Source organism: Streptomyces lavendofoliae, from assembly GCF_014649735.1.
Classification (GTDB): Bacteria; Actinomycetota; Actinomycetes; order Streptomycetales; family Streptomycetaceae; genus Streptomyces; species Streptomyces lavendofoliae.
This window is the reverse complement of sequence record NZ_BMTP01000015.1, coordinates 1-187,706: the sequence shown is the minus strand read 5'-3', so window position 1 is coordinate 187,706 and position 187,706 is coordinate 1. Positions and strand designations below refer to the sequence as shown.

General features: G+C 71.6%; 144 protein-coding genes, 1 tRNA gene, 3 pseudogenes and 1 riboswitch. Of the genes and pseudogenes, 104 read left to right on the top strand and 44 right to left on the bottom strand.

Annotation, left to right across the window (positions count from 1 at the left end; translation table 11 throughout):
• Window positions 1–212 precede the first annotated feature (212 nt).
• Window positions 213–285: transfer RNA gene (locus tag IE109_RS26190), tRNA-Thr, on the top strand.
• 59 nt (window positions 286–344) lie between these two features.
• Here the strand turns inward: IE109_RS26190 and IE109_RS26185 are convergent.
• The gene (locus tag IE109_RS26185; RefSeq protein WP_189553794.1) at window positions 345–2,996 is read right to left on the bottom strand and encodes a SpoIIE family protein phosphatase; all 2,652 of its coding nucleotides are present in this window, start codon (window positions 2,994–2,996) and stop codon (window positions 345–347) included.
• A gap of 282 nt (window positions 2,997–3,278) precedes the next feature.
• Between IE109_RS26185 and IE109_RS26180 the strand changes: the two genes are divergently transcribed.
• The 10 genes from IE109_RS26180 to IE109_RS26135 all read left to right on the top strand — a co-directional run bounded on the left by IE109_RS26180 (window position 3,279) and on the right by IE109_RS26135 (window position 18,698).
• Window positions 3,279–8,789, top strand: coding sequence for a HAMP domain-containing protein (locus IE109_RS26180; protein WP_229891554.1), 5,511 nt, complete (start codon window positions 3,279–3,281; stop codon window positions 8,787–8,789).
• A 244-nt stretch (window positions 8,790–9,033) separates the two neighbouring features.
• Window positions 9,034–9,714, top strand: coding sequence for a response regulator (locus IE109_RS26175; protein WP_189553792.1), 681 nt, complete (start codon window positions 9,034–9,036; stop codon window positions 9,712–9,714).
• Window positions 9,715–9,876: 162 nt separating this feature from the next.
• On the top strand, window positions 9,877–12,720 hold the full coding sequence (locus tag IE109_RS26170; RefSeq protein WP_189553791.1) for a DNA translocase FtsK: 2,844 nt from the start codon (window positions 9,877–9,879) through the stop codon (window positions 12,718–12,720).
• 217 nt (window positions 12,721–12,937) lie between these two features.
• Window positions 12,938–13,834: a helix-turn-helix domain-containing protein gene (locus IE109_RS26165; RefSeq protein ID WP_373297776.1), complete on the top strand. Its 897-nt coding sequence runs from the start codon at window positions 12,938–12,940 to the stop codon at window positions 13,832–13,834.
• Window positions 13,835–14,193: 359 nt separating this feature from the next.
• A complete protein-coding gene (gene rimO / locus IE109_RS26160) occupies window positions 14,194–15,672 on the top strand; it encodes a 30S ribosomal protein S12 methylthiotransferase RimO (RefSeq protein ID WP_189553789.1) in 1,479 nt (492 codons plus the stop codon).
• Entirely contained in the window at window positions 15,669–16,346 is a 678-nt protein-coding gene (pgsA, locus tag IE109_RS26155; protein ID WP_189553788.1) for a CDP-diacylglycerol--glycerol-3-phosphate 3-phosphatidyltransferase, read from the top strand. The genes rimO and pgsA overlap by 4 nt, the downstream gene beginning before the upstream one ends.
• Window positions 16,343–16,864 carry a CinA family protein gene (locus tag IE109_RS26150; RefSeq protein ID WP_189553787.1) on the top strand — a complete coding sequence of 174 codons (522 nt, stop codon included), beginning with the start codon at window positions 16,343–16,345 and terminating at the stop codon, window positions 16,862–16,864. Before pgsA ends, IE109_RS26150 begins: the two co-directional genes overlap by 4 nt.
• A gap of 109 nt (window positions 16,865–16,973) precedes the next feature.
• The gene (locus IE109_RS26145; protein WP_019889909.1) at window positions 16,974–17,357 is read left to right on the top strand and encodes a helix-turn-helix domain-containing protein; all 384 of its coding nucleotides are present in this window, start codon (window positions 16,974–16,976) and stop codon (window positions 17,355–17,357) included.
• A gap of 257 nt (window positions 17,358–17,614) precedes the next feature.
• A complete protein-coding gene (locus tag IE109_RS26140) occupies window positions 17,615–18,100 on the top strand; it encodes a Dps family protein (RefSeq protein WP_189553786.1) in 486 nt (161 codons plus the stop codon).
• A 310-nt stretch (window positions 18,101–18,410) separates the two neighbouring features.
• Window positions 18,411–18,698, top strand: coding sequence for a hypothetical protein (locus IE109_RS26135; protein WP_189553785.1), 288 nt, complete (start codon window positions 18,411–18,413; stop codon window positions 18,696–18,698).
• 37 nt (window positions 18,699–18,735) lie between these two features.
• On the opposite strand, the gene IE109_RS26130 is transcribed toward IE109_RS26135, so the two are convergent.
• Complete coding sequence (locus IE109_RS26130; protein ID WP_189553784.1) at window positions 18,736–19,548, bottom strand: Fpg/Nei family DNA glycosylase; 813 nt, start codon at window positions 19,546–19,548, stop codon at window positions 18,736–18,738.
• Window positions 19,549–19,659: 111 nt separating this feature from the next.
• Window positions 19,660–24,279, bottom strand: a complete 4,620-nt coding sequence (locus IE109_RS26125) for an ATP-dependent helicase (protein ID WP_189553783.1) — start codon at window positions 24,277–24,279, stop codon at window positions 19,660–19,662.
• Between the two features lie 111 nt (window positions 24,280–24,390).
• Between IE109_RS26125 and IE109_RS26120 the strand changes: the two genes are divergently transcribed.
• From IE109_RS26120 to IE109_RS26110, 3 genes are read left to right on the top strand one after another with little or no spacing between them, the layout of a single operon-like run.
• Window positions 24,391–25,263 (top strand): AraC family transcriptional regulator, encoded by an 873-nt coding sequence (locus IE109_RS26120; RefSeq protein ID WP_189553782.1) that lies wholly within the window; start codon window positions 24,391–24,393, stop codon window positions 25,261–25,263.
• Between the two features lie 40 nt (window positions 25,264–25,303).
• The gene (locus IE109_RS26115; protein ID WP_189553810.1) at window positions 25,304–26,056 is read left to right on the top strand and encodes an AzlC family ABC transporter permease; all 753 of its coding nucleotides are present in this window, start codon (window positions 25,304–25,306) and stop codon (window positions 26,054–26,056) included.
• On the top strand, window positions 26,053–26,373 hold the full coding sequence (locus tag IE109_RS26110; RefSeq protein ID WP_189553781.1) for an AzlD domain-containing protein: 321 nt from the start codon (window positions 26,053–26,055) through the stop codon (window positions 26,371–26,373). The genes IE109_RS26115 and IE109_RS26110 overlap by 4 nt, the downstream gene beginning before the upstream one ends.
• A 46-nt stretch (window positions 26,374–26,419) precedes the next feature.
• Here IE109_RS26110 and IE109_RS26105 read toward each other — a convergent pair whose 3' ends face one another.
• Window positions 26,420–27,328, bottom strand: a complete 909-nt coding sequence (locus IE109_RS26105; protein ID WP_189553780.1) for a hypothetical protein — start codon at window positions 27,326–27,328, stop codon at window positions 26,420–26,422.
• 79 nt (window positions 27,329–27,407) lie between these two features.
• Here IE109_RS26105 and IE109_RS26100 point away from each other — a divergent pair, with 79 nt between their 5' ends.
• Both IE109_RS26100 and IE109_RS26095 read left to right on the top strand, forming a co-directional pair.
• The gene (locus IE109_RS26100) at window positions 27,408–27,602 is read left to right on the top strand and encodes a DUF3046 domain-containing protein (protein ID WP_189553779.1); all 195 of its coding nucleotides are present in this window, start codon (window positions 27,408–27,410) and stop codon (window positions 27,600–27,602) included.
• Window positions 27,603–27,891: 289 nt separating this feature from the next.
• On the top strand, window positions 27,892–29,037 hold the full coding sequence (locus tag IE109_RS26095) for an AI-2E family transporter (protein ID WP_189553809.1): 1,146 nt from the start codon (window positions 27,892–27,894) through the stop codon (window positions 29,035–29,037).
• Between the two features lie 60 nt (window positions 29,038–29,097).
• On the opposite strand, the gene IE109_RS26090 is transcribed toward IE109_RS26095, so the two are convergent.
• The 5 genes from IE109_RS26090 to IE109_RS26075 form a co-directional block, all read right to left on the bottom strand.
• A complete protein-coding gene (locus tag IE109_RS26090) occupies window positions 29,098–29,928 on the bottom strand; it encodes a cytochrome d ubiquinol oxidase subunit II (protein ID WP_189553778.1) in 831 nt (276 codons plus the stop codon).
• Between the two features lie 16 nt (window positions 29,929–29,944).
• On the bottom strand, window positions 29,945–31,024 hold the full coding sequence (locus tag IE109_RS33775; protein ID WP_268251489.1) for a cytochrome ubiquinol oxidase subunit I: 1,080 nt from the start codon (window positions 31,022–31,024) through the stop codon (window positions 29,945–29,947).
• Window positions 31,024–31,245, bottom strand: a complete 222-nt coding sequence (locus tag IE109_RS33770; protein ID WP_268251488.1) for a cytochrome ubiquinol oxidase subunit I — start codon at window positions 31,243–31,245, stop codon at window positions 31,024–31,026. The genes IE109_RS33775 and IE109_RS33770 overlap by 1 nt, the downstream gene beginning before the upstream one ends.
• 153 nt (window positions 31,246–31,398) lie before the next feature.
• Window positions 31,399–32,064, bottom strand: a complete 666-nt coding sequence (locus tag IE109_RS26080) for a response regulator (protein WP_189553777.1) — start codon at window positions 32,062–32,064, stop codon at window positions 31,399–31,401.
• Window positions 32,061–33,377, bottom strand: coding sequence for a sensor histidine kinase (locus tag IE109_RS26075; protein WP_189553776.1), 1,317 nt, complete (start codon window positions 33,375–33,377; stop codon window positions 32,061–32,063). Before IE109_RS26075 ends, IE109_RS26080 begins: the two co-directional genes overlap by 4 nt.
• Before the next feature lie 285 nt (window positions 33,378–33,662).
• Between IE109_RS26075 and recA the strand changes: the two genes are divergently transcribed.
• Entirely contained in the window at window positions 33,663–34,802 is a 1,140-nt protein-coding gene (gene recA / locus IE109_RS26070; protein ID WP_189553775.1) for a recombinase RecA, read from the top strand.
• A gap of 4 nt (window positions 34,803–34,806) precedes the next feature.
• Window positions 34,807–35,376: a recombination regulator RecX gene (recX, locus tag IE109_RS26065; RefSeq protein WP_229891550.1), complete on the top strand. Its 570-nt coding sequence runs from the start codon at window positions 34,807–34,809 to the stop codon at window positions 35,374–35,376.
• A 92-nt stretch (window positions 35,377–35,468) separates the two neighbouring features.
• On the opposite strand, the gene IE109_RS26060 is transcribed toward recX, so the two are convergent.
• From IE109_RS26060 to IE109_RS26030, 8 genes are all read right to left on the bottom strand, one after another.
• Window positions 35,469–35,855 (bottom strand): rhodanese-like domain-containing protein, encoded by a 387-nt coding sequence (locus IE109_RS26060; RefSeq protein ID WP_189553808.1) that lies wholly within the window; start codon window positions 35,853–35,855, stop codon window positions 35,469–35,471.
• A complete protein-coding gene (locus tag IE109_RS26055) occupies window positions 35,846–36,409 on the bottom strand; it encodes a cupin domain-containing protein (RefSeq protein ID WP_189553773.1) in 564 nt (187 codons plus the stop codon). The genes IE109_RS26060 and IE109_RS26055 overlap by 10 nt, the downstream gene beginning before the upstream one ends.
• A 58-nt stretch (window positions 36,410–36,467) precedes the next feature.
• On the bottom strand, window positions 36,468–36,554 hold the full coding sequence (locus IE109_RS34110; RefSeq protein ID WP_336320645.1) for a putative leader peptide: 87 nt from the start codon (window positions 36,552–36,554) through the stop codon (window positions 36,468–36,470).
• A 371-nt stretch (window positions 36,555–36,925) separates the two neighbouring features.
• Window positions 36,926–38,524, bottom strand: coding sequence for an FAD-dependent monooxygenase (locus IE109_RS26050; RefSeq protein ID WP_189553772.1), 1,599 nt, complete (start codon window positions 38,522–38,524; stop codon window positions 36,926–36,928).
• Window positions 38,525–38,719: 195 nt separating this feature from the next.
• Window positions 38,720–39,646 (bottom strand): amino acid ABC transporter permease, encoded by a 927-nt coding sequence (locus IE109_RS26045; protein WP_189553771.1) that lies wholly within the window; start codon window positions 39,644–39,646, stop codon window positions 38,720–38,722.
• Entirely contained in the window at window positions 39,643–40,290 is a 648-nt protein-coding gene (locus IE109_RS26040; protein ID WP_189553770.1) for an amino acid ABC transporter permease, read from the bottom strand. The genes IE109_RS26045 and IE109_RS26040 overlap by 4 nt, the downstream gene beginning before the upstream one ends.
• Before the next feature lie 320 nt (window positions 40,291–40,610).
• Complete coding sequence (locus IE109_RS26035; RefSeq protein WP_189553769.1) at window positions 40,611–41,534, bottom strand: glutamate ABC transporter substrate-binding protein; 924 nt, start codon at window positions 41,532–41,534, stop codon at window positions 40,611–40,613.
• Window positions 41,535–41,597: 63 nt separating this feature from the next.
• Window positions 41,598–42,383, bottom strand: a complete 786-nt coding sequence (locus tag IE109_RS26030; protein WP_189553768.1) for an amino acid ABC transporter ATP-binding protein — start codon at window positions 42,381–42,383, stop codon at window positions 41,598–41,600.
• 273 nt (window positions 42,384–42,656) lie between these two features.
• Here IE109_RS26030 and IE109_RS26025 point away from each other — a divergent pair, with 273 nt between their 5' ends.
• Together IE109_RS26025 and IE109_RS26020 are read left to right on the top strand one after the other, a co-directional pair.
• Entirely contained in the window at window positions 42,657–43,382 is a 726-nt protein-coding gene (locus IE109_RS26025) for a response regulator transcription factor (RefSeq protein WP_189553767.1), read from the top strand.
• 14 nt (window positions 43,383–43,396) lie between these two features.
• Window positions 43,397–44,812, top strand: a complete 1,416-nt coding sequence (locus IE109_RS26020; protein ID WP_189553766.1) for a sensor histidine kinase — start codon at window positions 43,397–43,399, stop codon at window positions 44,810–44,812.
• Here the strand turns inward: IE109_RS26020 and IE109_RS26015 are convergent.
• Window positions 44,802–45,797 carry a TAXI family TRAP transporter solute-binding subunit gene (locus tag IE109_RS26015; protein ID WP_189553765.1) on the bottom strand — a complete coding sequence of 332 codons (996 nt, stop codon included), beginning with the start codon at window positions 45,795–45,797 and terminating at the stop codon, window positions 44,802–44,804. The genes IE109_RS26020 and IE109_RS26015 overlap by 11 nt on opposite strands.
• Window positions 45,798–46,314: 517 nt before the next feature.
• Here IE109_RS26015 and miaB point away from each other — a divergent pair.
• Both miaB and IE109_RS26005 read left to right on the top strand, forming a co-directional pair.
• Window positions 46,315–47,805: a tRNA (N6-isopentenyl adenosine(37)-C2)-methylthiotransferase MiaB gene (miaB, locus tag IE109_RS26010; protein WP_189553807.1), complete on the top strand. Its 1,491-nt coding sequence runs from the start codon at window positions 46,315–46,317 to the stop codon at window positions 47,803–47,805.
• A 52-nt stretch (window positions 47,806–47,857) separates the two neighbouring features.
• Complete coding sequence (locus IE109_RS26005) at window positions 47,858–48,568, top strand: class III extradiol dioxygenase subunit B-like domain-containing protein (RefSeq protein WP_189553764.1); 711 nt, start codon at window positions 47,858–47,860, stop codon at window positions 48,566–48,568.
• A 147-nt stretch (window positions 48,569–48,715) separates the two neighbouring features.
• On the opposite strand, the gene IE109_RS26000 is transcribed toward IE109_RS26005, so the two are convergent.
• Together IE109_RS26000 and IE109_RS25995 are read right to left on the bottom strand one after the other, a co-directional pair.
• On the bottom strand, window positions 48,716–48,976 hold the full coding sequence (locus tag IE109_RS26000; protein WP_189553763.1) for an antitoxin: 261 nt from the start codon (window positions 48,974–48,976) through the stop codon (window positions 48,716–48,718).
• Between the two features lie 36 nt (window positions 48,977–49,012).
• The gene (locus IE109_RS25995) at window positions 49,013–49,180 is read right to left on the bottom strand and encodes a gliding motility protein (RefSeq protein ID WP_308431394.1); all 168 of its coding nucleotides are present in this window, start codon (window positions 49,178–49,180) and stop codon (window positions 49,013–49,015) included.
• A gap of 251 nt (window positions 49,181–49,431) precedes the next feature.
• Here IE109_RS25995 and miaA point away from each other — a divergent pair, with 251 nt between their 5' ends.
• From miaA to hflX, 6 genes are all read left to right on the top strand, one after another.
• On the top strand, window positions 49,432–50,370 hold the full coding sequence (miaA, locus tag IE109_RS25990) for a tRNA (adenosine(37)-N6)-dimethylallyltransferase MiaA (RefSeq protein ID WP_189553761.1): 939 nt from the start codon (window positions 49,432–49,434) through the stop codon (window positions 50,368–50,370).
• Between the two features lie 107 nt (window positions 50,371–50,477).
• Window positions 50,478–50,945, top strand: a complete 468-nt coding sequence (locus IE109_RS25985; protein ID WP_189553806.1) for a hypothetical protein — start codon at window positions 50,478–50,480, stop codon at window positions 50,943–50,945.
• Between the two features lie 157 nt (window positions 50,946–51,102).
• Window positions 51,103–51,975 carry a diaminopimelate epimerase gene (dapF, locus tag IE109_RS25980; protein WP_189553805.1) on the top strand — a complete coding sequence of 291 codons (873 nt, stop codon included), beginning with the start codon at window positions 51,103–51,105 and terminating at the stop codon, window positions 51,973–51,975.
• Between the two features lie 304 nt (window positions 51,976–52,279).
• Window positions 52,280–54,457, top strand: coding sequence for a RelA/SpoT family protein (locus tag IE109_RS25975; RefSeq protein WP_189553804.1), 2,178 nt, complete (start codon window positions 52,280–52,282; stop codon window positions 54,455–54,457).
• Between the two features lie 269 nt (window positions 54,458–54,726).
• Window positions 54,727–56,238 (top strand): M1 family metallopeptidase, encoded by a 1,512-nt coding sequence (locus IE109_RS25970; protein WP_189553760.1) that lies wholly within the window; start codon window positions 54,727–54,729, stop codon window positions 56,236–56,238.
• A gap of 188 nt (window positions 56,239–56,426) precedes the next feature.
• Entirely contained in the window at window positions 56,427–57,920 is a 1,494-nt protein-coding gene (gene hflX, locus IE109_RS25965; protein ID WP_189553759.1) for a GTPase HflX, read from the top strand.
• A 74-nt stretch (window positions 57,921–57,994) separates the two neighbouring features.
• Here hflX and IE109_RS25960 read toward each other — a convergent pair whose 3' ends face one another.
• Together IE109_RS25960 and IE109_RS25955 are read right to left on the bottom strand one after the other, a co-directional pair.
• Window positions 57,995–59,170 (bottom strand): trypsin-like serine peptidase, encoded by a 1,176-nt coding sequence (locus IE109_RS25960; protein WP_189553758.1) that lies wholly within the window; start codon window positions 59,168–59,170, stop codon window positions 57,995–57,997.
• Window positions 59,171–59,546: 376 nt separating this feature from the next.
• Window positions 59,547–60,722, bottom strand: a complete 1,176-nt coding sequence (locus tag IE109_RS25955) for a trypsin-like serine peptidase (protein WP_189553757.1) — start codon at window positions 60,720–60,722, stop codon at window positions 59,547–59,549.
• Between the two features lie 302 nt (window positions 60,723–61,024).
• Between IE109_RS25955 and IE109_RS25950 the strand changes: the two genes are divergently transcribed.
• Genes IE109_RS25950 through IE109_RS25925 form a run of 6 tightly spaced genes read left to right on the top strand, consistent with a single transcriptional unit; the run spans window position 61,025 to window position 69,713 of the window.
• Entirely contained in the window at window positions 61,025–62,392 is a 1,368-nt protein-coding gene (locus IE109_RS25950) for a diaminobutyrate--2-oxoglutarate transaminase family protein (RefSeq protein WP_189553756.1), read from the top strand.
• 29 nt (window positions 62,393–62,421) lie between these two features.
• The gene (locus IE109_RS25945) at window positions 62,422–64,335 is read left to right on the top strand and encodes an IucA/IucC family protein (protein WP_189553755.1); all 1,914 of its coding nucleotides are present in this window, start codon (window positions 62,422–62,424) and stop codon (window positions 64,333–64,335) included.
• Window positions 64,336–64,375: 40 nt separating this feature from the next.
• Entirely contained in the window at window positions 64,376–65,110 is a 735-nt protein-coding gene (locus IE109_RS25940) for a GNAT family N-acetyltransferase (RefSeq protein WP_189553754.1), read from the top strand.
• 60 nt (window positions 65,111–65,170) lie between these two features.
• The gene (locus tag IE109_RS25935) at window positions 65,171–67,084 is read left to right on the top strand and encodes an IucA/IucC family protein (protein WP_229891548.1); all 1,914 of its coding nucleotides are present in this window, start codon (window positions 65,171–65,173) and stop codon (window positions 67,082–67,084) included.
• Window positions 67,085–67,121: 37 nt separating this feature from the next.
• Window positions 67,122–69,101, top strand: coding sequence for an ATP-dependent DNA helicase (locus tag IE109_RS25930; protein WP_189553753.1), 1,980 nt, complete (start codon window positions 67,122–67,124; stop codon window positions 69,099–69,101).
• 57 nt (window positions 69,102–69,158) lie between these two features.
• A complete protein-coding gene (locus IE109_RS25925; RefSeq protein WP_189553752.1) occupies window positions 69,159–69,713 on the top strand; it encodes a GNAT family N-acetyltransferase in 555 nt (184 codons plus the stop codon).
• Window positions 69,714–69,806: 93 nt separating this feature from the next.
• Here the strand turns inward: IE109_RS25925 and lexA are convergent, their stop codons facing one another.
• A complete protein-coding gene (lexA, locus tag IE109_RS25920) occupies window positions 69,807–70,592 on the bottom strand; it encodes a transcriptional repressor LexA (protein ID WP_189553751.1) in 786 nt (261 codons plus the stop codon).
• Between the two features lie 676 nt (window positions 70,593–71,268).
• On the opposite strand from lexA, the gene nrdR reads away from it, so the two are divergent.
• Together nrdR and IE109_RS25910 are read left to right on the top strand one after the other, a co-directional pair.
• On the top strand, window positions 71,269–71,781 hold the full coding sequence (nrdR, locus tag IE109_RS25915) for a transcriptional regulator NrdR (RefSeq protein WP_189553750.1): 513 nt from the start codon (window positions 71,269–71,271) through the stop codon (window positions 71,779–71,781).
• A gap of 154 nt (window positions 71,782–71,935) precedes the next feature.
• The gene (locus tag IE109_RS25910) at window positions 71,936–74,842 is read left to right on the top strand and encodes a vitamin B12-dependent ribonucleotide reductase (RefSeq protein WP_189553749.1); all 2,907 of its coding nucleotides are present in this window, start codon (window positions 71,936–71,938) and stop codon (window positions 74,840–74,842) included.
• Window positions 74,843–75,005: 163 nt separating this feature from the next.
• Here the strand turns inward: IE109_RS25910 and IE109_RS25905 are convergent, their stop codons facing one another.
• Together IE109_RS25905 and IE109_RS25900 are read right to left on the bottom strand one after the other, a co-directional pair.
• The gene (locus tag IE109_RS25905; protein WP_189553748.1) at window positions 75,006–75,536 is read right to left on the bottom strand and encodes a TerD family protein; all 531 of its coding nucleotides are present in this window, start codon (window positions 75,534–75,536) and stop codon (window positions 75,006–75,008) included.
• 74 nt (window positions 75,537–75,610) lie between these two features.
• Window positions 75,611–76,570: a DUF1152 domain-containing protein gene (locus tag IE109_RS25900; RefSeq protein ID WP_189553747.1), complete on the bottom strand. Its 960-nt coding sequence runs from the start codon at window positions 76,568–76,570 to the stop codon at window positions 75,611–75,613.
• 119 nt (window positions 76,571–76,689) lie between these two features.
• On the opposite strand from IE109_RS25900, the gene IE109_RS25895 reads away from it, so the two are divergent.
• The 6 genes from IE109_RS25895 to IE109_RS25870 all read left to right on the top strand — a co-directional run bounded on the left by IE109_RS25895 (window position 76,690) and on the right by IE109_RS25870 (window position 83,511).
• Complete coding sequence (locus tag IE109_RS25895; RefSeq protein WP_189553746.1) at window positions 76,690–77,295, top strand: YdbC family protein; 606 nt, start codon at window positions 76,690–76,692, stop codon at window positions 77,293–77,295.
• A gap of 211 nt (window positions 77,296–77,506) precedes the next feature.
• Window positions 77,507–78,166 carry a histidine phosphatase family protein gene (locus tag IE109_RS25890; RefSeq protein ID WP_189553745.1) on the top strand — a complete coding sequence of 220 codons (660 nt, stop codon included), beginning with the start codon at window positions 77,507–77,509 and terminating at the stop codon, window positions 78,164–78,166.
• A gap of 12 nt (window positions 78,167–78,178) precedes the next feature.
• Window positions 78,179–79,093, top strand: coding sequence for an ADP-ribosylglycohydrolase family protein (locus tag IE109_RS25885; RefSeq protein WP_189553744.1), 915 nt, complete (start codon window positions 78,179–78,181; stop codon window positions 79,091–79,093).
• 466 nt (window positions 79,094–79,559) lie between these two features.
• Window positions 79,560–81,449 (top strand): DUF4153 domain-containing protein, encoded by a 1,890-nt coding sequence (locus IE109_RS25880; RefSeq protein WP_189553802.1) that lies wholly within the window; start codon window positions 79,560–79,562, stop codon window positions 81,447–81,449.
• Between the two features lie 578 nt (window positions 81,450–82,027).
• Window positions 82,028–82,738, top strand: a complete 711-nt coding sequence (gene rnhB, locus IE109_RS25875) for a ribonuclease HII (protein WP_189553743.1) — start codon at window positions 82,028–82,030, stop codon at window positions 82,736–82,738.
• A 128-nt stretch (window positions 82,739–82,866) separates the two neighbouring features.
• A complete protein-coding gene (locus IE109_RS25870; RefSeq protein ID WP_189553742.1) occupies window positions 82,867–83,511 on the top strand; it encodes a hypothetical protein in 645 nt (214 codons plus the stop codon).
• A gap of 495 nt (window positions 83,512–84,006) precedes the next feature.
• Here IE109_RS25870 and IE109_RS25865 read toward each other — a convergent pair whose 3' ends face one another.
• Together IE109_RS25865 and IE109_RS25860 are read right to left on the bottom strand one after the other, a co-directional pair.
• Window positions 84,007–84,636, bottom strand: coding sequence for a hypothetical protein (locus tag IE109_RS25865; protein ID WP_189553741.1), 630 nt, complete (start codon window positions 84,634–84,636; stop codon window positions 84,007–84,009).
• Between the two features lie 217 nt (window positions 84,637–84,853).
• A complete protein-coding gene (locus IE109_RS25860; protein ID WP_189553740.1) occupies window positions 84,854–87,034 on the bottom strand; it encodes a RecQ family ATP-dependent DNA helicase in 2,181 nt (726 codons plus the stop codon).
• Between the two features lie 203 nt (window positions 87,035–87,237).
• Here IE109_RS25860 and IE109_RS25855 point away from each other — a divergent pair, with 203 nt between their 5' ends.
• From IE109_RS25855 to IE109_RS25835, 5 genes are all read left to right on the top strand, one after another.
• A complete protein-coding gene (locus IE109_RS25855) occupies window positions 87,238–88,590 on the top strand; it encodes a DUF4192 domain-containing protein (protein ID WP_189553739.1) in 1,353 nt (450 codons plus the stop codon).
• Between the two features lie 115 nt (window positions 88,591–88,705).
• Window positions 88,706–90,745, top strand: a complete 2,040-nt coding sequence (locus IE109_RS25850; protein WP_189553738.1) for a glycogen debranching N-terminal domain-containing protein — start codon at window positions 88,706–88,708, stop codon at window positions 90,743–90,745.
• Window positions 90,746–90,863: 118 nt separating this feature from the next.
• Window positions 90,864–91,634 carry an NUDIX hydrolase gene (locus IE109_RS25845; RefSeq protein WP_189553737.1) on the top strand — a complete coding sequence of 257 codons (771 nt, stop codon included), beginning with the start codon at window positions 90,864–90,866 and terminating at the stop codon, window positions 91,632–91,634.
• Between the two features lie 108 nt (window positions 91,635–91,742).
• On the top strand, window positions 91,743–93,746 hold the full coding sequence (locus IE109_RS25840; protein WP_189553736.1) for an ABC transporter ATP-binding protein: 2,004 nt from the start codon (window positions 91,743–91,745) through the stop codon (window positions 93,744–93,746).
• Between the two features lie 193 nt (window positions 93,747–93,939).
• Window positions 93,940–94,827: a FadR/GntR family transcriptional regulator gene (locus IE109_RS25835; RefSeq protein ID WP_189553735.1), complete on the top strand. Its 888-nt coding sequence runs from the start codon at window positions 93,940–93,942 to the stop codon at window positions 94,825–94,827.
• A gap of 310 nt (window positions 94,828–95,137) precedes the next feature.
• Here the strand turns inward: IE109_RS25835 and IE109_RS25830 are convergent, their stop codons facing one another.
• Window positions 95,138–95,305, bottom strand: a complete 168-nt coding sequence (locus IE109_RS25830; RefSeq protein WP_189553811.1) for a hypothetical protein — start codon at window positions 95,303–95,305, stop codon at window positions 95,138–95,140.
• Here IE109_RS25830 and IE109_RS25825 point away from each other — a divergent pair.
• Together IE109_RS25825 and IE109_RS25820 are read left to right on the top strand one after the other, a co-directional pair.
• On the top strand, window positions 95,238–96,782 hold the full coding sequence (locus tag IE109_RS25825) for an RNA polymerase sigma factor (protein WP_189553734.1): 1,545 nt from the start codon (window positions 95,238–95,240) through the stop codon (window positions 96,780–96,782). The two genes, IE109_RS25830 and IE109_RS25825, sit on opposite strands and share 68 nt — an antisense overlap.
• A gap of 151 nt (window positions 96,783–96,933) precedes the next feature.
• Window positions 96,934–97,758 carry a serine protease gene (locus IE109_RS25820; protein WP_189553733.1) on the top strand — a complete coding sequence of 275 codons (825 nt, stop codon included), beginning with the start codon at window positions 96,934–96,936 and terminating at the stop codon, window positions 97,756–97,758.
• Window positions 97,759–97,972: 214 nt separating this feature from the next.
• Here IE109_RS25820 and IE109_RS25815 read toward each other — a convergent pair whose 3' ends face one another.
• The gene (locus IE109_RS25815; RefSeq protein ID WP_189553732.1) at window positions 97,973–98,200 is read right to left on the bottom strand and encodes a DUF7455 domain-containing protein; all 228 of its coding nucleotides are present in this window, start codon (window positions 98,198–98,200) and stop codon (window positions 97,973–97,975) included.
• Between the two features lie 440 nt (window positions 98,201–98,640).
• On the opposite strand from IE109_RS25815, the gene IE109_RS25810 reads away from it, so the two are divergent.
• The 3 genes from IE109_RS25810 (at window position 98,641) to IE109_RS25800 (ending at window position 103,080) form a co-directional block, all read left to right on the top strand.
• A complete protein-coding gene (locus IE109_RS25810; RefSeq protein WP_189553731.1) occupies window positions 98,641–100,758 on the top strand; it encodes a DNA gyrase/topoisomerase IV subunit B in 2,118 nt (705 codons plus the stop codon).
• 169 nt (window positions 100,759–100,927) lie between these two features.
• Window positions 100,928–101,413 carry a DUF485 domain-containing protein gene (locus tag IE109_RS25805; protein ID WP_229891546.1) on the top strand — a complete coding sequence of 162 codons (486 nt, stop codon included), beginning with the start codon at window positions 100,928–100,930 and terminating at the stop codon, window positions 101,411–101,413.
• On the top strand, window positions 101,410–103,080 hold the full coding sequence (locus IE109_RS25800) for a solute symporter family protein (RefSeq protein ID WP_189553730.1): 1,671 nt from the start codon (window positions 101,410–101,412) through the stop codon (window positions 103,078–103,080). The genes IE109_RS25805 and IE109_RS25800 overlap by 4 nt, the downstream gene beginning before the upstream one ends.
• Before the next feature lie 20 nt (window positions 103,081–103,100).
• On the opposite strand, the gene IE109_RS25795 is transcribed toward IE109_RS25800, so the two are convergent.
• Together IE109_RS25795 and IE109_RS25790 are read right to left on the bottom strand one after the other, a co-directional pair.
• On the bottom strand, window positions 103,101–103,784 hold the full coding sequence (locus IE109_RS25795; protein WP_189553729.1) for a DUF7342 family protein: 684 nt from the start codon (window positions 103,782–103,784) through the stop codon (window positions 103,101–103,103).
• Entirely contained in the window at window positions 103,781–105,727 is a 1,947-nt protein-coding gene (locus tag IE109_RS25790) for a sensor histidine kinase (RefSeq protein ID WP_229891543.1), read from the bottom strand. The genes IE109_RS25795 and IE109_RS25790 overlap by 4 nt, the downstream gene beginning before the upstream one ends.
• Window positions 105,728–105,898: 171 nt before the next feature.
• Here IE109_RS25790 and IE109_RS25785 point away from each other — a divergent pair, with 171 nt between their 5' ends.
• Window positions 105,899–106,954 (top strand): CobW family GTP-binding protein, encoded by a 1,056-nt coding sequence (locus IE109_RS25785; protein WP_189553800.1) that lies wholly within the window; start codon window positions 105,899–105,901, stop codon window positions 106,952–106,954.
• A gap of 118 nt (window positions 106,955–107,072) precedes the next feature.
• On the opposite strand, the gene IE109_RS25780 is transcribed toward IE109_RS25785, so the two are convergent.
• The gene (locus IE109_RS25780; protein WP_189553728.1) at window positions 107,073–109,526 is read right to left on the bottom strand and encodes a DNA gyrase/topoisomerase IV subunit A; all 2,454 of its coding nucleotides are present in this window, start codon (window positions 109,524–109,526) and stop codon (window positions 107,073–107,075) included.
• 264 nt (window positions 109,527–109,790) lie between these two features.
• Here IE109_RS25780 and IE109_RS25775 point away from each other — a divergent pair, with 264 nt between their 5' ends.
• The 4 genes from IE109_RS25775 (at window position 109,791) to IE109_RS25760 (ending at window position 114,611) form a co-directional block, all read left to right on the top strand.
• Window positions 109,791–111,128 carry a M16 family metallopeptidase gene (locus IE109_RS25775; protein ID WP_189553799.1) on the top strand — a complete coding sequence of 446 codons (1,338 nt, stop codon included), beginning with the start codon at window positions 109,791–109,793 and terminating at the stop codon, window positions 111,126–111,128.
• Between the two features lie 26 nt (window positions 111,129–111,154).
• Window positions 111,155–112,519, top strand: coding sequence for a M16 family metallopeptidase (locus IE109_RS25770; protein ID WP_189553798.1), 1,365 nt, complete (start codon window positions 111,155–111,157; stop codon window positions 112,517–112,519).
• 211 nt (window positions 112,520–112,730) lie between these two features.
• Window positions 112,731–112,894, top strand: a riboswitch (cyclic di-AMP (ydaO/yuaA leader).
• Between the two features lie 13 nt (window positions 112,895–112,907).
• Window positions 112,908–113,696, top strand: coding sequence for a M23 family metallopeptidase (locus tag IE109_RS25765; protein ID WP_189553727.1), 789 nt, complete (start codon window positions 112,908–112,910; stop codon window positions 113,694–113,696).
• A gap of 204 nt (window positions 113,697–113,900) precedes the next feature.
• Window positions 113,901–114,611 (top strand): GntR family transcriptional regulator, encoded by a 711-nt coding sequence (locus IE109_RS25760; protein ID WP_189553726.1) that lies wholly within the window; start codon window positions 113,901–113,903, stop codon window positions 114,609–114,611.
• 253 nt (window positions 114,612–114,864) lie between these two features.
• Here IE109_RS25760 and IE109_RS25755 read toward each other — a convergent pair whose 3' ends face one another.
• Window positions 114,865–115,146, bottom strand: coding sequence for an HPr family phosphocarrier protein (locus tag IE109_RS25755; RefSeq protein WP_003981826.1), 282 nt, complete (start codon window positions 115,144–115,146; stop codon window positions 114,865–114,867).
• A gap of 175 nt (window positions 115,147–115,321) precedes the next feature.
• Between IE109_RS25755 and IE109_RS25750 the strand changes: the two genes are divergently transcribed.
• The 4 genes from IE109_RS25750 to IE109_RS25735 all read left to right on the top strand — a co-directional run bounded on the left by IE109_RS25750 (window position 115,322) and on the right by IE109_RS25735 (window position 120,892).
• Window positions 115,322–118,207 carry a bifunctional acetate--CoA ligase family protein/GNAT family N-acetyltransferase gene (locus IE109_RS25750; protein ID WP_189553725.1) on the top strand — a complete coding sequence of 962 codons (2,886 nt, stop codon included), beginning with the start codon at window positions 115,322–115,324 and terminating at the stop codon, window positions 118,205–118,207.
• Window positions 118,208–118,370: 163 nt separating this feature from the next.
• Window positions 118,371–118,955, top strand: coding sequence for a DUF5998 family protein (locus IE109_RS25745; protein WP_189553724.1), 585 nt, complete (start codon window positions 118,371–118,373; stop codon window positions 118,953–118,955).
• Entirely contained in the window at window positions 118,955–120,160 is a 1,206-nt protein-coding gene (locus IE109_RS25740) for an alkaline phosphatase family protein (RefSeq protein ID WP_189553723.1), read from the top strand. Before IE109_RS25745 ends, IE109_RS25740 begins: the two co-directional genes overlap by 1 nt.
• Before the next feature lie 45 nt (window positions 120,161–120,205).
• Window positions 120,206–120,892 (top strand): thymidine kinase, encoded by a 687-nt coding sequence (locus IE109_RS25735; RefSeq protein ID WP_189553722.1) that lies wholly within the window; start codon window positions 120,206–120,208, stop codon window positions 120,890–120,892.
• Here IE109_RS25735 and IE109_RS25730 read toward each other — a convergent pair.
• On the bottom strand, window positions 120,864–121,637 hold the full coding sequence (locus tag IE109_RS25730) for a VOC family protein (protein WP_189553721.1): 774 nt from the start codon (window positions 121,635–121,637) through the stop codon (window positions 120,864–120,866). The genes IE109_RS25735 and IE109_RS25730 overlap by 29 nt on opposite strands.
• A 275-nt stretch (window positions 121,638–121,912) precedes the next feature.
• Here IE109_RS25730 and IE109_RS25725 point away from each other — a divergent pair, with 275 nt between their 5' ends.
• Window positions 121,913–122,740, top strand: coding sequence for a sulfurtransferase (locus IE109_RS25725; protein WP_189553720.1), 828 nt, complete (start codon window positions 121,913–121,915; stop codon window positions 122,738–122,740).
• Window positions 122,741–122,972: 232 nt separating this feature from the next.
• Here the strand turns inward: IE109_RS25725 and sepH are convergent, their stop codons facing one another.
• The gene (gene sepH / locus IE109_RS25720; RefSeq protein WP_189553719.1) at window positions 122,973–124,016 is read right to left on the bottom strand and encodes a septation protein SepH; all 1,044 of its coding nucleotides are present in this window, start codon (window positions 124,014–124,016) and stop codon (window positions 122,973–122,975) included.
• A gap of 466 nt (window positions 124,017–124,482) precedes the next feature.
• On the opposite strand from sepH, the gene IE109_RS25715 reads away from it, so the two are divergent.
• The gene (locus tag IE109_RS25715; protein WP_189553718.1) at window positions 124,483–125,298 is read left to right on the top strand and encodes a hypothetical protein; all 816 of its coding nucleotides are present in this window, start codon (window positions 124,483–124,485) and stop codon (window positions 125,296–125,298) included.
• Between the two features lie 6 nt (window positions 125,299–125,304).
• Here the strand turns inward: IE109_RS25715 and IE109_RS25710 are convergent, their stop codons facing one another.
• Together IE109_RS25710 and IE109_RS25705 are read right to left on the bottom strand one after the other, a co-directional pair.
• A complete protein-coding gene (locus tag IE109_RS25710; protein WP_189553797.1) occupies window positions 125,305–126,618 on the bottom strand; it encodes a D-arabinono-1,4-lactone oxidase in 1,314 nt (437 codons plus the stop codon).
• Entirely contained in the window at window positions 126,584–127,840 is a 1,257-nt protein-coding gene (locus IE109_RS25705; protein ID WP_189553717.1) for an MFS transporter, read from the bottom strand. The genes IE109_RS25710 and IE109_RS25705 overlap by 35 nt, the downstream gene beginning before the upstream one ends.
• A 159-nt stretch (window positions 127,841–127,999) precedes the next feature.
• On the opposite strand from IE109_RS25705, the gene IE109_RS25700 reads away from it, so the two are divergent.
• Both IE109_RS25700 and IE109_RS25695 read left to right on the top strand, forming a co-directional pair.
• On the top strand, window positions 128,000–129,127 hold the full coding sequence (locus IE109_RS25700; protein ID WP_189553796.1) for a ferrochelatase: 1,128 nt from the start codon (window positions 128,000–128,002) through the stop codon (window positions 129,125–129,127).
• 9 nt (window positions 129,128–129,136) lie between these two features.
• Window positions 129,137–129,946 (top strand): inositol monophosphatase family protein, encoded by an 810-nt coding sequence (locus IE109_RS25695; RefSeq protein WP_189553716.1) that lies wholly within the window; start codon window positions 129,137–129,139, stop codon window positions 129,944–129,946.
• A 215-nt stretch (window positions 129,947–130,161) separates the two neighbouring features.
• On the opposite strand, the gene IE109_RS25690 is transcribed toward IE109_RS25695, so the two are convergent.
• Window positions 130,162–130,335, bottom strand: a complete 174-nt coding sequence (locus tag IE109_RS25690) for a hypothetical protein (RefSeq protein ID WP_189553715.1) — start codon at window positions 130,333–130,335, stop codon at window positions 130,162–130,164.
• Window positions 130,336–130,662: 327 nt separating this feature from the next.
• Here IE109_RS25690 and IE109_RS25685 point away from each other — a divergent pair, with 327 nt between their 5' ends.
• From IE109_RS25685 to IE109_RS25670, 4 genes are all read left to right on the top strand, one after another.
• The gene (locus tag IE109_RS25685) at window positions 130,663–131,316 is read left to right on the top strand and encodes a response regulator transcription factor (protein ID WP_189553714.1); all 654 of its coding nucleotides are present in this window, start codon (window positions 130,663–130,665) and stop codon (window positions 131,314–131,316) included.
• A 4-nt stretch (window positions 131,317–131,320) separates the two neighbouring features.
• Complete coding sequence (locus tag IE109_RS25680; protein WP_189553713.1) at window positions 131,321–132,556, top strand: sensor histidine kinase; 1,236 nt, start codon at window positions 131,321–131,323, stop codon at window positions 132,554–132,556.
• 394 nt (window positions 132,557–132,950) lie between these two features.
• Entirely contained in the window at window positions 132,951–133,247 is a 297-nt protein-coding gene (locus IE109_RS25675) for a DUF4193 domain-containing protein (protein ID WP_003955561.1), read from the top strand.
• A gap of 12 nt (window positions 133,248–133,259) precedes the next feature.
• Complete coding sequence (locus tag IE109_RS25670; RefSeq protein ID WP_189553712.1) at window positions 133,260–134,198, top strand: hypothetical protein; 939 nt, start codon at window positions 133,260–133,262, stop codon at window positions 134,196–134,198.
• Window positions 134,199–134,241: 43 nt separating this feature from the next.
• Here the strand turns inward: IE109_RS25670 and IE109_RS25665 are convergent, their stop codons facing one another.
• Entirely contained in the window at window positions 134,242–134,727 is a 486-nt protein-coding gene (locus IE109_RS25665) for a DUF3093 domain-containing protein (RefSeq protein WP_189553711.1), read from the bottom strand.
• Window positions 134,728–134,785: 58 nt separating this feature from the next.
• On the opposite strand from IE109_RS25665, the gene IE109_RS25660 reads away from it, so the two are divergent.
• From IE109_RS25660 to IE109_RS25630, 7 genes are all read left to right on the top strand, one after another.
• Entirely contained in the window at window positions 134,786–135,361 is a 576-nt protein-coding gene (locus IE109_RS25660) for a PaaI family thioesterase (protein WP_189553710.1), read from the top strand.
• Complete coding sequence (gene dut / locus IE109_RS25655) at window positions 135,361–135,873, top strand: dUTP diphosphatase (RefSeq protein WP_189553709.1); 513 nt, start codon at window positions 135,361–135,363, stop codon at window positions 135,871–135,873. The genes IE109_RS25660 and dut overlap by 1 nt, the downstream gene beginning before the upstream one ends.
• Window position 135,874: 1 nt before the next feature.
• The gene (locus IE109_RS25650) at window positions 135,875–136,636 is read left to right on the top strand and encodes a DUF3710 domain-containing protein (RefSeq protein WP_189553708.1); all 762 of its coding nucleotides are present in this window, start codon (window positions 135,875–135,877) and stop codon (window positions 136,634–136,636) included.
• 262 nt (window positions 136,637–136,898) lie between these two features.
• A complete protein-coding gene (locus IE109_RS25645; RefSeq protein WP_189553707.1) occupies window positions 136,899–139,472 on the top strand; it encodes a DUF4118 domain-containing protein in 2,574 nt (857 codons plus the stop codon).
• Window positions 139,469–140,155, top strand: coding sequence for a response regulator (locus IE109_RS25640; protein ID WP_189553706.1), 687 nt, complete (start codon window positions 139,469–139,471; stop codon window positions 140,153–140,155). The genes IE109_RS25645 and IE109_RS25640 overlap by 4 nt, the downstream gene beginning before the upstream one ends.
• Before the next feature lie 33 nt (window positions 140,156–140,188).
• Window positions 140,189–140,587 carry an OB-fold nucleic acid binding domain-containing protein gene (locus IE109_RS25635; protein WP_189553705.1) on the top strand — a complete coding sequence of 133 codons (399 nt, stop codon included), beginning with the start codon at window positions 140,189–140,191 and terminating at the stop codon, window positions 140,585–140,587.
• A gap of 3 nt (window positions 140,588–140,590) precedes the next feature.
• Window positions 140,591–141,385 (top strand): DUF3159 domain-containing protein, encoded by a 795-nt coding sequence (locus IE109_RS25630; protein ID WP_189553704.1) that lies wholly within the window; start codon window positions 140,591–140,593, stop codon window positions 141,383–141,385.
• A 442-nt stretch (window positions 141,386–141,827) separates the two neighbouring features.
• Here IE109_RS25630 and IE109_RS25625 read toward each other — a convergent pair whose 3' ends face one another.
• Both IE109_RS25625 and IE109_RS25620 read right to left on the bottom strand, forming a co-directional pair.
• The gene (locus IE109_RS25625) at window positions 141,828–142,505 is read right to left on the bottom strand and encodes a potassium channel family protein (protein WP_189553703.1); all 678 of its coding nucleotides are present in this window, start codon (window positions 142,503–142,505) and stop codon (window positions 141,828–141,830) included.
• The gene (locus IE109_RS25620; protein ID WP_189553702.1) at window positions 142,505–143,173 is read right to left on the bottom strand and encodes a potassium channel family protein; all 669 of its coding nucleotides are present in this window, start codon (window positions 143,171–143,173) and stop codon (window positions 142,505–142,507) included. Before IE109_RS25620 ends, IE109_RS25625 begins: the two co-directional genes overlap by 1 nt.
• Window positions 143,174–143,654: 481 nt before the next feature.
• On the opposite strand from IE109_RS25620, the gene IE109_RS25615 reads away from it, so the two are divergent.
• From IE109_RS25615 to IE109_RS33910, 15 genes and pseudogenes are all read left to right on the top strand, one after another.
• Entirely contained in the window at window positions 143,655–145,703 is a 2,049-nt protein-coding gene (locus tag IE109_RS25615; protein WP_189553701.1) for an APC family permease, read from the top strand.
• Window positions 145,704–145,775: 72 nt separating this feature from the next.
• Window positions 145,776–147,101 (top strand): class I SAM-dependent RNA methyltransferase, encoded by a 1,326-nt coding sequence (locus IE109_RS25610; protein WP_189553700.1) that lies wholly within the window; start codon window positions 145,776–145,778, stop codon window positions 147,099–147,101.
• A gap of 509 nt (window positions 147,102–147,610) precedes the next feature.
• Window positions 147,611–152,278, top strand: coding sequence for a BREX system serine/threonine kinase PglW (gene pglW / locus IE109_RS25605; RefSeq protein WP_189553699.1), 4,668 nt, complete (start codon window positions 147,611–147,613; stop codon window positions 152,276–152,278).
• A 63-nt stretch (window positions 152,279–152,341) separates the two neighbouring features.
• A complete protein-coding gene (gene pglX, locus IE109_RS25600; protein WP_189553698.1) occupies window positions 152,342–156,067 on the top strand; it encodes a BREX-2 system adenine-specific DNA-methyltransferase PglX in 3,726 nt (1,241 codons plus the stop codon).
• 23 nt (window positions 156,068–156,090) lie between these two features.
• Window positions 156,091–159,984, top strand: a complete 3,894-nt coding sequence (pglY, locus tag IE109_RS25595) for a BREX-2 system ATPase PglY (protein ID WP_189553697.1) — start codon at window positions 156,091–156,093, stop codon at window positions 159,982–159,984.
• Window positions 159,984–162,902, top strand: coding sequence for a BREX-2 system phosphatase PglZ (gene pglZ, locus IE109_RS25590; RefSeq protein WP_189553696.1), 2,919 nt, complete (start codon window positions 159,984–159,986; stop codon window positions 162,900–162,902). Before pglY ends, pglZ begins: the two co-directional genes overlap by 1 nt.
• 121 nt (window positions 162,903–163,023) lie before the next feature.
• Complete coding sequence (gene brxD / locus IE109_RS25585; RefSeq protein WP_189553695.1) at window positions 163,024–164,376, top strand: BREX system ATP-binding protein BrxD; 1,353 nt, start codon at window positions 163,024–163,026, stop codon at window positions 164,374–164,376.
• 54 nt (window positions 164,377–164,430) lie between these two features.
• Window positions 164,431–166,590: a DEAD/DEAH box helicase gene (locus IE109_RS25580; RefSeq protein WP_189553694.1), complete on the top strand. Its 2,160-nt coding sequence runs from the start codon at window positions 164,431–164,433 to the stop codon at window positions 166,588–166,590.
• A 150-nt stretch (window positions 166,591–166,740) separates the two neighbouring features.
• Window positions 166,741–167,547, top strand: a complete 807-nt coding sequence (locus IE109_RS25575) for a hypothetical protein (protein ID WP_189553693.1) — start codon at window positions 166,741–166,743, stop codon at window positions 167,545–167,547.
• A gap of 6 nt (window positions 167,548–167,553) precedes the next feature.
• Window positions 167,554–168,717: a helix-turn-helix domain-containing protein gene (locus tag IE109_RS33920; RefSeq protein ID WP_189553692.1), complete on the top strand. Its 1,164-nt coding sequence runs from the start codon at window positions 167,554–167,556 to the stop codon at window positions 168,715–168,717.
• An 80-nt stretch (window positions 168,718–168,797) separates the two neighbouring features.
• Complete coding sequence (locus tag IE109_RS25565; RefSeq protein ID WP_189553691.1) at window positions 168,798–169,682, top strand: DUF5655 domain-containing protein; 885 nt, start codon at window positions 168,798–168,800, stop codon at window positions 169,680–169,682.
• A 434-nt stretch (window positions 169,683–170,116) separates the two neighbouring features.
• A complete protein-coding gene (locus IE109_RS25560; RefSeq protein ID WP_189553690.1) occupies window positions 170,117–170,293 on the top strand; it encodes a hypothetical protein in 177 nt (58 codons plus the stop codon).
• A 9-nt stretch (window positions 170,294–170,302) separates the two neighbouring features.
• Window positions 170,303–171,514 carry a JmjC domain-containing protein gene (locus tag IE109_RS25555; RefSeq protein ID WP_189553689.1) on the top strand — a complete coding sequence of 404 codons (1,212 nt, stop codon included), beginning with the start codon at window positions 170,303–170,305 and terminating at the stop codon, window positions 171,512–171,514.
• A pseudogene (locus IE109_RS33915) lies at window positions 171,424–171,792 on the top strand (aldo/keto reductase); the annotation flags it as partial. The gene IE109_RS25555 and the pseudogene IE109_RS33915, both read left to right, overlap by 91 nt.
• A gap of 87 nt (window positions 171,793–171,879) precedes the next feature.
• Entirely contained in the window at window positions 171,880–172,230 is a 351-nt protein-coding gene (locus IE109_RS33910) for a hypothetical protein (protein ID WP_308431395.1), read from the top strand.
• Here IE109_RS33910 and IE109_RS25545 read toward each other — a convergent pair.
• On the bottom strand, window positions 172,218–173,057 hold the full coding sequence (locus IE109_RS25545) for a hypothetical protein (protein ID WP_189553687.1): 840 nt from the start codon (window positions 173,055–173,057) through the stop codon (window positions 172,218–172,220). The two genes, IE109_RS33910 and IE109_RS25545, sit on opposite strands and share 13 nt — an antisense overlap.
• A 234-nt stretch (window positions 173,058–173,291) precedes the next feature.
• A complete protein-coding gene (locus IE109_RS25540) occupies window positions 173,292–174,290 on the bottom strand; it encodes an SPDY domain-containing protein (RefSeq protein ID WP_229891540.1) in 999 nt (332 codons plus the stop codon).
• Window positions 174,291–174,684: 394 nt separating this feature from the next.
• On the opposite strand from IE109_RS25540, the pseudogene IE109_RS25535 reads away from it, so the two are divergent.
• From IE109_RS25535 to IE109_RS25480, 13 genes and pseudogenes are all read left to right on the top strand, one after another.
• Window positions 174,685–175,268, top strand: a pseudogene (locus tag IE109_RS25535) (IS110 family transposase).
• Window positions 175,269–176,038: 770 nt separating this feature from the next.
• Window positions 176,039–176,329 (top strand): hypothetical protein, encoded by a 291-nt coding sequence (locus IE109_RS25530; protein ID WP_189553686.1) that lies wholly within the window; start codon window positions 176,039–176,041, stop codon window positions 176,327–176,329.
• A 161-nt stretch (window positions 176,330–176,490) separates the two neighbouring features.
• Window positions 176,491–177,867, top strand: a complete 1,377-nt coding sequence (locus IE109_RS25525; RefSeq protein WP_189553685.1) for a B12-binding domain-containing radical SAM protein — start codon at window positions 176,491–176,493, stop codon at window positions 177,865–177,867.
• A gap of 25 nt (window positions 177,868–177,892) precedes the next feature.
• Complete coding sequence (locus tag IE109_RS25520) at window positions 177,893–178,717, top strand: GNAT family N-acetyltransferase (protein WP_373297774.1); 825 nt, start codon at window positions 177,893–177,895, stop codon at window positions 178,715–178,717.
• On the top strand, window positions 178,704–179,972 hold the full coding sequence (locus IE109_RS25515; RefSeq protein WP_189553683.1) for an alpha/beta hydrolase: 1,269 nt from the start codon (window positions 178,704–178,706) through the stop codon (window positions 179,970–179,972). The genes IE109_RS25520 and IE109_RS25515 overlap by 14 nt, the downstream gene beginning before the upstream one ends.
• On the top strand, window positions 179,956–180,987 hold the full coding sequence (locus IE109_RS25510) for a biotin synthase BioB (RefSeq protein ID WP_189553682.1): 1,032 nt from the start codon (window positions 179,956–179,958) through the stop codon (window positions 180,985–180,987). The genes IE109_RS25515 and IE109_RS25510 overlap by 17 nt, the downstream gene beginning before the upstream one ends.
• A gap of 11 nt (window positions 180,988–180,998) precedes the next feature.
• Window positions 180,999–182,261 carry an MFS transporter gene (locus IE109_RS25505; RefSeq protein WP_189553681.1) on the top strand — a complete coding sequence of 421 codons (1,263 nt, stop codon included), beginning with the start codon at window positions 180,999–181,001 and terminating at the stop codon, window positions 182,259–182,261.
• A gap of 23 nt (window positions 182,262–182,284) precedes the next feature.
• Window positions 182,285–183,577, top strand: a complete 1,293-nt coding sequence (locus tag IE109_RS25500) for an AMP-binding protein (protein WP_189553680.1) — start codon at window positions 182,285–182,287, stop codon at window positions 183,575–183,577.
• Window positions 183,570–183,890: a phosphopantetheine-binding protein gene (locus IE109_RS25495; protein ID WP_189553679.1), complete on the top strand. Its 321-nt coding sequence runs from the start codon at window positions 183,570–183,572 to the stop codon at window positions 183,888–183,890. The genes IE109_RS25500 and IE109_RS25495 overlap by 8 nt, the downstream gene beginning before the upstream one ends.
• A gap of 17 nt (window positions 183,891–183,907) precedes the next feature.
• Window positions 183,908–184,624 (top strand): 2OG-Fe(II) oxygenase, encoded by a 717-nt coding sequence (locus tag IE109_RS25490; RefSeq protein ID WP_189553678.1) that lies wholly within the window; start codon window positions 183,908–183,910, stop codon window positions 184,622–184,624.
• Between the two features lie 57 nt (window positions 184,625–184,681).
• Window positions 184,682–185,464 carry an aspartyl/asparaginyl beta-hydroxylase domain-containing protein gene (locus IE109_RS25485; protein WP_189553677.1) on the top strand — a complete coding sequence of 261 codons (783 nt, stop codon included), beginning with the start codon at window positions 184,682–184,684 and terminating at the stop codon, window positions 185,462–185,464.
• Between the two features lie 584 nt (window positions 185,465–186,048).
• Window positions 186,049–186,219, top strand: a pseudogene (locus IE109_RS33765) (DUF2625 family protein); the annotation flags it as partial.
• Between the two features lie 35 nt (window positions 186,220–186,254).
• Complete coding sequence (locus tag IE109_RS25480) at window positions 186,255–186,767, top strand: DUF2625 family protein (RefSeq protein WP_268251486.1); 513 nt, start codon at window positions 186,255–186,257, stop codon at window positions 186,765–186,767.
• A 6-nt stretch (window positions 186,768–186,773) separates the two neighbouring features.
• Here IE109_RS25480 and IE109_RS25475 read toward each other — a convergent pair.
• Window positions 186,774–187,576 (bottom strand): IS5 family transposase gene (locus IE109_RS25475; protein ID WP_373297777.1). Its coding sequence is split into 2 segments (ribosomal slippage): window positions 186,774–187,225 and window positions 187,225–187,576, totalling 804 coding nucleotides; the frame shifts between segments, so codons are not numbered across the junction.
• Window positions 187,577–187,706 lie beyond the last annotated feature (130 nt).

The window sequence follows — 187,706 nt, the reverse complement described above, 5'->3', positions numbered from 1 at the left end:
CGCCGCCGAACAATTATTGTGGGGAAGCCCCGCACCTTATGGTGCGGGGCTTTTCTGCGTTCACCGGGTTGTCCGTGTGAGGCGGCGTCAGTTCGTGGGTTCCTGCCCGCACTTGCGGGTCTGCCGGCTCGTCAGTGCCGGTTGGGCATTCCCGCGCGTTCGGGGTATGCTTTATCTCGTTGCCGAGGGGGAAACCCCGAAGCGACAAGCCGGCCCCTATAGCTCAGTCGGCAGAGCGTCTCCATGGTAAGGAGAAGGTCAACGGTTCGATTCCGTTTGGGGGCTCAGAGAACGAAGAAGGCCCCCGCCACTATGGCGGGGGCCTTCTTCGTTTTCCCCTTCCCTCAATCCGTGTGCGGCTCCGGGACCCGCATGGCGAGGATGGCCATGTCGTCCGACGGGGGCTCCGCGGCGAAACGTTCGACCGCCCGCAGGATGCGAGTGGTGACCGCGCCGGCCGTCAGGCCCGTACACGCGGTGAGGACATCGGCGAGGCCGTCGTCGCCGAGCATGCGAGAGCCCTCGCGGCGCTCGGTGACGCCGTCGGTGACGCACAGCAGGACGTCGCCCGGATCGAGCGTGACGGTCTCCTCGTACAGCTCCAGGTCGTCGATGACGCCGAGGAGGGGCTGTGGCTCGGCGGCCGGTTCGACCGTTCCGTCCTGGCGGAGGCGCAGCGGGAGCGGGTGGCCGGCGCAGACGACCTTGAGGAGGGCGCTGCCGTCCTCCTGGGGCCACAGCTCGCCGTAGAGGAGGGTGAGGAAGCGGCTGCGGGCGCCCTCGTCGAGGATCGCGGCGTTCAGGCGCTCCAGGACCGCCGGTCCGCCGAGGCCCTCGCGGGCCAGCAGGCGCAGGGCGTGGCGGGCCAGGCCGGTGACGGCGGCGGCTTCCGGGCCCGTACCGCAGACGTCGCCGATGGCGAAGCCGTAGGCGTTGTCGTGGATGGGGAAGAGGTCGTAGAAGTCGCCGCCGACCTCGTTGCCCTCGCCGGCCGCGCGGTAGATGACGTCGACCTCGACACCGGGGATCCGGGGGAGGCCCGGGGGCAGCAGGCTGCGCTGGAGGGACTGGCTGATGGCCATGCGCTCCGAGTACAGGCGGGCGTTGTCCAGGGCGAGGGCGGCCCGGCGGGAGAGGTCCTCGGCGAGCTCCAGGATCTCCTGGCGGAAGTGGTCGTCGGAGGGCTTGCCCAGGGTCAGCATGCCGATGACGCGGTTGCGGGCCACCAGCGGGAGGACGACGGTCTCTCCGCCGACCGCTGCGGCCGTGGCCCGTGACGTACCGATGCCGGAGGAGACCGGGCTGGAGGCGAGGCCCAGCTCGCGCATGGAGGTGCGCAGCGCCGCCTGGCGGGCGGCGTCGGCGGGGGCCGTCCAGACGCTGGCGCCGGGGGAGGGGACCGGCTCGGGCGGGGGGATTTTGGAGAGGAGGGCCTTGAGTCCGTCGATGCGCTCCTCGTCCTCGTGGAGGACGTAGGAGAGGTAGGGATCGGACGTCGGGTCGGCGATGGTGTAGACGGCGCACCAGGTCGCGAGGGTGGGCACCGTCATCTGTGCCATCAGCGCCAGGGTCTGGTCGCGGTCGAGGGTGCCGGCGAGCAGGTCGGACGCCTCGACGAGGAAGCTGAGGGAGCCGCGGCGGAGGCGTTCCAGTTCGCCGAGGCGGGCGGACTCGACGGCGAGGGCGATGCGGTCGGCGGCGAACTGGAGACGGAGGGCCTCCTCGTTCGTGTACCGGCGGGCGGCCTCGGCGGCGACTCCGAGTGAGCCGGTGAGGCGGCCCTCGACCTTGAGGGGGACGGTGACGACCGAGCGCATGCCGGTGCCGTTGAGGAGCGGGACGGCGCCGGGGACGGCCGTGAGGTCCTCGTGGACGGCGGGCATGCGGGCGGAGGAGTAGCGGCCGGTGCCGGCGGCCTCGACGGGGACGCGCGCGAAGCGCTGGCGGGCCGAGGGGAGGCCGGTGGTGGCGCGTACTTCCAGCTCGGTCTCGTCGTCGGTGGCGAGGAGGAGGAAGGCGGCGTCGCCGTCGAGCATGTCGCGGGCGCGCTCGACGGTCCGCTGGAGGAGGCCGTCGAGGTCGTCGGGGGCGGGGGAGCCGATGAAGACCTCGAAGGGGTCGGTGGCGCGGCTCTCCTTGCTGGAGTCGACCGGGGTGCGGGCCGGGGACTGCAGGACGGCGCGTTCGTAGTCCCGTACCAGGAGGCAGACGGTGGACGGTTCGCCGTTGGTGTCGCGTACGCGCAGGTGGGAGGCGTAGACGGGGATGACGCGGCCGTCGGTGCCGCGAATGCCGTAGCTGCCCTCCCAGCGGGAGAGGCGGAGGGCCTCGGCGATACCGGTGCCGATGCCGGGGGTGTGGGGCCAGGCCGCGAGGTCGCCCAGCGGCTTGCCGACGACCTGGTCGGCGGCGTACCCGAAGAGGTGCCGGGCGTCCTCGTTCCAGGCGGTGATCGCGCCGTGGCGGTCGATCTGGGCCACGGCGACGCGGACCCGTTCGTCGGTGACCGGGAGGAGCTCGGTGGGCACCACGGGGCCGGCGGAGCGGGTGCCGACGGGGCGTTCGGGGAGGTCGAGCTGGAACCAGACGTGCTTGCGGGTGGGGGCGTAGTCGACGCCCCAGCGGGAGGCGAGGGCGGCGCACAGGAGCAGGCCGCGGCCGTTCTCGCTGTCGGGGCTGGCCAGGGAGCGGCCGGTGCCCTGGAGGGGGACCTCGCGCTCGGGGTAGCGGTCGGCGACCTCGATGCGTACGCCGTTCTCGGTGCGCAAGCACAGGACGTCGGCGGCGGTGCCGGCGTGGATGACGGCGTTCGTGACGAGTTCGCTGGTCAGGACGACGGCGTCGTCGACGACGTCGGTGTACCCCCAGCCCTGGAGGGTGTCCCGGACGAAGGCCCGGGCGGTCGCCACGGACCGTCCCACGGGTTCGAAGGTGGCGGCCGCCCGAGCGGTGATCACAGAACTCCTCGTACGCGTCTCGACGCCCGGCTCTGCCATGATCGGCTCCTGTCCCTCCCCGTGCCCGTGGTCCCGCAGCGTCGCGCCGCCCCTGCCGGGCGGACCGGGGCGGTTGGACAGCCGGATGCCAGGTTACTTACCTTCGCGGTCCGGGCGGATGGTGGTCACCGCTGTTTCCGTCCCCCGAGGGCGGGGACGTTATGCGAAGCTGCCGAACTGTTATGGCCTGGTTCTGTCGTGGTGAAACACTGGGAAGGCTTCCGGCGACAGCGGGAGCGGCAATGCCCGAGCAGTACGGTCAACCCCTTCGGGAGGGACACGGTGGAGTCTGGCGTGACGGCGCGGGGCGGTAGCACGCGCGCGAAGGGCGGACGGCCCCGGAGCGGTGGGACCGTCGAGGTGGACGCCGTCGCTCTCGATCGGCTGCTGGCGGCGCTGGTGTCGATGCGGGACGGCAACTTCCGCAAGCGGCTGACCGTGACCGGCGACGGTGTGATGGCGGAGATCGCCGCCGTCTTCAACGAGGTCGCGGACCGGAAGCTGCACCTGACCGGTGAGCTGCAGCGGGTCCGGCGGACGGTCGGGCGCGAGGGCAAGCTGTCCGAGCGGCTGGAGGTCGGGGCCAGCGAGGGGGCGTGGGCGCAGGCCATCGAGGCCGCGAACGCGCTGGTGGACGACATGACCCGGCCGGTGTCCGAGGTCGGAAGGGTGCTGTCCGCGGTCGCGGAGGGTGACCTCGACCAGCGGATGGAGTTGCGGTCGGAGGGTACGGACGGGGCGGCGCGGCCGCTGCGGGGCGAGTTCCTGAAGGTCGCCCGTACGGTGAACAACCTGGTCGACCAGCTGTCGGCGTTCACCGACGAGGTGACGCGGGTGGCGCTGGAGGTCGGTACCGAGGGCAAGCTGGGCGGCCAGGCGCAGGTCCGGGGCATGTCGGGGTCGTGGAAGGACCTGACGGACTCGGTCAACACGATGGCGTACCGGCTGACCGCCCAGGTCCGTGACATCGCTCTCGTCACGACGGCCGTCGCCAAGGGTGACCTGTCGCGCAAGGTCACCGTTCACGTGGCCGGCGAGATGCTCCAGCTGAAGAACACCGTGAACACGATGGTGGACCAGCTGTCGTCGTTCTCCTCCGAGGTCACGCGCGTGGCGCGTGAGGTGGGTACGGAGGGGGAGCTGGGCGGCCAGGCCGAGGTGCCGGGCGTCGCCGGGGTGTGGAAGGACCTGACCGACTCCGTCAACACGATGGCGGGGAACCTGACGTCCCAGGTGCGGGGCATCGCCGAGGTGACGACGGCGGTCGCCAACGGTGACCTGTCGCAGAAGGTGACGGTCAGCGCGCGGGGCGAGGTGGCGCAGCTCGCCGACACCATCAACCAGATGACCGAGACGCTGCGGACGTTCGCCGACGAGGTGACGCGGGTGGCGAGCGAGGTCGGCGCCGAGGGGCTGCTGGGCGGTCAGGCGCAGGTGCCGGGCGCGGCGGGGACGTGGAAGGACCTCACCGACTCGGTGAACACGGTGTTCCGGAACCTGACGACGCAGGTGCGGGACATCGCGACGGTGACGACGGCGGTGGCGAACGGCGACCTGTCGCAGAAGGTCACCGTGGATGTGGCCGGCGAGATGCTGGAGTTGAAGAACACCGTCAACACGATGGTGGACCAGCTCTCCGCGTTCGGTTCCGAGGTGACCCGGGTGGCGCGCGAGGTGGGCGTCGAGGGTCGGCTGGGGGGCCAGGCGGAGGTGCCGGGCGCGGCGGGGACGTGGAAGGACCTCACCGATTCGGTCAACACGGCGTTCCGCAACCTCACCGGTCAGGTGCGGGACATCGCGCAGGTGACCACGGCGGTCGCGAACGGTGACCTGTCGCAGAAGGTCACCGTCGATGTCGCGGGCGAGATGCTGGAGTTGAAGAACACCGTCAACACGACGGTGGCGCAGCTGTCGTCGTTCGCCGACCAGGTGACGCGGATGGCGCGGGACGTGGGTACGGAGGGCCGGCTCGGCGGCCAGGCCCGGGTGCCGGGGGTGTCCGGCACCTGGAAGGAGCTGACGGACTCCGTCAACTTCATGGCCGGCAACCTCACCTCGCAGGTGCGTCAGATCGCGCAGGTGACGACGGCGGTGGCGCGGGGCGATCTGTCGCAGAAGATCGACGTGGACGCGCGCGGGGAGATCCTGGAGCTGAAGAACACCATCAACACGATGGTGGACCAGCTCTCCGCGTTCGCGGAGCAGGTGACCCGGGTGGCCCGCGAGGTGGGCACGGACGGGCGGCTCGGCGGGCAGGCGCAGGTGCCGGGTGTCGCCGGTGTGTGGCGGGACCTGACGGACTCGGTGAACGGCATGGCCGGGAACCTCACCGCCCAGGTGCGCAACATCGCGCAGGTGGCCACGGCGGTGGCGCGGGGCGATCTGTCGCAGAAGATCGACGTGGACGCGCGCGGCGAGATCCTGGAGCTGAAGAACACCCTCAACACGATGGTGGACCAGCTGTCGAACTTCGCCGAGCAGGTGACGCGGGTGGCCCGTGAGGTGGGCACCGAGGGCATCCTGGGCGGTCAGGCGGAGGTGCAGGGGGTCTCCGGCACCTGGAAGGACCTGACCCAGTCCGTCAACTCGATGGCGAACAACCTCACCTCGCAGGTGCGCAACATCGCCGAGGTGACCACGGCGGTGGCCAAGGGCGACCTGTCGAAGAAGATCACCGTCGACGCGCGCGGGGAGATCCTCGACCTGGTGACCACCGTCAACACGATGGTGGACCAGCTGTCCAACTTCGCCGACGAGGTGACCCGGGTCGCCCGTGAGGTGGGTACGGAGGGCATCCTCGGCGGCCAGGCCCGGGTGCGGGGCGTGACCGGCATCTGGAAGGACCTGAGCGACAACGTCAACGTGATGGCCAACAACCTGACCTCTCAGGTGCGGAACATCTCGCGGGTGTCGTCGGCCGTCGCCAACGGAGACCTGACCAAGAAGGTGACGGTCGAGGCGCGCGGCGAGGTGGCCGAGCTGGCCGACACGGTCAACACGATGGTGACGACGCTGTCCTCGTTCGCCGACGAGGTGACGAGGGTGGCCCGTGAGGTGGGTACGGAGGGGGAGCTGGGCGGTCAGGCCCGGGTGCCGGGCGTCTCGGGCACGTGGAAGGACCTGACGGAGTCGGTGAACTCGATGGCGTCCAACCTGACCGGTCAGGTGCGGCAGATCGCCACGGTGACCACCGCCATCGCCAAGGGCGATCTCACCAAGAAGATCGACATCGACGCGCGCGGTGAGATCCAGGAGCTGAAGAACACCATCAACACGATGGTCGACCAGCTGTCGTCGTTCGCCGAGGAGGTCACCCGGGTCGCCCGTGAGGTGGGTACGGAGGGCATCCTCGGCGGCCAGGCCCGGGTGCGGGACGTGGACGGCACCTGGCGCGACCTCACCGAGTCGGTGAACGAGATGGCCGGGAACCTGACCCGGCAGGTGCGGGCGATCGCGGCGGTGGCCACGGCGGTGACCCGCGGCGACCTGAACCTCAAGATCGACGTGGACGCGGCGGGCGAGATCCAGGTCCTCCAGGACAACATCAACACGATGATCGCCAACCTGCGGGACACGACCCTGGCCAACGAGGAGCAGGACTGGCTCAAGGGCAACCTGGCGCGGATCTCGGGTCTCATGCAGGGCCGGCGCGACCTCGACGACGTGGCCTCGCTGATCATGAGCGAGCTGACCCCGGTCGTCTCGGCGCAGCACGGCGCGTTCTTCCTGGCGATGCCGACCGGCGGCGGCAACGAGATCGGGGCGGACGAGGACGGCTCGTACGAGCTGGTCATGCGCGGGAGCTACGGGTACTCGTCCGGGGCGATGCCCACGTCGTTCCGGCCGGGCGAGACGCTGATCGGGACGGCGGCCGAGGAGAAGCGCACCATCCAGGTCAATGTGCCGCCGGGGTACCTGCGGATCTCCTCCGGCCTGGGGGAGGCGGCCCCGGCGCATGTGATCGTGCTGCCGGTGCTGTTCGAGGGGAAGGTCCTCGGGGTGATCGAGCTGGCGTCGTTCCAGCCCTTCACGCAGATCCAGCGCGACTTCCTCAACCAGATCGCCGAGATGATCGCCACGAGCGTCAACACCATCAGCGTCAACACCAAGACCGAGGTGCTGCTCAAGCAGTCGCAGGAGCTGACGGAGCAGCTGCGTGAGCGCTCGGCCGAACTGGAGAGCCGTCAGAAGGCACTTCAGGACTCCAACGCCGAACTGGAGGAGAAGGCCGAGCTGCTGGCGCAGCAGAACCGCGACATCGAGGTGAAGAACACCGAGATCGAGGAGGCGCGGCAGGTGCTGGAGGAGCGGGCGGAGCAGCTCGCGGTCTCCATGCGCTACAAGTCGGAGTTCCTGGCGAACATGTCGCACGAGCTGCGTACGCCGCTGAACTCGCTGCTGATCCTGGCGAAGCTGCTGGCGGACAACGCCGACGGGAATCTGTCGCCGAAGCAGGTCGAGTTCGCCGAGACGATCCACGGCGCGGGCTCCGACCTGCTCCAGCTGATCAACGACATCCTGGACCTGTCGAAGGTCGAGGCGGGCAAGATGGACGTGAGCCCGACGCGGATCGCGCTGGTGCAGCTCGTCGACTACGTGGAGGCGACCTTCCGGCCGCTGACCGCCGAGAAGGGGCTCGACTTCTCGGTGCGGGTCTCGCCGGAGCTGCCCGCGACGCTCCACACCGACGAGCAGCGGCTCCTCCAGGTGCTGCGCAATCTGCTGTCGAACGCGGTGAAGTTCACCGACAGCGGGGCGGTCGAGCTGGTGATCCGGCCGGCCAGGGCGGATGTGCCGCAGTCGATCCGGGAGCAGCTGCTGGAGGCCGGGTCGCTGCGCGAGCCGGAGGGTGACCTGATCGCCTTCTCGGTGACGGACACCGGTATCGGTATCGCGGCCAGCAAGATGCGCGTGATCTTCGAGGCGTTCAAGCAGGCGGACGGGACGACCAGCCGCAAGTACGGCGGTACGGGGCTGGGGCTGTCGATCAGCCGGGAGATCGCCCGCCTGCTGGGCGGCGAGATCCACGCGGCGAGCGAGCCGGGCCGCGGGTCCACCTTCACGCTGTACCTGCCGCTGCACCCGAGCGAGCTGCCGCCGCAGGGCTACGGCCACGGGCAGGGGCCCGACCTCCACCACGGCGGCGACGAGGGCGCCTTGGACGTGCACGGGCTGCCGGCCGCGGGCCCGGGTGCCGACCGCTCCGAGGGGCGCTCGGGAGTGGGCGCCCTGTTCCGGCACCGGCGCAGGGCGGCCTTGGGGGCCGCGAAGCAGCGGACGGGCCAGCCGGGCCAGCCGGGTCCCGGTCAGCCCGGCCAGTTCGGGCAGCCGGGCCAGGCAGGCCAGCCGTCCGGGCCGGCGGAGGCGTGGCCCGCGGCCGGCCAGGAGGCGCACGAGCCGAGGCGCAGCTTCGAGTTCCACGGCGAGAAGGTGCTGATCGTCGACGACGACATCCGCAACGTCTTCGCGCTCACCAGCGTGCTGGAGCAGCACGGGCTGTCGGTGCTGTACGCGGAGAACGGCCGCGAGGGCATCGAAGTGCTGGAGCAGCACGACGATGTGACGGTCGTCCTGATGGACATCATGATGCCCGAGATGGACGGCTATGCCACGACCACCGCGATCCGCCGCATGCCGCAGTTCGCCGGCCTGCCGATCATCGCGCTCACCGCGAAGGCCATGAAGGGCGACCGGGAGAAGGCGATCGAGTCGGGCGCTTCCGATTACGTTACGAAGCCGGTGGATCCGGATCATCTGCTCGCCGTGATGGAGCAGTGGATGAGCGGAGAGTGAGCGCCGGCTGGGGAAAACCTGGCGAGTTGTTGACGGACTGTGGTCGAAAGCGTGTGAGAGGGCGCGATTCGGGGAACCTTCTGGTCTCCCACCGCGTTTCCGCTACGTGCACAGTGACATCGCGGTGACAGGGTGTGGTGACAGGCGGGGTGCGGCTACCATGACCGGCACAAGGACGGACGGCGCAAGGGAGTCGTCCCCTGGGGCGGCGCCCGGCCAACTGCCGGGGCGAGGAGGACGGGCCATGGTGCAGAAGGCCAAGATCCTCCTGGTCGATGACCGACCGGAGAATCTGCTGGCGCTGGAGGCCATCCTCTCTGCGCTCGATCAGACGCTGGTGCGGGCATCGTCAGGGGAGGAAGCGCTCAAAGCGCTGCTGACGGACGACTTCGCGGTCATTCTGCTGGACGTCCAGATGCCAGGAATGGACGGTTTCGAGACCGCCGCGCACATCAAGCGTCGGGAACGGACACGGGACATCCCGATCATCTTCCTGACGGCGATCAACCACGGCCCGCACCACACCTTCCGGGGATACGCGGCGGGGGCCGTCGACTACATCTCCAAGCCGTTCGACCCCTGGGTGCTGCGCGCCAAGGTGTCGGTCTTCGTCGAGCTCTACATGAAGAACTGTCAGCTCCGCGAGCAGGCCGCGCTGCTGCGGCTCCAGCTCGAGGGCGGCGGTCAGGGCGGAACCGTCAAGGAGTCCCCCGGCCTGCTGGCCGAACTGTCCGCCCGGCTCGCGGCGGTCGAGGAGCAGGCGGAGGCGCTGTCCAAGCAGCTCGACGACGAGTCGGCGGACGCCGCGGCCGTCGCCACCGCCGCCCATCTGGAACGCAAACTCACCGGGCTGCGCAGGGCGCTGGACGCGCTCGAACCGGGGACCGGGAGCGGCGGCCCACCGCTGCCGCAGAACCAGAACTGACCGTCAGACCGAGCTGGGCGGGCCCGGCCCACCACCCGAGGGCGGCCCGCCTCGCCCTCCTGTTGAGTGCGCGTCAGCTCCGCGTCACTCTCCGGACGACACGAACGGGTGAAGCGGTAGGCACGCGTGTCCACCGCGCCCCACACCGGTAACCTCACCACCATGGCCTCACGTACGTCCGGCAAGGGTTCCCAGGGCGCGGCGGGCACCGCGCGGCCGCGCGCCGCCCGTACGACTGCCGCGGCGAAGAGGGCCGCCCCGGCGAAGCCCCCGATGAAGAAGACCGCGCCCGTGAAGGCGGCCAAGCCGGCCGCCAGGAGCGCGAAGAAGGCACCCGCCCGGAAGCCCGCGGCGAGGCGGGCCGCACCCAGGACGGCGTCCTCACCGACGGCGGGCGTCTACCGGCTCGTGCGCGCCCTCTGGCTGGGCCTGGCCCACGCCGTGGGCGCGATGCTCCGCGGCATAGGGCGCGGCGCCAAGGGACTCGACCCGGCGCACCGCAAGGACGGCCTGGCCCTGCTGCTGCTCGGCATCGCCCTGATCGTCGCCGCCGGCACCTGGGCCAACCTCCAGGGCCCGGTCGGCGACCTCGTCGAGATGCTGGTGACCGGTGCCTTCGGCCGGCTCGACCTGCTCGTCCCGCTCCTCGTCGGCACCATCGCCATCCGGCTGATCCTCCACCCCGAGCAGCCCGAGGCCAACGGGCGCATCGTGATCGGGCTGTCCGCCCTCGTCATCGGCGTGCTCGGCCAGGTCCACATCGCCTGCGGCTCGCCGGGGCGGGACCTGGGCAGCGAGGCGGTGCGCGACGCGGGGGGACTGATCGGCTGGGCCGCCTCCAAGCCGCTGATCTTCATGATGGGCGAGGTCCTCGCCGTACCGATGCTGGTCCTGCTCACCGTCTTCGGGCTGCTCGTCGTCACGGCGACACCCGTCAACGCCATTCCGCAGCGGCTGAGGGCGCTCGGTGTGCGGCTGGGGATCGTCGAGCCCGCGCCCGGCGAGCTGGGCCCGGACGACGAGCGGTACGACGACCAGTGGCGCGAGGCGCTGCCCGCCCGCTCGCGGCGGGCCGGCGCGCACCCCGGGGCGTACGCCCCCGACGGCGCCGAGGAGGAGGCGCTCACGCGGCGCAGGCGGCCCCGGAAGGCAGCCGCGCCCTCGGAGGCGGACCACGACCGGCCCCTGGACGCGGTGGACGTGGCAGCGGCGGCGGCCGCCGCGCTGGACGGGGCCGTGCTCAACGGCATGCCGCCCTCCCCGGTGGTCGCCGACCTGACGCGGGACGTGACCGGCGACCGAGACCGGGACGCGCGCGACGCCCGGGCCGCGGGCGGTGCCCGGGCGGGCGACACCGGGGCTGCCCGCGGTGGCCGTGGCGGCCGGGCGGCCGGTGACGCCGGCTCGGTACCGCCCGCCCGGGACGAGCGGGCGCCCGGCGGTCTCGTACCCGACCTCACCAAGCCGGCGCCCGTGCGCGACGAGCCGCAGGACCTGCCGGCGCGCGCCGAGCAGCTCCGGCTCGCCGGGGACATCACGTACGCCCTCCCGTCGCTCAACCTCCTGGAGCGCGGCGGCCCCGGCAAGACGCGCAGCGCCGCCAACGACGCCATCGTCGCGTCGCTGACGAACGTGTTCTCGGAGTTCAAGGTCGACGCCGCCGTCACCGGCTTCACGCGCGGCCCGACGGTCACCCGGTACGAGGTGGAGCTCGGCCCGGCCGTGAAGGTCGAGCGGATCACGGCGCTGACGAAGAACATCGCGTACGCCGTCGCCAGCCCCGACGTGCGGATCATCTCGCCGATCCCCGGCAAGTCCGCCGTGGGCATCGAGATCCCCAACACCGACCGCGAGATGGTCAACCTCGGCGACGTGCTGCGCCTCGCGGACGCCGCCGAGGACGACCACCCGATGCTGGTCGCGCTCGGCAAGGACGTCGAGGGCGGTTACGTGATGGCCAACCTCGCGAAGATGCCGCACATCCTGGTCGCCGGTGCCACCGGCTCCGGCAAGTCGTCGTGCATCAACTGCCTGATCACCTCGGTGATGATAAGGGCGACCCCCGAGGACGTACGGATGGTGCTCGTCGACCCCAAGCGGGTCGAGCTGACCGCCTACGAGGGCATCCCGCACCTGATCACCCCGATCATCACCAACCCCAAGCGGGCCGCCGAGGCCCTCCAGTGGGTCGTGCGGGAGATGGACCTGCGCTACGACGACCTCGCGGCGTACGGCTACCGGCACATCGACGACTTCAACGCCGCCGTACGCGCCGGCAAGGTCAAGCCGCCGGAGGGCAGCGAGCGAGAGCTCCAGCCCTACCCGTACCTCCTGGTCATCGTCGACGAGCTGGCCGACCTGATGATGGTGGCGCCCAGGGACGTCGAGGACGCGATCGTGCGCATCACCCAGCTCGCCCGGGCCGCCGGTATCCACCTGGTCCTCGCCACGCAGCGCCCGTCGGTGGACGTCGTCACGGGCCTGATCAAGGCGAACGTGCCGTCCCGGCTCGCCTTCGCCACCTCCTCGCTCGCCGACAGCCGGGTCATCCTGGACCAGCCGGGCGCCGAGAAGCTGATCGGCAAGGGCGACGGGCTGTTCCTGCCGATGGGGGCCAACAAGCCGGTCCGCATGCAGGGCGCCTTCGTGACCGAGGAGGAGGTCCAGGCGGTCGTACGGCACTGCAAGGACCAGATGGCGCCCGTCTTCCGGGACGACGTCACGGTGGGCACGAAGCAGAAGAAGGAGATCGACGAGGACATCGGCGACGACCTGGACCTGCTGTGCCAGGCCGCCGAACTGGTCGTCTCCACCCAGTTCGGCTCGACCTCCATGCTCCAGCGCAAGCTGCGCGTCGGCTTCGCCAAGGCGGGACGGCTGATGGACCTGATGGAGTCGCGCAACATCGTCGGACCCAGCGAGGGGTCCAAGGCGCGGGACGTCCTTGTCAAACCCGATGACCTGGATGGAGTACTCGCCGTCATCCGTGGCGAGTCGGAGGGGTAGGGCTGCTGGGATGAGCCCAGTCGTGTGGGAACCGTGAGCAACCGTTTCCCTCCGCCGTACGTCAAGTTGGAAGGAGGGGCGGGAGCGGTTGTCCCGTCCGTCGGACGCCGGGCCATTCCGATGGCGTACAAACTGCGTCCGCCCGGTTGCCCCACCCTTTCGTACCACCCATAGACTGAACCTCCAGCAGGTGGTTACACGCTCGAAAGGCGCCCTCGTGTCCATCGGCAACTCTCCCGAAGACGACCGTCCTTCGACTCCCGACCTCTCGGACGATCCGCGTGCCGCGGCTGCCGGGTCCGCCAAGGGTGTCGCGGACGTCCCCGACGCTCCCGAGGACGACCGGCCCTCGATCGGCCGTGCGCTGCGGCAGGCACGCATCGACGCCGGCCTGACCGTCGAGGAGGTCAGCACCTCCACGCGCGTCCGCATCCCGATCGTGCACGCGATCGAGGAGGACGACTTCTCGCGGTGCGGCGGTGACGTGTACGCCCGTGGCCACGTCCGCACGCTCGCCCGCGCGGTGGGGCTCGACCCCGCGGTCCTGGTCGGGCAGTACGACGCCGAGCACGGCGGCCGTCCGTCGCCCACGCCCGCCGCGCCGCTGTTCGAGGCCGAGCGCATCCGCCCCGAGCGGCGACGGCCCAACTGGACCGCCGCCATGGTCGCCGCGATCGTCGCGGTGATCGGCTTCGTCGGCTTCACCCTGTTCAACGGGGAGGGCGGCGGCTCCCGGGCGCACGTCGCCGAGGGCCCGGCCCCCGCGCACAAGGCCACCGGCAAGCCGAAGCCGCCCAAGGCGGTCGCCCCGCCGCCCGCGCCGTCGGAGAGCGCCATCGCCGCCGCGCCCAAGGACAAGGTGACGGTCAAGCTCACCGCGACCGACGACAAGAGCTGGATCTCCGTCAAGGAGCGGAACGGCAAGCTCCTCTTCGACGGGCTGCTCCTCGAGGGCACCTCCAAGACCTTCCAGGACGACGAGCGCCTCGACCTCATCCTCGGCAACGCCGGGGCGATCGAGCTCTTCGTGAACGGCAAGAAGATCGAGGACGAGTTCGAGTCCGGCCAGGTCGAGCGCCTCACGTACACCAAGGGCGACCCCGAGGTCGGATGACGGCCGCCGGCGGGTCGCCGGGGCCGGTCGCGCCGGGTCGGGCGAACCGGGGCGTGCGGGTCCCGGCCCGGTGGGCGCGGTCGTCGGCCCGGTGCGTGGGCGGGACTCCCCCCGCGGTAGGCGGTCGAGATCGAGCACGAGGTGGTGATCCCCCGGGGCGGGCTTCCGCCCCGGGGGATCGTCTTCGTCCGGCCTCATCCGGGCCCGATCGGCGGCCGGGGGCGGACCACCGGGTCCGGTGGTTTCCCGGACGGGGCGGCGGGGGGTCGCCCCCCGGCCGTGCGGCGGGACGGGCGCGGCGGCTCCGCGGTGACCCCTGAGCGGCGGGGGTGTCGCTGGGACGAAGTAGTCTTGAGTCCATGCCCGAACGCCGTACCGTCGCCCTTGTCACTCTTGGCTGCGCCCGTAACGAGGTGGACTCGGAGGAGCTCGCAGGCCGCTTGGCAGCGGACGGCTGGGAGCTCGTCGAGGAAGCCGCCGACGCGGACGTCGCGGTCGTCAACACCTGCGGCTTCGTCGAGGCCGCCAAGAAGGACTCCGTCGACGCCCTGCTCGAAGCCAATGACCTCAAGGACCACGGCCGCACCCAGGCCGTCGTCGCCGTCGGCTGCATGGCCGAGCGGTACGGCAAGGAGCTCGCGGAGGCGCTGCCCGAGGCCGACGGCGTGCTCGGCTTCGACGACTACGCCGACATCTCCAGCCGCCTCCGGACCATCCTGAGCGGCGGCAGCGTGGAGGCCCACACCCCGCGTGACCGGCGCAAGCTGCTGCCCCTCAGCCCCGTGCAGAGGCAGGAGGCCGTCGCCGGGGTCGCCCTGCCCGGCCACGCGCAGGAGCCCGCGCCCGCCCCGGCGGACCTTCCCGAGGGCGTGGCACCGGCGTCCGGACCGCGCGCGCCGCTGCGCCGCCGTCTCGACACCAGCCCGGTCGCCTCGGTGAAGCTCGCCTCCGGCTGCGACCGCCGCTGCTCGTTCTGCGCCATCCCGTCCTTCCGCGGCTCCTTCGTGTCCCGGCGCCCCAGCGACGTCCTGGGGGAGACCCGCTGGCTGGCCGAGCAGGGCGTGAAGGAGGTCATGCTGGTCTCCGAGAACAACACCTCGTACGGCAAGGACCTCGGCGACATCCGGCTCCTGGAGACCCTGCTGCCCGAGCTGGCGGCGGTCGACGGGATCGAGCGGGTACGGGTCAGCTACCTCCAGCCGGCCGAGATGCGGCCCGGGCTGATCGACGTCCTGACGTCGACCGAGAAGGTCGCCCCGTACTTCGATCTCTCCTTCCAGCACTCGGCGCCGGACGTGCTGCGCGCCATGCGGCGCTTCGGGGACACCGACCGGTTCCTGGAACTGCTGGAGACCATCCGGGGCAAGGCCCCGCAGGCCGGTGTGCGGTCCAACTTCATCGTCGGGTTCCCCGGCGAGCGCGAGGAGGACTTCGCGGAGCTGGAACGCTTCATCACGCACGCCCGGCTCGACGCCATCGGCGTGTTCGGCTACTCGGACGAGGACGGCACCGAGGCCGCCGGTTACGCGGACAAGCTCGGCCAGGAGGTCGTCGACGAGCGGCTCGCCCACCTGTCACGGCTCGCCGAGGAGCTGACCGCCCAGCGCGCGGAGGAGCGGCTCGGAGAGACCCTGGAGGTGCTGGTCGAGTCGGTGGACGCGTCGCCGGGCGGCGACGGCGCCGTCGGGCGTGCCGCGCACCAGGCGCCGGAGACCGACGGCCAGGTGGTCTTCACGGCGCCCGGGGGCCTGGTGCCCGGGCGGATGGTCACGGCCAAGGTCGTCGGCACGGAGGGCGTCGACCTCGTGGCCGAGTGCCTTGAGGAGGCGGGCAGATGACCGGAGCCCCGGCATCCGCTGCGGGCGGTACGGGTAGGCCGGCGCCCGGCGGCAAGCTGGGAGCTGCGGCCGTCAATCAGGCCAGCCTGTGGAACATCGCCAACATCCTCACCATGGTGCGGCTGGTGCTCGTGCCGGCGTTCGTGGTGCTCCTGCTCCAGGACGGCGGCTACGACCCGGCGTGGCGCGCCTGGGCGTGGGCGGCGTTCGCCGTCGCCATGATCACCGACATCTTCGACGGCCACCTGGCCCGTGCGTACAACCTGGTCACGGACTTCGGGAAGATCGCCGACCCCATCGCCGACAAGGCGATCATGGCGGCCGGGCTGATCTGCCTCTCGGCCCTCGGTGACCTGCCCTGGTGGGTGACCGGGGTGATCCTCTTCCGCGAGCTGGCCATCACCCTGATGCGGTTCTGGGTGATCCGGCACGGTGTGATTCCGGCCAGTCGCGGCGGCAAGATGAAGACGCTGGCCCAGGGCATGGCGGTCGGAATGTACGTCCTGGCCCTGACCGGGCCGCTGGCGACCCTACGCTTTTGGGTGATGGCGGTGGCCGTCGTGCTGACGGTCGTGACCGGGCTCGACTACGTGCGGCAGGCGGTGGTCCTGCGACGCCAGGGACTCGCCGCCGAGCGGGCGCGACCGCGCTCCGGGACGGAGCCCGGACGATGACGGCGGCGGCGCGCGCTCTGGCCCTCCTTGCGGAGAGTCACCAGACGGTCGCTGTCGCCGAGTCGCTCACCGGTGGCCTGGTGGCGGCGGAACTGACGTCCGTGCCCGGCGCCTCGAAGTCCTTCCGGGGGTCGGTGACGGCGTACGCGACCGCGCTGAAGCGGGATCTGCTCGGCGTTGACGGGGCCTTGCTGGAGCGCCGCGGGGCGGTCGACCCGGACGTGGCGCTGCAGATGGCGGCGGGTGTGCGGGACCGGCTCGCGGCCGGGTGGGGGATCGCGACCACCGGAGTGGCGGGGCCCGAGCCGCAGGACGGACAGCCCGTGGGCACGGTGTACGTGGCCGTCTGCGGGCCGGCCGGCGGGGCCCTCGGTGCGGGCAAAGTGACCGCACTGCGATTGAACGGCGACCGTGCGGAAATTCGTAGAGAGAGTGTACGGAGCGTGCTGGAACTGCTCGTGGGCGAACTCTCGGACAACGCGCGGGCACAGGATACGGAACAGAACGGGGGGAACTGATGTTTGCAGCCCTGAGTGAACACGTCATCGCTCCCCGCACGGCCGCAGCGCGAGGCGGTACGGTGGGGCGTGAAGGATGCGGCTACACGGTCCGAGGAGGGAGCCACCGATGATTCTGCTCCGTCGCCTGTTGGGTGACGTGCTGCGTCGGCAGCGCCAGCGCCAGGGCCGTACTCTGCGCGAAGTCTCCTCGTCCGCCCGAGTTTCGCTCGGCTATCTCTCCGAGGTGGAGCGGGGGCAGAAGGAGGCTTCCTCCGAGCTGCTCTCCGCGATCTGCGACGCGCTTGACGTACGGATGTCCGAGCTCATGCGAGAGGTGAGCGACGAACTCTCGCTGGCTGAGCTGGCCGAATCGGCAGCGGCGAGCGAGCCGGTGCCGGCACCAGTACGCCCGATGCTCAATTCTGTCTCCGTGACGTCGGTGGCGGGTGTGCCGACCGAGCGGGTGACCATCAAGGCACCAGCGGAGGCGGTGGACGTCGTCGCCGCCTGAGCGTTCTCGTCGGCGGCCTCTTCGTCGGTTGTTCCCGTGGGTGTGTTGCCGTGAGCGCGTGCAAGTGCGCTCACGGCACCGCTGTCACAGGGCGCGTGAGGACTTTCTTGGCACGTGCACGTTTTGGGCTGAGCCCCGGTCGGGTACCCGAATGGCCGACCGGGGCTTTCGTTTACTCCGAATGCCCGTTTTAGGTCGTTTGTGTAATGGTGGTCGGGCGTGTGCTCCCGCCGCACGCCGAGAACGGAGGATTCGGAATGTCTGTCGTGAAGAGCCCGCTGTCCGACGCCGACCTGAAGGTGGTCGGTGAAGCCCTGCAGGGCGCGTTGATCGACGCCGTGGACCTGTCCCTCGTGGCCAAGCAGGTGCACTGGAACGTGGTCGGTCCGCGTTTCCGCTCGATCCACCTGCAGCTGGACGAGGTCGTGGCCACCGCCCGCCAGCACTCCGACGTCATGGCGGAGCGCGCGTCGGCCCTCGGCGTCACCCCGGACGGGCGGGCCTCGACGGTCGCGTCCAGCACGGCCATCAAGAACGTGCCGACGGGCTGGATTAAGGACGACGAAGCGGTACAGATCATGGTGGACGCGCTCGTCGTGGTGATCGGCCGTATGAGGGAGCGCATCGAGACCACCGACAAGCCCGACCCGGTGTCGCAGGACCTGCTCATCGCCCTCACCGCGGACCTCGAGAAGCACGCGTGGATGTTCCAGGCGGAGAGCCGCCAGGCGGACAACCCGTGAACCCGTCGAGCGCTGAGGACTAGGGCGTGTCTTTTGGATCAGGCCGGATCAGGGAGCGGGGTCCGGTGCGTGCGGATGCGAGGCGTCGGAGGGAGCCACTGCGGAGCATGGGCGACCGACGACAACGCCGCGGACGCGCGTGCCGGGGCACGCGAGCCCGGCAAGATCCGAAAGACACGCCCTGAGCGCGGGACGGGACGCGGATGAACGGGAGGGTGTGCCGAGCGCCCGGCGTACGCCGGAGGCGCGCAACGGTACGCCCTCCCGTCCTGTGATCGTCCCGGTCTAGCGTCGACCGGAGGAGGCGGCGATGGTACGGCGACGAGTTCCGCTGCCGGCGCTCGCAATGGTGCTGGTAGTCGTGGTGGGCGGGCTGTGGTGGTGGGCGGTGCTGAGACTGGCGCTGGCGCCCGGACAGGCCGGGATGGTGGAAGCGACCGTCGCGGCCGGCGGTTGGGGCCTGAGTTTGCTGCCCGTCCACGTGGCCTCGGCCCGTACGAACCCCGCGACGGCCGGGGGTACCCCGTCGCCGGTGACGCGGGGCGTCACCGCGTGGCTGCGCCGCCGTTCGGACGCGGTACGCCCCGGGCGGTCGTGAGGGAGCGGGCGCCGGCCGTACGTCGTCCGGCGGCCCGTCAGCCCGGCCGGCCGTCCGGACCGGGACCGGACTGGCAGCCGGGGCACCAGTAGGACACCCGGTCCCGTCCGACCTCGTCCTGGCGGCGGACGAGGGTGCCGCAGCGGTAACAGGGGTGGTTCTTACGGCTGTACACGTACAGCTTCCGGTCCGGGCGGTCGGTGGTGAGGATCGTCCGGCGGTCGAAGCGCTCCTTGTTCGCCTCCAAAAGGCGGTGGGCGGCGGCGACCAGCTTCTCGGGGACGCCCGGCGGCAGTTCTCCGACCGGGAGCCAGGGCGTGACCCTGGCCATGAACGCCAGCTCGCACTTGTAGACGTTGCCGATGCCCGCGAGATTCCGCTGGTCGAGGAGGGCCTCGCCCAGGGGCCGCGCGGGATCGGCGCACACCCGGCGCACGGCCTCCTCGGCGTCCCAGTCCGGGCCCAGGAGGTCGGGGCCGAGGTGGCCCACGACGGACGGCTCCTCGCTCGTGCGGATCAGCTCGAGGACCGGGAGGCGGTAGCCGACGGCGGTGTGGGTGTCGGTCCCGAGGATGGCCCTGATCTGGTGGTCGGGTCCGCCGTTCCAGCGCTCCCCGGGGGTGTAGAGGCGCCAGGAGCCGTCCATCCGGAGGTGGGAGTGGAGGGTGAGGCCGCCCTCGATGCGGGTGAGGAGGTGCTTGCCGCGCGGGGTCACGTCGAGCAGGGTCCGGCCGGTGACGTCGACGGTCGCCAGACGCGGGACGCGGAGGTCCGAGCGCGTCAGGAGCTTGCCCGCGAGGGCGGTGTGCAGGCGACGGGCGGTCAGCCAGATGGTGTCTCCTTCGGGCATGGCTCCATCATGCGGGACGCGCGGCGGTGGGGGCCGGGTCGGGGGCGGACGCGCGGGCCCAGTGCGCGGGGTGGACACGGCCGGGTGCGTGGTCCGGGTGCGCGCTGCGGGTCAGGCGCGCAGGCGCAGACCGCGCGGGGTCGCGTGGAAGCCCGCCGTTTCCAGTGAGCGGGACAGGGGGGAGGTCAGGGCCGCGCCGCCGTTGATCCGCTCCACCGTGACGGTGCCGAGGGAACCGGCCCGGGCGGCTGCCGCGAGGGCCTCGGCGGCGGCCCCGAGGGCCGGATCGTCCGGCTCGTCCGCCCAGGACAGCACGGACTTGCCGCCCCGCTCCACGTAGAGGGTGAGTTCGCCGTCGACGAGGACGACGAGGGCGCCCGCCTTGCGGCCGGGTTTGTGGCCGGCGCCGGCGGGGGGCTCCGGCCAGGGGAGGGCCGCGCCGTACGCGTTCGCCGGGTCGGCCGCGGCGAGGACGACCGCGCGCGGGGCGGCGCCCGGCTCGGCCCGGTCACGGGCGTTGGCCGCCGCGCGGAGGCGGTCGACGGCCCCGTCCATGGCGAACTGGGCCGCTCCGAGCCCCTCGACGACGTAGCCGCGCCGGGCCTGGCCGGTGTCCTCGAAGGCGGACAGGACGCGGTACGTCGCCGAGAAGCCGCCCTCCACACCCTCGGCGGCCACCGCGCCGCGCGTGACCACGCCGTGCCGGTCCAGCAGGGTGCGCGCCAGGGCGTGGGCCCGGTGGGTGGGCTCCGGCTCCGGCGGCGGGAGGAGGGCCCAGCGGCCGCTGACGGTGGGCGGGCCGGAACGGGAGGCCGTGCGGGCGGCGGCGGTCAGGGTGCCGTACCGGCCGCGCGGGACGGTGCGCTTGGCGCGGTGGGCGGTGGAGCCCGCCGTACGGCCCGAGCCGAGCAGGGAGCGCAGCGGCGCCAGCGTGTCGTTGGTCAGCCGGCCCGACCAGGCGAGGTCCCACAGCGCGTCGGCCAGCTGGGGGTCGGTGGCTTCGGGATGAGTGGTGGCACGGACCTGGTCGGCGATCTGGCGGAAGAACAGGCCGTACCCGCCGGAGAGCGTCGCCAGGACCGATTCGTGCAGGGCGGTCAGCTCCAGCGGATGAGGCTGGGGGAGCAGCAGGGGCGCGGCGTCGGCCAGGTAGAGCGAGACCCAGCCGTCCTTGCCGGGCAGGGCGCCCGCCCCGGCCCACACGACCTCGCCCGTGGTGGTCAGCTCGTCGAGCATGGCGGGGCTGTACCCGGCCACGCGGGAGGGCAGGACCAGCTTCTCCAGGGCGGAGGCGGGGACGGACGCGCCCTGCAACTGTTCCACGGCGCGGGCCAGGCCGTCGATCCCGCGCAGGTTGTTGCCGCTCAGATGCTGCCACTGGGGCAGGAAGGTGGCGAGAGCGGCCGGCGGTACCGGTTCCAGCTCGTGCCGGAGGGCGGCGAGCGACCGGCGGCGGAGCCGGCGCAGGACGGCCGCGTCGCACCACTCCTGGCCGATGCCGGACGGGTGGAACTCACCCTGGACGACACGTCCGGCGGCGGCCAGGCGGTGCAGGGCACCGTCGGTGACGGCGGAGCCGAGCCCGAACCGGGCGGCGGCCCGGGCGGACGTGAAGGGGCCGTGTGTGCGCGCGTACCGTGCGAGGAGGTCGCCGAGCGGGTCCTTGACCGGCTCGGTGAACGCCTCGGGGACGCCGACCGGGAGGGCCGTGCCCAGGGCGTCGCGCAGCCGGCCCGCGTCCTCGACGGCCGCCCAGTGGTCGGCGCCCGCGATACGCACCTGGATCGCCCGGCGGGTCCGCGCCAGGTGCCGCGGCCACTCCGCGTCGGCACCGCGCTCGGCGAGCTCGGCGTCCGTGAGCGGACCGAGGACCCGCAGCAGGTCGGCCACGCCCTCCACGTCCTTCACCCGCCGGTCCTCGGTGCGCCACTGGAGCTCGCCCTCCAGCTCGGCCAGCACGTCCGCGTCGAGCAGCTCGCGCAGCTCGGCCTGCCCGAGCAGCTCCGACAGGAGCCGGGAGTCCAGCGACAGCGCGGCGGCCCGCCGCTCGGCGAGCGGGGAGTCGCCCTCGTACAGGAACTGGGCCACGTACCCGAAGAGCAGCGAGCGGGCGAAGGGGGACGGCTCGCGGGTGGTGACCTCCACCAGCCGGACGCGCCGGGACTCGATGTCGCCCATCAGCTCCCTGAGGCCCGGGACGTCGAAAACGTCCTGGAGGCATTCCCGGACCGCTTCAAGGACGATGGGGAACGAACCGAACTCGCTCGCCACCTGGAGCAGCTGCGCGGCACGCTGCCGCTGCTGCCACAGGGGAGTGCGCCTGCCCGGAGTGCGGCGCGGGAGCAGCAGGGCGCGGGCCGCGCACTCGCGGAACCGGGAGGCGAACAGCGCCGAACCGCCGACCTGGTCGGTCACGATCCGGTCGACCTCGTCCTTGTCGAACAGGACGTCGGCGGCGCCCACCGGCGCCTTGTCGTCGTCGTACTCCCTGCCCGGGGCGGCCGGCTCCTGGTCGAGCAAATCCAGGCCCATCAGGTCCGCGTCCGGCAGCCGCAGCACGATGCCGTCGTCGGCGTGCATCACCTGGGCGTCCATGCCGTACCGCTCGGTGAGCCGGGCACCGAGGGCCAGCGCCCAGGGCGCGTGCACCTGCGCGCCGAACGGCGAGTGCACCACCACCCGCCAGTCGCCCAGCTCGTCGCGGAACCGCTCCACCAGAATGGTCCGGTCGTCGGGCACATGACCGCAGGCCTGGCGCTGCTCGTCCAGGTACGCCAGGACGTTGTCCGCCGCCCAGGTGTCCAGACCCGCCGCCAGCAGCCGCGCCCGCGCGTCGTCCGGTGCCAGCGATCCGACCTCGCGCAGGAAGGCGCCCACCGCGCGGCCCAGCTCCAGCGGGCGGCCCAGCTGGTCGCCCTTCCAGAACGGGAGCCGGCCCGGGACCCCGGGAGCGGGGGAGACCAGCACCCGGTCGCGTGTGATGTCCTCGATGCGCCACGACGAGGTGCCCAGGGTGAACACGTCGCCGACGCGCGACTCGTACACCATCTCCTCGTCGAGCTCGCCGACCCGGCCGCCGCCCTTCTTGGGGTCGGAGCCCGCCAGGAACACCCCGAACAGGCCCCGGTCGGGGATCGTGCCGCCGGAGGTGACGGCGAGGCGCTGCGCGCCGGGCCTGCCGGTCACCGCGCCGGTCACCCGGTCCCACACCACGCGCGGGCGCAGCTCCGCGAACGCGTCGGACGGGTACCGCCCGGCGAGCATGTCCAGGACGGCGGTGAACGCCGACTCGGGCAGCGACGCGAACGGTGCGGCCCGCCGCACCAGGGCGAGGAGATCGTCGAACTGCCAGGTGTCCAGGGCCACCATGGCGACCAGCTGCTGGGCCAGCACGTCCAGCGGGTTGGACGGGATCCGCATCGACTCGATGGAACCGGAGCGCATCCGCTCGGTGACGACGGCCGCCTGCACCAGATCGCCCCGGTACTTGGGGAACACCACGCCCGTGGACACGGCGCCCACCTGGTGGCCCGCGCGTCCGACGCGCTGGAGGCCGGAGGCCACCGACGGCGGCGACTCGACCTGGACGACCAGGTCGACCGCGCCCATGTCGATGCCCAGCTCCAGGCTGGAGGTGGCCACCACGGCCGGCAGACGGCCCGCCTTGAGGTCCTCCTCCACCAGCGCCCGCTGCTCCTTGGACACCGAGCCGTGGTGCGCCCGGGCCAGCAGGGGCGGTGCGCCCTGCGCGGCACCGGACTGCGCCATCACCTCGGCGGGCGACCGGTCCTCGGGGAGGGACTCCCCGGTGGCCCGCTCGTAGGCGATCTCGTTGAGCCGGTTGCACAGTCGCTCGGCCAGCCGCCGCGAGTTGGCGAAGACGATCGTCGACCGGTGCGCCTGGACGAGGTCGGCGATCCGCTCCTCGACGTGCGGCCAGATCGACGGGCGCTCGGCCTGGTCCGTGTCCTTCGCGGGCGCCCCTCCCAGCTCGCCCAGGTCCTCGACCGGGACGACCACGGACAGGTCGAACTCCTTGCCCGAGGCGGGCTGGACGATCTCCACCCGGCGCTGCGGCGACAGGTACCGGGCGACTTCGTCCACCGGGCGCACGGTCGCGGAGAGGCCGATGCGGCGGGCCGGGCGCGGCAGCAGCTCGTCGAGCCGCTCCAGGGACAGCGCCAGATGGGCGCCCCGCTTGGTGCCGGCCACCGCGTGCACCTCGTCCAGGATCACCGTCTCGACGCCGGACAGCGCGTCCCGCGTGGCCGAGGTAAGCATCAGGAACAGCGACTCGGGCGTGGTGATCAGGATGTCCGGCGGCCTGGTCGCGAGCGAACGGCGCTCGGCGGCCGGGGTGTCGCCCGAGCGGATGCCCACCCGTACGTCCGGCTCGGGCAGCCCCAGCCGGACGGACTCCTGGCGGATGCCGGTCAGCGGACTGCGCAGGTTGCGCTCCACGTCGACGGCCAGGGCCTTGAGCGGGGAGACGTACAGCACACGGCAGCGCTTCTTGGGGTCGGCGGGCGGCGGGGTGGACGCCAGCCGGTCCAGCGAGGCCAGGAACGCGGCCAGCGTCTTGCCGGACCCGGTCGGCGCGACGACCAGGACGTCCGCGCCCTCCCCGATCGCACGCCAGGCACCCTCCTGGGCCGCGGTGGGCGCGCTGAAGGCCCCCGTGAACCAGCCGCGGGTCGCGGGGGAGAAGGAGTCGAGCGCAGTCCTGGCCATGCCCCCCATCGTGCACCCCGCCACTGACAATCCGGCGCGGCGCCGCCGCCCGGGGCGTCCACGCCCCGGACGCGCCCACCGGCGGCCCGCCGCCCGACGCAGAATGGGGGCATGGCGAGCGGGCGGCACGACGGGCGGGAAGGCGAGTGGGCCAGGCACTGGCAGTACCCCGGTGTGCCCGGGCTCGACCTGCTCCGCGCCCGCTACGTACGCCACTCCTTCACCCGGCACAGCCACGAGGGGTACGTCCTGGGCGCCGTGCGGCGGGGCGTGGAGGACGTGGTCATGCCCGAGGGCACCATCCGGGCCCGCCCCGGCACCGTCGTCATGATCAACCCGGAGGTGCCCCACTCCGCCCACGCCGGGGTGCCCGAAGGCTGGTCGTACGCGACCCTCTACCCGTCGGCCGCGCTCGTCGCCTCGATCGCGCGGGAGGAGACGACCCTGCGCGGGACCGTCGGCTTCGCCGAGACCATCGTCGAGGACGAGGACACCGCCCAGCTCGTCCGTGCCGTCCACCGCGCGGCGGAGGAGGGCAACGCGCTCGCCGCGGACAGCCTCCTGCGGGTGGCCGTCGCCCGCCTGCTGCGCCGCCACGGCCGGCCGATGCCACGGCGTGAACCGCTCGCCGCCGGAGCCCGCACGGCCGCCCTGGCCCGGGAGCTGCTCCAGCAGCGCATGGCCGAGCCGCCGTCGCTGGAGCAACTCGCGGCGGAGCTGGCCACCAGCCCGTTCGCCCTTCTCCGCGCCTTCAAGGCGGCCTACGGGATGCCTCCGCACACCTGGCTGACCAACGCGCGCGTGCGCACCGCCCGCCGCCTGCTGGAGTCCGGTACGGCCCCGGCCGCCGCCGCCGTGACGGTCGGGTTCACCGACCAGCCGCACCTCAACCGCCACTTCACCCGGATCGTCGGAGTGCCCCCGGGCGCCTACCAGCGGGAGCGCGCAAGAACGTACAAGACCGGGCAGGCGCCCGGTGCGTAACGTCACCGGCGTGGCAGAACGAACAGCACCAGCGTCAGCGATACCGGGACCCGGGTCCGAACCCGCTTCCCCGCACCCCGTCCCGGAGGCCGGACCGGCCGGCCGCCCCGACCGCGCCGTCGTACGCGACGCGCTCGGCGTCGGCGTGGCCGTCGGACTCTCCGGCTTCGCCTTCGGGGTGACCTCGGCGGGGGCGGGTCTCAGCCTGCTCCAGACCTGCGCGCTCAGCCTGCTGGTCTTCACCGGCGCCTCGCAGTTCGCCCTGGTCGGAGCGCTCGCGGCCGGTGGCAACCCGTTCACCGCCGCCGCCGGGGCCTTCTTCCTCGGCACCCGCAACGCCTTCTACGGGCTGCGGCTCTCACAGCTCCTGGCCCTGCCGCGCCCCGTACGGCCGCTCGCCGCCCACTGGGTCATCGACGAGACGGCGGCCGTGTCGCTGGCGCAGCCGGACCGGCGGGCCGCGCGTGTCGGGTTCACCGTCACCGGGCTCACCCTCTACGTGCTGTGGAACCTGACCACCCTCCTCGGGGCGCTGGGCGCCGAGGCCGTCGGCGACACGGACGCGTGGGGCCTGGACGCCGCCGGGCCGGCCGTCTTCCTCGCCCTGCTGGCCCCCATGCTGCGGACGGCCACCGAACGCGCGGTCGCCGGGGTCGCCGTCGTCCTCGGCCTCGGATTCCTGCCGGTGCTGCCCGCGGGGGTGCCGGTGCTGGTCGCGGCGCTCGCCGCACCCGTCGTGCTGTGGTGCGAGGGCCGCCGGGCCGGCCGTACGGCGAAGGGGGCGGACCGATGAACGGACCGACGACCGTCTGGCTCGCCATCGGCCTGACCGCGGCCGGCTGCTACCTCCTCAAGCTGCTCGGGCTGCTGGTGCCGGCGGGCGCGCTGGAGCGGCCGCTCGTGCGGCGGCTCTCGGCTCTGCTCCCCGTGGCCCTGCTGGCCGCGCTGACCGCCCAGCAGACCTTCGGCGCCGGCAGCGCGCTGGTCGTGGACGCCCGGGGCGCCGGGCTCGCCGCCGCCGCGCTCGCCCTGGTGCTGCGCGCCCCCTTCCTGGTCGTGGTCGCCGCCGCCGTCGTGGTGACGGCCGTCGTACGGGCGCTCGGCGGCTGAGCGGGACGGGGCGGCCGCGAGGGGGGCGCCGCCGGGCGGTGCCGGCTCAGAGTCCGATCCGGTGGCCGTGCGCCCTCAGCGTGCGCAGCGCCTCGATCGTGACGATCGGCCGCCACTCCAGGGCCGTCCCCGGGGCCCACTGCCGCCACCTGATCGGCCAGCCGCCGTCCGCGTCCTGCTCGGCCGCGAGGTGGTCCAGGGAACGGGTCATCTCCTCGTCCGTGAACCAGCGCCGGGCGAGGGAGCCCGGCACGCGCGCGTAGTCGTGCGGGAAGTGGTGCTCCCCGGGGGCGTATCCCGGGGCGACCGGATGGTCGTCCGGGCGGCGGGGGTCCAGCACCACCAGCCGCTGGTCCCGCACCAGACGGCCGAGCCGGTCCGCGGCGGCCTCCGCGCGCGCCCGGTCCGGAACGCCGTCGAGGAACGCGACGGCGGCCTGGACCTCGTACGGGTGAGTCTTCTCCAGCGCGTCGACGGCGGCCCAGCAGAAGTCCGTGGCGCGGAACAGCCACGCGTGCCACACCTGGTTGCGGTGGAGCAGTCCGACCACCGGGCCGGTCGCCAGCAGGTCGCCCGGCGGGTCGTCCGTGACCGGCAGGAACGGGGCGGCGGGGTAGCCCCGGATGGAGGGGTGGAGCGCCGGAAGGGCCCCTTCCGGGGTGGACGCCCCCGTCAGGTAGCGGCACACCCGCTCCACGCGCAGTCCGCCGCAGCGGCCGATGGCGTCCAGCACCCGCAGCGCGTGGGCGGTGTGCAGCGGCTGGCTCACGGGCCCGCGCAGGTCCGGTTCCAGCGCGTGTCCGTAACCCCCGTCCTCATTGAGGTACGCCGACAGGGCGGCCTCGACGGAGTCGGCGCCACCCCCCAGGAAGTGGTGGGCGAAGCGGCGCTGTTCGAGCACGCGGGCCGTCAGCCAGATGAAGTGCTCGGCACGTGAGAGGGGAGTCGCAGCCATGGTCCGACCGTAGGGCGGAAAGGGCTTTCGACGGGGGCCGGGGGCAGGGCTGCACTCTCAGGAGCGGGATACTCGAGGCATGCGGTTGACGATTTTCTGGGAGCGGATGGCGGACCACTTCGGTGAGGTCTACGCCGAGTCCTTCGCTCGGGACCACGTCATGTCCGAGCTGGGCGGCCGGACGGTGTACCAGGCGCTGGACGCGGGGTGGGAGGCGAAGGACGTGTGGCGCGCGGTGTGCGCGGCCATGGACGTCCCCGCGGACAAGCGCTGACGCGGTCCCGCCCCGGGAGAGTGTTCACCGGGCTGGTCGGCCGGATGTCGTAGCCGTGAGCGAGACTTGCCCCGTGGCCCCGACTGACGAGACCGAGACGACGAGCACCGACACGACGACCGCCGACACGACGACCGCCGACACGACGACCGCCGAGCCGACGAGCACCGAGCCGGTGACGCGCGAACCCGCGTCACCGGCTCCGAACGCGGCCGCGACCGTGCCGCCGAGCAGGGCCGCCGCGCCGGCGCCGGGCACCCCGGCCGGAGGCGGGCTGCCCGCCGCCCGTATGCCTCGCTGGCTGCCGAGGGCCATGGTGCTGGCCCTCGCCCTGTACGCGTGCTTCCAGCTGGGCAGTTGGGCGTTCCACCAGCTCATCGGCCTGCTGGTGAACATCCTCATCGCGTTCTTCCTGGCGTTGGCGATAGAGCCGGCCGTGGGGCGGATGGCCGCCCGGGGGATGCGCCGCGGCCTGGCCACCTTCCTGGTGTTCTTCGTCGTCCTTGCGGCCGGCGTCGGGTTCGTCGTGCTGCTCGGCTCGATGCTGGCCGGCCAGATCGTCGACATGGTCGAGGACTTCCCCCAGTACCTCGACTCGCTCATCAACTGGATCAACCACACCTTCCACACCGAGCTCTCCCGGGTCGAGGTCCAGGACAGCCTGCTGCGCTCCGACTGGCTGCGGAAGTACGTGCAGAACAGCGCGAGCGGGGTGCTGGACGTCTCCGCGACCGTGCTCGGCGGGCTGTTCAAGCTGCTGACGATCTTCCTGTTCTCGTTCTACTTCGCGGCCGACGGTCCCCGGCTGCGCAGGGCCCTGTGCTCCGTCCTGCCGCCCGCGAAACAGGCCGAGGTACTGCGCGCCTGGGAGATCGCCGTCGACAAGACCGGCGGCTACCTGTACTCGCGCGGACTGATGGCGCTGATCTCCGGCGTGGCCCACTACGTCCTGCTGCAGTTCCTGGCCGTGCCGTACGCGCCCGCGCTCGCGGTCTGGGTCGGCCTCGTCTCGCAGTTCCTCCCCACCATCGGCACGTACCTGGCCGGCGCGCTCCCGATGCTGATCGCCTTCCGGGAGAACCCCTGGTACGCGCTGTGGGTGCTGGTGTTCGTCGTGGTGTACCAGCAGTTCGAGAACTACGTGCTGCAGCCCAAGCTCACCGCCAAGACCGTGGACATCCACCCGGCGGTCGCCTTCGGGTCGGTCGTCGCCGGTACCGCGCTGCTGGGAGCGGTGGGCGCGCTCATCGCGATCCCGGCGGTCGCCACCCTCCAGGCCTTCCTGGGCGCCTACGTGAAGCGGTACGACGTGACGGAGGACCCGCGCGTGCACGGTCACCGCAGGCACGGCGAGGCCGTCCTCGCGCGGGTGCAGCGGGCCCTGCGCGCCAAGAGGGAGCAGGACGCCCGGAAACCGCCCTCCGGCGGCGCCTGAGGCCCGTCCGGGCCGGGTCTCGGCCGGTGCCCGCCCCGGCCGGCTCGCGGGAGGGACGGGTCATAGGTACGACGGGCCGCTCACCCGGTGCCGGAAGGCCCACCAGGTCCAGCCCTGGGCGGCGACCAGGAACGGGGTGATCACCAGGAGGGCGGGGACGAGCAGGGCGAGCGTGGCGCCGTCCGCGGCCGAAGCGGCGAGCGGCAGGGAGAGCCCGGCGAGGACCGGCACCGCTGCCATGAGGGAGCCGGTCAGCGCGAAGGACCGCCACGCGCGGGTGCGGCCGGTCAGCCGGCGGGCGCGTGCGTACGGCGCCCCCGTCAGCCGTACCGAGGCGAAGCCGGCCCCATGGGCGGCGAACAGCGCGGCGACGGCGAGGGCGGCGACGACCGCGCCCGCCCCGGTGGCGGCGGTGCCCGGCGTCCCCGCGAAGAGCGAGGCCAGCAACCGGCCCCACGACAGGGCGACCACCCAGCTGCCGCAGACGACCGCCCCGTCGCACGCCGGCCGCCACACCCGGCCGCCGCGGGGGACGGAGCCCCGGCCGGCGGCGGCGTCGGGGTCCCGGCCGGCGCCGGAGGCGCGCCCGCGCAGCCACAGGCCCGCGTCCCGCACCATCCAGCCCGCGAGCAGCGGTACCAGCACGGCGAACTGGCCGGTGAACAGCACCCCCTCGAAGTCGGGGAAGCAGCCGGCGAGCAGCCCGGCGGTGGCGATCAGCCACACCTCGTTGCCCAGGAAGAAGGGCGCGAAGGAAGCGATCACCAGGCGCCGCTCCCGGTCGGTGCGCCCCAGGAAGGGCAGGAGCATGCCGGTGCCGATGTCGGCGCCGGCGAGGACGAAGTACCCGGCGGTGAAGAAGCCGAGCAGGGCGACGGCAAGGGTTTCCATGACGGCTCCTCGGTCCTCAGTAGCGCGTCGCGGGCAGGGAACCGGCCGGGTCGCCGTCCGGTGTGTCGCCGTCCGGTGCGCGGTCGTCCCGGCCGAGCCCCGTGTCGGTGGGGCCGCGGCGCGCGTACCGGACCAGCAGCCGGGCGTTGACCACGGCGAGGACGGCGAACAGGGTGGTGAACACGGCGAGGGAGGCCCGCATGGCGGCCGGCGAGACGTCCGAGACCGCGTCCTGTGTCCTCAGCAGCCCGTACACCACCCAGGGCTGCCGGCCGGCCTCCCGGAACACCCAGCCGCCGGTCATGGCGAGGTACGGCAGCGGTACGGCGGCCATCAGGGCCAGGTGCCAGAGCCGGAACCGGTGGACGGCCCTGGGAAAGCAGGCCAGGACGACCCCGGCGAGGGCGAGGTACATCATCAGTCCGAAGGCGATCAGCATGACGAGCGCGCCGCCGCGCGTCCACGCCTCGGAGGGCACGTAGTCGCCCGGGCCGAACCGGGCGGCCATGTCCGCCTGCACGCGCGCGACGTCGGCCGCCTGCTGCCGGAAGACGGCCGACTTCATGGGCTGGAGTTCCGCCAGCGCCGTCAGCTGCACCCCGCCGAAGGCGGCGGTGACCACCAGCGCCGGAAACGACAGGAACACCCCGACACGCAGGCTCCGGCCGAAGAACTCCCGCTCCGGGGTCCGCCGGAAGAGGTGGTGGGCGCTGACGCCCGCCACGAAGAAGCCCGCCGTCAGAAGGGCCCCGCCGAGGATGTGACCGAAGGCGAGCAGGGCGGCCGGGTTCGTGAGGACGGCCACGGCGTCGTCGAGTACCAGCTTCCCGTCGGCCACGCGGTACCCGACCGGGTGGTTGAGGAACCCGTTGGAGACGAGGATCCAGTAGGCGGAGAGATACGCGGTGAGCGTGACGACCCAGATCATCGCCAGGTGCGTCCACCTGCCGAAACGGTTCCAGCCGAAGATCCACAGGCCCAGGAAGGTGGATTCGACGAAGAACGCGACGATCGTCTCGACGGCGAGGGACGCGCCGAAGACGTTGCCCGCGTAGTGCGTCAGCCCGCTCCAGCTCAGCCCGAACTGGAACTCCATCACGATGCCGGTGACGATATCCCCACCGCGTAGTTGATGACGTAGAGCTGTCCCCAGAACCGCACCATGCGCGCGTGCAGCGGCTTGCCGCTGAACGCCGCCCGGGTCTGCAGGCCGGCGACGACGGTGGCCAGCCCCAGCGTCAGGGCCACGAAGAGGAAGTGTCCGCCCGCCGTGAGGGCGAACTGCAGGCGCGCGAGATCGAGGACGTCGGTGTTCACCCGCCCAGCGTCGGTGCACGGTCAGGGGCTCCGCGTCGGCCCCCGGTGGTCAGTGTCCCTGCACCCGGGGTTGTGGGTGACGCCGCGCGCGTACCCCGTGGGTTGCGGACCCGCGCGCGAGGACCCGGAGAAGACCCCGACGCCGCCGTGCCGTCAGGCGAGCCAGCCCGGGGTGATCATCCCCGACTCGTACGCCAGGATCACCAGCTGCGCGCGGTCCCGGACCGCCAGCTTGGTCATGATCCGGCTGACGTGCGTCTTCGCGGTGGCGGGGGAGAGGACCAGCCGCCGGGCGATCTCGTCGTTGGACAGGCCCGCGCCGACGAGTCCCATCACCTCGCGCTCGCGCTCGGTGAGGGCGCTCAGACGGGGCCCGGGATCCGGCCGCCGGCCGCGGCCGGCGAACTCGGCGATCAGGCGGCGGGTGACGGCCGGCGCGATCAGGGCGTCACCGCGGGCCACCACGCGCACCGCGTGCAGCAGTTCCATCGGCTCGGTGTCCTTCACCAGGAAGCCGGACGCGCCCGCGCGCAGCGCCCCGTAGACGTGGTCGTCGATGTCGAAGGTGGTGAGGATGACCACCCGGACGTCCTCCAGGCGGTCGTCGCAGGTGATCCGGCGGGTCGCCTCCAGGCCGTCGAGGACGGGCATGCGGATGTCCATCAGCACGACGTCCGGGCGCAGCTCGCGGGCGAGGGCGACGGCCTGCTCGCCGTCGGCCGCCTCGCCGACCACCTCCATGTCGGTCTCGCCGGACAGGATGGAGCGGAACCCCGCCCGTACGAGCGTCTGGTCGTCGGCGAGTACGACGCGGATCATTCCTGGTCCCCCTCGGGCGTGGTGAGCGGCGCCCCGGTGGGCGCCGCGCGGAGCGGCAGCCGGGCGGTGACCCGGAAGCCGTCGGCGGTGTCGTGGGCGGTGAGATCGCCGCCGAGGGCCCTGGCCCGTTCCGTCATGCCCCGGATGCCGCTGCCCGGTGCGCGCCCGGCCGGCGCGTGTCCGCGGGACGCGTCCCCGCGCGGCGCGTCTCCGGCCGGTGCCTGGCCGGCGGGCGCGTGGGCGCCGGACGAGCCCTCGCCGTCGTCCTCGACGCACAGGCGCAGCTCGTCGCCGGCCCAGGTGAGGGTGATCAGCGCGGTGCGCGCGCGGGCGTGCCGGGTCACGTTGGTGAGGGACTCCTGGACGATGCGGTACGCGGCGAGGTCGAGGGGCGGCGGCAGTGGGCGGGGGGTGCCCTCGGTACGGACCTCGGCGTCGAGCCCCGCCGAACGGGCCCGCTCGACCAGTTCGCCGAGCCGGTCGAGGCCGGAGGCGGGCGCGGTCGGGGCGGCCTCGTCGGCCTGCCGGAGAACCCCCAGGGTGGAGCGCAGCTCGCGCAGGGCGTCCTTGCTCGTCGCCCGGACCGCCTCCAGCGCCTCCCGGGCGGCCGGCAGGGCGGTCTCGGGGGCGGGGTTCCTGCTCAGCCGGTGAAGGACGGCGCCCGCCTGGACGTTGATCAGCGAGATGCTGTGGCCGAGGACGTCGTGGACTTCGCGGGCGATGCGCAGTCGCTCCTCGGTGGCGCTCTGCCGCGCCCTCGCCTCCTGCTCCCGCTCGGCGGCGAGCGCCCGTTGCTCGGCCTCGTGCAGGTAGGCGGTGCGGGTGCGCTGCGCCCGGCCCACGGCCACCAGGCTGATCAGCCAGCCGGCCAGCATCACCAGGGACGTGTCGTCGATCTGGCGGTTGCCGGGCGCCTGGCGGACCTCGCCGGCTCCGACGGCGAGCAGGGTGGTGGCGGCGAGGGCGACGGAGGCGGCGAAACGGCCCTCGGCGGCGGCGGTGTACAGCGCGACCGCGAAGGTCACCATGAGCGGGCCGTCCTGCTCGCTGAGCGGGTAGTAGGCGCAGCAGGCCAGCAGGGTGACCGCCGCGACGGCGACGGGCCGGCGGTGCCGGTACCGCAGGGCGCCGCAGCCGACGGCCACGAGCACCCAGCCGGTCACGGTGCGGGCGAGCGGCTCACCGCCGTACCCGGGCCGGAGCGTCGCCACCGCCGTCCAGACGACGACGAACAGGGTGACGGCGAGGGTGACGCCCGTGTCGGCCGCCCAGGCGACCGCACGGTCGCGACGAGCGGAGGAGGGGTGGGCCATGCCACGAAGAATAGGCGCCGGGTGGCAGCCGGGCGGTGCCCGCCCTGCCGGGGGGCAGGTGCGCGGGCCGGGCCGGCAGGAGCGTCCCGTGCCCCCGTGTGGCTCGCTTGACAGCAAAATCGAACATCCATTCTTATGGGGGTTCCGGCCCGGGATCACGTGGGGCGGCGAGGTGTCGGCCGCCGGGTTATCCACAGGTCGGAGGGACGTCGGGGCCCATTGTCAGTGGCAGGGGTTAGCGTCTTTGACGTGAAGCGATCGACTCAAGCAAATCGGGTGGAACCCATGGCAGGAACCGACCGCGAGAAGGCGCTCGACGCCGCGCTCGCACAGATTGAACGGCAATTCGGCAAGGGCGCAGTGATGCGCATGGGCGAGCGGTCCAGGGAGCCCATCGAGGTCATCCCCACCGGCTCGACCGCGCTCGACGTCGCGCTCGGCGTCGGTGGCCTGCCGCGCGGCCGTGTGGTGGAGGTCTACGGCCCGGAGTCCTCGGGTAAGACGACCCTGACCCTGCACGCCGTGGCCAACGCGCAGAAGGCCGGCGGCCAGGTCGCGTTCGTCGACGCGGAGCACGCCCTCGACCCCGAGTACGCCCAGAAGCTGGGCGTCGACATCGACAACCTGATCCTGTCCCAGCCGGACAACGGTGAGCAGGCCCTGGAGATCGTGGACATGCTGGTCCGCTCCGGCGCGCTCGACCTGATCGTCATCGACTCCGTGGCCGCGCTCGTGCCGCGCGCGGAGATCGAGGGCGAGATGGGCGACTCGCACGTAGGTCTTCAGGCCCGTCTGATGAGCCAGGCGCTCCGTAAGATCACCAGCGCGCTCAACCAGTCCAAGACCACGGCGATCTTCATCAACCAGCTCCGCGAGAAGATCGGTGTGATGTTCGGCTCGCCCGAGACCACGACCGGTGGCCGGGCGCTGAAGTTCTACGCCTCGGTGCGCATCGACATCCGCCGCATCGAGACCCTCAAGGACGGCACGGAGGCGGTCGGCAACCGCACCCGCTGCAAGGTCGTCAAGAACAAGGTCGCGCCGCCGTTTAAGCAGGCCGAGTTCGACATCCTCTACGGCCAGGGCATCAGCCGTGAGGGCGGCCTGATCGACATGGGCGTCGAGCACGGCTTCGTCCGCAAGGCGGGCGCCTGGTACACGTACGAGGGCGACCAGCTGGGCCAGGGCAAGGAGAACGCCCGCAACTTCCTCAAGGACAACCCGGACCTCGCCAACGAGATCGAGAGGAAGATCAAGGAGAAGCTGGGCGTCGGCGTCCGGCCCGAGGCCCCCGCGGCGGACGAGACCGCCACGGACGCGGCCGGTGCGGCGGGCACGCCGGCCTCGGACGAGCCGGCGAAGTCGGTCCCGGCCCCCGCGGCCAAGACCGCCAAGGCGACCAAGACCGCGGCCGCCAAGGCCTGACCCCATGGTCAGGCGCACCGAATGGCCGGGCGACAGCCCCGACTCGTCGAGGGCCGAGAAGGAGCTGTCGCCCCAGGATCCGGCTGAGCGGGCGCGGGCGATCTGCCTGCGCCTGCTCACCGGGACCCCCCGCACCCGCAAGCAGCTCGCGGACGCGTTGCGCAAGCGCGAGGTCCCGGACGAGGTCGCGGAGGAGGTCCTCTCCCGCTTCGAGGATGTCGGCCTGATCGACGACGCGGCCTTCGCGGGGGCGTGGGTCGAGTCCCGGCACCACGGCCGGGGTCTGGCCCGCCGCGCCCTCGCGAGGGAGCTGCGCACCAAGGGGGTGGACGCCGAGCTGATCGACGAAGCGGTGGGGAGGCTCGACTCCGACCAGGAGGAGGAGACGGCCCGCGTACTGGTCGCCCGCAAGCTCCGGGCGACCCGTGGCCTCGACCGCGACCGCCGGCTCCGCCGCCTCGCCGGCATGCTCGCCCGCAAGGGCTACCCGGAGGGCATGGCCCTGCGGGTGGTGCGGCAGGCACTGGAGGCGGAGGGGGAGGACACGGACGACCTGCCCCACGAGGGCTTCTGAAGGGCTCCCCACCGGTGGGGAGCCCGGCCACCCCGTGACGCTCGTGCCGGGCGGGGCGGGGGCCGGGCTGTAGCGGGAGCGGGGCGGGGACCTCAGGGTCCGGTGACCGGGAGGCCCTCCGCCCTCCATGCCTGGAAGCCGCCGATGAGGTCGGTCGCCCGGTGCAGGCCCAACTGGTGCAGCGAGGCAGCGGCGAGGGAGGACGCGTAGCCCTCGTTGCACACCACCACGACCCGCAGATCGTGGCTGACCGCCTCCGGGGCACGGTGGCTGCCCAGGGGGTCGAGACGCCACTCCAGCTCGTTGCGTTCGACGACCAGCGCCCCGGGGATCAGCCCGTCACGGTCGCGCAGGGCCGCGTACCGGATGTCCACCAGCAGCGCGTCACCCGCCTCGGCGGCGGCGAACGCCTCCGGCGCGGTCACCCGGTCGAGTCCCGCCCTTACCCGCTGCAACAACTCGTCGATGTTCACTGCCAGTCCTCCGGGCGCTCGACCTGCTCCAGCCGGAGCAGCGGGCCGGTGCGGCTGAAGCGCCGGATCAGCGGCAGCGGCGGGTAGTACGCGTGCACCGACACGGCGTGTTCGGTGGTCGACTCGTTGAGCACCTCGTGCACATGGTGCCGGCCGAAGGCCCGCCCTTCGCCCGCCGGCAGCAGGCGCTCGCGGTCGACGTCCCCGTTGAGTTCCAGCGCCCGCCAGCCCCGCGAAGGCAGCCGCACGGACAGGGAGTTCTCCCTCAGCGCGCCGCGCGCGGTGGCGAAGGCGCCGAGCGACTCGGCGTGGTCGTGCCACCCGGTACCGGTGCCGGGCGGCCAGCCGATGAGCCAGGCCTCACTGCCGCCCGGGCCGTCGAGCCGCACCCAGGTGCGGCCCTCCGGGTCGAGGGGGAGGGTGGCGATCAGCGCGGTGTCGGCCGCGGTGCGGCGGACGAAGTCGAGGAGTTGGGCAGCGGTCGGGGCCGCCGCCCCGGCCTCACGTACGGAGGCGGAGACAGACTGGGACACGGGGAACCGTCCTGAGGTCCTGGACATGAAGTCGCGGGGAACGCGCGCGGGACGGAGACACCGGCGCGCGGGGGAAAGAGCGAGTTCAGCAGGACGGACGACACACACAGCCCGCGTAGCGGAGCAGGTCCATATGGACCCTCCGCCACAGGCGCACATCGGTGCCGAACATGATCGGGAGTACAGCACGTACTCCCGCCCCCGTCAAACGACGCCGACGGCGGCAGCGCGTCGGCCGGCGCAGCACCTCGGCTGGCGCGGCGCGCGTCGGCCGGCCGGGCCCGCCGGCGTCGCGTGGCACCACGGGCGCCAGGGGCACGGCGGCGGTCGGGCGACGACGGCGGGCGTCAGGCGACGCCGGCGGTGAGGCGCCAGTGGGCGTCAGGGGACGGCGGCGGTGCGGTCAGGTGACGGCGGCCCTCACGGGGCGGCGGTGCGGTCAGGTGACGGCGGCCCTCACGCGGCGGCGGTGCGGTCAGGTGACGGCGGCCCTCACGCGGCGGTGGCCCTCAGGCGCGGAGGGCGTCACTGGGACGACGGCGCTCACGTGACGTCCGCCGTCCGGTCGGCGCGATCGGGCGAGGGCGCGCCGCCCCGCACCGCGTCCGCCGCCGCGTACAACTCCGCGGGGCGCACCCCGCCGAAGGCCGCCGCCAGGTGGCCGTCGGGCCGCACCAGCAGCACGGTGTGCGCGGCGGCCCCCGGGTAGGTCTCCGTGACCAGGACCTCGCCCTCGACCGGCAGCGCGGACACCGCCTCCACCAGCCGGGGCATCAGGCCCGCGGACATCCAGTGCCGCCGGTCCCACACCCCGGTGCCCGGGGCGACCAGCACGGCGAGGAACCTGCCACGCCCCAGCCGGTCGCGGAGCCGCGCGGTCGTGCCGTCCTCCGGCGCCGTGACGCGCACGTCCTCGACCGGCGCCCCCAGCGGCGTACCCACGCCGGTGTGCGCCTCGGCGCGCGGAGGCGCGAGAGGAGAGTGGGGGTACGCGGGCGGCGCACCGAGCGGGCCGCGCCCCACGTGCCCGTCCGTCAGCAGCGTGTCGTGCCCGCCGCCCCGCAGGTACGTCCGCAGCCCTCCCGCTCCGCGCAGCACCGGCAGCGACTGGTCGGCCGCGCGCAGCCGGGCCGCGACCGCCGTGCGCCGCTCGGCCTGGTAGCTGTCCAGAAGCACCTCGGAGGCGCCGTGGTGCCGGGCCAGGGCGAGTTTCCACGCCAGGTTCTCGACGTCCCGGAGGCCCTCGTCCAGCCCTTGGGTACCGAGCGCGCCCAGCAGGTGGGCGGCGTCTCCGGCGAGGAAGGCCCGCTCCACCCGCCACCGCTTCGCCAGCCGGTGGTGCAGCGTGTAGACGCCCGTGTCGATCAGGTCGTACGCCGGAGTGGCGCCGTCGCACCAGCCGGACAGCGTCTCGCGGATCCGGGTCACCAGCGCGTCGGGCGTCACCAGGTCGCCGCGCGGCGGCAGCAGCCAGTCGAGCCGCCAGCCGCCGTCGGGCAGCGGCCGGGCGGTGATCTCCTCGCCCACACCGCGCCACGGCGGCTGACGGTGCAGCAGGGCCTCGTCCGGCCAGGGCAGTTCGACGTGCAGGGCGGCGACGGCGTGCCGTTCGACGGCCGTGCGCCCCGGGAATCGGACGCCCAGCAGCTTGCGCACGGTCGACCGGGCGCCGTCGCAGCCGACCAGGTGGCTGCCCCGCCAGGTCGCCCCCGGCCCCCGGGTGTGCGCGGTGACGCCGTGCGCGTCCTGCTCGATGCCGTCCAGGCGGCTGTGCGTGACCACCCGCACCAGCTCGGGGTCCGGGAGCGCGGCGATGGCCTCCCGCAGCCCGCGCGTCAGGGCGTGCTGCGGGATGTGCAGCGGGGACGGGGCGTCCAGGCCGAACTCGATGTGCCGCATCCGCTGCCGCCGCCGCATCGACCGCCAGCCGGTCCAGCGCGCTCCTTCGTCCCGTACGGTGGCGCAGCCGAGCCGCTCCACGAACGCGGCCGTGTCGGGGCGGAGCACGGCGGTGCGCGCCGCGCGCGGCTCCTCCTTGCCGGGGCCCTCGTCCAGGACGACGGCCGGTACCCCCTGCGCGGCGAGAGCGAGGGAGAGCGCCAGCCCGACCGGGCCGGCGCCGACCACGATCACCGGGTCCACGGTGAGACTCCTGTGGCGCGTACGGCCATGCGGTGAGCAGGGGAAACACGGGACGGTGCGGCTGGAGCCCGACGGGACGCGATCACAGAACGTATGCAACCCACTGCGCGTGCTTGCGTCAAGTGACGGGGGCAGCGGCGCGACCGCCACTGCCCCCGTACACCACGTAAGACACCCGGATGATGTCACATACCGTCAGTTGCCCTTGTCGACGGTCCCGTCCCCGCCGCCGCCGAGCAGGATGGTGTTGGCGGCGACGTTCCCGGCGTCGCCGCCGAGGACGGCCGCGTTGCCGGCGGGCGCGGCCGGGCCGATGCCCGTCTTGGCGCGGCGGCCCCGCTTCTCGATCCAGGTCGCGAGCCCGGACAGCGCCAGGCACATGGCCACGTAGACGGCGCCGATCACCACGATCGTCGACACGTACGGGTACATGCCGTTGACCTGCGTGTTGGAGGCGATCAGGCGAGCGGTCTGGAGCAGCTCGGGGTACAGGATGATGAAACCGAGCGAGGTGTCCTTGAGGGTCACCACCAGCTGGCTGATGATCGTCGGCAGCATCGCGCGGACGGCCTGCGGCATCAGCACGGTCGTCATGACCTGCGTCTTGCTCATACCGAGCGCGTAGGCGGCCTCGCGCTGGCCCTTCGGTACGGAGTTGACGCCGGCGCGCAGCACCTCGGCCTGGACGCAGCCGTTGTAGATCGACAGGCCGGCCGCCAGCGCCCACATCGAGTGGTCGGTCAGGAAGCCGACCCACACGGCGTAGATGGTGATCAGCAGCGGGATGGAGCGGAACAGCTCGATGAAGCCGGTCGCCAGCCACCGGACCGGCTTGTGGTCGGAGAGCCGGGCCACGGCCAGGAGCACGCCGAGCACCAGCGAACCGACGGCCGCGATGCCGAAGGCCTTCAGGGTGGCGAGGACGGCGTCGGCGATGTTCTGCCGGATGCCCGCGTAGTTGAAGATGTCCCACATCTCGGGGGCGAGGTGCCCCTTGTCGCCCAGCCGGACGATCGTGACGGCGAGCAGCCCCAGGATGGCGAGGGTGCCGCAGACGGCGTAGACGCGGTTGCGGATGACGGCCTTGGGGCCGGGGGCGTCGAAGAGAACGCTGGCGCTCATCGGGCGACCTCCATGCGGCGCTCGAGAATGCGGAAGACGCCGCTGATGGAGAAGGTGACCACCAGGTAGGCGAGGGAGACCCAGATGAAGATCGGGACGATGTCGTATCCCTCCTCGCTCATCAGCTTCTGCCAGCCGAACAGCTCGGTGACGCTGAAGGCGCCCGCGATGGCCGAGTTCTTGGTGAGCGCGATCAGGATCGAGCTCAGCGGTGGCAGCACGGTGCGGGTGGCCTGCGGCAGCACGATCAGCCGCAGCGTCTGGGAGAACGTCATGCCGAGGGAGCGGGCCGCCTCGGCCTGGCCCAGCGGCACGGTGTTGATGCCGGAGCGGACGGCCTCGCAGATGAAGGACGACGTGTAGAAGCCGAGCGCGATCGAGCCGAGGACGAAGGCGCTCATGCCCGGGAACAGGATCTCCGGAACCACGAACGTCGTCACCAGGAACAGCAGCGTCAGCGGCGTGTTGCGCAGCAGGGTCACCCACGCGGTCCCGAACCAGCGAAGCGGCGGGATGGGGGAGACCCGCAGGCCGGCGACCACGATGCCGAGGACCAGCGCGATGGCGGTGCTGACGGCGGTGATCGACACGGTTCCTATGAAGCCGTCGCGGAACTCTGAGAAGTGGTCGAGCAGTACGTTCATGGGGTCTCCGCGTCGGCGGTCAGCGGCTGGCGGTCAAGGTGCGTGCGGGGCGGCGTGCGTGGGTGCGTGGGTGCGTGCTTGGGTGTGCGTGCTGGTACGCGTGCCTGGGAAGCGGGCGCGCGCGGGTCGTGCGGATGCGGGAAGCGGATGCGGCGTACGGCGTGCGGTGCGGCCGGGTGCGGCGTGCGTATGGCGCCGGGTGCGTCCGGTGCCGGGTGCGTCCGGCGTGCACGGGGTGTCCGACGAGCGGCGCCGGGCCGGGCACGGGCGGAGCGCCCCGTACGCGTCCGGTACGGGGCGCTTCGTCGCGAAGCGGGCGGTCAGTAGCGCTCGAGGGCCGGCGGCGCGGCGAACTCGGAGCCGGACAGACCGAGGGTGGCCTCGTAGATCTTCTTGTACGTGCCGTCCTTGACGCCCTTGTCCAGCGCGTCGTTGACCGCGTCGCGCAGGACCTTGTCCTCCTTGTTGATGCCGATGCCGTACGGCTCCTGCGTGAACGGCTTGCCGACGACCTTCAGCTTGCCGGGGTTCTGGGCGGCGTAACCCTTGAGGATCGCGTCGTCCGTCGTCACCGCGTCGACCTGCTTGGTCAGCAGCTGCTGGACGCAGTCCGAGTACTTGCCGAGTTCGGTGGTCTTGGCGCCGTACTTCGGCTGCTTGATCTCCTGCAGCGGCGTGGAGCCGGTGATGGAGCAGACCTTCTTGCCCTTGAGGGCCTCAGGGCCGGTGATCGAGGTGTCGTCCTTGCGGACCAGGAGGTCGGCGCCGGCCTTGTAGTACGGGCCCGCGAAGCCGACCTGCGCCTTGCGCTTGTCGTTGATCGTGTAGGTGCCGACGTAGTAGTCGACCTGGCCCTTGGAGATCGCCGTCTCACGGGTGCTGGAGTCGACCGTCTTCCACTCGATCTGGGAGTCGGTGAAGCCCAGCTCGGCGGCGATCATCTTGGCGATCTCCACGTCGAAGCCGGAGCGCTTCTTCGTGGCCTGGTCCTCGAAGCCGAGGTACGGCTGGTCCGCCTTGGAGCCGACGATGAGCTTGCCGCGCTCCTTGGCCGCCTTGAACGTCGCCGAGCCCTTCAGGTCGACGTTCGTCGCGACGACGTACTTCGGCAGCGCGGGCGCGTCCTTGGCGCCGGGCTGGACGCCGGCCGGCTTGTCGCCCGCCGAGCCCTCCTTGCCACCACAGGCGGTCGCGGTCAGCGCGAGCACAGCAACGGCCAGCGCGGCCGTCTTGCGGAGCTTCATGGTGAACATCCCTTATGTCGTGGTTCGTTGGTCGTCGTCACCGCTGGAGACCAGCGGGATCCGTCAGTGGTGAAGGATCTTCGACAGGAAGTCCTTGGCCCGGTCGCTGCGCGGACTGCTGAAGAACCGGTCCGGCGTGGCCTCTTCGACGATCCGGCCGTCGGCCATGAAGACGACGCGGTTGGCGGCGGACCGCGCGAAGCCCATCTCGTGGGTGACGACGATCATCGTCATCCCGTCCCGCGCCAGCTGCTGCATGACCTCGAGGACCTCGTTGATCATCTCGGGGTCGAGCGCCGAGGTGGGCTCGTCGAAGAGCATCACCTTCGGGTCCATCGCCAGCGCGCGGGCGATCGCGACGCGCTGCTGCTGTCCGCCGGACAGCTGGGCCGGGTACTTGTCGGCCTGGGAGCCGACGCCCACCCGGTCGAGCAGCGTCCTGGCCTTCCGCTCCGCGGCCTTCTTGTCCGCCTTGCGGACCTTGACCTGGCCCAGCATGACGTTCTCCAGCACGGTCTTGTGCGCGAAGAGGTTGAACGACTGGAAGACCATGCCGACGTCGGCGCGCAGCCGGGCGAGCTCCTTGCCCTCCTGGGGCAGCGGCTTGCCGTCGATGGTGATGCTGCCCGAGTCGACAGTCTCCAGGCGGTTGATCGTGCGGCACAGCGTGGACTTGCCGGACCCGGACGGCCCGATGACGACCACGACCTCGCCCCGGGCGATGGTCAGATCGATGTCCTGGAGCACATGCAACGCGCCGAAGTGCTTGTTGACGTTGCTCAGCACGACCAGGTCGCCCGCCGTCGGTGCGGCGTCCTCCGCGCCCTTGGTCACTGAAACTCCGCTCATCGGCTTCTTGCTCCGTCCTCCTCGGTTGGGAGGACATTAAGCACGCGGTGCGACCAGCGTCATTACATCTGAGCGGAAATTGAGCATAACGATCCGGCTTCAACCGGACACTATGCGTGAACGGGGCGACGCCGGAGCGGTGCAGTGGAGAACGGGTGCATAACGGAACCCGCCCGGCGGCCTGAACCCTCTTGACTGGCGGGCCGCGCATCAGCGTTCATGCCGAGGTGGCCGTATGGTCACCGAAGCGATCGCACCTTGCGGAGGGGGGCCATGAGACTGCTGCTCGTCGAGGACGACGACCACGTCGCCGCGGCCCTGTCCGCGATCCTCAAGAAGCACGGCTTCGAGGTCACCCACGCCCGCAACGGCGAGGAGGCGCTCCAGGCCGTCCTGCCCGCCGCCAACGCCGGACGGACGCCCTTCGGCGTCGTGCTGCTGGACCTCGGCCTGCCCGACCAGGACGGCTACCAGGTCTGCGGCAAGATCCGGAAGCTCACCACCACCCCGGTGATCATGGTGACCGCCCGCGCCGACGTCCGTTCCCGGATCCACGGCCTCAACCTCGGCGCCGACGACTACGTCGTCAAGCCGTACGACACCGGCGAACTGCTCGCCCGCATCCACGCCGTCAGCCGGCGCTCCGCCGCCACGGACACCGACGACAGCGCCGGCACGGCGGGGAGCGGCGGCACGGACGATGCGTCGCTGCGCCTGGGCCCCGTCACCATCGAGCTGTCCACCCGGCGGGTGAGCGTGACGGGTACCGAGGTGCAGCTCACCCGCAAGGAGTTCGACCTGCTCGCCCTGCTCGCCCAGCGGCCCGGCGTGGTCTTCCGCAGGGAGCAGATCATCAGCGAGGTCTGGCGCACCAGTTGGGAGGGCACCGGCCGCACCCTGGAGGTGCACGTCGCGTCCCTGCGGGCCAAACTGGGGATGCCCGCCCTCATCGAGACCGTCCGCGGCGTCGGCTACCGCCTGGTCGCGCCGGCCGCGTAACCCCTGAAGCCCCTGTGCGCACCCGACTGCTCCCCCTGCTCCTCGTCCTCATGGCGGGCGTGCTGCTCGCGCTCGGCTTCCCGCTCGCGGCCAGCCTCGCCGCCGCCCGGCAGCAGACCGTCGTCGTCGACCGGATCGACGACACCGCCCGCTTCGCCGCCCTGGCCCAGTTCGTCACCGAACGCGGAACCGGCATCGACGAGCGGCAGTCGACCCTGCACGGCGAACTCGTCCGCTACCACGAGGTGTACGGGATCGAGGTCGGCGTCTTCTACCGCGACACCACCGCCATGGCCCGCGCCCCCAAGGACTGGGACGTGCCGCAGCGGGGAGAGCCCCGGCGCGCCTTCCGCGAGGCCCTGCTGGGCCGCCGCAGCCACGACCCGCCGCAGGTCTGGCCCTGGCAGCGGAACGCCCGCCTCGCGGTGGCCTCACCGGTGGTACGGGACGGTGACGTCGTCGCCGTCGTGCTCACCGACTCGCCCACCGGCCAGCTGCGCTCCCGCATCCTGCACGGCTGGCTGCTGATCGCCGCCGGCGAGGTCGCGGCGATGCTGCTGGCGGTCGGGGCGGCCTTCCGGCTCACCGGCTGGGTGCTCAAGCCCGTCAAGGTCCTGGACGCCGCCACGCACGACATCGCGACCGGCCGCCTGAACTCCCGGGTCGCGGCGGCCGGCGGCCCGCCGGAACTTCGGCGCCTGGCCCACTCGTTCAACGAGATGGCCGACAACGTCGAGGAGGTGCTGGAGCAGCAGCGGGCCTTCGTCGCCGACGCCTCGCACCAGCTGCGCAACCCGCTCGCCGCGCTGCTGCTGCGCATCGAGCTGCTCGCGCTGGAACTGCCGCCCGGCAACGACGAGATCGCCTCCGTGCGCACCGAGGGCAAGCGCCTCGCCCAGGTGCTCGACGACCTGCTGGACCTCGCCCTGGCCGAGCACGCGCCCGCCGATCTGCGGCTCACGGACATCGGGGAGCTGGCCGGCGAGCGCGTGGCCGCCTGGCGGCCGCTCGCCGACGAGAAGGGCGTCCGGCTGACCGGCCACGGCTCGGCCGTGACGGCCTGGGCCGACCCCGTCGCGCTGTCCAGCGCCCTCGACGCGGTGATCGACAACGCGCTGAAGTTCACGCCCGCCGGCGAGGAGGTGACCGTGACCGTCGCCGCCGACGGCGACACCTCCACCATCGTGGTCACCGACGGCGGCCCCGGGCTCACCGACGACGAACTGACCCGCGTCGGCGACCGCTTCTGGCGCAGCAACCGCCACCAGAACGTCAAGGGTTCGGGACTCGGCCTGTCCATCTCGCGCGCCCTGCTCACGGCGGGCGGGGGCTCGATCACGTACTCCCACCACGAGCCGCACGGCCTGCGCGTCACCGTCAGCGTCCCGCGCAGCGCCCCGGAGGGCGCCCCGGCCGGTCCTAGGGCTTGACCGAGCGGTAGTAGCGCCGCGCCCCCTCGTGCAGCGGCAGCGGATCCGTGTACACCGCCGTGCGCAGGTCGACCAGCTGAGCGGGGTGCACCTCGTGGCCGATCCGGTCACGGCTCTGGATCACGGTGCGGGTGAAGGCCTCCGCCAGCGCCGGGTCCGTACGGTCGGTGGTGACGAGCAGGTTGGCCACGGCCACCGTCTCGACCGGCCTGCCCTCCTGCGAGAGGGGGTAGGCGTCGGCGGGCACCACGGCCGAGCGGTAGTAGCGGCCGCTGCCGCCGCCCTCGTGCACCCGGTTGATCAGGTCGCCGTTCAGCGGGACCAGCCGGATCGGGAAGCGCTCCGACAGCTTCTGCACGGCGCTGGTGGGCAGACCTCCCGACCAGAAGAAGGCGTCCAGCCGGCCCTGCTCCAGCAGGGTCGGCATCGTGTCGATCCCCGCCGACACGGGCTCGATCCCGGTCTGCGGGTCGACCTTGGCGGCCTGGAGCAACCGGTTCGCGATCAGCCGTACGCCCGATCCGTCCTGCCCCACGCCGACGCGCAGCCCCCGCAGGTCGCGGGTGGAGCGGACCTTCGAACCCCGGGGGACGACCAGCTGCACGTAGTCGTCGTACAGGCGCGCGCAGCCGCGCAGGTCGTAGGCGCCCGGCCGGCTGTCCCTTATGTACGTCGCCACCGCGTCGGCCGTGGCGATGGTGAAGTCGGCCTCCCCGGACGCGAGCCGGGCCAGGTTCTGCCCGGAGCCCTCGCTGTCGAGCAGCTTTATGGCGACGTCCGGCACATTGCGCCCGAGCGCCTCCTCCAGCAGCTCGCCGTAGCGCTGGTACACCCCGGTGGGTACGCCCGTGCTGAAGGTGACCTGACCGCGCGGGGACGACTCCCCGTCCGGAACCAGCCACCACAGCAGCAGGCCCAGCACCACGAGACCCGCCGCCGACGCTTTGAGGGCGCGGCGGCTGACACGGGAGAGGGCCTGGAGCATGGCGCGATCCTGCCAGGTCGCTCCCGGTGGTGACCAGGCCCGCCGGACAACGGTTCGGGCAAGGCGCCGGGGCCGCCGGCCGGGCCCGGAGCCACCTCCCCGCCGCCCGCCGTGGCAGGGACGACGAGTACCGCCGCGCCACCGGCCCCGTGCCTGCCCCTCCTGGGGGACCCCCGGTCCGGCGGGGACCCGCCGGCGTCCTCCACGAGGCCACGCTGGTCCTCGCCACGCTCGTGCGGCGCTTCCGTCGCCACCTCCCCGCCCGGGAGGTGGCGCCCCGGGCGGCCCTGCCGCTCCAGTCCTCGGCCCCCTGACCGCCACCCCGCGCGCCGCGCGGTGAGGACCGGCGGCCATCGACGGCCGGGCTCCACGGTGGGCCTCCGCGGCGGGCCTCCCCCTCCTCCCCGGCGGCTCGCCGTCGCCGGCGTCACCCCGGCCGGTGACACATCCAGCCGTCCGGCCCGGTGGGACCCCTTACCCTGGACGGGTGAGCGGTAACGACGTGGCTGGCGGAGTAGTGGACGGTTTGAAGACGTACGAGGTACGCACCTACGGGTGCCAGATGAACGTTCACGACTCCGAGCGCCTCTCCGGCCTGTTGGAGGACGCCGGTTACGTACGCGCCCCCGAGGGGGCCGACGGTGACGCCGACGTCGTGGTCTTCAACACCTGCGCGGTCCGTGAGAACGCCGACAACAAGCTGTACGGCAACCTCGGCCGGCTCGCCCCGATGAAGACCAAGCGGCCCGGCATGCAGATCGCCGTCGGCGGCTGCCTGGCCCAGAAGGACCGCGACACCATCGTCAAGAAGGCGCCCTGGGTCGACGTCGTCTTCGGTACGCACAACATCGGCAAGCTGCCGGTGCTCCTGGAGCGCGCCCGCGTCCAGGAGGAGGCGCAGATCGAGATCGCCGAGTCGCTGGAGGCGTTCCCCTCCACGCTGCCGACCCGGCGCGAGTCCGCCTACGCCGCGTGGGTCTCCATCTCCGTCGGCTGCAACAACACCTGCACCTTCTGCATCGTCCCGGCGCTGCGGGGCAAGGAGAAGGACCGCCGCCCCGGCGACATCCTCGCCGAGATCGAGGCGCTGGTCTCCGAGGGCGTCTCCGAGATCACCCTGCTCGGCCAGAACGTCAACGCGTACGGCTCCGACATCGGCGACCGGGAGGCCTTCAGCAAGCTGCTGCGCGCCTGCGGGAGGATCGAGGGCCTGGAGCGCGTCCGCTTCACCTCCCCCCACCCGCGCGACTTCACCGACGACGTGATCGCCGCGATGGCCGAGACGCCCAACGTGATGCCGCAGCTCCACATGCCGCTGCAGTCCGGCTCGGACACCGTCCTGAAGGCGATGCGCCGCTCGTACCGCCAGGACCGCTTCCTCGGCATCATCGGCAAGGTGCGGGAGGCCATCCCGCACGCCGCCATCTCCACCGACATCATCGTGGGCTTCCCCGGCGAGACGGAGGAGGACTTCGAGCAGACCATGCACGTGGTGCGCGAGGCGCGCTTCGCGCAGGCCTTCACCTTCCAGTACTCCAAGCGCCCCGGCACCCCGGCGGCGACCATGGAGGGGCAGATCCCCAAGGAGGTCGTGCAGGACCGCTACATGCGCCTGGTCGCCCTCCAGGAGGAGATCTCCTGGGAGGAGAACAAGAAGCAGGTCGGCCGCACCCTGGAGGTCATGGTCGCGGAGGGCGAGGGCCGCAAGGACGGCGCCACCCACCGTCTGTCCGGCCGCGCCCCCGACAACCGCCTGGTCCACTTCACCAAGCCGGAGCAGGAGGTGCGTCCGGGTGACGTGGTGACCGTCAAGATCACTTACGCGGCCCCGCACCACCTCCTCGCCGAGGGCCCGGCCACCGGCGTGCGCCGCACCCGGGCCGGCGACGCCTGGGAGAAGCGCAACGCCGCCGAGGCCGCCAAGCCCGCCGGAGTCATGCTGGGCCTGCCGCAGATCGGCGCCCCGGCCCCGCTCCCGCCCGTCACCGGCGGTTGCGCGGTCGGCTGACCCGCGAGGGCTTCCCCCTGAGCCGGGGCTCCCACCGGCTACGCTGCGGATCATGCTTGTCGCCGCCGCCGTCTGCCCCTGCCCGCCGCTCCTGGTCCCCGACGTCGCCGCCGGGGCAGCGCCCGAGCTCGACGGCGCGCGCACGGCGTGCTCCGACGCGCTCGCGGTCCTCGCCGCCTCTCGGCCGGACCTGCTGGTCGTGGTCGGCCCGGGAGCGGAGGAGGCGCCGGAGCGGTACCCGGCGGGAGCGGTGGGGGGCTTCCGGGGCTTCGGCGTCGGGCTGGACGTCCGCCTGGGCGCGGGGCCCGGCGGGGACGACCGCCCCTTGCCCGCGCCCCTCGCCGTGGGCGCCTGGCTGCTGGAGCGCGCCCGCTGGGCCGGCGCCCCGGTCGAGGGCCTGGCCGTGGGCGAGCGGCTCGCGCCCGAGCGGTGCGCCGTGGCCGGCCGCGAGCTGGCCGCACGGGCCGGCCGCGTCGCCCTGCTGGTGCTGGGCGACGGCAGCGCGTGCCGCAGTCTCAAGGCGCCGGGTTACCTCGACGACCGGGCCGCCCCCTTCGACGAGCGGGCCGCCCGGGCGCTGGGCGCGGCGGACACGGGCGCCCTCGCGGCGCTGGACGAGCACCTCGCGTACGAGCTGAAGGCGGCCGGCCGCGCGCCCTGGCAGGTCCTGGCCGCCGCCGCCGAGGGCGCCGGCCTGGAAGGCCGTCTGCTGTACGAGGACGCCCCCTACGGCGTCGGTTACTTCGTCGCGGCCTGGTCCTGACCCGCCCGGCGTCCGGGGCCGAGCCCCGTACGGGCGCCGCGCAGGCCCCCTGAGACGGCGGACGGCCGCGGAGCACGATGAGGTGCTCCGCGGCCGTCCGTCATGCCGTGCCGCCGTGCCGTGGCAGGCGGTACCAGCGGTACGAGGTCAGGAGACGGGGGGTGCCGGCGGCGCCGGCGGCATGCCGCCCTCGCCCTCGTCCTTGTGGGCGATCCGGCCAACGGCGTTCCTCGCCTTGCCCGTACCCGACTGGATCTTGTCGCTGTACTTGCCCTTGGTCTTCTGGTCGACCATCCTGGCGGCCTTCTCCAGGCCGTGGTCGATCTTGCTCTCGTGCTGCTGCGCGAGATCGGAAACCTTCTCCTTGGCAGGACCGAGCTTGGCCTTCAACGAATCCAGGAAGCCCATGGGGCACCTTCCCTCGGGGTAACCGTCGTAAGGATCCTACTTACGGGCGCTCTCGCCGGCCTCGTTGTCCGCCGCCTCCTCGGCCGACTGCTGCTTCGGGATCTCCACACCCTCCGCGGCCGCGGCCTCCGGTTCCGTGTCCGTCGCGCCCGACGCCTCGGCGGCCTTCTCCGCGCCCTCCGCCGAGTCGTCGGCCGACGTCACGGCCGCCTCCTCCTGGGGCGCGGCATCGACCGTCTCCTTACGCCGACGAAACCGTGCAAAAACGCCCATATCTACTCCATAGCGTACTCGTGTGGGCGAAATTCCGCGCCGTCCGGAGCGTCCCATTGCGTCGCCCGGTGGAGCCGGTCCGTAAACCGGCGGTCGGAACCTCGCAACAGGCAACGAGGCCGATGTCGTGCCGTCACGTAACTCGTTCGGGGACCTGCCCCGAGGTTTGCGAGACTGGGACGGTGAGAAGTGCAGCTCCCGCCCCGCGGGTCATCGCCGTCGTCGGCCCCACGGCGGCCGGAAAGTCCGATCTGGGCGTCCACCTCGCCCAGCAGCTGGGCGGCGAAGTCGTCAACGCCGACTCCATGCAGCTCTACCGGGGGATGGACATCGGCACCGCCAAACTGACGCCCGAGGAACGCGGCGGCGTCCCGCACCACCTCATGGACATCTGGGACGTCACCGAGGCCGCCAGCGTCGCCGAATACCAGAGGCTGGCCCGCGCGGAGATCGACCGGCTGCTCGCCGCCGGCCGCACCCCCGTCCTCGTCGGCGGTTCCGGGCTCTACGTACGCGGCGCCCTCGACGCCCTGGAGTTCCCCGGCACCGACCCGGACGTCCGCGCGCGGCTGGAGGCCGAACTCGACGAGCGGGGCTCCGGCGTCCTGCACGACCGCCTCGCGGCCGCAGACCCCGAGGCCGCGCGCGCCATCCTGCCCAGCAACGGGCGCCGGATCGTGCGGGCCCTGGAGGTCATCGAGATCACGGGAAGGCCCTTCACCGCCAACCTCCCCGGCCACGACTCGGTCTACGACACCGTCCAGATCGGCGTGGACGTCGCCCGTCCCGAACTCGACGAGCGGATCACCACGCGCGTGGACCGCATGTGGGAGGCCGGACTCGTCGACGAGGTCCGGGCCCTGGAGGCGCGCGGGCTGAGGGAGGGCCGTACCGCCGCCCGGGCGCTGGGCTACCAGCAGGTCCTCGCCGCCCTCGCGGGCGAGTGCACCGAGGAGGAGGCGCGCGCCGAGACCGTGCGCGCCACCAAGCGCTTCGCGCGCCGCCAGGACTCCTGGTTCCGGCGCGATCCACGCGTCCACTGGCTGAGCGGTGCCGCCGCCGACCGCGCGGAACTTCCGCGAAAGGCACTGGCGTTGGTCGAACGAGCGGTTACAGCCTGATCACGTGATGGCATCGGGACGCCCTGCCCGTCATTCCGGCGGTCGGGGGCGTGCCATCATCGAGCATCGATCGACCAGTGGAATCCGAGTGGGGAGGGCGCGTGGCGATGGAGGCCGGCCCTCGCGACAGAGAACAGCAGGAAGCACCGGACGAGCCACAGGTGGCCAGTGACGCACCGGGCCTGAGCCCGGACGGTCCCGACCTCAACGAGGACGGGACCCCCGAGATCGCCCCCGACGAGGTCGAGGTCGAACTGCGCCCGCAGCGCAAGCTGCGCATCTGGCAGCTCGCCCCCATCGTCGGGCTCGCCGTGATCGGCTCGCTGATGTTCGGCTTCCCGCTCGCCTTCGGCTCGGGCGACGGTGGCGCGGTCCTCGCCATGCTCGGTCTGCTGCTGTGCGGCTGCGCCGCCGGGTGGGGCATGATGGCCGCCCGCCGCGTCGGTTACACCTGGCCCGGCCTGCCCGCCCGCGGCTCCGGCGAGCGTCCCGACTGGCGCGTGATCGCGCTGTACGTCGTCGGCGTCGCCGTCCCGGTCGTCCTGGCGGTCTGGCGCGTCGCCCGCCTCCGCTGAGTCCGGGCTCCGCCGGGTCGCGGACTCCGCCGCTTCGCACACTCCACCGGCGCGCCGTACCGCCGGCGCCCCGCGTCCGGGGGACCGGCCGGGCGGTGGACCGGACGGCCGGGGGTCCTGGCCCGCCCGTACGATTGATCCCGTGACCACCGAACCCGTGACCAGCGCGCCCGTCGCCTTCCTCAAGGGACACGGCACCGAGAACGACTTCGTGATCGTGCCCGACCCGGACAACGCCGTCGACCTGCCCGCCGACGTCGTGGCCCGCCTCTGCGACCGCCGGGCCGGTATCGGCGGCGACGGCGTGCTCCACGTCGTCCGGTCCGCCGCCCACCCCGAGGCGCGGGACATGGCCGGCGAGGCCGAATGGTTCATGGACTACCGCAACGCCGACGGCTCGGTCGCCGAGATGTGCGGCAACGGCGTGCGGGTCTTCGCCCGTTACCTCCAGCACGCGGGGCACACCACCGAGGGTGACGTCGCCGTCGCGACACGCGGCGGCGTCAAGCGGGTGCACCTCGCCAAGAACGGCGACGTCACCGTCTCCATGGGCCGGGCCCGGCTCCCCGAGGACGGCGTCACGGTCACGGTCGGCGACCGCAGCTGGCCCGCGCGCAACGTGAACATGGGCAACCCCCACGCGGTGGCGTTCGTCGAGGACCTCGACCACGCCGGCGACCTGTTCACCGAGCCGCCCTACTCGCCCGCCCGCGTCTATCCCGACGGGGTCAACATCGAGTTCGTCGCCGACCGGGGCCCCCGGCACGTGGCCATGCGCGTCCACGAGCGCGGGGCGGCCGAGACCCGCTCGTGCGGCACGGGCGCGTGCGCCGTGGCCGTCGCCGCGGCCCGCCGCGACGGCGCCGATCCGGCCGCGACGGGAACCCCGGTCACGTACACCGTGGACGTCCTCGGCGGGACGCTCGTGATCACCGAGCGCCCCGACGGCGAGATCGAGATGACCGGCCCCGCCGTCATCGTCGCCGAAGGCCGTATCGACCCTGCCTGGCTCACCTCCGCGCGCGCCTGACGCGACCGGCGGGACCCCCTCCGTACCCCTGACGTGCCCGGCGGCCCTCCGTCCGGGCGCCTGACGTGCCCGGCGGACCCTCGTGCGCCGAGGCGGCCGGCGGTCCGCCCCGCGCGCCGGCGGCGACCGGGAGACCTCCGCGCGACCTTCGCTCGAATGGGTGATCCGGTTCACGCTGAGCGAGAGCGGGTCAGCACTACGTGGTGGGCTCGGTAGCATCAAGCACCGGCCCGGCGGGCACGCCTGCCCGCCCCACCGCCGGTCGACGCCGTCGGAGGTGCCCATGAGCGCAGAGGCCACCAACCTGAGTGCAGAGGCCACGAACCCAGCGCCCGGCCGTCGGCGCGGCCGCCCGAGGATCGACCTCCGGAGGCTCGGCCGCGCCGCACTGCTCGGTCCCGGCACCCGTGACCGGCTGCCCGACGCCATCAGCCACGTCGCCGAGGCCCACCGCGCCCACCATCCGGACGCCGACCTGGCCGTGCTGCACCGGGCCTACGTGCTCGCCGAGTCCTCGCACCGGGGCCAGTTCCGCAAGAGCGGCGAGCCCTACATCACCCACCCGCTCGCCGTCACCCTGATCCTCGCCGAACTGGGCGCCGAGACCACCACCTTGACCGCCTCCCTCCTCCACGACACCGTCGAGGACACGGACGTGACCCTCGATCAGGTGCGGGAGGAGTTCGGCGAGGAGGTCTGCTACCTCGTCGACGGCGTGACCAAACTGGAGAAGGTCGACTACGGGGCAGCCGCCGAGCCGGAGACCTTCCGCAAGATGCTCGTCGCCACCGGCAACGACGTCCGCGTCATGTCCATCAAGCTCGCCGACCGGCTGCACAACATGCGGACCCTCGGCGTGATGCGCCCCGAGAAACAGGTGCGCATCGCCAAGGTGACCCGCGACGTCCTCATCCCGCTGGCCGAACGGCTCGGCGTCCAGGCCCTCAAGACGGAACTGGAGGACCTGGTCTTCGCCATCCTCCACCCCGCGGAGTACGAGAACACCCGCGCCCTCATCGCCGGGAACGCCACCGCCGGGGACGCGCTGGCCGCCATCGCCGACGACGTCCGCGCCGTGCTCAGGGAGGCCCGGATCCCGGCCGAAGTGCTGGTACGGCCACGCCACTTCGTCTCGGTGCACCGCGTCCGGCTCAAGCGCGGCGAACTGCGCGGCACCGACTTCGGGCGGCTGCTCGTCCTGGTCGCCGACGACGCCGACTGCTACGGGGTGCTCGGCGAGCTGCACACCTGCTTCACCCCGGTCATCTCCGAGTTCAAGGACTTCATCGCGGCGCCCAAGTTCAACCTCTACCAGTCGCTCCACACGGCCGTCGCCGCACCGGACGGAGCCGTCGCAGAAGTCCTCATCCGTACGCACCAGATGCACAAGGTCGCCGAAGCGGGCGTCGTCGCCCTGGGCAACCCGTACGCCGCGCCCGCGGAGGGCACAGACCCCGTGGGGGAGGACGGCGAACGCAGCGACCCCACCCGGCCCGGCTGGCTCTCCCGGCTGCTCGCCTGGCAGCGGTCGACCCCCGACCCGGACACCTTCTGGACCTCGCTCCGCGCCGACCTGGCCCAGGACGGCGAGATCACCGTCTTCCGCCCCGACGGCGGCACCCTCGCGCTGCCGGCCGGCGCGACGTGCGTGGACGCCGCGTACGCCCAGTACGGAGAGGCGGCCCACACCTGCGTCGGCGCCCGCGTCAACGGCCGCCTCGCGACGCTGGGCACGGTCCTGAACGACGGGGACACGGTGCAGCCGCTGCTCGCCCGGGGGGACGCGGCGACGGACGACCTCGCGACGGCCGCGGAGTCGGACGCCCACGAGGGATGCCTCGTCCCCCACGACCCCGCCTCCGGCCCCTCGCCCGACTGGCTGGAGCACGCCCGCACCCCGGCCGCCCGCATCGCCATCACCGGCTGGCTGGCCGCGCACCCCGAGGGCGTGAAGGTCCCGGCGGCGGCCCCCCGCCCGCCGGCCGCCGTCCTGTGCGCCGACCCCCCGGCCCTCCGGGACGCCGCCGCCGACGCCGTGGTGGCCGACCTCCCGGGCGCCCAGGTGCGGCTGGCCCGCTGTTGTACGCCCGTACCGCCCGACGCGGTCACCGGCTTCCCGGTACGCGGCGGCAACGTGACCGTCCACCGCGTGGCGTGCCCCGCCGTGCGGCGCATGGAGGCGGCCGGGCGCGTACCGGTCGGGGTGTGCTGGGGGGAGGCGGCCGAGTGCCGGGTCACCCTGGTCGCGGAGTCGTTCGGGCGGCCCCGGCTGCTCGCCGACCTCACCGAGGCGATCGCCACGGCGGGCGCCGCGATCGTCTCGGCCACCGTGGAACCGCCCAGCGAGCAGCGCGTCCGGCACACGTACACCCTCCAGCTCGCCGACGCCGCCGAGCTGCCCGCGCTGATGCGCGCCATGCGCGACGTACCCGGTGTGTACGACGTGAGCCGCGCCCAGCACCCGGCGCCCGCCGCCGGCTGACCGCCCCCCGGCCGACCCTCGCGCCCGGTACCCCGCCGGACCCTCGCGGTCCGCGGGTCGCCGCACCCGCCCGCGCCCCGCGCCCCGGTCCGCGCCCCCGGCGCCGCACCCGGCCGCATGCCCTCCCCGCGCCCGCCCCCTCCGCCCGCACCACCCCGCGTGCTGCCGGGGCGCCCCGGCCTCCTCACGGCCCCGGGGCGGAGCCCGTTCGGGTGCGCGGGGCGCGCGCCGTCGCGGTCCGCGCCCGGCGCGCTGGTAGCGGTTGCTCCATGTCCCTCACATCGCGTGCACCTCGCACAGCCCGCACCTCACGGCGCCTCCGGGTGGCCCTGGTGGCGGCGGCGTCGGCCGGCCTGATCGGCGCCGCGCTCCCCTCGCCGCAGCCGCTGGGCATCGGCGACCCGCTCTTCCCGCAGCTCGGCAACCCCGGGTACGACGTCCTCGCGTACGACATCGCCCTCACCTACCGGGGCGACAACACCAAGCCGATGGACGCCCTCACCAAGATCGACGCGCGGGCGACCGACCGGCTGGGCCGCGTCAACCTGGACTTCACCCACGGCACCGTCCACGCGGTCGAGGTGGACGGCCGCCCCGCGGAGTTCGCGCTCAGCGGCGAGGACCTGGTCGTCGAGCCCGCGCGGGCGGTCGGGCCGGGGGAGCGGTTCCGCGTCACCGTCACGCACACCAGCGACCCGGCCGGTCCCCGGAACACCGGCGGCTGGGTCCGCACCGGGGACGGCCTGGCGATGGCCAACCAGGCCGACGCCGCGCACCGCGTCTTCCCCGGCAACGACCACCCCGCCGACAAGGCGTACTTCACCTTCCGGGTCACCGCGCCCAAGGACCTGACGGTGGTCGCCAACGGGCAGCTGGTGGCCCGCGCGCTCAGCGGCGGCACCCGCACCTGGATGTACCGCGGTTCCCACCCCATGGCCACCGAGCTGGCCCAGGTGTCGATCGGCCGCTCCACCGTCGTCCGCCGCACGGGCCCGCACGGCCTGCCCGTACGCGACGTCGTGCCGTCCGCCGACGCCGACCGGCTGGAGCCCTGGCTGAAGCGGACCCCCGACCACCTGGAATGGATGGAGGGCAAGGTCGGGCGCTACCCCTTCGAGACGTACGGGGTGCTCGTCGCCGACGCCGACACCGGCTTCGAGCTGGAGACCCAGACGCTCTCCCTCTTCGAGCGGTCGCTGTTCACCCGGGGCGCCCTGCCCAGGTGGTTCGTCGAATCGATCATGGTGCACGAGCTGGCCCACCACTGGTTCGGCAACAGCGTCTCGCCGCGCCGCTGGGCCGACCTGTGGCTCAACGAAGGACACGCCACCTGGTACGAGGCGCTGTACGCCGAGGAGACGGCGAAGCAGCCGCTGGAGCGGCGCATGCGCCAGGCGTACCTCGACTCCGACCGCTGGCGTGCGGCGGGCGGGCCGCCGGCCGCGCCCAGGCCGCCCGCGGCGGGCCAGAAGATCAGCCTGTTCCGCCCGGTCGTCTACGACGGCAGCGCCCTGGTCCTCTACGCGCTGCGGCAGGAGATCGGCAAGGCCGCCTTCGAGCGGCTGGAGCGGCGGTGGGTGGACCAGTACGCGCACGGGACGGCGAGCACCGAGGACTTCGTCCGGCTCGCCTCCGAGGAGGCGGGGCGCGACCTCACCGCGTTCATGAAGGGGTGGCTCTACGGCGAGCACACGCCCAAGATGCCCGGCCGCCCCGAGTGGCGCAGCAAGGCGCCGGCCAAGGGTTCCACCAAGGCGCCGGCGCCCTCCGCCAAGCGCTGACCCGGGTGGAAATCCGCGTGACGGGCCCGGACGCGCCGTGCGACCATCAGGTGGTCGGCGGCGCGGCCGGGCCCCCGGAATGCCGGGGACCCTCCCCGGGAATCATCCGGGGGAGTCACGCGTTGTGACTGTACGAGCCGCTCGAACCGGCGCGAGCCGGCCGAGTCATCCCACGACGTAAGGATCCAATGACCTCCTCTTCTTCCCCTTCCCAGGACGCGCAGAGCTTCGCGGACACCACCCGCACCGAGAGCCTTCGGGCCGATGCCCTGATGGAAGAGGACGTCGCCTGGAGCCACGAGATCGACGGAGAGCGCGACGGCGACCAGTTCGACCGTTCCGAGCGCGCGGCGCTGCGCCGTGTGGCCGGTCTCTCGACGGAGCTCGAGGACGTCACCGAGGTCGAGTACCGGCAGCTGCGCCTGGAGCGCGTCGTGCTGGTCGGCGTGTGGACCTCGGGGACCGTGCAGGACGCCGAGAACTCCCTCGCGGAGCTGGCGGCGCTCGCCGAGACCGCGGGCGCGCTGGTGCTCGACGGCGTGATCCAGCGCCGCGACAAGCCCGACCCGGCCACGTACATCGGTTCCGGCAAGGCGAACGAGCTGCGCGACATCGTGCTCGAGACCGGCGCCGACACCGTCGTCTGCGACGGTGAGCTGAGCCCCGGCCAGCTGATCCACCTGGAGGACGTCGTCAAGGTCAAGGTGGTCGACCGGACCGCCCTGATCCTCGACATCTTCGCCCAGCACGCCAAGTCCCGTGAGGGCAAGGCGCAGGTCGCGCTCGCGCAGATGCAGTACATGCTGCCGCGACTGCGGGGCTGGGGTCAGTCGCTGTCCCGGCAGATGGGCGGCGGCGGCGGTGGCGGCATGGCCACCCGTGGTCCCGGTGAGACCAAGATCGAGACGGACCGGCGACGGATCCGCGAGAAGATGGCGAAGATGCGCCGTGAGATCGCGGAGATGAAGACCGGCCGTGACATCAAGCGGCAGGAGCGCCGGCGCAACAAGGTGCCGTCGGTGGCGATCGCCGGATACACCAACGCCGGCAAGTCGTCCCTGCTGAACCGGCTGACGGGCGCGGGCGTGCTCGTGGAGAACGCGCTGTTCGCCACCCTCGACCCGACCGTGCGCCGGGCCGAGACGCCGAGCGGCCGCCTGTACACCCTGGCGGACACCGTCGGGTTCGTCCGGCACCTGCCCCACCACCTCGTCGAGGCGTTCCGCTCCACCATGGAGGAGGTCGGCGACTCCGACCTGATCCTCCACGTGGTGGACGGCTCGCACCCGGCGCCGGAGGAGCAGCTCGCCGCCGTCCGTGAGGTGATCCGCGAGGTCGGCGCGGTGGACGTGCCCGAGATCGTGGTGATCAACAAGGCGGACGCCGCCGACCCGCTCGTGCTCCAGCGGTTGCTGCGCATCGAGCGGCACTCGATCGCGGTGTCGGCGCGGACCGGCGAGGGCATCGCCGAGCTGCTCGCGCTGATCGACGCCGAGTTGCCGCGGCCGCAGGTGGAGATCGAGGCGCTCCTGCCGTACACGCAGGGCTCGCTGGTGTCGCGTGCGCACGCCGAGGGCGAGGTGCTCTCCGAGGAGCACACGCCGGAGGGCACGCTGATCAAGGCACGCGTCCACGAGGAGCTGGCCGCCTTCCTGGCGCCGTACGTTCCCGCGGCGCACTGACGGCCGGACACCCCGAAGGCCCGCCCCCTCCGCGCGAGGGGGCGGGCCTTCGTCCGTCGTCGTGCGCCGGCCGGCTACCGGCCGGCGAACTTGTCGCTCATCGTCGTGTAGATCTGCTCGGCGCCCCGGTCGAGGCGAGGGCCGGCCAGCCAGCCCGCCGTCACCGGGCCGATGGAGGTGTTGGACACCAGCGCCAGCTTCCCGCCCGGCTTCTGGATGAACCAGCCGCCGCCGGACGAACCGCCGGTCATGGTGCAGCCGATCCGCCACATGGTCGGCGTACCGGGCGCCAGGGTGAGCCGGCCGGGGCGGTCGACGCACTTGTGCATCAGCGCGCCGTCGTACGGCGGGGCGGCCGGGTAGCCCCAGGCTCCCATCGCGGGGATGCCCGCCGCCGCGGGGGCGGCGAAGTCCACGTCGAGCGCGACGCCGACGGTCTCCTCCAGGGACTTGGTGCCGTTCTCCGGCTTCACGTGCATCACGGCGTAGTCGTACGGAGCGCCCTCACCGCCGGTGGGGCCGCCCTGGGAGATCCACTCGCCGGAGGTCGAGACCCAGTCCGCCCAGTACACGCCGTAGGGCGCGACCTCCCGCGGCGGGGCCTTCTCCAGCTCGGCCGGGGACCTGCCCAGGTCGTTGTACGCCGGGACGAAGGCGATGTTCCGGAACCAGCCGCCCTCCTTGCCGGCGTGCACGCAGTGGCCCGCGGTCCAGACGAGGTTGGACCTGCCCGGGTTCTTCGGGTCCTTGACGACGGTCGCGGAGCAGACCATCGAGCCCTCGGGGGCGTCGAAGAAGACCTTGCCGACCGGCGCGGCGTTGCGGTGGTACGGCTTCTGCTCCGCCACGGCCTCCACCGGCCGCGGCTCGGGGTCGGTCGCGCCCTGGTCGCCCAGGCCGGCCCCGGCGGCCATCGTCTTCTGCGGGGATGTGGCCGACCGCATCCGCTCGGGCTTCCACAGCCCCTCGATCACCGGGTTGACGAAGTCCTTGGCCTCACGCAGCCAGGTGTCCTTGTCCCAGTTCTTCCACTCGCCGTTCTTCCACTTCGCCGGGTCGACGCCGTGCTCCCGGAGCTTGTCGGCGAGGTCGGCCGGCGGCTCCGCGCCGCCCGCCGCTCCGGAGCCGGCGGAGCCGGAGGCGGCGGGGCCGCCGGCCGCCTCGTCCTCCGTGGGGCCACAGCCGGTGACCGTCAGTGTGAGAGCCGCGGCCAGGCCGGTGACGGCCAGGAGCGGACGTATGGATCGCATGAGAACGATTCCCCCTGATAACGCATGTGTGGTGCGACATGCCATGAACCTGACATGCAAACGGGCGGTCGGCCGGGACCGCCCGCGTGAGAACGCGCCCCTACTCTATGCCGGGCCCGGCAGCGGTGGCCGCCACCCGGTACGACCCGCACGGAGTCTCCACCGGCCGCGGCGGCCACGTCCGTTGCGGCCCGGAGCCGCACCCACCGCCGCCCGCCCGGCCTGCCCCCGGCGTACGAGCGCGCCACCCGCCGGCCTCCCGACGGTCCTGCACGACCTGCCCGCAGGCACCCACAAGAGCACCGCCCCCCGGCCCGGGCCGGCGGCCCGGCGGCCCGGCGCGCGGGGCCACGGCGCCGGCCCCGCGGCTCATCGCCTAGCGGCCCGCGAACTTCTTGCTGACCTCTTCGTACACGCCCTTCGCCTCGGCGCCCAGCCGCGGTCCGGCCAGCCAGCCCGCCGTCACCGGGCCGATGGAGGTGTTGGACACCAGCGCGGGCTTGCCGTCCTTGCCCCGCGCGACCCAGCCGCCGCCGGAGGAGCCTCCCGTCATGGTGCAGCCGATGCGGTACATCGTGGGCTGCTGCGCGTCGAGGGACAGCCGGCCCGGCTTGTCCGCGCACTGGTACATCTGCTGGCCGTCGAACGGCGGCGCCGCCGGGTAGCCGGTCGCCTCCATCTCGGCCATCTCCGGCGCGGCCGGCGCGGCGAACTCCACCGGGAGGGCCGAACCGACCGTCTCCTCCAGCGACTTGCCGTTGCCGCCCTTCTCCGGGGTCACGTGGATGACCGCGAAGTCGTACGGGGCGCCCTGGCCGCCGGTCGCGGCGCCCTGGGAGATCCACTGCTCGGAGGTCTGCGCCCAGTCGCCCCACCACACGCCGTAGGGAGCCATCTCCTCGCGGGTGGCGTTCTCCAGGTCCGCCCCGGTCCTGCCGCCGTCGTTGTACGAGGGGACGAAGGCGATGTTGCGGTACCAGCCGCCCTCCTTGCCGGCGTGCACGCAGTGGCCGGCGGTCCACACCAGGTTCGATCTGCCCGGGTTCGCCGGGTCCTTCACCACGGTCGCGGAGCAGACCATCGAGCCCTCGGGGCCGTCGAAGAGGACCTTGCCGGCCTCCGGGACGCCGTCGTGGTACGGCGGCTTCACGGCCACGGCCTCGACCGGCTCGGGCGTCGGGTCCGTCACACCCGCGTCACCGGGGATGTCCCCGTCCTCGACCGGCCGCTCCGGCTGTTCCGCGTCCCGCATCCGGTCCGGGTCCCACAGGTCCTCGATGATCGGGTTGACGTAGTCCTTGGCCTCACGCAGCCAGGTGTCCTTGTCCCAGTTCTTCCACTCGCCGTTCCGCCACTTGTCGAGGTCTATCCCGTGCTCCTTGAGCCGGTCCTTGAGGTCGTCCGGAATCGTGATCTTTCCGTCGGACGTCTGCCCGGCGGAGGCGGCCGGCTCACCGCCCGCGTTCTCCTCGCTCGGGCCGCACGCGGTGGCCGTCAGCGCCAGCGCCGCGGCTACGGAGGCTGCGGCGAGCAGCGGGCGAATGGGTCGCATGTCGTGATCCCCCTGGGAACTGGGCTACTGGGTACTTCTGGGCTCTGCGGGCACGTCCGGGCACGTGCGGACCCGGCCCGGCCCCGGCACCGGAGTGCCGCCCCCACTATGCCGGTGCCGATACGGACGGTGTACGGCAGGGCCACGGTTCCCGGGCCCTAAGGATCTTCGCGTCGGCCGTGATCGGGAACACGTGCCGTCGTTGGTACGTACGGGGGACACGAGACCGGCGCCCCGCCGGCCCGGGCGGACGGACCGCCCGCCCATGAGCAGAGCAGCCGTCACCGGGAGGATCCCTAGCCGTGGCCGTGACCGAATCAGTCCCGGTGGCACCGACGTCCGCGCAGGAGGGCATCCTGCGCCGCCAGTCGCTGCGCGAGTCGGCCGCCCGCACCTACGCGCGCGCCCTGCCCATCGTGCCGGTGCGGGCCCGCGGCCTGACCATCGAGGGCGCCGACGGGCGGCGCTACCTCGACTGCCTCTCCGGCGCGGGGACCCTGGCCCTCGGGCACAACCACCCGGTGATCCTGGAGGCCATCAAGAAGGTCCTGGACTCCGGCGCCCCGCTGCACGTCCTCGACCTGGCCACACCGGTCAAGGACGCCTTCACCACCGAGCTGTTCGCCACGCTGCCGCGCCGGCTCGCCGACGACGCCCGCATCCAGTTCTGCGGGCCGGCGGGCACCGACGCGGTCGAGGCCGCGCTCAAGCTCGTGCGCAAGGCGACCGGACGCGAGGGCCTGCTCGCCTTCACCGGCGCGTACCACGGGATGACGGCCGGCGCCCTGGCCGCGTCCGGCGGCGCCACCGACGTACGGGTCACCCGGCTGCCCTACCCGCAGGACTACCGCTGCCCCTTCGGGATCGGGGGCGAGCGCGGCGCCGAGATCGGCGCCCGCTGGACCGAGACGCTGCTCGACGACCCCAAGTCGGGGGTCCCCGCCCCGGCCGGGATGATCCTCGAACCCGTCCAGGGCGAGGGCGGGGTGATCCCCGCGCCCGACGCGTGGCTGCGCCGGATGCGCGGGATCACCGCCGACCGCTCCGTCCCGCTCATCGCCGACGAGGTGCAGACCGGCGTCGGCCGCACGGGCGCGTTCTGGGCCGTCGACCACAGCGGCGTCGTCCCCGACGTGATGGTCATGTCCAAGGCCATCGGCGGCTCCCTCCCGCTGGCCGTCATCGTCTACCGGTCCGGCCTGGACGTGTGGCAGCCCGGCGCCCACGCGGGCACGTTCCGCGGCAACCAGCTGGCCATGGCGGCCGGCGCGGCCACCCTCGCCTTCGTACGAGAGAACCGCCTCGCCGAGCGGGCGGCCACCCTCGGCGCGCGGATGCTGGGACAGCTCCAGGGCCTGGCCGCCGCCCACCCCTGCGTCGGGGACGTGCGGGGCCGGGGCCTCATGATCGGCGTCGAGCTCGTCGCCCCGGACGCCACCGCCGACGTCCCGCCGCCGGCCCCCGACCTCGCCGCCGCCGTCCAGCGCGAATGCCTCCGGCGCGGGCTCATCGTCGAACTCGGCGGCCGCCACAACGCCGTCGTCCGCCTCCTCCCACCGCTGACGCTCACCGACGAACAGGCGGTGGCCGTCCTCGACCGCTTCGCCGACGCCCTGGCAGCCGCCGAGCGCACCCCGCCCCACCCGAGCGACCCCGGGCCGTCCCGCTGACCCCGACCCCTCACCAGAAAGTCCCCGCCGTGAACCCCACCCCCGTACCCTCAGCACCCGGCGCCGACGGCCCGCCCACCGCCCCCGGCGGCCCCCTCCCCGGAGAGTCGACGACAGTGCCGCGCCAGCATGCGGGAGGGTACGAAGACCTACCCGGCCCCGCCGCGGCGGCGCAGGGCGCACCGGCCGCGAGCGGAGCCCACGCCGACGGCCCCGACCCCCTGGACCACCCGGACGCCCACCGCGCGGCGGACGCGGCCACCGTCGAGAACCTCCTGCGCTGCTGGGTGCGGGAGACCGGCCTCGCCCGGCCGGCGGACAGGACCCTGCGCGTCCCCCTCGACGCCAGCGGCACCGCGCTCCACGTCCCCGTCCACTACTGGTCTCCCACCGGCTGGCACCGCTTCGGCCCACCCGCCCTCGACGGCGCTCCACCGACCGCCCCGCCCGTGGACGCCGTGACCGTCGCCGCCCTCATCGGCCGCGAGTCGGGACCCGCCGGCGACCACCAGGAGGGCACCGACCTGGTGGGACGGGTCGCCGACTCCGTCCGCCGCACCGCCGGCTTCATCGCCCACCGGCGCCGCCACCCCGGCCCCACCGCCGACGCCGACCTCTTCCTCACCGCCGAACAGTCCCTGCTGCTCGGCCACCCGCTGCACCCCACGCCCAAGAGCCGCGAGGGCCTCACCGACTCCGAGGCCCGGCTCTACTCGCCGGAGGTGAACGGCTCCTTCCCGCTGCACTGGATGGCCGTCGACCGGTCGGTGCTCGCCACCGACTCCGCCTGGACCGAACAGGGCCGCACCCGGTCCGCCGACCACCTCACCGCCCGCCTCGCCGCCGGTCTCGCCCTCCCCGGCGGCACCGCGGCCCTGCCCCTGCACCCCTGGCAGGCGCGCGACCTGCTCCACCGGCCCGCCGTCGCCGAGCTGCTGTCCGCCGGCCTCCTCCACGACCTCGGCCCGCACGGCGCCCCGTGGCACCCCACCTCCTCCGTCCGGACCGTGCACCGGCCCGGCGCCCCGGTCATGCTCAAGCTGTCCCTCGGCGTACGCATCACCAACTCCCGTCGCGAGAACCTCCGCAAGGAACTCCACCGCGGGGTCGAGGTGCACCGGCTGCTGCGCACCGGCCTCGCCGAGCAGTGGCAGGCCGCCCACCCGGGCTTCGACATCGTGCGCGACCCGGCGTGGCTGGCCGTCGACACCCCGTGCGGCGAGCCCGTCCCCGGGCTCGACGTCGTGCTCCGCCACAACCCCTTCGCCCTGGGCGACGACGCCGTCTGCCTGGCCGGGCTCACCGCTCCGCGCCCCTGGCCCGGCAACTCCCGCATGCGGTCGCGCCTGGCCGTCATCGTCTCCCGGCTCGCCGCCCGCACCGGCCGCCCCACCGGAGCCGTCGCCGCCGAGTGGTTCCTGCGCTACCTCGACCAGGTCGTCCGCCCCGTCCTGTGGCTCGACGGCATGGCCGGCGTCGCCCTGGAGGCCCACCAGCAGAACACCCTGGTGATCCTCGACCCCGAGGGCTGGCCCCGGGGCGGCCGCTACCGCGACAACCAGGGCTACTACTTCCGCGAGTCGCACCGCGAGGCCCTGGAGCGCCGGCTTCCCGGCATCGGCGCCCGCAGCGACACCTTCGTCCCCGACGACGTCACCGACGAACGGTTCGCCTACTACCTCGGCATCAACAACGTCCTCGGGCTGATCGGGGCCTTCGGCGCCCAGCGCCTCGCCGACGAACAGCTTCTCCTCGCCGCCTTCCGGCAGTTCCTCACCACCAGCACCGCTCTCGGCTCGCCGCTGCCGGCCCGCCTCCTGGAAAGCCCCACCCTGCGCTGCAAGGCCAACCTCCTGACCCGGCTGCACGGCCTCGACGAGCTCGTCGGCCCCGTCGACACCCAGTCCGTGTACGTCACCGTCGCCAACCCCCTCCGCCGCTGACGCGACCCGCCCCACCCGAACCGCCGAGAGGACAGCGCCCGTGCCTCCCACCGATGCCAGTGCCGACACCGGACCCGGGCCCCGCGCGCCGGCCGGCCCCGGTACGGAGGACACCCTGGACCTCCGGCTGCCCGACGAACTGCTCACGCTGTTCCGCGCGGACGAGCCGGGCACCGGAAACCGGCGGCCGCGGGGTGCCGACGACGACCTCCTCGACACCGTCGCCGACTGGGACCCCGTCACCACGCCGCTCGGGACCTTCCGGCTCGTCCCCGTGCGACCGGAACGCGACCGGGACCTCATCAGCCGCTGGATGAACGACCCGGCGGTCGCCGCCTTCTGGGACCTGGCCGGGCCCGTCTCGGTCACGGAGGCCCACGTACGCGCCCAACTCGACGGCGACGGGCGCAGCGTGCCGTGCCTGGGCGTCCTGGGCAGCACCCCCATGAGCTACTTCGAGATCTACCGCGCCGACCTCGACCCGCTCGCCCGCCACTACCCGGCCCGCCCCCACGACACCGGGGTCCACCTGCTCATCGGGGGCGTCACCGACCGGGGCCGGCGCGTCGGCACCACCCTGCTCCAGGCGGTCTCGAACCTCGTGCTCGACAATCGCCCGCGCTGCGCCCGCGTCATCGCCGAACCCGACCTCCGCAACACCCCCTCCGTCTCCGCCTTCCTGAGCGCGGGCTTCCGTTTCTCCGCCGAACTCGACCTTCCCGACAAGCGAGCCGCCCTGATGATCCGTGACCGCTCCCTGCGACACCTGCTGTGAACAGCATGCCGCTCCACATACACCCCCCGACCCGCATCGGTTCCACCCGGAGGAGTCCCCGTGCCGAAATCCCCTGTCACCTTCGACTCCGCGGAGCCGCCCGCCCCGCCGACCGCCGCCGGCCCGCCCGAACTCAACCCGCGGGCCTGGGCACGGGCCTCGCGGGAGCTTCTCGCCAAGATGCTCGGGGAGTTCGCCTACGAGGAGATCATCGAACCGGCCCCCCGGCCCGCCGCGCCTCCCGACCCCACCCGCGCCGCGGCCGGTGACGCCCACGCCGCGGCCGGTGACGCCCGCCCCGCGGCCGGTGACGCCCGCCCCGCGGCGGAGAGCAGGCCGCCGACGGACCCGTACGGCCTGCGGCTGGACGACGGATCCGTCCTCACCTTCGCCGCACGCCGCACCGCCTACGGAAGCTGGCGGGTCGACCCCCACTCGATCGACCGCGACGGGCGCCCCTTCACCGACCCGCTGGACTTCCTCGTACGGGCCCGGCACCTCCTCCGCCTCGACGGAGCCACCCTCGGGCACCTCCTGCGCGAGCTGACCATCACGCTCGCGGCCGACGCCCGGCTGCACCACACGGCACTGCCCGCCGCCCGCCTCGCCGACCTCGGCTACGCGGAGCTCGAAGGCCACCAGACCGGTCACCCCTGGATCGTGTTCAACAAGGGCCGCATCGGGTTCTCCGCCGCCGACGCCGCCCGCTGGGCGCCCGAGGCCCGCCGGGCGGCCCCGCTGCCCTGGGTCGCGGTCAGCACCGCACTCGCCGCCTACCGGGGCGTCCCCGCGCTCGACACCCCCGCGCACCTCTACGAGCGGGAGCTCGCCCCCGCCGTGCGCGACGCGTTCGCCGCCGAGCTGCGCGCCCGCGGCCTCGACCCCGCCGGGTACCTCTACCTCCCCGTGCACCCCTGGCAGTGGGACGAGGTGCTGCTGCCGCTGTACGCGCCCGCCGTCGCCGAGGGGGCCATCGTGCCGCTCCACGCCGACGGCGACCTCCGGCTGCCGCAGCAGTCCATCCGTACGTTCCTCAACGTCAGCCGACCCGACCGGTTCAGCGTCAAGCTGCCGCTGTCCGTCCTCAACACCCTCGTCTGGCGGGGACTGCCCACCGAACGCACCCTCGCGGCCCCCGCCGTCACCTCCTGGGTCCACGCGCTGCGCGACACCGACCCCTTCCTGCGCGACGAGTGCGGGGTGATCCTCCTCGGCGAGGTCGCCTCCGTCGCGGTCGAGCATCCGCTGTACGACCACCTCCCCGAGGCGCCCTACCAGTACAAGGAGCTGCTCGGCGCGATCTGGCGCGAACCGCTGCGCCTGCCCCCCGGCGAGCGCGCCCGGACCCTCGCGTCCCTCCTCCACACCGACGCCGACGGCCGGTCCTTCACCGCCGAGCTGGTGGCCCGCTCGGGACTCGCCCCCACCGGCTGGCTGCGGAACCTGTTCGCCGCCCTGCTGCCCCCCTTGCTGCACTTCCTCTACCGCTACGGCACCGTCTTCTCCCCGCACGGCGAGAACACCATCGTCGTCTTCAACGACCAGGACGTCCCCGTACGACTGGCGATCAAGGACTTCGTCGACGACATCAACGTCAGCGCCCATCCCGTCCCGGAGCACGACACGATGCCGGACGACGTACGGGCCGTGCTGCTCACCGAGGAACCCGGCTTCCTGACCCAGTTCATCCACTCCGGGCTCTTCGTCGGCGTCTTCCGCTACCTGGCGCCCCTGTGCGAGGAACAACTCGGCGTGCCGGAGCGGGACTTCTGGTCACTCGTACGGGCGGAGATCCTCCGCCACCAGGCCCGCTTCCCGGAGCTGAAGGACCGCTACGAGCTGTTCGACCTGCTCACGCCGCGTATCGAGCGGTTGTGCCTGAACCGCAACCGGCTGCACCTGGACGGCTACCGCGACCGGGCGCAGCGCCCGCACGCCGCCGTGCACGGCACCGTCGCCAATCCGCTCGCGTGACCCGGTTGTCAGTGCCGGGCCGTAGGGTGGTCGGGCTATGACGAAGCCATCCCTCCCCGAGCTCCTCCACGCCGCCGTCGCCGCCGTCGGCGGTGTGGAACGGCCAGGCCAGGTCACCATGGCCGAGGCCGTGGCGCAGGCCATCGACGACGGCTCCCACCTCCTGGTGCAGGCCGGCACCGGCACCGGAAAGTCGTTGGGCTACCTGGTGCCCGCGCTGGCGCACGGGGACCGGGTCGTGGTCGCCACCGCGACGCTCGCCCTCCAGCGGCAGCTGGTCGAGCGTGACCTGCCGCGCACGGTGGACGCGCTCCATCCGCAGCTGCGCCGGCGCCCGGAGTTCGCCATGCTCAAGGGCCGGTCGAACTACCTGTGCCTGCACCGGCTCCACGAGGGAGTCCCGCAGGAGGAGGAGGACGGCCTCTTCGACCCCTTCGAGGCGGCCGCGCCCACCAGCAAGCTCGGCCAGGACCTGCTGCGCCTGCGCGACTGGTCCGATGACACGGAGACCGGGGACCGGGACGACCTGACGCCCGGTGTGTCCGACCGCGCCTGGGCGCAGGTGTCCGTCACCTCCCGCGAGTGCCTGGGCGCGTCGAAGTGCGCGTACGGCGCGGAGTGCTTCGCCGAGGCCGCCCGGGAGCGCGCCAAGCTCGCCGACGTGGTCGTCACCAACCACGCGCTGCTCGCCATCGACGCCATCGAGGGCGCACCGGTGCTGCCGCAGCACGAGGTGCTGATCGTCGACGAGGCGCACGAGCTGGTCTCCCGGGTGACCGGTGTCGCCACCGGTGAGCTCACGCCGGGCCAGGTCAACCGCGCGGTGCGCCGGGCGGCCAAGCTGGTCGACGAGAAGGTCGCCGATCAGCTCCAGACGGCCGCCGAGGGGTTCGAGCGGCTGATGGAGCTGGCCCTGCCCGGCCGGCTGGAGGAGATCCCGGAGGACCTCGGGTACGCGCTGATGGCGCTGCGGGACGCGGCGCGCGCGGTCATCTCGGCGCTCGGCTCGACGCGTGACAAGTCGGTCCAGGACGAGGACGCGGTCCGCAAGCAGGCCATGGCCTCCGTGGAGAACGTGCACGACGTCGCCGAGCGGATCACGCAGGGCTCCGAGTACGACGTCGTCTGGTACGAGCGGCACGACCGGTTCGGCGCGTCCCTGCGCGTGGCGCCGCTGTCCGTCTCCGGTCTGCTGCGCGAGAAGCTGTTCGCTGAGCGGTCGGTCGTCCTGACCTCCGCCACGCTGAAGCTCGGCGGCGACTTCAACGGGGTCGGGGCCTCGCTCGGCCTGCCCCCCGAGGGCACCGTAGGCACGGAGGACGAGGACGTACCGGTGTGGAAGGGCCTCGACGTCGGTTCGCCCTTCGACTACCCCAGGCAGGGGATCCTGTACGTCGCCCGGCACCTGAACACTCCGGGCCGGGAGGGCGGTCGCGGCGACATGATGGACGAGCTGGCCGAGCTGGTCGAAGCCGCCGGCGGCCGTACGCTCGGCCTGTTCTCCTCCATGCGGGCGGCCCAGGCCGCCGCGGAGGAGCTGCGGGGCAGGCTCGACAAGCCGATCCTCCTCCAGGGCGAGGACACCCTGGGCGAACTGATCAAGAACTTCGCCGGCGACGCGGAGACCTGCCTGTTCGGCACGCTGTCGCTGTGGCAGGGCGTGGACGTTCCCGGGCCGAGCTGCCAGCTGGTGGTGATGGACCGCATCCCGTTCCCCCGGCCCGACGACCCCCTGATGAGCGCCCGCCAGAAGGCTGTGGAGGAGGCGGGTGGGAACGGCTTCATGGCCGTCGCCGCGACGCACGCGGCGCTGCTGATGGCCCAGGGGGCGGGCCGGCTGGTCCGTGCCACGGGCGACCGCGGGGTGGTGGCCGTGCTGGATCCGCGTCTGGCCAATGCCCGGTACGGCAGCTACCTGCGCGCCTCGCTGCCCGACTTCTGGTACACCACCGACCGCAACCAGGTGCGGCGGTCCCTCGCCGCGATCGACGCCGCCGCGAAGGCCGCCGATGCCTAGCCCTGCTCCTCGAGATCGTTGAGATCGTTTTCCCGGAGGTGTGTGAGGTTGTCCGCGATGGCCGGGCTCGGACCCGCCGACTGGCCACCGGCCCCGGCAGGTACGGAACGGCTCGTGCTCCGCGCGTCCGAGGCGCGGGACCGGGCGGCGTTCATCGATCTGTTCGCCTCGCCGGAGGTGGGCGCCTACATCGGTGGCCCCCGGCCGTGCGATGAGCTCGAACGCGTGGTTCCCGAGGTGCCCGGGCGGCGTCCCGGCCTTTTCGTGGTCGAGCTCGGGGAAGCGATGATCGGCATGATCACCCTGGATCGGCGCGACGCGGAGCGGCCGGGTCACGTCCGCCCGGGTGGTGGGGAGGCCGAGCTCGGCTATCTGTTCCTGCCGGAGGCGTGGGGACGCGGGTACGCCGCCGAGGCGTGCGCGGCGGCTCTCCGCTGGTTCGCCGACACCCTTCCCGGTGAGCCGGTGGTGCTCTGCACCCGGGTCGACAACGAGCGCGCCATGCGTCTCGCGGCGAAGCTGGGGTTCACCCAGGTGGAGCGGTTCGAGGAGTACGGTGGCGAGCAGTGGTTCGGCGTGTGGTCCCCGTCCCGGGCCACGCCGTCCGGCTGAGCCGGCGGCCCCGGGCCGGGTGGCCTGCGCGGAAGTAGGGCCCCGGGACCGGCGCAGTGGGTCCCGGGGCCCGGTCGGAGCCGGCGCGCGGTGTCATACGCGCCGCAGTACGGCCACCACCTTGCCGAGGATCGTCGCCTCGTCGCCAGGGATCGGCTGGTAGGCCGCGTTGTGCGGGAGCAGCCAGACGTGGCCGTCCTCGCGCTTGAAGCGCTTGACCGTGGCTTCGCCGTCCAGCATCGCCGCCACGATGTCACCGTTCTCCGCGACCGGCTGGCGACGCACGGTCACCCAGTCCCCGTCGCAGATGGCGGCCTCGATCATGGAGTCACCGACGACCTTCAGCACGAACAGCTCTCCGTCACCGACCAGCTGGCGGGGGAGGGGGAACACGTCCTCCACCGACTCCTCGGCGAGGATGGGGCCACCGGCGGCGATACGGCCGACCAGTGGGACGTACGACGCGGCGGGCTTGCCGGTGGTGTCGGTGGGCTGGGTGCTCGGCTGGTCGGAGCCCCGGACCTCGTAGGCCCTGGGCCGGTGCGGGTCCCTGCGAAGGAAGCCCTTCCGCTCCAGCGCCATCAGCTGATGGGCGACCGACGAGGTGCTGGACAGTCCCACCGCCTGGCCGATCTCCCGCATCGACGGCGGGTAACCGCGCCGCTGCACCGAGTCCCGGATGACCTCGATGACCCGCCGCTGCCGGTCGGTGAGGCCGGAGCTGTCCGCCCTGATGCCTGGAGGTCGCCCGGGCAGGGAGCGCGTGGGCTTGGGCCCCTCCGCGTTCGTGGTCGATTCATTCATGGCATGCACCGGCTCGAGTCGGCTCTGGGAGCGGTCCTGGGCAGTGATGGTGGCACTGTCTGCGGTGGTGGTCACGTCGGCCCCTCTCGAATGGTCTCCCTAGCTGGACAACGGTAGTTGCTTTCGAAAGGTTGCGCCAAACACACGTTCGAGTGAAAAATCGTAGATTGGCTTACATGTGCGTGAGCTGAGGTGTATGTGCGATCACCGACCGACTGTTTCCGGCCGGTCCCGGCCGTCGTGCCGTGGCACCACGGTAACGGCACCGCCCCCCGCGCCCACCGGCACCCCTGCGGGTAAGCCCGCCGGCACCCCCTGCGGGAGCCGGTCGGCCCCCCGCGGAAAAGCCCGCCGACATCCCCGCCGGAAGGTCCGCCGGGGCCTCGCCGGAGGGCTCCGCGGCGCCCCGCGCGGCCGGCGCGGGGCGCCCCCGGGGCGACCGGCGGGAGGGGATCCCGGGCGGTCTCCGACCCGTCCCGGACGCCCGCCGCGGGCCCCCCGCGATCCGCCGCGCCGCGTCCCTCCCGTAGGCTCTGAGGCGATCCCCGATGCCGCGACGCGCGACACGCGCTGTGTGTCGAAAAGACGGCTCGACCCCAGATCTAGTGGTTGGATTGGCCCGGCCACCCACAAGTTGTGGTCCCCGGGTCTTTCGGGGGCGTGGCCATCGCCTATGCTTGTGGCTGCTTCGAGGGGTCGACACCGGCCCTGACGAGGCTATTCAGTCGTGCTGTGTAAGGAGGGTTGGGAGATGCACTGCCCCTTCTGCAGGCACCCCGACAGTCGTGTCGTCGACAGTCGCACCACCGACGACGGGACGGCCATCCGCCGCCGCCGCCAGTGCCCCGACTGCTCCCGCCGCTTCACCACGGTGGAGACCGCGTCGCTCATGGTGATCAAGCGCAGCGGGGTCACCGAGCCCTTCAGTCGCTCCAAGGTCATTTCCGGAGTGCGCAAGGCGTGCCAGGGGCGGCCGGTCACCGAGGACGCCCTCGCCAAGCTCGGCCAGCGGGTCGAGGAGGCGGTGCGCGCCACCGGCAGCGCGGAGCTGACCACACACGACGTCGGGCTCGCCATACTCGGACCACTGCAGGAACTCGACCTCGTCGCGTACCTGCGCTTCGCGTCCGTGTACCGGGCCTTCGACTCGCTCGAGGATTTCGAGGCCGCCATCGCGGAGCTCCGCGACCAGCGGCCCCCCGCGCAGGACGGCGGGACCGGCGTGACCCCCGGGGTCCCCGTTCCCGCGACCGCCGCCGACTGATCGTCCGGCCCGGCGTGGGGCCGGCGGTCAGCCGCTGAGCGGCACATAGACGTGTCACGGGTGCTGTGCGTGGTGCCCGGGACAACAGACAGAAAACGTGCCTTGGGAAGATCTGGGCACTTCAGGGTGTTTTTGCCCGTATATGGGAGGCGGCATGACAGAGACGGCGAGCGGCCCGGCGCGAGGGTCCCGTACCAAGGGAACCAAGGTGAACAAGGGGCTGCGTATCGAGCGCATCCACACCACTCCCGGCGTGCATCCGTACGACGAGGTCGTGTGGGAGCGTCGTGACGTCGTCATGACCAACTGGCGCGACGGCTCGGTCAACTTCGAGCAGCGTGGCGTCGAGTTCCCCGACTTCTGGTCGGTGAACGCGGTCAACATCGTCACCAGCAAGTACTTCCGCGGGGCCGTCGGCACCCCGCAGCGCGAGACCGGTCTCAAGCAGCTGATCGACCGGATCGTGAAGACGTACCGCAAGGCCGGTGAGGACTACAACTACTTCGCCTCGCCCGCCGACGCCGAGATCTTCGAGCACGAACTGGCCTACGCCCTCCTGCACCAGATCTTCAGCTTCAACTCCCCGGTGTGGTTCAACGTCGGCACGCCGCAGCCCCAGCAGGTCTCCGCCTGCTTCATCCTGTCCGTCGACGACTCCATGGAGTCGATCCTCGACTGGTACAAGGAAGAGGGCATGATCTTCAAGGGCGGCTCCGGCGCCGGCCTGAACCTCTCCCGTATCCGCTCCTCCAAGGAGCTGCTCTCCTCCGGCGGCAACGCCTCCGGCCCGGTCTCCTTCATGCGCGGTGCCGACGCCTCCGCCGGAACGATCAAGTCGGGTGGCGCCACCCGCCGCGCCGCCAAGATGGTCATCCTCGACGTCGACCACCCCGACATCGAGGACTTCATCGAGACCAAGGTCAAGGAGGAGGAGAAGATCCGCGCCCTGCGCGACGCGGGCTTCGACATGGACCTGGGCGGCGACGACATCACGTCCGTCCAGTACCAGAACGCCAACAACTCCGTCCGCGTGAACGACGAGTTCATGAAGGCCGTGGAGTCCGGTGGCAAGTTCGGCCTGCGCGCCCGTATGACCGGCGAGGTCATCGAGGAGGTCGAGGCCAAGACGCTCTTCCGCAAGATGGCCGAGGCCGCCTGGGCCTGCGCCGACCCGGGCATCCAGTACGACGACACGATCAACCGCTGGCACACGTGCCCGGAGTCCGGCCGCATCAACGGCTCGAACCCGTGCAGCGAGTACATGCACCTGGACAACACCTCGTGCAACCTCGCCTCGCTGAACCTGATGAAGTTCCTCAAGGACGACGGCAAGGGCAACCAGTCGTTCGAATCCGAGCGCTTCGCCAAGGTCGTCGAGCTGGTCATCACCGCGATGGACATCTCGATCTGCTTCGCGGACTTCCCGACCCAGAAGATCGGCGAGAACACCCGCGCCTTCCGTCAGCTGGGCATCGGCTACGCCAACCTGGGCGCCCTCCTCATGGCGACGGGCCACGCGTACGACTCCGACGGCGGCCGCGCGCTCGCCGGCGCCATCACCTCGCTGATGACCGGCACCTCCTACCGGCGCTCCGCCGAGCTGGCCGCGGTCGTCGGTCCGTACGACGGCTACGCCCTCAACGCCGAGCCGCACAAGCGCGTCATGAGGCAGCACGCCGATGCCAACGCCACGGCCGTCCGCATGGACGACCTGGACACCCCGATCTGGGCCGCCGCCACGGAGGCCTGGCAGGACGTGATCCGCCTCGGCGAGAAGAACGGCTTCCGCAACGCCCAGGCGTCCGTCATCGCCCCGACCGGCACCATCGGCCTGGCGATGTCCTGCGACACCACCGGCCTGGAGCCGGACCTCGCGCTGGTCAAGTTCAAGAAGCTGGTCGGCGGCGGCTCCATGCAGATCGTCAACGGCACCGTGCCGCAGGCGCTGCGCCGCCTCGGCTACCAGGAGGAGCAGATCGAGGCGATCGTCGCCCACATCGCCGAGCACGGCAATGTGATCGACGCGCCCGGCCTCAAGCAGGAGCACTACGAGGTCTTCGACTGCGCCATGGGCGAGCGCTCCATCTCCGCGATGGGCCATGTCCGGATGATGGCCGCGATCCAGCCCTGGATCTCCGGCGCGCTCTCCAAGACGGTCAACCTCCCCGAGACGGCCACCGTCGAGGACGTCGAGGAGGTCTACTTCGAGGCGTGGAAGATGGGCGTCAAGGCGCTCGCCATCTACCGCGACAACTGTAAGGTCGGCCAGCCCCTCTCCGCGAAGAAGAAGGAGCAGGAGAAGGCCGAGGTCACCGAGAAGGCGGAGGAGACGATCCGCGCGGCGGTCGAGAAGGTCGTCGAGTACCGTCCCGTCCGCAAGCGCCTCCCCAAGGGCCGTCCCGGCATCACCACCTCCTTCACGGTCGGCGGCGCCGAGGGCTACATGACCGCCAACTCCTACCCGGACGACGGTCTCGGCGAGGTCTTCCTGAAGATGTCGAAGCAGGGTTCGACGCTCGCGGGCATGATGGACGCCTTCTCCATCGCCGTCTCCGTGGGCCTCCAGTACGGCGTGCCGCTGGAGACGTACGTCTCGAAGTTCACCAACATGCGCTTCGAGCCGGCCGGCATGACGGACGACCCGGACGTGCGGATGGCGCAGTCGATCGTCGACTACATCTTCCGCCGCCTGGCGCTGGACTTCCTGCCCTTCGAGACCCGCTCGGCGCTCGGCATCCACTCGGCCGAGGAGCGCCAGCGCCACCTGGAGACCGGTTCGTACGAGCAGTCCGTCGACGATGTCGACGTGGACGTCGAGGGTCTGGCCCAGTCCGCCCCGCTCCAGCAGGAGGCCCCGAAGGCCGTCGCGGCCGCCGCTCCGGTGAAGGCGGAGGCGGAGGTACCCGCCCCGAAGCAGGCGCACACCTCGGCGGAGCTGGTTGAGATGCAGCTGGGGATCAGCGCGGACGCGCCCCTGTGCTTCTCGTGCGGCACGAAGATGCAGCGGGCCGGTTCCTGCTACATCTGCGAGGGCTGCGGCTCCACCAGCGGCTGCAGCTGACGGCCGGCGGCGACGGCTGACGGCTCACGGCTGACGGCCCGCGCGCCCGTCGAACGAGCGGAACGGGAGGACCGGGACATCCGGTCCTCCCGTTCCGCTCCGACGCGTCCCGCCGGCCGCAGGATCGGGCCGGCCCGACGCCATCAGGCAGGTCCCGAGCCCATCAGGCAGGTCCCGACCCCATCAGGCCGGTGAACGACTGCGGGTCGGCGTCGAAGCCCCGGACGGCGCGGCGCCAGCCCCAGCCCCCCGTACTGTCCCGGAGGAACTCCACGACCGTCACCGCGGTGGCGTCACCGAGGTCGGCGAAGTCGTACCGGTCGAGCTCCCGGTAGCCCTCCTTCACCACGACCAGGGCGTTGGCGATCTCGCCGAACGTCGTACGGCCGCCGCCCTGCTGTATGGCCACGCCCACCATCACACGCGCGTAGGCGGGGGACAGGCGGTTCAGCTCCAGCGTCATGGCCTCGTCGAATCCGAAGCCCTGCCCGGTGCGGCTCTCCCTCTGGAGGGTGATGGTCCCGTCCGGGGAACGGCTGCCGAAGTGCACCAGGTAGGCGGGCGCGCCTTGGGGCTCCTCGGCCCGGTAGACGGCGGCGATGATGTCGAGGTCTCGATCGGGGGAGCCGGACGGGCTCGGATCCCACTTGAGTGTCACCTCGACCTTGCCGACCCCCTTGTTGGCACTGCTCACGCGATACCCCTCTCTCGTACGGGCTGGTCAACTGCCCGTCCCACACGGCTGCTTGCCCATGGTGTCACGCGGGCTCAGTGCGGGATCCGGCGTGCGGGACGCTGCCGGGGCAGCTCGTCCCGGAAGGCCTCGATACGACTGCCGACCTGGCGGATGAGATGCGTGTCCTCGATGCGGTCCAGATACAGGCAGCGCCGGGCCACGCCCTCCAGCTCGAAGACGAAGTAGATGCCCATGAGCGGGTTGACGAACAGTTCACTGCCCCGGGTGCGGGACGTGAACTGCACGTCCCCGAAAGAGCCCTCCACGGCGGCGGCTATGGAGCCGTTGACGATGCTCGGGAACTCGGGCGTACGACTTCGGGCGTGGGCGACCGCGTCCAGGAAGGCGGCACCCTCACGGGTGGCGCGCGGAACGGAGAAGGCCCCCAGATAGGCGCCGTCCCGCTCCAGGGCGGCGATGTTCTCCAGAACCAGGCCGTGGCTGACACCGTGGTACGTGTCGACCCCGAAGCCGATCGAGGCGACGAGCCGCTCCGGCACCTCCAGGCCGGCGAGCGCGGCGACGCTGGTCAGGTCCTCCTCCGGGGTACCGAGCCCGGATTCGTCGCCCCGCATCAGGATGTCGGTCCCGCCGTCGACCAGGACGACCGCGTCGATGGCGTAGTGCTCGACGAGCGCCCGGTACGCCGCGCGCAGCGGCTGGACCCCGACGCGGGCCAGGGCGTGCACGGTGCTGGGCAGGTGGTGGAGCGCGAGCCACTGGGCGAGGGTGCGCTCCGGGAAGTACGTCTGGTGCGGTGCCGAATCGGGGGTGACGACCGCGACGTCCGGGGCGAGCCAGGAGTCGAGGGGGAGGCCCTCGATGGAGCTGAACGCCAGGTTGGCGAGGTGGACCTCCTTGCCCTGGTGGCGCAGCGACAGGGCCAGCGGGAGCCCGGCGTAGACGTCGAAGCCGCCCCCGGCGCCCGCGACGAGGACGCGCTCGGCGGATTCGAGGCGCGCGAAGAGCGGGTTGAGGTGCAGTGCGGTCACCCGAACATTGTGCCGGGGTGATCGATCCGGGGCGGATGTTTTGCGACGGACGCCGGCCGATGGGGGCGCGGTGGGCGAGACCGGGACCGGGGCGGGGCCCGGCGCCGTACGATGGCGCGGTGCTGGTCAAGTGGATTCGCTGCACCGTGGTGGACCGTCGTGGGTTCGAGCGGGGGCAGCGGAAGTGGGCGGGGCTGCTGGGTGAGCCGGGCTTCCGGGGGCAGGGGGGCGGCTGGAGCCGGACCCGGCCCGGGGTCGCCCATGTCTTCTCCTTCTGGGAGAGCCGGCCCTTCTACGACTCCTTCATGGCGCGCTCGCACGACCGGCTGGCGACGGCGCAGTCCGGCACGTTCAAGGACACGCAGGTCAAGCTGTTCGATCACCGCTTCGACGTGAAGACCGGTTTCGAGCCCCGCTTCACGGACGCCGACGTCGTCCGGGTCGCGCACAGCAGGATCCGCGAGGACCGGGTCGATCACTACGCGCTGATGCAGGAGAAGGTGTGGAACCCGGCGATGGCCGGTTCGCCGGGCATGCTGCGCGGGCTGTTCGGGGAGGCGCCGGGCAACGAGTTCCTGGTCCTGTCGATGTGGCGGTCGGCGGCCGAGCACGGAAAGTACCGCACGGAGCGGGTGGAGCGGCTGGCGCTGCGCGCGCAGATCGAGGCGGACGTGGCGGCGCTGACGGGGGACGTCGTGGACCTCGAAGCCGCGTGGACGGTCTGAGGCCGGCCGCCCGGTCCCGGAAGCGGCGTGACCGGTCCGGGTCGCGCGGGTCGCCGGGCCGCGGGTCGTCTGGGCGCGGGCGTGCCGGGCCGCGGGTCGCCGGGCCGCCGCGTCCGCCGTGGGCGCACCGCGGGCCCGCGGGTACGCCGGATGGAGCCCTGACACCGGGCCGGTGGGGCCACGCCGGAGCGGGCGATCTAGGGTCGGGGGCATGGCACGACCGCGGCGCATCGTTCTCGTACGACACGGCGAATCGGAGGGCAACGCCGACGACACCGTGTACGAACGCGAGCCCGATCACGCGCTGGCCCTCACAGACCGGGGACGGCGCCAGGCCGAGGAGACGGGCGAGCGGCTGCGGGCCCTGTTCGGGGGCGAACGGGTGAGCGTCTACATCTCGCCGTACCGCCGCACCCATGAGACGTACCAGCTGTTCGGGCTGGACCCGGCGCTCGTACGGGTCCGGGAGGAGCCCCGGCTGCGCGAGCAGGACTGGGGGAACTGGCAGGACCGGAACGACGTCCGGCTCCAGAAGGCGTACCGGGACGCGTACGGGCACTTCTTCTACCGGTTCGCGCAGGGCGAGTCGGGGGCGGACGTGTACGACCGGGTCGGTGCGTTCCTGGAGAGCCTCCACCGCAGTTTCGAGGCGCCCGACCACCCGCCGAACGTCCTGCTGGTCACGCACGGCCTGACGATGAGGCTGTTCTGCATGCGCTGGTTCCACTGGACGGTCGACGACTTCGAGTCGCTGACCAACCCGCGCAACGGCGAAACCCGGATGCTGCTGCTCGGCGAGGACGGGCGGTACGCCCTTGACCGGCCGTTCGAGCGCTGGCGAGCCCCCGAACCGTACGGCACCACCGGATAGAGTGGCAGGGCGATGACCGCTGATTCCTCCTCCGAGCGGCGCTTCGAACGCGCCCTGGCCAGCCTGCGCGGGCTGGCCGTGGGAGACGCCCTGGGCTCCCAGTTCTTCGTACCCGCCAACTATCCGTTGCTGAAGCGGCGCGAGCTGCCGCCCGAGCCCTGGCAGTGGACCGACGACACGGAGATGGCCTGCTCGGTGCTGGCCGTCCTCGCCGGGCACGGCCGCGTCGACCAGGACGCCCTCGCCCTGTCGTTCGCCCGCCACCACGACTTCGACCGGGGCTACGGGCCCGCGGTCAACCGCATGCTGCGGCTGATCCGGGAGGGCGGCGACTGGCGGGAACTGGCCGCCGGCCTGTTCAAGGGGCAGGGCTCCTGGGGCAACGGCGCCGCCATGCGCATCGCCCCGCTCGGCGCCTGGTACGCCGACGATCCGGAGCAGGCGACGCACCAGGCCGAGATCTCCTCGTACACCACCCATCAGCACCGCGAGGCGGTCGTGGGCTGCATGGCGGTCGCGGCCGCCGCCGCCCTGGCGGCCAATCCGGCGGGGCCGCCCAAGCCGGAGGACCTGCTCGACGGCGTCGTCGCGCTGGTGCCGCGCAGCGCGGTGGGTGCCGGACTGCGCCGCGCCCGCGACATGCTCGACTACGACGACGCGGTGACGGTCGCCGCGGTGCTCGGCAGCGGCCGGCGTACGAGCGCGCACGACACCGTGCCGTTCGCGCTGTGGTCCGCCGCCCGTGCCCTCGGCGACTTCGAGCGGGCCTTCTGGACCACCGCGCAGGTGGGCGGGGACGTCGACACGACATGCGCCATCGCCGGCGGCGTGGTGGCCGCGACGGCGGCCGGGGCACCGCCCGCCGCGTGGCTCGACCGCACGGAGGCCCTGCCCGCGTGGTTGCCCGCCGGGCCGGGCGGCCGCTGACCACGAGGGCGACGTCGACGAGGGCGACGACGACACGGCGGCGTGCGGGCCGTTCGGCACCAGTGTCACGGTCCTGCCACAGCGCGGAGGCCGACCGGGATCAGGGCCCTTTCCCGGCTACCCTTTCGGCCACGCCGCCGCTTTGATCATGACAAGTGCGCGCTGACCAGACGCCGGGGCCGTACGGCACTGCCGCTCCGAGGTGTGCGGGCCCCGGTCGGGAGGGGGTCCCGTGCCAGACACGCCGTCCGAAACACCTTCGCCACCGCCGGCGCCGCAATCGCCGTCGCCGTCGTCCCAGGGGTCGCCGGGACCGACGGGGGCCGGGTCGCCGTCGCCCGCGCGGCAGCCGCAGGGGGAGCCTCAGCCGTCCGGGGACCCTCAGCCGCCCGAGCGGGCACCGGACGGCTCGGGATCACCGAAGGACCCGCGTCCGTCGGAGGCCCAGGCCGCCTCGGCGACCCCCATCGCCTCACCGCCCTCCGGGGCCTCGGCGAGTCCGGCGGCTCCGGCGGCTCCGGTCCCGGCGGCCACACCGGCCCCGGCCTCACCGGCGGCCACACCGGGCCCGGCTTCACCGGCCACCGGGCCCGGCCCGGCCTCCACGCCCACCGCACCGACCGCGCCAGACACCCCTACCGCACCGGCCGCACCAGGCACGCGCGCCCCGGCGACCACAGCGCCCGCGAAAGCCACGACGCCTTCGGCAGCCACCTCCGCCCCCACGGCGACCACCGCCGACGCCCGCGCGCGTGCGGGAGCCGCGTCCGGGCCCGCACCCGCCCCCGTACCCGGGTGGCCGGCCACGGCGCAGCCGGGGTACCGACCCCCCACGCCGCCACCGATCGACATCTGGCTGACGCGCATACGCCCCCGCCCACCCGGCCCCGTACCGGCCGCCGTCCTCTGGTCGGCCCTGGCCACCGCGGTCCTCAGCGCACTCCTGCTCGGTGACGGAGTCGGCGTCAACCTGCTGCTGGTCGCCCTGCCGGCGAGTCTCACGGCCTACTTCGCCGCGGTGGCGGCGGGGCGCCGGGTCCGGCCCTGGACCCTGGTCTGGGGGCTCGGCGGCCTTGCCCTGCTCGCCGTACCCGCCCTGCGCGACGCCGGCTGGCCCACCTTCCTCGCCGTCGTCTCCGCCCTGGGGCTCGGCTCGCTCGCCCTGCACGGGAGCCGCAAGTGGCGGGGCATCCTCTTCAGCCCCTTCGGCCTGTTCGACTCGATCGTGCCCGGCCTGCTCTGGGCATGGCGCGGGCTGCGGGAGCGGGCCGGTGGCGCTCCGGGGCGCCTGGGACCCATGGTGCGTACGATCGCGGTGGCCGTGGGCCTGCTGGTCGTTTTCGGCGCGCTCTTCGCGGGCGCCGACGCCGCCTTCGCCGACCTGCTCGGCTCGCTCGTCCCGGACGTGCCGGTCACCGAGGGCCCCTGGCGCTTCCTGTTGTTCGTCCTCGGGTTGCTGGGTGCCCTCGCCGCCGCCCGTGCGGCCGCCGCACCGCTGCGGTGGGACCGTCTGGAGGCCCGGCCGGGGCGTCCGCGCGCCCGCCTGGAGTGGGCGCTTCCGCTCATCGTGCTGGACCTGCTCTTCGCGGCCTTCAACGCCGTGCAGCTGACCGTGCTGTTCGGCGGGTACGAGAAGGTGCTGAGCCAGACCGGGCTCACCTACGCCGAGTACGCGCGCCAGGGTTTCTGGCAACTCCTCTGTGCCACCCTGCTCACCATCGCCGTCATCGGCCTGGCCCTGCGCTGGGCTCCCCGAGGCGGCGCCCGCGACCGCACGCTGGTCCGTTCGGTGCTGGGCGTCCTCTGCCTGCTCACGCTGGTGGTGGTGGCGTCCGCGCTGCGGCGGATGGACCTGTACGTCGACGCGTACGGCCTCACGCGGCTGCGGGTCTCGGTGGCCGCCATGGAGCTGTGGCTCGGTGTCGTCCTCGTACTGATCATGGTGGCCGGTGTCATGGGTGTACGCCGGTCACAGCTCCCGCGTGCCGTCGCCGCGAGCGCGGCGGCCGGTGTCCTCGCCTTCGGGCTGGCGTCGCCGGACGGTCTCGTCGCGGAGCGGAACGTGCAGCGCTACGAGACGACCGGCAAGATCGACATCAGCTATCTGGACGGCCTGTCGGCCGACGCCGTGCCCGCCCTCGACCGGCTTCCCGAGCCCCTGCGGTCGTGCGCCCTCCGCATCATCGCGGGCGACCTGTTCGAGGACAGGCCGCCCTGGTACGCGGTCGGCCTGGCCGAGGCGCGCGCCCGCGAGATCCTCGACCGGCGTGCCGTGTCCTACACGGGCTACGCCTGCACGCCGGAGCGCGACCCGTACGGCGACGGGGCCGACGAGTACGACCGCCACGACTACTAGCGGCCACCGAGGTCCGTCCCCGTCCGGTACGGGGGCGGACCGCCAAGCCGACCGTGGCCGTGCGCACTTCGCTCCGAGGCGAGGTGAAACCGGGCGAGGCGGGACGTGGCCGGGAACCGGGTCACGGCGGCGTGCGACGACCTCCGTCCGGTGCCTCCGGATATGCGGTGCCGTGTGCTTCCCACCCTGCCTTCGTGCACTTTTGAGGCATTCGCGAATGCGACTGGCCGACGACGACCCGGCGCCTCCTAAACCCGGTTCGGCTTGCCCCGAGAGGTCGTATGCCTGGCAGTCGGCTCGACTGTGCGGTCTTTACGGTGAGGTCATGGATCATCGGCGCGGCGTCGACTCGGTGGACGCTTTCCTTCCGCTATGTGCATCAGCGAAGGGTGCGATGGTGGGGTTCGAGGAGCGCCCGTCGTGGCGGGGATTCCGCTCCCGTCGTCGGGAGAAGGTGCTCGCCGCACCGTCGGCCGGTCACCGGCCGGTCACCGGCCGCTCCTCGGCGGGCCGCGGCGCGGGAGGAACGCAATCCGGGTATCGCGGGCGGGGTCGGGCGGCGTAACCTGTCTGGCGCCATGCCGTACGAACCACCCACCCACACTGTCGAGCGCTCGCTCAGGGCGACCACCGGCGCCAGGATCATCGCCGGAGTCGACGAGGTCGGACGCGGAGCGTGGGCCGGTCCCGTCACGGTCTGCGCCGCCGTCACCGGACTCCGCCGGCCACCCGCCGGACTGACCGATTCCAAGCTCATCGGCCCCAAGCGCCGGGCCGAACTGGCCCAGGAGCTGGAGAAGTGGGTCACGTCGCACGCTCTCGGGCACGCCTCTCCGGAGGAGATCGACGAGCTGGGGATGACCGCCGCGCTGCGGCTGGCCGCCGTACGGGCGCTGGACGCCCTCCCCGTGCGCCCCGACGCGGTGATCCTGGACGGCAAGCACGACTACCTGGGCCGTCCCTGGCAGGTCCGTACCGTGATCAAGGGCGACCAGTCCTGTGTCGCGGTCGCCGCCGCCTCGGTGATCGCCAAGGTGCGCCGGGACGCGATGATGGCCGAACTGGAGTCGCAATCCGCCGAGTGCGCCGTCTTCGGGTTCGGCGACAACGCCGGGTACCCGTCGCCCGTGCACAAGGCGGCGCTCCGGGAGTGGGGCCCGACGCCCCACCACCGGTTGAGCTGGTCGTACCTCGACGCGCTGCCCCAGTGGCGGCACCTCAAGAAAGTCCGCGTCTCCGCGGAGGCGGCCGCACTGGAAAGCGGGGGCCAACTCGGCTTCGATTTCTGAACATCCGGCGTCGTCCCGCCGCACAACAGACCACAGATGGGCGTCGCGTACGGGCATTTTCCGTACGCATCGCATGTATGTGCCACCCGCTGGTGCCACTCGCACCGGTGTTTGATAGACATCCCGTTATGCCTCTCATCCCCGAGGAGCCTCAGATTCACGAGAGTGCCCAGGGTCACCGCGCCGCTCCGGCCGCCGGCCGCCCCGCGCCGACCCCCCGACCCGTACCCGGTCCGCGTAACGCGGCCTCACCGCGTCCCGGCCGTCCGGGCCCCGGACCGGCCAGGCCCACGCCTCCGGCGTCGCCGCGCCAGCACACCGGTGCGGCGCAGCCCCCGACCCCACAGCCGGAGAATCGTTCCGCGCCGAGGCCCCCGTCGTCGGCCCAGCCACAGATCCAGCTGATCCCCGCCCCCGTGGACGGCGCGCTCGACGCCGCCGAAGAGGCGGTCGACCTGCTGCTCGAGACCGGCCGGGCGCCGGGCGACATCCTGGTCCTGACCACCGGCGACCAGCACCCGTGGGCGGCCCACGAGCTGTCCTTCGGCGACGCGGCCTACTGGGCCCAGCACGACGCCCGCGACGACGTGTTCTTCGCGGACGCGGCCGCCGTGGAGCGCGCGTCGGCCCGGCCGGTGGTGGTCGTCGCGGTCAACGGCGGCGACGACACGCTGGCCCGCGTCCTCCCGGCGGCCATGACCCGGGCGAGCGCGCTGCTGATCGTGTGCGGTGACCCGCAGCGGATCAACCAGGTGCTCGGCGCCGGCGTCTGAGCCGTACCGGGTAGCGGTACGCACGGTCGGTGCGCGGGGCCCGTGCCCACGGGCCCCGCGCACCGACCGTGCGGCGCCGCACCCGGGCGCCCCCTGCGCGCCTGCCGCGACCCCGCCTCCCCCGCACCCCGCCCCGTGCCTGACGTCGCGTCATGTCCGGGCCGGGGCGCGCGCGGGAGGCGGTTCGCGTGATGACCCCCGGACGGACCGGGTCGGCCGAACCGGCGGTGCGCGGGCTGACCGCGTGCATCCGCTCGGCGAGGACCCGGTCTGCTTTTGGGGATCTCGGCGATCTTCGCGAGCGCGTCCCGCTCCGGACCGCCGGACGTCGGCCGCAGGGATCCTGCCGGCCGCCGCTGCCGACCCCGGCCCGGTGCACCCCTGTCGCCGCGTCCGGCCCGGCGTCACCGTGACCGGCCGCGGTGCGGCGCAGCGGCCCCGGCGCCGGTCACGGCCGGTCCGGCGGGCCCTGGCGCGGTAGCCGGCCCCGGCGTGTCAGCGGGCCGCGGTGCGACGCAAGGGTTCCGCCGCGCCGCTCGCGGTGCGCGGGGCCGGCAGTATCTCGTCCGCCGAGGCGTCGGCCAGGTCGCCGGGAGGCGACGCCAGGTGCGGGCGCCGCCCGCCGCGGCCCTCGCCCAGCACCTGCCAGCCGCCGCGGGTCAGCGTGATGTACGCCCCGCAGCGCAGCCCGTGCAGGGTGCAGGCGTCCCGCAGCCCCCACATCCAGGCGCCGTCCTCCTCCGTCCACCGCTCGTCCCCGTCACGGCAGTACAGCAGGACGGCGGTGCGTACCGGGGTGCGGCGCCGCAGGTCGTGCGGGATGACCCTGCGGAGGTGCGCCAGCAGCGCGTTGCGGAACTCCCAGCCGTCCGCGGGCACGGCGCGGCGCGTGAAGGAGGCGCTGGCGGCCAGCCGGTCCTCGTGGTCGAGGACGGCGACGACAGCCGTGGTGGGCGTCGGACGGTGGCGGGTGTGAAGGCCGCTGACGACCTCGCGCGGATTGCGCAGCAGCGGGATGCCGGCCGCTGCCCACTCGGCGGGTTCGAGCATGCGGGCCAGGCGGCTGGCGGGGTCGGCGGGCGTGCTGATCGAGGTGGCTGCGGACGAAGCGAATCCGAAGGTCACGGTCCTCCCTTCGCATACGCGCCCACAGTGCGGGCAGGGTCGAGTGAGGGGCGCACCGGCACAGCCCTTCCGGACCGCGAACGGGCCGTGCGGGGAGCGGATTCCAATTCTTGCTGGCGGAACGGGCAAGCGGCAACGAGCAATTGACGCCGCTGCCTGGTATGGGTTGGTATGACACTCATATCCTTCCCCATCGACCCGGGGATGACTCGTCCTGTCATCCCTGAACGGCGAGGACCAGCGGAAACACGCCCTCCGCCCCGGCTCGTCGCAGCAGCCGTGCGGCGACGGCGAGCGTCCAGCCGCTGTCCGAGAGGTCGTCCACCAGCAGTACGGGACCGCCGGCCGAGGCCAACTCCTCGGCGAGCGCGGGCGGAACGGCCAGAACCCGGTGCAGGCCCAGGACCCGCTGCGCGCTGTTGGTCCGGGAGATGCGGGCGTCCGCGGCCTCCGGCACGTACTCGACGGAGCCCAGCAGCGGCATTCTGCCCACCTCGGCGATCCGCCGCCCCAGCGAGCCCACCAGCCGGGGCCTGCTGTGCGAGGCGACCGTGACGACCCCCGCCGGGCGGGGCGGCGCGTCCGGGGCCCCGGACGCCCAACCGCCGGGCCCCTTGGCCCAGTCGGCCAGAACGCGCACCACGGCGTCCACCACGTCGTCCGGCACGGGGCCGTCCGGGGCCCCCGGCGCCAGCATCGGCCGCAGCCGGTTGCCCCAGCCGATGTCGGAGAGCCGTCCCAGCGCACGCCCCGGCCAGGACTGCTCTCCGGCGGGGATCCGGCCCTTGAGGTCCACCCCGGCGGCCGGCAGCCCGGTCGGCCATATCTTGCGCGGTTCGACCTCCACACCGGGACGGCCCAGCTCACCGCGCGCGGCGTCCAGAGCCGCGGCCGACACCTTCGCGTCGAACCGGGGCCCCGCGCAGTTGTCGCAGCGTCCGCACGGTGCCGCCTCCTCGTCGTCCAGCTGCCGCCGGAGGAACTCCATACGGCACGTGGTCGCCGACGCGTATTCACGCATCGCCTGCTGCTCGGCTTCCCGCTGCCGCGCCACCCACGCGTACCGCTCGGAGTCGTACGACCAGGGCTGCCCGGTGGCGGTCCAGCCGCCCTTCACCCGGCGCACCGCACCGTCCACGTCGAGGACCTTGAGCATCGTCTCCAGGCGGGTGCGGCGCAGTTCGACCAGCGGCTCCAGGGCGGGCAGGGACAGCGGCCGGTCGGAGTGCGCCAGGACGTCGATGGTGCGGCGCACCTGCTCCTCCGGAGGGAAGGCCACCGAGGCGAAGTACTGCCAGATCGCCTCGTCCTCCTTGCCCGGCAGGAGCAGCACCTCCGCGTGCTCCACCCCGCGCCCCGCGCGGCCCACCTGCTGGTAGTAGGCGATGGGGGAGGAGGGGGAACCCAGGTGCACGACGAAGCCGAGGTCCGGCTTGTCGAAGCCCATGCCGAGCGCCGAGGTGGCCACCAGCGCCTTGACCCGGTTGGCCAGCAGGTCCTCCTCGGCCTGCTGACGGTCCGCGTTCTCGGTGCGGCCGGTGTACGAGGCCACGGTGTGGCCGCACTGGCGCAGATGAGCGGTGACCTCCTCGGCGGCGGCCACCGTGAGCGTGTAGATGATCCCCGAGCCGGGAAGCTCGCCGAGGTGGTCGGCCAGCCAGGCCAGGCGGTGGGCCGCGTCCGGCAGCCGGAGCACCCCGAGGCTCAGGCTCTCCCGGTCCAGCGGGCCGCGCAGGACCAGCGCGTCCGTGCCCGCCCCCGTGCCCAGCTGGTCCGCGACGTCCGCGGTCACCCGGGCGTTGGCCGTGGCGGTGGTGGCCAGCACGGGAACCCCGGGCGGCAGCTCGGCGAGCATGGTGCGCAGCCGCCGGTAGTCCGGCCGGAAGTCGTGACCCCAGTCGGAGATGCAGTGCGCCTCGTCGACCACCAGCAGGCCGGTGGCCGCGGCGAGCCGGGGCAGGACCTGGTCGCGGAAGTCCGGGTTGTTGAGCCGTTCAGGACTCACGAGCAGCACGTCCACCGTGCCGTCGGTCACCTCCTGCTGGATGGTCTCCCACTCCTCGCTGTTCGACGAGTTGATCGTCCGGGCCCGGATGCCGGCCCGCGCCGCAGCCTCCACCTGGTTGCGCATGAGCGCCAGCAGCGGCGAGACGATCACCGTCGGACCGCTGCCCCGCTCGCGCAGCAGCGAGGTCGCCACGAAGTACACGGCCGACTTGCCCCAGCCGGTGCGCTGCACGACCAGCGCCCGCCGCTTCTCGGCGACCAGCGCCTCGATCGCACGCCACTGGTCCTCCCGCAGCCGCGCCGTACCGCTGCCGTCCCCGACGAGACGGGCGAGCACGGCGTCGGCGGCTGCGCGAAGGGTGCTGGTTCCTGCGTTGCTCGTGTGCTCCATGCCTCCATGCAACAGCACGGGTCCGACAACCGGCCAACCAGCGGCCGGGTGGCGGTTCCGCACACTCGCGCCGGGTCCCGTATACCAGCCGGCGGCTCCCGCCGCGAGTGGGCGAGCGTGCCTGTGGACGACGCCGGACGCCGCCGCTCCACGGTTATCCACAGGGGTCGACGGCCGGCGTCGTCCGCGGGACCGTCGTGGCCATGAGCAAGCACCGCGACACCACCGGACCCACCGACGACCAGCAGCAGATCACCCTGCGCGGCCCCGCCGAACTGGCGGACGCGCTGCCGTACATGATGGGTTACCACCCGACCGACTCGATCGTGATGGTCGCGCTCCACGGCGACCGCGGCCGCTTCGGCGGCCGGCTGAGGCTCGGTATCCCGCGCTCGCCGCGGGAGTGGCCGCCCGTCGCCGAGCAGCTCGCCGAGTGCCTGGTCGAGGGCTGCGAGCGGCGCGGCGCGCGGCCCGACGGCATCGTCGTCTTCCTGTGCCAGGACCCGGCGGAGGGCGAGACCGGCCGGGGGGTCATGGAGCGACTGCGTCCGCTCGCCCAGCGCCTGCGGACGGCCTGCGGCACGCTCGATGTGCCGGTGTACGAAGCGCTCTGCGTCTCCGACGGCCGCTTCTGGTCCTACTGCTGTCCCGACAGCCGCTGCTGCCCGCCGGAGGGCAATCCGCTGGCCCTGGCCGGTACGTCGGTGATGGCCGCAGCAGCCGCGTACGCCGGGATCCAGGTGCGCGGTTCGCTGCGGGACATGGAGGAGCGGCTGCGGCCATGGCCGTCGGAGGGGCCGGGAGCGGCCGACCAACTGCGGGCACTCGACCGCGCAGGCGCCTCCCTGGTGCCCCGGATCCTCGACGCGGCCGGACGGGGGACCGTGCGCGGCGAGACGATCCGGCTGGCGGAGCAGCTCGTGCGGCGGCTGGCGGAGGCCCCGCGGATCATGGAACCGGCACGGGCCGATGTCCAGGACGACGCGCTGATCAGCCATGACGAGGCAGCCGCGGTCGTTCTCGGGTTGCAGGACCGGGAGACCCGGGACCGGGCGGCGGAGTGGATGGAGGGCCCCGAGGCGGCTCCCGCCCTGCGCCTCTGGCGCGCACTGGCCCGCCGATGCGTGGGGGCCTACGCCGAGCACTCCGCCGCGCCGCTGACGCTCGCCGGCTGGGTCTCCTGGTCGACCGGTGACGAGCCCGGTGCCCGGGTGGCGCTGGGTCTCGCGCTGGAGGCCGACCCCGAGTACGTGTTCGCCCGGCTGCTGCACCAGGCGTGCAACGAGGGACTGGACCCGGAGTCGCTCCGCCGCTGCCTCCGGGACGAACGCGACGCGCGGGCCGCCGCCGGCGCTCGGGCGGGGTCCCGGGGGCGGGGGGTGCCCGGCGCGCGTCCGACGGGCCGCCGCACGCGGCGCCGGACGGCGCGGTCGGCCACCGGGAGGGGCGCCTCGGCCTTCCGGCCCGGCTCTGCCGGGCCGGAAGGCGCCGTGGCCCGCGCCCGTACCGGCGCGGCCCGTCGGAGCGGAGGGCGCGGCAGCAGGAGCGGACGGTGACGGCCGTGACCATGACGCGGGTGACGCCGTTCCCCTCAGTGGCGGAGTCGCCCGACCCGTGCCGTCGTACCTCCAGCGGCTGTCCGGAGCGCACAGAAGGCTCAGCACACCACCCATGGACCTCACCGTCTCCTCCAGGCCCACCGCCCCGCCGTTCCGACGGCCGACGGGCGCGGGACCGGCGCCCCCGGCTCCCGGGGGCACCGGGGAACTCCCGACCGCACACGACGCCCTCGTCTGCGTCGCCCTGCCCTCCTTCGCCGTCTCCGCGCGACACGGCCAGCTCACCGGCCAAGGACTCGAAGGCGTCTACCACGCGGGCCGCCGAGTCCTCTCCCGCTGCCACCTGCGGGTGGCGGGGCGGGACCCGGTCACCGTGCAGGGCCGGCTCCTCTCCGCCGGCCGCGCCCGGTTCCTCGCGGTGGTCCGCACTCCGGACGACCCCGGCCCCGACCCGGGCGTCACCGTCGAACGCCTCCGGGACGCGGACGGAAGCGAACGGATCACCTTCCGCAGCTCGCTGGGGCGCACCCTCCGGCTGCCCGTCGAGATCTCCCTGGGCGGCGACCTCGCCGACCTGGCCGCCGTCGCGTCCGGCCGGACCCCGCCCGAACCGCGCGCCACGGTGTACGACTCGGGCCTGCGCTGGTCGGCGCCCGACGGTGGGCACGCGACCGTCACCGCCGACCCGCCGCCCAAGGACACCCTGGCCTCCACCGGGCTCCTGCGCTGGGAGCTGGAGCTCCGCCCCGGTGCCGCCCGCACCATCGCCATCGACGTGCGGGTCCTCGCCGCCCGTACCGCCCGCCCCGCCGGCCGGACCCACGGGCGCACCCTCAGCGAGGCCCGCGCCGAAGGTGACGATCCGCGCGTCGACAGGCTCCTGCGCACGGGCCTCGACGATCTTCGGGCCCTGCTGGTCCGCGATCCCGCCCATCCCACCGACCTCCACGCGGCGGCAGGCGTGCCGTGGCGCTGCGGTCCGGCCCCCGCGGAGGCGCTGTGGGCCGCCCGGATGGCCCTCCCGCTCGGGACCCGGCTCGCCGCCGGCACACTGCGCACCCTCGCCCGCGCCATGCTCCCCGGCCCCGGTCCGGCCGCCGGCCGCATCCCCGGGCCGCTGCGCGACACCGGCCCCCACCTGCCGCCCAGCTGCACGGGCACCGAGGCGACACTCGCCTTCCCCGTGGTGCTGGCCGAGGCCCGGCGCTGGGGCCTGCCCGAGCAGGACCTGGCGGAACTGCTCCCCGCCGCCGAGCGGTGCCTCCACTGGCTGCGCGCCGCCGCCGGAGAGGGCGGCCTGCTGCGCGAACCCGGCCCCGCCGGGCTCCAGCGCGCCGAGACGCAGGCCCACGCCCACCGGGCCGCCGTCCTCGGCGCCGACCTCCTGGAGGCGTGCGGGCGCCCCGGAGCGGACCACTGGCGCGACTGGGCCCGCGCCCTGCGGGAGGTGTTCCGGGAGCGGTTCTGGGTCGACGACCACACCGGTGGCCGTCCCGCCGCCGCCCGCACACCCGCCGGCCGCCCGTTGCCCTACCTGGGTGGGGGTGCCGCGCACCTCCTGGACACCGGCCTCCTGGGCGGCGGCCGGTTCGCCGACGGCCTGCTCGACGCAGTGCAGACCGAGCAGCTGGCCCGGCTGCTCGGAAGCCCCGCCATGGACACCGGCTGGGGTCTGCGCAGCCTCGGTGCCAGGGAACCGGCGCACAACCCGTTCGGGCACCGCTCGGGGGCGGTCCGGGTCCACGAGACGGCCGTCGCCGTCGCCGGCCTCGCCGCCGCGGGCTACGAAAGGGAGGCGACGTCCCTGCTGTGCGGTCTGTTCGACGCCGCCGAGGCGTTCGACCACCGGCTGCCCGAGATGTACGCGGGCGACCAGCGGACGACCGGCAGCGAGCCCGTCCCCCACCCCGCCGCCTGCCGCCCCGCCGCCGTGGCGTCGGCCGCCGGTATCCATCTGCTCACCACCGTGGCGGGGGTCCGCCCCGACGTTCCGGCGCACACGGTGGCGCTGCACCCCATGCGCGGTGCCCCGCTGGGAGAGGTCCGGCTGGCCGGACTGTGCGTGGCGGGGGCCCCCTTCGCCGTACGGGTCAGCAGGCTGGGGCTGGGCATGGTCGAGGAGGCCGCCGCCGGTCTTCAGCTGGGCGTGTGACCCGGTGCGCGCCGCACGGGCGGGACCCGGGCCGGGGCCTGCCGGCACCGAGCGGGACGTCACCGCGGAGGACGCCGGAGGAGGTGTTTATCGTCAGGAAGACGACTATGATCGCGGCATGTCGCCCTACGACCCGTCGGCCTTTCCGCCCTTCGCCGTGACCGTCGACCTGGTGGTGCTCACGGTTCGCCGCCACGCCCTGTGCGCACTGGTCGTACGCCGTGGGGAGCCGCCGTTCCAGGGGCGCTGGGCACTGCCGGGCGGATTCGTGCGGCCGGACGAGGACCTGGGCGCGGCGGCGGCCCGCGAGCTGGTCGAGGAGACGGGCCTGTGCGCCCACGATCCGGGCACCCCGCTGCCCGAGGCGGGCAACGGCGCCCACCTCGAACAGCTCGCCACCTACGGGGATCCCGGGCGGGACCCCCGTATGCGGGTCGTCAGCGTCGCCCACCTGGTGCTCGCCCCCGACCTTCCCGCGCCCCGCGCGGGCGGCGACGCCAACAGCGCCCGCTGGGCGCCCGTCGACGAGCTGCTCGACCAGGAGGGCGGGCCCGGCCGCGAGGGCGAGCAGCCCGCGCCGCTCGCCTTCGACCACGCCCGCATCCTCGCCGACGGTGTCGAACGCGCCCGGTCCAAGATCGAGTACTCGTCGCTGGCCACGGCCTTCTGCCCGCCCGAGTTCACGGTCGGCGAGCTGCGCCGGGTCTACGAGGCGGTGTGGGGAGTCGCCCTCGACCCCCGCAACTTCCATCGCAAGGTGACGGGTACACCAGGTTTCCTGGTCCCCTCGGGCGGCACGACGACACGTCAGGGAGGCCGGCCCGCCCAGCTCTTCCGGGCCGGAGGAGCGACCCTGCTCAACCCCCCGATGCTGCGCCCCGAGGTCTGACACCCGGCGGCCAACCGCCAACCCTGCACCAAAAGTCCGAAATATCGCGTTATCTTGCTGCGGTACCCGCCCTGCCGCCGAGCGGTTTCCTCTACCGCGGGAGAAGCGATGCTCCAGGCAATCGGACTGACCAGCACCCCCCGCCGCGACCGTCCGCCCGCCGTGGACGATCTGACCTTCGAGGCCCGGCCCGGCGGTGTCACCGCACTGCTCGGTGCCGCCGGTTCGGGCAAGACCACGGCCCTGCGCATGATGCTCGAACTCGAACCGGGGCGCGGGGTCACCTACTTCCGCGGTCGTCCCCTCCACCGCATCGCCCACCCCGCCCGCGAGGTCGGGGTGCTCCTCGGTGACGTGCCCGGCCACCCCGCGCGGACCTGCCGCGGCCAGCTGCGCATGCTGTGCGCCGCCGCGGGTGTGCCCGCCTCCCGCGCCGACGCCATGCTCGACATCGTCGGCCTCACAGGGCTGCGCGACGAGCGGCTCGGCACCCTCTCCCTCGGCATGGAACGCCGACTCGGCCTCGCGGCGGCCCTGTTGGGTGACCCGCACACCCTCCTTCTCGACGCGCCGGCCACCGGCCTCTCGCCCCGCGAGAACAGCTGGCTGTTCGGCCTGCTGCGGGCGCACGCCGACCACGGCGGCACCGTGCTCTACACGACCGACGACCCCAAGGAGGCCGCCCGCACGGCTGACCACGTCGTCACCATCAGCGGGGGCAGGCTGGTCGCCGACCAGGAAGCCGCCGTCTTCGCCCGCACCCGGCTGCGGCCCCGCGTCGCCGTCCGCACACCGCATGCCGCCCGACTCGCCGCCTTGGTCAGCCGGGAGGCGCGTGCCGCACAGCGCTCCGTCGAAGTGGTCGCCGAGGGGGGCAACCGGCTGTGCGTCTACGGCAGTGACTGCGCCGAGATCGGGGAGACCGCCTTCCGGCACGGCGTCCTCCTGCACCGACTCGCCGACGAGATCGGCGACGCCGCCCCGGAAGCGGCCCCCGCCCCCGGCACCGCCCCCGCCCCCGGCACCGTCCCCGCTTCCGCCGACGGCACCGCCCCCGTCCCCGCCCCCGGCACCGCTCCCGCCCCCGGCACCGCCCCCGCGCCCGCCGACGGCACCGCCCCCGGCACCGTCCCCGCGCCCGCCGACGGCACCGCCCCCGCGCCCGCTCCCGTGCCCCCACCGGCGCCCCGCCCGACGGCCACGGTCCCGCGCCCCGACCCGCAACGCTCCCCGCAGCAGCCGCACCCACAGGGCTTCCCGCTCCCGCGGCCGGGCCCGCAGACCCAGGCCCACCAGCCGCCCCACCCGTTGCCGCCACCGCTCGCCGTGCGGACCGTCCGCAGCCCCCTCCGCCCGATCCGGTACGAGCTGTGCCGCCTGCTCGGGGTGCCCACCGCCCGCGCGATCGCCGCCGCCGCCCTCGTCACGTCCGCCGTCCTCACCGCGTTCCTCGCCCGCTCCGGCAGTACCCCTCCGCCCGCCCTGCTGGCCGCCTGGCCCGCCCTCCTCCCGCTGCCGCCCGCCGTCCTGGCGGCCGGCCTGCTGGGCGCGCTGTCGTTCGGCGACGAGTACCGCTATCCGGTCCTCGCCACCGGCGGCGCGGGCACCGTTCCGCGCCGGCTGGGCCTGCTCCTCGCCAAGCTCGCCGTCACCGCCGTCACCGCCGTGCTGCTCGCCCTCCTGGTCCCGCTGGCCGACCTGGCGGTGCTCCGCCTCCTCTACGGTGGTGAGGCGATCCCCGTGCCGGGGAACTGGCCGGGGCTCTGTGCCGGTTGGGCCGGTCTGTCGGTCGGCTGCGCCTGGGCGGGTCTGCTGGCGGCCGGGGTCTTCCGGGCGACCCTGGCGGGAGTCGCCGCCGTGCTCGCCGTGCCGGTTGTCGTCGCGCCGCTGGTGCGGAAGGCGCTGGAGGGGCCGTCAGCGCGTTCGCTCACGGGGCTCCCCGCCCGGCTGCGCGAACTGTCCTGGACGCAGTGGCCCTTTGAGGCGGACGGCTGGCTCCTGGCCGTGGCGCGGGTGGTCGCGCAACCGGTGGGCACCGCACTGGTGTTGTCGGTGACGGCTCTCACGTGCGCTTATCTGTTCACCGGACTGCGCCGCCGGGCCCGTTGGTGAGCCGTTGTGCGGCCGAGGGTGACCGGGCGGTGACCGAGCGGTGACCACGGCGCGGCAAACAGTCACAACTCACTTGAAAATTGCCCGGTTCCTTCCGATAAGGCGTCAATTGGAGAGCGAGCGCCGATCACCCTTTCGTGTGCTTTTCACCAAAGACCTCAAGGGCCGTGGAAACGACGCCGACAAAGGATGCGTGAGTACCCTTGCGCACACCATGATGACCGCCGCCCGCCCCGTGGAGACCGGCCTCTCGGCCCCGGGTGGACTGGACCGCTACGCCTACACGGAGGCCCCCGTCGCCGACCGCGTCGGGCCTCCCTCCTGGGATGGCGCCGACACGGAGCTGGGCCGGGTGGGCCGGCGGACGGGCGGCAGTCGCGGCCGCGGGCTGCACGGCCAACTCGTCCAGCAGCTCGGCCAGATGATCGTCTCCGGCGACCTCGGCGCCGACCGACCGCTCGTACCCGAGGAGATCGGCCAGCGGTTCGAGGTGTCCCGGACCGTGGTGCGCGAGTCGCTCCGCGTCCTCGAGGCCAAGGGCCTGGTCAGCGCCCGCCCGAACGTCGGCACCCGGGTCCGGCCGGTCAGCGACTGGAATCTGCTCGACCCCGACATCATCGAATGGCGGGCGTTCGGCCCCCAGCGCGACGACCAGCGCCGGGAGCTGGGCGAGCTGCGCTGGACGATCGAGCCGCTGGCGGCGCGCCTCGCGGCCGGACACGGCCGAGAGGACGTCCAGCAGCGCCTCGGCGACATGGTGGAGATCATGGGCCATGCCTTCGCGCAGGGTGACGCGATCACCTTCTCCCGCGCCGACGCCGAATTCCACAGCCTGCTGATCCAGCTCGCCGGCAACCGGATGCTCGAGCACCTCTCCGGCATCGTCTCGGCGGCTCTCCAGGTGTCCGGCTCGCCGTCGATCAGCTGCGACCGCCCCGGCGAGGCCTGCCTCGCGCACCACGCGCGCATCGTCGACGCCATCGCCACCGGCGACGGGCCGGCCGCCGAGGCCGCCATGCGCCAACTGCTGACGGTGCACCCCGAGGTGGAGCGGGTCGTTCCCGCCCCTCGCGAGCACTGAGCCGCCCCACGGTCCGACGGTGCGCTCATCCTCGCGTACGCGGCGTGTGTCGCCGGGCCCCGGACGCCGTCCCGGGGGCCCGGCGGGCCCGGAACGTCCCGGTCGGCGGCCGGCGGGCAGCCCGGAAGCAGGGGATTCGGTGGCGCGATAGGGGGTGACCTCCCGGTCTGAGGGTATTTGGATGCATACGGGGTGTGACTCGGGCCACGCGGATTGGGCGTAACGCTCCTCGAAGCCCTGCGATGACCTAAGAGGTGACAGCCGAGGAGGGAATACAGCCGCCGTTCACGGCGCTGTGCAGCTCCGAGGTTCAGCCCGCGTCGTCGGCACATCCCCAGCCGGCGGTCGTCGGCTCCGGCCCGATCATGGGCGGGGCCGGAAGCCGTTTCCATCGTTCCGAGAGGTTGTTCGTGTCGGCCAGCACATCCCGTACGCTCCCGCCGGAGATCGCCGAGTCCGAGTCTGTGATGGCGCTCATCGAGCGGGGAAAGGCTGATGGGCAGATCGCCGGCGATGACGTGCGTCGGGCCTTCGAGGCTGACCAGATTCCGCCAACCCAGTGGAAGAATGTTCTGCGCAGCCTCAATCAGATCCTCGAGGAAGAGGGTGTGACGCTGATGGTCAGTGCAGCGGAGTCGCCGAAGCGCACCCGCAAGAGCGTCGCAGCGAAGAGCCCGGCGAAGCGCACCGCCACCAAGACCGTCACCGCCAAGACGACCGTGACGAAGTCCGTCGCGGCCGCCGCGGCTCCGGCGGCCGAGGACGCGGACGCGCCGGCCGACGAGGCCGGTACCGCCAAGAAGACGGCGGCCAAGAAGACCGCCGCCAAGAAGACGGCGGTGAAGAAGACCGCCGCCAAGAAGACCGCGGCCAAGAAGACCACGTCGAAGAAGGACGCCGACGAGGTCATCGAAGGCGAGGAACTGCTCGAGGACGTCGCGCCCGGCAAGGGTGAGGACGAGGAGGCCGAGGGCGAGAACAAGGGCTTCGTGCTCTCGGACGAGGACGAGGACGACGCGCCCGCGCAGCAGGTCGCCGTCGCCGGTGCCACCGCCGACCCGGTCAAGGACTACCTGAAGCAGATCGGCAAGGTCCCGCTCCTCAACGCCGAGCAGGAGGTCGAGCTCGCCAAGCGCATCGAGGCCGGCCTGTTCGCCGAGGACAAGCTGGCGAACTCCGACAAGCTGGCCCCGAAGCTCAAGCGTGAGCTGGAGATCATCGCCGAGGACGGCCGCCGCGCCAAGAACCACCTGCTGGAGGCCAACCTCCGTCTGGTGGTCTCCCTGGCCAAGCGCTACACCGGCCGCGGCATGCTCTTCCTGGACCTGATCCAGGAGGGCAACCTGGGTCTGATCCGCGCGGTCGAGAAGTTCGACTACACCAAGGGCTACAAGTTCTCCACGTACGCCACCTGGTGGATCCGTCAGGCGATCACCCGCGCCATGGCCGACCAGGCCCGCACCATCCGTATCCCGGTGCACATGGTCGAGGTCATCAACAAGCTCGCGCGCGTCCAGCGCCAGATGCTCCAGGACCTGGGCCGCGAGCCCACCCCGGAGGAGCTGGCCAAGGAGCTCGACATGACCCCCGAGAAGGTCATCGAGGTCCAGAAGTACGGCCGCGAGCCCATCTCGCTCCACACCCCGCTCGGCGAGGACGGAGACAGCGAGTTCGGTGACCTGATCGAGGACTCCGAGGCCGTCGTGCCGGCCGACGCGGTCAGCTTCACGCTGCTCCAGGAGCAGCTCCACTCGGTGCTCGACACGCTGTCCGAGCGCGAGGCCGGCGTGGTCTCCATGCGCTTCGGTCTGACCGACGGGCAGCCGAAGACGCTGGACGAGATCGGCAAGGTCTACGGTGTGACCCGCGAGCGGATCCGCCAGATCGAGTCCAAGACGATGTCCAAGCTCCGCCACCCGTCCCGCTCCCAGGTGCTGCGGGACTACCTCGACTGAGGTCGGGCGGTCGTACGAGTCGGAGGGCCCGGTTCCCGGAAGGGAGCCGGGCCCTCCGGCGCGCGCGGCGAACTCACGCCGTTGGGGTGCGGGCCGCGGCGCGCTGGTCGACTCTGGGTGAAGCTGGTTCACCGGAGAGTCAGGAGACCGCATGCGTCGACCCATCAGCCGGAAGCGGACCGCGGCCGTGGCCGCCCTCGTGGCCACGGCCGTCCTGCCGCTCAGTGCGCCCGCGCCCGCCACCGCCGACAGCGTCGTCGTCGGAGGGGAACCGGTACGCGCCTCCGACAGCCCCTGGGCCGTTGCCCTCTCCAGCCGTGACCGGTTCGGAGGTACGCGCGCGGGACAGTTCTGCGGCGGGGTGGTCGTCGCGCCCACCAAGGTCGTGACCGCCGCGCACTGCCTGGGCCCGACGGTGCTCGGTACGGACGCCAGGGAGCTGAGCGACCTCAAGGTGATCGCGGGCCGCACGGAACTGCGCGAGGCGGGCGGGCGGGAGGTTCCGGTGACCGGCGCGTGGATCAGCCCCCAGTACGACCCGGACACCCAGTCCGGTGACCTGGCCGTGCTCACGCTGGCGAGCGCGTTGCCGCGTTCGTACGTCATCAAGCCGGCCCGCCGCGGCGACCCGGCCTACCGGCCGGGGACGAGCGCCGAGGTCTACGGCTGGGGCGACACGACGGGCGGCGGCTCGTACGCGTACACGCTGCGGGCGGCGAGCGTGAGCGTGCTGCCCGACGAGGTCTGCTCCCGCGCGTATCCGGCGGAGGGGGGCGGCGGCGGATACCTGCCCGCCACGATGCTGTGCGCGGGCGACCCGCAGGGCGGCAGGGACGCCTGTCAGGGGGACAGCGGCGGGCCGCTGGTCGCGCAGGGGCGGCTCATCGGGCTGGTGTCCTGGGGGAGCGGCTGCGGGGAGGCGGACAGCCCCGGGGTGTACACCCGGATCTCGGCCGTGCTCCCGTCGACCGTCTGATCACGGGGTCGCGCCGGCGCGGACGGCCCCGTCCGGCGATCGGCGTCCCCGGAGCGCGGCGTCCCGGAGCCGCACCGCGCGAGGTCGCCGGGCGGCGGTCCGGGGCAGCGGATGAGCCCCCAGCGGTATGAGAACGGGCGGCCGTTCCCCTGGTGGGGGCGGCCGCCCGTCGGCCGGTCCTGGACCGGCCCCTGGCTCGTCGTGGATGCGAGTGTCAGCGATCTTCGTCGACTGCGTTCGGCACGGTGGTGAGCCGGTCCGTCTCATCCTGTATTTCCGCGGCGATCTTCTTGAGTTCCGGCTCGAACTTGCGCCCGTGGTGGGCGCAGAAGAGCAGTTCACCACCGCTGGTCAGCACGACGCGCAGATATGCCTGGGCGCCGCAGCGGTCGCAGCGGTCGGCGGCCGTCAGCGGGCTCGCGGGGGTCAGAACAGTAGTCACGTCGCCTCTTCTCTAGCTCGACGAGCTGTCGTACCAGGGTCAACATCCAACCAGGCCGAAAACGTTCCCGCTCGCGGCTTTTCCCTGAAAGTTTTTCCAAGGAGGCTGTCTGCTGCCGGTTGGCGGCGAATGAGCCGTATTGCGGTGCTCTACGGGTTTCGCGTTGCTTGTCTCGTTCAGTCTCGTTCAGCCCTCCCGGCGGATGCCGGTTGTTCATGAGGACGTGCCCGGAGCCTAAATGGTTCATGCCTGGAAGGGAACGTGATGTCCACGTCACCCCATCGAGGGATCGAACACCCATGCGACTCTGGACTAGCATGAGTTTTCACGTGGGTGGCGTGACAACGGCTCTACCAGGCCTCTGTACCCTCTGACCGGTGACAGACGCCGGGCCTTTACCCCCACAGGCCACCATCCAAATTCAGCGAGGAGCGAACCGCGTGACCGCCGATACGTCCGTGCCGTCCAGTGCGCTGCTGACCGCAGACCGTGACGGTTCCAACTACACCGCGCGGCACCTGCTCGTCCTTGAGGGGCTCGAGGCGGTTCGCAAGCGGCCCGGTATGTACATCGGGTCCACCGACAGCCGTGGCCTGATGCACTGCCTCTGGGAGATCATCGACAACTCCGTCGACGAGGCTCTCGGCGGCTACTGCGACCACATCGAGGTGATCCTCCACGACGACGGCTCGGTGGAGGTCCGGGACAACGGCCGTGGCATCCCCGTCGACGTCGAGCCCAAGACCGGCCTCTCGGGCGTCGAGGTCGTCATGACCAAGCTGCATGCCGGCGGCAAGTTCGGCGGCGGCTCGTACGCCGCCTCCGGCGGTCTGCACGGCGTGGGCGCCTCCGTGGTGAACGCGCTGTCGGCCCGGCTCGACGTCGAGGTCGACCGCAACAGCTCCACCCACGCCATCAGCTTCCGCCGCGGCGTCCCCGGGATCTTCACGGAGTCCGGTCCGGACGCCCCCTTCGACCCCGGCAACGGCCTGCGCAAGACCAAGCGCGTTCCGAAGGCCCGCACGGGCACCCGTGTCCGGTACTGGGCCGACCGCCAGATCTTCCTCAAGGACGCCAAGCTCTCCCTGGAGAACCTGCACCAGCGCGCCCGCCAGACCGCCTTCCTGGTGCCCGGTCTCACCATCGTCGTACGGGACGAGCGCGACCTCGACGGCGAGGGCAAGAGCGAGGAGACGTTCCGCTTCGACGGCGGCATCAGCGAGTTCTGCGAGTACCTGGCGCAGGACAAGGCCGTCTGCGACGTGCTGCGGCTGACCGGCCAGGGCACCTTCAAGGAGACCGTTCCCGTCCTCGACGAGCGGGGACACATGACCCCCACCGAGGTCACCCGCGAGCTCGGCGTGGACGTCGCGCTGCGCTGGGGCACGGGGTACGACTCCACCATCAGGTCGTTCGTGAACATCATCGCCACCCCCAAGGGCGGCACCCACGTCACCGGCTTCGAGCGCGCGATCACCAGGACCGTGAACGAGGTCCTGCGCTCCAGCAAGCTGCTGCGCGTCGCCGAGGACGACATCGTCAAGGACGACGCCCTGGAGGGCCTCACCGCCGTGGTGACCGTGCGGCTCGCCGAGCCGCAGTTCGAGGGCCAGACCAAGGAGGTCCTCGGTACGTCGGCGGCCAACCGGATCGTCGCCAACGTGGTCGCCAAGGAGCTCAAGGCCTTCCTGACCTCCACCAAGCGCGACGCCAAGGCCCAGGCCCGCGCGGTGCTGGAGAAGGCCGTCGCCGCCGCCCGTACGCGCATCGCGGCCCGCCAGCACAAGGAGGCGCAGCGCCGCAAGACCGCGCTGGAGTCCTCCTCGCTCCCCGCCAAGCTGGCCGACTGCCGCAGCGACGACGTGGAGCGCAGCGAGCTCTTCATCGTCGAGGGCGACTCCGCCCTCGGTACGGCCAAGCTCGCCCGGAACAGCGAGTTCCAGGCTCTGCTGCCGATCCGCGGAAAGATCCTCAACGTCCAGAAGTCGTCCGTCTCGGACATGCTGAAGAACGCCGAGTGCGGCGCCATCATCCAGGTCATAGGAGCCGGGTCCGGCCGGACCTTCGACATCGACGCCGCCCGGTACGGCAAGATCGTCCTCCTCGTGGACGCCGACGTCGACGGCGCGCACATCCGGTGCCTGCTGCTGACGCTCTTCCAGCGCTACATGCGGCCGATGGTCGAGGCGGGCCGCGTCTTCGCCGCCGTACCGCCGCTGCACCGCATCGAGCTCGTCCAGCCCAAGAAGGGCCAGGACAAGTACGTCTACACGTACTCGGACAACGAGCTGCGGCAGACGCTGCTGGAATTCCAGCGCAAGGGCGTCCGCTACAAGGACTCGATCCAGCGCTACAAGGGTCTGGGCGAGATGGACGCCGACCAGCTCGCGGAGACCACGATGGACCCGAGGCACCGCACCCTGCGCCGGATCAACATCGGCGACCTGGAAGGCGCGGAGCAGGTCTTCGACCTCCTGATGGGCAACGACGTGGCCCCGCGCAAGGAGTTCATCACCAGCTCCGCCGCGACCCTGGACCGCTCCCGCATCGACGCCTGACCCGGTCCGCTGTGCCGGTCCGCGCGCGGACCGGCACAGCGGACCGGGACGCCGGCCACCAACATCACCTGATGGGGTGAAGTCGGGGAGAGAAGAGTCCGGGATCTTCCTGGTCTGCCCATCCTTGTGCACGCGGCCGGAACGGTTCGCCGACAAGGAGAGTTGACCGGTGGAGAACAGGGAAGGGCTCGACGCCGCCACCGTGCGGATCGACGACCCGTGGTACGACGCGCTGGCCTCCGGCTGGGGCGAGGGCGGCGGCGGGAGGGCACCAGCGGTGCCCGGCCCCGGCCGGCCGCCGCGGGAGCGGCGCGCCGCCGACATCTACCTGGAGGTGCAGCGCAGCGCCGCCTTCCGGGAAGTGCGCGCCCGCTACCGGCGCTTCGTCGTGCCGGCCGTGCCGGTCTTCCTCGCCTGGTACCTGGCCTACGTGGTGGCGGCGACCACGGCGCCGGGGCTGATGGCCCGCCCGGTGGTCGGGGCGGTGAACGTGGCGATGGTCGCCGGCCTCGGCCAGTTCCTCACCACCTTCGGCCTGACCTGGGCGTACGCACGCCATGCCCGGGTGCACCGCGATCGCGCCGCGCTCGATCTGCGCTGGGACACCCAGGAGATGACCCGAGGGGCGATGACCCGAGGGGCGGCCGAGCGTTGACCGGAGACCACCAGACCCTCGCCCTCCTGCTGTTCGGCGCGTTCGTCGCGGGCACCCTGGCCATCACCACCTGGGTGAGCCGCCACCGGCGCGGATCGGCGGAGGAGTTCTACACCGGGGGACGTCTGTTCTCGCCCCTGGAGAACGGCTTCGCGATCGCCGGCGACTACATGTCCGCCGCGTCCTTCCTGGGCATCTCCGGCCTGATCGCGCTCCACGGCTACGACGGGATGCTCTACTCGGTCGGCTTCCTGGTGGCCTGGCTCGTCGTGCTGTTCCTGGTCGCCGAACTGGTGCGCAACTGCGGTCGGTTCACCCTCGCCGACGTGGTCGCGGCGCGGATGCGCGAACGGCCGGTGCGGATCGCGGCGGGAACCTCCTCCGTGGCGGTGTCCGTTCTCTACCTGGTGGCGCAGATGGTGGGGGCCGGCAGCCTGGTCGCCCTGCTGCTCGGTGGCACCGGCGAGGCCACCCGGTCGTGGACCGTGATCGGCGTGGGCGCGCTGATGGTCGTCTACGTGTCGCTGGGAGGGATGCGCGCCACCACCTGGATCCAGATCGTCAAGGCCGTGATGCTGATGGCGGGGGCGGTCGCCCTCACCGTGCTCGTCCTGCTGCGCTTCCACGGCGACGTCAACCACCTGCTCACCGCGGCGGCCGAGCGCAGCGGCCACGGCATGGACTTCCTCGCGCCGGGTCTCAAGTACGGCGGTGGCTGGACCGCGCGCCTGGACTTCGTCAGCCTCGGCCTGGCGCTGGTCCTCGGCACCGCCGGGCTGCCGCACATCCTGTCCCGGTTCTACACCGTGCCCACCGCGCGGGCCGCCCGCCGCTCGGTCGTCTGGGCCATCGGCCTCATCGGCAGCTTCTACCTGATGACCATCGTGCTCGGCTTCGGAGCGGCCGCGATTGTCGGCACCCGGGAGGTCCGGGCGTCGAACGCCGCCGGCAACACGGCCGTGCCGCTGCTCGCCCTCGACCTGGGCGGCGGCGCGGGCACGACCGGGGGAGCGGTGCTGTTCGCCGTGGTCGCCGCGGTGGCCTTCGCGACGATCCTGGCCGTCGTCGCGGGCATCACGCTGGCCTCGTCGGTGTCGGTGGCGCACGACCTGTACGCCTCGCTGAAGCGGCCGGACGGCCGGCGGCGCTTCGGGAAGCGGCGGAGCGGGAAGCGGCGGGACGGGTCGTACCGGGACGAGGAGAGGCGGGACGTGGAGCGGCGGTTCGGGGAGGTGGCCGTGGCGCGGATCGCGGCCGTCGGGGTCGGCGCGGTCGCGATCGCGCTGGGCCTGCTGGCCCGGGACCTGAACGTGGCGTTCCTGGTGGGGCTCGCCTTCGCGGTCGCCGCCTCCGCCAACCTGCCCGTGCTGCTCTACTCCCTGTTCTGGCGGAACTTCACCACGCGCGGGGCGGTCTGGTCGGTGTACGGGGGGCTCGTCCCGGCTGTGCTGCTGGTGCTGCTCTCGCCCGTGGTCTCGGGGAGCCCCGAGGCGCTGTTCCCCGGCGTGGACTTCCAGCTGTTCCCGCTGCAGAACCCCGGCCTGGTCTCCATCCCGCTGGGCTTCCTCGCCGGCTGGCTCGGCACCGTCACCTCTCCGGAGGCCCCGGACGAGGCCCGGCACGCCGAGACGGAGGTACGGGCACTGACGGGCGCGGGCGCCGCGTAGGGGGTACCGGGGCGGCGGGCTCAGGACGGCCCCGGCCCCCAGGCGTAGCGGTGTTCCGGCCGGCCGGTCTCGCCGTACCTCAGCGACAGGCGCACCCGGCCCGTCCGCTCCAGCAGCTTCAGGTACCGCTGCGCCGTCTGCCGGCTCACCCCCGCCCGTTCCGCGATCTCCTGCGCGGACAGCGGGCCGTCGGCGGCGAGCAGTACCTGGCGCACGAGCTCGGCCGTGGTGGGGGAGTGGCCCTTCGGAAGGTCGGGCGCCCCCGAACCCACCGACAGCGCGCCGAAGATCCGGTCGACCTCCGCCTGTTCCGCCTCGCCCCCGCCGTCGAGCGTCCGGCGCAGCGCCGCGTACGCCTCCAGCTTGGGGCGCAGGCCGGCGAAGTTGAACGGCTTGACCAGGTACTGGAGCGCGCCGTGGCGCTGGGCCGCCTGGACGGTGGCCACGTCGCGGGCCGCCGTCACCATGATCACGTCGGTCTGGTGTCCGCGCCTGCGCAGCTCGCGCACGACCGCCAGGCCGTTGTCGTCCGGGAGGTAGTGGTCGAGCAGGACCAGGTCGACCGGCAGCTCCTCGACCCGGGCGAGCGCATCCGCCGCCGTGTGGGCCAGCGCCACGACGGCGAAGCCCGGCACCTTGGCCACGTACGCGGCATTGATCCCGGCCACCCGGACGTCGTCGTCCACCACCAGCACGCCGATCACCGCGCGCCTCCCGGCCCGGCCGGCCGGTCCGCCGCACCCGCCGGCTGCTCCGGCACGGCCACCGTGGCGCCCCGCCGGGGCGCACCGATCACCCCCGCGCGCCCGTGCGAGCCGCCCGGGGGCGCGCCGGTCGCGGCTGCCGCGCCCCGCGAAGGCCCCTCCGCGCCCGCCTGCGGCTCCGGCGCGGCCTCGGTGGCCCCCCTCGATCCCGGCGCGCCCGCGTGCCCCCACATCGGCGCCTCCCCGGGCGCCGCAGCGCCCTCCCTCGCCGCCCCGGGCGCCGGGGCGCGGTCCGTCAGGGCCTCCGGGAGGACGACCGTGAACCGGGCGCCGCCTCCGGGGGCCCGCGTCACCCGGGCGCTGCCGCCCTGGCGCTCCGCCAGCCGGCGCACCATGGCCAGGCCCAGCCCGCGGCGCCCCCCGTGCGCCGGGAGCTCCTTGGTGGACCAGCCCTCGGTGAACACCAGCTCGTGCCGCTCGGGCGGCACGCCGGGGCCGCCGTCCGTCACCCGCAGCACCACCGTGCGGCCCTCCGCGCGCAGCTCGACCTCCACGAAGGGCTCCGCCGACCCGGCCGCCGCGTCGACCGCGTTGTCCACGAGGTTGCCCACGACCGTCACCAGCTCGCGCGGTTCGACCAGCCGGTCGGGCAGCAGCGTCCCGGGCGCCAGGCGCAGGGAGACGCCGCGCTCGGCCGCCACGGTCGCCTTGCCCACCAGGAGCGCCGCCAGCAGCGGGTCCCGCACCTTCTCGGTGACCAGCTCGGCCGTCGCCCGGTGCACGCCCACCACCTCGGTGACGTACTCCACCGCCTCCTCGTGCATCTCCAGCTCCAGCAGGCCCAGCAGTGTGTGCAGCCGGTTGGCGTGTTCGTGGTCCTGCGCCCGCAGGGCGTCGATCAGCCCGCGCGTGGCGTCCAGTTCGCGCCCGAGCCGCTCCAGTTCGGTGCGGTCGCGCAGGGTCGCCACGGCACCCCCGTCGTCGGTCGGCATCCGGTTGGCGATCAGCACCCGGTGCCCCCGTACGGTCACCAGGTCCTCGCCCGTGACCCGGCCGGCCAGGACGTCCGTCGTGCGGCCCCGGCCGAGCGCGTCCTCCAGGGGGAGGCCCGTGGCCTCGGGGCCGACGCCCAGCAGCCGTTGCGCCTCGTCGTTCACCAGCCGGATCCGCCCGGCCCCGTCCAGCGCCACGACGCCCTCGCGGATGCCGTGCAGCATCGCCTCGCGCTCCGCCAGCAGCGCCGAGATGTCCGAGAAGGCCAGGTCATGGGTCCGGCGCTGGAGTCGCCGGGAGATCAGGTACGCGGCCAGGGCCCCCACGGCCAGGGCTCCGCCCGCGTACGCCAGCAGGCCGGGGATCGCGGCCAGCAGACGGGCGCGCACGCTGTCGTACTCGATGCCGACGGACACGGCGCCGACGATCACGCCCGTTCCGTCGCGCAGGGCCACCTTCCCCCGGGCCGAGCGGCCGAGCGTGCCGTCGTCGATCTCCATCACGTCCTTGCCCGCGAGGGCCTCGCTGGGGTCGGTGGAGACGACCTTGCCGATCTGCGCCGGGTCGGTGTGCGACCACCGCACACCGCGTCGGTCCATGATCACCACGTACTCGGCGCCGGTGGCCTGCCGGATCCGCTCGGCCTCCGCCTGCACCGGCCCGGTGGCGCTCGGCGGCGTACGCGCCAGCTCCCCGGCCACCTCGCTCGACGCGGCCGTCTCGGCGATCGCCAGAGCGCGCCGCATCGCCTGGTCGTCGAGCTGGGCGCTCAGCGGGGCCAGGAACAGGCCGGTGGCCAGCACCGTCACGCCCGCGACGATGGCCAGCTGCACCAGCAGGACCTGCGAGAACACCCGCTGCGGCCAGCCCAGCCGCAGGCGTCGCCCCACCGGACCGCGCGGCGGCGGCGCGGTGGCGGGGGAGGGCGGCGAGGCCGGTGCGGAACTCATGCAGGAACGGTAAGCGAGCCCGGCCGTCGAGGAAATGCCCGGCGTCACGTCCGGAATGTCCGGTGCGGCGCCCGTTCGCCGGTCGTCACCCACCCCGTCCGGCCCGCCTATCCTGGTGGCCGCGGAGAAGCCGTACCCGGAGCCGGCCGAGAAGGGAACCCCTTGAGCAGCGTGCAGCAGATCCCCGTCGTCATCCTCGCGGGTTTCCTGGGGTCGGGGAAGACGACCCTGCTCAACCACTTGCTGCGCAGCGCCCGAGGGACCCGCGTCGGCGTCATGGTCAACGACTTCGGCTCCATCGAGATCGACGCCATGACCGTCGCGGGACAGGTCGGCTCGACCGTCTCCCTGGGCAACGGCTGCCTGTGCTGCGCGGTCGACGCGAGCGAGCTGGACACCTATCTGGAGGTCCTCACCCGGCCCTCCTCCCGCCTGGACGTCATCGTCATCGAGGCGAGCGGCCTGGCCGAGCCGCAGGAGCTGGTGCGGATGATCCTCGCCAGCGAGAACCGGCGCGTCGTGTACGGCGGCCTCGTCGAGGTCGTCGACGCCGCCGAGTTCGACGCCACCCGGGAACGGCACCCCGAGACCGACCGGCACCTGGCGATCGCCGACCTCGTCGTCGTCAACAAGGCCGACCGCGTCGGTCCGGACGAACTGCGGCGCGTCCACACGGCGGTCGCGGACCTCGCCGGCCGGGCGGCGGTGATCGACGCGGCGTACGGCGGGGTCGACCCCGAGTTCCTCTTCGACCGGGCCGCCCGCACCGACGACGGCGGCCCGCGCCAGCTGACCTTCGAGGACCTGGACGACCTCCGCACGGACGAGGACGACCACCCGCACGCGGCCTACGACACGGTCTCCTTCACCGCGGACCAGCCGATGCACCCCCGCCGGCTGCTGGACTTCCTCGACTCGCGTCCCGAGGGCCTCTACCGGATCAAGGGCTTCGTCGACTTCGGCGCCGCCGACCCCGCCAACCGCTACACCCTGCACGCGGTCGGCCGGTTCCTCCGCTTCCACCCCGAACCCTGGCCGCGCGGCGAAGAGCGCCTCACCCGGCTCGTCCTCATCGGTTCCGGGACGGACGGCGACGCCCTCCACAAGGCCCTGGACGGCTGCCGCGTCACCGGACCGCGGGACGCCCCGGAGGAGCACACCATGTGGGGTGTGCTGCGTTACGTACCCGAGCCCGAGTCCGGGGGCGCTCCCGCCGACGCGCCGTAGCCGGCGGACGCCCCGCCGGGGCGGTGCCCGGCGCTCCTCCGGCAGCGGGTGCCCGGCCCCGCGACGCAGGGCGCCGGCCGGCCCGCCCCTCGGCGGCCCCGCCCCGCGCAGCGGTCGCCTACGAGGCCGGACCCGCCAGCACCTCCACCTGCTTGACCAGCGGCGTGCCCGAGCCGTCCCGGCGCGGATCGATCTCCGGCAGTTCCACCGGCGTGCCGTTCTTCTGCGCCGCCCTGGCCGGGGCCGCGCCCGCCCAGGCCAGGACCAGCGCGTCCTCGCCCTTCAGGAACCGCTGGCAGCGCACACCGCCCGTCGCGCGGCCCTTGCGGGGGTACTGGTCGAAGGGGGTGAGCTTCACCGAGGTCGCCGCCGTCGGGTCCAGCGCGCCGGAGGAACCGGCGGCCGTGAACACCACGGCGTCCGCCGCCGGGTCGACCGCGGTGAACGAGATCACCTCGGCGCCCGCCGCCAGCTTGATGCCGGCCATACCGCCCGCCGGACGGCCCTGTGGCCGCACCGCCGAGGCCGGGAACCGCAGCAGCTGGGCGTCGGAGGTGATGAAGACCAGGTCCTCCTCGCCCGTGCGCAGCTCGGCCGCGCCGACGATCCGGTCGCCGTCCTTGAGACCGATGACCTCCAACTCGTCCTTGTTCGCCGGATAGTCCGGCACCACCCGCTTGACCACGCCCTGGAGCGTGCCGATGGCCAGACCCGGCGAGGACTCGTCCAGGGTGGTCAGGCACATCACCGCCTCGTCCTTCTCCAGCGTCAGGAACTCCGACACCTGCGCCCCGCCCGACAGGTTCGGCGCGGACGCGGTGTCCGGCAGCTGCGGCAGGTCGATCACCGACAGCCGCAGCAGCCGCCCGGACGACGTCACCACGCCGACCTCGCCGCGCTGCGTCGCCGGCACCGCCGAGACGATCACGTCGTGCTTGGTGCGCTTGCCGCCGCTGTCCGGCAGCGGCTCACCGCTCGCCGTACGGGCCAGCAGGCCGGTCGACGACAGCAGCACCCGGCACGGGTCGTCCGCGACCTCCAGGGACGCCGCCGCGACCGGCGCGCCCGCCGACTCCAGCAGCACCGTGCGCCGCTCCGTACCGAACTTCTTGGCGACGACCGCCAGTTCCGAGGACACCAGCTTGCGCAGCTCGGCGTCCGACTCCAGGATCCGGGTCAGCTCCTCGATCTCGCTCCGCAGCCGGTCGCGCTCGCCCTCCAGCTCGATCCGGTCGAACTTGGTGAGCCGGCGCAGCGGGGTGTCCAGGATGTACTGCGTCTGGATCTCGCTCAGCGAGAAGCGCTCGATCAGCCGCTCCTTGGCCTGCGCCGAGTTGTCGCTGGAGCGGATGACCCGGATGACCTCGTCGATGTCGAGCAGCGCCACGAGCAGGCCCTCGACCAGGTGCAGCCGGTCGCGCTTCTTGGTGCGCCGGAACTCGCTGCGGCGCCGGACCACCTCGAAGCGGTGGTCCAGGTAGACCTCCAGCAGCTCCTTCAGGCCCAGCGTCAGGGGCTGCCCGTCGACCAGCGCCACGTTGTTGATGCCGAAGGACTCCTCCATCGGCGTCAGCTTGTAGAGCTGCTCCAGGACGGCCTCCGGGATGAAGCCGTTCTTGACCTCGATGACCAGCCGCAGCCCGTGCTCGCGGTCGGTCAGGTCCTTCACGTCGGCGATGCCCTGGAGCTTCTTGGCCGCCACCAGGTCCTTGATTTTCGCGATCACCTTCTCGGGGCCGACCGCGAAGGGCAGTTCGGTGACGACCAGGCCCTTGCGGCGGGCCGTCACGTTCTCCACGGTCACCGTCGCGCGGATCTTGAAGGTGCCGCGGCCGTTCTCGTACGCGTCCCTGATCCCGGACAGGCCCACGATCCGGCCGCCCGTCGGCAGGTCCGGACCCGGGACGTACCGCATCAGGGTGTCCAGGTCGGCGCCCGGGTGCCTGATCAGGTGGCGGGCGGCGGCGATGACCTCGCCCAGGTTGTGCGGGGGCATGTTGGTCGCCATGCCGACCGCGATCCCGGAGGCGCCGTTGACCAGCAGGTTCGGGAAGGCGGCGGGCAGCGCGACCGGCTCGCGCTCCTGCCCGTCGTAGTTCGGGTTGAAGTCGACCGTGTCCTCGTCGATCGACTCCGTCATCAACGACGTCGCGTCCGCCATCCGGCACTCGGTGTACCGCATCGCGGCCGGCGGGTCGTCGTTGCCCAGCGAACCGAAGTTCCCGTGCCCGTCCACCAGCGGTAGGCGCATCGAGAAGGGCTGCGCCATGCGCACCAGCGCGTCGTAGATCGACGCGTCACCGTGCGGGTGGAGCTTGCCCATCACCTCGCCGACGACCCGGGCGCACTTGACGAAGCCGCGCTCCGGGCGCAGCCCCATCTCGTTCATCTGGTACACGATGCGACGGTGCACCGGCTTCATGCCGTCGCGGGCGTCCGGCAGGGCCCGGGAGTAGATCACCGAGTACGCGTACTCGAGGAAGGAGCCCTGCATTTCGTCGACGACGTCGATGTCGAGGATCTTCTCCTCGAAGTCGTCGGGCTGCGTGGTCTTCGTGCTGCGGCGGGCCATCGCGGCTGCGGCTCCTTCACCAACATGGTTGATCTGACGCCGACCATTGTGGACCGTCCCACTGACAACGCCGACCGCGACCCGGAAGAGGGACGGCGGCGGAATCCGGGAACTTCGCCGGGTGCCGCTCCGCTTGCATACAGTGGCAGGACTTCCACAGCGGTCCCGCAGCAGGTCGCAGCAGGTGCATACAGTGGCGGAGGACGTCCGCCGCGACCCGCGGGCGGGCTTTTTCATCAAGCGATCGAAGGGACGTACATGCCCATGGGTCACACGGCCACAGCCCAGGCCGGCTCCGGCGGCCTGACAGCGACCGAGCACCGCCTGGCCAACGGCCTGCGCGTGGTGCTCTCCGAGGACCACCTGACCCCGGTCGCCGCGGTCTGCCTCTGGTACGACGTCGGCTCACGCCACGAGGTCGAGGGCCGCACCGGTCTCGCCCACCTCTTCGAGCACCTGATGTTCCAGGGCTCGAAGCAGGTCCAGGGCAACGGCCACTTCGAACTGGTGCAGGGCGCCGGCGGCTCGCTGAACGGCACGACCAGTTTCGAGCGGACCAATTACTTCGAGACCATGCCCGCCCACCAGCTGGAGCTGGCGCTGTGGCTGGAAGCCGACCGGATGGGCTCCCTGCTCGCCGCGCTCGACGACGAGTCCATGGAGAACCAGCGGGACGTCGTCAAGAACGAGCGCCGCCAGCGGTACGACAACGTTCCCTACGGCACCGCCTTCGAGAGGCTGACCGCCCTCGCCTACCCCGAGGGCCACCCCTACCACCACACCCCGATCGGCTCCATGGCCGACCTGGACGCCGCCACCCTCGAGGACGCGCGGCACTTCTTCCGTACGTATTACGCGCCCAACAACGCCGTCCTGTCGGTCGTCGGCGACATCGACCCGGAGCAGACGCTCGCCTGGATCGAGAAGTACTTCGGCTCCATCCCCTCCCACGACGGCAAGCAGCCGCCGCGCGACGGGACGCTGCCCGAGATCATCGGCGAGCAGCTGCGCGAGGTGGTCGAGGAGGAGGTCCCGGCCCGCGCCCTGATGGCCGCCTACCGGCTCCCGCACGACGGCACGCGCGAGTGCGACGCCGCAGACATCGCCCTCACCGTGCTGGGCGGCGGCGAGTCGTCGCGGCTGCACAACCGCCTGGTGCGCCGCGACCGCACGGCCGTCGCGGCCGGCTTCGGCCTGCTGCGCCTGGCCGGTGCGCCCTCCCTGGGCTGGCTGGACGTCAAGACGTCCGCGGGCGTGGAGGTGCCCGACATCGAGTCGGCCGTCGACGACGAGCTGGCCCGGTTCGCCGCCGAGGGCCCCACGGCCGAGGAGATGGAGCGCGCCCAGGCCCAGCTGGAGCGCGAGTGGCTGGACCGGCTCGGCACGGTCGCCGGCCGGGCCGACGAACTGTGCCGGTACGCCGTGCTGTTCGGCGACCCGCAGCTGGCCCTGACCGCCGTCCAGCGCGTCCTGGACGTCACCGCCGAGGAGGTGCGGGCGGTCGCCCAGGCCCGCCTGCGCCCCGACAACCGCGCGGTGCTGGTCTACGAACCCACCGGCACCGCCCACAGCGAGCAGGAAGAAGAGGGGGCCGACCAGTGAGCGACGCAGCTGTGTCCCTGACGTCCATGGAGTTCCACCCGCAGCCCCGGCCCGGGACCGCCAAGCCGTGGGCCTTCCCCGCCCCCGACCGCGGCACCCTCGACAACGGCCTGACGGTCCTGCGCTGCCACCGCCCCGGCCAGCAGGTCGTGGCCGTCGAGATCTTCCTCGCCGCCCCCCTGGAGGCCGAGCCCGAGGGCCTCGACGGCGTCGCCACGATCATGGCGCGGGCCCTGTCCGAGGGCACCGACAAGCACTCGGCGGAGGAGTTCGCCGCCGAGCTGGAGCGCTGCGGCGCCACCCTTGACGCGCACGCCGACCACCCCGGTGTCCGGATCTCCCTCGAAGTGCCGGTCTCCCGCCTCTCCAAGGCCCTCGGGCTGGTCGCCGAGGCGCTGCGGGCCCCCGCCTTCGCCGACAGCGAGATCGAGCGCCTGGTCCGCAACCGGCTCGACGAGATCCCGCACGAGATCGCCAATCCCGGCCGCCGGGCCGCGATGCAGCTCTCCAAGGAGCTGTTCCCGGCCACCTCGCGCATGTCGCGCCCCCGCCAGGGCACCGAGGCGACCGTCGCGGGCATCGACTCCGCGGCCGTACGCGCCTTCTTCGAGGCCCACGTACGGCCCGCGACCGCCACCGCGGTGGTCGTCGGCGACCTCACCGGCGTCGACCTCGACGCGGTCCTCGCGGACACCCTGGGGACCTGGACCGGCGACACGGCCGCGCCGCGCCCCGTCCCGCCCGTGACGGCGGACGACACCGGCCGCGTGGTCATCGTCGACCGCCCCGGCGCGGTGCAGACGCAGCTGCTCATCGGCCGTATCGGCGCCGACCGGCACGACCGGGTGTGGCCGGCCCAGGTGCTGGGCACCTACTGCCTGGGCGGCACCCTCACCTCCCGCCTGGACAAGGTCCTGCGCGAGGAGAAGGGCTACACCTACGGCGTACGGGCCTTCGGGCAGGTGCTGCGCTCCGGCCCCGACGGCGGCGCCGCCATGCTCGCCATCAGCGGCTCGGTGGACACCCCGAACACCGGCCCCGCCCTGGACGACCTGTGGAAGGTGCTGCGCACCCTCGCCGCCGAGGGCCTGACCGACGCCGAGCGCGAGACGGCCGTGCAGAACCTGGTGGGCGTCGCCCCGCTCAAGTACGAGACGGCCGCCTCCGTCGCGGGCACCCTCGCCGACCAGGTCGAGCAGCACCTCCCGGACGACTTCCAGGCCCAGCTGTACGCGCGGCTGGCGGAGACGGGCACCGTGGAGGCCACCGCGGCGGTCGTCAACGCCTTCCCGACGGACCGTCTGGTCACGGTCCTCGTCGGCGACGCGACGCGGATCAAGGAGCCCGTGGAGGCTCTCGGGATCGGCGAAGTGACCGTGGTCACCGGCTGATTGACGCGACCTCGTCCTCCCGGGCGGGCGCCTCGCGGGGCCCCGGTACCGTTCGGTACCGGGGCCCCGCCATATGTCCGGTTTGTTGGGGAGATTCAGTGTCTGCGGTGTGGCGTGCGCTACAAAAAACCGTGTCTGTTTGGTGATTGAAAGATCGGCCGCTTAGCGTCTGATGCGCTGTCCGACCGGTACCCGTCGCATCCGCGGCACCGGGCAGCCATCGCCGAGTCCCCGTCAGGCGCGAGCCTGGGGAGCCGGGGACCCACGCAGTCCCTGGGGTGAATCGGACGCCTTCGCACCCGTGCGGAGGGGCCCGTAGGAGACCTTCCTGCTCCGAACCCGTCAGCTAACCCGGTAGGCGAGAAGGAAGGAAAGGATCAGCCACTTCATGGCGTTCACCCGTGCCACCGGGAAGCACCGTGCCCCGAGCCGTCTGAGCCGCAAGAGCGCGCACGTCGCCGGAGTCGCGGCCCTCGCCACCACCGGCGTCATCGGAACCCTCGCTTCCCCGGCTCTCGCCGCCGCCCCGGACGCCGCTCCCGGCTCGCTCGAGGACACCGGCCTCAACCAGGCGGTCATCACGGACACGCTGGCCGAGCAGATCGACGCCCAGGCCGAGGCCCAGGAGCTTGAGGCCCAGGAGGCCGCGGCCAAGGCGGCCGCCCAGGCGAAGGCGGAGGCGGAGGCCAAGCGCCGGGCCGAGATCCGGGTGGAGGCCGCCCGGGAGGCCAAGGAGCGCGCCGACCGCGAGGCCGAGCGCAAGCGGCTGAACGCCTTCCAGCCGCCGATCGCGGGCAGCTACGTCAGCACCGGCTACCAGACCGGCGGCGCCATGTGGTCCTCCGGCAGCCACACGGGCATCGACTTCCACGCCGCCTCCGGCTCCCAGGTGGTCTCCGTGGGCGCGGGCACCGTCGTCGAGGCCGGCTGGGGCGGCGCGTACGGCAACAACGTCGTGATCCGCATGAACGACGGCACCTACACCCAGTACGGCCACCTCTCCTCCGTCAGCGTCTCGGCCGGCCAGACCGTGATGCCCGGCCAGCAGATAGGCCTGTCCGGTTCCACCGGCAACTCCTCCGGGCCGCACCTGCACTTCGAGGCCCGCGCGAGCGCCGACTACGGCTCGGACATCGACCCCCTCGCGTACCTCCGCTCCCACGGCGTCAGCATCTGACCCCTCACGCCCGTCACCGAAGGCCCCGGTTCGTGCCGCGAACCGGGGCCTTCGGCGTGCCGGGGCCTTCCGTCGCAGGACTTCTGGCCAAAAAGAACTCCATGGATTCCCGGTGGCTGTCGGAAAGCGCCGCCCTCTGCAATAGAGTCACTCAACAAGGGTCGATCGGCTGAGTTTCGCGCGGATTAAGGTGGGGGTTCTGGTATGCGCATTCCCGCGCACTCGGTATGCACGGCGATCCGCGACGACATCGTCACCGGCGTGTTCGCGTGCGGCAGCCGGCTCACCGAGGAGCAGCTGGCCCGCCGCTACGGCGTCTCGCGCGTGCCGGTCCGCGAGGCGCTGCGCACCCTGGAGTCGGAGGGGTTCGTCACCACCCGCCGTCATGTCGGGGCGTGCGTCGCCGAGCCCACCGAGCAGGAGGCCGCCGATCTGCTGGAGATGCGGACGCTGCTGGAGCCGCTGGGCGCCGCACGCGCCGCCCAGCGCCGGACCGACGCCCACCTCAAGGTGCTGAGGGGGCTGGTCAGGCTGGGCCAGGACCGGGCCCGGCGCGGCCAGGGGGAGGACGTGCGCTCGCTGGGCGGCTGGTTCCACGAGACGCTCGCCCAGGCGTCCGGCAGCCCCGCGCTGACGGCGCTGCTGACCCAGCTGCGCCACAAGATCGCCTGGATGTACGTGGTCGACCAGCCCGCCCGGCCGGCCGAGGTGTGGGCGGAGTACGGCGCGATCGTCGACGCCGTGGCCCGGGGCGACGCGGAGCGGGCCCGCGCGCTCACCACCCTCCACGTGGAGCACGCGCTCTCCGCGCACCGGCTGCGGCGGATGGAGCGGCCGGTCCCGGCGGCCCGGCCGGCGGGGGGCGCGGTGAGGACTTCGCAACATCGCGTAAACACCGCGAGCGTCCGCAATTAACAGCGGTCCCGTATACAAAGAAGGGGCGATTTCCGCCGCGGAATTCCGCCTGCCTGAAAAGGGGCGCCCCGCCTCGCGCTTCCGCCGATTCCGCCGACGGGAACTGCTGCGACACGACCTCCGGAAACCCCGTCGTTTTTGTGAGCGCCGCGATGCCGGCGGCGGGCCGCGGGCGGGTGGGAAACAGCAAAGCCGTACCACCCGGTGTGCGGGGGGTACGGCTCGGCGGTGAGGCGGTGGCGCGACCGGACGGTCAGACCGTCTCGGGGAGCTCCTCGAGACCCTCGGCGACCAGCTTCGCCAGACGGTCCAGGGCGGCGTCCGCGCCCTCCGCGTCCGAAGCGAGCACGATCTCCTCGCCGCCCTGCGCGCCCAGGCCCAGCACCGCGAGCATCGAGGCGGCGTTGACCGGGTTGCCGTCGGCCTTGGCGATCGTCACGGGGACGCCGGAGGCCGTGGCGGCACGGACGAAGATGGAGGCGGGGCGGGCGTGCAGGCCCTCGGCCCAGCCGACGTTGACGCGGCGCTCAGCCATGGTGTTGCCCTTCGAGTCTCGGCGGTTGTCTAGACCAGTTGTCGAATCCAGTCTCTCATGTCCCACGGGGTGCTCGAACCGGCCGCCACAGGGCCGTCACGGCCGGTCGGCCGGCCTCACCCAGCGTTGTCCACAGCACCTCCGCGACCGGGCGCCCGCACCGTACCCTGGGCCCATGCGGACCCCGTCGGATCAGCCGGAACACGTGTACCCCGACCACTGGGAGGCCGACGTCGTGCTGCGGGACGGCGGCACCGCGCGGATCAGGCCGATCACCACGGATGACGCCGAACGCCTGGTCAGCTTCTACGAACAGGTCTCGGACGAGTCGAAGTACTACCGGTTCTTCGCACCCTACCCCCGGCTCTCCGCCAAGGACGTGCACCGCTTCACCCACCACGACTACGTGGACCGGGTGGGGCTCGCCGCCACCATCGGCGGCGAGTTCATCGCCACCGTCCGTTACGACCGGATCAACGCGCGGGGCCTGCCCGCGAGCGCCCCGGCCGACGAGGCGGAGGTGGCCTTCCTCGTCCAGGACGCCCACCAGGGGCGGGGCGTCGCGTCGGCGCTGCTGGAGCACATCGCCGCCGTCGCCCGCGAGCGCGGCATCCGGCGGTTCGCCGCCGAGGTGCTGCCCGCCAACAACAAGATGATCAAAGTGTTCACGGACGCCGGCTACACCCAGAAGCGCAGCTTCGAGGACGGCGCCGTCCGCCTCCACCTCGACCTGGAGCCCACCGACCGGTCCCTCGCCGTCCAGCGCGCCCGCGAGCAGCGCGCCGAGGCCCGGTCCGTGCAGCGGCTCCTCGCCCCCGGCTCCGTGGCGGTCATCGGCGCCGGCCGCGCCCCCGGCGGAGTCGGCCGCACGGTCCTGCGCAACCTCCTGGACGCCGGTTACACGGGCCGTGCCTACGCCGTGAACCACGCCCTGCCCGACACGACGACCACGCTGGACGGGGTGCCCGCCTTCCGCTCCGTCGCCGACATCGGCGAACCCGTCGACCTCGCCGTCGTCGCCGTACCGGCGGAGCGGGTGCCGGAGGCCGTCGCCGACTGCGGCGAGCACGACGTGCAGGGTCTGGTCGTGCTGACCGCCGGCTACGCCGAACAGGGCGCCGCGGGCCGGGACCGCCAGCGGGAACTGGTGCGCCAGGCCCGCTCGTACGGCATGCGGATCATCGGCCCCAACGCGTTCGGGATCATCAACACCGCGCCCGGTGTGCGGCTCAACGCCTCGCTCGCGCCGCACCCCCCGGCGGCCGGGCGGATCGGCCTGTTCACCCAGTCCGGCGCCATCGGCATCGCCCTGCTGTCCGGGCTGCACCGGCGCGGCGCCGGCCTGTCGTCCTTCATCTCGGCGGGCAACCGCGCGGACGTGTCGGGCAACGACTTCCTCCAGCACTGGTACGACGACCCCGACACCGACGTCGTCCTGCTCTACCTGGAGTCCATCGGCAACCCGCGCAAGTTCACCAGGCTCGCCCGGCGCACCGCGGCGGTGAAGCCGGTCGTCGTGGTCAAGGGCGCCCGGCACAGCGGCAGCGCGCCCCCCGGTCACGCCGTACCGGTCACCCGCGTCCCGCACACCACGGTCTCCGCGCTGCTGCGGCAGGCGGGCGTGATCCGCGTCGACACGGTCACCGAACTGGTCGACGCCGGCCTGCTCCTGGCCGGGCAGCCGCTCCCGGCGGGCCCGCGCGTCGCGATCCTCGGCAATTCGGAGTCGCTCGGCCTGCTGACGTACGACGCCTGCCTCACGGAGGGGCTCCGCCCCCGGCGGCCCCGCGACCTGACGACGGCGGCCACGCCGGAGGACTTCCGCACCGCGCTCGCGGAAGCCCTCAGGGACGACGCGTGCGACGCGGTCGTGGTCAATGCGATCCCCTGGGTGGGGGAGAGCGGGGCCACCGAGTCCGGCGACGGCGAGGTCCTGGCCGAGGCGCTGCGGGCCGCCGCCGCGGAGGCGCCGGCCAAGCCGGTGCTGGTGGTCCACGTGGAGATGGGAGCCCTCGCCGACGCCCTGGCCGCGGCCACCAGTACGGCGCCCGCCGCCCCGCCGAGGGCGCCGGCCGGCCCCGGCGCTCCGGCGGCGCGGGCAGCCGCCGCTCCCGGCGCGACCGCCGGCGCCGCGGCCACGCAGGCCCCCGGCCCCGACGCGGCCCCCGCACCCGGCGCTCCCGGCGGCGGGTACCGCATCCCGGCGTACCCGGCCGCCGAGCGGGCCGTCCGTGCGCTGGCCGAGGCCGTCAGGTACGGGCAGTGGCGGCGCCAGATCGCCGACCCCGGGCGGGTCCCCGAGTACGAGGGCATCGACGAGGCGGGAGCAGCCGCGCAGATCGAACGGACCCTCGCGCGGGACGTCGACGAGCGGGGCGTCACCCTCGCCCCCGACGCCGCCCACGAGCTGCTCGGGCGCTACGGCATCGCCGTACGCCCCACGCTGCCGGCGCCCACGCCGGACGAGGCGGTCCGCGCAGCCGCCGGCCTCGGGTACCCCGTCGCCCTCAAGACCACCGCCCCCCACCTCCGCCACCGCCCCGACCTCGGCGGCGTACGCCTCGACCTGGCCACCGAGGAGCAGTTGCGCACCGCGTACGCCGAGCTGACCGAGACCCTCGGCGGGCCCGAGGAACTCCAGCCGGTGATCCAGGCCATGGTCCCGCGCGGCGTCGACACCGTCGTACGCGCCGCGATCGACCCGGCCGTCGGCGCCGTGCTGTCGTTCGGCCTCGCGGGCGCGCCCTCCGAGCTGCTGGGCGACACCGCCCACCGTCTGGTCCCCGCCACCGACCGGGACGTCGCGGAACAGATCCGCTCCATCCGCACCGCCCCGCTCCTGTTCGGCTGGCGCGGGTCCGCGCCCGTCGACACCGCCGCCCTGGAAGAACTGCTGCTCCGGGTGTCCCGGCTGGTGGACGACCATCCGGAGATCGTCGCCGTCGGTCTGGAACCGGTGGTCGTCGCCCCGCGCGGCCTGTCCGTCCTGGGCGCCACCGTCCGGCTCGCCCCGGCCCCCGCCCGGACCGACCTCGGCCCGCGCAGGCTCCCCAGCTACTGACCCCCCACCGCCGCGCCGCCGGCCGGGCCCCACCGCCCCGCCCCCCACCGCACCCGCCCGCCACCGCCTTCGCCCGCCGACCCCCCGCCGAGCGCCGCGGCCGGTCACCTGCCCGGCTGCCGAGCGTCCCGCGCAGTCACCGCGCCCCCGTAGGATGGAGCCCATGGCGAAGACCGGTACGACGACCCAGGGGCTGCGCGCGGCGATCGAGCGCAGCGGCTACTACCCGGCCCTCGTGGCCGAGGCGGTGGAGGCCGCCGTCGGCGGGGAGCCGATCGCGTCGTACCTGGTCCACCAGGAGACCACCTTCGACGCCAACGAGGTGCGCCGGCACGTCACGGTGCTCGTCCTGACGAACACCCGTTTCATCGTCAGCCACACCGACGAGCAGAACGCCGACACCAGCTCCCCGACGCCGTACGCGACGACCTCCACCGAGTCGGTCAAGCTCGGCCGGATCTCGTCCGTCGTCCTCAGCCGTGTCGTCGCCAACCCGGAGTCGTACACCCCCGGCACCCTGCCGCGCGAGGTCGTCCTCACCATCGGCTGGGGCGCCGTCTCCCGGATCGACCTGGAGCCCGCCGCGTGCGGCGACCCGAACTGCGACGCCGACCACGGCTACACCGGCAACTCCACGGCCGACGACCTGAGCCTGCGCGTCAGCGAGGCCGGCGACGGCCCCGAGACGGTGCGCCAGGCCCTCGCCTTCGCCCAGGCGCTGTCCGAAGCCACCGCGGCCACCCGCTGATGGCCCAGCCCGCGCACACGGCGTCGGCCTGGCCCGACGAACCGGAGCCGCTCGCCCTCGACACCGCGCCCGTCCCCGAGTACGGCTCCGGCTCCCTCGCGGACCTGCTGCCCACCATCGCCGCCGGCCTCGGCGTGCCCGGCTTCGAGCACCGCATCGCCGAGCTGACGCCCGCCGACCGCACCTGCGTGTTCCTGATCGACGGCCTCGGCTGGGAGCAGATCAAGGCCCATCCCGACGAGGCCCCCTACCTGGCCTCCCTCCTCGGCAGCTCCCGGGGCGGCACCGGACGGCCGATCACCGCCGGGTTCCCCGCCACCACCGCGACCTCCCTCGCCTCGGTCGGCACCGGACGCCCGCCCGGCGAGCACGGCCTGCCGGGCTACACCGTCCGTGACCCCGCGACCGGCGAGCTGATGAACCAGCTGCGCTGGAAGCCCTGGACACCGCCGCACGCCTGGCAGCCCCACCCGACGGTCTTCCAGCTCGCCGACACCGTCGGCGTCCACACCGCGCAGGTGTCCTCCCCGACCTTCCGGGACACGCCCCTGACCAAGGTCGCGCTCAGTGGCGGAACGTTTCACGGCCGGCTCACCGGCGAGGAGCGGATGGACCTGGCCGCCGGGCAGCTGGCCGCCGGGGACCGGTCGCTCGTCTACACGTACTACAGCGAGGTCGACGGCAGCGGCCACCGTTTCGGCGTCGACTCCGACGCCTGGCGCGGCCAGCTCATGTGCGTGGACCGGCTCGTCCAGCGCCTCGCCGAGCAGCTCCCGCCCCGCTCCGCGCTGTACGTCACCGCGGACCACGGCATGATCGACATCCCGTTCGACGAGCGGTCCCGCATCGACTTCGACGAGGACTGGGAGCTGCGCGCCGGAGTCGCCCTGCTCGGCGGCGAGGGCAGGGCCCGGCACGTCTACGCGGTGCCGGGAGCCGAGTCGGACGTACTGGCCTGCTGGCGCGAGGTGCTCGGCGAGCAGTTCTGGGTGGCGAGCCGCGACGAGGCGATCGCCGCCGGCTGGTTCGGCCCGAGGATCGACGAGCGCGTCCACGGCAGGATCGGCGACGTCATCGCCGCCGCCTGCGACGACGTGGTCATCACGGCGTCCGTCAACGAGCCGAACGAGTCCGCCATGGTCGGCATGCACGGCTCGATGACCCCCCTGGAGCAGCTCGTACCGCTCCTCGAAGTACGTTCGTAAGCCCCGCCCCCACCGCGCCCTGACCCGAAAGGTCGTCACTTCCCCATGCCCGAGCTGGTGTTCTTCTCCGGAACCATGGACTGTGGAAAGAGCACCCTCGCTCTGCAGATCGAACACAACCGCTCCGCGCGCGGACTCCAGGGCATGATCTTCACCCGTGACGACCGGGCCGGCGCGGGCAAGCTCTCCTCCCGCCTCGGCCTGGTCACCGACGCCGTCGAGGCCGCCGAGGGCTTCGACTTCTACGCCTACCTGGTCGGCCACCTCTCCAAGGGCGGCCGCTGCGACTACGTGATCGCGGACGAGGCCCAGTTCCTCGCGCCCGAGCAGATCGACCAGCTCGCCCGCGTCGTCGACGACCTCGAACTGGACGTCTTCGCCTTCGGCATCACCACCGACTTCCGCTCCAAGCTGTTCCCCGGCTCGCAGCGCCTCGTCGAACTCGCCGACCGCGTCGAGGTGCTCCAGGTCGAGGCGCTGTGCTGGTGCGGAGCGCGCGCCACGCACAACGCGCGCACCGTCGGGGGCGAGATGGTCGTCGAGGGCGCCCAGGTCGTGGTGGGCGACGTCAACGCCGGCGACGAGGTCGGCGAGGTCGGGTACGAGGTGCTCTGCCGCCGCCACCACCGGCGCCGGATGACGGCCGCCACCGCCCGTGCCGCGGCCCTCTCCCCGGACGTGCTGCCGGTGCCGGCCGAGGAGTTCAGCGACCGGCCGACCGTACGATCGTGAAGACGGCGCCCTCCGGGTCCGCCACGGTCGCCAGCCGGCCGGCGGGTTCGTCGCGCGGCGCCAGCAGCACCTGACCGCCCAGCTCGGTCACCCGGCGCGCGGCGGCATCGGTGTCCGCCACCTCGAACCAGGTCATCCAGTGGGCGCCCCGGTCGCGCGGCAGGGAAGCGCCCATGCCGTGCAGGGATGCGACCGGCCGCTCGCCGACCTTCAGCATCACCACATCGGGTTCGGCCGAGACGACCGGGTCCAGCTCGTACCCGAACACCGTCTTGTAGAACTTGCTGACCGACTCCGTCTCCCGCGTCAGCAGCTCGTTCCACGCGGGCGTGCCGGGGTTGCCCACGACGGCGCCGCCGAGGTGCGCGGCGGCCTGCCAGACCCCGAAGACCGCCCCCGCGGGATCGGAGCAGATCACCAGCCGCCCCGCGTCGGCGGCGGTGAGCGGACCGACGGCCACCGTGCCGCCGCTGCACCGGATCGCCTCGGCGGTCTCGTCCGCGTCGTCCGTCGCGAGATACGGCGTCCAGGCGGGCGACAGGTCCCGGTCGGCGGGCAGCCGGCCGATGCCCGCCACGTCCCTGCCGCCGAGGAGCCCGCGGACGTACGGGCCCAGCAGTTGCGGGCCGGGTTCGAACCTCCAGCCGAACAGCTCCCCGTAGAACTCCTGCGTCGCGTCAAGGCGATGCACCATCAAGCTCACCCAGCAGGGTGTACCGGGTTCGTGCCGAGTCGCCTCGGTCATCGTCACTCTCTCCTCGGACCATCGTCGTGGCCGTACGGGGACCGGGCGTGCGCCGCGCCGGTTCGGGGCGCCGGCGCGGTTCCGCCACCAGCCGCGGACCGGCTCCACGCCCCGTCAGATGCTCGCACCGCCGACCGCGCGGTGCGTCCCGGCCGCGCCGTGGATCGGCGCGATTCCGCGAGAGGATGCCCGGAAAATCGATGCCTCACCCCCCGGCGGGACCTCAGGAATGGCCCGTCCGCCCGTCACGCCCGCTTCTGCGCGAGGATGGCGTCATGAACCCCATCATCTCGGCAGCAGAACTCGCCGACGAGCTGGCCGGAGCGCGCCCTCCGGTCCTCCTGGACGTCCGGTGGCAGCTCGGCGGCCCTCCCGGCAGGCCGGCCTACGAAGCGGGGCACATCCCGGGTGCGGTGTACGTCGATCTCGACACGGAGCTGGCGGGCCCGCCCGGTCGGGGCGGCCGGCACCCGCTGCCGGACGTGGCGGAGTTCGGCGCGGTGATGCGCCGCGCGGGTGTGCGCGCCGACTGGCCGGTCGTGGTCCACGACGGCGGCCAGGGGTGGGCGGCCGCCCGCGCGTGGTGGCTGCTGCGCTGGGCGGGGCACCCGGACGTACGGGTGCTGGACGGTGGCCTCGCCGCCTGGCGGGGCGAGCTGACGACCGACACGCCCACGCCGGTGCCCGGCGACTTCACGCCCGAGCCGGGCGCCCTCCCGCTGCTGGACGCGGACGGGGCGGCGGCGCTGGCGCGCGGTGGCCTGCTGCTTGACGCGCGGGCGGGGGAGCGGTACCGGGGCGAGGTGGAGCCGATCGATCCCGTGGGCGGCCACATCCCGGGCGCGGCGTCGGCCCCGACGACGGAGAACGTCGACGAGAACGGCCGGTTCCTGCCGGCCGAGGCACTGGCGGCCCGCTTCAAGGCGCTGGGCGCGGCCGACGCGTCGGAGGTCGGCGTGTACTGCGGCTCGGGTGTCTCCGGCGCGCACGAAGTGCTGGCCCTGGAGATCGTGGGCATCCGGGCGGCGTTGTACGCGGGTTCCTGGTCGGAGTGGTCGTCCGACCCGAGCCGCCCGGTCGCCACGGGCGCCGCCCGGGGCTAGCCCAGAGCGTGGCGCGCCCCGCCACCCCGTCCGCCCGACCGGTCGTCGCCGTCCCGCCCCCACCGGAGCGGGACGTGCGGCACCGAGGCTCGCGGCCGCACGAGCGGTCAGGCACCGTACGGAAACCCGGCATGAACCGTCCCGGCACCGGCGCCCGGCCGGTGCCGGGTCCAGGGATGCGCCACCGGACGGGACGCGACCCGCCCGGCGCACCCGGCGGTCGAGCCCGCCGCTACTCCTGCTTCTTGCGGCGGGTGCCGAATACGATCTCGTCCCAGCTCGGGACCGCCGCCCGCCGCCCCGGCCGGACGCCGTCCGCCTCCGCCTGGCGGTCGGTCGTACCCGTGAGCCGGTCGCGGTGACCGCTCACCGCGCGGGGCATCAGCACGTCCGCGTACGCCGAACCGGCGCCCGCCGAGGCGGCGGGAGCCGGGGGCTCCTCCGCGTCGGGGTCCTGGACGGGCTCGGCCACCGCGGGGTCGGTCACCGGGCGTTCGGGCACCACCATGTCGCCCCGGAAGCTCGGCACCGCCTCCAGCAGGCTGGTCAGCGAGTCGCGCTCGGGCTCCTCCTCCGGCTCGGGAGCCGGGACGGGAGCCGGGCGGTCGATCTGCCGGTCCAGGGCGCGGTCCAGCGGGCGGTCGCGCGGCAGGCGCGCGATCCGCGGGACGAACGGGAAGCTCGGCTCCTGGACGGCCACCGCGTCGTCGGTCTCACCGATCAGCGCGCGCGCCTCGTCGTCCACCGCCTGCACCAGCCGGCGGGGCGGGTCGTACGTCCAGCTCGCCGAGTGGACCTCACCCGCGACGCGGTAGACCAGCAGGACTTCCCATGTGCCGTCGTCGCGGCGCCAGGAGTCCCACACCACCGTGTCCTTGTCGGCACCGCGCAGCAGCAGCCGCTCCTGGACCGCCTCGCCCAGCTGCGGACCGGTGTTCTCGCCGGGCCGGCGCACCGGGGTCTTCCTGGCCCGCTCGGCCATGAAGGCGCGCTCCGCGAGGACGGGGCCCTCGAAGCGGCGCACCCGCTCGACGGGGATGCCCGCGAGCTGGGCGACCTCCTCTGCGGAGGCTCCGGCGCGTATACGCGCCTGGATGTCGCGGGGGCGGAGGTGGCTCTCCACCTCGATCTCGATCTGGCCGAGGCGGGCACGGTCGTTGCGCACGGCGGCGCGCAGCCGCTCGTCGATCGGAAGCGTGTACTCCGTGTTGTCAGCAGCCTTCAGCACCAGTCGTGTGCCGTCATTGGAGACGGCCACGACACGCAGTTCGGGCATGGGGACCTCCCGGGTGGTGCCTGCCGACGTCACCTGCGTCGCTGCTTCCGCTAGTCGAGTGTGGCCTGCCCGGGTGCAGCCTGCCACAACCTTGCCGAGTTGCCCGGCGTGTCGGGCGTGGGCCCTGGAACGCCGTTATGGCACGGTTACCTGTTCGCCACTCAGAGTGACCGTCGTGGTCATCCCGGGCGGCAGGTCGCCGTGCGGTGCTGCGGCGCCGCCGGAACGAGTGCCGTTTTCGGCCCCCTCCCGTTGGTCCCGGACGCCCGAAAGGGATCGGGGCCCAGGGCTCGCCACAGTACTCCATTCGGGCCACCTGGGTGGACCGGCGCGCCGTCGAAGTTCTCCCCGGGTACGGCAGTTGGATTCCCTGAACGGCCGTCATACGTGGCGACCTTCACACAATTCCCTGAAGTGGAACCATTCACTTCGCCCAAAGGTCTCTTCTCCATGCATGCTGGTACGGATGGGTGAATCGAAGAGGGAAACGGTCGAGAAGGTGTACACGCGTAATACCGGCACAGAAGGGGCAAGGGAGAAGAGGAGGCGGCTCGACCTGAACGCCGCCCAGGTCGCGGGGAGCGCCGTCGCGGCCGTCGTCGCCGCCAAACTCGCCGCCAAGATGGGCGTGTACGGCACTGTCCTGGGCGCCGGTGTGATCAGCGTCATCGCCACGTGCGGGGGGTCGGTCCTCCAGCACATGTTCAGGAGCACGGGGGAGCGGGTACGCGAGGTCGCGGTACCGGTCGGTCGGACCCGGCGCGGCCGCCGCGCGGAGGAGCGGCCGGGCCTCCGGAGGGAGTTCGGCGAGGCCACGGTGTACGGCACGCGGGTCCGTGGCCGGAAACGTTCGGCGATAGCGGCCGCGCTCGTCTTCGTCCTGGCCATGGCGGGCATCACCGCGTACGAGCTGATGTCCGGTCAGGACTTCAGCGGCGGCAGGGGGACCACCATCAGTGGCGTCGTACGGGGCGGCGACTCCGGGCACCGGCCGGCCACCACCCCGTCGCCCACCCACCCGGAACAGCGCCGGGGGCAGAGCCCGGACGGGAGCCCGGAGCAGCACGGGGACGATCACGACCCGTCACGGCAGCCGACGCCTCGACCGGGTGGCCAGGACTCCGGAGGGGACGGCGACACCGGTAGCGCGACCCCGGCGCCGGACCCGGCCGACCCCACGGACCCCACGCCGGCCCCGCCCCCGGATCCGACGGCGCCGGCGCCCACCCCGACCCCCACGCCGCCCGCCGCGGCGCCCTCCGCGGACGGGCCGACCGGGTGAGCGCGGTCAGGCGCCCAGGACCCGCCGCAGGTAGTCGTTGCCGAACACCCGGTCCGGGTCCAGGCGGTCACGCAGCGCGGTGAACTCCCCGAAGCGCGGGTAGACCTCCGCGAAGTACGCCGCGTCCCGGGTGTGCAGCTTGCCCCAGTGCGGCCGCCCGCCGTGGGCCGTCATGATCCGCTCCGTCGCCGTGAAGTACGAGCGGTACGGCGTGCCCTTGTACATGTGCACCGCGATGTACGCGGTGTCGCGGCCCGAGGCCGTGGAGAGCGTGATGTCGTCGGCGGGCGCCGTCCTCACCTCCACGGGGAAGCTGACGCGCAACGGCGACCGGTCGATCATCGCCTTCAGCTCGCGCAGGGCGTCGACCGCCGTCTCCCTCGGCAGCGCGTACTCCATCTCCACGAACCGCACCCGGCGCGGGCTGGTGAAGACCTTGTAGGGGACGTCCGTGTAGGTGCGCGCGGACAGCGCCCGGCTGGAGACCCGGGCGATGGCGGGGACGGTCGCGGGCACCGCCCGGCCGAGCGAGTTCACCACCTGGAACAGGCCGTTGGACAGGAACTCGTCCTCCAGCCAGCCGCTGACCCGGCCGGGCGGCGCCGGCGGACCAGCGCTGCGGTTGTTGCGCTTGGTGTTGCAGTTGCCGGTGTGCGGGAACCAGTAGAACTCGAAGTGCTCGTTCTCCGCGTGGAGCGCGTCGAACTCCGAGGTGACCCGGTCGAAGGACATGGGTTCCTCGCGCGCGGTGAGCAGGAAGACCGGCTCCACGGCGAAGGTGAGGGCCGAGACGATCCCCAGGGCGCCCAGCCCTGTCCGGGCGGCCGCGAAGACCTCGGGGTTCTCCTTCTCGGAGCAGGTCAGCACCCGGCCGTCCGCGGTGACCAGTTCCAGCTCCCTGACCTGCGCGGCGATCGAGGCCGAGTCCCGGCCCGTACCGTGCGTACCGGTGCTGACGGCGCCCGCCACGGTCTGCTCCATGATGTCGCCCATGTTCGTGAGCGACAGGCCCTCCCGGGCCAGGGCCACGTTCAGCCGCTTCAGCGGAGTGCCCGACTCCACCGTCACGGTCATCTCGCGCCGGTCGATCCGGCGTATGCCGGTCAGCAGGTCAGGACGGACCAGCACGCCGTCGGTCGCGGCGATGGACGTGAACGAATGGCCCGTACCGACCGTCTTGACCCGCAGGCCCTCCCGGGCGGCGGACCGCACCGTGTCCACCAGCTCCCGCACGGAAGCCGGACGGGCCTCCCGTACCGGCCTGGCGGTCACGGTCCCCGCCCAGTTACGCCACGTGTCCTTCTCGCTTCGGCTCCGCAGAGCCCTGAGAGTCCCGCTCACGCTGCCCCTCCCGCGTCGGCACCGGCCTGCGCAGCCGGCGGTACCCCAGGAACGCCACCAGGGCCGCGAGCACTCCCGCGATGCCGGGCACCGCGTACCCCGCGGCCGCCCCGTGGGCGTCGACCACCCAGCCGGCGGCCGAGGAGCCGAGCGCCACGCCGACCGCGAGCCCGGTACCCGTCCAGGACATGCCCTCGGTCAGTTTGGTGCGCGGTACGTGGGTCTCGACGAGGGCCATGGTCGTCACCATCGTCGGCGCGATGGCAAGGCCCGCGACAAAGAGCGCCACGGCCAGGAACGGCAGGCTCCCGGCCAGTTGGAGGGGGATCATACTCACGGCCATCGCACACACGCCCACGACCCAACGGCGCGACGGCTCACCCTTGAGGTGCAGCAGCCCGAAGACGGCACCGGCCGCGCAGGAGCCCAGCGCGTACACCGCCAGCACCAGGCTGGCCGCCGCCTTGTGGCCCTCCTCCTCGGCGAACGCCACCGTCACCACGTCCACCGCGCCGAAGATCGTGCCGGTGGCGACGAACGCGGCCACCAGCACCTGGAGGCCCGGGGACCGCAGCGCCGAACCGCCGGAGTGCTGCTCGACCGGGTGGGGCTTCGGCTCGGTCGCGCGCTGAGCGGTCAGCCACCACACGCCGACCGCCAGGAAGACGGCCGCCAGCAGCGGGCCCGCCTCCGGGAACCACACGGTCGACAGCCCGATGGAGATGATCGGCCCGAAGATGAAGCACACCTCGTCGATGATCGACTCGAAGGAGTACGCGGTGTGCAGCTCACGCGGCGAGCCGCGGTAGATCGTCGCCCACCGGGCCCTGGTCATGGCGCCGATGCTCGGCACCGAGCCGGCGGCCGCCGAGAAGACGAACAGCGTCCACTCCGGCAGCTCCTGCTGGGCACAGACCAGCAGCCCCGCCACGGCCACGACGGTGACCAGGGTGGCCGGGCGCAGCACCCGCCGCTGCCCGTACCGGTCGACCATCCGGGAGACCTGCGGGCCGAGCACGGCGGCGGAGACGGCGAGCGTCGCGGAGAGCGCGCCGGCCAAGCCGTAGCGGCCGGTGACCTGCGAGATCATCGTGACGATGCCGATGCCCATCATGGCCAGCGGCATGCGGCCGAGGAAGCCGGCGGTGGAGAACCCCACGGTGCCGGGAGCGGAGAAGATCGCGCGGTAGGGACTGGGCAAGGTGGTACTCCGGCCGGGATGGCGTAGGGCGCGCGTGGCGTAAGGCGTATGGGCAGTCTGCACAGGTTACGTCCGAAAGGGTGACGGCGCACGGCGGTTTCCCGGCTGTCCGACCCGGGTGGCAGGATCGATCCCATGTCCGATGCCATGGCCGACCCCGTGTCCGATCAGCGCGATCCCACCCCGTACGACGCCCTGCTGCTGCTCTCCTTCGGCGGTCCCGAGGGCCCCGACGACGTGGTCCCGTTCCTGGAGAACGTGACCAGGGGCAGGGGCATCCCCAAGGAGCGCCTCAAGGAAGTGGGGCAGCACTACTTCCTCTTCGGCGGCGTCAGCCCGATCAACGACCAGAACCGCGCGCTGCTCGCCGCGCTGCGCAAGGACTTCGCGGACGCCGGCCTCGACCTGCCCGTGTACTGGGGCAACCGGAACTGGGCGCCGTACCTCACCGACACGCTGCGCGAGATGGTCGCCGACGGCCACCGCCGGATCGCGGTGCTCGCCACCAGCGCCTACGCCTCGTACTCCGGCTGCCGTCAGTACCGCGAGAACCTGGCGGACGCGCTCGCCACGCTGGAGGCGGAGGGCCGGCCGCTGCCCCGGGTCGACAAGCTGAGGCACTACTTCAACCACCCCGGCTTCGTCCGGCCCATGGTCGAGGGCGTCCTGACGTCCCTGGCCAAGCTCGACGAGTCCGTCCGCGCGGGCGCCCACCTGGCCTTCACCACGCACTCCATTCCGACGTCGGCCGCCGACGCCTCCGGACCGGCGGGGGAGCACGGCGAGGGCGGCGCGTACGTGAGGCAGCACCTGGACGTCGCCCGGCTCGTCGCCGACGCCGTCCGGGACGAGACGGGCGTCGAGCACCCCTGGGAGCTCGTCTACCAGTCCCGCAGCGGCGCCCCGCACATCCCCTGGCTGGAACCGGACATCTGCGACCACCTGGAGGCCGTGCACGCCGCCGGGGCGCCGGCGGTCGTCATGGTCCCGATCGGGTTCGTCTCGGACCACATGGAGGTCCTGTACGACCTGGACACCGAGGCCACCGCCAAGGCCGCCGAGCTGGGCCTCCCGGTGCGCCGCTCGGCGACCGTGGGCGACGACCCGCGCTTCGCGGCGGCCGTCCGCGACCTGGTCCTGGAGCGCGCGGCGGCCGAGCGCGGCGCGGCGGTGGAGCGCTGCGCGCTGGGCGCCCTCGGCGCGTCGCACGACCTGTGCCCCGCCGGATGCTGCCCGGCCCGTACCGCGCGGCCGGCGGCCGCCGGTGCCGACAGCCCGTACGCCTGAGGAGACGCCGTGACCGACCCGCGTGACCCGCTCCTGAGCGAGCTCCTCGACCTGGCCCTGGAGGCAGGCCGCCGTGCCGGTGCCCTGCTGCGCGACGGCCGCCCGGCCGACCTCGGAGTCGCGGCGACCAAGTCGAGCCCGATCGACGTCGTCACCGAGATGGACATCGCCGCCGAGAAGCTGATCACCGACTTCCTCGCGGAACACCGCCCCGACGACGGGCTCCTCGGCGAGGAGGGAGCCGCCGCGGAGGGCGTGAGCGGTGTCCGCTGGGTCGTCGACCCGCTCGACGGCACGGTCAACTACCTGTACGGCCTGCCGACCTGGGCGGTGTCCATCGCCGCCGAGCGGGACGGCGAGACCCTCGTCGGGGTCGTCGAGGTGCCGATGCGCGGCGAGACGTTCCGCGCGGTCCTCGGGGGCGGCGCGTTCCTCGGTGACCGGCCCATCCGCTGCCGGCCCGCCCCGCCGCTGGACCAGGCCCTGGTCTCGACCGGCTTCAACTACGTGGCCGAGGTCCGTGCCCACCAGGCCGACGTGGCGCAGCGCCTGATCCCCCGGCTCCGCGACATCCGGCGCGGCGGCTCGGCCGCGACCGACCTGTGCGACGTCGCGGCCGGCCGCCTGGACGGGTACTACGAGCGGGGGCTCAGCCCCTGGGACCTGGCGGCCGGGGCCCTGATCGCCCGCGAGGCCGGCGCTCTGACCGGCGGCCGGCCGGGGACGCCGCCGACGGGCGAACTGGCGGTGGCGGCGCCGCCGGGAGTCTTCGAACCGCTCCAGGCCCTCCTGGAGGACTTCGGCGCCTGGCACGACTAGCGGGGGCCTCCACCACCGCTCCGGCCCGCCACGGGCCCCTTCCGCGGCCACGCGGGCCCGTCCCGCGTCCGCCCGTCCCGCGTCCGCCGGGCCCCGTCGGCCGGGCCCCGTCGGCCGGGCCCCGTGTCCGGTCACGCGCCCGGAGCGGCATGCGAAAGGCCCCGGCCGGCCCGCAGGTGCTCGCGGGTCCGCCGGGGCCTCGGCCGTGCCCGGGATCAGGCCATTGCGGTGCTGACCTCCACGCCGTGCTCCGCCGCGAGGCGGCGCAGGTCGTCGAGCTCAGCCTGCTCGACATCGGCCAGGAAGTCGTCTCCCGTCTCGCGAGCCCGAGTGAGGTCGGTCTCCGTGGTCCTTATGCGCTGCAGCAGTCCTGCGGTGAAAGCGTCCATCGTGCGCCCCCTCGTCATGGGTCGGTGGCACGGGGGTGTGCCGAGGGTTGTCGTTCGATCACGCACAGCACCTCTGGGGGACAGAGCGATTTTTGTGGCGCGCCACATACGGGGCGTGATCTCGGGTGTGCAGTCGTCCTCCCCAAGGGCTTCCTCACGGAAACCTCAACTGCTGCGCGAATTCCGTTGATTCCCGTACCGCCGCACAGCGTCTCCCTCCCGTCACAGGTCGCCTTACCGCCGGTTTACGCGCGTACGGGGCAGGATGGACACGCACAGTCAGTGCGAGGTACTGCCCGGGACCGGGCTCGGAGGAAGGAACCACCTGTGCGCGTACTCGTCGTCGAGGACGAGCAACTGCTCGCCGATGCCGTCGCCACCGGTCTGCGCCGGGAGGCCATGGCCGTCGACGTCGTGTACGACGGGGCGGCAGCCCTGGAGCGCATCGGGGTCAACGACTACGACGTGGTCGTCCTCGACCGCGATCTGCCGCTCGTCCACGGCGACGACGTATGCCGCAAGATCGTCGACCTCGGCATGCCCACCCGCGTCCTGATGCTCACCGCGTCCGGTGACGTCAGCGACCGGGTGGAGGGCCTGGAGATCGGCGCCGACGACTACCTCCCCAAGCCGTTCGCGTTCAGCGAGCTGACGGCCCGGGTCCGGGCGCTGGGGCGGCGTACGACGGTGCCGCTGCCGCCCGTCCTGGAGCGGGCCGGGATCAAGCTCGACCCGAACCGGCGCGAGGTCTTCCGGGACGGCCGGGAGATCCAGCTGGCGCCGAAGGAGTTCGCGGTCCTCGAGGTCCTCATGCGCAGCGAGGGAGCCGTGGTCTCCGCCGAGCAGCTGCTGGAGAAGGCCTGGGACGAGAACACCGACCCCTTCACCAATGTCGTGCGGGTCACCGTGATGACCCTGCGCCGCAAGCTCGGTGAACCGCCGGTGATCGTCACCGTGCCGGGTTCCGGGTACCGGATCTGATCCCGTGGCCGCGACCCCGACGCCGACCCCGGCGCCACCACAGGCGCCCCCCAAACCGACCTGGGACCCCAGGGAGCCGGTCCGCCCCTGGCTGCGCCCGACGATCCGCATACGGCTCACGCTGCTGTACGGCGGGATGTTCCTGATCGCCGGCATCCTGCTGCTGTCGATCATCTACCTGCTGGCCGCCCAGGCCCTCCACATCGGCAGCGAACTCCCGTTCAAGATCGTCAACGGTCAGGTGACGAGCAACGTCTGCAACTTCCCGGTCGAGGCCGGCCCCGACCAGTTCAACCGGGCGATGAACTCGTGCGTCAACCAGCAGCGCCAGCACGCCCTGGACGACCTGCTGCGCCGCTCGCTCTTCGCCCTCCTGGGCCTCAGCGTCATCGCCTTCGCCTTCGGTTACGCGATGGCGGGCCGGGTGCTCTCGCCGCTGGGCCGCATCACCCGTACCGCCCGCAACGTGGCCGGTACCGACCTCTCCCGCCGGATCGAGCTGGACGGCCCGGACGACGAGCTGAAGGAGCTCGCCGACACCTTCGACGACATGCTGGACCGGCTGGAGCGGGCGTTCACCGCACAGCAGCGGTTCGTCGCCAACGCCTCCCACGAACTGCGGACGCCGCTGGCGATCAACCGCACCCTGCTGGAGGTGCACCTGTCCGACCCGGGCGCACCGGCCGAGCTGCACCAGCTGGGCAAGACGCTGCTGGCCACCAACGAGCGCAGCGAGCAGCTCGTGGAGGGCCTGCTGCTGCTCGCCCGGAGCGACAACGAGGTCGTGGAGCGCAAGCCGGTGGACCTGGCCGAGGTCGCCTCGCGCGCCATCGACCAGACCCGGGCGGAGGCCGAGGCCAAGGGCGTGGAGATCCGTGGGGAGCGCGCCCCCGCCACCGTGCAGGGCAATGGCGTCCTGCTGGAGCGGATCGCCCTGAACCTGGTGCAGAACGCCGTCCGGTACAACGCCGACGGGGGCTGGGTGGAAGTGACCACCGGCACGCAGCCCGGCCAGGCGGTGCTGGTGGTGTCGAACACGGGGCCGGTGGTCCCGGCGTACGAGATCGACAACCTCTTCGAACCGTTCCGGCGGCTCCGGCAGGAGCGCACCGGCAGCGACAAGGGCGTCGGACTGGGCCTGTCGATCGCCCGGTCGGTGGCGCGGGCCCACGGGGGCCGTATCATCGCGGAGCCCCGCGAGGGCGGCGGCCTCGTCATGCGCGTCACGCTTCCGGTGTGACACGCCGGACGAGCCGTCCCCGGTGTTCGCTTCACGCGGAATTTCCGTGACCGCTTCACGGGAGTTCCGTGTGTGATCGATCACAAGGAACCGTTTCCGGTCATCCACTCTCCGTGATCAAGAATTCCCCCGGAAAACCAGGAAAAGTCCGGGTTTCCGGGGGGTGGGATCACGGGAAGTACACGGGGTGGCGCCCGTCGGGCGCGACTTCCGGACCGTGTACGGTCCCGTTCGCCATCCAAACCCGATCCCCTTCGAGGGGCCCGGTTGGGTGTCGATTGAGTAACAGACCTTGATGTGAGGCAAAATCTCCGCCTCAGGTCGGGCACAAGTCCGGCCTCTCACGCGTTACGTGCGCTGGAGACACCGCAACCACCCAGAGGGGGAGAGCGACATGGCAACGGATTACGACACCCCACGCAAGACCGACGACGACGTCGACTCGGACAGTCTTGAAGAGCTGAAGGCACGGCGGAACGACAAGTCGACGTCGACCGTCGACGTGGACGAGTTCGAGGCCGCCGAGGGCCTGGAACTGCCCGGTGCGGACCTTTCGAACGAGGAACTGGCCGTCCGGGTGCTGCCCAAGCAGGCCGACGAGTTCACCTGCATGAGCTGCTTCCTGGTCCACCACCGCAGCCAGCTGGCCCGCGAGAAGAACGGCCAGCCGATCTGCCGCGACTGCGACTGAGGTCCGTCGGCCGTGGCAGGCGACACCCCTTCTCGGAAGCGACGCTTCCGGCTCCCCAGGAAGCCGGAGGCGTACCAGGGCGGCACAGACCCGGCACCAGGCGCTCACGACGCGCCCGCCGAGCACTCCGCCCTCCTGCCCCCTCCCGGCGCGCGTGACGACGAGCGGGGCCCCTCGGCCTCGCTCGAGGCAGCCGGAAGGGCAGGGGCGCCCGCCGGGCCGGACGGAGCGGCCGGTACACCGGCCGTGAAGCCCGCCGGGGGCCGGCGCCTCGACGCCGTCAGGCGCGGCGTGCACAGGAGCCGTGAGGGCGCCAGGGCGGGCCTCGCCCACCTCGCCGACCGGCTCATCGAGAACGCCCCGCGCGTTCCCGTCCGGGACCTGGCGACCCTGCGCCGGCAGTTCCCGGACCTCACGCCCGAGCAGCTCGCCGACAAGCTGATCACGGGCGCGGCCAACGCCACCTCCACGGTGGGCGCCGGTATCGGAGCGGCCGCCATGCTCCCCGTACCGCCGGCGATGCCGGCCGAGATGGCCGCCGAGATCACGGGCGTCGCGGCGATCGAGCTGAAGCTCATCGCCGAACTCCACGAGGTCTACGGACAGCGGCCCCCGGGCGGCCTCAAGGAGCGTGCGACCGCGTACCTCACCTCCTGGACGGAGGAGCGTGGGATCGACGTCACCAAGCCCACCACCGTCCACACCGCTCTCAGCGGTCGCATGAAGCGCGAGCTGCGCCAGCAGATCATGAAGCGCATGGTGCGCAACCTGCCGAACCTGATGCCGTTCATGGTCGGAGCGGCCGTCGGCGCCGTCATGAACCGGCGCGACACCAAGAGGCTCGGCGAGCGCATCCGCAAGGATCTCCGGAGCCGGCAGGTCCCCTGGGACGCGCTGCCGCAGCTGCCCCCGCTGGAGCAGCCGGAGAACCCCAAGGAGATCGGCTTCTAGCCGCCCCCGCCGGCCCTCCGGCCCCGTCCCGTACGCCGGGTGGCTACGCCTGCGCCCGTACGCCGGTCAGCGCGGCCGCCAGGGCCTCCGGGTCGCGGCTCGACAGGTACACGTACGGCGTGGGATCGGCCGGGTCCGTCACCTCGACACGCACCGCCCGCGGGACGTACCCGCGCATCAGCATGAACGCGCGCGTGTCGGCCTTGTACGTCCGCCAGGCGCGCGCCTCCTCGGCGTCCAGCACCTCGGGCTCGCCCAGCGCCGACACCGGGACGCGGGCGTCCCCGGCGACCAGCGAACCGGCCACCACCCTGACGCGGGCGGAGCCGTACGAACTGACCCCCACGCACGCGAGCGCGCCGGACACGATCACGCCGCCCAGCATGGGCAGCGTGCCCAGCGGCAGCATGATCAGCCCGCCGGCGACCCCGACCAGGGCGGCCAGCAGCCACCAGGAGCGGGGAGCGGTGAGACGCTCGTCGTACTGCGGGGCGGAGGCCGGGACGGAGGCCGCTGCGGAAGGCTGCATACACCCAAGCTTGGCACGGCGCGACCGGTGGTCCGCCGCGCGGGTAAGGTCTCCCGCTGTGAGCACTGCACTGACGCCCCCGGCCGACGCCATACCGCCGGTACGGCACCCCGACGCGCCCGCCCCCGGCGAGCTGCTGGGCGCCCACTACGAGCACTGCTTCGGCTGCGGCGGCGGACAGCCCCACGGGCTGCACCTGGCGGCGCGGGCCGGCGAGGGCGTGACGATCACCGCCGAGTTCACCGTCACGACCGACCACCAGGGCGCCCCGGGCCTCGCGCACGGTGGGATCCTCGCCACCGCGCTGGACGAGACCCTCGGCTCGCTGAACTGGCTGCTGCGGGTCGTGGCGGTCACCGGCCGGCTGGAGACCGACTTCGTGCGCCCGGTGCCCGTGGGCACGGTGCTGCACCTGGAGGCCGAGGTCACCGCCGTACACGGCCGGAAGATCTACTGCACGGCGACGGGCAGGATCGGCGGCGCCGAGGGCCCCGTCGCGGTCCGCGCCGACGCCCTCTTCATCGAGGTCAAGGTCGATCACTTCATCGACAACGGCCGCCCGGAGGAGATCCGGGCGGCGATGGCCGACCCCGACCAGGTCCGGCGCGCCCGCGCCTTCGAGGTGAACCCCTGATGCGCAACCCTGTCGACGTCCTGATCCGCCGCGTGGACCCGGAGGTGCCCCTGCCGTCGTACGGGCACCCGGGCGACGCGGGCGCCGATCTCGTCACCACCGAGGCCGCCGAGCTGGCCCCCGGCGAGCGCGCGGTCCTGCCCACCGGCGTGTCCATCGCGCTGCCCGACGGGTACGCGGCGTTCGTGCACCCGCGTTCGGGCCTCGCAGCTCGTTGCGGAGTGGCCCTCGTGAATGCCCCAGGGACGGTGGATGCCGGGTACCGTGGGGAGATCAAGGTGATCGTGGTCAACCTGGACCCGCGCGAGAGCGTGCGGTTCGAACGGTTCGACCGGATCGCCCAACTGGTCGTTCAGCAAGTCGAGAAGGTCCGTTTCCACGAAGTGGCGGAGCTTCCCGGCTCGGCGCGGGCCGAGGGGGGCTTCGGGTCCACCGGCGGTCATGCCGCCACGGAGGGCTGGACGGGTGGGAATCGATACGCTTCGGTCGTATCCGACCGGGAAGGACAGTGACGTGTTCGGACGTCGCAAGAAGAGCGGTGCCGCTGCCGAGGCAGCGGGCGAGGCCGAGCAGGTCGTCGACGAGGTCGGCACTGATGACGCGGACGGTGAGCCGCGCCGGGTGAACCTTCCGCCGGCACCCCGGCCCGACGGTCCGTGGGACGTGTCCGAGGTCTCCAGGCCCGAGGAGGGCCGGGTGGACCTGGGCGGCATGTTCGTGCCGGGTGTCGAGGGCATGGAGCTGCGGGTCGAGGTCGCGGGCGACGCGATCGTCGCGGCGACGGTGGTGCTGCGCGACAGCGCCATCCAGCTGCAGGCCTTCGCCGCGCCCAAGAAGGAGGGCATCTGGGGCGAGGTCCGCGAGGAGATCGCCTCCGGCATCACCCAGCAGGGCGGCATCATCGACGAGGTCGAGGGACCGCTCGGCTGGGAGCTGCGTGCCCAGGTCCCCGTCAAGCTGCCGGACGGAACCGGTGGCGTGCAGCTGGTGCGCTTCGTCGGCGTCGACGGCCCCCGCTGGTTCCTGCGCGGTGTCATCTCCGGGCAGGGCGCGGTGCAGCCGGAGGCCGCGGGGCTGCTGGAGCAGATCTTCCGGGACACCGTCGTGGTCCGGGGCGAGGGACCGATGGCGCCCCGCGACCCGATCGTCCTGAAGCTGCCGAACGACGCGCAGATGGTGCCCGAGGGCGTGCAGCAGGAGGACCAGGAGACGTCGCGGTTCTCCGGCGGCATGGGCCAGCTCCAGCGCGGCCCGGAGATCACCGAGGTCCGCTGAGCCGTCGGCCGAGCCGCACCACCGCGTGAGGACCACGCGCCATGGGCCGCACCCCGTCCACCGGGGGGCGGCCCATCGCGCTGTCGACCGGCGCCGAGTGCCGTTCCGGCCCGGGCCGGCGGCCGGGGCCGGAACCGGCGGCCGGGCGTATCAGAATCCCGTCAAGAGGTCCGGGAAGCGACCTCCCCGTCCCATTTGCCACGGCACCTGGTCGTAAGGTCTACGCACAAGCAGTCGAACGACACACAGCGACAATGAGGCAATGGGACGCGGCAAGCTTCGGATCTACCTCGGCGCGGCACCGGGCGTCGGCAAGACGTACGCCATGCTCGCCGAGGCACACCGCCGCGTCGAACGGGGCACCGACTGCGCCGTCGCCTTCGTCGAGCACCACGACCGCCCCCGTACGGAGGCCATGCTCGACGGCCTGGAACGGATACCGCCCCTGGAGCTCACCCTCCAGGGCGCCGCCCTCGCCGAGATGGACGTGGACGCGGTCCTGGAGCGCCGGCCCGCCGTCGCCCTCGTGGACGAGCTCGCCCACACCAACCTCCCCGGCGCCCGCAACGCCAAGCGCTGGCAGGACGTCGAGGAGCTGCTCGCCGCCGGCATCGAGGTCATCTCCACCGTCAACATCCAGCACCTGGAGTCCCTCGGCGACGTCGTCGAGTCCATAACCGGCGTACGCCAGCGGGAGACCGTCCCCGACGAGGTCGTCCGGCGCGCCGACCAGATCGAACTCGTCGACATGTCGCCCCAGGCGCTGCGCCGCCGCATGGCCCACGGCAACATCTACAAGCCGGACAAGGTCGACGCGGCCCTCTCCAACTACTTCCGCCCCGGCAACCTCACCGCCCTGCGGGAACTGGCGCTCCTCTGGACCGCCGACCGGGTCGACGAATACCTCCAGCAGTACCGCGGCGAGCACAACATCCGCACCACCTGGCAGGCCCGCGAGCGCATCGTCGTGGGCCTCACCGGCGGCCCCGAGGGCCGCACCCTGATCCGCCGCGCCGCCCGGATGGCCGCCAAGGGCTCGGGCAGCGAGATCCTCGCCGTGTACATCGCCCGCAGCGACGGCCTCACGTCCGCGTCCCCCAAGGAGCTGGCCGTCCAGCGCACCCTGGTGGAGGACCTCGGCGGCTCCTTCCACCACGTCATCGGTGACGACGTCCCCTCCGCGCTGCTGGAGTTCGCCCGCGGGGTCAACGCCTCGCAGATCGTCCTCGGCTCCAGCCGCCGCAAGACATGGCAGTACGTGTTCGGCCCCGGCGTCGGCGCGACCGTCGCCCGGGACAGCGGACCCGACCTCGACGTCCACATCGTCACCCACGAGGAGGTCGCCCGGGGCCGGGGCCTGCCCGTCGCGCGCGGCGCGCGCCTCGGCCGCTCCCGGATCACCTGGGGCTGGCTGACCGGCGTGGCCGGGCCCGCCCTGCTCGCCGTGCTCCTCACCCACATCGACGCGGACCCCGGTCTCGCCAACGACATGCTGTTGTTCCTATCGCTGACGGTGGCGTCCGCGCTGCTCGGCGGCCTGGCCCCGTCCCTGGCGTCCGCCGCCTTCGGGTCCCTCCTCCTCAACTGGTTCTTCGCCCCGCCGCTGTACCGCTTCACGATCGCCGACCCCAGGAACATCGTCGCGATCGCCGTCTTCTTCGGGGTCGCCGTCTCCGTCGCCTCCGTCGTGGACCTGGCCGCCCGCCGTACCCACCAGGCGGCCCGGCTGCGCGCCGAGTCCGAGGTGCTGTCCTTCCTGGCCGGCAGCGTGCTGCGCTTGGGGGTTCCCCCGGCGGAGCGAGGGGGAGAGACCGCCCTGGACGCCCTGCTGGAACGGGTCCGCGAGACCTTCTCCATGGAATCGGTGGCGCTGCTGGAGCGCGCGAGCGACGTCGAGCCGTGGACCCGCGCCGGCAGCGTCGGCCGCCGGCCCGTGGCGCGCCCCGAGGACGCCGACGTCGACATGCCGGTGGGCGACCACATGGCGCTCGCCCTGTCGGGCCGCGTCCTGCCCGCCGAGGACCGCCGGGTGCTGGGCGCGTTCGCCGCGCAGGCCGCCGTCGTGCTGGACCGGCAGCGGCTGGTCGGCGAGGCCGAGGAGGCCCGCAAGCTCGCCGAGGGAAACAAGATCCGCACGTCGCTGCTGGCCGCCGTCAGCCATGACCTGCGTACCCCGCTCGCGGGCATCAAGGCGGCCGTGTCGTCTCTGCGGTCCGACGACGTCGAGTGGTCCGAGGAGGACCGCGCCGAGCTCCTCGAAGGCATCGAGGCGGGCGCCGACCGGCTCGACCACCTGGTGGGCAACCTCCTGGACATGTCCCGCCTCCAGACCGGCACGGTCACCCCGCTGATCCGCGCCATCGACCTCGACGAGGTCGTCCCCATGGCGCTGGGCGGCGTGCCCGACGGCAGCGCCGAGCTGGACATACCCGAGAGCCTCCCGATGGTCGAGGTCGACAAGGGCCTGCTGGAGCGGGCCGTCGCCAACGTCGTCGAGAACGCCGTCAAGTACGGACTCGGCGCCGCCCCCGTCCTGGTGTCCGCCAGCGCCATGGCCGACCGCGTCGAGCTGCGCGTCGTCGACCGGGGCTCCGGTGTGCCCGACGAGGCCAAGGACCGCATCTTCGCCCCCTTCCAGCGCTACGGCGACGCGCCGCGCGGCGCCGGAGTGGGCCTCGGCCTCGCCGTCGCGCGCGGGTTCGTCGAGGCGATGGGCGGCACCATCACGGCCGAGGACACCCCGGGCGGCGGCCTGACCATGGTGCTCACCCTCAAGGCGGCAGTCCCCGCCGCCGCTCCCCACGTCCCCCCACTGGAGAAAGCAGGCCCCCCATGACGCGGGTGCTCGTGGTCGACGACGAGCCGCAGATCGTACGCGCCCTCGTGATCAACCTGAAGGCGCGGAAGTACGAGGTCGACGCCGCGCCCGACGGCGCCACCGCGCTGGAACTGGCCGCCGGCCGCCACCCGGACGTCGTGATCCTCGACCTCGGCCTGCCCGACATGGACGGCGTCGAGGTGATCAAGGGACTGCGCGGCTGGACCCGCGTACCGATCCTGGTGCTCTCCGCACGCCAGACCTCCGACGAGAAGGTCGAGGCCCTGGACGCGGGCGCCGACGACTACGTCACCAAGCCCTTCGGCATGGACGAGCTGCTGGCGCGGCTGCGCGCCGCCGTGCGGCGGGCCGAGCCGGTCGGCGGCGGGGACGACGCCACGGTCGTCGTCGAGACCGCCGGCTTCACCGTCGACCTCGCGGCGAAGAAGGTCCAGCGCGACGGCCGGGACGTCCGGCTGACCCCCACCGAGTGGCACCTGCTGGAGGTGCTCGTCCGCAACGGCGGGCGGCTCGTCAGCCAGAAGCAGCTGCTCCAGGAGGTGTGGGGACCCTCGTACGGCACCGAGACCAACTACCTGCGGGTCTACATGGCCCAGCTGCGGCGCAAGCTGGAGGCGGACCCCTCGCACCCGCGGCACTTCATCACCGAGCCCGGCATGGGGTACCGGTTCGAGCGCTGATTCCCCGGCAGTGGGGGCCGGTACGCTTTCTGTATGAGTGCTGCACCGCGAACCGAGAAGCAGACCGGCCGTTTCCGCCGGATGCTCGACCGGCTGTCCAGCTCCCAGGGGGAGCTGGAGTCGGAGGAGCTCCGGGAGGACACGCAGGCTTCGGGGTGCACCCGTATCTCGGACTGTGACGACCGGCAGATAGTCAAGGTGACTGGTACCTTGCGGACGGTCACTCTGCGCCCCAGGGCCGGTGTCCCCGCCCTGGAGGCGGAGCTCTTCGACGGCACGGCCCCGCTGGACGTGGTGTGGCTGGGCCGCCGTTCCATCGCGGGCATAGAGCCCGGCCGCAAGCTCATCGCCTCCGGCCGGATCTCCATGAGCCATGGGCGCAGGGTGCTCTTCAACCCCAAATACGAACTCCGACCGCTCGGACAGGAGTAGCCGGTGACGTCAGTCGACAAGCCGACCACCACCGACCCAGACGCCCCCCGGGGCGACGCCTCCCAGGGCGCGCACCCCGCGAACGGCGCGCACGACGCGAAGGCGGTGACGGAGGCGGCCCTCTTCGACGCCTTCGGCGGCGTACGCGGCATGGTGGAGACCGTCCTCCCCGGGCTGCTCTTCGTCACGATCTTCACGATCAACAAGGACCTGCACCTCTCGGCCATCGCGGCACTGGGCGTCTCCCTGCTGCTCGTCGCGGTCCGCCTGATCCGCCGCGACACCGTGAAGCACGCCTTCAGCGGCGTCTTCGGCGTCGCCTTCGGCGTGGTCTTCGCGATGATGACCGGCAACGCCAAGGACTTCTACCTGCCCGGCATGCTCTACACGCTGGGCCTGGCGATCGCCTACATCGCCACCACGATCGCCGGCGTCCCGCTGATCGGCCTGATGCTGGGCCCGGTCTTCAAGGAGAACCTCTCCTGGCGCACCCGTAACCCCGGCCGCAAGAAGGCGTACGCCAAGGCCAGCTGGGCGTGGGGCCTGATCCTGCTCGCCAAGTGCGCGATCCTCTTCCCGCTGTACTGGTGGGCCGACACCACCCAGCTCGGCTGGGTGCTGGTCGCCCTGAAGATCCCGCCGTTCCTGCTCGCGGTCTACCTGACGTGGATGTTCCTGGCGAAGGCGCCGCCGCCGATCGACGTGTTCGCGGAGATGGAGGCGGAGGAGCGCGCCGAGGAGGAGCGCAAGGCCGCCGCGGCCCGGGCCGCCCGCCCGCAGCCCCACGACGAACTCTGACCCCGCCCCGCCCGTCCGGGCGGGACGCGATCGGGTACGCCGCCGCGGGTGCCCCGGCCACGCAGGGCAAGCCGCGGCGGTGCCGCACCGGGCGGGTGCCCGGGCGTACGCCGCCGCGCCCGGTACGCCGTCGGCGCGCCGGCGACGTACGGCGGGCGGCGCGGGCCGCCCACCCACGTACGCAGCCCGGCCCGCGTCCCGCACGACGGGCCCGCGTATGCCGCGCCGGCCCGGGGTACACCGCGCCCGGCCCGCCCGACCCGGCACCGCGCCCGCGTGACCGCTACCCGGCACCGCGCCCGCGTGACCGCCACCCGTCACCGCGCCCGACCCGGCACAGGCCCGGCCGCCCACGGCGAAGGGCCCCGAACCGTGCCGGTTCCGGGCCCTTCAGCGAGGCGGTACAAGCCGTACGCAGCAGCCGCCGCCGTACGGCGACGCGTCAGTCGGCCATGTCCTCACGGCGCACCGACAGCAGGTCCTCCAGCTGCTCCTCGCGCGCCTGGGCCGCGACGAAGAGCAGCTCGTCGCCGGCCTCCAGGGTCTCCTCGGCGCTCGGCGTCAGCACGCGCGACCCGCGGATGATCGTGACCAGGGACGTGTCCTGCGGCCAGGCGACGTCGCCCACCGACGTACCGGCCACCCCCGACTCCGGCGGCAGCGTCAGCTCCACGAGGTTGGCGTCGCCGTGACTGAAGCGCAGCAGCCGGACCAGGTCGCCGACGCTCACCGCCTCCTCCACCAGCGCCGACATCAGACGCGGGGTCGAGACGGCGACGTCGACGCCCCACGACTCGTTGAACAGCCACTCGTTCTTCGGGTTGTTCACCCGCGCGACCACCCGGGGAACCCCGTACTCGGTCTTGGCGAGCAGGGAGACGACGAGGTTGACCTTGTCGTCGCCGGTCGCCGCGATGACCACGTTGCAGCGCTGGAGCGCGGCCTCGTCCAGCGACGTGATCTCGCACGCGTCGGCCAGCAGCCACTCCGCCTGCGGAACCCGTTCCACCGAGATCGCGGTCGGCGCCTTGTCGATGAGCAGGACCTCGTGCCCGTTCTCCAGCAGCTCGCCCGCGATGGAACGGCCCACCGCGCCGGCGCCCGCAATAGCCACCCGCATCAGTGACCGCCCTCCTCAGGGCCTTCGGCGAACGCCGCCTCGACCTTCTCGATCTCGTCCGTCCGCATCATCACGTGCACCAGGTCGCCCTCCTGCAGCACCGTCTGCGACGTCGGCAGGATCGCCTCGCCCAACCGGGTGAGGAAGGCGACGCGTACGCCCGTCTCCTCCTGGAGCCGGCTGACCTTGTGCCCGATCCAGGAAGGGGAGGTGTGGACCTCGGCGAGCTGGACGCCGCCGCTCGGGTCCCGCCACAGGGGCTCGGCGCCGGACGGCAGCAGCCGCCGCAGCATCTGGTCGGCGGTCCAGCGCACCGTCGCGACGGTGGGGATGCCCAGGCGCTGGTACACCTCGGCGCGCCGGGGGTCGTAGATCCGGGCGGCGACGTTCTCGATGCCGAACATCTCCCGGGCCACCCGCGCCGCGATGATGTTGGAATTGTCACCGCTGCTGACCGCGGCGAACGCCCCGGCCTCCTCGATCCCCGCCTCACGCAGGGTGTCCTGGTCGAACCCGACGCCGGTGACGCGCCGTCCGCCGAACCCGGAGCCCAGCCGCCGGAAGGCCGTGGGGTCCTGATCGACCACGGCGACCGTGTGGCCCTGCTGTTCCAGGGTCTGCGCGAGTGCGGCTCCCACTCGCCCGCAGCCCATGATGACGATGTGCACGTCTGCTTACCCCGCACTCCTGGTCATCTTGCTGACCTGCGAAAACACCCTGCTCACTCTTCTCTCTCAGCCTGCGTGCGGTGTTGCCCGATCACGAGCTTATGCCGCTGGTGCGCTGTTGCCCTCATCCGAGGCGGCCGACGCGTCCGCGGCTCCTTTCGGCCACCCACCGGTACGGAACCCTCCGTGAGGGACGCCACCGCCGTCCGCCCGGTTGCCGCCGGAACCAGGGGCGCACCGCGTACGGACCACGGAGAAGCGTAAGGACCGGAACGCGCCGCCGAGCGGGAACCCCGCAGGAAGAGAGCCCGAAGCGGAGGTGAAGGGACGGCGAACGGCGGGCGGGAGGAGGTGGAGCGGGCGGATCGGTGACCCGCCCCACGGCCTTCCGGCGGAGTCCGCGTTAAGGGAGTGCAAGTTTCTGGTGCAACCAGGGGTGGTGGGTGGGCGGGGCTCATTTCGAGCGCTTACGATCCTCTGCGTGTCCAAACTGACCGACGTGCCCAAACGGATCCTGATCGGCCGGGCGCTGCGCAGCGACAGGCTGGGAGAAACCCTTCTTCCCAAACGCATCGCGCTCCCCGTCTTCGCATCCGACCCGCTTTCCTCGGTGGCGTACGCGCCGGGAGAAGTCCTGCTGGTCCTCTCCATCGCGGGTGTGTCGGCGTACCACTTCAGCCCATGGATCGCGGCCGCCGTCGTGGTCCTGATGTTCACGGTCGTCGCCTCGTACCGGCAGAACGTCCACGCCTATCCCAGCGGCGGCGGGGACTACGAGGTGGCCAACACCAACCTCGGCCCGAAGGCCGGCCTCACCGTCGCCAGCGCGCTCCTCGTCGACTACGTGCTCACGGTGGCCGTATCCATCTCCTCCGGAGTCGAGAACCTCGGTTCGGCCATTCCCTTCGTCGTCGAACACAAGGTCTTCTCCGCCATAGCGATAATCCTCGTCCTCACCCTCATGAACCTGCGGGGTGTGAGGGAATCGGGGAAGCTCTTCGCGATTCCCACCTATGTCTTCGTCGTCGGCGTGTTCATCATGATCGCGTGGGGCGCGTTCCGGGGAATCGTCCTCGACGACACGATGAAGGCGCCGACCGCCGACTTCGAGATCCGGCCGGAACACGAGGGTCTCGCGGGCTTCGCCCTGATCTTCCTGCTCCTGCGCGCCTTCTCCTCCGGCTGTGCCGCGCTCACCGGCGTCGAGGCGATCAGCAACGGCGTCCCCGCCTTCCGCAAGCCCAAGAGCAGGAACGCCGCGACCACCCTCGCCCTCATGGGCGGCCTGGCCGTGACGATGTTCTGCGGCATCATCGGCCTGGCCATGGCCACCGACGTCAAGATGGCCGAGCAGCCGGCCCACGACCTGGTCCGCGACGGTGTGCCGGTCGGCGAGGGCTACGTACAGAACCCGGTCATCTCGCAGGTCGCGGCAGCCGTCTTCGGTGACGGCACGTTCTTCTTCGTGCTGCTGGCCGCGGCCACCGCGCTCGTCCTGTTCCTCGCGGCGAACACCGCGTACAACGGCTTCCCGCTCCTCGGCTCGATCCTCGCCCAGGACCGCTACCTGCCGCGCCAGCTGCACACGCGCGGCGACCGGCTCGCGTTCTCCAACGGCATCGTGCTCCTCGCCGGCGCCGCCATGCTGCTGGTGTGGATGTACGGGGCGGACTCCACCAAGCTGATCCAGCTCTACATCGTCGGCGTGTTCGTCTCCTTCACGCTCAGCCAGACCGGCATGGTGCGGCACTGGAACCGCCACCTGCGCACCGAACGCGACCCGGCACGCCGCCGCCGCATGGTCCGCTCCCGGGCGATCAACACCTTCGGCGCCTTCTTCACCGGCCTGGTCCTGGTCGTCGTCCTGGCGACGAAGTTCACCCACGGCGCCTGGGTCGCCCTGCTCGGCATGGTCATCTTCTACGGGACGATGACCGCGATCCGTAAGCACTACGACCGGGTCGCCGATGAGATCGCGGCCCCCGACGAGCCGAGCGACGACACCGTCCGCCCGTCCCGCGTCCACTCCATCGTGCTGGTCTCCAAGGTCCACCGGCCGACGCTGCGGGCCGTCGCGTACGCCAAGCTGATGCGCTCCGACAAGCTGGAGGCGCTCAGCATCAACGTCGACCCCGCCGAGACCAAGGCGCTCAGGGAGGAGTGGGAGCGGCGCGGGATCAACGTCCCGCTGAAGATCCTCGACTCCCCGTACCGGGAGGTCACCCGGCCCGTCATCGAGTACGTCAAGAACATCCGCCGTGAGAGCCCGCGCGACGCCGTCAGCGTGATCATCCCCGAGTACGTCGTCGGCCACTGGTACGAGCACCTGCTGCACAACCAGAGCGCGCTGCGCCTCAAGGGCCGGCTGCTGTTCACCCCGGGTGTGATGGTCACCTCGGTGCCGTACCAGCTCCAGTCCTCCGAGCTCGCCAAGCGGCGGGCGAAGAAGCGCCAGGAGTGGAACGCGCCCGGTTCGGTGCGCCGCGGCCCCGCCGTGGAACGTCCCAAGGAGCCGACGGCGAAGAGCTGACCCCTACGGCACGTAGACTGGAGGGCTGCCGCCTCCTGGCAGCCCCCTCTCATCCCTTGGAGTCACCCCTTCATGCAGAACGCACCCGAGTCCTCCCTCGTCGGGGCGGAGTACGAGGTCGAGGTCGGCCCCGTCGCGCATGGCGGCCACTGCATCGCCCGCACCGACGAGGGCCGCGTGCTCTTCGTCCGGCACGCGCTGCCCGGCGAGAAGGTCGTCGTGCGCGTCACGGAGGGCAACGAGGACTCCCGCTTCCTGCGCGCCGACGCCGTACGCGTCCTGGACGCCTCCAAGGACCGGGTCGAGGCGCCCTGCCCGTACGCCGGACCCGGCAAGTGCGGCGGCTGCGACTGGCAGCACGCCAAGCCCGGCGCCCAGCGCCGGCTGAAGGGCGAGGTCGTCGCCGAGCAGCTGAAGCGGCTCGCCGGCCTGACGCCCGAGGAGGCCGGCTGGGACGGCACGGTCGTGCCCGCCGAGGGCGACAAGGTCCCGGCGGGCCAGGTCCCGGCCTGGCGCACGCGCGTTCAGTACGCCGTGGACGCCGACGGGCACGCGGGGCTGCGCAAGCACCGCTCGCACGAGGTCCAGCCGATCGACCGGTGCCTGATCGCGGCGCCGGGCGTCAGCGAGCTGGGCGTCGAGCAGCGCGACTGGTCGGGCATGGAGTCGGTCGACGCCATCGCCGCCACCGGTTCGCAGGACCGCCAGGTCGTCCTCACCCCGCGCCCGGGCGCCCGCCTCCCGCTGGTGGAGCTCGACAGGCCGGCCTCGGTGCTGCGGGTCGCCGAGGACGGGGGAGTGCACCGCGTGCACGGGCGCCCCTTCGTACGGGAGCGCGCCGACGACCGCACGTACCGCGTCGGCAACGGCGGCTTCTGGCAGGTCCACCCCCAGGCGGCCGACACCCTGGTGCGGGCCGTCATGCAGGGCCTGCTGCCCCGCAAGGGCGACACGGCCCTGGACCTCTACTGCGGCGCGGGCCTCTTCGCGGGCGCCCTCGCCGACCGGGTGGGCGACAAGGGCGCGGTCCTCGGCATCGAGTCGGGCAAGCGCGCGGTGGAGGACGCCCGGCACAACCTCCAGCACTTCGACCGGGTCCGCATCGAGCAGGGCAAGGTCGAGCAGGCCCTCCCGCGCACCGGCATCACCGAGGTGGACCTCGTCGTCCTGGACCCGCCGCGCGCGGGCGCGGGCAAGCAGACGGTCAAGCACCTGGCCGGCCTGAGCGCCCGCCGCATCGCCTACGTCGCCTGCGACCCGGCCGCCCTGGCCCGCGACCTCGCCTACTTCGCTGAAGCCGGCTACCGCGTCCGCACGTTGCGGGCCTTCGACCTGTTCCCGATGACGCACCACGTGGAGTGTGTCGCGATCCTTGAACCGGCCGCAAAGGGCTCCTGACCTGCGGTTTTGTGCGTGCGCATTATGTGCGTTGTGGGCGTTACGGGCGATATCTTGACGCTGAATTGACGCTCGTGACGCTCATTTGACGCTCGTTCTGATGGGGTGTCAGGGGGGCGGTGCGGCCCAGACAGCCTCGTCAGCGCGGCTGCGGGGCCCCTACAGCAGCGGCTGTGTGCTTGCTGCATGAGCAGCGGCCAGACTCATCGCCATGCCCACCGGCTGAAGTGGATGTCTGCCCTTCGCGGTTTGCCTCCCTCCCGGGAGCTTCGCCGCAATTGGGCAGCCCCAGATGCGATTCGTGGCAGAGCTTGCCCTTCCCAGCGCGATCACTGGGTTTTCCGCTGGTCAGATGCGGAGTCGGTCGTCAGGTGCAAGTTCGGTTCCTTCTCCCGGTGTCAGTCCCGGCCTCTAAGATTCCTTCTGCGGGGGCAGCCCCGTGTTCCTGATCGCGGCGGCAGGGTCACGGCAGGCACAAACGTGCGCAGCAAATACAGGCGGGGAGTCGCATGCTGGAAGGTCGGTGGACGACGGTCACCGAGTCCGAGCACGAGCACGAGCGCCGCGGCCTGGAGGCGATCCGCAGGCGCCTGCCTGACGAGGAGCCGTGGCGTGCTTGGTCGAACTTCACGTTCACCGCGAACAGCGGGCATGTCCGCGAGGTCGATCTTCTGGTGACCGCACCGGCCGGGGTCTTCCTCCTCGAGCTGAAGGACTGGCACGGTTCGGTACACGGCGGCGGCAACGACTGGGTGCAGACCACGCCCGGCGGGACCCAGCGGCGACACGGCAACCCCCTGCACCTGGCGAATCGGAAGGCCAAGGAACTGGCCGGCCTGATCAACGACGTCTCCGGTCGGCCCGGGGACCGGCCGAAGATCTGGGTGGGCGAGGCGGTCTGCTTCACCGATGACAAGCTCCGTGTGAACCTGCCGGCCGCCGATCTGAATGGCGTCTTCACGGTCAAGCAGCTCGTGGAAATGCTGGCCGAGCCGCCGGGTGACGCCCGGCGCCGGATAACGGCTGAGACGTCTCGCCGCGTCGACGGGGCCCTGAAGAAGCTCGGCATCGCGCCGATCCGCCGCCAGCATGAGGTGGGCTCCTATCTTCTGGATGCGAAGGCGTTCGACTCCGGGCCCACCTGGGCCGACTACTTGGGCCGTCACTCCCAGCTGCATGATCTGGCGCGAGTGCGCGTCTTCCTCAGCGAGCGCGGTGCTTCGGACGCCGAGCGGCGTTCGGTGGAGCAGGCCGCTGCCCGCGAGGCGCTGGTGCTCAGCCGGTTCCGGCACCCGGGTGCGGTACAGCTGAAGAGTTACCTGCCGTCAGGGCATCCGGCTGGGCCGACGATCCTGTTCGACTACCACCCGGAGACTCTGCGGCTGGACGACTTTCTGGTGCAGCACGGGAAGCAGCTGGACCTGCGGGGTCGCCTTGCGCTCGTACGGCAGCTCGCGGAGACGGTGCGCTCCGCGCACTCACGCCGTTTCCATCACCGCACGCTGTCGGCGCACGCGGTGCACATCATTCCGCGTGATCGCGGCCCGCGCGGGCGGGAGCTCAGCGAGGAGCAGCGCTGGTTGAGCCCTTGGCCGCAGATCGCGGACTGGCAGATCGCTACAGGCCAGAGCGCCAGCCGTGGCCGGCCACTGACCTTGGCTCCTACAAATGTGTCCGGGTTCCACGTCTCGGAGCAGGCTGATCCGTATCTGGCGCCGGAGCTGAGGATTCCCAAGGCCGATCCGGTGCGCCTCGATGTGTACGGGCTCGGCGTCCTCACGTATCTGCTGGTCACCGGGCAGGCACCAGGCGCAAGCCAGAGCGAGGTCATGGCCCGCCTGGAAGCCGGTGAGAGTCTGCGCCCGAGTGCCTTGGTCGACGGACTCAACCCGGACATCGACGACCTGGTGGAGGCATCCACCGCGTACGAACCGGGTCGGCGCCTGTCCACGGTCGACGACTTCCTGGAGATGCTGGAGTACGTCGAGCAGGCATTCACCGAAAAGGACTCCGTCGGCTCGGCCACAGCCGCAGGCACGGGCGGGGACGGCGGGTCGGGATCGGAAGCGGACGAGGATCGGGGCGAGCCGGAGAAGGACCCGCTGGAGGCCGTGGCCGGGGATGTACTGGCCGGGCGCTGGGAGGTTGTTCGCCGGCTCGGCACGGGCTCGACCTCTCGGGCGTTCCTGGTGAGGGATCTCGCGGGTGAGCCGCGGCGTAGCGGCACCCTGCCGGTAGCTGTGCTGAAGGTCGCGCTGAGCGAAGCCAAGCACGCGGTCCTCGACCGGGAGGCCCAGATCTTGGGCCGCATCCACCGGGATTCCAGCATCATCGCGCTGTACGAGCGGGAGCCGATGACTCTCGCGGGACGTAGGGTGCTCGCTCTCGAATACGTCGGCGACAGCCGAGAGCTGAAGGACCAGGACCGTGGTGACGGGAAGGGACCGAGGCGGCGTGAGGACACCGTCGCCCGACAGCTGCGGGACAACGGCCGCCTGGGCATGGACCAGCTGGAGGCGTACGGGAAGTACCTGTTCGGCGCGGTGGAGCACTTGGAGGCGGAAGGAATCTGGCATCGGGACCTGAAGCCGGACAACATCGCAATCCGGATCCGTCCCAACGGCACTCGACAGCTGGTGCTGATCGACTTCTCGCTCGCCGGCTACCCGGCGAAGGAGATCGATGCGGGCACCGAGGGCTACCTCGACCCGTTCTTGGGCATCATCACGCGCGGCTCGTACGACGGCCATGCCGAGCGGTATGCGCTCGCGGCGACATTGCACGAGATGGCGTCGAACGAACTGCCCCGATGGGGCGACGGTGCCGTCACAGCCCGGCAGACCGATCCGAAGGAGTGGCCGTACCCGCAGCTCGCCGCCGACGCCTTCGAGCCGGCGGTTCGCGACGGCCTGGTCGCCTTCTTCCGCAAGGCTCTGGCGCGGGACGTGAAGGACCGGTTCTCGGACCTGAAGCCGATGGAGCGTGCCTGGCAGGCGCTCTTCCTGGATGCGCAGCGGACAACAGCTCCGAGCTCCGGGCACGGTATGGCGGAAAGCGCAGGGACCACGCAGGAAGCCCGGGCACAGATCGGACGCGAGGACGACGATGCCGCCGTCGAGCAAGTGCGTGACCAGCAGGCGGCCAGGGCTGACCGTACGACACCTCTGTCCGTGGCAGGTCTGACGCTCTCCGCGCAGTCCCAGCTGTTCGCCATGGGACTGAACACCGTTGGGGACGTACTGGAGTACTCGGCGAGGAAGTTCCTGACTGCGCCGGGCATGGGTTCGCGTACTCGGGAGGAGATCCAGCGTCGGCAGAAGGAGTGGAACCTCCGACTCGGCAAATCGGCCCCCGCGCCACTCAGCGCGGAGGCCCGCAAGGCAGCCGGTCAAGAAATCACCGAGCTGGAACAGGCGGTCGCCGAATCGGTCGCCGCCGGCGGCGGAAGTGTCACTGACCCGCAGTTGCTAGGCGCGCTGAGCCTGGACGCGCTGGCCGCTCGCCTGGTCCCGAAGCCATCCAGCGGCAGTGCCCGCTCCAACGCCAAGGAGCGCGAAGCGGTCCGGCTGCTGCTGCGGCTGCCCAACGAGGCCGGCAAGCTGCCCGAGGGCCTGGCATGGGTACGGCAGCGGGACGTCGCTGACGCGGTGGGCCTGACCGCGGGCCGTATCCCGCAGATCGTGAAGAAGGCGCGCGAGCGCTGGTACGAGGACATCGCCCTTGGGCTGCTGCGCGAGGAGGTGGTGGAGCTCCTTGCTGAGCGCGGACGGGTGGCCCCGGTGATCGAGCTCGCCGACGCGCTGATCGCCCGGCGCGGCACCCAGCACGTGGAGCGGCGCGACCGGCGCGCGCTCGCCCTGTCGCTGCTGCGTGCGGTGGTCGAGCGAGAGAGCTACAACAACGAGGCCCCGCCGCTCTTCCGCTACTTCCATGCCCGTATGCCCAAGGGCGCCGATCCGGTGGTGGGCCTGCTCGCCCTCGATGTCCGGGAGGGCGTGGACGGCCCGGACACGCCGACGCTGCCCGCTCTGCAGGAATACGCGCTCAACCTGGGCGTGCGGGCCGACCGACTCGCGGACCTGGAATCTCTGCCGACGGCCAGCACCGTTCTTACCGAGCTGGACGCGGTGCGACGGCCGCCGGGAAACCTGGGCTGGGACGAGCGGCGCACCGCCGAGATCGCGGTGGCAGCATCCACCCGAGCCGCTCTCACCCCCCGACTGGAGATCTACCCGCGCGACCTGGACCTGGTGCGGGCGCTGAGGATCACCCAGGCCGGTGTGGTCGCCGTGCAGCCGGGCGTCGAGGAGGAGCGACTGCCTGGCCTCACGGTTGACGCCCTGCACAAGCGAGTCACGACCCGCTTCCCTGACCTGGGCACAGACCCGCTGGTGCCACGCGAGTTGCCCACCGGCAGCGCACTGGTCCGCTACCTGAAGCAGGCGGGCTTCGAGCTGAAGCTGGCGACGCGCTACGACAAGGTGCTCCGACTCGTCCCGGACCGTCCGACCGGGGACGCCACAGCCGGCCTGACCTCGGCGAGCTGGGGAGCCTCGGCGGCCCGTCGATCCGCCCCCACCCGGTACGACGCGGACGCGGCCGTCGCAGCCGCGGTCAAGGCCGAACAGCGGCTCAGGCACTCGGCGCGACAGGACGGCTTCCGGGTCCTGACGGTGCCCCACCGGGGTGCTGAGAACGCGGTGCGACATCTGGCGGACGAGCCGTACGGCGTGCGGCCGGTGTCATTGACCGGGCTCTTCGTGAACGAACTGCGCAGTGTGATCGGCGAGGCGGCCAGACCGACCTGGGAGACCGTCCTCAAGGCCGACGCTGCCGAACCCGGAAGCCGGGCTCACCAGCAGCTGCGCATCCGTACAGACAAGGCGTGGGGGCGCATCGAGCCGCAGCTGCGAGAGCGACTGAGGCAGGGGCGGGGACCGCTGCTCCTTACCGACACTGCGGTGCTCGCCCGGTACGACGCGCTGGATCTGCTCGTAAGGCTCGCGGAGGAAGCGCGGCAAGGTGGCAGCCCGCTGTGGCTGCTCGTCGCCCAGTCCGACCCGGCGAAAGCACCGCGGCTGGCCGGGCAGAGCGTGCCGTACCAGGCAGGGTTCGACGAGTGGATCGTCGTGCCCGATGCCTGGGTCGCGCGCAAACACCTCGCACCGGACGCCTGACCCTCTTCACCACCTGAACCGGCCTTCTTCCGCCCTCTCCGATTTCTCCACAGGAGCCGTTCCGTGATCGACCGCAAGAGCCTTCTCGCCGACCTGCAGAAGCAGGTCAAGGCGGCAGAGACCGACCTTGAGCAGCAGGTCAAAGCTGTCCCCGAGGTAGGGACGCGGCTGCGCGGTGAGTATGAGCAGGCCCGGAAGCTGGGCCGTACGGCGGCGACATGGAACGCCTGGCTCGGGGAGCGGATCACCCAGGTTGCGGTTGCCTGGGTCCTCGGCACCGTCTTCGTCCGCTTCAGCGAGGACAACCGGCTGATCGCCGAGCCCTACATCACCGCCCCGGATGTGGCTGGGCGCGAGACGGCGCAGGCGCGGTACGAGGAGTACCTGGAGAAGGACACCGACCCGACGTACCGAGGCTGGCTGGAGGCGGCGTTCGCAGAGCTGGGCGCTGGGCAGGCCGGCCGACTGCTCTTCGACCGCGACCACAACCCGCTCTACCAGATCCCGCTTTCGCACGACGGGGCGGGCGCGCTGCTCGCGTTCTGGCGGGAGCAGCGCGCCAGCGAGAATGAAGCCGACGGCCCGGTGCTTGTGCATGACTTCAGCGACCCGCTGAGAGAGCCCGGCACCGAGGGCTGGAACACCCGGTTCCTCGGCGATCTGTACCAGGACCTTAGCGAGGCAGCCCGCAAGACGTACGCGCTGCTGCAGACGCCGGAGTTCGTGGAGGAGTTCATCCTCGACCGGACGATGACCCCGGCGGTACGGGAGTTCGGGTTCGAGGAACTGAAGATGATCGACCCGACCTGCGGGTCCGGACACTTCGTGCTCGAAGCGTTCCGACGGCTGGTACGGATGTGGGCGGAGCAGCGTCCAGAGGTGGGCTCGTACGAGCGGGTGCGAGCCGCCCTCGACTCGGTGCACGGAGTGGACCTCAACCCTTTCGCGATTGCGATCGCCCGCTTCCGGCTCCTGGTTGCGGCGATGGCCGCAAGCGGCATGCGGACTTTCGAGGAGGCCCAGCACTACGAGTGGCCGATCCAGCTCGCTGTGGGCGACTCCCTCATCAAGGATCGCCAGCTGGAGCTTCAACTGGGGCTTGGCTTTGAGGACGAGGGCGGCGCGGCCGGTGACCCCCTCGCTGAGTTCTCATACGCCACGGAGGACGTGGACGAGTATCCCGGGATCCTGGACGAGGGGCGTTACCACGTAGTAGTGGGTAACCCTCCGTACATCACGGTCAAGGACAAGCAGCTCAACCAGCTGTACCGAGAGCTGTACAGCGCGTGCGCGGGGACGTACGCACTGTCCGTTCCCTTCGCACAGCGGTTCTTCGAACTAGCCAAGCAGGGTGGGGCGGACGGGCACGGCTACGGCATGGTCGGTCAGATCACAGCGAACTCCTTCATGAAGCGTGAATTCGGCACCAAGCTCATCGAGGAGTACTTCGCGCACAAGGTCGAGCTGACGGAGGTTATCGACACCTCAGGGGCGGTCATCCCTGGGCATGGGACGCCGACGGTGATTCTCATCGGGCGACCTAGGGAGGGAGCCAAGCGGCAGGCGACGATCCGCACGGTGCGGAGCGTGCAGGGGGAGCCTTCGGCGCCGGAGGAGGGGAAGGAAGCGGAGGGGCTGGTGTGGCGGGCGATCGTCGAACTGATCGACCGACCGGGGAGTGCGGGCCAGTGGGTTTCAGTGGACGATCTGGAGCGGGGTCGGTATTTCGGCAAGCAGCCGTGGATCCTGGCTGATGGCGGACTTGAGATGGTAGAGACGCTGAATTCCGGATCGCGTGCCCAGCTCCGATCAGCTGCTCAGGAAATTGGCGCTGGTGCGGTAACGCGCGAGGACGACGCATTCATGGTTGGTGCTGGAGCCTTGCGACGTTCAGGCATCACGGACGACGAAGCGCGCCAGCTTGTGGACGGCGGCTCCGTCCGCGATTTCACCATCAGCGGGGCGACGACCTCAGCGTGGCCATATGACGAGAAGACTCTCAAGGCGACGGCATCGCCGGAACTGAGACGCTTCCTGTGGCCGTCCCGCCGTTACCTCATCGACCGTGTCGCCTTCGGTAAGTCACAACTGGAGCGTGGGCTTGCCTGGTTCGAGTACTCCATGTTCTTCAAGAACAGGTATAGGCCGAAGTTCACGATCGCTTTCCCCTTCGTTGCTACGCACAATCACTTCGCGCTGAACCGCGCGCGGCGCGTATTCATCCGCACCGCTCCCGTCGTCGCGCTCAACAAGGGGGCGAGCGAGGAGGAGTATGTGCGGCTGCTCGGGTTGCTCAATAGCTCCACGGCTGGTTTCTGGCTCAAAATGGTTAGTCACGACAAGGGTAGCCAGGGCGTAAACGAGGGCTACAAGTCGCAGGTCTGGGAGCGCTTTTACGAGTTCACCGGTACCAAGCTCCAGGAATTTCCTCTTCCCGCCGAGTACCCCACGGCACTCGCCACCGCCCTCGACACCCTCGCCCAGCAGCTCTCCGCCGCCACCCCTGCCGCCCTCGCAGCCAAGACAACCCCCACTGCCTCCGCCCTCCGCGAAGCCGAAAGTCGTCACGCCTCCCTCCGTGCCCGCATGATCGCCCTCCAGGAGGAGCTGGACTGGCAGGTCTACTCTCTCTACAACCTGCACTCCGAAGACCTGCGTCTCTCTGACCCCGATGCGGTGCCCGAACTTGCCCTCGGCGAGCGAGCCTTCGAGATCGTGCTCGCGCGCCGTGTCGAAGCCGGCGAGGCCAGCGAGGAGTGGTTCAACCGGCACGGATCGGAGCAGATCCGAGAGATCCCCGACCACTGGCCCGCCGACTATCGCGCCCTCGTCCAGAAGCGCATCGACGCCATCGAGTCCAACCGAGCCATCGGCATGGTCGAGCGCCCCGAGTACAAGAGGCGTTGGGCGACCGAGGGTTGGGCCGCGATGCGGCAGAAGGCGTTGAGGACCTGGCTGCTCGACCGGATCGAGGATCGTGCGTATTGGTTTGACGCGAACGGCAACCCGACCGTCATCACTCTCGGCCGCCTCGCTGAAGCGCTCTCCGCGGACGAGGACTTCACGTCTGTTGCCGATCTCTACGCCCCCCAGCAGGATCTCGCTAAGACGGTCCGTGAGCTGCTGTCAGAGGAGCATGTGCCGTTCGTTGCCGCGCTCCGCTACAAGCCCGCCGCGCTGAAGAAGCGGGCGGACTGGGAGCACGTGTGGGACCTCCAGCGCGAGGAGGACGCCGCGCCGGACGAGCTTGCCAAGCGGAAGGTACGTGAGCGGACGCCCGTGCCGCCGAAGTACACCGCGGCAGACTTCCTGAAGCCGAGTTACTGGCGTGCGCGCGGCAAGCTCGATGTACCCAAGGAGCGGTTCGTGTCGTACGGCACGGCCAACGCACAGTCGCCAGACCTGTACGGGTGGGCTGGCTGGGACCACTTGGAGCAGGCCCTCGCGCTCGCCTCCCACATCCAGCAGGCTGGGCTCGGCGAGGACGACCTCGTGCCATACCTGGCCGGGCTGCTTGAGCTGCAGCCGTGGCTGGAGCAGTGGCATGGCGAGTACGACCCGGAGTTCGGTGCATCGCCGGCCGCCGAGATTTTGGCATTCCGGCAACAGAAGCAGGGCGAGCTCGGGCTGACCGACGACGCTCTGCGGGCCTGGCGCCCGGCCGCGGCCACCCGCGGAGGCGCGAAGAAGGCAGCCGCGCCCAAGAGGCGAACGGGAGCGAAGGCCGCCGTCCAGATGTCCGTCACGGACAACGTCACCGATGCCGTCGCCGGCGCAGAGTCCGACTGATCAGGGCGAGGAGCTTAAACACCATGGCGTTCATGAGTAGGAACAACTCTCGCCCCGAGGACCGGCCGCTTCTGCGGGAGCTGATCGACATCCCGGAGTCGGTGTCCACCTCCGACTTCGTGCTGAAGCTGAACGAGGCGGTCACCGCCGAGGGGGCTGAGGCGGCCCTGAAGGACTACGTCGTCACCGACCGGCTGCTGGGTAACTTCGACGAGGCCCTGGACCTGATCAAGTCGGCGCTCGACAGCCACTCGTCGAAGGCGGCATATCTGCACGGTTCGTTCGGTTCCGGTAAGTCGCACTTCATGGCGGTGCTTTACGCGCTGCTCTCGCGCAACCAGGCCGCTCGGAACCGTAGCGAGCTCGATCCGGTGCGGGCCCGGCACTCTTGGCTCGACGCGGATGACCGTAAGTTCCTGCTGGTGCCGTACCACATGCTCGGCGCCAAATCTTTGGAGCAGCGGGTGCTCGGCAAGTACGTGGAGCACGTACGCAAGCTGCACGAGGATTGCCCGCTGCCGCAGGTCTACCGGACCGACGGGATCTTCGAGGACTTCGCCGAGCAGCGCCGCCGTAACGGCGACGACTGGGTGATCGCGCAGCTCGCCGATGCCGGTGGCCAGGAGGACGAATGGGGTGATTCTTTCACCTGGACCAGCAGCCTTCTCGACGAGGCCATGGACGCGGTGGAGGAACACGAGAACACCAAGAGCCTCGATCTGGACAATCCCTCCACGCCGAGGGAACTGCGTGCCCGCCTGGTCCAGGACCTCACAAGAACGCTGTTCCCCGCCTTCGCGCGCAATGCTTCCGAGGACGCCAGCGGCTTCATCTCCCTCGACAGGGGGCTCAGCGTCATCGCGGCGCACGCCAAGGCGCTGGGCTACGACGGGCTCATCCTGTTCATGGATGAGCTGATCCTGTGGCTGGCCACTCTCATCCACGACCAGAAGGTGCTGGGCAGGGAATCCAGCAAGGTGACGAACTTCGTGGAGGGCGGTGACGAGCGGCGTGCCATTCCCGTGGTGTCGTTCATCGCCCGTCAGCGTGATCTGCGTGAGCTGGTCGGTGAGGAGATGTCGGGTGCCGCCGAGGCGGCAGTGCAGGACACCTTGAAGCTCAACGGCGGGCGTTACGACGAGATCGTCCTGGAGGACCGTAACCTTCCTCAGATCGCGCAGGCTCGTCTGCTCAAGCCCGTGCCGGGGGCCGAGGCGAAGGTGGACGCGGCGTTCGCCGAGGCCAAGAAGCTCGGCCCGGATGTGTGGGACACCCTGCTGGGTCACGACAAGTCCACCACCGGCGCGGACGAGGATGCTTTTAGGCGGACGTACCCGTTCCCGCCGGCGTTCATGGACACCCTGGTGCACATCTCTGCCGCGCTGCAGCGCTCCCGCACCGGCCTGAAGCTGATGAGTCAGCTGCTCGTCGACCACCGTGATGACTGGCGGCTCGGACAGCTCGTGCCGCTCGGCGATCTGTATCCGGCGATCGCGGGCGGCGGCGACAAGGCGTTCAGCGGGGAGACCAACGTCCACTTCGAGGCTGCCGACAAGCTGTACCGGGACAAGCTGCGCCCGTACCTGCTGAAGACCAACCAGGTCACCGAGGACCAGGTCGAGGCGTACCGACGCTCTCCCGAGAGCCTGGGCGACCCGCAGCTCGCGGCCCGTTGCCGCGACTTCACCGGCGACAGCCGGCTCCTGCAGACCCTCTTGCTGTCGGCGCTCGCGCCCAGCGTGCCGGCGCTTGCCGACCTCACGTTGGCGCGGCTGCACGCCCTCAACCACGGTTCCATCACCACGCGCATCGCGGGCACCGAGGTCGGCCGGCTCGAGCAGAAGGTGAAGGAGTGGGCGGCGACCTTCCCCGAGATCAAGGTCGCCGGTACCGGGCCGGGCGCGGTGGTCCGTCTAGAGCTCACCGGCGTCGACCTGGACGCCGTCCTCGCCAACGCACAGGTCCACAACAACCTGGGCAACCGGCGCGCCAAGATGCGCAGCCTGCTCAAGGACGCGCTCGGGGTTGGCGACGGGCCCGGAGGCTTCGACGCATACGACGTGCTGGACCTTGTGTGGAAGGGCACCGAACGACAGATCGAGGTGGTCTTCGGCCACGTCGCCGACGTCGACTCGCTGTCCGAGGCGACCTTGCGGCCCAGCCAGGACGACGCCTGGCGGCTCGTCGTCGATTTCCCGTACGACGAGGGCGAGTTCGGACCGATGGACGACCTGCAGCGGCTGCGTGCCCTGCGGGAGAAGCCGGGCGGCGACTCGCGCACCCTGGCCTGGCTGCCCACACACCTGACCGACGCCTCCCGCAGTGACTTCGAGCGTCTCGTCGTCATCGACAAGGCCCTCGCCGACGAGGCCCGCTTCGACTCCGAATTCGCGCGCAGCCTCAACGCTGACGACAAGGCGCGCGCCAAGAGCATGCTGCAGTCGCAGCGCAACATCCTCACCGAGCGCGTCACCCAGGCGCTGCGGCAGGCGTACGGGCTCGCACAAAAGCAGGAAGGGGTCGTCGACCTCGGCTTCGACACCCACCTGGTCGCCCAGCAGGATGTGCCCGAGCTTCGGCTTCCGCTCGGTGCACCGCTGGACGCCGCCGCCCGCGACCTGGCCGGCAAGCTGCTTGCCCACCAGTACCCCGCCCACCCCGACCTGGACCCTGATGGCGCCGGCAAGCCTGTGAAGCCTGCCGAGATCAGGACCGTCTTCGAGTACGTGCGCAAGGCCGCCGAGGACCGCGACGGACAGGTCGAGGTCGATGGCAAAGACCGCAAGACCATGGCGCGGATCGCGGGCGGCCTCGGCCTCGGCACCATGCGGGAGGCGTACTACCGGCAGTCCACCACCTGGCCCGACCACTTCACCAGCCAGGCCCGCCGGGACGGAACCGCCGAGCCGACTCTGGTCAAGCTCTCCGACTGGAGCGACCTTCCCGAGCCGCGCGGACTGCCCGAGCCGCTTCGCCGGCTGCTCGCCGCCGCCTACGCGGAGATGACCGACCGGGTGTGGGTACGCGGCGGTGTCCCCGTCGAACCCGCGCCTGCACCGCATGAGCTGAAGCGGGACTACGCCCTGCGCGAGCAGGCGCTGCCCAGTGAGGAAGACTGGACCGAGGCGCGCAAGCGGTACGAGACCGTGCTCGGGGACCGGGCGCCGCAACTACGTCGCGGGCGGATCGTCAACCAGTTCGCCGGACAGATCAAGCAGGCCGCCGCCGCGCTCGCCCAGGACGCAGGACGGCTCGTCGGGGAACTGGAGAAGCACCGTTCCTTCCTGCGCCTCGACGACGACTCGCCCCGCCTCGTCCTCGCCCGGCGGGCGCAGGAGCTGGTGAAGTCGGTGACAGAGGCCGGCATAGACGCCAAGACCGTCGTCGACCGGATCGCACGCTTCGACCTCGGCGACTTCACCGCACACCGCTACGCCATGTCCCTCAAGGGCGCGGGGAAGGTCGCTGCCGCGCTGCAGAACACCAGCTGGGACCAGCTGGGCCTGGCCGACACCCTCGGGGTGGACGGCGCGGCCGTCCTGGAGCGGGTGCGAGATGCCGCCGCCGGCGATCCGGGAGACTACCCCGACCTGCCGGGCGTGTTGCAGGCCAGTGGACGGGAGGTGCTGTCCCTGCTGAGGTCCCGACAGACCACGGCCGAGCAGCCCCCGACTCCCGCCACCTCGTCGCCGAGCTCGGACGACGTGGACCTGATCGGCGGCTCCGCCCACCCACAGGTGCTGCCGGAGCCGGTGGCGCAGCCGGGGCCCCGCACGCCGTCTCGGCCCGTTGTCCGCTCCGGCGGCGGGCGGACCACCGCCTCGCGGGCTGCCGCCGAGCTGCAGGCGGAGATCGCGGCGCTCGCGGCCGAGAACCCCAACGCCACCGTCGAGGTCGTCTGGAAGGTCGTCGACTGATGTCCGACACCGTCACCACAGCGCCCGAGTCCGCCGGTCTCGCCCGGCTGCCGGCGGGGACCGTCCGCCAGTATCTCGCCGCCCGCAGCCGGCTTGGCGACGGCACGGTCCGCGTCCTGCTGCTGCGGGCCGATCCGGCCTGGGACGGGCCCGCAGTGCAACAGACAGCGGGCGGACTGCGGGCGCGCGTGGCCGTCGGGCCCTCGGTATTGGCCGTGCACGAGCAGATCCTGGGCCATCTCGACGCGGCAACTGCCCCCGACCCCAAGGTCCTGGTCGTCCTCACCGACTGCGAGGACACCGACCTCGACCCCGGGCTGCTCGCCCGCGTCTACGGTGGCGGGATCCGGTCCGTCGACAACTGGGAAGTCGTGCAAGAGGCGTTCGACGCACGCGGTCTCGACGGGCGACTGCGCAGCGAGACCTGGGCGGCCGAAGCGCTCCTGGACGCGGCGGCCACCCGCGGCTGGCCATCGTTGGGTAAGGGAGTGCTCTCCCGAGACGAGGCGCTCACCCGGCTGGCCAGGCGCCGTCTCAGGATCGGTCGTCACGACGCGGATGCGCTGGGCGGGCCGGCCGCACACGACGACGGAGACCGCATCGACCCCGTCGCACTGTTCCGATGGACCCTCACCCCTGGCGGCCCCGACCTCCTGCGCGACCTGCGCGGACCGGAACGGGCCGGCTTGGCCCGCTTCCTCGCCGAACCCGAACAAGGCGGCTCGACCGGAAAGATCATCACCGCTTTGGTGAACGCCGAACACGGGGCAGACGCAGCCGCCTACGCGGTCGTATGCGCCGCCTTGTGGGGGCATGCGGAGGCCGACCACGACTTGTACCGGGCACGAGGGCGCGCCGAGCGGTGGCTCGGTGAACAGCCTCCTGCCCAGGGCGACGACCTCGACAGACTCCTGGCCTCCTTCGGATCCAGTGGCGAGGCGTTCGTCCGCGGGCTTGTCGACCGAGGCGAGCACCGGCTCGCCGACCCAGTTCTGACTCGGGCCGCACAGCTCGTGGCACAGTTCGGGGCACAGGCTGCCGCGACTGCCAGCCCGCTGCTCTCGGCCGGACTCGATGCCCGCTTCACCGCGGCTGGTCGTGCCCTTGCCGACGGCGGCACCGACACGATCACCGCTGCCGTCATCGCGCTGGCTGACCATGCTCTGGCCGCCGACGGCGCCACCCGCGCGCGAATCGAGCGGGTGAGGATGGCGGCGCGCTTGCGGCAGTGGCTCGCCGGCTCGCCTGAGGCCGATATCGCCTCGGTCGCTGACGGCACCGCCCGCCAGATCTGCGAGCTCGGCTGGGTAGACCGGGCCTTGGAACACCTCGAAGCGGGCGGCGACCCGGACGACGTACTCGCCGACGCGTACAGCCGGATCGGCGCGCAGGCGCGGGACAAGCGCCGCGAGCTGGACCGTGCATTCTCCGAGCGGCTCGCGGTGTGGACCGCGGGTGGCACCGCCCCCGGCGCCATGCTCACCGTGGAGAGCTTGCTGGACCGCGTTGTCGCACCCGTCGTGGCCAGCCCCGGCCGACGGGTCCTGCTCCTGCTCGTGGATGGGATGAGCGCGGCGATAGCTGCGGAGCTTGGCGAAGAACTCCGGGGACAGTGGGCGGAGTTCGACCCGCTGCCCACTGTGGCCGGAGCGCCCGTCCGGCGCGCCGTGGCTGCCGCGCTGCCCACCCTTACGGCCGTATCCCGGACCTCGTTGTTCGCGGGCACCCTGATGAAGGGCGACCAGAACGACGAGAAGAGGCTCTTCCCCCAGCACTCCTGCTGGAACGGGGCACCGGCGGTCGTCTTCCACAAGGACGACCTGCGCGGCCCCGACACCGGCTCGCCGTTCTCCACCGCCCTCACCGAGGCCCTCGCCGACGAGCGCACCCATGTCGCGGTCGTACTCAACACGGTCGACGACCGCCTCGGCAAGGAGCAGAAACTCGGCGACGGCGCGTGGCGGGCCAAGGAGATCGGCGGTCTGGAACCGTTGCTGCGGGCTGCCCGCGCGCATGGCATGACCGTGCTGCTCACCTCCGACCACGGCCATGTAGTCGAGCGGCGCGGCACCAAGCTCGACGCGGCCGGCGCCACGATCGGCTCGGCCCGCCACCGCACTCCTGGTGGACCCCTCGCCCCGGCCGAGATCGAGCTGTCAGGACCTCGGGTGGTCTGGCCGGAGCCCGGATCGCGGATCGTCGCGTTGCGGGACCACGACACCCGATACACCGCGCTCAAGGCGGGCTACCACGGCGGGGCAACTCTCGCAGAGTTCACCATCCCGCTCCTCGCCCTGCTTCCCTTCGGCGCCGAGCCGCCGATCGGATGGCGGGAGCTGGGCGACCCGACCCCCTCCTGGTGGACTGAGGACGGCGAGGGTCGTGGCGTCGTCGAGGCCGGCGCCAAGAACGAAGCGGACGCAGGTGCCGTGCCCGACGCAGCCGTGGCGAGCCCGCGCCGGAAGCAGACCAAGAAGGCCGCCCCGCCCGCGCCCGAGGGCGCCATCAGCCTGTTCGGCGAGGACGAGGTGGTACCCCCCGTACCGCAGGAACCTGGGGAGTCGGCGGCCGAGCACGAGACCGCACCCACCTCCAACCAGTCCGAAGACCCTGCTGTTGCCCTGGTCGAGCGGCTCATGGCGACCGAGCTGTACCAGGCACAGCTGGACCTGCTCGCCCGTAAGCCACGCGACAAGACCGTCCTCCCGAAGGCACTGGTCGCGCTTGTCGAGGCCGGCACCCTGCCGATGACCGCTCTTGCCGAGCGAGCGGGCCAGCCCGCCACCCGTGCACCCGGCTTCGCAGCGACCCTCGCTCAGCTCCTCAATTACGACGGGGCCCAGATCCTGGAGATCCTCCCTGACAACCGCACCCTTCGCCTGCACCGCGCCCAGCTGATCGAGCAGTTCGGGCTGTGAATCGGCGTACTGCGACTGCGACGTGCGGGCCGGTTTCCCTGCCCGCCTGGTCCGCGTGTCGGCGGTCCGGCGTCCGCATCGACGTCCGGTCAGGTGGGCGGCCGGATGGGAGACTGTTCGGGTGAACGCGTTTGGATCTTCAGCATCCGGGGCCGCCACCCCGGTCGGCGCCGTGCGGCGGCGCGCCGTGGTGGACGCGCTGCGGCGCGGCGCCGTCCCTGAGAGCGGCCTCGACCTGCTCGCCACCGGCCTCGGCCGCTTCGAGCAGGCAGTCGACGAGGAACTGGACACCGTTGCTGCTGGCGGCTCGGTGTTCAAGGCCGTGCGCGGTGAGTACGGATCCGGCAAGACCTTCTTTACCCGCTGGCTCGGCGAACGCGCCAAACGACGCACCTTCGCCGTAGCTGAAGTGCAGGTGTCGGAGACCGAGACCCCGCTGCACAAGCTGGAGACCGTCTACCGGCGACTCACCGAACGCCTGACCACCGCGAGCTTCCCGCCCAGCGCTCTGCGGCCGGTCGCCGACGCCTGGTTCTATGCACTGGAAGAGGATGCGCTCGCCGACGGTGCGAGCGAGAACGAGCTGCCGCAGGCCGTGGAGAGGCTGCTCACCGCCCGCCTCGCCGAGGTCTCCCGGCACGCACCCGCGTTCGCCACCGCCCTGCGTGGATACAAGCAGTCCCTGGACGCCGGAGACGAGGCCACCGCCGCCGCGGTCATGGCCTGGCTCGGTGGCCAACCACACGTCGCCGCAGCCGCCAGGCGCAGCGCAGGCGTCCGCGGCGATCTTGATCACTTCGGCGCCTTCGGTTTCCTGCAGGGCCTGCTCACCGTGCTCCGGGATGCTGGGCACGCCGGACTCGTCCTCGTCCTGGACGAAGTGGAGACCCTGCAACGGGTCCGCTCCGACGCCCGCGACAAGGCACTGAACGCGCTCCGGCAGCTCATCGACGAGGTCCACTCCGGCCGCTTCCCGGGCCTGTACCTCGTCATCACCGGCACGCCCGCCTTCTATGACGGACAGCAGGGCATACAGCGACTCGCGCCGCTCGCCCAGCGCCTTGCCACCGACTTCACGACCGATCCTCGCTTCGACAACCCTCGGGCTGTCCAGATCCGGCTGCCCGGATTCACCGAGGAATCACTGACCAGCCTCGGTGCCACCATCCGTGACCTGTACGCGGAAGGCTCCCAGTCTCCTGACCGGATCAAGCAGCTCGCCGACGACGCGTACCTGACGGACCTGGCGCGGGCAGTGGGTGGGGCTCTCGGCGGAAAGGTCGGAGTGGCACCACGGCTGTACCTGAAGAAGCTGGTCGGGGACGTGCTCGACCGGATCGACCAGTTCGCTGACTTCGACCCGCGCACGCACTACAAGCTGACACTGGCCAGCGGCGATCTCACCGCCACCGAACAGAACTTCGCCGCGCCCTCGCCAGCCGCCTCCGCGGACGATCTCGACCTCGAGATCTGAAGTCCCATTCTCCGAAGACCCGAACTCTGACGGATCAGTGCAGGAGTTACAGACGTGCAGGAGCAGACGCGCGGCACCGACCCAGTGGAACGCCTCGACCCGGTCGTCCTGCACCACATCGTCAACACGCTCGGGTGGCCCGATCTACGCCCCCTGCAAAAGGCCGCCGTGCACCCTCTGATGGATGGCGAGGACGCGATCCTGCTCGCGCCGACCGCAGGCGGAAAGACGGAGGCCGCCACCTTCCCCATGCTGTCCGCAATGCGGGAGAAACACTGGACCGGCACCTCCGTCCTCTACCTGGCCCCGCTCAAGGCGCTCCTCAACAACCTGGTGCACCGGGTCGACACCTACGCCCAGTGGTTGGGACGCCGAGCTGCCCTCTGGCACGGCGACACCCCCGAGTCCGTACGCCGGCGCATCCGCACCGAGTCCCCCGACTTCCTGCTCACCACTCCCGAGTCCCTCGAAGCGATGCTCATCAGCGTCAAGACCGACCACTCGCACATGCTGGGCCGGGTGCGTGCCGTCGTCGTCGACGAGGTGCACGCCTTCGCCGGGGACGACCGCGGCTGGCACCTGCTCGCCGTACTCGAACGCCTGGAGCGACTGGCCGGCCACCGGATCCAGCGCATCGGCCTCTCCGCCACCGTTGGCAATCCCGACACCCTGCTCACCTGGCTACAGGGCGCAAGCCCCGCCGACCGCCCCGGCCGAGTCGTCGCCCCTGGCGTCGCCCTGCCAGCGGCCAGCGCTGCTGCAGCCGAAACCCAAGATCTCCCGCGCCCCGCAGGAGAGGTGGAACTTGACTACGTCGGATCTCTCGCCAACGCTGCCAAGGTGATCTCTGCCCTGCACCAGGGCGAAAAGCGGCTCGTCTTCTGTGACTCCCGCAAGCAGGTCGAGGAGCTCGGCGCGGCACTACGAGCCCGCGACGTCACTGTGTTTCTCTCTCACGCCTCCCTCTCCACCGACGAACGCACCCGCTCCGAGCAGGCATTCGCCGAAGCACGCGACTGCGTCATCGTCTCCACCTCAACCCTCGAACTCGGCATCGACGTCGGCGACCTCGACCGCGTGATCCAGATCGACTCGCCCAGCACCGTGGCCTCTTTCCTGCAGCGCATCGGCCGCACAGGCCGCCGCACCGGAACCTCCCGCAACTGCCTGTTCCTCGCCACCCGGCCCGACGCCCTCCTCCAAGCCGCCGGCCTACTCACTCTGTGGACCCGCGGTTGGGTCGAACCCGTCACACCGCCCCCCGCGCCCCGCCACCTCGTTGCACAGCAACTCCTCGCCGTCACCTTGCAGGAACACCGCCTTGGCGATCGCTTGTGGCCCGAACAATGGAACGGCCTTGCTCCTTTTGACCGCTCCGCTGCCCCTCTCCTGTCCCACCTCGTCGAAGGCGGCTTCCTCGACAGCGACGGCGGCATGCTGTTTATCGGCACCGAAGCCGAGAAGCACTTCGGCCGACGGCACTTCATGGAGCTGACCGCCTCCTTCACCGCACCTCCCGAGTTCACCGTGCTCGCCGGCCGCACCGAGATCGGCACCGCCGACCCCACCGTCCTTACCGAAGAACGCCCAGGCCCGCGCCGCCTGCTCCTGGCCGGACGCAGTTGGCAGGTCACCTTCATCGACTGGGCCCGCCGCCGCACATTCGTCGAACCCGTGGAAGATGGCGGCATCGCCAAATGGCAGGGCAGCGAAGCCCGCGGCCTGTCCTACGCCCTCACCCGCGCTATGCGCGACGTCCTCCTCGGCACAGACCCCGACGTCCGACTCACTCGCCGAGCCATCGCCACCCTCGCCGAACTCCGCATGGACCGTGCACCGCACGAAGTACACCCGGTAGGCACCCTCCTGGTCCGCAACGCAGATGCCACCCGCTGGTGGACCTGGGCCGGCTACCGCGCCAACGCAACCCTCGCAGCCTCTCTCGGCAAGCTCGCCGACCCCGTCCAGCGCCCCACCGACACCCACGTCCGACTCCGCCAGGACCTCGCGCCCGAGGACTGGAAAACCGCCCGTGCCGAACTCCCCGACTCCCTCACCCTGCCCACCGTCGACCCGCGCGCCGTTCGCGGCCTTAAGTTCTCGGCCGCCCTCCCCCTTCGACTGGCTACCACCACCCTCGCCGAACGACTCGCCGACCTAGAGGGGGCCCTCACCGCTGCCCAAGAACCCGTGCGCCTGGAATGGGGCGGCTGAACAGCCCAGGCCCGCCGCCCGCTAGCAGTGGTTCCGCTCGAGCAACTTGGCGAGCCTCCCGGTTCGCGCTCCTGCTTGAGGAACGGCACGCACAGGACCCATCTACTTGATTTTCGCGCAGAGATGGGCGGGTTCTGCTATCGTCGGCGTGTGGAAATCACTCTGCAGCAGGCATTGAGTGATCTCCGGCAGGCGGGTGCGCTGGAGATCATCCGGGATGTCGCGTGCGAGGTGTACGCGACCAACGCCGACCGTCATGACCCCTCGCATGGGGATGACAACGGCACCTTTGCCCAACTGGTCTGGCGGAACATCGCCAACCTCTCCTTCCAGAGGCTCAACCAAGCAGGTATTCCGGTCCGCAAGGTCGCCGGCGGAGCGATCGAGGTCATCTCAGGGCCGTGGGTCCTGCGGATCTACAAGTTTCCGCTGACTGCACCTGGCAAGGTGCGGGACAAGCTGGAGCAACTGAGCTGGGACGGTAGCGTTGCGCGTCTCAGGGGTGCGGTAGCGAACAGTGCGATGAAGGGTCAGCTGACCTTCGATCAAGACCCCGACTGGTCCGAGAGCTTCGCTGAGGCCGTTCGCCAGGGCCACGTGCGGGTCATGCACATGGGCGATCCCGAGACGGGCAACTGTGTCATCGAGGTCGGTCTCCCGCGGGACAACCGCGAGGGTGGGTCGCCTTGGCTTGATGGCACGGTCGAGATCCACAATGATCTCCAGGTCGGCCTTCCGGCTCCCCGCTCGGCCGAAGACGTCATGGTCGAGCAGGAAGGGTTGCCCCAAGAGGCCAGCACGGGCGTGGACCGCAAGCTGCCGCAGCCGGGCATCGACGACAGCCGTACTGCCAAGGAGGCTTCGAAGGCGCCCGCCTATAGCGACCTGGACGAGCACGAGCTGCCGCTGCGGCGGCGTACTGAAGAACCGCGTGAAAAGCGCGAGAAGACAGACTGAGAGATCATGCCGACACCGCTGCGAGGATCGAGAGGCGCTGAGCTCGCCTCCCGCTCCTTCGAACCTGAAGCTCTGACGACGGCCCGCCAGCTTCGAGGACTCCGCAAGAACGAGCTCGCCAAAAAGGTCGCGCTCACGCCAGCGGCGGTTAGTCAGTACGAGTTGGGCCAGAGCCGTCCGTCGGCTGCGGTGGTTGCGCAGCTGGCCATGGCATTGGGGGTGCCGGCCACATTCTTCGCAGCGGGCCACCCGCACCCGACGGTGCCCAGCGCTGCCCACTTCCGGAGCCTTCGGGCAACGACTCAACTGCAACGGGACCAGGCTGTCGCTTTTGGCAAGATTGCATGGAGGTTGGTTACCACTATTGAGCACTATGTGGAGCTGCCTCCTGTTGCGCTGCCTCGCCTGGCATTGCCGTCCGAGCCCAGCCGGGCGGACATCGCAGCCGTGGCACGGGACGCTCGTGATGCGCTAGGGGTCCCTACGGGACCCATTCCCCACATGACGCGGCTTCTCGAGGCTCATGGCGCGGTAGTTCTGGAGCTTCCAGCAATGTCCGAACGAGTGGACGCCTTTTCTCACTGGTACGGAAGCAGGCCCATGGTCTTCCGTAATCCTGCCAAGAACGACAGGGCTCGCTCTCGGTTCGATGCCGCACACGAGGCGGGGCACTTGGTCATGCATCTTGACGCAGAGCCCGGTAGCCGGATCATCGAGAACCAGGCGCATGACTTTGCGGCGGAGTTCTTGATGCCGAGTGCGGAGATCCTTGCGGAGCTACCGCAACGGCTCGATTGGGAGGTGCTATACGCGCTGAAGCGGCGTTGGGGAACGTCGTTGAAGGCAATCGTCTATCGCGCTCACGCTCTCGGCGCCTTCCGCGATGCAACGTATAAGCGCGCGATGATGATGCTCTCCCAGAACGGGGATCCGGAGCCGTGCGACCTGGGTCCTCGGGAAGCCCCTCTCCTGCTGGAGCGGGCAGTCCGCCTCTGCGAGGAGACGGGGGTGTCGTTCGACGAGCTCGTTGCTCGGTCGGGTCTTCCCTTTGAACTCGCGAACGAGGTCTATGCGACGGCCACGATGACTCGTCCCCGCCTCGCTCTGAGTGTTGATGAGGGAGATGTGGCGACGGACGGGCCCGAGGTGCTTCAGCTCTTTCCGGGCTAACCGTCTAATGGCCAGCGTCGGAAATAGATCCGACGGCTACCACTGTTGAATCCCGGCGGTACTGGTGTATGGGAGGGGTGGTGTCGAACCTGAAGCTCTACAGCACGAATGGCGGTGTGACCGAGGTCGCACCGCGTCTTGCCGAGTTCGAAGCAGATGTGCAGAGCCTTGTCGAGGCAAACATGGAAGCGCTGCTTGGGGTTCGCTTTCTGGCAAGCGAGTACAGCACGGGACCGGTCCACGGCGGTCGCATCGACTCGCTCGGTCTCGACGAGAACGGATCCCCCGTCATCGTTGAGTACAAGCGGGGCGTTGACTCGGGTGTTATCAACCAGGGCCTGTTCTACCTCAGCTGGCTCATGGATCACCGGGCAGAGTTCGAGCGCCTGGCCCGCGACCGGCTCGGGGCCACGGCCGCGGCCCAGGTGCTGTGGAGCGGACCGAGGCTGATCTGCGTCGCTGGCGACTTCACCCGCTACGACGTTCATGCCGTGCGCGAGCACCGGCGCAGCATCGATCTGGTCCGTTACCGGCTCTTCGGCAACGACCTGCTCGGCCTTGAGACTGTGGCCTCAGTCAGCGGCCGGTCGCCAGTCACCCGGCGCGTTCGCCGGCAGGGGACCGGGCCTGGGGGCGGCGGCCACGGCACGGCCCTGGTTGAGCTGGCGCAGGCGGTCGACGAGTCGCTGCTGGGGCTGGGCGACGGCGTGAACTATGTCCAGCGCAAGATGTACCGGGCGTACCAGCGCCTGCGGAATTTCGCCTGCGTGTGCCCGCCTCAGAGGACCAAGCTCCTCGTCTATCTCAAGGTTGACCCGAAGCAGGTCGACCTCGTCCCTGGGTTCGCCCGGGACGTGACGGGTCTCGGTCACCACGGCACGGGCGACCTGGAGGTGCAGCTGCGCACCCTCCGGGATGTGGAGCGCGCTCAGGACCTGTTCCGCATGAGCTACGCGGCGGCGTGAAGCGCTCACGGGTCCTAGCCGATCGCGTTTCCACGCGTCAATTCGATGGTCGTCTCGGTGATGCCTCTCGACGTACGGGCAGGTAGTGGCGGTGGACCATCAATCATCCGCCGGATCGCCGGGTTGGCTAACCGGCGATCCCGCGCTATGTTGCCCCGCTGACGGGGCTCCGATGTCCTGCCTCTCGCCGCCATGGTGAGCGCCGTGGTTGTCACTCTCGCCCTGGCTCACACTCCCGGTCGATGAATACACTCCTTCGGCCCAGCCCAGACCAGGCAGTCGTCCAGGCGGAATCAGGCCCTAGCTTCCTCCCCTGAGAAGGGGCAACAGCGTCCTGCAGCGCTGTCCGAATCCCGCCCTACTGCCATGCGGTGGACGCGGGTTAACTCAGACGTTCGCCCAGAGCTGGGTTGGAGAACTGAGAGGAGAGCTCGATGGCAGACAGGGCACCCACACAGGTGGCGCGGACCAGCCCCGCGCTTCTGATCGCGGTGGAGGAGCTGGCGACTGCGCATGACCGCAGCGAGTCCGAGCGGTCCGACATCACCAGCTCGCAGAACAGCGCTGGAGATGACGGCGACAACCGCGACCTGAACCTCCCGAAGGAGTAGGGGGAGCCCATGGAGCACCGGCTCGTCAGCCACATCGAGAAGGCTCTCGGCTGGGACGGGCCGGGTTCCGTGGGGACCGCGTTCGCGCGCGGCCGTCTCACGGACCCGGAGCTGCCCGCACGGCTGTTGACCCCGCTCAGACTGCTGGACCTGATCAAGCGCCGCCATCTGGCGAATCCGCAGCTGCGCTGTTATGCCGAGGGCGACGAAGTGCACCCGTCCACGTTTCTGTCCACCAACGTCAACCGGCGCAGGCAGGCCGTGAGCCAGGCGGACATGGCGGCCCTCGGGCGAATCCTCAACGATGGCGGCACCGTGGTCCTGGATCATGTGGACTTCTTCGACCCAACGCTGGAAGTCGCCTGCCGGGCCCTGGGCTGGTGGTCCGGCGAACTCACCTCTGCCAACGCCTACCTCGCGGTCGGTGACACCGACGGATTCCATCTGCACTGGGACGACCACGAGGTCATCGCCGTGCAGCTTTCGGGCGAGAAGTCGTGGGAAGTGCGCGGCCCGTCGCGGCCGGCGCCGATGTACCGCGACGCGGAGCGCAACCGCACGCCCTCCGAGGAGGTGCTGTGGAAGGGCACGATGCGGACCGGGGACGTCATGCACATCCCACGAGGCTTCTGGCACACCGCGACCCGCCTCGGCTCGGGGAGTGGTGGACACTCCCTGCACGTGACGTTCGGGTTCACCAAACGGACCGGTGTCACCTGGGCCAACTTCCTCTCTGACGCCGCCCGCGCCGACGAAGCGTTCCGTCACGACCTGGAGGGCGCCCAGGGCACCGCACACCAGGCGCTGACGGACAAGCTCAGCGCCCTAGCCGCCACCTACACCCCGGAGCGGTACCTGGACGAACTGCGGTCCAGCACCCCGCCCGCACGCCACATGCCGCACGTGGCCGCCTTCGGACGACCAGACGGAGTCGCGGCCGTCACCGAGTTCGCGCCCTTCATCGTCCGCTCCGGTGACACCGTCCAAGTGTGCGGTGGCGGCAAGCGGCTGACCTTCCACGAGCGCGCAGAACCAAGCCTGCGGGCGCTTCTGTCGGGTCACCCGGTCTACCTCGACGGCGCTCCCGACGACATCACCACGTTGGCCGACTTGCTGATCACGGAGGGGCTGTGCGAACCGCTGACGGAACTATCGTCCTCGGGCTACACCGGTCTGGTCACGCCCGTGACCTACTCGAAGCAGCCGCCGACCTCGATGTAACACGCCTCGACACCGCGTCTAACTACCTGCGTCATCGCTCCCACGAGGTCCTGAAGACGACGGCAGGCGATCTTCTGCCGAAATTCTCGGTCTCCACCAAGGTCGGGTATTTCCCCGAGGGGCACAGCCTCGCTCCCGCGCGGCTCCGCGTAGCCGTCGAGCAAGCCATCAAGGATCTTGGGCGGGAGCCTGATCTGGTATTTCTCCACAATCCAGAGCACTCGGCATCTGACGCCGAGACGCTGGAACAGGCGTGCACGGTCCTGGCCGACGCAGCGCAGGGAGGGCTCTGCCGTTCCTGGGGCGTCTCGACCTGGGATCCGCGCTCGCTCATGGACTTCGACGTGCCAAGCCCTGATGTCCTTATGGTCCGAGCGGGGTTGCTGGTCGGGGTCGACGTCCTCGAAGCGGCCGAGGCCCTGGCGATGCGGTGGTGCCCGTCGCAGGTGTGGGGCATGAGCCCCTTCGGCGGAAGTACGGCCGAGGCGGTGTGGGAACGCTTCGATCCGAGGATCTTCCTGCGAGGCTCCCCGTCCGCCACGAAGATCCAGGCTGCCTTCCGTTCCTCGTACGGCCTCCCTCGGGTCCACGCGGTCGCGGTCGGCACAGACGACGTCGCCCATCTGCGGGAGCTGACCGAGGCCCTGGCGTACGAGGTCGAGGAGAACGTGGTCCGGGAGTACAGGCAGCTCCTCAAAGCCCGTCAGCGCGCCTGAAGTTCCTGCAGCAGCTGCTCCGCCGTCTTTCTCGCGGGGACCAGGCGGGGGTCCTCGGGATCGGCGTAAGGGCCGAGGATCTTCGCGGCGACGAACAGGGTCATCAGCATGCCGTCCCGGCTCTCCAGGTCCTCACGCCGCTCGCTGCGGACGCGGTCTGCCAGAGCTGGGACGGCGAGCGAGGCCCCCCACAGACTTGCCGCGTCCAGGCCGCGAGGGGCCATGCCCCAGTCCTCCCAGTCGAACACACAGAACACCGGTGCCGTGATATTCGCCCAGTTGAAATCTGCATGGGCCGGCCGCCATTCGGCTACGGCCGCATCGACATCCGGGAAGACGCTGTGGATCGTTCCCCTGACCAGGTCCTGAGTGAGGGTCTCGGTATCCGGTGTCGCGATACGGTTTGTGTGCTGCGCGGCCAGGGCATCCAGCGAGGCGTTCAGCGCATTCCACCACTCCTCGGGCAGCTGTGGATCCTCCGCCACTACGGCGCTGCTCACTGGCGCCGCCGGCAGCATCTCCGTCTCGTCCGCTCGCCACATCACCGGCTCCGTGTCGTCCCGCCACGCGACGCCTGTGAGCCAGGCCGGTTTCGCGATCCCGCGAAGGGCCTCGGCGGACGCGGTGCCATCCCCTCCCTGGACCCCGATCCGATCGAGTCCGCGCCGCTCGATCCGCACCCACGTATTGCGGTCCGTACGCGCCCCCAGAGACCGGCGCTTGCGCACTACAGCCTCCCGGCTAAGGCGCACTCCAAGCGACCGTTCGACACGGTCCAGCACGGCTTCCACGGGCTCCTTGCGCAGGTCCACTGAACGCGGTGTCATGCGTCCGAACGTACCAAGTCCCAGCCACATCGCGAGGGCGATTCGGGGCGAGGCGTACAGGTGCAGCTGACGAGGAGATCGATCCCGTGCTGCCCCTCTAGGTGAGGTGCGGGTGAGGGCCGGTCTTGCGTTAGGTGAGGACGCGCCCCAAACGGGGACAGATGCGATGCCGGGCTCACGGGGCACAGGGCAGCCGTCGGGCGGCATCAGCGACATGAGTCGCTCGTCTCTGGTTCAGAGACCGCGGCTGATCGTGTGCCCGGTCGCTGGCGGGGAGATAGCTGGCGGCGAGGGTCGGAGTCGGACGCTGCGGGGGCGCCTTGCGGTATTGGTGCGTCCAGTGCCGGTTCCGTGGGCGAGGGTCTCGGAGAGGTCGGCCAGTAGCGAACTAGGGGTGTGCGGGGATGCGGTGAGGGCCCAGGCGGGTCGGTCGGGATCTGGACCGGCCCAGACGGTCCAGGTGGCGAGGTTCTGGCTCGGGTGCTGGGCGGCGAAAGCGTCGAACCGGACCCCTGCGTCCCCCGCGGGGGACGTCCACCCGATCCATCGCCCGTCCACCGTGTGCTTCCACCCGGCCTCGGACAGGGGCTGCGTGGTGGCGGCGACGGTCTTCTCGTCCACCGGGGCGCCGACGGCCGTGTCCCAGCCGTCGCCGTCTGCGAGGTGATCCAGCAGCTCCTGCAGCACTGGGGCCGGAGTGGCGCCGGTCGCGGTGAGGACCCACATGCGGTCGGAGACGGGCGTCTCGTACGCGGCGATGGTCCAGGCGGTCTCGCGAGGGTGGGCTTCGTGGACGCGCTCGATGCGCAGGGTCTGAGACTCGTGGATCGCGTGGGTCGTCTCGTCCGACCAGGTCCGCCACTTCTCCCAGTCACCGTGGGCGTCGAGGAACGCCTCCAGTAGAGCATCGTGGTCGCCGGCATCAGCCGCGTACGCGGGGACCGTTTCCGGCTGGGGGTATGGAGGCTCAGGTTCGGCGGTGGGTGGGGACGTTCGGGCTTGGGCGGCGGCGCGTTCGGTGTCGGTCAGCGGTGCCGGGCCGGGCCGCATGGCGGCGCCGTGGACCCTCTCGAAGGCGACCAGGGCCTGGGCGGGCGAGTCGAAGGTGTCGGCGACCTGCCGCAGATTGGTTCTCGCCGTGGAGATAGGCGCTCTTGCCGCTGCCGAGGTAGGTGCCGACCGCGACGGTGGTGTGGCCGTCCTCGGCGTGGGCGTGGATGAGGAGCTGGCCATGGCGGATGTCGTCATAGATTTTCTGGGCCGCCTCGGAGACCTCGCGGATTTCGCTGCGGGTGCACCATGGCATCGGATATCTGGCCCAGGTCCATTCTTCGGCCATGGCTTCCCGGAGCCGTGGGGTGATCTCAACTCTGACGCCATCAGCGGCCAGTTGGTGGGCCGCCTTTTCGGCCCAGTAGGGCTCCATAAGTTGTTGTACGGCCCGGGAGGGCCGGATGTGGCTGAGTAGGGCCTGCCAGTAGTGGCTAGCGAGGAGTGGCCGTCCGGCTCTCCGGGGCGCCCTGGCTGCTGATTGAGATGTGCGCGCCTTGTGCGGTCGCTATTTACGGAGCGGACAGCGGGGCGTTCCTCGGGCCGACGGCACAACTGTGTGGAACGAGGAGGGCGGGTGAGCAAGCGATACTGCCAAGCCGGGGGTGGGATCGACGCGGGCAAGGTCCATCGCTGGGCGGTGTTGGTTGACGAGACCGGGGGGACGCTCTGGTCCAAAAAGATCGACATCGATGAGACGGCGATCACGACCGCGCTCGGCGAGATACTCGACGTGGCGAATGAGGTCCACTGGGCGGTGGCCATCTCCGGAACGGCACCTGCTCTGCTGCTGGCCCTGCTCGCCGCCCACGGCCAGCAGGCTGTCTACGTGCCCGGTCGTACAGTCAACCGCATGGCTGGCGCCTACCGTGGTGAAGCCAAGACCGATGCGCGCGGCGCCTACCTCAACGCGGAAACTGCCCGCCGCCGTTGTCGTACGCGGCTGATGCTCGCCGACGCCTACACAGGGTGCTCTACCTGTCCGCGCATACCAGTATCGTCCGCGAAGGTCCGAACAGGGACGCCTACCTCAAGAAGCGTGGTGAGGGCTGGAAGCACGTGCAGGCCGTTATCGCGCTCGCTCGCCGACGCGCCAGTGTCCTGTGGGCCCTCCTACGCGACAACCGGGCCTTCACCCCTCTCGCGCCGGCCATGCGATGAGAATCGTTGAGAATCGATCGAGGCAGACTGGCTCCCAGTTGCGTCGGGGACGGCAGACCCACATTCTGGGATCTCCGTCGCCTGCGGTTCGCCTGTTCACCGCTGTCGCTCAGCTCGTCACCACCGATCGGCGATGAATCCTCTGCCTTGCCCGCCACTGGCCCTGGACCCGCGAGGCCACCGCCGCCCCTGGGTGGGCTCACCCTTATGCCAACCCCCAGCTGACGCCTACTCGACGCGACGGACGGGCCGCCCGATGCACCGCAGGCGGGCGCCGAAGGTAAACGACTGCGGCTCAAGCCGGCGGGTCATCAAAAAGGGTCGAGGTTGCCCAGTTTCGGGCAGGTTCTAATAATCCCGCTGAAGTAGATAGAAGGGATATTTAGTGCGTATTGGAAGAGGCGCACAAAGCGGCTAATGGCTCGCAGGTCCCCAGTGGATGGGTAGCGGGTTTGGGTCAGCAACCGACTCTTTGTCGATCGATTACCTTTACTGGCTGCGGCTCGTGACCTGCGAGGAGTCCACCGCCCGACCGTGCAAGCCTCGCCGTTCATAGCGGATTTTAAGTCAAGGTCATGACGACCTGGTGATTTCGGTCGCTCGATCAGCAATGATCGCTGGAGGTCGCAAGCAGAGCCTCAATCACGGGTGGTTGGTTATTAGCGGACGTGATTTCAAAACACGGCGTTCGGTCATCCGGAAAGAGCTCTCACGTGACTCACTTCCTGTCATTTCTGCCTGTCCCCCATGTGTGGGGAAAAGGAGGAAAAATGTCACAGCAGGTACTCGAGTATTCCGCCGAACAGATCGCTGCCGCCAACAAGGTAGCCCGCACGATGGAATCCCTCATCGAGCGCCTCGGCTCCGACGAGGACTTCACCGCGCACCTGGCCAACAACCCGCGTGAGGCTCTCGAAGGCTCGGGAATGCTGATGGAGAAGGAGGCCGTCGAGGTCCTGATGGCGACCAGCCCGGAGCGTTTCGACGAGCTCTGTGAGAAGCTGTTCGACCTCGTCGACGACGAGTTCCTGCACATGATGACGACGCCCTCCTGCGGCTGATCCGTATCAGGGCGCACAGGAGTCGACACGTCGTGCCGACGTGTCTGCGAGGTTCCTGGCGTGCGGGGTGAGCGGCCCACGGATGGGGGCAGGCTGCCTGCTGTGGCTTGCCCCCGTTGTGCCGCTGCCCGTCATTGAGCAGAGCCTTTGAGAGGACGGAGATGGTCCGCGTCGCACTGGTCAATTTGGCCAGCCTCCCCATGCCTGGCAACGAGCCGATCTTCCCGATCGGTCTGCGGTGCGTTCAAGACGCCCTCGACTCCGCAGGTCATCAGACTCGGTTGATCGATTTCGTCGAGGATCCGTCAGCTGTAGACGACCTCTCCTGGGTTGCGGAACCCTGGGATGCTATCGGGTTCACCATTCGCAACATCGACCCCATCGAGATCTCTTGCGACAGTCATGTCGAGCACTACGAGCGCTTCCTCGGTCGAGTGCGCGCAGCCCTGGACGGTCACGGCCGGCATCCCCTTCTGGTTGGCGGAGGTCCGGGATACAGCCTCTTCGCCGATCAGTTGCTGGCTCGGCTGGGGTTCGACGTGGGTGTCATCGGCCCTGGCGAACAGGTCATGCTCGACATTCTCGACGCCCCGGAGCAGTACCGCAGGCTCGGCAAGAACATCACAGGGCGTCGCTATGGCGGTTTTATGACGAAGGCGCTGAGGCATCCGAAGTCCCTTATGGAGGTTTACTCACATTTCGAAGGGGCCATGATCGGACTAGAGACGCGTCGGAAAACGTGTTACCAGGGGTGTGTCTACTGCCCTTACGCATATATCAATGGCGACAACGGTGGCGACTTGAAGCCGCTGGAGCTCATTGCTGAGGAGCTCCGCGCCATCCACGCCTCGGGTATCCGCCGCGTCTTCTTCACCGACGGGATATTCAACAGTGAACTCCGCTATGCCAAGGAAGTTGTCGGGCTTCTCACGGAGTTGAACCTGCCAGGGCTGACCTGGTCAGCGTACTTCACGCCCAAGCCGTTCGACGATGAATTCGCTGAACTACTCGCCGGAAGTAAGGTTGAGTTCGTCGTCATCTCCCCGGACAGTCTCGACGACCATGTCATGAAGCTCCTTGGGAAGACTTTTGACACTCGGCATGTGGATCGGTGCCTCGAACGCTGCCGGCGGCATGGCATTCCAGCTCGCGTGAACATCGTCTTCGGCGGTCCGGGAGAGGACCGCGAGAGCGTTCGAAACAGCATCCAGTACGTCAACTCAAAGCTGGAAGACGGTGAACTGGTTATGCACGTCGGCTACCGCGTTCTGCCTCAGACCGGTATGGCCAGACAGCTCGGCATTCCTGACGGCGACTTGCTTGCTCCGACGTTCTATCCGTTCCATTCTGAAACGTTTTCGTGGATCATTCAGGATCTAGACAACCGCTTCATGCCGCCCGAAGCGCTTTTCAACCTCATGGCGGCCCGCAGCTCCAGCAAACGCATGGCCAAAGTCCCTCTCCCGGCGCACTCGCATCAGCCGGCGCCCACGGAGTTCTCTTACCTCGCGCTGAGCCGGCAATTGCCCCTCGCATGACCGTTACCGAGGCAGGTGATTGCTCATGAGGGTCGGCCGAGTGCGTCGGCTCACGACGTCGGACACTGACGAGATCCTTCGGATCGTCGAACTCGAAGAACTGGACACCGTGGCTCTTACGCGGGAGCTGGCGGCCGGGGATGACTACCTCTGGGTGGGGCTAGACTCCCCCGCTGGTGGTCTGGGCGCAGTACATCGCAGCATGAGATGGGGGAATCACCTCCTACTCAAGGGCGTGTTCGTCGACGAGCCTCTGCGTGGCAGCGGAGCGGCTCTGGAGCTAGCCTTCGCGCTGCGCGACGCCGCGCGTAATCGTGGGTACGCTGGCCTTGCCGCTTGGGTCGAACCGCACAAGCCAGAGGCCGGGCTGGCACACATGCTGCGGTTGCGAGCGACCGGGCCGATGATCCACCGCTTTGATGTGCCGGTGCCGGGAGACGGCCTGGCCGTCGCAGCTCCTGCCCACAGCACCGGCAGGCTAGTGGTGGACCTACCGGACTCGGTGCGATCTGCCCCATTGATGGGCGATCTTTTGAGCGGTGACTCGCTGACGGCCGTGTGCTGGGTCCTCGACCGCCATCGCTTGGTGTTGAGCGGCTTCCCTTCGCACTCTGTCTCAGACCTCCACCTCGTGATCGCGGCTGCAGGGCCGCTGGCGCGATCCCAGGGTGCGAGTTTCGTGGAGTTCCCAGTACCTGCGGCAGACCTGTCAGCCGCGTTCACCCTGGCTGCGCTCAAGGCGCGCCGCCTCAGCCGGACACCCGTCCGGCTCGGACGTCTGGACTTCGATACCGGGCGCCATGCCACGGATCGCCAGGAAAGGAGAGAAGCTGCGCATGATGCCGCATGAGGCACGTGCACTGTGTCTGCACCCCGACCTGGACAAGGCACATGCTCAACTCAGCCGTCACGACATCGGTGCGGCGCGGTTGCGGAATCTGCTGGGCAGCGCCGATGAGAGCGAGTGGAGTGCTCGGTCGACAACGGTGGAGCTCTTCGATGAGTTCGGCCGACGCACCGACATGGCCGTGTACGTACCGCCCTACCGCCCCGGCCGACGACTCGGCGCCCTGATCGTCCTCCATGGAGCCGGCGGCAGTGGAGAGCACGTGCTGCCCTACTTCACCGCACTTGGGGACAGACTGTCGATGGCTGTCGTCGCACCGACTGCCCAGCAGCCCATGCAAGCGGCGCACAACCTCGACCTCGCCGGCATCTTCGGTAGTCGTTTCCGCATGCCTCGTTGGGACCTGGACGGCCGGGACTTCCCGCTCGCTGCCCTGCGGTGGGCCTTGGTCGAGCTGGGTGCAGACCCCAACCGCTGCGTTCTAACCGGCATTTCCATGGGTGGGTTGGCGACCTGGAACTTGAGCATGCGTTTTTGGCACTCTTTCGCCGCGGCCGTCCCGCTCAACGGAGCTCTATCTATCTGGGAGTCGTTCGGAACCGACGCGCGGGCCAGGTTCCTGCTGCCCAACACGCTTTCGCTTCCTCTCTTCGTGGTGCATGGTGCCAAAGACGAGCGTATTCCAGCGAAGTTCGACCGCGAGTCCGTCCGCACCCTGCGGGGTCTCGCCCACCCGAATCTGGAATACGTGGAGGTCCCGGCGGGCGCTCACGGCTTGGATACACTCGGACTGGCGGTTGGCAGCCCGCTGTTCCACCAACTCGAGCGCTGGCTCGGCCCGGCGAGCCGTCCCAATAAGCTGGCCGAGATCCGCCACCGAGCCAGTGAGGACGCACATGGCCGCGCTCACTGGGTGGGTCTCGAGGGCGTCACACCCCAGCAGACCGCGAACGTCCATGCACGATGGACCGCCTTGAACCGGATCGACATCAAAGCGAGCGGCGCCCGCCGAGTCGCGCTGTATCTACGCGGAGATGGACTCTCCCCGGGTGACACGGTCAGGGTAACGGTCAATGGCGTTACTGCATCGGTGCGTTTTACACCGGACCTGGCGACCGTCCACCACACCTTCCGCGAGACTGCGGATCCGGGACTGGTCGCTGAACAGGTCGTTCGCTTCGACGTACCTGAGGCCCACGGCGACGAGCCGACTGAACGGACCAATCGAACGAGGTGTCGCGTTGCTGACTCGATCTGAAATACGGTCGTATCTCACGGCCAGGGGCCCTGCCCAGGAAGAGCTATTCGCCGAGGCGCGGCGGCTGCGGGAAGAGCACTTCGGATCGACCGTGATTTTGCGCGGTGTCATCGAAGTTACCAATGTGTGCCGCGTGAACTGCGACTACTGCCCCATGCGCCGTGACAACATGCGCGAGAACGACCGCTACTTCATGAGCAGCGACGACATCCTTGAGCGGGCGCGCGAGATCCGGAACGCTGGAATCGACATCATTCTCCTCCAAGGTGGCGAGACACCACGAAATCTCGCCACGATCGAGGACGCCATCCCGCGCATACGCGAGCTGTTCGATGGCCGTGTCGAAATTCTTCTCAACCTTGGCAATATGCGGCGGAGCCAGTACGAGCGACTGAGGAACCTGGGGGCCATGAGCTACATCCTCAAACATGAGACGAGCGACCCCCGCCTGCACGAGGCCGTACGCCACGAGTCGCTGGACGAACGCCTGCGCTGCATGCGGGATCTGCTTGACCTTGGCTACCGGGTGGGCACTGGTCTGATCTCCAGCCTGCCGGGTCAGACCCTGGACAGCATCGTCGACGACATTGAGTTGGCGGAAGCGCTGGGTGTCCACATGTGCAGCGTCGCTCCCTTCGTGCCCGCGCCGAACACACCTCTGCAGCTTGAACCCGCTGGATCGAACGAGCTCGCGCTCAACACGATCGCAGTCCTCCGGTTGCACCGGCCACAGATGCTCATCCCGTCCGTGAGCGCCCTGGAGAAGACGTCGACCGGCGGGCAATCCCGTGGGCTGGCCGCCGGCGCCAACGTCATGACAGTGAACTTCACCGGTGACATCGACCGGCAGCGTTACCTGATTTACGGAAAGGATCGCTTCGTTGTGAAGAAGCGGTATGCCGAGGACTTGGCCCAAGCATCGGGCCTGCGCATCCGGGGCTCGGTGTTCCTGGGACCTGACGCGCGAGATGGCGTTCGGGTCGGGGGGAGTGCAGGTCGAAGGGACATATCGTGAGTACACACTCCGTGACGTCGACCAACTTCAAACGCTTCTGGTTCGGCCAGACACTCTCCCAGTTTGGGACACGCATCGGCACTCTCGGCCTGTCCGTGACCGCCGTCGAACTCCTCGATGCGACCACTCGGCAGGTCGGTGTGCTCGCCGCAGCGTCCACCGTCTGCTACCTGGTCATCGGCCTTCCTGCTGGCGCCTGGGTGGACCGGATGCTCAAGCGCAAGACGATGATGTGGGCGGCTCTTACCCGTTGCGTCACCATCTGCGTGATCCCGGTTCTCTGGCTTACGGGGGACTTGCGGATCGAGGTGCTCTACGCCGTTGCTGTCGTTGTGGGCGTGGTGACTGTCTTCTTCGACGTCGCCTACCAGTCGTACGTGCCCGTCCTGGTGCCCGAGGACGACATCGCGGCTGCCAATGGCCGTTTAGAGGCCACAGCGCAGGTGTCTACTCTCGGCGGGCCGGCACTGGCCGGACTGCTCATGCGGGTCGTCAGCGCCCCGGTCGTGATGCTCGTGGACGCCATCATGTACCTCGCCAGCTTCCTGTGTCTCAGCATGACCAAGGACGATGAGCAGAAGCCCGCATCGGCGGCACGGGCCAAGGGCCATTTGTTGGCGGACATAGGGGAGGGCCTACGCTTCGTGCGGGATCAACCGGTCATCCGGCGGCTGGCGGCCTCCGTTGGGGTGTCCAACTTCTTCGCCACCGTGGTCTCCACATTGGTGCCCGTCTTGGTCATGCGCACCATCGGCTTTGACTCCTTCATGCTCGGGCTCATCATGACCTGCGGGGCAGCCGGCGGCGTGGTGGGGGCACTGCTCGCCCCCAAGGCACGGCAGCGCTTCAGCGCTGGCACCGTGATGTCCTGCGGCCTGCTGATGGCTGCGCTTTTCGGCGTTGCCAACCCCCTGGCGGGCGCTGTCGCCACCCACAGCAAGATCCTTGCAGGAGCAGTCCTGCTGATCGGTGAATTCGGCCTGGTGATGGGTGCGTTGCTCTTCAACGTGACTCAGGTCAGTCTCCGGCAGACGCTCTGCCCCAAGAATCTCCTCGGCCGGATGAACGCTTCCCTTCGCTTCGTCATCTGGGGCAGCATGCCGCTGGCGTCGCTGGTGGCGGGCTGGCTCGGCTCGGCGATCGGTGTCGTCCCCACGCTGTGGATCGGCGTGGTTGGCAGCGTGGCAACGGTCTTGCCCATCCTCACCATCGACAGGGTCATGGCTACCACCTCCCGTCCGGTGGAGGCCCAGGAACCGGAGGCAGTTCGGTGACCCTGCGGAGTCGGCAGGACCTGGTGACGCGCATCCTGGCGTCCAACGTCCAGGTCAACGGTGAGCGCATCAACGGTGCCGGATCCTCCTTCGACAACCTTTGCGACTGCCTGGACCGGGCCGGGGTGCGCTTCGGTGACATTGTGGTGCTGAGCGGACTGCAAGGTCGTGACCTGGTGGTCGCAGCTTTGGCGGTCTGGCAGTTGAACGCGGTGCCCATGCCGGCCCCTGAGCCCCCTCCCGGCGAGCAGGCCACCCAAGCCCTCCTCAGCGCCTGTCGCGTGACCAAGGACCTGTCCGTGCTCCCGGCTGCTCCAGGCCACCGAGCCGATCCCCTGGACTCCACCGCGGTGATCCACATGAGTTCGGGCAGTACCGACCGTCCGAAGGTTGCCCGCCGCGGATTGAAGAGCGTGCTGATGGACGCGGAGGGCTACCGAGCGGGGCTGAGTCTGGCACCCGGAGACTGTGTGGCGGTTCCTGTCCCACTCATGCACTCCTTCGGCTGGGGGATTGCGGTCGGTGCGCTCCTCAGCGGATGTGACATCGACGTGACACCCTTCGTCCGAGCAGGCACGCTGGCCCGCAAGGCTGACTCGGGCGCCGTGTCGGTCCTTGCCCTGACCCCGCCCGTGGCCAGGTTGCTGGTCAAGACGCAGCGCCAGGGCGAATCCGTACCCCGTGCCGCGATGGCCGGTGCAGGCCCAGTCTCTGACGAACTTGACGGGGCTTTTCAAAAGCGGTTCGGAGTGCCGCTGCTGCGTGGGTATGGCTCCACGGAGACCGGCGGCACCCTCTTCGGAGACCGGGGGATGGGCATGCCGGTCCCAGGGGTTGACATCGTCGAGCCGTTGCCGGGCGAACGGGGAGAGCTTGTGCTGCGGCTGGCCGCGCCAATCGAGGGATATCTCGGCGACGATCAGGAGCCGCTGCGGGAATGGCGCACGGGAGACGTCGTTCGGCACGGCACCGACGGGTGCATAAACTTCGAGGAACGAGTCCGCGGGCCGCTCCGCCTCAACGGGAGATTCATCCGGGCCGACATCACCGAGCAGGTCCTGCGCTCCGTGCCGGGGGTGACGGATGTGTTCCTGCTGGTTCTCTCGCGCAGCGACAGCCCCGAGACCGAGGACCTCTACTCGGTGGTCGAAGGAACAGCCTCGGAGGAAGACCTGCTTGCTGCCCTGGCAGCGGCGCCAGCGCAGACACCGATTCCACGGATCGTTGTATGCGATCGGCTGCCCAGGACCACGGTAGGCAAACGAGACCGAGGCGCCCTGATCGAAACAGTACGGAAGGTGAGCAGGTGTGAGTAGTGCAGCACAGCTCCACACGTGCGAACTGCTGGTCGCCCGACTGATAGTGCGTGCCATGGGCCATCGCGGGATCGCTGCCCCGAAGCCTGAGGAACTGGTCGAAGATGCTGGGCTGCGGACCCGGGACCTCTCATTGTTCGGCCTGAGCTCGCTGGACTGGATCGGTCTCGCGACACAACTTGAGGAAACGATCGGCGCGGAGATCCCCGATCACGTGCTGATCAGTCCGGAGGACCGTTGTGTGGAGGGTTGGGCCAAAGCGGCACTAACCGCCCAGGCGGCGCAGGCCAGGGCTCCTCATCGGACCCATTGATCACGGAGGTGGGAGACGTGAAGGAAACACAGCGGGGACGGCGCTTCGTCATCATCGACGACTTCCTGAGTGCACAGCACTTCGCTGCAGCCCAGGACCTCATGGAGCGTACGGCGTTCACCTTGCGGGAGAGCGTCATTTCGACCGAGGACGGCCCGGCCTTCCGCTCAAGAGGCGTGCGCTTCGGACCGGACCTCGGAGCCACGGATGTCGGCGTACAGGCGCACGTCTACGAGCAACTGGCCCGCACAGCCCGTTCTTACAGTGACTTTTATGGCGAGTCGGGCACGGACTGGGACAAGATCACGTTGGCGTTCTGGAAGTACCCGGCTGGCAGTCGCCTGGGGTGGCACAACGATGCAGGGCTGGGCCGGCAGGGCGAGTTCATCCTTTTCCTCCACGACCGGTGGCGGCCGAGCTGGGGAGGCGAGTTGAAGCTGATCGACGAGGATCCGCAGCCGGTCGCCGCGGATGAGACGGCCGAGAGCGACCTGGTGCTGCGGATGGAGGCACGAATCGAACGCACCAAGACGAGTCCGGTTGCCATCATGCCGAAGCCGAACCGGCTGGTCATGGTGAAGGCGGACACCGTCCACACCATTGGACGGGTGGACCACACCGCCGGGGACGTATTGCGCCGTAGCCTCACAGGCTTCGTCTCGAAGAGCTCGACGCGTGAACGGACTCGGGCGAGCGCGCTGGAAAGCCTTAGCGCAATGCTCACCACGAACTGATCACCACCACCGGCACCCGTAGCAACGATCCGCTGATCAACGATTGTGGAGGCATAAATGCAACCGTGGCTTGCCGAGAGCCCGGCCTATCTGGAGCGGTGGATCGACGAGCAAGAGGTCGACCGTTCCTCGCTGGAACGGGTACTGAACGGCCTGAACATCGTCCTCCACGGCAAGGTGCTGGAGCACACCAGCGGCGGCCAAGAGCCGAACATCTTCGTTCCGGGCCTGTCCGAGATCGCCTGGTGGGACAACGAGCGCTTCCCTTGGATCGCCGACGTAGAAGCGGCCACGGAGGAAATCGCAGCGGAGTTCGAAAGCCTCGGCGGCCTAGTCGGCAAGCGGATCGTCTCCAATCCGACTGAACTCGCGGACGAGGGCCGGTGGTCGGCGCACTACCTCTACCACACAGCCAAGTCCTACCCCAGAAATCTCGAAGCCTGCCCGAAGACTGTGGAGGTACTCGCCCCCATTCCCGGGGCGCTGGGCTGCGGCATGACGTATTTCTCGGTCCTGGACCCGGGCACGCACATCGCAGCACACACGGGTTTCACGAACGCGCACTTGCGATGCCACCTCGGCCTGGTGACGCCTAAGGGTGCCCGCATTCGAGTCAGTGACGAGACTAGGGAATGGCACCGGGGCAAGGCGTTCGTCTTCGATGACTCCTACGAGCACGAGGTGTGGAACGACAGCTGCGAAGGTCGCGCAGTTCTGTTGTTCGACATTTGGCACCCAGACCTTACCGAGATCGAAATGCGAGCCATCTCGCACCTAATGGAGGTCTCACGAAAGCTGATTTATCGGAGCTTCTGGTCCAAAGAGTTTGTGTCTCGATGACATCTGGCCCCGGTCAGCGACGGACGCCCGGGCTCAGAGAACCGTCACAGCAGCTATAATCCCGGCCCCAACGGAGTGCAACTTTGCACGCCTTGCGAAGGTGGTGCGGGCACAGAAGAGCAAGGCACCGGCGGGCGGCCATGATGTCTGCCACCGGCTGAGCAGATGCTGATGGTCGCGGTGTACCACCGCACGATCTTGGTCATGCGCCAGCTCGGCTGGCAGTTCGGTTCTCCTCTTCCACTTTGTGCCGGGGCAATCCAACGACTGGGAGCGTTGCTCGCGCTCGGTTGTGTGGCAGGCATCCGTGGATGCCGCGAATCGATTGTAGATCGTGGACGGCACACTAATTCCGGCGTGTGCCCGAGTGTGGCGACCTCCCGCCGAAACTGCTGGTTCTCGGCGAGAGCGCAAATACCGTGGACCCCGACACCTGGCTGGGATCGCTGCCGCGACTGGTGCCCGGCACCACCGCGGACGCCCACGCACGGCGGACGTCCGGTTAGAGGTCGTCTCGATTGGTGGATCGAAGTCCGAGTGACCCGGCGGACTGCGCCTCTGGGCACTGGTGCGACGATGCGGAGATGCGCGACCACAATGAACTGATCAACGTCGACGACCCTGCATGGCCGCTCCTTCTTCAGGAGCTGTCCGGCACCGACGTACCAGTTGAAGTGCTGCCAGGCGATCCCGTGGCAGGCCGAGCCTCCCTGCTGCAACTACAGGTCTCCGCCCGGTCGAATTTGGGCGGCATCGTACTGAACTGTGGCGGTCTGCTCGTGGACGGTGGATGGCTTCGGATCTTTGGAAGCCGAGTGACGCCGGACTGTCTGGCCTGGCCGAGGTCAACGCGATGCCTTCGACATTCGATCCCTCATGGCGGCCTGGTGCTGGTCTCGTGGTTGCGTACGACGTGCTGGGCGGGGTCTTTGCCCTCAACGGGGGTAACCCCCGTGAGGCCGGTCGGCCCGGCGAGCCAGGCGAGATCCTCTACTTCGCCCCTGATGCGCTCGGCTGGGAGGCCTTGGGCGCTGGCCACTCGGCGTGGCTGTCTTGGATCTTCTCCGGAGGGCTCCAGGAGTTCTATGAAGGCCTGCGGTGGGACGGCTGGCGCAGTGAGGTCTCAGTGCTGGACGGTCGGCAGGGACTGTCGTTCTTCCCGCCGTTGTGGTCGGCTGAAGCCCGCCAGGATCTGTCGGCGACAAGCCGTCGCGCGGTGCCGATGGCGGAACTCCTTGGCGTGAGCCGCGACTCGTGCCTTCAGTTCGATGGCGCCGACCCGGGCTTCCTCGGAGTCGGATGAACCGGCTCACCCGTCCAGTCGCCGGTAGCAGATGAGGGTGGCGGCGATGCCGGCGAACGCGAGGAAGTGTTCGGCCGTGCGCTCGTAGCGGCGGTGCAGGCGGCGGCATCCAGCGAGCCAGGCCACGGTTCGTTCCACTGTCCAACGGTGGCGGCCCAGGCGCTGAGAGGATTCGATGCCCTTCCGGGCGATGCGCGGGGTGATGTTGCGGGAACGCAGCCACCTTCGCAGGTGGTCGTAGTCGTACCCCTTGTCGCCATGGAGTTTGCCAGGCCGTCGTCGACGTGGTCCGCGGCGGGAGCGGATGGGTGGGATGCCGCGGACGAGGGGTTCGAGGCCCTGGCTGTCGTGAGTATTCGCGCCGGAGATCCCGATCGAGAGGGGCAGACCGGATCGCTCGGTGATCAAGTGGATCTTTGAGCCCTTCTTGCCGCGATCTACGGGATTCGGACCTGTCAGGTCCCCCCTTTGAGGGCTCGCATGTTCACCGAGTCGACCGCGCACCTCGACCAGTCCAGATCCCCGCGTGCACCGAGTTCATCCAAGACAACGCGGTGGAGCTTGCCCCAAACCCTGGCTCGGCTCCACTCGGTGAACCGACGGTGCGCGGTCTGTCCAGACGGACCGAAGACCGGCGGCAGCTGCCGCCAGGTACAGCCCGTCGTGGCCACGAACATGATCGCCGCCAGCACCTCGCGATCCCCGTGCCGCCGGCGGCCACCGCCCTGCGGACGCACCGGAGCAGCCGGGACTACCCGCTGAAACAACTCCCACAACCCGTCCGGAACCAGACGCTCCACCCACGTCATCACAACAGCCAGCCTAGTGATCAAGCCAGTTGAGACGACCTCTAAGACGTCATCTCAATTGGCTCGGTAGGCTGTGGGCTGTGGCGGGGATCGTTGAGCGGCTGGTGCCGGATGAGTTGTGGGAGCTGTT

Coding starts and splice junctions, on each gene's coding strand:
- IE109_RS26185 (WP_189553794.1), bottom strand. CDS start 2,996: ATGGCAGAGCCGGGCGTCGAGACGCGTACGAGGAGTTCTGTGATCACC.
- IE109_RS26175 (WP_189553792.1), top strand. CDS start 9,034: ATGGTGCAGAAGGCCAAGATCCTCCTGGTCGATGACCGACCGGAGAAT.
- IE109_RS26170 (WP_189553791.1), top strand. CDS start 9,877: ATGGCCTCACGTACGTCCGGCAAGGGTTCCCAGGGCGCGGCGGGCACC.
- rimO (WP_189553789.1), top strand. CDS start 14,194: ATGCCCGAACGCCGTACCGTCGCCCTTGTCACTCTTGGCTGCGCCCGT.
- pgsA (WP_189553788.1), top strand. CDS start 15,669: ATGACCGGAGCCCCGGCATCCGCTGCGGGCGGTACGGGTAGGCCGGCG.
- IE109_RS26150 (WP_189553787.1), top strand. CDS start 16,343: ATGACGGCGGCGGCGCGCGCTCTGGCCCTCCTTGCGGAGAGTCACCAG.
- IE109_RS26145 (WP_019889909.1), top strand. CDS start 16,974: ATGATTCTGCTCCGTCGCCTGTTGGGTGACGTGCTGCGTCGGCAGCGC.
- IE109_RS26140 (WP_189553786.1), top strand. CDS start 17,615: ATGTCTGTCGTGAAGAGCCCGCTGTCCGACGCCGACCTGAAGGTGGTC.
- IE109_RS26135 (WP_189553785.1), top strand. CDS start 18,411: ATGGTACGGCGACGAGTTCCGCTGCCGGCGCTCGCAATGGTGCTGGTA.
- IE109_RS26130 (WP_189553784.1), bottom strand. CDS start 19,548: ATGCCCGAAGGAGACACCATCTGGCTGACCGCCCGTCGCCTGCACACC.
- IE109_RS26125 (WP_189553783.1), bottom strand. CDS start 24,279: ATGGCCAGGACTGCGCTCGACTCCTTCTCCCCCGCGACCCGCGGCTGG.
- IE109_RS26120 (WP_189553782.1), top strand. CDS start 24,391: ATGGCGAGCGGGCGGCACGACGGGCGGGAAGGCGAGTGGGCCAGGCAC.
- IE109_RS26110 (WP_189553781.1), top strand. CDS start 26,053: ATGAACGGACCGACGACCGTCTGGCTCGCCATCGGCCTGACCGCGGCC.
- IE109_RS26105 (WP_189553780.1), bottom strand. CDS start 27,328: ATGGCTGCGACTCCCCTCTCACGTGCCGAGCACTTCATCTGGCTGACG.
- IE109_RS26100 (WP_189553779.1), top strand. CDS start 27,408: ATGCGGTTGACGATTTTCTGGGAGCGGATGGCGGACCACTTCGGTGAG.
- IE109_RS26095 (WP_189553809.1), top strand. CDS start 27,892: ATGCCTCGCTGGCTGCCGAGGGCCATGGTGCTGGCCCTCGCCCTGTAC.
- IE109_RS26090 (WP_189553778.1), bottom strand. CDS start 29,928: ATGGAAACCCTTGCCGTCGCCCTGCTCGGCTTCTTCACCGCCGGGTAC.
- IE109_RS33775 (WP_268251489.1), bottom strand. CDS start 31,024: ATGGAGTTCCAGTTCGGGCTGAGCTGGAGCGGGCTGACGCACTACGCG.
- IE109_RS26080 (WP_189553777.1), bottom strand. CDS start 32,064: ATGATCCGCGTCGTACTCGCCGACGACCAGACGCTCGTACGGGCGGGG.
- IE109_RS26075 (WP_189553776.1), bottom strand. CDS start 33,377: ATGGCCCACCCCTCCTCCGCTCGTCGCGACCGTGCGGTCGCCTGGGCG.
- recA (WP_189553775.1), top strand. CDS start 33,663: ATGGCAGGAACCGACCGCGAGAAGGCGCTCGACGCCGCGCTCGCACAG.
- recX (WP_229891550.1), top strand. CDS start 34,807: ATGGTCAGGCGCACCGAATGGCCGGGCGACAGCCCCGACTCGTCGAGG.
- IE109_RS26055 (WP_189553773.1), bottom strand. CDS start 36,409: ATGTCCAGGACCTCAGGACGGTTCCCCGTGTCCCAGTCTGTCTCCGCC.
- IE109_RS34110 (WP_336320645.1), bottom strand. CDS start 36,554: ATGTTCGGCACCGATGTGCGCCTGTGGCGGAGGGTCCATATGGACCTG.
- IE109_RS26045 (WP_189553771.1), bottom strand. CDS start 39,646: ATGAGCGCCAGCGTTCTCTTCGACGCCCCCGGCCCCAAGGCCGTCATC.
- IE109_RS26040 (WP_189553770.1), bottom strand. CDS start 40,290: ATGAACGTACTGCTCGACCACTTCTCAGAGTTCCGCGACGGCTTCATA.
- IE109_RS26035 (WP_189553769.1), bottom strand. CDS start 41,534: ATGAAGCTCCGCAAGACGGCCGCGCTGGCCGTTGCTGTGCTCGCGCTG.
- IE109_RS26030 (WP_189553768.1), bottom strand. CDS start 42,383: ATGAGCGGAGTTTCAGTGACCAAGGGCGCGGAGGACGCCGCACCGACG.
- IE109_RS26025 (WP_189553767.1), top strand. CDS start 42,657: ATGAGACTGCTGCTCGTCGAGGACGACGACCACGTCGCCGCGGCCCTG.
- IE109_RS26015 (WP_189553765.1), bottom strand. CDS start 45,797: ATGCTCCAGGCCCTCTCCCGTGTCAGCCGCCGCGCCCTCAAAGCGTCG.
- IE109_RS26005 (WP_189553764.1), top strand. CDS start 47,858: ATGCTTGTCGCCGCCGCCGTCTGCCCCTGCCCGCCGCTCCTGGTCCCC.
- IE109_RS26000 (WP_189553763.1), bottom strand. CDS start 48,976: ATGGGCTTCCTGGATTCGTTGAAGGCCAAGCTCGGTCCTGCCAAGGAG.
- IE109_RS25985 (WP_189553806.1), top strand. CDS start 50,478: ATGGAGGCCGGCCCTCGCGACAGAGAACAGCAGGAAGCACCGGACGAG.
- IE109_RS25970 (WP_189553760.1), top strand. CDS start 54,727: ATGTCCCTCACATCGCGTGCACCTCGCACAGCCCGCACCTCACGGCGC.
- hflX (WP_189553759.1), top strand. CDS start 56,427: ATGACCTCCTCTTCTTCCCCTTCCCAGGACGCGCAGAGCTTCGCGGAC.
- IE109_RS25960 (WP_189553758.1), bottom strand. CDS start 59,170: ATGCGATCCATACGTCCGCTCCTGGCCGTCACCGGCCTGGCCGCGGCT.
- IE109_RS25955 (WP_189553757.1), bottom strand. CDS start 60,722: ATGCGACCCATTCGCCCGCTGCTCGCCGCAGCCTCCGTAGCCGCGGCG.
- IE109_RS25930 (WP_189553753.1), top strand. CDS start 67,122: ATGACGAAGCCATCCCTCCCCGAGCTCCTCCACGCCGCCGTCGCCGCC.
- IE109_RS25925 (WP_189553752.1), top strand. CDS start 69,159: ATGGCCGGGCTCGGACCCGCCGACTGGCCACCGGCCCCGGCAGGTACG.
- nrdR (WP_189553750.1), top strand. CDS start 71,269: ATGCACTGCCCCTTCTGCAGGCACCCCGACAGTCGTGTCGTCGACAGT.
- IE109_RS25910 (WP_189553749.1), top strand. CDS start 71,936: ATGACAGAGACGGCGAGCGGCCCGGCGCGAGGGTCCCGTACCAAGGGA.
- IE109_RS25890 (WP_189553745.1), top strand. CDS start 77,507: ATGGCACGACCGCGGCGCATCGTTCTCGTACGACACGGCGAATCGGAG.
- IE109_RS25885 (WP_189553744.1), top strand. CDS start 78,179: ATGACCGCTGATTCCTCCTCCGAGCGGCGCTTCGAACGCGCCCTGGCC.
- rnhB (WP_189553743.1), top strand. CDS start 82,028: ATGCCGTACGAACCACCCACCCACACTGTCGAGCGCTCGCTCAGGGCG.
- IE109_RS25870 (WP_189553742.1), top strand. CDS start 82,867: ATGCCTCTCATCCCCGAGGAGCCTCAGATTCACGAGAGTGCCCAGGGT.
- IE109_RS25860 (WP_189553740.1), bottom strand. CDS start 87,034: ATGGAGCACACGAGCAACGCAGGAACCAGCACCCTTCGCGCAGCCGCC.
- IE109_RS25855 (WP_189553739.1), top strand. CDS start 87,238: ATGAGCAAGCACCGCGACACCACCGGACCCACCGACGACCAGCAGCAG.
- IE109_RS25850 (WP_189553738.1), top strand. CDS start 88,706: ATGGACCTCACCGTCTCCTCCAGGCCCACCGCCCCGCCGTTCCGACGG.
- IE109_RS25845 (WP_189553737.1), top strand. CDS start 90,864: ATGTCGCCCTACGACCCGTCGGCCTTTCCGCCCTTCGCCGTGACCGTC.
- IE109_RS25840 (WP_189553736.1), top strand. CDS start 91,743: ATGCTCCAGGCAATCGGACTGACCAGCACCCCCCGCCGCGACCGTCCG.
- IE109_RS25830 (WP_189553811.1), bottom strand. CDS start 95,305: ATGAGCGCCATCACAGACTCGGACTCGGCGATCTCCGGCGGGAGCGTA.
- IE109_RS25820 (WP_189553733.1), top strand. CDS start 96,934: ATGCGTCGACCCATCAGCCGGAAGCGGACCGCGGCCGTGGCCGCCCTC.
- IE109_RS25790 (WP_229891543.1), bottom strand. CDS start 105,727: ATGAGTTCCGCACCGGCCTCGCCGCCCTCCCCCGCCACCGCGCCGCCG.
- IE109_RS25780 (WP_189553728.1), bottom strand. CDS start 109,526: ATGGCCCGCCGCAGCACGAAGACCACGCAGCCCGACGACTTCGAGGAG.
- IE109_RS25775 (WP_189553799.1), top strand. CDS start 109,791: ATGGGTCACACGGCCACAGCCCAGGCCGGCTCCGGCGGCCTGACAGCG.
- IE109_RS25770 (WP_189553798.1), top strand. CDS start 111,155: ATGGAGTTCCACCCGCAGCCCCGGCCCGGGACCGCCAAGCCGTGGGCC.
- IE109_RS25765 (WP_189553727.1), top strand. CDS start 112,908: ATGGCGTTCACCCGTGCCACCGGGAAGCACCGTGCCCCGAGCCGTCTG.
- IE109_RS25760 (WP_189553726.1), top strand. CDS start 113,901: ATGCGCATTCCCGCGCACTCGGTATGCACGGCGATCCGCGACGACATC.
- IE109_RS25755 (WP_003981826.1), bottom strand. CDS start 115,146: ATGGCTGAGCGCCGCGTCAACGTCGGCTGGGCCGAGGGCCTGCACGCC.
- IE109_RS25750 (WP_189553725.1), top strand. CDS start 115,322: ATGCGGACCCCGTCGGATCAGCCGGAACACGTGTACCCCGACCACTGG.
- IE109_RS25745 (WP_189553724.1), top strand. CDS start 118,371: ATGGCGAAGACCGGTACGACGACCCAGGGGCTGCGCGCGGCGATCGAG.
- IE109_RS25740 (WP_189553723.1), top strand. CDS start 118,955: ATGGCCCAGCCCGCGCACACGGCGTCGGCCTGGCCCGACGAACCGGAG.
- IE109_RS25735 (WP_189553722.1), top strand. CDS start 120,206: ATGCCCGAGCTGGTGTTCTTCTCCGGAACCATGGACTGTGGAAAGAGC.
- IE109_RS25730 (WP_189553721.1), bottom strand. CDS start 121,637: ATGACCGAGGCGACTCGGCACGAACCCGGTACACCCTGCTGGGTGAGC.
- IE109_RS25725 (WP_189553720.1), top strand. CDS start 121,913: ATGAACCCCATCATCTCGGCAGCAGAACTCGCCGACGAGCTGGCCGGA.
- sepH (WP_189553719.1), bottom strand. CDS start 124,016: ATGCCCGAACTGCGTGTCGTGGCCGTCTCCAATGACGGCACACGACTG.
- IE109_RS25715 (WP_189553718.1), top strand. CDS start 124,483: ATGGGTGAATCGAAGAGGGAAACGGTCGAGAAGGTGTACACGCGTAAT.
- IE109_RS25690 (WP_189553715.1), bottom strand. CDS start 130,335: ATGGACGCTTTCACCGCAGGACTGCTGCAGCGCATAAGGACCACGGAG.
- IE109_RS25675 (WP_003955561.1), top strand. CDS start 132,951: ATGGCAACGGATTACGACACCCCACGCAAGACCGACGACGACGTCGAC.
- IE109_RS25665 (WP_189553711.1), bottom strand. CDS start 134,727: ATGCAGCCTTCCGCAGCGGCCTCCGTCCCGGCCTCCGCCCCGCAGTAC.
- dut (WP_189553709.1), top strand. CDS start 135,361: ATGCGCAACCCTGTCGACGTCCTGATCCGCCGCGTGGACCCGGAGGTG.
- IE109_RS25645 (WP_189553707.1), top strand. CDS start 136,899: ATGGGACGCGGCAAGCTTCGGATCTACCTCGGCGCGGCACCGGGCGTC.
- IE109_RS25640 (WP_189553706.1), top strand. CDS start 139,469: ATGACGCGGGTGCTCGTGGTCGACGACGAGCCGCAGATCGTACGCGCC.
- IE109_RS25635 (WP_189553705.1), top strand. CDS start 140,189: ATGAGTGCTGCACCGCGAACCGAGAAGCAGACCGGCCGTTTCCGCCGG.
- IE109_RS25625 (WP_189553703.1), bottom strand. CDS start 142,505: ATGCGGGTGGCTATTGCGGGCGCCGGCGCGGTGGGCCGTTCCATCGCG.
- IE109_RS25610 (WP_189553700.1), top strand. CDS start 145,776: ATGCAGAACGCACCCGAGTCCTCCCTCGTCGGGGCGGAGTACGAGGTC.
- pglW (WP_189553699.1), top strand. CDS start 147,611: ATGCTGGAAGGTCGGTGGACGACGGTCACCGAGTCCGAGCACGAGCAC.
- pglY (WP_189553697.1), top strand. CDS start 156,091: ATGGCGTTCATGAGTAGGAACAACTCTCGCCCCGAGGACCGGCCGCTT.
- pglZ (WP_189553696.1), top strand. CDS start 159,984: ATGTCCGACACCGTCACCACAGCGCCCGAGTCCGCCGGTCTCGCCCGG.
- IE109_RS33920 (WP_189553692.1), top strand. CDS start 167,554: ATGCCGACACCGCTGCGAGGATCGAGAGGCGCTGAGCTCGCCTCCCGC.
- IE109_RS25560 (WP_189553690.1), top strand. CDS start 170,117: ATGGCAGACAGGGCACCCACACAGGTGGCGCGGACCAGCCCCGCGCTT.
- IE109_RS25555 (WP_189553689.1), top strand. CDS start 170,303: ATGGAGCACCGGCTCGTCAGCCACATCGAGAAGGCTCTCGGCTGGGAC.
- IE109_RS33910 (WP_308431395.1), top strand. CDS start 171,880: ATGGTCCGAGCGGGGTTGCTGGTCGGGGTCGACGTCCTCGAAGCGGCC.
- IE109_RS25545 (WP_189553687.1), bottom strand. CDS start 173,057: ATGACACCGCGTTCAGTGGACCTGCGCAAGGAGCCCGTGGAAGCCGTG.
- IE109_RS25540 (WP_229891540.1), bottom strand. CDS start 174,290: ATGGCCAGCTCCTCATCCACGCCCACGCCGAGGACGGCCACACCACCG.
- IE109_RS25530 (WP_189553686.1), top strand. CDS start 176,039: ATGTCACAGCAGGTACTCGAGTATTCCGCCGAACAGATCGCTGCCGCC.
- IE109_RS25525 (WP_189553685.1), top strand. CDS start 176,491: ATGGTCCGCGTCGCACTGGTCAATTTGGCCAGCCTCCCCATGCCTGGC.
- IE109_RS25520 (WP_373297774.1), top strand. CDS start 177,893: ATGAGGGTCGGCCGAGTGCGTCGGCTCACGACGTCGGACACTGACGAG.
- IE109_RS25515 (WP_189553683.1), top strand. CDS start 178,704: ATGATGCCGCATGAGGCACGTGCACTGTGTCTGCACCCCGACCTGGAC.
- IE109_RS25485 (WP_189553677.1), top strand. CDS start 184,682: ATGCAACCGTGGCTTGCCGAGAGCCCGGCCTATCTGGAGCGGTGGATC.
- IE109_RS25480 (WP_268251486.1), top strand. CDS start 186,255: ATGGCTTCGGATCTTTGGAAGCCGAGTGACGCCGGACTGTCTGGCCTG.